Annotated in this window: 224 protein-coding genes, 3 tRNA genes, 1 pseudogene, 1 CRISPR repeat array and 1 riboswitch (2 of these 230 cut by a window edge); of the genes and pseudogenes, 173 read left to right on the top strand and 55 right to left on the bottom strand. The window is 39.7% G+C overall.

Annotated features, from left to right (window positions below):
• Positions 1-601 carry the 3' portion of a Cof-type HAD-IIB family hydrolase gene (locus UR08_RS07510; protein ID WP_115753052.1) on the top strand. Its footprint begins 191 nt before the window's first position, so the window shows 601 of its 792 coding nt (coding positions 192-792); its start codon lies beyond the left edge, outside the window; the stop codon is at positions 599-601.
• Here the strand turns inward: UR08_RS07510 and UR08_RS07505 are convergent.
• Positions 598-903, bottom strand: a complete 306-nt coding sequence (locus UR08_RS07505) for an MGMT family protein (RefSeq protein ID WP_115753051.1) — start codon at positions 901-903, stop codon at positions 598-600. The two genes, UR08_RS07510 and UR08_RS07505, sit on opposite strands and share 4 nt — an antisense overlap.
• Positions 904-958: 55 nt before the next feature.
• Here UR08_RS07505 and UR08_RS07500 point away from each other — a divergent pair, with 55 nt between their 5' ends.
• Positions 959-2,005, top strand: a complete 1,047-nt coding sequence (locus UR08_RS07500; protein WP_115753050.1) for a nucleoid-associated protein — start codon at positions 959-961, stop codon at positions 2,003-2,005.
• 28 nt (positions 2,006-2,033) lie between these two features.
• Here the strand turns inward: UR08_RS07500 and gloA are convergent, their stop codons facing one another.
• Entirely contained in the window at positions 2,034-2,420 is a 387-nt protein-coding gene (gloA, locus tag UR08_RS07495) for a lactoylglutathione lyase (protein ID WP_115753049.1), read from the bottom strand.
• A gap of 145 nt (positions 2,421-2,565) precedes the next feature.
• Here gloA and UR08_RS07490 point away from each other — a divergent pair, with 145 nt between their 5' ends.
• The 14 genes from UR08_RS07490 (at position 2,566) to lepB (ending at position 17,605) form a co-directional block, all read left to right on the top strand.
• Positions 2,566-3,192 (top strand): MBL fold metallo-hydrolase, encoded by a 627-nt coding sequence (locus UR08_RS07490; protein ID WP_115753048.1) that lies wholly within the window; start codon positions 2,566-2,568, stop codon positions 3,190-3,192.
• Between the two features lie 19 nt (positions 3,193-3,211).
• Positions 3,212-3,463: a (4Fe-4S)-binding protein gene (locus UR08_RS07485; protein ID WP_115753047.1), complete on the top strand. Its 252-nt coding sequence runs from the start codon at positions 3,212-3,214 to the stop codon at positions 3,461-3,463.
• Positions 3,459-3,737 (top strand): GNAT family N-acetyltransferase, encoded by a 279-nt coding sequence (locus UR08_RS07480; RefSeq protein WP_240616082.1) that lies wholly within the window; start codon positions 3,459-3,461, stop codon positions 3,735-3,737. The genes UR08_RS07485 and UR08_RS07480 overlap by 5 nt, the downstream gene beginning before the upstream one ends.
• A gap of 2 nt (positions 3,738-3,739) precedes the next feature.
• A complete protein-coding gene (locus tag UR08_RS07475) occupies positions 3,740-4,876 on the top strand; it encodes a low temperature requirement protein A (RefSeq protein ID WP_115753747.1) in 1,137 nt (378 codons plus the stop codon).
• Between the two features lie 128 nt (positions 4,877-5,004).
• Entirely contained in the window at positions 5,005-6,372 is a 1,368-nt protein-coding gene (locus tag UR08_RS07470) for an Nramp family divalent metal transporter (protein ID WP_115753045.1), read from the top strand.
• A gap of 320 nt (positions 6,373-6,692) precedes the next feature.
• On the top strand, positions 6,693-7,424 hold the full coding sequence (locus UR08_RS07465) for an MIP/aquaporin family protein (RefSeq protein WP_115753044.1): 732 nt from the start codon (positions 6,693-6,695) through the stop codon (positions 7,422-7,424).
• 173 nt (positions 7,425-7,597) lie between these two features.
• Positions 7,598-8,347 carry an SDR family NAD(P)-dependent oxidoreductase gene (locus UR08_RS07460; RefSeq protein WP_115753043.1) on the top strand — a complete coding sequence of 250 codons (750 nt, stop codon included), beginning with the start codon at positions 7,598-7,600 and terminating at the stop codon, positions 8,345-8,347.
• Between the two features lie 220 nt (positions 8,348-8,567).
• Positions 8,568-9,260 (top strand): Crp/Fnr family transcriptional regulator, encoded by a 693-nt coding sequence (locus tag UR08_RS07455; protein WP_115753042.1) that lies wholly within the window; start codon positions 8,568-8,570, stop codon positions 9,258-9,260.
• 19 nt (positions 9,261-9,279) lie between these two features.
• A complete protein-coding gene (locus UR08_RS07450) occupies positions 9,280-10,902 on the top strand; it encodes a MucBP domain-containing protein (protein WP_115753041.1) in 1,623 nt (540 codons plus the stop codon).
• A 25-nt stretch (positions 10,903-10,927) separates the two neighbouring features.
• On the top strand, positions 10,928-13,330 hold the full coding sequence (locus tag UR08_RS07445) for an Ig-like domain-containing protein (protein ID WP_115753040.1): 2,403 nt from the start codon (positions 10,928-10,930) through the stop codon (positions 13,328-13,330).
• 64 nt (positions 13,331-13,394) lie between these two features.
• Positions 13,395-15,266, top strand: coding sequence for an Ig-like domain-containing protein (locus tag UR08_RS07440; protein WP_115753039.1), 1,872 nt, complete (start codon positions 13,395-13,397; stop codon positions 15,264-15,266).
• Between the two features lie 603 nt (positions 15,267-15,869).
• Positions 15,870-16,403: a hypothetical protein gene (locus UR08_RS07430; protein WP_115753037.1), complete on the top strand. Its 534-nt coding sequence runs from the start codon at positions 15,870-15,872 to the stop codon at positions 16,401-16,403.
• A gap of 19 nt (positions 16,404-16,422) precedes the next feature.
• A complete protein-coding gene (locus UR08_RS07425; RefSeq protein WP_115753036.1) occupies positions 16,423-17,118 on the top strand; it encodes a hypothetical protein in 696 nt (231 codons plus the stop codon).
• A complete protein-coding gene (gene lepB / locus UR08_RS07420; RefSeq protein WP_115753035.1) occupies positions 17,057-17,605 on the top strand; it encodes a signal peptidase I in 549 nt (182 codons plus the stop codon). The genes UR08_RS07425 and lepB overlap by 62 nt, the downstream gene beginning before the upstream one ends.
• Positions 17,606-18,014: 409 nt before the next feature.
• Here the strand turns inward: lepB and UR08_RS07410 are convergent, their stop codons facing one another.
• Positions 18,015-18,689: a Crp/Fnr family transcriptional regulator gene (locus UR08_RS07410; protein ID WP_115753033.1), complete on the bottom strand. Its 675-nt coding sequence runs from the start codon at positions 18,687-18,689 to the stop codon at positions 18,015-18,017.
• 182 nt (positions 18,690-18,871) lie between these two features.
• Here UR08_RS07410 and UR08_RS07405 point away from each other — a divergent pair, with 182 nt between their 5' ends.
• From UR08_RS07405 to UR08_RS07365, 10 genes are all read left to right on the top strand, one after another.
• Positions 18,872-19,627: an SDR family NAD(P)-dependent oxidoreductase gene (locus UR08_RS07405; protein WP_115753032.1), complete on the top strand. Its 756-nt coding sequence runs from the start codon at positions 18,872-18,874 to the stop codon at positions 19,625-19,627.
• Positions 19,628-19,906: 279 nt separating this feature from the next.
• On the top strand, positions 19,907-20,239 hold the full coding sequence (locus tag UR08_RS07400) for a hypothetical protein (protein WP_115753031.1): 333 nt from the start codon (positions 19,907-19,909) through the stop codon (positions 20,237-20,239).
• Positions 20,240-20,455: 216 nt separating this feature from the next.
• Entirely contained in the window at positions 20,456-20,632 is a 177-nt protein-coding gene (locus tag UR08_RS13005; protein ID WP_165849962.1) for a hypothetical protein, read from the top strand.
• A gap of 278 nt (positions 20,633-20,910) precedes the next feature.
• Positions 20,911-21,669 (top strand): WxL domain-containing protein, encoded by a 759-nt coding sequence (locus tag UR08_RS07395; RefSeq protein ID WP_115753030.1) that lies wholly within the window; start codon positions 20,911-20,913, stop codon positions 21,667-21,669.
• Between the two features lie 21 nt (positions 21,670-21,690).
• Positions 21,691-22,722, top strand: a complete 1,032-nt coding sequence (locus UR08_RS07390) for a WxLIP family cell surface protein (RefSeq protein ID WP_115753029.1) — start codon at positions 21,691-21,693, stop codon at positions 22,720-22,722.
• An 81-nt stretch (positions 22,723-22,803) separates the two neighbouring features.
• A complete protein-coding gene (locus UR08_RS07385) occupies positions 22,804-23,406 on the top strand; it encodes a cyclic nucleotide-binding domain-containing protein (protein WP_115753028.1) in 603 nt (200 codons plus the stop codon).
• 152 nt (positions 23,407-23,558) lie between these two features.
• Positions 23,559-24,638 carry a PTS sugar transporter subunit IIC gene (locus UR08_RS07380; RefSeq protein ID WP_115753027.1) on the top strand — a complete coding sequence of 360 codons (1,080 nt, stop codon included), beginning with the start codon at positions 23,559-23,561 and terminating at the stop codon, positions 24,636-24,638.
• A 154-nt stretch (positions 24,639-24,792) separates the two neighbouring features.
• Positions 24,793-25,200 (top strand): hypothetical protein, encoded by a 408-nt coding sequence (locus UR08_RS07375; RefSeq protein ID WP_115753026.1) that lies wholly within the window; start codon positions 24,793-24,795, stop codon positions 25,198-25,200.
• A 351-nt stretch (positions 25,201-25,551) separates the two neighbouring features.
• The gene (locus UR08_RS07370; RefSeq protein WP_115753025.1) at positions 25,552-27,066 is read left to right on the top strand and encodes an ABC-F family ATP-binding cassette domain-containing protein; all 1,515 of its coding nucleotides are present in this window, start codon (positions 25,552-25,554) and stop codon (positions 27,064-27,066) included.
• A 14-nt stretch (positions 27,067-27,080) separates the two neighbouring features.
• Positions 27,081-27,665 carry a class I SAM-dependent methyltransferase gene (locus UR08_RS07365; protein ID WP_115753024.1) on the top strand — a complete coding sequence of 195 codons (585 nt, stop codon included), beginning with the start codon at positions 27,081-27,083 and terminating at the stop codon, positions 27,663-27,665.
• A 36-nt stretch (positions 27,666-27,701) separates the two neighbouring features.
• Here the strand turns inward: UR08_RS07365 and UR08_RS07360 are convergent.
• Positions 27,702-27,792, bottom strand: a tRNA-Ser gene (locus tag UR08_RS07360).
• A gap of 145 nt (positions 27,793-27,937) precedes the next feature.
• Here UR08_RS07360 and UR08_RS07355 point away from each other — a divergent pair.
• The 14 genes from UR08_RS07355 to UR08_RS07290 all read left to right on the top strand — a co-directional run bounded on the left by UR08_RS07355 (position 27,938) and on the right by UR08_RS07290 (position 41,199).
• Positions 27,938-28,852 carry an aldo/keto reductase gene (locus UR08_RS07355; RefSeq protein WP_276309266.1) on the top strand — a complete coding sequence of 305 codons (915 nt, stop codon included), beginning with the start codon at positions 27,938-27,940 and terminating at the stop codon, positions 28,850-28,852.
• A gap of 254 nt (positions 28,853-29,106) precedes the next feature.
• Positions 29,107-31,059: a heavy metal translocating P-type ATPase gene (locus UR08_RS07350; protein ID WP_115753023.1), complete on the top strand. Its 1,953-nt coding sequence runs from the start codon at positions 29,107-29,109 to the stop codon at positions 31,057-31,059.
• 155 nt (positions 31,060-31,214) lie between these two features.
• On the top strand, positions 31,215-31,955 hold the full coding sequence (locus tag UR08_RS07345) for an FAD synthetase family protein (RefSeq protein ID WP_115753022.1): 741 nt from the start codon (positions 31,215-31,217) through the stop codon (positions 31,953-31,955).
• Positions 31,956-32,045: 90 nt separating this feature from the next.
• Complete coding sequence (locus UR08_RS07340; protein ID WP_115753021.1) at positions 32,046-32,486, top strand: GNAT family N-acetyltransferase; 441 nt, start codon at positions 32,046-32,048, stop codon at positions 32,484-32,486.
• A gap of 143 nt (positions 32,487-32,629) precedes the next feature.
• Complete coding sequence (gap, locus tag UR08_RS07335; protein WP_115753020.1) at positions 32,630-33,640, top strand: type I glyceraldehyde-3-phosphate dehydrogenase; 1,011 nt, start codon at positions 32,630-32,632, stop codon at positions 33,638-33,640.
• Positions 33,641-33,697: 57 nt separating this feature from the next.
• On the top strand, positions 33,698-34,063 hold the full coding sequence (locus UR08_RS07330; RefSeq protein ID WP_165849961.1) for an iron-sulfur cluster biosynthesis family protein: 366 nt from the start codon (positions 33,698-33,700) through the stop codon (positions 34,061-34,063).
• Between the two features lie 153 nt (positions 34,064-34,216).
• Positions 34,217-35,104: a VOC family protein gene (locus UR08_RS07325; RefSeq protein ID WP_115753018.1), complete on the top strand. Its 888-nt coding sequence runs from the start codon at positions 34,217-34,219 to the stop codon at positions 35,102-35,104.
• Positions 35,105-36,064: a ring-cleaving dioxygenase gene (locus UR08_RS07320; RefSeq protein ID WP_115753017.1), complete on the top strand. Its 960-nt coding sequence runs from the start codon at positions 35,105-35,107 to the stop codon at positions 36,062-36,064.
• An 8-nt stretch (positions 36,065-36,072) separates the two neighbouring features.
• Positions 36,073-36,693, top strand: a complete 621-nt coding sequence (locus tag UR08_RS07315; protein ID WP_115753016.1) for an alpha/beta hydrolase — start codon at positions 36,073-36,075, stop codon at positions 36,691-36,693.
• Complete coding sequence (locus tag UR08_RS07310) at positions 36,683-37,300, top strand: flavin reductase family protein (protein WP_115753015.1); 618 nt, start codon at positions 36,683-36,685, stop codon at positions 37,298-37,300. The genes UR08_RS07315 and UR08_RS07310 overlap by 11 nt, the downstream gene beginning before the upstream one ends.
• A 322-nt stretch (positions 37,301-37,622) precedes the next feature.
• A complete protein-coding gene (hflX, locus tag UR08_RS07305) occupies positions 37,623-38,882 on the top strand; it encodes a GTPase HflX (RefSeq protein ID WP_115753014.1) in 1,260 nt (419 codons plus the stop codon).
• 130 nt (positions 38,883-39,012) lie between these two features.
• On the top strand, positions 39,013-39,615 hold the full coding sequence (locus tag UR08_RS07300; RefSeq protein WP_115753013.1) for a PepSY domain-containing protein: 603 nt from the start codon (positions 39,013-39,015) through the stop codon (positions 39,613-39,615).
• 132 nt (positions 39,616-39,747) lie between these two features.
• Positions 39,748-40,506, top strand: a complete 759-nt coding sequence (locus UR08_RS07295) for an ABC transporter ATP-binding protein (RefSeq protein ID WP_115753012.1) — start codon at positions 39,748-39,750, stop codon at positions 40,504-40,506.
• A 42-nt stretch (positions 40,507-40,548) separates the two neighbouring features.
• Positions 40,549-41,199 carry a GntR family transcriptional regulator gene (locus UR08_RS07290; protein WP_115753011.1) on the top strand — a complete coding sequence of 217 codons (651 nt, stop codon included), beginning with the start codon at positions 40,549-40,551 and terminating at the stop codon, positions 41,197-41,199.
• Between the two features lie 42 nt (positions 41,200-41,241).
• Here the strand turns inward: UR08_RS07290 and UR08_RS07285 are convergent, their stop codons facing one another.
• A complete protein-coding gene (locus tag UR08_RS07285; protein WP_115753010.1) occupies positions 41,242-42,234 on the bottom strand; it encodes an acrylyl-CoA reductase family protein in 993 nt (330 codons plus the stop codon).
• A gap of 142 nt (positions 42,235-42,376) precedes the next feature.
• On the opposite strand from UR08_RS07285, the gene UR08_RS07280 reads away from it, so the two are divergent.
• From UR08_RS07280 to UR08_RS07265, 4 genes are all read left to right on the top strand, one after another.
• Positions 42,377-43,300, top strand: a complete 924-nt coding sequence (locus UR08_RS07280; protein ID WP_115753009.1) for a diacylglycerol/lipid kinase family protein — start codon at positions 42,377-42,379, stop codon at positions 43,298-43,300.
• Positions 43,301-43,365: 65 nt separating this feature from the next.
• The gene (locus UR08_RS07275) at positions 43,366-43,680 is read left to right on the top strand and encodes a hypothetical protein (protein WP_115753008.1); all 315 of its coding nucleotides are present in this window, start codon (positions 43,366-43,368) and stop codon (positions 43,678-43,680) included.
• A 108-nt stretch (positions 43,681-43,788) separates the two neighbouring features.
• Entirely contained in the window at positions 43,789-44,961 is a 1,173-nt protein-coding gene (locus tag UR08_RS07270) for a serine hydrolase domain-containing protein (protein ID WP_115753007.1), read from the top strand.
• 61 nt (positions 44,962-45,022) lie between these two features.
• The gene (locus tag UR08_RS07265; protein ID WP_115753006.1) at positions 45,023-45,409 is read left to right on the top strand and encodes a hypothetical protein; all 387 of its coding nucleotides are present in this window, start codon (positions 45,023-45,025) and stop codon (positions 45,407-45,409) included.
• Positions 45,410-45,454: 45 nt separating this feature from the next.
• Here the strand turns inward: UR08_RS07265 and UR08_RS07260 are convergent, their stop codons facing one another.
• The 3 genes from UR08_RS07260 to UR08_RS07250 form a co-directional block, all read right to left on the bottom strand.
• Positions 45,455-45,922, bottom strand: coding sequence for a DUF986 family protein (locus tag UR08_RS07260; RefSeq protein WP_276309265.1), 468 nt, complete (start codon positions 45,920-45,922; stop codon positions 45,455-45,457).
• A gap of 105 nt (positions 45,923-46,027) precedes the next feature.
• Positions 46,028-46,507, bottom strand: a complete 480-nt coding sequence (locus UR08_RS07255; protein WP_115753004.1) for a mannose/fructose/sorbose PTS transporter subunit IIB — start codon at positions 46,505-46,507, stop codon at positions 46,028-46,030.
• Between the two features lie 168 nt (positions 46,508-46,675).
• Complete coding sequence (locus tag UR08_RS07250; protein WP_115753003.1) at positions 46,676-49,492, bottom strand: sigma-54-dependent transcriptional regulator; 2,817 nt, start codon at positions 49,490-49,492, stop codon at positions 46,676-46,678.
• A 299-nt stretch (positions 49,493-49,791) separates the two neighbouring features.
• Here UR08_RS07250 and UR08_RS07245 point away from each other — a divergent pair, with 299 nt between their 5' ends.
• The 3 genes from UR08_RS07245 (at position 49,792) to UR08_RS07235 (ending at position 56,976) form a co-directional block, all read left to right on the top strand.
• On the top strand, positions 49,792-54,198 hold the full coding sequence (locus UR08_RS07245) for a 2-hydroxyacyl-CoA dehydratase (RefSeq protein ID WP_115753745.1): 4,407 nt from the start codon (positions 49,792-49,794) through the stop codon (positions 54,196-54,198).
• 472 nt (positions 54,199-54,670) lie between these two features.
• Positions 54,671-56,359, top strand: coding sequence for an MFS transporter (locus UR08_RS07240; RefSeq protein WP_115753002.1), 1,689 nt, complete (start codon positions 54,671-54,673; stop codon positions 56,357-56,359).
• Between the two features lie 89 nt (positions 56,360-56,448).
• The gene (locus UR08_RS07235) at positions 56,449-56,976 is read left to right on the top strand and encodes a PadR family transcriptional regulator (RefSeq protein ID WP_115753001.1); all 528 of its coding nucleotides are present in this window, start codon (positions 56,449-56,451) and stop codon (positions 56,974-56,976) included.
• A 184-nt stretch (positions 56,977-57,160) separates the two neighbouring features.
• On the opposite strand, the gene UR08_RS07230 is transcribed toward UR08_RS07235, so the two are convergent.
• The 6 genes from UR08_RS07230 to UR08_RS07205 are packed head-to-tail and all read right to left on the bottom strand — an operon-like array spanning position 57,161 to position 63,242.
• Positions 57,161-58,495 (bottom strand): GntT/GntP/DsdX family permease, encoded by a 1,335-nt coding sequence (locus tag UR08_RS07230; RefSeq protein ID WP_115753000.1) that lies wholly within the window; start codon positions 58,493-58,495, stop codon positions 57,161-57,163.
• A gap of 17 nt (positions 58,496-58,512) precedes the next feature.
• Positions 58,513-59,520: a sugar kinase gene (locus tag UR08_RS07225; RefSeq protein ID WP_115752999.1), complete on the bottom strand. Its 1,008-nt coding sequence runs from the start codon at positions 59,518-59,520 to the stop codon at positions 58,513-58,515.
• 15 nt (positions 59,521-59,535) lie between these two features.
• On the bottom strand, positions 59,536-60,276 hold the full coding sequence (gene dagF, locus UR08_RS07220; RefSeq protein ID WP_115752998.1) for a 2-dehydro-3-deoxy-phosphogluconate aldolase: 741 nt from the start codon (positions 60,274-60,276) through the stop codon (positions 59,536-59,538).
• Positions 60,277-60,278: 2 nt separating this feature from the next.
• Positions 60,279-61,382 (bottom strand): DgaE family pyridoxal phosphate-dependent ammonia lyase, encoded by a 1,104-nt coding sequence (locus tag UR08_RS07215; protein ID WP_115752997.1) that lies wholly within the window; start codon positions 61,380-61,382, stop codon positions 60,279-60,281.
• Entirely contained in the window at positions 61,354-62,478 is a 1,125-nt protein-coding gene (locus tag UR08_RS07210; RefSeq protein ID WP_115752996.1) for an amidohydrolase/deacetylase family metallohydrolase, read from the bottom strand. Before UR08_RS07210 ends, UR08_RS07215 begins: the two co-directional genes overlap by 29 nt.
• Positions 62,479-62,537: 59 nt before the next feature.
• On the bottom strand, positions 62,538-63,242 hold the full coding sequence (locus tag UR08_RS07205; RefSeq protein WP_115752995.1) for a GntR family transcriptional regulator: 705 nt from the start codon (positions 63,240-63,242) through the stop codon (positions 62,538-62,540).
• A gap of 126 nt (positions 63,243-63,368) precedes the next feature.
• Here UR08_RS07205 and UR08_RS07200 point away from each other — a divergent pair, with 126 nt between their 5' ends.
• Positions 63,369-64,154, top strand: coding sequence for a GNAT family N-acetyltransferase (locus tag UR08_RS07200; protein ID WP_165849960.1), 786 nt, complete (start codon positions 63,369-63,371; stop codon positions 64,152-64,154).
• Between the two features lie 35 nt (positions 64,155-64,189).
• Here UR08_RS07200 and ybaK read toward each other — a convergent pair whose 3' ends face one another.
• The gene (ybaK, locus tag UR08_RS07195; protein WP_115752993.1) at positions 64,190-64,666 is read right to left on the bottom strand and encodes a Cys-tRNA(Pro) deacylase; all 477 of its coding nucleotides are present in this window, start codon (positions 64,664-64,666) and stop codon (positions 64,190-64,192) included.
• Between the two features lie 188 nt (positions 64,667-64,854).
• On the opposite strand from ybaK, the gene UR08_RS07190 reads away from it, so the two are divergent.
• The gene (locus tag UR08_RS07190; RefSeq protein ID WP_115752992.1) at positions 64,855-65,631 is read left to right on the top strand and encodes an SDR family NAD(P)-dependent oxidoreductase; all 777 of its coding nucleotides are present in this window, start codon (positions 64,855-64,857) and stop codon (positions 65,629-65,631) included.
• 85 nt (positions 65,632-65,716) lie between these two features.
• On the opposite strand, the gene rarD is transcribed toward UR08_RS07190, so the two are convergent.
• A complete protein-coding gene (gene rarD, locus UR08_RS07185; RefSeq protein WP_115752991.1) occupies positions 65,717-66,643 on the bottom strand; it encodes an EamA family transporter RarD in 927 nt (308 codons plus the stop codon).
• A gap of 152 nt (positions 66,644-66,795) precedes the next feature.
• Here rarD and UR08_RS07180 point away from each other — a divergent pair, with 152 nt between their 5' ends.
• The gene (locus UR08_RS07180; RefSeq protein WP_115752990.1) at positions 66,796-66,999 is read left to right on the top strand and encodes a CsbD family protein; all 204 of its coding nucleotides are present in this window, start codon (positions 66,796-66,798) and stop codon (positions 66,997-66,999) included.
• 80 nt (positions 67,000-67,079) lie between these two features.
• On the opposite strand, the gene UR08_RS07175 is transcribed toward UR08_RS07180, so the two are convergent.
• Positions 67,080-67,610: a YceI family protein gene (locus UR08_RS07175; RefSeq protein ID WP_115752989.1), complete on the bottom strand. Its 531-nt coding sequence runs from the start codon at positions 67,608-67,610 to the stop codon at positions 67,080-67,082.
• 461 nt (positions 67,611-68,071) lie between these two features.
• Here UR08_RS07175 and brnQ point away from each other — a divergent pair, with 461 nt between their 5' ends.
• Positions 68,072-69,421, top strand: a complete 1,350-nt coding sequence (gene brnQ, locus UR08_RS07170; protein WP_115752988.1) for a branched-chain amino acid transport system II carrier protein — start codon at positions 68,072-68,074, stop codon at positions 69,419-69,421.
• Between the two features lie 153 nt (positions 69,422-69,574).
• Here brnQ and UR08_RS07165 read toward each other — a convergent pair whose 3' ends face one another.
• Positions 69,575-71,905, bottom strand: coding sequence for a helix-turn-helix transcriptional regulator (locus UR08_RS07165; RefSeq protein WP_115752987.1), 2,331 nt, complete (start codon positions 71,903-71,905; stop codon positions 69,575-69,577).
• Between the two features lie 170 nt (positions 71,906-72,075).
• Here UR08_RS07165 and UR08_RS07160 point away from each other — a divergent pair, with 170 nt between their 5' ends.
• Entirely contained in the window at positions 72,076-73,101 is a 1,026-nt protein-coding gene (locus tag UR08_RS07160; protein ID WP_115752986.1) for a glyceraldehyde-3-phosphate dehydrogenase, read from the top strand.
• Between the two features lie 60 nt (positions 73,102-73,161).
• Here the strand turns inward: UR08_RS07160 and UR08_RS07155 are convergent, their stop codons facing one another.
• Both UR08_RS07155 and UR08_RS07150 read right to left on the bottom strand, forming a co-directional pair.
• Positions 73,162-73,380: a helix-turn-helix domain-containing protein gene (locus UR08_RS07155; RefSeq protein WP_115752985.1), complete on the bottom strand. Its 219-nt coding sequence runs from the start codon at positions 73,378-73,380 to the stop codon at positions 73,162-73,164.
• 8 nt (positions 73,381-73,388) lie between these two features.
• Positions 73,389-73,937 (bottom strand): DUF2975 domain-containing protein, encoded by a 549-nt coding sequence (locus UR08_RS07150; RefSeq protein WP_115752984.1) that lies wholly within the window; start codon positions 73,935-73,937, stop codon positions 73,389-73,391.
• Between the two features lie 224 nt (positions 73,938-74,161).
• Here UR08_RS07150 and UR08_RS07145 point away from each other — a divergent pair, with 224 nt between their 5' ends.
• Positions 74,162-74,992: a hypothetical protein gene (locus UR08_RS07145; protein ID WP_115752983.1), complete on the top strand. Its 831-nt coding sequence runs from the start codon at positions 74,162-74,164 to the stop codon at positions 74,990-74,992.
• Between the two features lie 107 nt (positions 74,993-75,099).
• Here UR08_RS07145 and UR08_RS07140 read toward each other — a convergent pair whose 3' ends face one another.
• Positions 75,100-75,414, bottom strand: a complete 315-nt coding sequence (locus UR08_RS07140) for an SdpI family protein (protein ID WP_115752982.1) — start codon at positions 75,412-75,414, stop codon at positions 75,100-75,102.
• On the bottom strand, positions 75,414-76,166 hold the full coding sequence (locus UR08_RS07135; protein ID WP_115752981.1) for an alpha/beta hydrolase: 753 nt from the start codon (positions 76,164-76,166) through the stop codon (positions 75,414-75,416). Before UR08_RS07135 ends, UR08_RS07140 begins: the two co-directional genes overlap by 1 nt.
• Positions 76,167-76,269: 103 nt before the next feature.
• Here UR08_RS07135 and UR08_RS07130 point away from each other — a divergent pair, with 103 nt between their 5' ends.
• From UR08_RS07130 to UR08_RS06910, 44 genes and pseudogenes are all read left to right on the top strand, one after another.
• Entirely contained in the window at positions 76,270-77,238 is a 969-nt protein-coding gene (locus tag UR08_RS07130) for an ABC transporter substrate-binding protein (protein ID WP_115752980.1), read from the top strand.
• Entirely contained in the window at positions 77,235-78,239 is a 1,005-nt protein-coding gene (locus tag UR08_RS07125) for a FecCD family ABC transporter permease (protein WP_115752979.1), read from the top strand. The genes UR08_RS07130 and UR08_RS07125 overlap by 4 nt, the downstream gene beginning before the upstream one ends.
• On the top strand, positions 78,236-79,018 hold the full coding sequence (locus UR08_RS07120; protein ID WP_115752978.1) for an ABC transporter ATP-binding protein: 783 nt from the start codon (positions 78,236-78,238) through the stop codon (positions 79,016-79,018). The genes UR08_RS07125 and UR08_RS07120 overlap by 4 nt, the downstream gene beginning before the upstream one ends.
• Before the next feature lie 188 nt (positions 79,019-79,206).
• Positions 79,207-80,379 (top strand): rod shape-determining protein RodA, encoded by a 1,173-nt coding sequence (gene rodA, locus UR08_RS07115; RefSeq protein WP_115752977.1) that lies wholly within the window; start codon positions 79,207-79,209, stop codon positions 80,377-80,379.
• 358 nt (positions 80,380-80,737) lie between these two features.
• Complete coding sequence (locus UR08_RS07110; protein WP_115752976.1) at positions 80,738-87,307, top strand: DNRLRE domain-containing protein; 6,570 nt, start codon at positions 80,738-80,740, stop codon at positions 87,305-87,307.
• A 170-nt stretch (positions 87,308-87,477) separates the two neighbouring features.
• The gene (locus tag UR08_RS07105; protein ID WP_240616050.1) at positions 87,478-87,963 is read left to right on the top strand and encodes a hypothetical protein; all 486 of its coding nucleotides are present in this window, start codon (positions 87,478-87,480) and stop codon (positions 87,961-87,963) included.
• 191 nt (positions 87,964-88,154) lie between these two features.
• Positions 88,155-88,364 (top strand): hypothetical protein, encoded by a 210-nt coding sequence (locus tag UR08_RS07100; RefSeq protein WP_115752974.1) that lies wholly within the window; start codon positions 88,155-88,157, stop codon positions 88,362-88,364.
• A 621-nt stretch (positions 88,365-88,985) separates the two neighbouring features.
• Positions 88,986-89,339, top strand: a complete 354-nt coding sequence (locus UR08_RS07090; RefSeq protein WP_115752972.1) for a hypothetical protein — start codon at positions 88,986-88,988, stop codon at positions 89,337-89,339.
• Positions 89,340-89,840: 501 nt separating this feature from the next.
• Positions 89,841-90,407: a hypothetical protein gene (locus tag UR08_RS07080; RefSeq protein WP_115752970.1), complete on the top strand. Its 567-nt coding sequence runs from the start codon at positions 89,841-89,843 to the stop codon at positions 90,405-90,407.
• 50 nt (positions 90,408-90,457) lie between these two features.
• A pseudogene (locus UR08_RS07075) lies at positions 90,458-90,672 on the top strand (hypothetical protein); the annotation flags it as partial.
• 328 nt (positions 90,673-91,000) lie between these two features.
• On the top strand, positions 91,001-91,357 hold the full coding sequence (locus UR08_RS07070; protein ID WP_115752969.1) for a hypothetical protein: 357 nt from the start codon (positions 91,001-91,003) through the stop codon (positions 91,355-91,357).
• Between the two features lie 431 nt (positions 91,358-91,788).
• A complete protein-coding gene (locus tag UR08_RS07065; protein ID WP_115752968.1) occupies positions 91,789-92,340 on the top strand; it encodes a DUF3267 domain-containing protein in 552 nt (183 codons plus the stop codon).
• 82 nt (positions 92,341-92,422) lie between these two features.
• Complete coding sequence (locus UR08_RS07060) at positions 92,423-92,989, top strand: hypothetical protein (protein WP_115752967.1); 567 nt, start codon at positions 92,423-92,425, stop codon at positions 92,987-92,989.
• Positions 92,990-93,303: 314 nt separating this feature from the next.
• Positions 93,304-93,774 (top strand): hypothetical protein, encoded by a 471-nt coding sequence (locus tag UR08_RS07050; protein WP_115752965.1) that lies wholly within the window; start codon positions 93,304-93,306, stop codon positions 93,772-93,774.
• Positions 93,775-93,792: 18 nt separating this feature from the next.
• Positions 93,793-94,809 carry a hypothetical protein gene (locus UR08_RS07045; protein ID WP_115752964.1) on the top strand — a complete coding sequence of 339 codons (1,017 nt, stop codon included), beginning with the start codon at positions 93,793-93,795 and terminating at the stop codon, positions 94,807-94,809.
• A 115-nt stretch (positions 94,810-94,924) separates the two neighbouring features.
• A complete protein-coding gene (locus tag UR08_RS07040) occupies positions 94,925-95,548 on the top strand; it encodes a hypothetical protein (protein WP_115752963.1) in 624 nt (207 codons plus the stop codon).
• 160 nt (positions 95,549-95,708) lie between these two features.
• A complete protein-coding gene (locus UR08_RS07035; RefSeq protein ID WP_115752962.1) occupies positions 95,709-96,182 on the top strand; it encodes a hypothetical protein in 474 nt (157 codons plus the stop codon).
• Between the two features lie 181 nt (positions 96,183-96,363).
• Positions 96,364-96,966, top strand: coding sequence for a hypothetical protein (locus UR08_RS07030; protein WP_115752961.1), 603 nt, complete (start codon positions 96,364-96,366; stop codon positions 96,964-96,966).
• Positions 96,967-97,075: 109 nt separating this feature from the next.
• On the top strand, positions 97,076-97,669 hold the full coding sequence (locus tag UR08_RS07025) for a hypothetical protein (protein ID WP_115752960.1): 594 nt from the start codon (positions 97,076-97,078) through the stop codon (positions 97,667-97,669).
• Between the two features lie 202 nt (positions 97,670-97,871).
• Positions 97,872-98,399, top strand: coding sequence for a hypothetical protein (locus tag UR08_RS07020; RefSeq protein WP_115752959.1), 528 nt, complete (start codon positions 97,872-97,874; stop codon positions 98,397-98,399).
• A 63-nt stretch (positions 98,400-98,462) separates the two neighbouring features.
• Complete coding sequence (locus UR08_RS07015; RefSeq protein ID WP_115752958.1) at positions 98,463-98,861, top strand: HEAT repeat domain-containing protein; 399 nt, start codon at positions 98,463-98,465, stop codon at positions 98,859-98,861.
• 50 nt (positions 98,862-98,911) lie between these two features.
• A complete protein-coding gene (locus UR08_RS07010; RefSeq protein ID WP_115752957.1) occupies positions 98,912-99,199 on the top strand; it encodes a hypothetical protein in 288 nt (95 codons plus the stop codon).
• 198 nt (positions 99,200-99,397) lie between these two features.
• The gene (locus UR08_RS07005; protein ID WP_115752956.1) at positions 99,398-99,985 is read left to right on the top strand and encodes a hypothetical protein; all 588 of its coding nucleotides are present in this window, start codon (positions 99,398-99,400) and stop codon (positions 99,983-99,985) included.
• 130 nt (positions 99,986-100,115) lie between these two features.
• Complete coding sequence (locus UR08_RS07000; RefSeq protein ID WP_115752955.1) at positions 100,116-100,523, top strand: YxiG family protein; 408 nt, start codon at positions 100,116-100,118, stop codon at positions 100,521-100,523.
• Between the two features lie 524 nt (positions 100,524-101,047).
• A complete protein-coding gene (locus UR08_RS13000; RefSeq protein ID WP_165849959.1) occupies positions 101,048-101,200 on the top strand; it encodes a hypothetical protein in 153 nt (50 codons plus the stop codon).
• A 154-nt stretch (positions 101,201-101,354) separates the two neighbouring features.
• Positions 101,355-105,353: a type II CRISPR RNA-guided endonuclease Cas9 gene (cas9, locus tag UR08_RS06995; RefSeq protein ID WP_115752954.1), complete on the top strand. Its 3,999-nt coding sequence runs from the start codon at positions 101,355-101,357 to the stop codon at positions 105,351-105,353.
• Positions 105,354-106,226, top strand: a complete 873-nt coding sequence (cas1, locus tag UR08_RS06990; RefSeq protein ID WP_115752953.1) for a type II CRISPR-associated endonuclease Cas1 — start codon at positions 105,354-105,356, stop codon at positions 106,224-106,226.
• Positions 106,227-106,237: 11 nt separating this feature from the next.
• Positions 106,238-106,564, top strand: a complete 327-nt coding sequence (gene cas2, locus UR08_RS06985) for a CRISPR-associated endonuclease Cas2 (protein ID WP_420812319.1) — start codon at positions 106,238-106,240, stop codon at positions 106,562-106,564.
• Positions 106,551-107,216: a type II-A CRISPR-associated protein Csn2 gene (gene csn2 / locus UR08_RS06980; protein WP_420812318.1), complete on the top strand. Its 666-nt coding sequence runs from the start codon at positions 106,551-106,553 to the stop codon at positions 107,214-107,216. Before cas2 ends, csn2 begins: the two co-directional genes overlap by 14 nt.
• A 154-nt stretch (positions 107,217-107,370) precedes the next feature.
• Positions 107,371-107,670: a CRISPR direct-repeat array (repeat unit 36 nt; unit sequence GTTTTAGAGCTATGTTATTCTGAATGGTTCCAAAAC).
• 262 nt (positions 107,671-107,932) lie between these two features.
• Positions 107,933-108,226 carry a WXG100 family type VII secretion target gene (locus UR08_RS06975; protein ID WP_036071444.1) on the top strand — a complete coding sequence of 98 codons (294 nt, stop codon included), beginning with the start codon at positions 107,933-107,935 and terminating at the stop codon, positions 108,224-108,226.
• Positions 108,227-108,300: 74 nt separating this feature from the next.
• Positions 108,301-108,672, top strand: coding sequence for a DUF1310 family protein (locus tag UR08_RS06970; protein WP_115752950.1), 372 nt, complete (start codon positions 108,301-108,303; stop codon positions 108,670-108,672).
• A gap of 6 nt (positions 108,673-108,678) precedes the next feature.
• Positions 108,679-109,917 (top strand): hypothetical protein, encoded by a 1,239-nt coding sequence (locus UR08_RS06965; protein WP_115752949.1) that lies wholly within the window; start codon positions 108,679-108,681, stop codon positions 109,915-109,917.
• Position 109,918: 1 nt separating this feature from the next.
• A complete protein-coding gene (locus UR08_RS06960) occupies positions 109,919-110,284 on the top strand; it encodes a hypothetical protein (protein ID WP_115752948.1) in 366 nt (121 codons plus the stop codon).
• Positions 110,281-110,547 carry a hypothetical protein gene (locus UR08_RS06955; protein WP_115752947.1) on the top strand — a complete coding sequence of 89 codons (267 nt, stop codon included), beginning with the start codon at positions 110,281-110,283 and terminating at the stop codon, positions 110,545-110,547. The genes UR08_RS06960 and UR08_RS06955 overlap by 4 nt, the downstream gene beginning before the upstream one ends.
• A gap of 602 nt (positions 110,548-111,149) precedes the next feature.
• Complete coding sequence (locus tag UR08_RS06950; RefSeq protein ID WP_420812317.1) at positions 111,150-111,521, top strand: arsenate reductase family protein; 372 nt, start codon at positions 111,150-111,152, stop codon at positions 111,519-111,521.
• A 48-nt stretch (positions 111,522-111,569) separates the two neighbouring features.
• Positions 111,570-111,953: a glycine cleavage system protein GcvH gene (gene gcvH / locus UR08_RS06945; protein WP_115753743.1), complete on the top strand. Its 384-nt coding sequence runs from the start codon at positions 111,570-111,572 to the stop codon at positions 111,951-111,953.
• A gap of 67 nt (positions 111,954-112,020) precedes the next feature.
• A complete protein-coding gene (locus UR08_RS06940) occupies positions 112,021-112,329 on the top strand; it encodes a thioredoxin family protein (protein ID WP_165849958.1) in 309 nt (102 codons plus the stop codon).
• 115 nt (positions 112,330-112,444) lie between these two features.
• Positions 112,445-113,332, top strand: coding sequence for a cation diffusion facilitator family transporter (locus tag UR08_RS06935; protein ID WP_115752945.1), 888 nt, complete (start codon positions 112,445-112,447; stop codon positions 113,330-113,332).
• A gap of 100 nt (positions 113,333-113,432) precedes the next feature.
• A complete protein-coding gene (locus tag UR08_RS06930; protein WP_115752944.1) occupies positions 113,433-114,125 on the top strand; it encodes a response regulator transcription factor in 693 nt (230 codons plus the stop codon).
• Positions 114,109-115,257: a sensor histidine kinase gene (locus UR08_RS06925; RefSeq protein WP_420812334.1), complete on the top strand. Its 1,149-nt coding sequence runs from the start codon at positions 114,109-114,111 to the stop codon at positions 115,255-115,257. Before UR08_RS06930 ends, UR08_RS06925 begins: the two co-directional genes overlap by 17 nt.
• Positions 115,258-115,329: 72 nt before the next feature.
• On the top strand, positions 115,330-115,485 hold the full coding sequence (locus tag UR08_RS12995) for a hypothetical protein (protein WP_165849957.1): 156 nt from the start codon (positions 115,330-115,332) through the stop codon (positions 115,483-115,485).
• A 97-nt stretch (positions 115,486-115,582) separates the two neighbouring features.
• Positions 115,583-115,690, top strand: a riboswitch (SAM riboswitch).
• 80 nt (positions 115,691-115,770) lie between these two features.
• Positions 115,771-116,793: a methionine ABC transporter ATP-binding protein gene (locus tag UR08_RS06920; RefSeq protein ID WP_115752942.1), complete on the top strand. Its 1,023-nt coding sequence runs from the start codon at positions 115,771-115,773 to the stop codon at positions 116,791-116,793.
• Entirely contained in the window at positions 116,790-117,455 is a 666-nt protein-coding gene (locus UR08_RS06915; RefSeq protein WP_115752941.1) for a methionine ABC transporter permease, read from the top strand. Before UR08_RS06920 ends, UR08_RS06915 begins: the two co-directional genes overlap by 4 nt.
• Positions 117,456-117,472: 17 nt before the next feature.
• Positions 117,473-118,300 carry a MetQ/NlpA family ABC transporter substrate-binding protein gene (locus UR08_RS06910; protein WP_115752940.1) on the top strand — a complete coding sequence of 276 codons (828 nt, stop codon included), beginning with the start codon at positions 117,473-117,475 and terminating at the stop codon, positions 118,298-118,300.
• A gap of 96 nt (positions 118,301-118,396) precedes the next feature.
• On the opposite strand, the gene UR08_RS06905 is transcribed toward UR08_RS06910, so the two are convergent.
• Positions 118,397-119,452 carry an Lmo2079 family surface lipoprotein gene (locus UR08_RS06905; RefSeq protein WP_115752939.1) on the bottom strand — a complete coding sequence of 352 codons (1,056 nt, stop codon included), beginning with the start codon at positions 119,450-119,452 and terminating at the stop codon, positions 118,397-118,399.
• Positions 119,453-119,752: 300 nt separating this feature from the next.
• On the bottom strand, positions 119,753-122,536 hold the full coding sequence (locus UR08_RS06900; protein ID WP_115752938.1) for a family 20 glycosylhydrolase: 2,784 nt from the start codon (positions 122,534-122,536) through the stop codon (positions 119,753-119,755).
• 348 nt (positions 122,537-122,884) lie between these two features.
• On the opposite strand from UR08_RS06900, the gene sufC reads away from it, so the two are divergent.
• From sufC to UR08_RS06870, 6 genes are all read left to right on the top strand, one after another.
• On the top strand, positions 122,885-123,673 hold the full coding sequence (gene sufC / locus UR08_RS06895) for a Fe-S cluster assembly ATPase SufC (protein WP_115752937.1): 789 nt from the start codon (positions 122,885-122,887) through the stop codon (positions 123,671-123,673).
• Positions 123,674-123,692: 19 nt separating this feature from the next.
• Positions 123,693-124,994 (top strand): Fe-S cluster assembly protein SufD, encoded by a 1,302-nt coding sequence (gene sufD, locus UR08_RS06890; protein WP_115752936.1) that lies wholly within the window; start codon positions 123,693-123,695, stop codon positions 124,992-124,994.
• Between the two features lies 1 nt (position 124,995).
• Positions 124,996-126,222, top strand: a complete 1,227-nt coding sequence (locus UR08_RS06885; RefSeq protein WP_115752935.1) for a cysteine desulfurase — start codon at positions 124,996-124,998, stop codon at positions 126,220-126,222.
• Positions 126,219-126,659, top strand: a complete 441-nt coding sequence (sufU, locus tag UR08_RS06880; protein WP_115752934.1) for a Fe-S cluster assembly sulfur transfer protein SufU — start codon at positions 126,219-126,221, stop codon at positions 126,657-126,659. The genes UR08_RS06885 and sufU overlap by 4 nt, the downstream gene beginning before the upstream one ends.
• Before the next feature lie 13 nt (positions 126,660-126,672).
• Positions 126,673-128,067, top strand: coding sequence for a Fe-S cluster assembly protein SufB (sufB, locus tag UR08_RS06875; RefSeq protein ID WP_036070782.1), 1,395 nt, complete (start codon positions 126,673-126,675; stop codon positions 128,065-128,067).
• Between the two features lie 188 nt (positions 128,068-128,255).
• Positions 128,256-128,588: a hypothetical protein gene (locus UR08_RS06870; RefSeq protein ID WP_133296336.1), complete on the top strand. Its 333-nt coding sequence runs from the start codon at positions 128,256-128,258 to the stop codon at positions 128,586-128,588.
• A 141-nt stretch (positions 128,589-128,729) separates the two neighbouring features.
• Here the strand turns inward: UR08_RS06870 and UR08_RS06865 are convergent, their stop codons facing one another.
• Positions 128,730-130,376: an alpha-keto acid decarboxylase family protein gene (locus UR08_RS06865; RefSeq protein ID WP_115752932.1), complete on the bottom strand. Its 1,647-nt coding sequence runs from the start codon at positions 130,374-130,376 to the stop codon at positions 128,730-128,732.
• 188 nt (positions 130,377-130,564) lie between these two features.
• Positions 130,565-131,344, bottom strand: coding sequence for a MurR/RpiR family transcriptional regulator (locus UR08_RS06860; RefSeq protein ID WP_240616048.1), 780 nt, complete (start codon positions 131,342-131,344; stop codon positions 130,565-130,567).
• A gap of 121 nt (positions 131,345-131,465) precedes the next feature.
• Between UR08_RS06860 and pfkB (UR08_RS06855) the strand changes: the two genes are divergently transcribed.
• The 16 genes from pfkB (UR08_RS06855) (at position 131,466) to UR08_RS06780 (ending at position 147,952) form a co-directional block, all read left to right on the top strand.
• Positions 131,466-132,395, top strand: coding sequence for a 1-phosphofructokinase (gene pfkB, locus UR08_RS06855; RefSeq protein ID WP_115752931.1), 930 nt, complete (start codon positions 131,466-131,468; stop codon positions 132,393-132,395).
• Between the two features lie 2 nt (positions 132,396-132,397).
• A complete protein-coding gene (locus UR08_RS06850; RefSeq protein ID WP_115752930.1) occupies positions 132,398-134,314 on the top strand; it encodes a fructose-specific PTS transporter subunit EIIC in 1,917 nt (638 codons plus the stop codon).
• On the top strand, positions 134,307-135,248 hold the full coding sequence (lacD, locus tag UR08_RS06845) for a tagatose-bisphosphate aldolase (protein ID WP_115752929.1): 942 nt from the start codon (positions 134,307-134,309) through the stop codon (positions 135,246-135,248). Before UR08_RS06850 ends, lacD begins: the two co-directional genes overlap by 8 nt.
• A gap of 228 nt (positions 135,249-135,476) precedes the next feature.
• Complete coding sequence (locus tag UR08_RS06840; RefSeq protein ID WP_115752928.1) at positions 135,477-138,893, top strand: pectate lyase-like adhesive domain-containing protein; 3,417 nt, start codon at positions 135,477-135,479, stop codon at positions 138,891-138,893.
• Positions 138,894-138,907: 14 nt separating this feature from the next.
• Positions 138,908-139,993: a WxL domain-containing protein gene (locus UR08_RS06835; RefSeq protein WP_115752927.1), complete on the top strand. Its 1,086-nt coding sequence runs from the start codon at positions 138,908-138,910 to the stop codon at positions 139,991-139,993.
• 21 nt (positions 139,994-140,014) lie between these two features.
• The gene (locus tag UR08_RS06830; RefSeq protein ID WP_115752926.1) at positions 140,015-140,743 is read left to right on the top strand and encodes a WxL domain-containing protein; all 729 of its coding nucleotides are present in this window, start codon (positions 140,015-140,017) and stop codon (positions 140,741-140,743) included.
• 16 nt (positions 140,744-140,759) lie between these two features.
• Positions 140,760-141,491, top strand: a complete 732-nt coding sequence (locus UR08_RS06825) for a WxL domain-containing protein (protein ID WP_115752925.1) — start codon at positions 140,760-140,762, stop codon at positions 141,489-141,491.
• 77 nt (positions 141,492-141,568) lie between these two features.
• Positions 141,569-142,597, top strand: coding sequence for a WxLIP family cell surface protein (locus UR08_RS06820; protein WP_115752924.1), 1,029 nt, complete (start codon positions 141,569-141,571; stop codon positions 142,595-142,597).
• Between the two features lie 160 nt (positions 142,598-142,757).
• On the top strand, positions 142,758-143,156 hold the full coding sequence (locus UR08_RS06815; RefSeq protein ID WP_115752923.1) for a hypothetical protein: 399 nt from the start codon (positions 142,758-142,760) through the stop codon (positions 143,154-143,156).
• Between the two features lie 72 nt (positions 143,157-143,228).
• A complete protein-coding gene (locus tag UR08_RS06810; RefSeq protein ID WP_115752922.1) occupies positions 143,229-144,041 on the top strand; it encodes a hypothetical protein in 813 nt (270 codons plus the stop codon).
• 28 nt (positions 144,042-144,069) lie between these two features.
• Complete coding sequence (locus UR08_RS06805) at positions 144,070-144,729, top strand: hypothetical protein (protein ID WP_133296335.1); 660 nt, start codon at positions 144,070-144,072, stop codon at positions 144,727-144,729.
• Complete coding sequence (locus tag UR08_RS06800) at positions 144,729-145,388, top strand: hypothetical protein (RefSeq protein ID WP_115752920.1); 660 nt, start codon at positions 144,729-144,731, stop codon at positions 145,386-145,388. Before UR08_RS06805 ends, UR08_RS06800 begins: the two co-directional genes overlap by 1 nt.
• Entirely contained in the window at positions 145,385-146,038 is a 654-nt protein-coding gene (locus UR08_RS06795) for an ATP-binding cassette domain-containing protein (RefSeq protein ID WP_115752919.1), read from the top strand. The genes UR08_RS06800 and UR08_RS06795 overlap by 4 nt, the downstream gene beginning before the upstream one ends.
• Positions 146,035-146,559: a hypothetical protein gene (locus UR08_RS06790; protein WP_115752918.1), complete on the top strand. Its 525-nt coding sequence runs from the start codon at positions 146,035-146,037 to the stop codon at positions 146,557-146,559. Before UR08_RS06795 ends, UR08_RS06790 begins: the two co-directional genes overlap by 4 nt.
• Positions 146,560-146,643: 84 nt before the next feature.
• Positions 146,644-147,456, top strand: coding sequence for a Cof-type HAD-IIB family hydrolase (locus UR08_RS06785; protein ID WP_115752917.1), 813 nt, complete (start codon positions 146,644-146,646; stop codon positions 147,454-147,456).
• Between the two features lie 13 nt (positions 147,457-147,469).
• Complete coding sequence (locus UR08_RS06780) at positions 147,470-147,952, top strand: methylated-DNA--[protein]-cysteine S-methyltransferase (protein ID WP_115752916.1); 483 nt, start codon at positions 147,470-147,472, stop codon at positions 147,950-147,952.
• Between the two features lie 35 nt (positions 147,953-147,987).
• On the opposite strand, the gene UR08_RS06775 is transcribed toward UR08_RS06780, so the two are convergent.
• Both UR08_RS06775 and UR08_RS06770 read right to left on the bottom strand, forming a co-directional pair.
• Positions 147,988-148,347: a Lin0512 family protein gene (locus tag UR08_RS06775; RefSeq protein ID WP_115752915.1), complete on the bottom strand. Its 360-nt coding sequence runs from the start codon at positions 148,345-148,347 to the stop codon at positions 147,988-147,990.
• Between the two features lie 11 nt (positions 148,348-148,358).
• On the bottom strand, positions 148,359-148,811 hold the full coding sequence (locus UR08_RS06770; RefSeq protein WP_115752914.1) for a MarR family winged helix-turn-helix transcriptional regulator: 453 nt from the start codon (positions 148,809-148,811) through the stop codon (positions 148,359-148,361).
• Between the two features lie 145 nt (positions 148,812-148,956).
• Between UR08_RS06770 and UR08_RS06765 the strand changes: the two genes are divergently transcribed.
• Positions 148,957-149,388, top strand: a complete 432-nt coding sequence (locus UR08_RS06765; protein WP_115752913.1) for a universal stress protein — start codon at positions 148,957-148,959, stop codon at positions 149,386-149,388.
• Positions 149,389-149,444: 56 nt separating this feature from the next.
• Here UR08_RS06765 and UR08_RS06760 read toward each other — a convergent pair whose 3' ends face one another.
• Positions 149,445-150,770, bottom strand: a complete 1,326-nt coding sequence (locus UR08_RS06760) for a 6-phospho-beta-glucosidase (protein ID WP_115752912.1) — start codon at positions 150,768-150,770, stop codon at positions 149,445-149,447.
• 207 nt (positions 150,771-150,977) lie between these two features.
• Here UR08_RS06760 and UR08_RS06755 point away from each other — a divergent pair, with 207 nt between their 5' ends.
• The 6 genes from UR08_RS06755 (at position 150,978) to UR08_RS06730 (ending at position 157,612) form a co-directional block, all read left to right on the top strand.
• Positions 150,978-151,730, top strand: a complete 753-nt coding sequence (locus UR08_RS06755; protein ID WP_115752911.1) for a MurR/RpiR family transcriptional regulator — start codon at positions 150,978-150,980, stop codon at positions 151,728-151,730.
• A gap of 301 nt (positions 151,731-152,031) precedes the next feature.
• Positions 152,032-154,053 carry a DUF6270 domain-containing protein gene (locus UR08_RS06750; protein WP_115752910.1) on the top strand — a complete coding sequence of 674 codons (2,022 nt, stop codon included), beginning with the start codon at positions 152,032-152,034 and terminating at the stop codon, positions 154,051-154,053.
• Positions 154,054-154,152: 99 nt separating this feature from the next.
• Complete coding sequence (locus tag UR08_RS06745) at positions 154,153-154,626, top strand: MarR family transcriptional regulator (RefSeq protein ID WP_115752909.1); 474 nt, start codon at positions 154,153-154,155, stop codon at positions 154,624-154,626.
• A 109-nt stretch (positions 154,627-154,735) separates the two neighbouring features.
• Entirely contained in the window at positions 154,736-155,971 is a 1,236-nt protein-coding gene (locus UR08_RS06740; protein ID WP_205757242.1) for an MFS transporter, read from the top strand.
• Between the two features lie 140 nt (positions 155,972-156,111).
• Positions 156,112-156,666 (top strand): GNAT family N-acetyltransferase, encoded by a 555-nt coding sequence (locus UR08_RS06735; protein WP_115752907.1) that lies wholly within the window; start codon positions 156,112-156,114, stop codon positions 156,664-156,666.
• Between the two features lie 133 nt (positions 156,667-156,799).
• Positions 156,800-157,612 carry a sugar phosphate isomerase/epimerase family protein gene (locus tag UR08_RS06730; RefSeq protein WP_115752906.1) on the top strand — a complete coding sequence of 271 codons (813 nt, stop codon included), beginning with the start codon at positions 156,800-156,802 and terminating at the stop codon, positions 157,610-157,612.
• Positions 157,613-157,663: 51 nt separating this feature from the next.
• Here the strand turns inward: UR08_RS06730 and UR08_RS06725 are convergent, their stop codons facing one another.
• On the bottom strand, positions 157,664-158,887 hold the full coding sequence (locus tag UR08_RS06725; protein ID WP_115752905.1) for an MFS transporter: 1,224 nt from the start codon (positions 158,885-158,887) through the stop codon (positions 157,664-157,666).
• Positions 158,868-159,182, bottom strand: coding sequence for a hypothetical protein (locus UR08_RS06720; protein ID WP_115752904.1), 315 nt, complete (start codon positions 159,180-159,182; stop codon positions 158,868-158,870). The genes UR08_RS06725 and UR08_RS06720 overlap by 20 nt, the downstream gene beginning before the upstream one ends.
• A 177-nt stretch (positions 159,183-159,359) precedes the next feature.
• On the opposite strand from UR08_RS06720, the gene UR08_RS06715 reads away from it, so the two are divergent.
• The gene (locus UR08_RS06715; RefSeq protein WP_115753741.1) at positions 159,360-160,016 is read left to right on the top strand and encodes a Crp/Fnr family transcriptional regulator; all 657 of its coding nucleotides are present in this window, start codon (positions 159,360-159,362) and stop codon (positions 160,014-160,016) included.
• A gap of 69 nt (positions 160,017-160,085) precedes the next feature.
• On the opposite strand, the gene UR08_RS06710 is transcribed toward UR08_RS06715, so the two are convergent.
• Positions 160,086-161,054: a LacI family DNA-binding transcriptional regulator gene (locus UR08_RS06710; protein WP_115752903.1), complete on the bottom strand. Its 969-nt coding sequence runs from the start codon at positions 161,052-161,054 to the stop codon at positions 160,086-160,088.
• 151 nt (positions 161,055-161,205) lie between these two features.
• On the opposite strand from UR08_RS06710, the gene UR08_RS06705 reads away from it, so the two are divergent.
• Complete coding sequence (locus UR08_RS06705) at positions 161,206-162,540, top strand: 6-phospho-beta-glucosidase (protein WP_115752902.1); 1,335 nt, start codon at positions 161,206-161,208, stop codon at positions 162,538-162,540.
• Between the two features lie 108 nt (positions 162,541-162,648).
• On the top strand, positions 162,649-163,362 hold the full coding sequence (locus UR08_RS06700) for a CPBP family intramembrane glutamic endopeptidase (protein WP_115752901.1): 714 nt from the start codon (positions 162,649-162,651) through the stop codon (positions 163,360-163,362).
• Positions 163,363-163,412: 50 nt separating this feature from the next.
• On the opposite strand, the gene UR08_RS06695 is transcribed toward UR08_RS06700, so the two are convergent.
• Entirely contained in the window at positions 163,413-164,426 is a 1,014-nt protein-coding gene (locus UR08_RS06695) for a tagatose-bisphosphate aldolase (RefSeq protein WP_115752900.1), read from the bottom strand.
• A 184-nt stretch (positions 164,427-164,610) separates the two neighbouring features.
• Between UR08_RS06695 and UR08_RS06690 the strand changes: the two genes are divergently transcribed.
• Positions 164,611-165,795, top strand: a complete 1,185-nt coding sequence (locus tag UR08_RS06690; RefSeq protein WP_115752899.1) for a serine hydrolase domain-containing protein — start codon at positions 164,611-164,613, stop codon at positions 165,793-165,795.
• 46 nt (positions 165,796-165,841) lie between these two features.
• Here the strand turns inward: UR08_RS06690 and cbpA are convergent, their stop codons facing one another.
• Positions 165,842-166,483: a cyclic di-AMP binding protein CbpA gene (gene cbpA / locus UR08_RS06685; protein WP_115752898.1), complete on the bottom strand. Its 642-nt coding sequence runs from the start codon at positions 166,481-166,483 to the stop codon at positions 165,842-165,844.
• A gap of 168 nt (positions 166,484-166,651) precedes the next feature.
• Here cbpA and UR08_RS06680 point away from each other — a divergent pair, with 168 nt between their 5' ends.
• The 7 genes from UR08_RS06680 to UR08_RS06650 all read left to right on the top strand — a co-directional run bounded on the left by UR08_RS06680 (position 166,652) and on the right by UR08_RS06650 (position 174,031).
• Positions 166,652-167,599: an ABC transporter permease gene (locus UR08_RS06680; RefSeq protein ID WP_115752897.1), complete on the top strand. Its 948-nt coding sequence runs from the start codon at positions 166,652-166,654 to the stop codon at positions 167,597-167,599.
• A complete protein-coding gene (locus tag UR08_RS06675; RefSeq protein WP_115752896.1) occupies positions 167,592-168,536 on the top strand; it encodes an iron chelate uptake ABC transporter family permease subunit in 945 nt (314 codons plus the stop codon). The genes UR08_RS06680 and UR08_RS06675 overlap by 8 nt, the downstream gene beginning before the upstream one ends.
• Positions 168,533-169,306 carry an iron ABC transporter ATP-binding protein gene (locus UR08_RS06670; protein ID WP_115752895.1) on the top strand — a complete coding sequence of 258 codons (774 nt, stop codon included), beginning with the start codon at positions 168,533-168,535 and terminating at the stop codon, positions 169,304-169,306. The genes UR08_RS06675 and UR08_RS06670 overlap by 4 nt, the downstream gene beginning before the upstream one ends.
• Before the next feature lie 14 nt (positions 169,307-169,320).
• Entirely contained in the window at positions 169,321-170,262 is a 942-nt protein-coding gene (locus UR08_RS06665; protein WP_115752894.1) for a siderophore ABC transporter substrate-binding protein, read from the top strand.
• Positions 170,263-170,469: 207 nt separating this feature from the next.
• Entirely contained in the window at positions 170,470-172,788 is a 2,319-nt protein-coding gene (helD, locus tag UR08_RS06660; protein WP_115752893.1) for an RNA polymerase recycling motor HelD, read from the top strand.
• 163 nt (positions 172,789-172,951) lie between these two features.
• A complete protein-coding gene (locus tag UR08_RS06655) occupies positions 172,952-173,194 on the top strand; it encodes a DUF2187 domain-containing protein (RefSeq protein WP_115752892.1) in 243 nt (80 codons plus the stop codon).
• A 162-nt stretch (positions 173,195-173,356) separates the two neighbouring features.
• A complete protein-coding gene (locus UR08_RS06650; protein ID WP_115752891.1) occupies positions 173,357-174,031 on the top strand; it encodes a histidine phosphatase family protein in 675 nt (224 codons plus the stop codon).
• A gap of 46 nt (positions 174,032-174,077) precedes the next feature.
• On the opposite strand, the gene UR08_RS06645 is transcribed toward UR08_RS06650, so the two are convergent.
• Together UR08_RS06645 and gdhA are read right to left on the bottom strand one after the other, a co-directional pair.
• Positions 174,078-175,124, bottom strand: coding sequence for a lactonase family protein (locus UR08_RS06645; protein WP_115752890.1), 1,047 nt, complete (start codon positions 175,122-175,124; stop codon positions 174,078-174,080).
• Between the two features lie 164 nt (positions 175,125-175,288).
• Positions 175,289-176,671 (bottom strand): NADP-specific glutamate dehydrogenase, encoded by a 1,383-nt coding sequence (gene gdhA, locus UR08_RS06640; protein ID WP_115752889.1) that lies wholly within the window; start codon positions 176,669-176,671, stop codon positions 175,289-175,291.
• Positions 176,672-177,420: 749 nt separating this feature from the next.
• Between gdhA and UR08_RS06635 the strand changes: the two genes are divergently transcribed.
• From UR08_RS06635 to UR08_RS06625, 3 genes are all read left to right on the top strand, one after another.
• Positions 177,421-177,864, top strand: coding sequence for an Hsp20 family protein (locus UR08_RS06635; RefSeq protein ID WP_165849956.1), 444 nt, complete (start codon positions 177,421-177,423; stop codon positions 177,862-177,864).
• 136 nt (positions 177,865-178,000) lie between these two features.
• Positions 178,001-179,386: a glycoside hydrolase family 1 protein gene (locus UR08_RS06630; protein ID WP_115752887.1), complete on the top strand. Its 1,386-nt coding sequence runs from the start codon at positions 178,001-178,003 to the stop codon at positions 179,384-179,386.
• Positions 179,387-179,447: 61 nt separating this feature from the next.
• Positions 179,448-180,176: a GntR family transcriptional regulator gene (locus UR08_RS06625; RefSeq protein ID WP_115752886.1), complete on the top strand. Its 729-nt coding sequence runs from the start codon at positions 179,448-179,450 to the stop codon at positions 180,174-180,176.
• 55 nt (positions 180,177-180,231) lie between these two features.
• On the opposite strand, the gene UR08_RS06620 is transcribed toward UR08_RS06625, so the two are convergent.
• Together UR08_RS06620 and UR08_RS06615 are read right to left on the bottom strand one after the other, a co-directional pair.
• A complete protein-coding gene (locus UR08_RS06620; RefSeq protein ID WP_115752885.1) occupies positions 180,232-180,690 on the bottom strand; it encodes a threonine/serine exporter family protein in 459 nt (152 codons plus the stop codon).
• Between the two features lie 12 nt (positions 180,691-180,702).
• Positions 180,703-181,413 carry a threonine/serine exporter family protein gene (locus tag UR08_RS06615; protein ID WP_115753740.1) on the bottom strand — a complete coding sequence of 237 codons (711 nt, stop codon included), beginning with the start codon at positions 181,411-181,413 and terminating at the stop codon, positions 180,703-180,705.
• A 163-nt stretch (positions 181,414-181,576) separates the two neighbouring features.
• Here UR08_RS06615 and UR08_RS06610 point away from each other — a divergent pair, with 163 nt between their 5' ends.
• On the top strand, positions 181,577-181,783 hold the full coding sequence (locus UR08_RS06610; protein ID WP_115752884.1) for a YdbC family protein: 207 nt from the start codon (positions 181,577-181,579) through the stop codon (positions 181,781-181,783).
• A gap of 46 nt (positions 181,784-181,829) precedes the next feature.
• Here UR08_RS06610 and UR08_RS06605 read toward each other — a convergent pair whose 3' ends face one another.
• Together UR08_RS06605 and UR08_RS06600 are read right to left on the bottom strand one after the other, a co-directional pair.
• Positions 181,830-183,014, bottom strand: a complete 1,185-nt coding sequence (locus UR08_RS06605) for a class I SAM-dependent rRNA methyltransferase (RefSeq protein ID WP_115752883.1) — start codon at positions 183,012-183,014, stop codon at positions 181,830-181,832.
• Positions 183,015-183,082: 68 nt separating this feature from the next.
• Positions 183,083-184,825 (bottom strand): LysM peptidoglycan-binding domain-containing protein, encoded by a 1,743-nt coding sequence (locus tag UR08_RS06600; RefSeq protein WP_115752882.1) that lies wholly within the window; start codon positions 184,823-184,825, stop codon positions 183,083-183,085.
• Positions 184,826-185,260: 435 nt separating this feature from the next.
• Here UR08_RS06600 and secA2 point away from each other — a divergent pair, with 435 nt between their 5' ends.
• The 4 genes from secA2 to UR08_RS06580 all read left to right on the top strand — a co-directional run bounded on the left by secA2 (position 185,261) and on the right by UR08_RS06580 (position 189,975).
• Positions 185,261-187,585 carry an accessory Sec system translocase SecA2 gene (gene secA2 / locus UR08_RS06595; RefSeq protein WP_115752881.1) on the top strand — a complete coding sequence of 775 codons (2,325 nt, stop codon included), beginning with the start codon at positions 185,261-185,263 and terminating at the stop codon, positions 187,583-187,585.
• Positions 187,586-187,681: 96 nt separating this feature from the next.
• Entirely contained in the window at positions 187,682-188,884 is a 1,203-nt protein-coding gene (locus UR08_RS06590; RefSeq protein ID WP_115752880.1) for an AI-2E family transporter, read from the top strand.
• Positions 188,885-188,945: 61 nt separating this feature from the next.
• Complete coding sequence (locus UR08_RS13100) at positions 188,946-189,296, top strand: hypothetical protein (RefSeq protein WP_115752879.1); 351 nt, start codon at positions 188,946-188,948, stop codon at positions 189,294-189,296.
• A 4-nt stretch (positions 189,297-189,300) separates the two neighbouring features.
• On the top strand, positions 189,301-189,975 hold the full coding sequence (locus UR08_RS06580; protein ID WP_115752878.1) for an N-acetylmannosamine-6-phosphate 2-epimerase: 675 nt from the start codon (positions 189,301-189,303) through the stop codon (positions 189,973-189,975).
• A gap of 10 nt (positions 189,976-189,985) precedes the next feature.
• Here UR08_RS06580 and UR08_RS06575 read toward each other — a convergent pair whose 3' ends face one another.
• Positions 189,986-190,852: an alpha/beta hydrolase gene (locus UR08_RS06575; RefSeq protein ID WP_115752877.1), complete on the bottom strand. Its 867-nt coding sequence runs from the start codon at positions 190,850-190,852 to the stop codon at positions 189,986-189,988.
• A 198-nt stretch (positions 190,853-191,050) separates the two neighbouring features.
• Between UR08_RS06575 and UR08_RS06570 the strand changes: the two genes are divergently transcribed.
• The 4 genes from UR08_RS06570 (at position 191,051) to UR08_RS06555 (ending at position 194,865) form a co-directional block, all read left to right on the top strand.
• On the top strand, positions 191,051-191,491 hold the full coding sequence (locus UR08_RS06570; protein ID WP_115752876.1) for a CopY/TcrY family copper transport repressor: 441 nt from the start codon (positions 191,051-191,053) through the stop codon (positions 191,489-191,491).
• A 17-nt stretch (positions 191,492-191,508) separates the two neighbouring features.
• Entirely contained in the window at positions 191,509-193,968 is a 2,460-nt protein-coding gene (locus UR08_RS06565; protein WP_115752875.1) for a heavy metal translocating P-type ATPase, read from the top strand.
• Between the two features lie 20 nt (positions 193,969-193,988).
• A complete protein-coding gene (locus UR08_RS06560) occupies positions 193,989-194,201 on the top strand; it encodes a heavy-metal-associated domain-containing protein (RefSeq protein ID WP_205757231.1) in 213 nt (70 codons plus the stop codon).
• A gap of 139 nt (positions 194,202-194,340) precedes the next feature.
• The gene (locus UR08_RS06555) at positions 194,341-194,865 is read left to right on the top strand and encodes an HdeD family acid-resistance protein (protein ID WP_115752874.1); all 525 of its coding nucleotides are present in this window, start codon (positions 194,341-194,343) and stop codon (positions 194,863-194,865) included.
• 89 nt (positions 194,866-194,954) lie between these two features.
• Here the strand turns inward: UR08_RS06555 and UR08_RS06550 are convergent, their stop codons facing one another.
• Positions 194,955-195,329 (bottom strand): iron chaperone, encoded by a 375-nt coding sequence (locus UR08_RS06550; protein ID WP_115752873.1) that lies wholly within the window; start codon positions 195,327-195,329, stop codon positions 194,955-194,957.
• A gap of 254 nt (positions 195,330-195,583) precedes the next feature.
• Between UR08_RS06550 and UR08_RS06545 the strand changes: the two genes are divergently transcribed.
• The 21 genes from UR08_RS06545 to UR08_RS06445 all read left to right on the top strand — a co-directional run bounded on the left by UR08_RS06545 (position 195,584) and on the right by UR08_RS06445 (position 218,438).
• Complete coding sequence (locus UR08_RS06545) at positions 195,584-196,339, top strand: DeoR/GlpR family DNA-binding transcription regulator (protein WP_115752872.1); 756 nt, start codon at positions 195,584-195,586, stop codon at positions 196,337-196,339.
• Positions 196,336-197,259, top strand: a complete 924-nt coding sequence (pfkB, locus tag UR08_RS06540; RefSeq protein ID WP_115752871.1) for a 1-phosphofructokinase — start codon at positions 196,336-196,338, stop codon at positions 197,257-197,259. The genes UR08_RS06545 and pfkB (UR08_RS06540) overlap by 4 nt, the downstream gene beginning before the upstream one ends.
• A complete protein-coding gene (locus UR08_RS06535; protein WP_115752870.1) occupies positions 197,256-199,154 on the top strand; it encodes a PTS fructose transporter subunit IIABC in 1,899 nt (632 codons plus the stop codon). The genes pfkB (UR08_RS06540) and UR08_RS06535 overlap by 4 nt, the downstream gene beginning before the upstream one ends.
• A gap of 245 nt (positions 199,155-199,399) precedes the next feature.
• The gene (locus UR08_RS06530; protein WP_115752869.1) at positions 199,400-200,161 is read left to right on the top strand and encodes an SDR family NAD(P)-dependent oxidoreductase; all 762 of its coding nucleotides are present in this window, start codon (positions 199,400-199,402) and stop codon (positions 200,159-200,161) included.
• 231 nt (positions 200,162-200,392) lie between these two features.
• Positions 200,393-201,910, top strand: a complete 1,518-nt coding sequence (gene cls, locus UR08_RS06525) for a cardiolipin synthase (RefSeq protein WP_115752868.1) — start codon at positions 200,393-200,395, stop codon at positions 201,908-201,910.
• A 70-nt stretch (positions 201,911-201,980) separates the two neighbouring features.
• Entirely contained in the window at positions 201,981-202,544 is a 564-nt protein-coding gene (locus UR08_RS06520; protein ID WP_115752867.1) for a GNAT family N-acetyltransferase, read from the top strand.
• Between the two features lie 196 nt (positions 202,545-202,740).
• Positions 202,741-204,399, top strand: coding sequence for a peptide ABC transporter substrate-binding protein (locus UR08_RS06515; RefSeq protein WP_115752866.1), 1,659 nt, complete (start codon positions 202,741-202,743; stop codon positions 204,397-204,399).
• A gap of 124 nt (positions 204,400-204,523) precedes the next feature.
• Complete coding sequence (locus tag UR08_RS06510; RefSeq protein ID WP_115752865.1) at positions 204,524-205,210, top strand: YjjG family noncanonical pyrimidine nucleotidase; 687 nt, start codon at positions 204,524-204,526, stop codon at positions 205,208-205,210.
• Positions 205,211-205,213: 3 nt separating this feature from the next.
• Positions 205,214-205,891: a DUF3153 domain-containing protein gene (locus tag UR08_RS06505; protein WP_115752864.1), complete on the top strand. Its 678-nt coding sequence runs from the start codon at positions 205,214-205,216 to the stop codon at positions 205,889-205,891.
• A gap of 106 nt (positions 205,892-205,997) precedes the next feature.
• Positions 205,998-206,942: a DUF4822 domain-containing protein gene (locus UR08_RS06500; protein WP_115752863.1), complete on the top strand. Its 945-nt coding sequence runs from the start codon at positions 205,998-206,000 to the stop codon at positions 206,940-206,942.
• 58 nt (positions 206,943-207,000) lie between these two features.
• On the top strand, positions 207,001-208,458 hold the full coding sequence (locus tag UR08_RS06495; protein WP_115752862.1) for a sensor histidine kinase: 1,458 nt from the start codon (positions 207,001-207,003) through the stop codon (positions 208,456-208,458).
• Between the two features lie 2 nt (positions 208,459-208,460).
• Positions 208,461-209,162, top strand: coding sequence for a response regulator transcription factor (locus tag UR08_RS06490; RefSeq protein WP_115752861.1), 702 nt, complete (start codon positions 208,461-208,463; stop codon positions 209,160-209,162).
• Positions 209,163-209,238: 76 nt separating this feature from the next.
• Positions 209,239-210,060 carry an aldo/keto reductase gene (locus tag UR08_RS06485; protein WP_115752860.1) on the top strand — a complete coding sequence of 274 codons (822 nt, stop codon included), beginning with the start codon at positions 209,239-209,241 and terminating at the stop codon, positions 210,058-210,060.
• Between the two features lie 130 nt (positions 210,061-210,190).
• Entirely contained in the window at positions 210,191-211,351 is a 1,161-nt protein-coding gene (locus tag UR08_RS06480) for an acyl-CoA dehydrogenase family protein (RefSeq protein ID WP_115752859.1), read from the top strand.
• Positions 211,351-211,563 carry an acyl-CoA carboxylase biotin carboxyl carrier protein subunit gene (locus UR08_RS06475; protein ID WP_036070617.1) on the top strand — a complete coding sequence of 71 codons (213 nt, stop codon included), beginning with the start codon at positions 211,351-211,353 and terminating at the stop codon, positions 211,561-211,563. The genes UR08_RS06480 and UR08_RS06475 overlap by 1 nt, the downstream gene beginning before the upstream one ends.
• On the top strand, positions 211,564-212,328 hold the full coding sequence (locus tag UR08_RS06470) for an enoyl-CoA hydratase-related protein (protein ID WP_115752858.1): 765 nt from the start codon (positions 211,564-211,566) through the stop codon (positions 212,326-212,328).
• A gap of 6 nt (positions 212,329-212,334) precedes the next feature.
• Positions 212,335-213,828: an acyl-CoA carboxylase subunit beta gene (locus tag UR08_RS06465; RefSeq protein ID WP_115752857.1), complete on the top strand. Its 1,494-nt coding sequence runs from the start codon at positions 212,335-212,337 to the stop codon at positions 213,826-213,828.
• A 13-nt stretch (positions 213,829-213,841) separates the two neighbouring features.
• Positions 213,842-215,119 (top strand): hydroxymethylglutaryl-CoA reductase, degradative, encoded by a 1,278-nt coding sequence (locus UR08_RS06460; protein ID WP_115752856.1) that lies wholly within the window; start codon positions 213,842-213,844, stop codon positions 215,117-215,119.
• Positions 215,120-215,398: 279 nt separating this feature from the next.
• Entirely contained in the window at positions 215,399-215,953 is a 555-nt protein-coding gene (locus UR08_RS06455; protein ID WP_115752855.1) for a GNAT family N-acetyltransferase, read from the top strand.
• 263 nt (positions 215,954-216,216) lie between these two features.
• Positions 216,217-217,437 (top strand): MFS transporter, encoded by a 1,221-nt coding sequence (locus tag UR08_RS06450; RefSeq protein ID WP_115752854.1) that lies wholly within the window; start codon positions 216,217-216,219, stop codon positions 217,435-217,437.
• Positions 217,438-217,451: 14 nt separating this feature from the next.
• A complete protein-coding gene (locus UR08_RS06445; RefSeq protein ID WP_115752853.1) occupies positions 217,452-218,438 on the top strand; it encodes a linear amide C-N hydrolase in 987 nt (328 codons plus the stop codon).
• A 52-nt stretch (positions 218,439-218,490) separates the two neighbouring features.
• Here the strand turns inward: UR08_RS06445 and dltD are convergent, their stop codons facing one another.
• The 5 genes from dltD to UR08_RS06420 are packed head-to-tail and all read right to left on the bottom strand — an operon-like array spanning position 218,491 to position 222,921.
• A complete protein-coding gene (dltD, locus tag UR08_RS06440; RefSeq protein WP_115752852.1) occupies positions 218,491-219,777 on the bottom strand; it encodes a D-alanyl-lipoteichoic acid biosynthesis protein DltD in 1,287 nt (428 codons plus the stop codon).
• The gene (gene dltC, locus UR08_RS06435; RefSeq protein ID WP_115752851.1) at positions 219,774-220,013 is read right to left on the bottom strand and encodes a D-alanine--poly(phosphoribitol) ligase subunit DltC; all 240 of its coding nucleotides are present in this window, start codon (positions 220,011-220,013) and stop codon (positions 219,774-219,776) included. The genes dltD and dltC overlap by 4 nt, the downstream gene beginning before the upstream one ends.
• A 20-nt stretch (positions 220,014-220,033) precedes the next feature.
• On the bottom strand, positions 220,034-221,218 hold the full coding sequence (dltB, locus tag UR08_RS06430) for a D-alanyl-lipoteichoic acid biosynthesis protein DltB (RefSeq protein WP_115752850.1): 1,185 nt from the start codon (positions 221,216-221,218) through the stop codon (positions 220,034-220,036).
• Positions 221,215-222,741 carry a D-alanine--poly(phosphoribitol) ligase subunit DltA gene (gene dltA, locus UR08_RS06425; protein WP_115753738.1) on the bottom strand — a complete coding sequence of 509 codons (1,527 nt, stop codon included), beginning with the start codon at positions 222,739-222,741 and terminating at the stop codon, positions 221,215-221,217. The genes dltB and dltA overlap by 4 nt, the downstream gene beginning before the upstream one ends.
• Positions 222,742-222,774: 33 nt before the next feature.
• A complete protein-coding gene (locus tag UR08_RS06420) occupies positions 222,775-222,921 on the bottom strand; it encodes a teichoic acid D-Ala incorporation-associated protein DltX (RefSeq protein ID WP_115752849.1) in 147 nt (48 codons plus the stop codon).
• Positions 222,922-223,184: 263 nt separating this feature from the next.
• Between UR08_RS06420 and rpiA the strand changes: the two genes are divergently transcribed.
• Entirely contained in the window at positions 223,185-223,889 is a 705-nt protein-coding gene (gene rpiA / locus UR08_RS06415) for a ribose-5-phosphate isomerase RpiA (RefSeq protein WP_115752848.1), read from the top strand.
• Here rpiA and UR08_RS06410 read toward each other — a convergent pair.
• Complete coding sequence (locus UR08_RS06410) at positions 223,857-224,480, bottom strand: DUF1361 domain-containing protein (protein WP_115752847.1); 624 nt, start codon at positions 224,478-224,480, stop codon at positions 223,857-223,859. The genes rpiA and UR08_RS06410 overlap by 33 nt on opposite strands.
• 108 nt (positions 224,481-224,588) lie before the next feature.
• Here UR08_RS06410 and map point away from each other — a divergent pair, with 108 nt between their 5' ends.
• The gene (gene map, locus UR08_RS06405) at positions 224,589-225,329 is read left to right on the top strand and encodes a type I methionyl aminopeptidase (protein ID WP_115752846.1); all 741 of its coding nucleotides are present in this window, start codon (positions 224,589-224,591) and stop codon (positions 225,327-225,329) included.
• A 44-nt stretch (positions 225,330-225,373) separates the two neighbouring features.
• Here the strand turns inward: map and UR08_RS06400 are convergent, their stop codons facing one another.
• Complete coding sequence (locus UR08_RS06400) at positions 225,374-225,805, bottom strand: GNAT family N-acetyltransferase (protein ID WP_115752845.1); 432 nt, start codon at positions 225,803-225,805, stop codon at positions 225,374-225,376.
• 20 nt (positions 225,806-225,825) lie between these two features.
• Positions 225,826-226,575, bottom strand: a complete 750-nt coding sequence (locus tag UR08_RS06395; protein ID WP_115752844.1) for an alpha/beta hydrolase — start codon at positions 226,573-226,575, stop codon at positions 225,826-225,828.
• A gap of 233 nt (positions 226,576-226,808) precedes the next feature.
• Between UR08_RS06395 and UR08_RS06390 the strand changes: the two genes are divergently transcribed.
• A complete protein-coding gene (locus UR08_RS06390) occupies positions 226,809-227,828 on the top strand; it encodes a branched-chain amino acid aminotransferase (RefSeq protein WP_115752843.1) in 1,020 nt (339 codons plus the stop codon).
• 98 nt (positions 227,829-227,926) lie between these two features.
• Here the strand turns inward: UR08_RS06390 and UR08_RS06385 are convergent, their stop codons facing one another.
• The 5 genes from UR08_RS06385 to UR08_RS06365 form a co-directional block, all read right to left on the bottom strand.
• Positions 227,927-229,003 (bottom strand): FAD:protein FMN transferase, encoded by a 1,077-nt coding sequence (locus UR08_RS06385; protein WP_115752842.1) that lies wholly within the window; start codon positions 229,001-229,003, stop codon positions 227,927-227,929.
• A 72-nt stretch (positions 229,004-229,075) separates the two neighbouring features.
• Complete coding sequence (locus UR08_RS06380; RefSeq protein WP_115752841.1) at positions 229,076-229,729, bottom strand: phosphatase PAP2 family protein; 654 nt, start codon at positions 229,727-229,729, stop codon at positions 229,076-229,078.
• A 17-nt stretch (positions 229,730-229,746) separates the two neighbouring features.
• Positions 229,747-230,448: a ChbG/HpnK family deacetylase gene (locus UR08_RS06375; RefSeq protein WP_115752840.1), complete on the bottom strand. Its 702-nt coding sequence runs from the start codon at positions 230,446-230,448 to the stop codon at positions 229,747-229,749.
• A 93-nt stretch (positions 230,449-230,541) separates the two neighbouring features.
• Positions 230,542-230,614 (bottom strand) — tRNA-Lys (locus tag UR08_RS06370).
• Between the two features lie 5 nt (positions 230,615-230,619).
• A tRNA-Gln gene (locus UR08_RS06365) sits at positions 230,620-230,686 on the bottom strand; it runs 8 nt beyond the window's last position.

Here is a 230,686-nt window from a genome sequence, read left to right as displayed (position 1 = left end):
TTCAGATAATGGCGCTATGGTCACAAAACATGGGGAAGAAATCTTTTCGAGTTCATTTGAAAAAGCCGATGTGGAAAAGGTTTTGGAAGTATTGAGTCTGAAAACGGATTTTCGAGTAATTGTATGTGGCAAAAAAGGGGCTTATATTTTGGATAGTGTTCCAGATGATTTTATCAAGACAATTGAATTTTACTGTCCCGTGATGTTTAAAGTTTCGGATTATAATCAAATTGATGATGATGTATTAAAGATAGCTCTCTCTTGTCCAGAAGAAGAGACAGAACGCCTTTTAGCAGAGCTGCATGGCGAAATAAGCCATATTACGATTCCGGTAAGCAGTGGACATGGGAGTATCGATTTAATTCAGCCAAACATGCATAAAGGAAATGCCATTCAATTTGTGTTGAAGCATTTCAATTTTTCTAGCAAAGAAGCTGCTGCGTTTGGCGATGGCGGAAATGATCTTGAAATGTTAGACCTTGTTGGAACGAGTTTTGCAATGGAAAATGCGCCCGAAGCCGTGAAAAAAGTGGCTAAACATGTTGCGCCAACGAATAATGAATCAGGTGTTCTTGTGGAAATGGAAAAGCTCTTTTTTTAATGGGAGCCTTGCCAAAAACACTTTTTTAAGTCGGCGCAGCCGTTTTCTTTAAAGGGAACTCGTTCTTTTTTGAGTAACTGAATTTGCTCAATCCAGCCAGGAACCGTTCGCCCTGCTGAATTAACAACACGATGACAAGGCATATCAAGAGAGCGATCCGTATGTTTTAAAACATTACCGACTAGGCGGGCGTTTTTAGGATGCCCAATCATATAAGCAATTTGCCCATACGTGGTTACTTTTCCCTCGGGAATTTGCAAGATGACATTATAAACAGCTTGAATAAATTCTGGTTTTGCCAAATCAATCGACTCCTTTTGATTTTAAGTATAGCAAAACCTTGTTATTTTTGGAAAAATGGAGGAAAGACTTTTGGATTTTACTTATGCTAAAATAAAAAAATTAGCGATTCATTTCGTTGGAAACCAAGCGCAAGAAGAGGGCTATGAAGTAGCACAAAATATGCTAACTGAATTTCCCGAAGACCTAAATGGGACACTTCTTAATATCTTCCTTGAAAATTTCAAAGCGGATGATTATTTTCATTTTACTCATGAAACTAGTTTGGATTTTAATGAAGTTTATACTTACAGCCAAAATATATTCGCAGATTCCAGTCATTTTTTGGAAGATACGCTTAACATTTTAAAGCATCTTTATAGTGTTTCTACACACCCTAATATTAAAAGTGGAGATCTTTGGGTTTTTGAAATGGAAGGTTTAGTTATTGATGGAGAAATGTGCAGTGGGCTAGGCATTTTTAAAGTAGAAAATAAAGAAGTCTACCTAAAAAACAATTTTAATGGCAAAGAATTTGCAATTAGTTATGATAAAGGGATTACAGGTGCGGATCTCGATAAAGGCTGTTTGATTTTAAACGCTGAAGCTGAAAAAGGCGGGAAAGTCCTTGTTTTAAGCAAGCTTACCAAAAATGATTCGATTTATTGGAAGGACCGGTTTTTAAGTGTTGAGCGGACAGTAGACAACAAGTTTTTAACAGAGAATTTTGTTGAGCTTTGCACAGACTACATCAAACAAAAAGAAGAATCACTACTTGAAAAATCAGAATTTGTGAAAGCGGCTAACGAGTATCTGCAAGAAGAAGAGAATATTCAAATTGATACCTTTACAGAAAAAGCGCTTCAAGATCCCATTAAACAAGCAGAATTCAAAACGGCAGTCGAGAATTTCGAGCAAGAAAATAATTTACATTTCCCAGTAGAGTTCGAAGTAGATGAAGAACGAGCTGAAAAACTAAACAAGAAAGTTCGAAAAACATTGAAACTGGGGAAAAACATTACATTAACGATCAAAGACTTAGAAAACCTAGATGAAGCTGATTTTGTTCAAGGTTACGATAACGATCGCGGTCGGAATTACATGATTGTATATTACGATGAATAAAAGCTGCGCCATTTCGGCGCAGCTTTTATTATAGCGTATTATTTTGAATAACTTCCGTTTTGTACCCATCTGGATCGGTAATAAAGTAATAGTTTGGTTCGCTTCCAGGAAGGCCTTTAAGGTCAGTCACTGTGTAACCTTTTTCAAGATGAAGCGCATGAGAAGCTTTTAAATCATCAACGCCAACAGCTAAGTGGCCATAACCATCACCTAGTTCATAAGGTTCCTTTTTATCATAATTGTAAGTTAGCTCTAGTTCAAAGCCGCCTTCTGAAAAAGCAAGATAGACAAGTGTAAACTCATACTCTGGAAAATCTTTCCGACGGACTTCCTTTAATCCAAAAGCCGTTTCGTAAAATTCAATCGATTTTTCTAAGTTTTGAACACGAATACATGTATGTAACATTTTAGTCATTTTATTTCCTCCTTTAAAACAACAGGTTTCTCTCATTATTTTAGTATACTGTTGATAGAAAAACAAATTTCGAGAATGATTATTTCCTTTTCCAGCCTGTGATTGTTATAATTTGTATAGAAATTTGCAGAAGTGAGGTAATTTTATGTTGAATGTTGAACATATTGTAACAGGGATTGCAGAAGAAAATACCTATGTTGTTCACGACGGGAAATCTCTTCTAGTTATTGATCCTGGGAGTGAGCCTGAACGAATTGAAGCTATGATCGAAAGGACAGGTGCAACGCCAGTCGCTATTTTACTTACCCATACGCACTACGACCATATTGGGGCTCTTGATGCGATTCGCGAGAAATACCAAATTCCTGTTTATGTCAGTTCCAAAGAAGCAGAATGGCTTGGGAATCCTGAACATAACTTATCCATTTCGTTACCAAGCCGTGGTTTGTCAGTGATTGAAGCAAAACCAGCTGACTTTACTTTTGAACTAAAAACGTACGATTTTAATGGAATTCGCTTTAAAGTGGTCGAAACACCAGGACATTCGATTGGGAGTGTTAGCTTTATTTTTGACGATTTTGCTATTGTCGGAGATGCACTATTCAATGGAAGCATCGGACGTACAGATCTTTACACTGGGAATCAAGACATGCTACTTGAAGCTATTCAGCGTGAATTATTTACTTTGCCAGATGAAATGGTGATTTACCCAGGGCATCGCGGAAAAAGTACAATCGGACATGAAAAAGCAACAAATCCATTTTTTAATTAAGAAACGGGGGATGGCTTGAATGACTGAAGCAGAATTGCTTGAAAAAGGGTACCGTAAATACTTGGGAAAAGATATAGACGTTTACTTTAACACACAAATTTGTGAGCATTCGGGGAATTGTGTGCAAGGGAATGGAGAAATCTTTAATTTAGATAGAAAACCATGGATACTCCCAGATAATGCTTCAAAAGAAGAAGTAATGCGAGTCATTGATACATGTCCAAGCGGGGCACTTCAATATATTCAGAAAGAAGGCCAAAAAAATGATTGAATATAAAAATGGTGAGAACCGAATTTATGCTGTCAATGAAACAGGAAAAGAAGTCGGTGAAATTACGTTTTCAAATGCTGGCGAAACAATGCTTATCATCGACCATACAGGTGTAATTGATGAAGCGAGAGGGCAAGGCATCGCACAAGAACTTGTAAAGCGTGCTGTCCAAAAAGCAAAAAATGAGAATAAAAAAGTGATTCCACTTTGTCCATTTGCCAAATCTGAATTTCAGAAAAAAGTGGAATATCAAGAAGTGGAAGCGAACCGCTAATGATGAAAAAACAAATTTTTGAAGAGCGAAAAGTCTCCTGGCTTGAGCTCTTTTTTGATTTAATTTTTGTTACCGCCGTCTCGTCGACCACTCATCTTTTCGTTACGATCGATCATCATCCTGAGCATACGCTGCTGTACTTTGGCGAATACTTGCTAATGGTGACGCCGATGTTTTGGGCTTGGGTTGGACAAACCATGTTTTACAACCGTTTTGGCAAGAAAATAAGCCACCCAGAACTCTTTATGCTCAGCCAAATGTTCTTTCTCATTTTGATGACCGCAAGCTTTGATCTTGAATTTGCAGACACGTTCTACACCTTTATCATCGGCTATGCAGGCATTCGCTTGTTTACCGTTATCCAATATTTTACAGCCGCCAAAAAGTATAGTGCGGAACAAAAACAAGTAGCCAACTTGCTTGGTAGATTATTCCTAGTAGGCATCCTCATCTCCCTCAGCGCGATTTTCTTTGAAGGAAATAGCCGATTTTTCATCATGTATGCCGGAATTTTCCTAGACATTTTGTTGCCGCTTCTAAACGGAAAAAAACTACAAAAAGTCCCTGTCCATTTTCCGCATTTAGCAGAGCGCTTCGGCCTTTTCGTCATCATTACCTTCGGAGAAACCATTGTCGCAATAACAAGCATCCTTGCCGAAAAAGTAACAGATCCGTATACGCTACTTTATGTATTTCTAAGCTTCGTGATCATCGCGATTTTGTGGGCATCCTATTTCCACAGTTTCGAACATGTTGTCGATCAAAACAGGGCGACAAATGGCCAAGTTTTCTTATACGGGCATTATTTTATTATCATTGCTATCATGATGCTTGCAGCGAATATTCATTTACTTTTCTTAGGTCATCTAAACAAGAGCTTGTTGTTGCTCTTTTTATATGGATCAGTAGCGCTGTTCTTTTTGTCCAAGCAAGTTGTTTTTGGCCTTCATAAAAAAGCAGAGATTGAGTTTTCTATTTGGAAAGAGATGGGCCTTGTTGGGCTTTTAGCTTGTTTTTATTTACTGAATCAATTGACAAGCCTTCCGCTTATTACGAGTTTACTCTCTATTTTAATTTGCGCCTTGCTCGATTTGATGATTCGTTTTCAGTCAAGCAAACTCGTTAGAAAAAGAAGTTGAAATCGGTTGATTTCAACTTCTTTTATTTGATGAGTAAAAGATAGCCAAGGCTTTTTTACTTTCCTCTTGACAAAAAAGTTTCCCTGGTGCAAAATGAAGGTAGTTGAAAAGAGAAAGAAGGATTGGCTATGGAGCAAGAAGAACTTACACTGAATAAAAAATCAAAAAAAGAAGCGTGGGTTTCGAAAACGCATAATGTGAGCTTGGAAGAAGTAAATAGCTCCATTGCAATTCCAAAAAATGCAGGCTTCTTTAGAAAATTATTGGCTTTCATGGGACCTGGTTCCCTTGTAGCGGTTGGATACGTCGATCCTGGTAACTGGGCAACTTCGATTGCTGGGGGAGCGCGTTTTGGATATACACTTTTGAGTGTTATTTTACTTTCAAACTTAATTGCGATGTTTTTACAGTCGCTTTCTGCCAAACTTGGGATTGCAACTGGTAAAGATTTAGCTCAAGCTACTCGAGCTTCGGTTGGGAAGAAAGCTTCTTTTGTGCTATGGATACTGACTGAGCTGGCCATTATTGCAACTGATATTGCAGAAGTTATTGGTTCAGCGATTGCTTTAAATTTATTATTTGGTATTCCGCTTTTAGGTGGGGTAGCTATTACAACGCTAGATGTGCTACTTTTATTGATGCTTCAAAGAAAAGGGTTCCGAATCATCGAATCCATTGTTATCGTCTTGATGGCAACAATCTTTGTGATCTTCGCTTTTGAAATGGTGGCTTCTCATCCGAAAATGGGTGCTTTGCTTGAAGGCTATTTGCCACATGCTGAAGTCGTAACAAATCCTGCAATGCTATTTATTGCTTTAGGGATTTTGGGTGCAACAGTAATGCCTCACAATTTATATTTGCACTCATCACTCGTTCAAACAAGAAAATATGATCGGACTGTGGAAGGAAAACGTGAAGCTGTTCGATTTGCTAAGATTGACTCCACGTTTTCACTAACAATCGCTTTTGTTATTAATTCAATGATTTTGATCTTAGGGGCAGCAGCTTTTCACGGAACTGGACTGGCTGTTTCCGAAATTGAAGGAGCTTATAAGCTTTTGGGACCTACCCTTGGCGTTGGGCTTGCTAGTACACTTTTTGCCGTGGCGCTCCTTGCTTCTGGACAAAACTCCACGATTACTGGAACGCTCAGTGGGCAAATTGTTATGGAAGGGTTCATTCATTTACGAATTAAGCCTTGGCTTAGAAGGGTAATCACACGTTTACTTGCAGTCATTCCAGTTTTTATCGTAACGTTGATTTCTGGTGCTAAAGGAACAGGATCGCTTCTTTTATGGAGTCAAGTTATCCTTAGTTTGCAACTGCCGTTCGCTGTTGTCCCACTCGTTCTTTTCACAAGTAGCAAGAAAAAAATGGGAGAATTTGCGAATTCTATTCCCGTCCAAATTATTGCATGGATTGTCACAGCGGTTATTGTCGCACTTAATATATTCCTTTTAGGCTATATCTTTATCACAGGACAAGACTTGGGCTGATTTAGTAGAAGACACATAGACGGATTGAAGAATATTCTTGAAGTTTATGTGTTTTTTGCTTGTTCATTTTTATTTATTCAAAAAAATTTCATTTGAAAAACAGCGCTTCCAATAGGATGGAAAAGCGAAGTAAATCGTTTTCAAATCAATAAATTATGACTTGATAAATTATAGAAGAGGGGTATAATGAACTTAATCGTGCGCTTTTTAACAGTTTGCAACTTGATTTGCTTTTAAATTTCACAGCATAGAAAGTTTTGCGTGGTTCAAAAAAGCGTTCGTATATTTTTGTGAAATTTGTAGCAAATGGAGGAGTTTGGATGGATTACACGCTTATGACGCGGCTGCTCGCTGAATTTTTTGGTACAGCACTTTTAATTATTTTAGGGAATGGCGCAGTAGCAAACGTTGATCTTAAAGGAACGAAAGGATTTGGAAGTGACTGGATGTTAATCGCAGTTGGTTACGGCTGTGGGGTTATGATTCCTGCCATGATGTTTGGCGGAATTAGCGGGAACCACATCAATCCAGCATTTACAATCGGACTTGCTGTAGCGGGTCTTTTCCCTTGGGGAGAAGTTGTTCCTTATATCATTGCCCAATTCGCAGGCGCAATGGTTGGACAATTAATCGTAGTAGCTTGTTACAAGCCTTACTATGACAGGACCACAACGCCCGACCACATTCTTGGGACTTTTTCAACAATCAATGCTGTTCGAAGCAAAACAAACGGTTTTGTGAATGAATTTGTTGGTTCTTTCGTGTTGTTCTTTGGTGCGCTAGGAATTACCAAAGCACCGTTTTTTGCAGATAATCTAGGAACAGCACATCTAGCTTTAGGTTTCCTTGTTTGGACTCTAGTGGCTTCACTTGGTGGACCAACTGGACCAGGTCTTAACCCAGCGCGGGATCTTGGACCACGTATTTTGCACGCTCTTCTTCCACTAAAACATAAGGGGAGTTCAGAGTGGAATTATGCTTGGATACCTGTTGTTGCCCCAATTCTTGCAGCAATATTGGCAATCTTGCTTTATAAAGTGGTTTTCTTTTAATTAATTGATCGAAAGTTAAAAGCTGATGAAATTTTAATTTCATCAGCTTTTTTGTTATTTTTAAGTGAAACAATTGCTTGTGAAGCATTCTGCAAGCATATGTTTTGTAAACGGTTACTAAAGTTTTGTATACTCAAATTGTAGTACATATAATGGAAAAGGGGGAAATCTAAATGGGACGTTTAGATGGTAAAGTAGCATTGATTACAGGAGCTGCACGTGGACAAGGAGCGGCAGAAGCAGAATTGTTTGCGAAAGAAGGAGCAAAAGTTATTATCACAGATTTGCAGCAAGAAGGAGTAGATGAGCTTGCAAACAAAATAAAAGAAAATGGCGGCACAGCGTTAGCAATGAAACAAGATGTTTCGAATGAAGAAGATTGGCAAAAAGTCGTGGATGAAGGAATTAAGGAGTTTGGAAAAATTGATATTCTAGTTAATAATGCTGGAATCTTGAGTTTTAAAACAGTAACAGAAATCAGTAAGGCGGAATTTGAAAAGATCTTATCTATCAATGCAACAGGAACATTCCTTGGAATGAAATACGTGATTCCAAATATGCAAAAAAATGGTGGGGGATCGATTGTTAATATCTCCTCTTTAGCTGGCATCTATGGAGTTGGTGGAGCTGGTTACAATGCAAGTAAAGGAGCTGTTCGCACGCTAACTAAGAATGCTGCACTAACGTACGGAAAAGAATCGATTCGAGTTAATTCTGTGCATCCTGGTACGATTGACACGCCAATGCTTAAAGATGTGTTACAAACAGATGAAAGCAGAGAACATGCAGCATCAACTGGTGCGCTTCCTTATATTGGAGAACCAATTGATGTAGCCTATTGTGTTTTATTCTTGGCATCTGACGAGGCACGTTTTATTACTGGTGGAGAATACTTAATAGACGGCGGCGCACTTACTATGTAAGAGCGCGTTACAAAAAAACTTCTTGGAGAAATCCAAGAAGTTTTTTTGTGCCTTAAAATCATGATAAAAAATGGAAGATTTGTGCAGAAAAATAAAGAAATGATGAGAATTTATACATAAAAAAACTTAGTAACAAATTTTTAACAAAAATCACGATATAAATGTTTATTTACAACATAATAAACACTTATAAATGATATTTTAGTAAGGAGGTGGAAATATGTATAGAAAAGAAATAAAAAAAGAAGCAACTATTGAAGATATTATTCAAGAATTGGAACAGAATGCACTTAATCGGGAACAGATACAGCGCAGAGTATACAACAAGAATGAACAAATCAAAGAAGATTATGGACGGGTCATTATTTTGAAACAGGGTTATGTTGTGAAATTTATGCTTGTAAAAAATCAAGCAAGAGCTGTTAGTTTCTATGTAGGAGAAGCGCTAGTCGACTTTGACCGAGTTTTTGTATCAAAGGAAGAAAATCAATTTACACTTAAAGCACTAAGCAAATGTGAACTGATTTCAATAGAAAAGCAATATTTTTTGGATTACCTTTCTATTCGCCCTATTTTTACAGAGTTTATTTTAAAAAAACTAACAGGTCAGTTACATCAGTTTGTTGTAAAAATGGGGATAAATGGAAAATATCAAAGGGATCGTGTTTTGATAGGCTTAATTAACGCAGCTTATGCGCTTGGAGCGGATCAGAATGAAGATTTTTATGAGTTTCCAACGGTCATTAATCACTATTTTCTAGCGGATTATTGTGATCTTGATGCTACAGCATTTTCAAAAATTTGTAAAATGCTTGTGGACGAACGATTAATTTTCTTGAAAAAACGGCAAATTGTCATTCATCTTAGGAAGCTACGACAAGCTGTAAAGGAGAGTCAGGGGATTTACATGTAGTAGCTAATATTTTGAGGGGGTGATAAAAGATCAAGAAAAAGGTGGTTTAGAAAGTAAAATAAGAATAATTATTTATATGAAAGAAAAGGAGACGAAAATGGATTACTTGAAAAGATTTTTATATCAAATTTCTAAGCATAAATTGATAGTAATTATTCTGTCAGTTGGCTTAGTATTGATTCCTGCAGGAACTACACTAGCAACAGAAACTCCTGATTCAAAATCAATTTCCCAAACTGAAAGTTCACAAACTATACAAGAGGCTACATCTGCATTCGATATTGCTACTGGCTGGAATGTGCTGGAGTATTCTAGTAGCCTAGGTGTCCCCGAAGAGAATACTTTCGTGCAAAATCGAAAAATACAAGCACCAAATGGCAACAGTTATAATTCAGCGTATATTAATTTTGCTAACATCGGGGACTCTGTTTTCAAAGCCACACGTACATTTCATTTAAAAGCTGGTAATACATATCATTTCAATTGGTATTATCAACTTCGTATAGTAAAAGATGCAACGGCAAGTATTAGTTTTAATGGTAACGTAAAAACGGCAGATGCTTCCAACGATCGATTGCTACCTACACCTTATACAGAAACTGTAGTCGCAGATAAAGATGAAGATTATGTTGTCACTATTCAATATAATGCTCGCGATTATAGCAATGTCTTATTATCAGTAGGATATGAGTTTGGATCTCCTAATGTAGGAGTAGAGATTACAAAAACCCAAAAAGAGCAAGGAAAAGTAGCCGTTCAGTATTTAGACCAAGATGGTAAATCCATTCAAGCATCAACTGAACTATCAGGTAATATTGGAGATCGCTATACAGTTGAAGTACCGCGAATTCCTGGTTATATATTACAAGAAACAAGCGATAATGTTATGGGAACTTTCCAAAGTTCCGATCAAACAGTTACGCTCACGTATAAAAAAATTCAAGCTGTAGAAAATGGAAAAGTTGTTGTGAACTTTGTGGATGAAAATGGCAAATCTTTGACAGATTCACCGGAAATTTTAACTGGAGAAGTTGGAAGTTCATACGCTGTGAAACCGAAGAGTTTTTCAGGATATCGGCTGACAAAATTACCTGATAATCAAGCTGGGAAGTTTTCTAATCAAACGAAGGAAATTACTTTTGTTTATCATAAATTAGAAACAGATGAACAAGGGTCTGGTAATAAACCAGTTGAGCCTCCTACGGGATCTAATGATGGCAAGGGAGAAAATGTAAATAGTGGAAATGGGCAAGCTCCAAATTCAAAAAAGCCATCTACTCCATCCGATAATGGTGCTGTTAGTGGCCACGAAAATAGTTCAAAAGGGGGACAAACGGGTTCTTCTACAGCAAATGCTGGACTAGTAGCACCACCAACTCCTGCTAAAAAAGAAGAAGTTCCACAAGCAAGCTTGAATCAATCAAAAGCTTCGCTGGTTTCTAATGTCAGTATGAATAATAGTGGAACAGAAAAATCATTTAATGGCAAAACTTTAAACCAAGAAAATCCTCCAGCAATGTCAACACTTCATAAAGCAAGAATGAATGCTGAACTACCTGCGACAGGAGACAAGTCCCCGATTGCTGGTGGTCTGCTAGGGCTGATGCTTGTTCTTGGAAGTATGTATCGCTTTAAAAAGTAATGTAGAGAAGACGGAGGTTTAGTAGATGAAAAAAACAAAATTAAGTAAGTTTGCAAAGCTTGTTGCAGCGGGAGCGATAGCGTCTACCGTGCTTACAAGTATTCCTTTTGAAAAAGATGTTAAAGCGCAAAATAATCCTAAAGCCACTCAACTAAACACAGTGAAAGCAAGAGCAGCTACGAATTCTTTGGATATTTCAACTGGATGGAATGTACTAAACTATTCTAGTGACTTAGATGTCCCAGTTCAAAATACATTTTTGCAAGGACGAAAAATACAAACACTAAATGGTGACAGTTTTAATTCAGCCTATATTAATTTTGCTAATATCGGTAATTCAGTTTTTAAAGCACAAAGAGTTTTTCACTTAGAAAAAGGAAAAACCTATAATTTTTCTTGGTATTATCAACTTCGCGTGCTTGGCGGAGCTTCTGCTTCAATCAGCTTTAATGGAGATATCAAGACTGCTGATGGAGATCTAGGATTTTTGCAGCCTCAACAGTATCAAAAAACAATTGTAGCAAAGGAAGATCAAGACTATACGGTTACGTTAGAATATGACGCACCTAAATATAGTAATGTGCTTATGTCTGTTGGCTATAAAATCGGGGATGAGGGTAATGGTGTTGTGACAGAAGAAGTTCCAGCACCTAAGTTAAGTACACTTGAAGCTGGCCAAAAACAAGCTCAAGGTACTGGTGTTTCAGGAAACCGAGTAGTTATCAAAGATGCCTCAGGTCAGGAAATTGGCTCTGGAGTTGTTGGACAAAACGGTCAATTTTTAATTGGCTTAAAACGGTCGCTTATATACGATGAAACCATTACGGCTGTTCAAATTGATTCAAATGGAATGGCTAGTGAACCAGTTTCAGCTAAAGTCGAAGATAATGTGGCTCCTGATAAGCCGATTGTAAAAGATATTGAAGTGAGCGAGCAAATTGTAAATGGCTCAGCCGAAACAGGCAGCAAGGTTATAGTTACAAATGCGCAAGGAGATGTAGTAGGTGAAGGTGTTGCAAACGGTGCAGCTGCAGGAAATGGGCAAAGCAAATTTTCTATTCACCTCACTCAGCCTGTTAAGATTGGAGACAAAATCGCAGTTAAAGCAGTGGATGAAGCAGGAAACGAAAGTACTGCCACCACAGTTTCAGTTGTAGATACAGTTAAGCCGGGTGTCCCAGTAGTGAATCCAATTGATGATACAATGAAACAAATTTCAGGGACAGGAAGTAAAGTCGGAAGTCAAATAGTTGCCTCTATTAATGACCAAGTTCTATATGGGAAAGTAGGGGAGGATAAACACTTTTCGATCAATTTGGATAAACCGATTCCTGGTGGAACTAAGATTAAAGTGGTAGAGATAGATACGCAAAATAATCAAAGTGATCCAGCAGTAGTGACAGTGAAGGGCACAAAGAAAACAGCCGTTCCTGTAGTCAACGTGGTTGGGGATTCTAGCAAGTCCGTAACAGGAAAAGCCGAACCTAATTCACAAATTAAAGTCATCATTGGTCGAGATTTTTATACAGCAAAAGCGGATAGTAATGGCGCTTTCGTTGCACGTTTAAATGATATTTATCCAAAAGATACAAAAGGGACTGTAACGGCAACAGGCCAATCTGGCATTGAAAGTGATCCAGTTGAATTTACTGTAGAGGATACAACAGCACCTGAATCGCCAACTCTTGATACAGTTTTAAACACGAGTACACAAATTAGTGGGACAACGGAACCTTTAGCTACGGTTCGAGTTTCTTTAGGCTTACCAAATGGAAGTATCGCTTCGTATATTAAACAAGCAGACCAAAGTGGGAAGTTTACCATTAATTTAGCACGAACTTTCCCAGCGGAAACAACCATTTCTGCAACAGCCGAAGACCCATCAGGAAATGTAAGTTCGGAATTCGAATCCATGGTTATGGATGCGACAGAATTAGCGATGACTTTGACTCCAATCACTAGTCAGGACAAACATGCGAGAGGTAACGTTTCGCGCCCTAATTCAAATGTTACGCTCCAAATTGGAGATCGTCTATTCACAACAAAATCTGATGAAAATGGTAATTTTGTTGTGGACATTGAAAGAAGATATCCGATAGGAACCCCAGTTTCTGGATATGTAACTTCAATGAAAGAAAAAGTTGACATGAAGGATCAAGTTGTTGAACCACGTATACCTACTTTTGAAACTGGTAATCTTCCAGCACCTGGAGATCTAATGCTTGTTATTAATGCTGACCCAGGTAGCCTAGTAACACTCAGTATCACACCTTGGCATGAAAGTCCAGATGTATTACAACAAGTGACAAATTCGAATGGTCAAGCAATCTTTAGACTTACAAAACCAATTGCTTCTATGGATTCTTTAGATTGTTATTCAGAAGTTGACGGCGTGAAAAGTCATATAAGTTCAATCGTAGTGTTTTAATGATATTGGGGCGGATTCGCCCCAATATTTATAAATAGAAAGAAAAAAGAAGGGATGTAGCAGAATGATAAAAAAGAAAAAAGTATTCAAATGGCTTATGGCAAGTTTAATCTTTGCTAGTGTTCTTGTAGGAAGTCAAGTTTCTCAAACAGCATCTGCACAAGGTTATGATAATGCTAGTCCAGATTGTTTATTTCCGAGTTGGAGACCAGTACATAAACCTTTGCGAATTAATCAGTTGTCAGATCAGCAAAATGTGATAACGGGATCTGCAACACCTTATTGGACAGTTACGGCTGTTATTAATGGAAATATTTTTTCTTCAAAAGTAGATCAGCGAGGTAATGTTTATATTAATTTGGGCAGGTCTTTTCCAGCAGGCACAGCCGTTACGGTCTATCAATTAGATAAGAACGGAAATATAACAGATACAATACAAACTACTATTTCTGGAATCGTTAGACCAACGATAAATCCTCCTCTCGTTAGTCCGTTATATACAAATGAAAGTAGTGTGCGAGGATCGGTAAATGCTCCTAATGTGCGAATTGTCATTAATGGTCAAAGTTTTTATGGAGCTGTTGATCCTTATACCAACCTTTTTAATGTACAGTTAGGCAGAACTTTCCCAGCAGGAACTAGAGTAGATGTCTATGGTGAAAAAGATGGACAACTGGGCCCTGTATCCACAATATTCGTTGAAGCACGAAACATTTATGTTGAGACGCCAAAATTAAATCGAGTGAAGTCTACTGATACTGTTGTGACAGGTACATCAAATGAGCCGCTCGTAGAGATTCAAATTGACAATGCCACGTATAAGATTCAGCCAGATGCTAACACGAGACAGTTTAGACTGAATTTAGGTCATACGTTACCTGTTGGGAAGAAGATTAGTGCCCACGCTTTAAAAGATGGGCAACAAAGTGAAACAACAACTATTTATGTTGAGCAGGGGGCAGTGCTAGCTCCGCCAAAACTAAATAAACTGACTTCTACAGAAAAAGTTTTAACTGGTGAATCCAGTGCAGAAACAGTATTTGTACTTTTCGAGGGAGATGGGCATTATACAGCAACTCCCGATCCAGTTACACATAAATTTTCTATTCAACTCGATAAAACTTATCCAGCTGGTACACTAGTGTCTGCATATGGAGTAGGCAGTGGAGTAGTCAGTGGAACAACAACAATGCGTGTCACAGAAGGAAAGGTTAGTTTAAAAGCACCACTCATGAATACAGTGACTACAGAAGATACAATGATAAGCGGAACGGCAGATCCAAATACAACTATAAAACTGAATATTTCTGTGGATAGTTATGAAACCAAAGTAGATTCACAAGGGAATTTTAAAATTTTGCTTGATCATCCATATCCAGTAGATTCGCTTATTTCAGCTTATTCAACAAATGGAAAAGAAAAAAGTCCAGTTACTAATGCTAAAGTTATCCAGGGAAGTTTTAAACTAGGAGTCAATATGATTACAGATACTGATAGAATTTTAACAGGAATGGCTCTCCCTAATAGTAAAATTAAGGTTCAAATCGGCAATCGCGTTTATGAAGGACAGGCCTCTGCTCTTGGGACGTTTGTTATTCAAATGAGTCAATCATATAAAGCGGGGCAAAACATTGAAATTACTGCTACAGATCCTGTTTCTGGACGAACTGAAAGTAAAGTAATAATTGTTTATCCAGGAAGTCCAAGCGTCAATACAATTCTCCCAGGAGCTTCTGCAGTGTCTGGTCAAGTTAGCCCAAACGCGTTTGTAGTTGTTCAAGTTGGTGGACAAAATTACTCAGGGATAGCAAATGCCGCAGGATATTTTCTCATTGCCATTAATCCAAATGATGTTGTCGTTGGTGCAGAATTAACTGTTACACAAATTAGTAATAACATCGAAAGTTTTCCAACACGCATTACAATTGGAAGATAATTTTTCAAAAAGCTGTGGAATATCGGTTTCTGACAGCTTTTATTATTTATTTGCAAGTTGAATCCTGCATTGACTTGTTGATTTTGCTAGATGCGGCTGTCTATTTTATTCATTACATATTTCCCGCGATTCGTTAAACTATATTTTTCTAATCCTCGTTTACCATAAATTTTAAACAATAAATGATAGTGGAATAGTGTCTCTAAAATCTCATTAACTTGCTTATGAGAGTAAATCTTAAGTTCATTTGGTAGTGAGATATTTAAAACAAATGAACCATGATTTTTTAAATACCGCATTAAATCTAATGCACATATCTTCCCGTCTTCCCTCAATTTCCATCATGCTCCTTTAGTCGAATGCAGGATCCAATCTTAAAAATAATTGAGTTTTAAATTGAAAATTTAGAAATGTGATTTTTTTTGTGAGTTTATATTTATCTATAGAAGTTATTTTACCATAAAAGGATCAATTTTTTTCTCTTTTACATAAAAAAGTCAAAAAGTATGATGATAAATGTAACAAAGTAACAGGAGGTGGTAGATACAGATCTATATAATAAGGCATAATGATTAAAGCAGATAATAGAAAGGAGTTCAGACTATGAATAAATCACACCAAGTTTTTCCAGATGAAGAGTTGATTGAGCTGGAAAAAGAAGTAAAATCCTTACTATCTGATTTTGAAGAGGAAAAAAAGAAAAGCAAGAAACTACAGGATGAAAATTATCAATTAAAAGATCAACTAGGTTCTATGAAAAAGCTAGAGCAAGATTATCAAGAAATGAAAGAAAAATATCAGTCAGCAATGAAAGAAAGGGAAAGTCCCGATCAATCGAAGCCACAATTGAGAGCTGTAAAAAGTGATGAAACGATTGTTGATAGCGGTGCTGCAAATTTATCGAAGGATTCACTGGCAGAAATTTTGGTTGAAGCTCAAACTACTGCAGATCGAATTATTCGTAAAGCAGAAAAAAAGGCTGAAGACATTTTAATGAATAAACAAGAAGAGTTTAAGGTGATTGGTCAGCAGGCGGAACAATACCAGAAAAAAATGATTCAAATGAAGCAGATTACTGATCATTTATTGGGAAGTTGGATTGATCAATTGGATGATATTATTGAAGAGCTGAAGTAAGAAGAAGAGGGTTGTCATTATGAATATTTCAATAGAACCAGAAAAGAGTGAATTTCAGGGGCATGTGTTGTATGAAGCGTCTCATCAGGATCTGATAGATTATCAACAAAAATTAAATTTATCACAAGAAAAATTCCGTGCACTTCTTGACGGACAAAAATACGCAATGCGAATTCAATTTTCTGAAGCAAAAGCAATTAATGCAAGAGATTGTATAGAAAAATTAAAAACAGAATTCCCTGAGTTTATTTGGATGCGAATGATTGTTGCAAGTGGATTTGAGAGTGATTATAAATTTGAGTTTTTTGCTTCAAGTTCTTCATTTAGCTTTCAAGAGATTGATCATTTTTTAAGAACTTTTCGTTCTAAAATACGAGAAATTGTTTTGAGTGCTCTAATCATTCCAATTATAGAAACAAAACATTTTGAAGAAGACGAATTTGAGCAAGAAATTGATCAAAAAATAATGAGATTGACTTCAATCTTAGATCGAATAGATGAAAAGCGGATGCAACGAGTTGAAACTAGTGATAAGCCAAATGATGAGCAATTGGAGAAAGAAATATCTGAGCAAAGAAGCAAGACAGAAGAGAATGAAACAGAATGTTATGTAGACCCTAGTAAAAGTGATGGGGACATTATGCAAACTTTAGATCAAGCAAAAAAAAAGCTTATATCGGAAAGAGGAAAATCAACAGAAAAAAAGGAACTATAAAAAGTTATGCTTACAAACCCTTGTAGCGCTAGGCATCCTAGTTATTATTTGTGTGACTTTTTTCTTTAATTTTTCACTTGTCAAAATTGAAGGGGTTTCCATGAAGCCAACACTTAAAAGTAATGAATATGGCTTGATTTATAAGCGAAACGTTACGTATAAACGAGGAGATATCATTTCATTTTCTTCACCGGATACACCTAATGCAGAATATATTAAGCGAATTATTGGTCTTCCTGGAGACAGAATTGAAATTATTGATGGAAAGTTATATTTAAACGGAAAAGTGCAGAAGGAAGAGTATATTCGGACAAACAAAGGCCTAGAAAAATTAAATTATTCGTTAGAAAATTCCTCGGGGGTTAAGACTGTACCGAAAGGGAAGATTTTTGTTCTTGGAGACAATCGATTGCATTCCAGAGATAGTCGAGAATTCGGTTTTATCGATCTTTCAAAAATTACTGGGAAGTGGATTCTTCATTTTTGATAGACTTAAATAAGTGTTTATAAAAAAGGGAGGGAATAGGGTTGACGTTGTTTTATCAAACTTGGAAAAAGGTTTTTTCCTTCTTTTTTTCTGTGGAGATTATAGTTGGGCTATATATCATTGCATACTTGCTGTTATTTTCTTACGATCCAAATAACGGCATTTCGCTTAGTGAACAACTTTTTCGTTGGAATAACCATTATTTCCTTCCCGGTATTATCGGATTACTCCTTTTGTTTATATCAGACTTTTTATGTAAATTAGCTATTCAAAAATTTAAATTACGAAAACGCATTGTTTGTCTCTGCAACGTAGTCCTCAATATGGGACTTGGCTATTTTCTTGGGGCGTATTCTGTTTTGAAATTTTTTGTTGAATAAAAGCGTGAGATCAAAATGATCTCACGCTTTTATTCATATTGACGTGCAAGACAAACTTGTTTCACTTTTTGCAAATCAACAATAAGTGGTTTGCGAGAAATAACCACTTCTTGATTTTCAAGTTTAACGATTTCTTCTAAAATTCGGTTACGGCTAGAACGAAGATATCCAGCTAAGAAGGTAATGGTAATATATTTTGGAAAAGTTACAATGTTTTCATGAGTTGGTAGGCTAAGATCAGTCATAAGGCGAGAAATTTCAAATAGAAGTTTATAAGCAAGTGAAGATTGACTATAGCGATGAATGTAAGTAATATCAACAAGGGCATTTGTAGTTTTGTCTAAAATAAATTGCAGAATTTCTGGTTGGGTAGACATGTGTATGAGTAAATATTCACGGTTGAATAGTAATAGATCCCCATCATCTAATCCAGTAATACGATAATCAGCTAGTCGATTTTTTTTAATATCGGTTGCAAAATTTTCAATACCAAATACATCTTCGGACTTGATGATTTTATTTGGTACCCAAGCTCCCTTAGAATTTCGAATCTCCATAACGGCATCTCCTGAAAGAAGAATGCCAATATCTTCGTTTTTTTTCAGAGACGAATATTCAAATAATACATCTTTGTGTGTAAAATGATTGTGTCTGACGTCGGAAGTATATAGAGCCTCATCCTTGAAAAAAGTTATAAAGTCCACTGTTTCAACTCCTTTACATGAGAATGTATTTTAGCACAGTTTGCAGAAAAAAAGAATAGAAATAGGAAATTTCATAAAAATAATGAAAAAAAGCTTCGATTTCGGTACTAAGTAACAAGTTTATGAGAAGAAAAAGTGTTAAAATTAAATTATGTATTACTAAAATTTGAGGGGGAGTTCATATGAGTAGAACGGCTGTAATTACTGGGGCTTCAACGGGAATTGGTCGTGGAAGTGCTTTGCAACTTGCAAAAGATGGATTTAATTTGTTACTTGCTGACTGGGATGCTGAGGAAGGTGAAAAAACAGCAGAAATGTGTCGTAACGAAGGTGTTGATGTGTCATTTGTCTATGCAGATATGGGCGTTGAAGAGGAAGCAAAGAAAGTTATGCAGCTTGCAAAGGAAAAATTTTCAAAGGTTGATTTTTATTTGAATAATCAAGGCGTGACACATGATCCGAAACTATTACATGAGATTACTGAAAGTGAAGCAGAGTATACCATTCATAGCAATATTATGGGTACTTTTTTTGGGTTAAAGCACATGATACAAGTTATGCTTGAGCAAGAAGAAGGGCACATTGTCTTAGTCAGTTCTTCATCAGGAATTCGATCTGAGACGGGGTTTGGTATGTACTCTGCAACGAAGCATGCTGTTGTGGGATTAGCACAAGATGCCGCAATGGAATATGCTAATAAAAATATTCGAGTGAATACAATTTGTCCGGGTGGAATTTTGACAGGAATGACTCAGAAGATCGGTCAATACATGATGGAACATCAATTTGTTCAGCCAAAATCATCTGCGGGCCTTTTGCGTGAAGGTGGTCTTGGGCAAGTTGATGAAGTAACAGGGCTCGTTTCATTTCTTGCTTCCGAAAAATCAGCTTTCATGACGGGAGCGATTTTAAGTGTGGATGGAGGGAATACTTTGTGAATTTGAAATAAAGAAGCGCAAGCTGTAAAAACAGCTTGCGCTTCTTTTATGTGAAATGGAGAAACGTTCATAAATTTGTAAACAAAACAGTTTTCTTGCGATACAAAGTAACATAGAGGGAGAGGGATTTCCTTTTATACTAGTAGAGTAACAACAATGATGATAGTTTGTGCACTAAAACAGAATTGTAAAGAGGAAAGGAAGTGGAGTAAAAGCGGACACTTTACTTGTTTCATTAACAATATGTCCGAGAAACTACCTGCAAAAGGGGGCTGAAAATTGAAACATATTTATAGAGTTGTCTGCGTTGTATTAGTGATTATATTCTTAAGCGTCCCAATTGGTGCAATTGCGGCTAGCATGGATAGTGAAGCGAGTATAAAGTTTGATAAAACTTATATTCCTCCAGTGGGAGGACTTACTCCGAATGGGCCCAAGCCTGAGTCACATTTTGTTATCCCAAGTGCAGAACGCCCAACTTTTGAACCAGAAGTGTCTAAGCTTCCAACGACAGGAGATTCACTGTCTACAGGAAACCTTTTGTACGGTGGAATTCTTTTAATATATGGAATTTTGCTGTTAAATGTTTCGAAGCAAAGAAGGAATGGATGATGTGATGGGTTTACAGAAAATAGGCTTAACTTATTCTATTGTGTTCAGTACAAGTAGTTAGTTTCAGTAGCTGCTGATATTAGCAGGAATACAATCGGGGAAAGTTGCTTTTTCTGAAGACGACTCCCCCGTAGCTCCTTTTGACTTGAATGATCTAAATGCTGATAAACCATTAACGCTAATAGATCAAGAGGTTAGCTTTAGGGCTGTGGGTTCATGAAGTATGCTTATATCCGAATTTTTATTGGGAAATTAATTGATCGGAGCAGTGTGAAAGAATTCCTTTATTATAAACGATTCAAAAGCATTAAAGGAATTTACTTTGGCTTAACAAACCTAGTCGTAAAAACGACGAAAGATAATCAAGTAGTATCATATCATACAGTAAAATAATCTCCAAAACTATCTTAACGTTTGAAAAGTCAGAACTTCAGGAGATTCACAAAGTGTTCTTTCAGTGAAATAAGATACTGTTATGGTAAATTGGATTGCAAGCTTTGATAATAATCAATCAGGATACAAGTAGAATACAACTTTTTGTCCCGGGAACATCAAAGAAGAATCAAAGATGCAACGTATTCATCAACGTTAACTTGGATATTCATTGATTCACCAGTTAAGTTTTTAAAGAAGAAAAATTATTGTAAGTAAGAATTTAGGGAGGAACAGCAATGAAAACAACGAAAATCGTTACAATTTCTGGTTTAGCCAGCTTATTAGTAGTAACAGGAACACCATTTTTAACTGTACATGCAGCTGAGGAAGGGGAACACGGAGGTCAAATGAACTCGGTCGGAACTATTCAGTTTACGGTGAATCATAATACTGAATTGCCGCAAAATCCTCTTAATCCAGATCCAACCAAACCGATTGTACCAAAGGATGAAGATGAGCATGAAAAAGGTACTGCTGGTCCATTAAGTATTGATTATGTATCGAATTTTAGATTTTTATCTCAGGAAACATCTGGAACAACGGAAGTTTACTATGCTGATCTAGACCATGTGGTAGATCAAAGTTCTGGAAGTGATATTGATTTACCAAACTTTGTTCAAGTTACAGATAAACGTGGTAGTAATACAGGATGGCGTTTATCTGTTACACAAAATGAACAATTTCAAAATGAAAACGGAAAAGATTATCTTGATGGCGCAGAGCTTACTTTAAAAAATGGTTCTTCAAACTCGAATGATGGTGGTACGGCCCCTACTGTACATCAAGATATAAAATTAACTCCTGGTTTAACAAGTGGTTCAGAGGTAGTGAGTGCGCTTGCTAACGAGGGTACTGGTACTTGGTTTGCTTACTTTGGTAAAGATAACGACGAAGCAAAGAAAAGTATTGAGTTAGTTGTACCAGGTAAAGCAAAAAAAGTAAAAGGATTATACACGACAAAATTAACTTGGACGTTAACGGATTCACCAGCTTGATAAATGTAAACGAGGGATAGTATGAAATTAAAGATTAAAAAAATCATTGCTTTAGTTGTAGTTGGTTTGGCAAGTGTGCTTCTTTTAGCTAAACCAGCTGCGGCTGCAGAAATGAATTTTGCTGTGCAAGCTATTATTCCGGAGAATCAGGTTGATAAGTCACAAACTTATTTTGATTTAAGAATGAAACCGGGACAAAAGCAAGATATTGAGGTAGAGCTTCGAAATGATACTAAAAAAGATGTTACGGTTGAGATTCAAGCTAATACAGCGATTACAAATGATAATGGTGTTGTAGAGTACAGTGGCCCTAGAAAAAAGAAAGATTCAAGTTTGAAAGTTGATTTTAAAAAGATTGCTGAAGTTCAGAAAGAAGCTAAGCTCAAATCTGGAACTAGTCAAAAAGTGAAAGTGCATTTGAAGATGCCGAATCAGTTATTTGACGGAGTTGTTTTGGGTGGCCTTTACTTTACAGAAAAAGAAGATGACAGCAATAAGACCAAAGACAAGAAAAATGAAAATCAAATTATCAATCGGTATGCATATACTATTGGTGTGCAGTTGACTGAAACGGATAAACAAGTGAAGCCTAACTTAGTGTTAAATTCGGTAAAGCCCACACAAATCAATTTTAGAAATGCTATTAGTGCAAACATCCAAAATGACCAAGCGGCGATTATCAAAGATATGACGATTGAAGCAAAAATTTATAAAAAAGGTAAATCGGATGCCCTCTATCATACTGTACAGAAAAACTTGCGTATGGCACCAAATTCTAATTTTAATTTTGGCGTGGGATTGGATAATAAGCCTTTTAAACCAGGTAAATATGTGTTTAAGGGAGTTGCTAAGATAGGTGACAAAAAGTGGATCTTGAATAAGGAATTTACGATTCAAGATAAAGAAGCAAAGGATTTTAATAATAAAGCAGTTCAACTAGAGAAAGATTATACGTGGATCTATGTTTTAGTGGGTAGCATTGTTATTATTATTTTGTTAGCAATTATTTCTTATTTGATTTATCGGTTGAAGCGTAAATCGAAAGGTAAATAAACTGGATCCCATAGCTTTTGAAATGAGAGCTATGGGATTTCTATTAACTAATTTTTAAAAGAAAGTTTAGGGGGATGCATTTTGAAAAAGAAAATCTTTAGCTTTGCTGATCTTCCTTCTTTTCAAGAACATGTTCGCATCTGCTATTTGGCTCCTGGGGAATCGATTTCTGTTGATAAAAATTTTTACTTAGTTGACGATGGAGCACTGTGTACTTCTTCGGAACAGTATGGCCATGTTTTTTATATTGAAGATGATATTTTATGCCAAGAAATGATTAGCTATACGGCTGTGACCGATGCAACAGTGTGGGAAGTAGCGCAGGAATTTTTACAAGAGCTTGGTCCTGAAGGGGAAACTATTCGGACTTTACTTTTAGAAGGGCTTTGCAAGGAAGCAAGGTGGGCAGAACATTTACTCAAACCGCAGAATTCATCATGGAAGTTAAAAGCTGCTATCATTCAATTTTTAGCAGAAATGAAACTACCATGGTTGTATATGCTTAATGTTAAGCTTACAGAGTTAAACTTGGATTCGAGTGATCCAGCTATATTGGAAGAATGTTCTAAATTGAGTAGAAAAAGAGTGTTACGTTGTAACCATCATCAAACGAATTTGAGAATAAATCCTATTCATTTCATTCATTTTGTACGAACAGAAATTGAACATTTTTCTTATGCATAAACAGAAGCAGGGATGGCATTCATTAATACTCCCTGCTTTTATTTTATGAAAACTAGTTTTAAAATATTTTATTTTTAATCTATAAAAATTATTTAGACAATTCAGGTAAAATGTGATATGATATTTTTCATATACATAAAGAGGTGATACATATGGAACAAACACAAGAAGAAAAACTGACAATTAAAGAGTATGTTTATCGTGTAGCTGCAGGTGTTTCTAATGCTGTACTTGTCATGCTTGGAATTGGCTTACTATTCGAAACAATCGGTAACTTTATTCACTGGCCGGCTTTTCATAGCATTGGGACTGTAGCTAAGTTGCTCCTAGCACCGGCATTTGGTGCAGGGATTGCTTATCAGTTAAAAGGAAATACGCTCGTAATTTTTAGTTCTATGGTGGCTTCAACAATTGGAGCAAATGCAGTTTATTTTACAAGTGATGCTATGCAGGCGGTAACTGCAACAGGACATACGTTGCTTCAGCCAGCAAGTAGCGGGATTTTTGTAACAGGACAACCTATTAGTGCTGTCTTGGCTGGTCTCATTGCTGCGCTTGTTGGAAAATGGATTACAGGAAAAACTTTCCTTGATATGGTGTTTATTCCTTTTTCATCTATTTTAGTTGGGGGAGTTGCTGGTTTAGGACTTGCGGCAGTGACAACACCATTGTTGCTTCAAGTGAGTGCATTCATGGCAAAATCTGTTACTGTCAGTCCGATTCTCGGCTCTATCGTGGTCTCGCTTGTGTGGAGTGTACTATTGATGACACCTGCTTCATCTGCAGCGCTTGCCATTGCTTTGCAGTTGGATCCAGTTTCCTCAGCCGCCGCGCTTATTGGTTGTACGGCTCAGTTTGTTGGGTTTACAATCATGTCGTTCCGAGAAAATAATTTGGGTGGAAATATTTCACAAGGGTTGATTACTCCAAAAGTACAATTTCCTAATTTAACGCTTCATCCGCAACTTGCTATTCCACCATTCATTGCAGCAGCAATTTGTGCACCGATTGCCACTGTTGGTTTTGGTTTTCGCTCTACATACGAACTGGCAGGGCTAGGGCTTAATTCGCTGATTGCGCCTCTTAACATTCTTTCTACTAGTACTTCGGAATTTTTAGTCTATATTGGTGTTGGAGTTATGCTCTCTGGGGTCATTACTTTTGCTGTGCATTTGGTCTTTAAACGAATGAAGTGGACGGCGAAAGATGATTTGCGGATAGAAGTTCAATGATAGCTAAAAGACAGAGCCATTGGCTTTGTCTTTTTTCATGAAGTTGTCATATTTAAAATTGGTTGCTGAAACTAAGTGACATACAAAAAGTGGGGATTGACGGTAAGCTAAAGTAGTAAATTCACAATTTTGTTAAAGGCAAGGGAGACAAAGGATGAGAAAATATTGGAAAAATGGTGGATTGTTCTTCCTTTTTTTAGTCTATGGCTTTGCTCTTGCACTGATAATGGGCGGTAGAATAATTACTTGGAGACAATTGTTAAGCCAAAGTGTTACAGTTTTGTTAACGATTATTGGAGCAGTTCTTCTTTTTTTATTGAAAAAAGAAGATACTGGTCAACAAGGGAGTCAATTTAATCATCACTACCGAGAAGAAAGAAATGCTTTCTCATATCGATTTTTCACCATAGTCTTTTTTATTTTTGTTCCATTGCTAATACTTATTTTAAACCTTGGTGGAACTTTTATGATTCAAACAAAAACCATCGCTCGATTTCTTTTTGTTGCTTTTTTAGTCTTTTTATTTTTTATTTATTACTTGAAAAAGCAAAAAGGTGCTTGACAGCAAGTGACTTCTTCGTTTATATTGATAAGCGAATAGGAAGTGTAAAAAATGCAAAAGCAATATCCATTTATTGAAAGAATTTCCTCTGCACAAATGAAAGCGACGAGGCGTTGTGTAGAGGCTAATCAGTTATAAATTTTCCCCGTCGGTAAAGAGTGGAGCCCTGTTTAACCAATAAGGTTTATTAGGTGTGTCCGCTTTTACCGACATGGTTTGAAAATAATAACGGCTCTAGACGTGCTTTGTCTAGAGCCTTTTGTTTTGGAAAGCAGAAGGCCATCGATTTGATGTTGCCTTCTGTTTTTTTGTATTTTTTACTTTCATGATATGAAGAAAAGAGGAGAAATTATGAGTGTTGTATCAGTAGCAAATTTAAATTATAGTGTTCCAGAGAAAACTTTATATAGGGATGCTTCTTTTGATATTTTTCAAGGAGAGCATGTTGGGGTCGTTGGGCAAAATGGTGCTGGGAAAAGCACACTGATCAAAATTTTGCTTGGTGAAATTTTGCCGGATTCTGGTGAGATTAAGTGGCAGAAAAGAGCCGAAGTGGCGCACTTGGATCAGTATGCGGAAATTGATCCTAATTTAACGATTCAAGCTTATTTGGAACAAGCGTATACTGTATATTTTGAAATGGAAGCGCGCATGAATGAGCTTTATATGGCTGGCGATGACGAGTCTTTGCTTAAGGCAGCTGGGATTCAGGAGCGCTTGATTCAATCGGATTTTTATGCGGCGGATCGTCTGATTGAGCAAGCGACGCGCGGACTTGGGATTGATGCTCTCGGGATGGACCGGAAGATTTCGCAAGTGAGTGGTGGACAGCGAGCAAAAATCATTTTGGCGAAATTGCTGCTTGAAAAGCCGCAAGTTTTGGTTTTGGATGAGCCGACGAACTTTTTGGATAAGGAACACGTGGAGTGGTTGAGCGAACAATTGATTCAATTCCCTGGCACATTTATTGTTGTTTCTCATGATGTTGGTTTTCTTGAAAAGATTGCACAGCAGATTCTTGATGTGGAATTTGGTACAATTAGGAAATACAACGGATCTTACTCGCATTTTGTGAAGCAGAAGGAACATTTGAATGAGGAATATCGGCGCCAGTATGTTAAGCAACAACGCATGATTGAGGAAACGGAAAATTATATTCGAAAAAACAAGGCTGGCGTTAATTCGAAGATGGCGCGTGGTCGGGAGAAGCAGTTGAATCGCTTGGAACGCTTAGATGCACCTGAATCGGCTGTTCGGCCGGCGTTTACTTTTCCGGAAGCTAGTCAAGAAATTGTTGGGAAAAGCATTGTCGTGGATCATCTTGAAGTGGGGTACGATTACCCGCTGTTTTCCCCCGTTAGTTTTTCGATTCGTTCGGATGAAAAGGTGGTCATTACAGGATTTAACGGCATCGGGAAGTCCACATTACTCAAGACCATTCTTGGTGAACGAGAAAAAATTTCTGGGAAAATTCATGTTGCCAACCGAGCGGTAATTAGCTATTTTGAACAAGATTTGCACTTTGAGAAGGAGAATCGTACGGCGCTTGACTTGATTCAAGCAGAATTTCCTCTTTTATCGTCGAAGCAAATTCGGCAAGTGCTTGCAAGAAGTGGGATGAAGGCGGAGCATATTACGCGCTCTGTCAAGACTTTGAGCGGAGGCGAGCAGTCGAAAATTAAGCTGGCACGGCTACTTTTGACGAAAAGTAATATCTTGATTTTGGATGAACCGACCAATCACTTGGATACGGCGAGTAAGGAAGCTTTGAAGGAAGCGTTAAGAAACTATAAGGGATGCGTCATCTTGGTTTCACACGAAGAAAAATTTTATGAAGGTCTTACGGATCGAGAAATTAAATTGTAGGAAGGTGTGACAAAATGAGCGGTCACGAAGGTCATTTTCACAATAAGGCGGCGTTTTTAGATGACAAGGAGCGCATGAAAGGGTTTCGGGCACATGAGTTGATTCAAGCTCTTCCGAATTTTTCACCGAATGATTCGTTTTTGGATTTAGGCGCGGGGACGGGATTTTTTACGATTCCCTTGGCTGGAGAAACGAAAGGGAAGATTTTTGCGCTTGATTCGGATTCGAAAATGCTTGAACGAATTGGTGAGAAAATGATAGCTGCGGGGCTGTCGAATGTGGAACGAATTCAAGCGGATGTCGCTGATATTCCACTTGAAGATGGTTCTGTACGGCATGTAGTCGCTTCGCTGATTTTGCATGAGGTTGCTGATTTAGAGGCGGTGCTAGCCGAATTGTTCCGGGTAACGGAAGCAGGCGGGGACGTTGCTGTGATTGAATATGAAGAAAAAAAAACGCCTGATGGAGGTCCGCCACACCATATTCGACTTTCTGCGGAAAAGCTTACTAGTGCTTTGGAGAAAGCTGGCTTTGGGGATTGTCATACTCAGATGATCGATGAAAAGATTTATTTGCTTGTGGCTAGCAAGACGTCATAGAAAAAGGTTTCCGCAGTTTGCGGAAACCTTTTTTGACGGAGAAACGGGGATTCGAACCCCGGCGCGCCACAGGGACGCCTAACAGATTTCGAGTCTGTCCCCTTCAGCCGGACTTGGGTATTTCTCCATAATTTAGTCAACAGAGACTATTTTATAATAAAATGAGGAAAAATGCTAGCTTTTTTTGAAAGTTTTTCATGGGAATGGGTCTGGATTGGTTGGGACTTCTAAAAGTGGTAAAATGAAGGTATCTTGAATGAAGAGGTGAGCATGTGGAAACATTGAAACTTGGTGGCGAACTCGCTGCTCCTAGTATTGCGATTGGATGTATGCGTATGGCAGATCTCTCGAAAGAGCAAGCGGAACGGGTTGTGCAAACAGCGCTTGAAAATGGACTTAATTTTTTTGATCATGCAGATATTTATGGTGGCGGGAAATCAGAGGAAGTTTTTGCGGATGCTGTGGGTATGAATGCTCGGATTCGTGAAAAAATGATTTTGCAATCAAAATGCGGGATTCGGCAAGGGTATTTTGACTTTTCGAAGGAACATATTATTGCTGCTGTTGATGGGATTTTGAAACGATTAAAGACGGAGTATTTGGATTCACTTTTGCTTCACCGTCCGGATACGCTTGTTGAACCTGACGAAGTGGCGGAAGCTTTTGATGAACTTGAACGCGCTGGGAAGGTTCGGCATTTTGGTGTGAGTAATGAAAGCCCGCTTCAAATTGAATTGCTTAAGAAAAGTGTTAAACAAAAATTGCTTGTCAATCAGTTACAGTTTAGCGTGATGCACACAGGCATGATTGATGCTGGCTTCAATGTGAATATGAAAGTGGATGCGGGGATCGATCGTGATAATGGTATTTTGGAATATAGTCGGATTCATGATATGACGATTCAAGCTTGGTCACCGTTTCAATATGGTTATTTTGAAGGAGTATTTTTAGACAATCCGAAGTTCCCTGAACTCAACGTGAAAATAGATGAAGTGGCGGAACGTCATGGAGTGACAAATTCAGCAATTGCGATTGCATGGATTTTACGTCATCCAGCGAAGATTCAAGCGGTGCTTGGCACGATGAATCCTGAGCGGATCGAAGCTATTCGTAAGGGAGCAGATGTTGCTCTCACGCGTGAAGAATGGTATGAAATTTATCGTGCGGCTGGAAATGTACTTCCTTAAAAGAGGGGACCGGAAAAGAATTTCTTTTCCGGTTTTTTTATTTGTTTAGTCGGGAATGAAATTCATTATCAATTAAAAGAATATTTTATCAATTAACTTGTTTAGCCACTATAATCATGCTATAATAGTAGTGGAATAAGAAATCAGTAAATTATAATGAATCTAATCTGTTTTTGCGGGAGCAAAAGCAGATTTTCGTGTTTTTAAGGGCTTTGATAACAATTATCAGTTAGAAAAGAAAGGAGTGGTTCAAGATGCGATTAAAATGGTGGAAAGAGAACTGGCAGTTTCTTGCAGCGGGGATTAGTGGTTTACTTATTTTGCTTGGCTGGCAAACGGAAGGTGTGGTGCCTGCGGGTGCGACGGCGGGGATTTTTATTGCGGCATTTGTGATTGGCGGTTTCGATCAGGCGAAAGAAGGGATTCTCGACACGATCAAGACACGGAAATTGAACGTGGAGCTTTTAATGGTGCTTGCGGCAACAGGAGCTTCGATTATTGGTTACTGGCTCGAGGGTGCGGTACTAATCTTTATTTTCTCACTGAGTGGCGCGCTTGAAACGTACACGACGAACAAAAGCAAGCGAGAAATCACGAAACTGATGTCGTTTCAACCGGAAACTGCTTTTTTACTGCTGGAAACGGGGGAGACGGAAGAGGTCGATGTAACGTCGCTTAAATTGCAAGATTTGATTTTGGTACGCCCTGGTGAGCGAATTCCAATCGATGGAGTGATTGTTTCAGGGGAAACTTCGGTGGATCAATCGGCGATCAATGGGGAATCAATTCCAGCCCAAAAAGGCGCTCACGATGAAGTCTTTGGTGGGACGGTGAATCTTTCGGGCGTTATTCGGATGGAAGTTCGGAAAACAGCGGATCAAACGCTTTTTAGTCAGATCATTCGAATGGTGAAGGAAGCCCAAAGCGAGCCTTCGCATACAGCGCAGTTTATTGAGCAGTTTGAAGATAAGTATGTAAAGGCAGTCTTGGTACTTGTTTTCGTGATGCTCTTTTTACCACACTTTTTGCTTGATTGGAGCTGGAATGAGACTTTTTACCGGGCAATGGTGCTTTTAACAGTCGCTTCGCCTTGTGCGCTTGTGGCTTCTGTCACGCCGGCAACGCTTGCGGCGATTTCAAATGGAGCACGAAATGGGGTTTTATTTAAAGGTGGCGTCCATTTGGAAAACTTGCGGAATGTAAGAGCGGTCGCGTTTGATAAAACGGGAACGCTCACGCAAGGAAAGCCGGTAGTAACGGATTTCTTCGTGGCACCAGAGTTCGACCGGACGCAAGTCATTGACCGGATTTACGCGCTTGAACAAAATTCGGCTCATCCGCTTGCTGAGGCAATTGTACGCGATTTTTCCGAGAAACGGGCGGAAAGCTTCACGGATTTAGTGATGAAGGATGTGCCTGGTTTTGGTGTGGAAGCCGTGATTGACGGGGAAAGATGGCGTGTAGGGAAGGCTCGCTTTGTGGGGAGTGAGCAGGCTATGAAGTTTGCAGGTTCGCTTAGCGATACGCTTCCTCGTGAAGGGAAGACGCTCGTGTATGCTTCATGCGGCGAGCAAGTGGTCGCAATGATCGCGCTGAAGGACGTCAAACGAGAAGAAGCCGTACATGCGGTTTCTAGCCTAAAGAAACGTGGTATTAAAACGATTATGGTGACGGGAGATAATGAAGCGACGGGGCTTGCAATTGGCGAAGAAATTGGTATTGATTATGTGATTGCGGGTTGTCTTCCGGAGCAAAAGGTCGACGTGCTACGTGATTTGAAGGCGGTTTATGGGTCGGTTGCAATGGTTGGAGATGGTATTAATGATGCGCCGGCGCTTGCACACGCAACGGTTGGCGTCGCGATGGGGGAAGGAACGGATATTGCGATGGAAGCGGCTGATGTGGTGCTCATGAAAAATGATTTGGAGAAATTGAGCTATGCGAGTGTGCTATCGGTTCGACTTGGGCGAGTTGTGAAGCAAAATATCGCTTTTTCGATTCTGGTGATTATCAGCTTAGTGTTAGCCAATTTATTTCAATCCATTAACTTGCCGTTCGGTGTGATCGGGCATGAAGGAAGCACGATTCTTGTGATTTTAAATGGCTTACGATTACTTTTACCAAATCGAAAGTTGGCAAAAGAAAAAGACAAGCCAGAAAAAATGCAAAAACCAGAGATTTATCATTTGAAAACACCTGCTCTTTAAGTGAGGCAGGTGTTTTTTTGGTAGAATTGCTTACTGGTAAGTTGCCTGTTTGAAAACATCAGGAGGTTATAATTGTTGATTTCAGTGATTTATCCAAACAGATGAGTTGTAGATTTTGAGAGGCTACTATAAAGTAGAGTTTAGGAGTGAAGCGTATGGAAATTTATCATGTTGATTTGGCGCCGGTTCCAGATTCACGGCCAGCGGTTTTATCGATTGGAAAGTTTGACGGGGTTCATCGCGGACATCAGCGGATTTTGCAAACGGCGCTTGAAATAAAAAAACCGAATGAACTTTATTCGGTGATTAGCTTTAGTCCACATCCACTTTGGGCGCTAAAGGGGCTTCCTGCGTTTCGCGAGGCACTCACACCGGGAGCAGAAAAAGAGCGCTGGTTAGCTCATTATGGTGTGGATGTGTTATTTGAAACGAATTTTACGAAAGAATATGCGGAAACGACGCCGGAGCAATTCGTGTTTGAACATTTGAGTCAGCTTCAGTTATCGCATATTATTGTGGGAGAGGAATTTAACTTTGGCAAAGGTGCTGCTTCGGATGTGGAACTATTAAGAGAGCTTGTCAGGCCTCTTGGGATTCAAGTGACGGCGATTCCCGTTGAGACGGAAGAGGGAATTGCGGATAAAATTAGTTCGACGGAGATTCGCGCTTTGATTCGTGCTGGTGATATTGCGAGAGCTGAGGCGTTACTTGGACACCCGTGGTATGTGACGGGAGAGGTTCTGGATGGTGTGATGTACGGGATTGAGGATTACTCTCTTCCAAAGCCAGGGCGCTATGAAACCGAATCTGGGATCGTGTTCGTAACGGAGGCGCACAAAATTAAAAGCGGATTACCTGATGGAAGAAGCTCCATTCGGTTTATAAGGGAAATCTAAAGCTGGTCGCGGATGCGGGCAGCTTTTTCTTGTTAGCAAAAGGGCTTTTTCGGGTATGGCTTAGGAGAATGTTTTTTTGGAGGGAACGGGATGAAACGGGTAACGCAGGCTGATGTGACGGCGATTTTGCCACTTTTTCAAAATGAAACGGATAATTATTTGGCGACGGGAACGCGAAGGATTGAGCGAAGTGAGATTTTGACTTGGGTTGAGGCGGAAGAGAAAGATCTTTTTATTTTATATGAGCGGGAAAAGGTAGCGGCTTATGGTGAAATTTGGGTAGATGAGACGGAAGGAACGCTTGAATTTGCACATTTGCTAGTTGCGCCAGAGTTTCGTCTGGCAGGCTTTGGGAAAAGGCTTTTGGAAGGTTTACTCCTTGAAGCCAAAAAATATCCTTATGATGAGATTTTTTTGCGAGTCTTACCAGAAAATAAAGCGGTGCTTGATTTCTTTCGTCAATTTGGTTTTGCAGTACTTACCTCTCCTTTTGAGGGTTCGATTTGGATGAAACGGAAAAATTTGAAATGATAGCGCTTGCGACTGTGAAAAGTTGAAAAAAATGTATTTAGAATGGAAAAATGGGGTATAAATAAAAATGTAGTTTTTTTTACATCACTTTGATCATTCAGCTAGGATGTTGACGAATAGATTTTGATAGGAGGAGAAGTTTTATGACAGTAAAAGTTGGGATTAACGGATTTGGTCGGATTGGTCGTTTAGCTTTCCGCAGGATCAAGGAAGTTTCAGATGATATTGAGGTTGTGGCAATTAATGACTTAACGAATCCAGAAATGCTTGCACAACTCTTGCAATTTGATTCAACGCATGGCACCTATCCGGGTACGGTAAAAGCAACGGAAAATTCAATTGTTGTAGACGGGACAGAAACGCGTGTTTATGCAGAACCTGATGCAAGCAAGATTCCTTGGGTGAAAGAACAAGGTGTCGACATTGTCCTTGAATGTACAGGCTTTTATACATCTGAAGAAAAAGCGCAAGCTCACTTGGATGCAGGCGTGAAACGCGTCGTGATTTCAGCTCCAGCAGGTCAAATGAAGACGATTGTGTATAATGTGAATGATGATACGCTAACTAAAGATGATAAAATTATTTCTGCGGGTTCTTGCACGACGAACTGCTTGGCTCCTATGGCTTACTTCTTAAATAATGAGTTTGGAATTCAAGTGGGAACGATGACAACGGTTCATGCGTATACGTCTACTCAAATGTTACTTGATGGTCCTGTTCGTGGGGGGAACTTGCGTGCGGCTCGTTCAGCTGCTGATAATACGATTCCACATTCTACGGGAGCTGCAAAAGCGATTGGTCTCGTTATTCCAGAACTGAATGGTCGTCTTCAAGGTCATGCGCAACGGGTCCCAGTTGTAGATGGCTCGCTTACTGAGCTTGTGGCGATACTCGACAAAAAAGTAACGGCTGATGAAGTGAATGCGGCTATGAAGAAACATACGGAAAATAATCCTTCGTTTGGCTATGATGATCGGCAAATTGTTTCGGGTGATGTGATTGGAACCACATTTGGTTCGATTTATGACCCAACGCAAACGGAAGTGACAACTGCTGGGGATACGCAACTTGTTAAAACGGTAGCTTGGTATGATAATGAATATGGTTTCACTTGCCAAATGATTCGTTTGCTTGAAAAATTTGCAAACTTATAAGGCTTAAATTTTGAAGGCGGCTTTTTGGGTCGCCTTTTTTGCTAGGTGGTGAGAAATTTGCGGATTGAATTATCGGAGGAAGCAGCTGAGAAGATTTTGAATCAAAAACCGGATGGAGCAAAATTGATTTTGAATTTGAATGACGGAGCAGGGAAGTTTTCTGATCTTGCTGGGAGTTGTAGCTTGGATTTAGCATTCGATCTTGTATTCGCGGATTCGAATGAGGATTTGCATGAGTATACGGCGGAAATTGATTCGGATATCGGGACCTTTTATGCGAAACCGTATTCGCTTGATTATTTGGATCAGGATAATCATCTGAGGGTGAGCGGCATGGGGATGCTTGTCCTTAGCGGCACTTATAGCGGTACAATTTCGGGAAATGTTCCTGTGAAGGATAAAACGTCAATCGCCAAAAATTAAAAAGAAGCAACTTGTTCGCTGAAAGGGAACAGGTTGCTTCTTTTGCTAAAAAGGCGTTTTGGATAGGAACTTATTTTTTGTAAGCAAAGTGCTTTACTTTTTAAAAGTTTAGTTATAAACTATTGGTATCACGAATAGGAGGAGGGGAACATTATGATACAAGGAATCCACCATATTTCGGCATTTATTAAGGATTTTGAGACGACACATCATTTTTATCAAGATATTTTGGGCTACCGGTTAGTGAAAAATACGGTCAATCAAACGAATTTAAAGATGCGGCACTTGTTTTATGGGGATTATGCGGGAACGCCTGGAACGGTTTTGACGTTTTTTGAAATTCCGCGAATCGGGCATACCTACGAGGGCTCTCATTATTTTGGCAGGGTTTCGTTAGGCGTTCCGGATGGTAGTCTGGCTTTTTGGGAAAGGCGACTTGATCGTTATGGCTGTTTGTTTAAGCGTGATGAAACTGGGATTTTATTCGAAGATCCTGATGGGATGAAATTGCGTCTTATGGAAATTCCAGAAGTGATTGAGCAGAGTTTAGCGACTCGGCATAGCGAGATTAGCCGGGAAAAGCAAATTATTCGGATTGTCCAAGTGGAGATTTGTACGAATGTTCCCTTGGAGACGGAAAGCTGGCTTAAGGAGATCGGTTTTCAAGGGGAAGCAGGGCGCCTGTCGAATGATGTGGCGGGTAATTTTACCCAAGTGATACCGAATTTTCTTGCTGAAAAAACGCGGTTTGGTCGTGGTGCAATTGATCACCTTGCTTACGCACTTCGGTCGAAACAGGAGGTCGATGAGCTGCATGCTTGGGCTAAGGATCGTGGCTTCATTGTGGAAGAGCTAGCGGATCGTGGCTATTTTAAGAGTCTTTACTTGCGGGATCCTGGTGGTGGACGGATTGAATTTGCTAGTCTTGAGCCGGGTTTCACGCTTGATGAAAATTTGGAAGATTTAGGGTCTGGTCTTCGTTTGCCGCCGTTTTTAGAAGTGAAACGTGCAGAAATTGAATCTTATTTTGGAGGGGTTTAAATGTTGAAAGAATTACGAGGGATTCACCATGTGACTGCGATGACAAGCAGCGCTGAAAAAAATTATGATTTCTTTACGAATGTACTGGGGATGCGTCTTGTGAAAAAGACGGTTAACCAAGATGATATTGCGACGTATCATTTATTTTTTGCGGATGATGCGGGAAATGCGGGTACGGATATGACGTTTTTTGATTTTCCTAATTTACCAAAAGGTCGCGCTGGAACGGATAGTATTTCGCTTACTTCGTTTCGTGTTCCAAGTGATGCGGCACTTGAATACTGGAAGGAACGCTTTCATAAGTTAGAGGTTACGCACGGGGAAATTGAAACGGTTTTTGGAAGAAGAGTGTTGACCTTTGAAGATTTTGATGAGCAAAAAATGCAGCTGATTTCGGATCAAACGGATAACGGTGTGGCTCCTGGGGTAGCATGGCAAAAGGGACCTGTTCCACTTGAATATGCGATTTATGGTTTGGGTCCTGTAAAACTTACGGTGACATCTCTTGAAAATATGGATGCAGTTTTAAAGGCTGTGCTTGGATTTAGTTATGTGAAAGAAGAAAATGGCTTGCATCTTTATGAAGTAGGCGAAGGCGGAAATGGGGCTTCTGTATTTGTAGAAGAAAGAACAGATTTACCGCCTGCAATGCAAGGTTACGGCGGGGTTCACCATGTCGCTTTCCGTGTGGCAGATCACGAGGAATTGCTCAAATGGATTGAGCGCATCAATTCGTTTCAAGCCCCTAATAGTGGCTTTGTAGATCGCTACTATTTCGAGTCGCTTTATATGCCAGCAAGTCGTCAAATTTTGTTTGAATTTGCAACGGATGGTCCTGGCTTTATGGGCGATGAACCTTATGAAACGCTGGGCGAAAAACTGAGTTTGCCACCATTTTTGGAACCAAAACGCGATGAAATCGAGGCGTATGTGCGCCCGCTTGATACGAAAAGGAGCTGATTTTCGAGATGGAACATCTTTTTATTCCAGGAAAAACGAACGCACCGCCTGTTTTATTATTGCACGGGACAGGTGGCGATGAGCATTCGTTAGTTGATGTAGCACGGTTTGTCGCGCCAGATGCTCCTGTTCTTTCGCTCCGGGGAGACGTTTCGGAAAATGGCGCGAATCGATTTTTCAAGCGATTTGCGGATGGTTCTCTGGATTTAGTGGATTTGGCAGGAAAAACGAAGGATTTGCTTAGCGAAACGAAGCGACTTGCTAAAGAATATGGATTAGACTTTCACGATTTTGTGGCACTTGGTTATTCGAATGGCGCCAATATTGCAGCCAATGCGCTTTTGCAAGAAGAAGACGGCTTTCATTATGGCATTTTGTTCCATGCTATGCCTGCTGGGAATGATCCAGCAACTTTTAATCTTGCACATCGTCGTGTGCTCTTGACGGCGGGAATGAATGATCCACTTGTAACACAAGCCGCTTCTGAGGCACTTTTGAAAGAACTAAAACAGCGAGGGGCGCTCGTTGAAACGGTGTGGACGGTTTCGGGTCACCAGTTGACTATGCCGGAATTAGAAGGCGCACGTGACTGGTACAAAAAGCTAAGTGGTGAGCAGTATGCAATTTGATGCGGATAAAATTTCGCCCAAGCAAAACTACAAGTTCTTGAGTGGAGCTATTATTCCGCGACCGATTGCTTTTGTCACGACACTTTCAGAAGACGGAAAAACGGTCAATGCCGCTCCGTTCAGTTTTTTTAATGTGGTTTCGAGCGATCCGCCGCTTGTCTCGATTGCGGTGCAGCGGGCGGATGGTGCAGAAAAGGATACGGCGCGAAATGCCAAGCAAAAAGGAGAGCTCATGATTCATATCGTTAGTGAGTCTTTTGTGGCAGAAATGAATGAAACGGCGGCACGTTTAAAGCCGGATGAAAGCGAACTAGAGCGAACGTCGCTTCATCTTGAACGGGTGGAAGGATTTGCTACACCAGAAATCAAGGAAGCAAAGATTAAACTTCGTGCCACGCTTGAAAAGAGTATTGCGATTCAAAATGATGCTGGACTTGTGACGGCGGATTTACTGCTTGCGCGGATTGTGCAGTATGAATTTTCAAGCGATATATTTGACGAAGAGAAAGAATATATTTTGCCAGACTTTTTGGATGTGGTTTCACGTCTGAGTGGAAATGATTATGCGAGGCTTGGCGAGCGTTATACGATTAGGCGTCCAGATTGATTTCTGGGCGTCTTGTTTTTTTAGACTGCCCATGTTAGAATGATGCTATCTAAAAGGTTAGGAGGGTTTGCAAATTATGTGGCTGTACAAATTTCGTTCCGAAATGAGTTTTAACCGCTAATTGAATAGTGCGGAGTGCCAGGTTTATTTTGGCATGGAACGGGACCAGTCTTTCACATTTTGTGACCCTATTCGGAAATGAACTGAACAAGTGATTTTAGGGAGAGACGATTTCGACTCTTCTTTTTTTATGCCTTCTTTTAAGGAGATATAGGGGAACGTCCTGGCCGCACTGGAAAAATTTTTCAGGAGGTCATTTTTTATGAATAAAAAAGTTATTTTAGTTGGTGTAAGTGGATCAGATAAGGATTTTGAATATACGATGCTTGAGCTTTACAATTTGGCAGAGGCAAATCATTATCAGGTTGTAGATGAAGTAAGACAAAACTTGGATAGTGCGCATAAAGCGACGTATGTTGGAAAAGGAAAGCTTGAGGAGTTGAAGCAGCTAGGCGAGATGCAAGAAGCGAATGCGTTAGTGCTGAATGATGAGCTAACAGGTTCGCAAATTCGGAATTTGGAAGATGCAACGGGGCTTCAGATTATTGACCGAACGGCGCTCATTCTTTCGATTTTTGCGGAGCGTGCAAAAACGCGTGAAGCGCAACTACAAGTAGAAATTGCGATGCTGAAATATGAATTGCCGCGAATGATTGGCGAAGGGGAATCACTGGACCAACAAGGTGGCGGTTCGGGTCTTCATAACCGTGGTTCTGGGGAAAAGAAGCTGGAGCAAGATCGCCGGATTATTAAAGACCGCATCAGCAGGTTAACGAAGGAACTTGATGCAATTGTTGCGGAGCGGGAAACGAGACGTAGAAAGCGCAAGAAAAATGAAATTCCGGTCGTTTCATTAGTTGGTTATACGAATGCTGGGAAATCGACTACGATGAACGGCCTTGTGGCACGGTTCAGTAATAGTGAACACAAACAAGTTTTTGAAGAAGATATGTTGTTTGCGACGCTTGAAACGAGTGTCCGCGAAATTGTGTTACCCGATCATAAACGTTTCTTACTAACAGATACGGTTGGTTTTGTCAGCAAGTTGCCAACGCACTTAGTGAAGGCTTTCCGTTCAACGCTTGAAGAAGCGAGGGATGCGGATTTGTTGATTCATGTTGTTGATTATTCGGATCCGAATTATCAGGCGATGATTGAAACAACGGAGCGGACGCTTAAAGAAGTCGGCGTTGAGGGTGTTCCGGTGTTGTTTGCATACAACAAGGCGGATAAAATAGCGGAGGAGAGCTATCCGGTTCTTGTGGGAGATACGTTCATTTATTCGGCGCGTGATGAGGCGAGTCTTGCTGAGCTTGCGGAAACGGTGAAAAGGCGGATTTTTACAGGGTATAAAAAGATGACGCTGTTAATTCCTTTTGATGAGGGGCAAATTGTGGCTTATTTGAATGATGAAGCGAATGTTCTTTCGGAGGAATATTTGAGCGAAGGGACGAAGGTTGAGGTGGAACTCAGTCCGGTTGACCAAGAGCGTTTTAAAAAATTTAAATGGCGAGTTTCCTAACAAAGGGAGAAATTGCTGCTTTATTTAGGGCTGCAGGCTTAGATTTAAACGGGGCGCAAAACGGATGAAAAAATGGGCCTGGTTTTGTATACTGTTAATGTAAGTGACTCGAAACTTTTGGAGGGATACGATGAAGAAGTGGGGGATTTTAGCGGTTCCTGTAGTGGCTTTAGCCTTATTAGGAGCTTGCGGAAATGATGAGGATCACAGTAAACATGAGATGAGTTCGAACGGGACAAAATCAGAGCAAAAGAGTTCAACAAACAAGAAAGCTTCTTATGATTTAAATGGAAAGAAGTTGAGTCTATCGTTTCAAGATGTGATCAAGCAATTTGAAGATAAATACGGGAAAGCGGCTGCAATTACTTCTGTGGAACTTGAAGAGGATAGTGGTCGGATCCTTTATTCAGTGGAAGGTATGGATGACCAAAATGAGTATAAACTTAAACTGGATGCCGAATCGAAAGAAGTGTTAGAGGATCATAAAGAAGCTGTAGATAGCGAAGATAAACGAGAATTAGATCAAGAAAAACTGGACTTGAATGGCTTGATTTCGGAAAGTGACGCGATGAAAAAAGCGGTTGCTAAGGTAGAAGGACCGGTTTCTTCTATAGAGCTAGATCGTTCTTATCAGGATACGGTTTATGATGTATCGGTAGAAACTGGTTCGGATGATAGCGAAGTTCGAATCAATGCGAAAACTGGAAAAGTTCTTTCTGTAGACCCACATTGATGGGGATAGAAAAACACTCTGTGTGTTGTACATTTATGTACGTCATATGGAGTGTTTTTTTGTTTACTTCTTTTCTCACCTGCTGTTCCATGTTAAACTGAAGGTAGTTGAAATTAGAAAAGAGTGTAAGCGGTGGGATTAACAAAGTTATTAGCGTTTTATCATAAAAAACTTGGAAATTGGAATTTAGTGTATAGTTTTATGAAGGGCTTTTGGGCGAGTTACTTCGTTCTTTTAATGATGCTCTTTTTGGGAACAGTCGCCGTTTTTTATTTTTTGAGCTCAGGAGTTGCTTGGTCTGTAGTTTTGCTTGATGCCATTCTTGCAATCCTCTTTTTTTATTTGTTGATTCACTTGCGGGCAAAACGATTGATTCGTGTTAAATTTCAACTGAGAAGCTTTAAGGAATTGCAAAAAATGAAGGATTATCTATTTTATGGGTACCTGGCAAAAAATGGATTTAAAACGCGTGCTGAGCTTGCTGAACTTATTTCGTTTATTCGCTCGGAAGCTAAGACGGGAACTGCAAATAAGAAAAAAAGCATGGTCGGGCTTATTTTTAAGATTTTTATCGCGGTGTTTTTAGCGATCTACGGCGGCAGCTTTTTGCTTGGACTGGACAAGAGCTGGAATCGGCTGTTAGCTGTACTGGTTATTCTACTGGCAGCAGTTTTGCTTTTCTATCTGGTACTTTGGCTTGAAAAGGCGCTGCACTATCTTTTTGGAAGGGATATGCGGCAAGCAGAACAGATGATACAAACGATTGTTTACATTCAAACTGTACTTCGTGCTAGGGAGAACACGGATTACGATCCTTTTCGGATGGTCGAAAAGAAGGTAGAGGTAAACCCGTTTTTGCAGGAAATTATTGATTCAAAATCCTTTTTATAAATTTGTTTCAGTCAGGTAAAGAGAGAAAGAAGGAGCTTGGAGATGGAAAACAAACGAAGAGAAACAATGGAAACGATGTGTTATCGGGAGTTAAAGGAACGAATTCAAAATGGTTTTTATCAGCCGGGAGAGCGGTTGATTGAAACGAAGATTTCAAAGGAAATGAATATTAGTCGGACGCCAGTTCGAAAGGCGATTTCGATGCTTGCGGTGGATGGCTTTGTTAAAAACACGGAATATCGTGGGGCTATTGTTGCAGATAGTCAACTAACGAAAGATAATTATATTGAAATGCTCGATGTGCTAGGCTTATTTTTAAAGCACGCTATTCGTCGCATTGAAGTGAAAAAGTTGCCGATTAATTATAAGCGGTTTGAAGAAAAACGATTGGAACTGAACTGGGCACTCGAAAGTAAGAAGGAAAGAGCTTACTTTTATTATGGTAAAGCGGTTTTGCTTGAATTTGTTTTTTATTTAAAAAATGACTGCTACTTGGAAATTGTAGAGGACTTTTCTGCAAAAATTGAACAGTTCGGGACGGCGGAAGTTTTTTCGATTATTGAACAATCTGGGAAGGACTTTGTGAAAAGTGTCGAGCAAATTTTGTTTTCAATTAAGAAGGAAAACTACTTTACAGCGTTTGAAGCTGTCGATCAAATTACAGAACGGCAAATTTTGTCGGCTTATCGGTAAAAAACCGAGATCCTCTTTGGGATCTCGGTTTTTTGATGGAAGTTAAATGAGTCTGACGAGATAGCGGCCTAAAATGCCATCTTGGACGTTTTTTTTAAGTGCTTCTGGAAGGTCTTGAAGGGGGATTTCAGTTGTGATGGCATCCAGAGAATCTAGTTTGAAGTCTGTTGCGATGTGATGCCAGACTTCTTTTCGACGTGCGTAAGGGCAGTAAACGGAATCAATCCCGAGCAAGTGGATGCCACGTAAAATGAACGGATAGACGGTTGAATTTAATTTATACCCGGCTGACATGCCACACGTGGTCACGCTTCCGCCGTACTTAGTTGTGCTTAACAAGTAGCTAAGAGGCTTTCCGCCGACGCAATCAATTGCATGAGCAAACTGCTCTTTATCAAGTGGACGCAACTTTTCTGGCTGGAAGGCTTCTCGGGATACTATTTCATCTGCTCCGAGCTTTGCGAGATAGTCAACGCGCCCTTGTTTCCCGCTTGAAGCAACGACTGAAAAGCCTAATTTGGAGAGAATAGCGGTTGCGATGCTTCCTACGCCACCTGTTGCCCCGCTTACGGCCACTTTTCCATCTTGTGGGCTTGCACCGTGATCTTGAAGCGCTAAGACGCTCATGGCCGCTGTAAATCCGGCTGTTCCGTAAATCATGGCTTCGCGTAGCGTGAGCCCGTCTGGAAGTGGCACGACCCATTTGCTTGGTACGCGGATATACTCGCTGTAGCCACCGAAGTGACTGACGCCGAGTTCATAGCTTGTGACAATGACAGGGTCGCCTTCTTTAAAATTGGAGTCACTTGAGGCAATGACAACGCCTGCAGCATCAATTCCTGGAATGAAGGGATATTTTTTGACAATATTTCCGCTTGCGAGTGTGGCCAGTCCGTCTTTGTAATTAATGCCCGAATAGTGGACGCGAATCGTTACATCGCCTTCAGGTAAGTCATCGAGTTGAATGGATTTGATTTCAAGGCTTGTTTCTTCAGGATTTTTTTGATCTACAAATAAAGCACGAAATGCAGTCATGGTATTCCTCCTTCAAATTTATCTAATTTCAATGTAGCGCTCGGATGAAAAATATTCAAGTTAAAGCGTTTATCCAGAGTTGTTTTTCTGTGCTATTAGCATGTATAATAAAGACGAATTGCAACTAAAGGAAGTGAAAGAGATGACGAAAGCAATGCTTGTTGTAAATCCATCTTCTGGAAAAGAAAAAGCGGAAGGCTATGTGGATAAAGCAGAAAAGACCTTGTTAAAACGATTTGATGAAGTAGAAGTGAAACGAACGGAAAAAGGCGGCGATGCGACGGATTTTGCTTCACATGCAGCTGAACAAAATTTCGATGCGGTCATTGCGATGGGCGGAGACGGGACACTTAATGAAGTGATTAATGGACTTTCGATTCATGAAAGCCGTCCAGCTTTTGGTTTTATCCCGCTTGGAACGGTGAATGATTTAGCACGATCGACGGGAATCCCGCTTAAGCCGAAGAAGGCGATCAAGATGCTTGAAACAGCTGTTCTTAGACCGATGGATGTTGGGAAAATTGAAGAACATTTCTTTATGAATGTGCTTGCTGTTGGGATGATTGCACAAGCAGTCGATCAAGTGAGTGTGGAACAGAAAACAAAATTTGGTTCGATTGCCTATTTTGTTGAGGGACTTAAAGCATTTAATCGTCATGAATTATTACAGTTTAAGCTCGATTATGATGAGGGGAACTTTGACGGAGATGCAGCTCTTGTTGTGGCAGGTTTAACCAATTCCGTAGGAGGCATGGAAAATTGGGCGCCGGATGCTGAAATTGATGATGGTTTGTTACATGTTTTTGTGCTAACAAAATTAGGGTTATTTGATGCTGCTGGCATGCTTCCACAACTGGTTAAAGGTACTCTGAAAAATAGTGACGGTGTGGAATACGTTCAAACGAAGCATCTTAAAATTGATGCGTCTGGTGAGGATCTTTCGGTTAATGTTGATGGGGATCCTGGTCCTGCTTTGCCGGTTGAAATTAAAGTTTTTCCGAGTCATTTGAATCTTTTTGTTCCAGAAGGTGGCAAAAAGAAAAAAAGTTTTTTTAAAGCATTTTAATAGTGATTCTTTTGCTTCGATCTGGTAAAATAAAATCACGACGAGTGAAAGAAGGTGGATGAGTCGTGGCAGAGCGTGAGGTTCTTTATAAAGGTCTTGCTAATGTCAAAACGGAATCAAGAGCAGCACCGGGAAAGCTGTACTTGACTTCGGAGAGCATTATTCATCAACCTAATGAAGCATTCGACGACGAAATAGAGATAAAGCTAGAAGAAATAGCCCGAGTTTCTGGAAAAAAGACAAAGTTTTTTGGTCTAGAGGTCTTGGCTAATTTGATAGAAGTCGAACTGAACGATGGTACAGTTTATCAGTTTGTGGTTAATCGGCAAAAGAAATGGTTGGGCGCCATTTCGAAGCTACTTAAAGAGCGTTTGAAGTAGTAAAGTAACTTTAAATTATGGGGGGCAAGCTATGGACGGCATGGCTTTGCCCTTTTTTATATTTATTCAAGTGGGGGATTGATTTATTTATAGAAGGAGAGAAAATTCGTGGCGCAATCTCGCTTAAAAAAAACACAAGAAAAAAAACAAAAACATCGCTTTTATTGGAGCTTGGTTTTAATTTTATTAATAGGAATCGGTGTTGGCTCGGTAGCTTCACTATTTATTACTTCATATGAAGCCAAAAATGAGGAATCGTCGAAATCAGCTACGGCTCCAGATTCAACTAAACCAAATAAAAAAGTGCCACTTAAGCCAAATAATTCAGTAAAAGCGAATGAGCTTCCTGAAAAAGCCATAGATGAATATTTAAAAAATAGCGGGTTTGTTGGTTCAGTTTATATCGAAGATAAAGGAAAATTTGTTTTAGAAAAGGGATATGGCTATTCTGATTTGGCAAGTGGCCGTAAAAACACAACTTCGAGTGTTTATTACATTGGTTCAATGCAAAAAGCAATGGTAGCCACGGCTTTCATGCAACTAGTGGAAAGAGGTCTTGTTCGCTTGGATGACCCAATCGCGAAGTATATTCCAAGCTTTCCAAACGGACAAAAAATTAAGATTGTAAATTTCCTTGGACACACAACAGGAATGAAGCCGCGGCATGAGGGAAATAACCCTATCACGCCATACCGAATTATCCGTGAAATTGAACAAGCGGGAATCAAGACGCAACCAGGTAAGTGGCAATATGCGGATGATAATTATTCGGTTATCGCTTATTTGATTCAAACGATTTCTGGCGTGGAGTTCGAAAATTACATGGAGCAGCATATTTTTATTCCTGCAGGGATGAGTGGTGCAGGATTCTATACGACTTATAATACGAACTTTATGCACACAGAAAGTTATCTGCGCGAAAAGGGCAAAATCATTAATGCGCCGGTTCGTCAAGATTTATCACAACTTTTTGGTGCAGGGGATATTTATATGGCAACTCAAGATATCAAAAAATTTGACGATGCGCTTTTGGGCGGAAAGTTAGTCGGAAAAGAAAGTGTAGCAAGAATGCTTAAGAAGGGGCCAGGAAAATATGGATTTGGTTTCTATGATTTAGGCAATCACTATATAGCTCGCGGAGTCCTCGCGGGTTATGAGGCTGGAAATGCGTTCACGAAAGACCGGAAAAAATTTGTTATTTTACTTTCAAATGCCCGAACGAAAGCTAAAACAGATTATCAATATACGCAAGATATTCTTGCGATTATGAATAAAAATTAGCTTGATTTGTAGGAACCGTGTTATAATAGTTTCGAACTTGAGATACAGGAGGAAACGATAATTGGAGATAAAGGTTCAAGACAAGATTCAGGACTCTCGAATTGTTTTTACGAGTGATTTTGGGGAGTGTATTGCAACTTGGGATGACGACGAGGAGCCGGATCCCGGGCGAAAATATACGGTCGAAGTTAATATTCCGAAATTGATTACGTTTGATGATGTAGATGAAAGTGAAGAGAAGCACTGTCTTTTAGAAAGAGATCAAGATGACCATATTCATATTGTAGGTATACTTGAAGATTACGAAGAAGACGGATTTGCTGTTTTGCGGCTGGAAGAAAGTATCATTTGTTTCGACTCAAAGTTTGATGAACAAATTGATCAGCTGCACGGGAAATTCATTGACTTATTTGTTCCTGAAATTAAAATAACAAGTGTTGGTATATAAAAAAAGACGACAAGGCTGCCTAAAATGGCAAACTTTGTCGTCTTTTTATTTGTATTCGGCAATGGTTTTCATCATTTTATCTAAGTCAGCTTCTGATCGCGGACGAAGCATTAAGCGAGAACGCCCAGTTTCAATCACGAGGATGCCATCTTCAGATAAGTTGATTCGTTCAATTTGCGCATATGGAAAGAAAATAAAAGTGTAGAAGAATCCTTCTGCTTTAAAAATTGCATGCGGCTTGCGGAAAAGTGAAATATAGAAAAACAAAACACTAAGAATTCCGAGTAACACGGTTGTTGACATGGAGCCGTTACGTGAAATATTTAATGCAAAAAGCAAAACGAGCAAACCAAAGAATATGTATCCATCGAATCTTCCTCGTGAACGAAGTGCTACTTTTAATTTGGTCGCCCCTTTCCAAAAAGCTAATACGATTAAATCATAAAGAATAAAGAGAACCGTGCCAATTACAAAAATTAAAAGAAAGATATTGGTAGCCGTCCATTCCATCATTTTTCACTCACATTCTATTGCAATTTACTGAATTGATCAGTTGTACATTATTGTAGCATACTTGATCAAACTCATAAAAGCAAAGCTTACTTCTAGAATTACCAGTTATTTATCAAGAAGCGGCATCAGTTTAACTTTACTATCGGATGCGACTTTGCGGATTTCAAGTTCGATCCCGCGTTTATGGAGCTCGCGAAAAGCCATTTTATCCGTTTCATCGACCGACACAGCGTTTGTAATTTGATTTTTTCCAGCTCGAAAAGCCATTCCACCGATATTAACAGACAAGATGGCAACACCCGACTTAACAAGCGTCAACACATCCATTGGGTTGGTAAACAGCAGTAAGACAGGAGTTGTGGCATATTGCGGGTTTTGGTAAACACGAATCGCTTTAGCAACATCAATCACGTTTACTTTTACGGCAGGCGGAGCGGCTTGAATGAGCAAAGTTTTTCTAAATTCATCTCTTGAAACCGCATCATTTATTACGATAATTCGCTCAGCTTTTGTTTCTTTTGTCCAAACGGTGGCTACTTGACCATGAATTAAGCGGTCGTCGATTCTAGCTAGACGGATATCCATTGGTAGATCGTCCTCCTTATTTTTCGCTATAAGTCATCATTTTTTTAGCAGCGGGCAAGAAAAAGCAGTATCTCTTGAATTATAGGGATTTCTGCATGATAAATCAACTCTCTTCGGAAACTTTGTCATTTTATGACGCAAAAAATAGCCCTCAAAAAGGAGGGCTATTTACACAGAATGCGCAGGCATCGTTTGGATGATGTCATGAATGTAGTAAAGTTCATCCTCCGTTAAACATAAATTAAGTCGTTTGGATACAGCTTCATTGGCTTTACTTAGCGCATCTAGTACAGCTGGATCGAAATTTGAACGGTCTTCGCGGTAAACGAGACCATCATTTACAACCATGCGTTCAAGCGCGCAGCCAATGTGGATGAGCAAATTGATTTTGAAAGCATTGTTTAGGATAGGAGCGGTATTTTCTTCCAAGACTTTTAGGAATGTATTCAAGATGTCAATGGTCTTTTTGGGATTTAAATAGGTCAAGAATTCACTTAGGCTGTCTTCAACGACTTCCTTGGCGATTCTGCCTGTCTCGCTTTTCTTGACAAAAACGTTCCGCCCTTTAATGAGGTTCACGAGTTGCTCTTCCCCGTCGCTTGCGAACAGCTTTTCAAGCGGGATGAATGGAACGGGCACATTTGGCTTCTCAATTCCTACGGCCATCAACACGTCATACTCTTCCATCAAAATTTTCATCTTATTTTCGCTTTCGTGAACGCCGATTGGAACGACACGAATCGGTTCGGTTGTAATCGTCTCTAAAATGTTTTCAATGAAGCCTTGTAATTTTTCAGCCGTTCCTTCGCCGGTTGCACAAATCGTAGCGATCGCGTGTGGTTTCGTATCTGTATCGAGCAAGTCATTATCAGAAGAAGCGTAACCGCCATAACCGCGGAAGTCTTTCAGTGCGTCATAAATATCGCTTAGATCGGTATCTAAGATGTTGGATTTGCGTACCGCTTCAATGACAGTTGCTGTTGAAACCATATCAATTGACCGGACATCAATCCCGGTTCGTTCAGTAATGACTTGTGCAAAGCCGGTCAGTGAGCCCATATCGACAAGCAGTAACACGCCACAGCCCATATCCAGTTCTTTTGCTCGCTCCGTCAATTTATCAAGTGTGATTTTTGGACTTTCATCAAGCGGCATGTCAATTCCTTCAACAAGCCCATCCCCAAGCAGTTTCTTGGCTACATTTACCATGCTTGTAGCGGTATTGTTCCCATGAGCGGCTACCAAAACAGCAACGCGCGAGTTTTCTTGATCTTTAAGCAAGGAACTGATCAACAGCGTCAAATAGAGTACTTCCATGTTCGGGACGCGGATATGAAAAACGGCTTCGATCTCGTCTTTAATTTCACGGGAAATATGATAAGCTTCAGGTTTATCTTCAACAACGTTTTCAATATTCGTGTATTTTAGCGGTTTGTTACTTTCCACTCGTTTAATGAAGGAAGTTAAATGTAGCGAAAACGCTAGTGCAAAGCGGTCATTGAGTTTTTTACCAAGGTGACGCTCGACGCGATCTCGTACTTCTTCTGCAAAACTTAAAATATCTTCGTTGACGATTTTTAAGATGTTTTCACGCGTTTGAATGGTGTTTTTGAATTTGTTATAAAAGCTATTCAAATGGACGTCAATATCCATCGTGATAAATTTCTTAATATCTTCACTTTCTACGCCTTGATCCATCAAAATCGAAGCTTTATCTTCAATAATTTTGTAAAGGTTGAAATTTGGCTCGTATTCATCGCTTGTGATAAAAGTGCGACTTTGTTCAGGGAAAATAGTTGTGTAAGGTTCAAGGTGTTCAGATATTTCCTGAAGTTCCTTGCGCCGCCCACTAAAATGGAAGAAACCATCTTTAATGTTGATCGGTAAGGTTTTGAAGTCGATCACGATTTCATCATTTTGATTAAAGCTATTTAAAAAGCCTTGGGCACAGACAAGCTGCACATTTGATTTCAGTTGACCGATATTTCCGTACGCAGTATTGCCTATTAAAGCTTTCGCAGCTTCATCTTCAATCCGAATCGGTTTATTCACGCGGTGTGCTTCATTAGATAACAAATGCGTCAGTAGTTCAACGCGTTCACGGGCGGTTCTTTCTTCAAAAGAAGGAAGCGAAATTGTAATCGGAATGCGGCGCACAAATGTTTTTAATAAAGAAGATTCAGGATCCTCAGTTGTAGCCCCAATGATCAAGACATCCGACTTGCGTTTTCGTTCCGTTTCGCCTAATTTATTGAAGGTCCCAGTATCCATTAAATAAAAAATCATTTCTTGACCTTCAGGAGGAAGACGATGGATTTCATCGAGAAATAGAATTCCGCCATTGGCTTTTTCAACTAGACCTTCTTTTTCTGTCTCTGCTCCAGTGAAAGCGCCTTTGATGTGTCCAAAAATGTGAGACATGAGTAGTTGTGGATTGTTATAATAGTCAGCACAATTAAATACAATAAAAGGAGCTTCTTCGGTTAACCGCTTCGTTTGACATGAAAAACGATACATTAAATTGGCGAAGAGAGTCTTCCCAACACCAGTTTGACCGAGTATTAGTGCATGTAAGCCATTCGGCGGATAAAGCATGGCTGCTTTGGCTTGTTCTACTGGTGTTTTAAGACTTGCGTCAGCCCCGATTAAATCTTCGAAGGGACTTCTTTTGCTTTCTTCAGAAGAAAAAAGCATAAGCAACTCATCGGTAGAGTGAAAAACAAGTTCAGAATCAGTTAACTTACGTCCTAATGTATGTTCAAGTGCGTCACGATCGTAGTATAGAACGGGACGACTATTGATCTTAACAAGTGCCCCTCTGCGACACAACTCGTTTAATTCCATGCTGACGTTGTTACGCAAAATTTGAAGTTCGTCTGAGAGGCGGGAAGCTGTGAAGCCTTCTCCATTTTCCACGAGTTCAACGATATTGCTGTCAGAACCGTGCTCTTTCAGGTAATGAAAGATTTTATCAATACGCTTCATAAATGGTTCACCTCATCAATTCTCATTATTAAAGTAGTGTATTGTTTTTAAGTGATACACTATTTTTTCTGTATCTATTTTAGCATTCATACAAGAAAAGTCAATTTTAATACGCTTTGTTTTCACTTTACAAATAAATTAATTAATGTGAAAATGAATGTGTCTATATTTACTAGGATTTCGGGATGATTTTGAGTGAGTAATCACTCATTATTGAAAGTTTATTTGTGAAAAGAAATACATAATTAAGTTCACAACTACACATGGAAAGTAAAAGCGGAAGAGAGAGGATGAAAAAGATGACGATTCACGTGGGGCTAGATGTAGGATCGACAACAGCAAAAGCCGTCGCTTTAAATGAAAAAGGGGAGATATTGTTTCAAACTTACAGACGTCACTATTCAGATATAAAAAAAGTGACGCTAGAAATTATGCAAGATGTAAGAAAAAAAGTAAATGAAGAAGAAATGACGTTTCAAGTTACGGGCTCTTCTGGATTAGCGATTTCAGAATTTTTGGATGTGCCTTTTGTGCAAGAAGTGATTGCTTGTACAGAAGCCGTTGAGCAAGTGATCCCAGAAACAGATGTTGTCATTGAGCTTGGCGGAGAAGATGCCAAAATCATTTACTTTACGGGTGGCATTGAGCAGCGAATGAACAATGCTTGTGCGGGAGGAACGGGAGCTTTTATTGATCAAATTGCTACACTTTTACAAACGGATCCGACTGGACTTAATGAACTAGCAAAATCAGCGCAAACGATTTATCCGATTGCTTCACGCTGCGGCGTATTCGCAAAAACGGATGTACAGCCACTTCTAAATGAAGGAGCGAGGAAGGAAGATATTGCAGCTTCGATTCTTCAAAGTGTTGTTACGCAAACTATTAGTGGGCTTGCTTGTGGGAGGCCAATCCGCGGAAAAGTGGCTTTTCTTGGTGGTCCGTTAACCTTTCTAGATCAATTGCGGTTTCGCTTCACTGAAACTCTTAAAATGAAAGATGAAGATATTATTGCACCACTGCATGCGGAATATTTTATCGCGCTTGGCACTGCTTTTTCCAGTAAAAAAGAAAAGGCGATTCGTCTTGATGCGCTTATCGAAAAATTATCCGATATGGATTTATCTTCTGTCCAAAAAGACACCGTGACATTGCCACCGCTATTTTGTTCTGAAAAAGAATTGGCAGATTTTCGAGCGAAGCATAATCAAATGAAAGCCCCACGAGCAAATTTAGCTGACTATGAAGGAGAAGCATATTTAGGCATTGATGCGGGTTCAACGACAACAAAACTCATTTTAATGGGTCAACAAAATGAAATCTTGTATTCCTATTATGGAAGCAACAATGGCAGTCCGCTGCAATCTGTTATTGATGAAACAAGCAAATTATACGAAGTTTTACCTGAGCAGGTGCGAATTGTTCAATCAGGAATTACAGGTTACGGCGAATCTTTGATTAAAGCCGCACTTAAAATAGATGTTGGCGAAATTGAAACTGTGGCGCATTACCGAGCTGCTCGCGAGTTTCTCCCCGATGTAGATTTTATTTTAGACATCGGCGGACAAGATATGAAATGTATGAAAATCAAAAACGGCGCGTTGGATAGCTTGATGTTAAATGAAGCTTGCTCGGCGGGTTGCGGCTCCTTTCTAGAAACTTTTGCGAAGACGCTCCATGTGCCGATTGAAGAGTTTGCCAAGCGGGCGCTTTCTGCAACGGCACCAGTTGACTTAGGTTCCCGTTGCACGGTTTTCATGAATTCAAAAGTGAAACAAGTTCAAAAAGAAGGGGTGAGGCTTGAAGATCTTTCAGCTGGACTTGCTTATTCCGTGGTCAAAAATGCGCTTCAAAAAGTGATTAAATTACGTAGTCCGAAAGATATCGGCGAAAAAGTCATCGTGCAAGGTGGGACTTTTTATAATGAAGCAGTCTTGCGCGCGTTTGAACTTTTAACTGGAAGAGAAGTTGTACGACCAGATATTGCAGGAATGATGGGGGCTTATGGAGCTGCACTAATTGCTAAGGAACACTATGAAACTGGAACTGTCACAGAGATGTTAGTTCTTGAAAAATTGCGTGATTTTAGTGCAAAAACTTCACAGTCGCGTTGTAACCTTTGTAGCAACACCTGCCAGTTGACGGTTACGCGTTTTGGGGATGACCGAACGTTTGTGAGTGGCAATCGTTGCGAACGAGGCGAACGGGTGGAAACGGTGAAAAATCTTTTACCTAATTTATATGCCTACAAGTTAAAGCGGACCTTTGACTATCAAGCGTGCAAAAAAAGCGAAGCAACGCGAGGGACGATCGGAATTCCACGAGCGCTTAACATTTATGAGAATTATCCACTTTGGTTTACTATTTTTGATACGCTTGGTTACCGCGTAGTGCTTTCCTCGAAATCATCAAAGAACTTGTATGAAAAAGGCATTGAAACGATTGCATCCGAAGCAGTTTGTTATCCGGCTAAGTTGACACATGGGCATGTGATGGATCTTGTCCGCAAAAAAGTAGATGCCATTTTTTATCCATCTGTTGTTTACGAAAAACCGGAATTTGGCGAAGCAACAAACAATTTTAACTGTCCTGTTGTGGCAGGCTATCCGGAAGTGATTCGTGTCAATGTGGATGCGCTTGAAGAAAAAGGCATCCCGATGTACAGTCCGTTTGTTGCGCTCGATAATGAAAAAGCCTTTATGGAAACAATGAAGCAAACCTTCCCTGAAATTCCTGCTGAAGAAATGGAGCAAGCCATTCGAAAAGGGTTGAGCGAAGCGGAAAACTGCCGGCGTGATATCCAAAAGGAAGGCGAAGCAGCGCTACATTATATGGCGAAAAATAATGTGAAAGGCATCGTCCTCGCTGGGCATCCGTATCACATTGATCCAGAAGTTAATCATGGCATCCCTGAACTCATCACGATGAACGGCATGGCAGTGTTAACGGAAGATTCAATTTCGCATCTTGGCACGATTGAGCACAAGCTACGTGTGGAAAATCAGTGGAAATATCATGCACGACTTTACCGGGCTGCAAGTTTTGCGGCGAAACAGGAAAATTTGGAATTCGTTCAGTTGACTTCATTTGGATGTGGCTTGGATGCGATTACGACGGATATGTGCCAAGAAATTATTGAAGGGCATAATAAAGTCTATACGCTGCTTAAAATTGATGAAATTAATAACCTTGGGGCTGCTCGGATTCGAGTTCGTTCTTTGAAGGCGGCCATTGAAGAACGCGATCGTCATCATATTAAGCCAACTGAAATGGCTTTGCCTAAGGAACGGCCGCTCTTTACGAAGAAAATGCGGAAAGAAGGTTATACGATTCTCGCGCCTCAGCTTGCTCCGACTCATTTTGCGATGCTTGAAGCTGCTGGGCAAGCAGCAGGATTCAACCTTGAAGTTCTGCCTGCAGTGACGCCACGCGGGGTCGATGAAGGCTTGCGTTATGTGAATAATGATGCTTGCTATCCGGCGATTTTGACCATCGGCCAGATGATGGATGCCTTGAAACATGGGGATTATGATTTGGAGCGGATTGCAGTTTTAATGACGCAAACAGGTGGCGGTTGCCGGGCGACAAATTACATTGCGATGCTCAAAAAGGCGCTTAAGGAAGCGGGGATGGAACAAATTCCAGTGATTTCGCTGAATGCAAATGGGCTTGAGAAGCAACCGGGCTTTAAGATGACGCCAGGGCTAGCGATGCGTTTCATGGCTGGGCTTGCACTTGGGGATGCGCTTGATCGGATGCTGTACCGTGTTCGTCCTTATGAAGCAGAGCCAGGGAGCGCGAACCGGCTGTATGCCAATTATTTGGAACAAGGTCGCGAACTGATGAAAAAGTATTCCTTTCGGGGATACAAGCAGTTCGCAAAAGAAATGGTACAGGCTTTCGATGAGCTACCTATTACGGGCAAGAAAAAACCGCGCGTTGGGGTGGTTGGCGAAATCCTCGTGAAGTTCCATCCAGGTGCGAATAACCACATTGTGGATGTGATTGAAGCGGAAGGCGGCGAAGCCGTCGTGCCAGATTTGACGGATTTCTTGCTATATTGTTGCTACGATGATCATTTTGCGGCCAATACGTTTGGGCGTTCTAAAGTGAAATCATTTGCTAAGCAAAGTGTGGCGATTCCGTTTATCAATCAATATCGCAAGCCAGTTGTGGATGCACTTCGGGCGAGTACACGTTTTGATGCACCGGAAAGCATCGAAGTGATCGCAGAAAAAGCAAGCCAATTACTTTCGCTTGGAAATAAGATGGGGGAAGGCTGGTTTCTAACGGGTGAGATGTTTGAACTCTTGGATAATGATGTGCCGAATATCGCTTGCTTACAGCCATTTGCTTGTTTGCCCAATCATATTACAGGACGTGGCATGATTAAGGGGCTTAAGAAACGCTATCCACACGCCAATATCATGTCGATCGATTATGATGCGGGTTCAAGTGCAGTTAACCAGTTAAATCGAATGAAGCTGATGCTCTCGATTGCGAAGAAGCAAATTGAAGTGGATAAGCTAGACTCGGGTTTCTTGCCAGAAGAAAAAGTAAGTATAGGGGCAGAATTGATTCGAGCTAAAGCGCGCCGTGTCAAAGATAGCGTGCCAGAAGCGGTGCGAGCGGCGACTTTTGCAGCCAAAGAAGCCCACGCTGGAACATGTTGCCACGGCGGCGATGATTGTCATTGTGGGAAATGAAAAACGTCTCGGGTCATGATTTCTTACAGCAATATATAAGAGAAGGCATTGAAAACAGATTATACGGTTTTCAGTGCCTTTTTGAATAATGAAGTCTCAACATAATTTATAAAGCTCAACTTATAAATCATATCAATATTGACAATGTTAATATAATCGAGATATAATGTGCATATATTGAAAAAGTACTCGCTGCAGAGGAATGGACGGAAGGTGAATGTAGTTTAGCTATTTGTAATGAGAATGGCTTCGATAAAGGACGCTAATCAGAATTTGAGACAGTCAGATACATTGAAGGATAGGGGTAAGTAGGTTTAAACGTCATGAAAACCGAATGATAATCAACACAGTATGCAAGACAGTTTAAGTAGGATAGCTGATAAGAAAATGGTAGAGAAGATACTTCTCTTTTTCTTTTTATGTTTTATTAACAAAATTAATATTTACATCATGAATAGAAAGTTGTGTGTGTATGAAAACTAAATTTACAATCATAGCAATGTGCATAGGAATCTTTTTATGTATGCTTGATACAACTATAATGAATATCACTTTACCAGCTATTCAAAAAGGGATGAGTGTAGATTTAAATACTCTCTCATGGGCATTAAATATATATACAATTTCATTTGCAGTATTTACAATCCCACTTGGTAGAATAGCTGAAATATTAGGAAGGCATCGAGTATATATTATAGGCCTATTCATCTTTCTTTTAGGCTCAGTTGGATGCGGCTTTTCGAAAGATGTCTATCAATTAATTGCTTTTAGAGCGGCTCAAAGTATTGGAGCAGCTATTGTTTTTCCAACGAGTATGGTCATCGGAATATCGACAACAACTATTGAAAAAAGGCAAAACGTAATTGCGGCTTTAGGCGTAACTCAAGGTTTAGCGGCTGCACTCGGTCCTACCATTGGAGGAATAGTCACACAATATTTAGGCTGGAGATGGGTTTTTATTATTAATATTCCGTTGATAGCGATCGCGCTGTTTATTTGTCTTTTTTCACTGAAACTAAAAAATGAAGAGAGAACTTTTGCTAAGATTGATGTAGTTGGAGCAATCTTAAGTATGCTGTTTTTATTTAGCTTAACTTTAGGACTAGTAAAAGGAAGAGAATGGTCTTGGTTTTCTGCGCCAATCATTCTATTACTAGCTTCTAGTTTGATATTCTTATTGCTTTTTATAAAATACGAAAAGCAGTGCAAAGAGCCGATGATACCAATCAATTTGTTTAAAAATAGGCAATTTATCGGAGCATCACTCACAGTTGTTTTAAGCAATTTATTTTTAATTGGTGTCACTGTTCTTTTACCGACATTTCTAACGAAGATACAGGGTGAAAATGAATTACGTGCTGCTTTACTAGTCACTCCTATTTCAGCGATGATATTTATCTTTTCACCAATTGCAGCAATACTTATTAAAAAATTAGGTTCGAGAGTAGTTATCTTTTCAGGTTTTTTTGCTATGACATTGGCTTATGTATCCCTTGCTTATCTGGATGTTTCAAAAAGTTATACTCAAATGATGATATCCTGTCTACTATTGGGATTTGGCTATGGAATTATTGTTGGTCCAATTACGGTTTTAGCAGCATCAGATTTCACAGGCGAACTGTTAACAGCTTCTCAAAGTGTGATTGGTGTACTAAGGCAAATTGGCACGGTTTTGGCGGTCGCAATTTTCGTATCCTCACTAACGGCCAATATCAGTAGTGCGAAAGAACAAGCGCTGCGTTACTCTGAAATCGAAATTAACAAATTACAAATTCCAAATGAGAATAAGAAAATTATGCAGAAACAAACAGAAAAACAAATTTTGTCTGAGATACGAGACACAGCCTCCACACAACATATTAGCGCGGGTGAAAGAGACGCTATTATCGAAAAAAATTATCAAAAAACACTTGGTAATTTGGAAGGCTCAGAGTTGAATAAAGCAGCTCGTGAACAGATAAAAAGAAAGGTAGTGAAACAAGTTGATGCAAAGATCAAAAAAATAAATGAAGCAATAAATAAAACTATAATAAAAATCAAGAACTACACGCAGCAGAATATTAGTGATGCATTCTTGATACTTTATAAGTGGTCAATTCCTTTTATATTCATTTCTTGCTTTATATCCGCATACTTTTTCCGGGCGAGAACTAGGGAATAGCAGTCGGTTGGTGTAAACAATTTTTTTTGTGGTACTATAGTAATTAATGAGATTCTGCATTAATTAAAGCGAAAGACGAGGTGCGAGTTTTGAAAGGGAAAGATGTTATCTTAGGATTACTTTTAAAGAAAGAACGAACGGGCTATGATATTAATGATATATTCCAAACAATTTTTACTCATTTTTTTGATGGTTCTTTTGGAATGATATATCCGACATTACGGACATTAGAAAAAGAGGGGAAAATAGAAAAGAAAGTGATTGTACAAGAAGGACGTCCTAATAAAAATGAGTTTTCTATTACAGAGCTGGGGAAAGAAGAGTTCTTTTCTTATATGAAGTCGCCTGTAATGCCTGAGAGCAGGAGATCTGACTTTCTAATGAGAATGTATTACGGTGAATATCTTGAGCAGAGCAGGCTAGTAGAAATAATAAAGAAGGAAATTGAAGAAAAAAAGAGCTTGATACATCAGTTAGAGTCTGACTACCAAAAGTGGAAAGGAAACTTAACGGATACTCAACAAATATCCTTTGATATTGGGATCGCACAATACACAGCTGAAATTGAAGTTCTTCAAAAACAGTTAAAACGTTTAGAAAGAAAGAATGAAAAGTAAAAGCTGTCTTCGGAAGTTGTGACGATAAAGGTATCAGAAAACAAGCTTGATGTGGTAATATGTCGGGAAGTGATGTACTATAACATTGCTAAAATAATTAATTCTTGCTAAAAATAAAAAAACTGCCAAAATTTGATTCTGAAATTTTGGCAGTTTTTTATTTGAAACACGAGACATTTTTTTGTTAAACGAAAATATCAACAATTAGTACCATGATAAATACGCTGAATGATAACAGGGTTTCTAGCACGGTCCAAGTTTTGAAGGTTTCTTTGACAGTGAGTCCCATGTATTCTTTAACGAGCCAAAAGCCTGCATCGTTAACGTGTGATAGCATGAGAGAACCAGCGCCCGTTGCGATAACTAGTAAGGCAGTATTGACGCCTGTCATTTGTTCTACGATTGGAGCGACAATTCCTGCTGCTGTTGTGAGGGCAACAGTCGCTGAACCTGTTGCAACTCGGATGAGCCCGGCAACAAGGAAACTCATTACAATCGGAGATAGATTCATTTGGCCTGATAGATTTGCAATGGCTGTTGCGACACCTGTGTCAATTAGGATTTGTTTGAATGCTCCGCCTGCTCCAATGATTAAAATAATGGAAGCAAGGGGCTTCATGCTGTCGTCCGTTAAACCGCGGATGATTTCTGCATTTAAACCTAGGCGGAAACCAAGTAGTATGTAAGCCACAAACACGGAAATCAGTAAAGCAATCAGCGGGCTACCAATGAAATCAATGATGCTTGTGAGGCCGCTAGGTAGTTTGAATAGGGCTGCAATCATTGTTAGTAGCATTAAGATGATTGGTAAGAAAACAATGAAGAATGATACGCCAGCGGATGGCAATTTTTCGTTATCTTTGATGACATCGGGACGCATGAGGTCAGGTTCATTTTTTGGCGTGATTCGTTTGCTGATGAATTTTGCGAATAAAGGACCTGCGACGATGCCCGCTGGAAGTGCGAAACAAAGCGAATAAAGCAAGACTTCGCTGACATTGGCATTATAAATGCCGATTGCAGTCATGGCACCTGGATGTGGCGGGATGATTCCATGCGCGATGGAAAGCCCCGCAAGAACTGGAAGGCCAAGCAAGAGAATGTTCTTCTTGACTGTTTTTTGGATTGAAAGCACGATTGGTAGTAGGATGACAAGTCCAACTTCGAAGAAAACGGGGATCCCGATAATCAGTCCGGAGAAGAACATCGCCCAAGGCAAGCGCTTGGCTCCGAAGCGTTCTACGAAGAAATTAGCAATTTGCATACCCGCCCCAGAGGTGGACATCATTTTTCCAAGGATTGTTCCAAGTGCTAAGATGCCGACTAAATGGCCAAGAACACCGCCGACGCCCGTTTCGAAGGCGGTGGTGATTTTGCCAAATGGCATACCGGCAAATACTGCTAAAAAGATGGTGGCAACTGATAAGCTAAGATAGGCATGCCATTTCCACCAAGATACACCTAAAATGACGATGGCAATTGCAACGATGGTGATTGAAAACAGATAGATGTCGTGCATATTTTTCTCTCCTTTTTTTAACGAATTAGACTTTGTTGTCTGCCTTCCATAAGTGCCTCTACTTCTTCCAAGGTAGTATGTGGCACGTCTCCCGTAATGGTGTGTGCAAGGACAGCGTTACTTACTGCGAATTCCAATATTCTTTCTTCTGGCCAGTTATTTGCAAGGCCAAAAATGATTCCTGCCGCATAAGCATCTCCTGCTCCGATGCGATCAAGTAAGTCAACTGGCATTGTGCTGCTGACTTTAAAGCTTTCGCCGTCCATAAAGCCGGCTAGGGAGTGTTCGTGGTTTTCAAAGCCACGGTTAGTCCCCACATAGTTTTTAACGTGATATTTTTGCTTGAAAGTGGCAATTCCCATTTGCAATTGTTCTAAGTAGGGAAGCTCTTCGTTTACTTCGATATCAAGTAGTTCTGTGAGGTCACGAATTCCGCCAAAAACAGTGTGTGCAAGCGATAGGATTTTTTCATATTGCTCTTTGATGAACGCTTTGCTATGTTCTGTGTTTAAACTTGGACGGTAATTGAAATCAAAGTAAAGAGGTTTTCCAAACTCGTTTGCACATGCTGCTAATTTTAAAGCGGTTTCACGAGTGCGTTCATTTAATAATAAGGAAATGCCGCAAATGTGGATGATATCATTTTCTTTGACGGCTTCCTCGATTGGATAGCTAGCTGGGTTGGCTTGACAAAAGGCGCTTGCTAAACGATTTTGATAAGTGACAACCGTTGGGCGTACGCCGTAGCCAAGTTCAACGAAATAGCTGCCCATGTGATTGCCGTTAAATTGGATATGATGATCTTGGATGCCGTATTTACGAATGTTTGCTGCAGCCATTTTTCCTACGTTGTTATCTGGAAGAGTCGTGAGCAAAGTGGTTTCCATCCCAAAGTTACTGAGATTTGTTAATAAATTGACGCCAGTTCCTGTGATTTGATAAGTGAGCTGATTGGTCTGTGCGAGTAATTGATAATCAGGAGGAGTGAATCGTAAATTCACTTCTCCATAGGATAAAACTTTCATCTTGTCATCGCTCCTTTAGTCAGTCAATTTTTTCATGATTTGATAGAGAGTTTTAACATCTTCTGGTTTTGTGTCGCCACTTGCTTTATCAATAATTGAACTGTACACGTGAGGAATGACTTTTTTTACACCTGCATCCAGTGCGATTTTTACAATTTCTTCGAAGTTATCCAGCGTAATACCGCCAGTTGGTTCTAAGTAGAAGTCGTTTTCTGCACAAGCTTTTGCGACTGCACGATATTCTTCTTCGTGTGCCAGACCTTTCATTGGGAAATACTTGATCGAGCTTCCTCCCATATCTTTTAGAAGGGCAATGGCTGTTTCAATCGGAACTTCTCCTGCTGGCGCTTCACTGCTAAGCGGTCCTGTTGCGATATTCACATAACCGACTTTTCCAGTTGGAGAAACAAGACCATTGATGATGGTTTCATCTTGACCTAAAAGTGCACGGCTAGCACCAACTCCTGTGAAAACTTGGTTGATATGTTGGGGTTGAAGCTCTGCTGAAATACGTGTTACCATTTCGCTTTGTTTTGGATTTCCTGCGCCAAGTCCAACAGATAGGGCATTATCGGTTGCTTCAATGTATTTTTTCATATCTGTGATCGCTGCTTCATCAGAAGAATAATTGATGGAAAGGACGCCGAGCACGACATGTCCATCCGCAGCTTGATAACATTCTTTAGCATTTTCAACAGAATTTGCTAGTACGTTTAAGCAGATACGATCGTTTAAGTATTTTGGTGTTTTTTGCATGATTATTTCCCACTTTCCATAATTTCTTTTAAGCGATTTTCAATTAATTTCATTTCATCTGCATTTACAGCGCGAACATCGAATTCGATGATGCCATTATTAGCTTGATATTCTCTCGTGTAAATAGCAGGGCTCTCACTTTTTAGCTTGGCGATAACTTCTTTTGCTGACGGCTTGCTGACTTTGACAGAAGCACGGTAGATATCTCGTCCGGCAGCATCTTGAACAATTTTTGCTTCAAGGCCATCAATTTGGTTTAAAGCGTCGATAAATGGGTGAAGTCTTTCTTGCATGTTCTCGCCTGTTTCACCTGCTGTATTTAAGTAACGTTCAATCGCGCCTGTTAGCCCGATAATGTTTTCTTTTCCAATTTTCATCGCACGACCGATGCCTTTTGACTGCATCCGCACCCAACTAATTGCCTCTTTTTTGCCGACAACGAGTCCAGAAGTTGGTCCGTCAATGGCTTTTGCACCACTATAAATGACAAGATCCGCACCTTGTTTGGCGTAAGTGAATAAATCTTCTTCTGCCGCTGCATCCACAATCAGAGGAATTCCGTGTTTTTTGCTGACTTCTACCATATCTGCGACAGTTAACATGCTTTTTTGCACGGTGTGATGACTTTTGATATAAAGGAGTGCAGCTGTTTCATCTGATAGCATCATTTCAACATGTTCTTTCGAGCACATGTTGGCATAGCCTGCTTCACGCAATTTTCCGCCACCCAGTTCAATCATGACTTCAACAGCAGTCCCGTAATCGACGTTATGTCCTTTTGGAATTACGATTTCCCGTTTCTTAATTTTGTCTGTGTACGGGTGGTAAAGATGGTAGTCACTTCCTTGTCCGATTAAACCAGCGACAGATTGGGCAATGCCTGCAGAAGCGCTTGAAACGATGACAGCATCTTCTGTATGCAGTAAATCTGCGATGTAACGTCCCGTTTTTTCAACAAGATCAGCCATTTCAAAAAAATGTTGACCGCCAAATTTTTGCAAGGCGACGATTTCATCAGGGGTTTTCGATACGCCGAGGATAGTCATTTTTCCAGATGCGTTGACGACTTGTTTTAAATCATATTTTTGATAAAGATCCGTTGTCATAAACTTTTCCTCCTACAATGGTATAAACCGGTTCGATGACCGTGCGTGTGTACTTTGTATTTCCATTAGAATCTGTTAGTTCTTTGTGTCCATCTTTCACATCGAAAATAGTGATGTCTGCATCAAAATCTTCTTTTAAAGTTCCTTTGTGATGAAGTTTGAAATTATCAGCTGGATGTGTGGTCACCATTGGAATAATTTCAGTGAGGGAATAGCCGATCGAAAGTAATTTTTCCATTGTTGTAGCTAAATCATAAACGGGGCCTTTTTCGCGATTTTTATGGTAAATGTCTGTGCTGAGCGAATAAGGGGTAAGGCCTTCTGCTTTAGCTAGGCGTGCTGTGCGGAAATTAAAGCTATCTGTTCCGTGCCCGATATCAAAACGAACACCGCGGTCATAGGCTTCTTTTGCAACCGCTTTAATTTCATTGCTCGTTTGTTCTAAAATCCCATTTGGTTTTCCGTTAAAGCAGTGAGTTAGAACGTCCCGTGCATCTAGTCGCGTTAAAATTTCCTTTAAATCAGGAGGATTCGAACCAATGTGCACCATGAGTGGCAAATCATCTAACTCGTTTTGTAATTCTTTGGCTAAAATAAGGGGCTCATAATTATTTTCACCGACAACCGTTTTACTCATTCTCGCTTTAAGTCCCACAATAAAATTTGGTAGCTCGGCTATTTTTTGTTTAACGGCTTCTTTTTGAATGTTTTTCATGTCAGAAAGCTCATCTTGGGCAATGATGCCCGTCTTCGAAATATTAATGAGGGCATAAACATTTGTTTTGGCTTGCTTAACGTGTTCATAAAAAGATGCAATCGTATCCGCACCAGTAGAACCAGCATCGATAATTGTTGTCACGCCTTTTGTAATTCCAATTTCATCCGGTTGGTCATAATAAATTGGCATTTCCGTATCACAGTGAACATGATCATCAATCCATCCAGCAGAAATATAGTGCTTTCCAGCTAGATCTATTACTTTTTCAGCTTCGTCGTTAATTTGCGGGGCTACAGCTGAAATTTTCCCGTTTGTAATGGCAACAGAAAGTGGCTCTTCAGTGATTGTTTTTCCATTTTTGATTAGAAGATCGATCATGTTGTCACCTCCTTCGAAAACATTATAACATTATAATGTTTGAAAACGCAATCACTTTTTTAAACTTCATATTCAATTTTATAAGGGAAAATTTGTGTATTATAAAGTCCGATCGAAAGCTCGATCAAATGACCACTGCTATCATAAGATTTACGCATCCGTTTCAAGCCGTTTTCTTGTTCAGCTTGCAGTTGTTTTTTTTCATCCGCCGAAAAAATAACCGCTTCAAAAGTATCGTTAAACGAGGCAACTGTATAGCCGTTTTCTTTTAGCAGTTGGTAAAGAGAGATGTGGTCAAGGTTTAAATTAGGCTCATGAATTTGCTCGACTTCTTGAATGTAATGCTGATAATAAATGTAAGGCTTGTTATCAAGATAATAAAGGCGCTTGATGTGTGTGACTGGTTCATCAAAATAAATAGCTAAAGTAGGATGAGCTTCAGGTAACAATGTTTCAATCGCAAGAATTTCCTTTTTAATGGAAAAACCAGATTCTTCGATGATTTTCGAAAAAGATTTGGCTTTTGAAAGTTTGTTAAAAAGTTGGTTGCTAATCACTTGCGTCCCTCTGCCACGTTGCTTGTCCACGTATCCTTCTGCAGCAAGAAGTGCCACAGCTTGTCGAATTGTCATTTTGCTCACGCCAAAAAGCTTCTCGAGTTCAGGTTCACTCGGAATGTTTTCGCCGAGCGGATAACTGCCATCTAGAATTTTTTTCTTGATCTTTGTTGCGATTTCTTGATACAAAACAACATTTCTTTTCATTATTTTTCTCCTTAAACTAAGATTGTTCTTTCTTATGATAAACTAAAAAGAGGGCGGTTACAATACTGAATCGTGCTTAAATCAGGCATTTATGCTATGCTGAAAAGAAAAAGGAGGGGCCGCCTAGTGATCGAACTGAAAAAATTCACAGAAGTAACCCGTAAGCAAGTGATGCAAGCCTGGAATGCAAGTTTTGCCGATTATGTCGTACAAATGAAGTTAACAGAAGAGGCATTTTTTGCAAGAATGGACGAGTTTTTACTGGACCCTAATTTATCCTCCCTTGCGTTCTCAGATGAAGTGCCGATCGGCTTTAATTTGCTTGCGCGCGAAGGAGACTATTCATGGTGTGGAGGCTTAGGGGTCGCGCCTCCATTTCGTGGCAAAAGAGTTGCCGATTTATTAATGGAAGATATGCTTCAAAAAGCCGCAGGAACACAATTTAAATTAGAAGTCATAACAGATAATGACCGCGCTGTTCGTTTTTATCAAAAACATCATTTTGAAGTCATGAATGAACTTTACTTTTTAGATGGACCACTCGGAGAAGCCTCTGAAATTGCTACTGAGCATCCAGAATTAGAGACGGAAGACTCACTTTTAACCCCTTGGCAAAATTTGTTGCGATTTAAAAAAGAAGAAACGTCAAGTCGATTTAGTTTGGAAGAAGGAAAGGGAAGTTTTCACCTTCGCTATACGCTATCTGACAGGGGGATTGAAGTAAGTAAATTCGAGCTTGAACAAGGAACCTCACTTCAAGCGGCTCTTTCAGGACTGGGCTTTGTAATAGGTGCTGAAAAAAGACTCTTTCTTAATAATTGTGTGCTTGATAGGGAACTTGCCACCTCTTTTTTTGAAGCTGGTTTTCGGAAATGGATTTCTCAGTGGCAAATGGTTCGAGAAGTTAAATAAAAATAAAGGACTTGCGCTATCTGGGCGCAAGTCCTTTATTCGGTTCTTAGGTTAGCCCACTTGGCTCGGCAAAGCGGAAGAAGGGCATTTGGATCGAGTTCAATTTGTAAGCCTCGCTTCCCAGCAGAAATATAGATGGTCGTAAAATCACGAGCTTTTTCATCAATAAAAGTGGGGAATAGTTTTTTCATGCCAATGGGAGAACAGCCTCCGCGAATATAGCCAGTTATTTTTTCAAGATCTTTCACATGAATCATTTCTACTTTTTTATTCCCGCTTTGTTTAGCAAGCTTTTTTAAATCAAGCGTATCTTCTGCGGAAAGTAGGGCAACTAAATGCCCAGTTTTATCGCCGAAAGCAACAAGGGTTTTGAAGATTTGCGCCGGATTTTTCCCCGTCTCTTCTGCAACATGAGCTGCATCTAAGTGCTTCTCATCAAAATGATATTCGTGTAGTGTATAAGGAATCTTCTTTTGGTCGAGCATTCGGCAGGCGTTGGTTTTATGTGCCACAGTTTATCACCTCATTTTTATTATAACGTATTTTAGCTAACTGTCATAAAATGTATTTTCTGTGACATTTTTTCTGCTTTTAGTTTCTTTTATTCTTTGAAGTACAAAACATATTGATAGGTCTAAAGCAGAAGTGCTATGCTTAATTGTAGGATTTTTGGGCCTTAACGCATTTTGAGGAGGCAACGATGAAATTAGAAGGCAAGAAAATTATTGTAACAGGTGGAGCAAATGGAGTTGGAAGAGCGATTACCGAGGAGTATTTAAAGCAAGGAGCAAAAGTCTACTTTGTTGATGTGAATGAAGAACGGGGAGAAAAACAACTTGAAACTCTTAGAAAACGGGGGTTTCGGGAAGCTCATTTTGAAATGCTTGATATTTCTGACCGAGAATCAACCTTTGAAGTGTTCGCGGAAGCTACAAGACAAATGGGAGGACTGGATGTACTGGCAAATCTAGCAGATATCTATCGTCCTGATCCGGGGGCAACGACGCTTGAATCGGAAATTGATTTTAATCTGGACGTGAATGTCAAAGGAACCGTCTTTACTAATCAAGCAGCCTATTCACTTATGAAAATAGAAGGTGGCGGGAGCATCATTAATTTTGGTTCTTTATCAGCACTAAACCCGCATCCTGGTTCTGCAGCTTATTCACTTAGCAAAGGTGCTGTTCACTCCTGGTCAAGAACAGTCGCGCATGAATGGGGCGAGGATAACGTCCGAGTGAATTGTATTTTACCTGAGATGGCAACTGAAATGTACGAAACATGGGTAGCAGGAATGACAGAAAAAGAGCGAGAAGTACACCGATTGACTGTGACAGATAATATTCCGCTCGGTCACACTTACGGAGATCCAGAGCGTGACCTTGCGCCAGTTATGACTTTTTTTGCAAGTGATGATGCGCATTTTATTACGGGGCAGCTTATTCCAGTGGATGGAGGGCTCGCAAGTACACGATAGTTAAGTAAAAAGCGGAACTTTTAAAAGTTCCGCTTTTTTGAATGCCGTAAAATGGGGGTAGTTTCATCTTTTGTTTCTAGAAAAACTACTTCGCTTGTTCGGCTTCTGCTGATTTTTGTAGCTGTTTAAGCTTAGCGCCAATATAAATGTGTGAAACTGTGAAAATAATGATTCCTATCCAAATGGAGGCAAAAGCTGTAAATTGCATGGAATCGAAACTTTCTTTGAAAAGTAAAACGCCTAAAATAAGCATCAATGTTGGCCCAATATATTGTAAGAAGCCTACCATTGTGTAGCTGATTCGCTTGGCTGCTGTAGCAAAGAGAAGTAGTGGAATCGCGGTTACGATCCCTGCACCGATCATCACAAGGTCTGTTTGAGCTGGAAAACTCATGAAGAAGTGTTTGGCAAAAAATAACAGATAAATGAGAGCAAACGGTGCAATGATTAGTGTTTCAAGTGTAAGTCCAGTCCAAGTTGAAACGGGAACAAACTTTTTGATTAAGCCATATAAGCTGAATGTAACGGCCATCGCAATAGCTGCCCAAGGAACACCGCTTTCGTGATAAGTCAAAATTAAAACGCCTACAAAGGCGAAGACAACAGCGATAATTTCAGCTACGTTCAGACGCTCTTTTAAAAAGACGGTGGCGATTAAGACATTAACAAGTGGATTAATATAGTAGCCGAGGCTTGCTTCTGTCACATGGCCGCTGTTCACTGTGAAAATGAAAATAAACCAGTTAGCCGTAACTAAGATAGCAGCTAACGTAATGAGCAATGCTGTTTTTGGCTGCTTCAAGATAGCCTTCATTTCGGTCAAGACTTCTTTTGATTTTCGAATAGCCACAATCAGAAAAATCATGAAGACAAAGGACCAGATGATTCGATAAGCTAAAATTTCAATGGCAGGGACTTCTTTTCCAAGTTTCCAATAAATGGGCAAAATCCCCCACAAAACATAGGCGAAAGCTCCAGCTAAAATTCCCATTGTTTGTTCGTTTTTTCTCATGATTTTCCTCTTTTCTGTTGGTGAATAGTAACTAGACCATTCTAACGTATTTTATAGTGGAAAGCTAGCTGCTTGTTTAAAAAAATAAGTTTGATTGCTTGGCAAGTGTGGAAAGTAAAGAATGATACTAAAATAGAGGAGGATGAAGTAAAATGACTGAAGACAAAGGTAAACTCGATCAAGCAAAAGGTGAAGTGAAGGAAAAAGCTGGAAAAGTAACGGGAGATGACAAGAAAAAAGCAGAAGGATTCTTGGATAAGGCGAAAGGCAAAGCAAAAGAAGCAAGTGCTGATTTGAAAGGAAAAGCCGAAGACTTAAAGGAAAAAGCCGAAGATAAATTCAAGAAAGACAAATAACCGTCTTTTAAGCAAGAAAAAAAGCGAATGGCTTCGCAAAATTTGCAGGCCATTCGCTTTAGTTTTTGTTAGACGTTTCCTTATTTGGAAGCTTCGATTTGGACGTTAATTTTAACTTCATCCCCGATGAGCACGCCACCAGTTTCTAGTGCAGCGTTGTAATTTAAGCCAAAGTCTTTCCGGTTAAATTTACCGCGGCCTTCAAAACCTGCCACCATGTTCCCAGTGTTTGGATCTTTTCCTGTTCCTTCATAAGTCACGTGGAAAGTAATTGGTTTTGTTACTTCGCGAATTGTAAGATCGCCTGTGATTTCGTATTCATCATCACCATCCGGTGTAATGTCTGTTGAAACAAAAGTAATGCTAGGGTATTTTTCAATGTTGAAAAAGTCTTCGCTTTTAAGGTGACCATCACGTTGTGCTTGGCGTGTATCTACACTCCCTGCATCAACTGTGAATTTGATTTTGGCATCTTGCAAGTTTTCAGGATCCATTTCAACATCTGCTTCGAAAGTGTTAAATGTACCCTTCACCTTAGAAACCATCATGTGTTTAACTTGAAATTCAACTGAGCTATGTGCGGGATCAATGTTCCATTTTTCTACTGCCATTTTTTCATTCCTCCAATTTCTTTTACTTTTCATGTATTTGCTTGATATTTCCCCATTGTTCAATGGGGTCATCATTGTTTATAAATAAACTATAACATACTTACAAAATATAAGCAACTAATAAAATATAATTTGTAAATTTTTTTAACAAGAAATTATGAAAACAAGTTTAGAAAATTTAGTTTCTATTGTTAAATTTCTAGCCAATTACCCTAAAAGTATGATATGATTTACAAACAATAAAAGAAAGGAGCAAGATTAAAGAGGGATCGGCTGTCTTTTTGCAGAAATGCGTTTTAAACGGAAGCCGGCTGTTATAGCTTGGCTATTTCGGAAAAGAATATTCTGACAATGATGAGTTGACATTAAATTTTTCGGGTCGAACGGTATGGAAGAGCTGTTTAATTCTACAGATATTTTGTCAGAAAGTTTCGAATGTTAAAGAAAGGGGAAGATTTAAAATGGAAAAGAAAGTTTCTTTTTCAGCGTATTTTTTTATTGGACTTATGTTGTTTGCACTTTTCTTTGGAGCAGGAAATTTAATTTTTCCGGCTTATCTTGGTCAACTTTCCGGAACTAGCGTTTGGATTGCGGTACTTGGTTTTTTGGTAACTGGAGCAGGTCTTCCGTTACTCGGAGTTCTCGCGATTGGAATTTCTGGAAGCAGTGACTTACAAACGCTCGCAAGTCGGGTGCATCCAGTTTACGGAATTATTTTTACAGTTGCTTTATACTTAACGATTGGCCCTTTCTTCGCACTTCCGCGTACGGGAACGGTATCATTTGAAATCGGCATTGCGCCATTTCTTGGAGAAGGAAATCACCAATTTGCGCTTGTCATCTTTTCAGTGATTTTCTTTGGACTCACGCTTTGGCTCTCACTTTCACCTTCAAAAATTGTAGACCGGGTAGGGAAATATTTAACGCCAGCACTTCTACTTTTCCTTCTCATTTTAATTGTAACAGCCCTTGTGAAACCACTTGGTGAACAAACAGCGCCTGCGGGTAAATATATGACGAGCCCGTTTACAACCGGGTTCCTCGAAGGTTATAATACAATGGATGCACTGGCTTCACTGGTATTTGGAATCATTGTCATCAATGCGATTAAAGCTAGTGGTGCTAAGTCGAAGCGTTCGATTGCCATGACTTGTTTGAAAGCAGGAGTAATTGCAGTAGGTTGCTTAGCCATTGTTTACATATTTATTGCTTACATTGGCTCTATGAGTGTGACCAAGCTTGGCTTATTTGATAATGGCGGACCAGTTCTTTCAGGAGCGACAGATTATTACTTCGGTAGTTTTGGGCGGATTTTACTCGCGCTAATTATCGGACTTGCCTGCCTAACAACGAGTATCGGGCTTACAACTGCTTGCGCCAGTTATTTCCAAAAACTGTTTCCAAAAATTCGTTATGGCACTTATGTCGTCATCTTTTCGGCCTTTGCTTGCCTCGTTGCAAACGTTGGACTTGCAAACTTGATTTCATTCTCTGTGCCTGTTTTGATGATGATCTATCCGCTTACGATCGTGCTCATCTTGCTTACTTTCTTAAACCCACTATTTAAAGGAAGACGAGTTGTTTATGTCACGACAATTCTCTTCACAGCTGTCATTTCAATCATGGAAGGCGCAAAAGCCTTCAAGATCCCACTTGGTGGCTTAGAAAACTTCTTTTCAAATTATGTGCCATTTTATAATCAGTCGCTTGGCTGGATTACATTTGGCCTTTGTGGTTTAGTAGTAGGAATCATTATTGCGCTTTGCACGAAGCCGACTTCTGAAAGCGTCAAAAATGAAGTAAACATTTAAAGGGTGAATCAAACATGACGCTAACGGATATCGTTCAATTGATCATTTTCATTGGTATCCCAGTTTTTCTCATTTGGCTGGGCTTAAAAGCTTATTCCAAAAAGCAATCCAAATGAGTAAACCAAAAGGAAATGCCCGCGGGCATTTCCTTTTTTAAATGGTACGCTTAAGCTCATAAAAATGAATTGCATTCAGTTCGAGATACGCATAAAAGGACCAATCATTAGAAATAAATTCATCCGTCACCGTTAGAGTTGGCTTTGAGGCTGTCACGATGTAATCAAGAATTTCTTCATCTAAACCATGCCGACTATTGAGTTGCCAGTATTTAGAATAAAGCGCGCCATTATCTCGATCAAAAATCCATTTACGTAACTGATATTCGCCTTCCTTCAAGCCAAGAATCCGTAGATGGACTTCCTTGCGCTGTTCATTCCGAACCAGTTCACTTACAGATAACTTTGGATTCAAATTGACAGCATTAATCAAAATGAGTTGATACCCATCCACATTTTCCATCAAAATATAATCCTTATCCTGCGCAACCACCTTGCCGTAGAGTTTTTCTTTAAAATTAAGTGCATAATAAGCAGGCCGCTTTCCATTAAAGAAGTGGAAAAGTTCCAAGCCATCCATCCGAATGTTGCGCTTGTTGTTTTCCTCCTCGTGCAGTTCCGTATTGATCCAAAAACCAATTCCCGCAACTTCTGGACTCACATCAAACAAGGCTTCCAAAATTAAAGCTCCGCGGAAAAAAGTTCCATTCGTGTAACGCGTATTCCCAGTTAACGTATTCCAATTAATGAGCATCAATTTCTTTTGAATCCCGTGCTTTTTCAAGTATTGCTTCAGTTTTTTCGTCTTCGTAAGCGTATAACGTTCCGCATCATGAAAAGTCATGGAGGTTTCCTTAGAAAAATCAATGATTTCATTTGGATTGGCATTATAAGTGAGGAAATCCACTTGATCGCTCGTTTCTAGAAACCATTGATGCAATTTTGGCACCGTCGCTCGTTCCGAAAAAGGAATAAATGTGCCAAGTTGAATTTTGGGATTGATGCCCACCAAAAGCTGTTTGAGTCGCAAGAAAACCCGCTTTAACTCACCTGCTCTAACAAGCGTTTGCTCCGGCTCATAATACATAAACGCCCAAGAAGCGACAAATGAATGCCCGAAAACTTGGATTGAGTGACGCAAAAAGTGAGCAAGCTGTTCAAAATAAAAATTTTCATCGCGCGAAAGCTCTTGATATTCAATGCGAATAAATGGGCGCAAATCGCGGTTTTTCAAATAGCTAAGAGCCAAGTCAGCGTTTGCAAACGTAGAAGAAGTAGGGACGGTTTCATCCGTTTCAACCTCTGGCAAGAAAGTCCGGCCGCGCAGTAAATGCCGAATGCCGATAAAATCAAGCCCGATTTCGCGTTGTACCATTTCAATTTGCTTTTTAACATTATCCTTCAGAAGCTCCTTGAGCTCTCCGATGGTAAGCAAATATGCCGTTTCTGCCAAAGATTCGTTTCCGACCGGATTCACCGTGATTGTCTTCTGTTCAATCGGGATGGGATTCAGGCTGGTTTCCTGGGCCGTTTCCAAATGATACTTCGCAAGCAAATTGAGAATCTCAGGTGTCAGCTCCAAAATTTGCGTGGTCGCGGCTTTTTTCTCCTTAGAAGAAAAAAGCCGCTGATTATGTTCCTTTTCGCGATACCTTGTTGGCGTTTCTTTATAGTAAGCCTTAAAAGCATCCGTAAAATGCTTCGGACTTGAAAAGCCGTTGCGAATCGAAATCGTTGTAATTGATTCATCTGTGAGCATTAAATCATCCGTACTATGTTTCAATCGGATGTGAGTTAAATACTGCAAAAAGCCCATCCCCGTTTTTTGTTTAAAATAACGCGAGAAGTAAGATGGTGATAAATATTCCTGTTCAGCCACTTTGCTAAGACTAATTGATTCATCATAGTGATTCTCTAGATAGGCAATAATTCGTGACAAACGCTCATCTTCCAGTTTCTGCGTCAGCGGCTTCGTTTGTTCTTTTTTAAAAAACTTGGTGAGAAGCAACATGATCTGGAAAATGGTGTTATGCGAAATTAGTTGGCTATTTTCAGTCGAATTAAAAGCATTCATGACGAGTAGAGTTAAGTTGTGGCGAAGGGAGGAAACAATTTTTTCTCGCCCGCTATCAAGCTCTCTTGAAAAACATTCGAACGAATAGTGGTAATATCCCGGGAAAAAGTGAGCAAAAAAAGCGCTTTTGATTTGTAATCGGATCAAGGTGTTATGCGAGAGATCCGTGAGCATATAAGGCTCATTTTGGTTGAGAATATAAAGATCATCTGCCTGCAAAGTGACGGTTTTTTGACCAGTCGAAAGTTCAACCTCACCGTCGATCACAAATAACAGTGTGGTTGCAACATCGCGACATGTGAGTGGCTGTTCAATTTTTTCTAATTGAATTTGAAATTCTTCTTGATCTAGCATGGCTGCCACCTCCTCCTGCTTTATTATACCTGAAACGGTGTGAGATAAGCTAAATTTTTCGAAAAAATTTATAATTCCAGTTTTGTAGGTAAACGCTTACATTTTCGAATGAGCCATGTTATACTGAACCTGCAAGTCGTTTTGCAATTATTTCTAAGGGGGAAATAAGCTTGGCGAAAAATGTAGCAATTACAGGATTTGGACGAATTGGCAGAATGTGCTTTAGGAAACTCATGATGGATGGTTTGGTGAACGTAGTCGCAATCAATGCCAGCTATCCAGCAGAAACGATTCGGCACCTCATTAAGTATGATAGTGTGCACGGGAAATTTCAAGGTGAAATCAAGGTTCTTGCAGAAGACAAGCTAGAAGTTTGCGGGAAAGAAGTCTTGCTTGTGAACGAACGCGATCCGAGAAATTTGCCTTGGCGTGAACTGGGAGTCGATATTGTCATTGAGGCGACGGGCAAATTCCGTTCAAAAGAAAAAGCAGGGTATCACATTGAAGCGGGAGCGAAAAAAGTTGTTATCACGGCACCAGGGGAAAATGAAGATGTCACGATCGTAATGGGTGTGAATGAGGCGGATTATGACCACGAACGCCACCACGTGATTTCGAATGCGTCGTGTACAACGAATTGTTTAGCACCTGTTGCAAGAATCTTGGATGAAAACTTCGGAATTGAAAATGGGCTTGTGACAACTGTTCATGCTTATACAAATGATCAGCACAGTCTTGATAATCCGCATAAAGACTTGCGGCGTTCAAGAAGCTGTACCACATCGATTATTCCGACAACAACAGGAGCCGCTAAAGCGATTTCACTTGTTTTGCCGCACCTAAAAGGCAAATTGAATGGGACTTCACTTCGAGTGCCAACACCGGATGTCTCGCTTGTGGATTTAGTAGTCACCTTAAAAAATGAAGTAACAGAAGCTGAAATTAATGAAGCATTTAAATTAGCTGCTCAAACCGAGTACCAAGGGATTTTGGATTACACGGACGAGCCACTTGTATCCGTAGATTTTACAACGGATTCTCATTCTGCTATTGTGGATGGGCTTAGCACAATGGTGATCGAGAAGCGTCAAGTTAAAGTGCTTGCTTGGTACGACAACGAATGGGGTTATGCTTGCCGAGTGGTTGACCTTGTCAACTTGGTTGCAGCAAAAATGGAAGAGGCCGTTTTACAATAGGAAAACTGTTTTGTATCCTGAAAAAAAGCGGAGGATCGTGCATCCTCCGCTTTTTGGTGTTCAGTTTTCTAGCTCGTCATCGGCATATTCAAGAATATCACCTGGTTGGCATTCTAAAACCTTACAAATTTGGTTGAGTGTTGAAAAACGGATGGCGCTAATTTTGCCTGTCTTGATTTTGGATAGATTGACATTAGCAACTCCGACTTTTTCAGAGAGTTCTTTTAACGACATTTTTCGATCGGCCATGACGCGATCTAGTCTTAAAATGATAGCCATTTTTCACCTCATAACGTTTCATCGGATTCAGTTTGTAACTTCACGCCGTAGCGGAAGACTTCAGTTAGCAAATAAAAAACGGCAGCAAATAATATCGCTATATCTATTCCGAAATTAAATAAGTAACCGGGTAGAAATAATGTGCTAAGGAGCGAATAAAGCAGTTGCGGTGCGAGTGCATATAAAAAGAGTAAAATGGAAATTTGGCGCAACTTACGCACGTATTTTTCTTGGAATGGTGAAAATTGAACAGCTAGTCCTTGGAAGATTTGGCTCGCTAGCCAGAGAATAGCAATAATCAGTACTGCCGAAAAAAGTAAAACAAGCGTGAAAATCCACATTTGAGCAGTTGTGTGGTTAACACCGTTATCTAGTTGACTTTGGAAAGTGATTTGAAAAGAAGTACCATTAAATTGTTTTTCTTGTGTCGTTGTCGTGATATTTGTCGGTTGAAAAAGAATAATGAAGAAAGTTAACGTACCGCAAACGATGGCACTAATTTTGAGTAAAACACTTAAAATATTTGCGAGCTTTTGACTTTTTTGTTGTTGACGCATATCTCTTTCCCTCCCTTTTCTTTTAGTATAGCAGGGTATTAATAATAATCAATATATTTTTAATGTTTATCATTAATTTTTAAGTGAGCGAAAAATTGAATGGATCAAAGTTATGAAAAGCACGAGAAATGCCTAAAAGTTGTCACAAATGGGGAGGAAATCTATGCTACTATGAAGGTATAAAGTGATATTTTTATCAATTTTTGAAAGAAAGGGTCAAGCAGATGGCTGTTCAGTTACAAGGGGAACATATTAACAACCATTCAGATACATTAGTCGTTATTTTACAAGGTGTTTTCACAAAAACCAATGAAGCCTATGCGGATAAAGTGGTTCGAGGTGAAGTTTCAGATCAAGCGGTTAAAACTTTGCATGGTTACTATCATTTTAGGAAGGTATCGGAGCGAAATAAAGAAAGAGATTATTTTTATCTTCAAGATTATTACTCGAGCTTATATGGTTGGTATTTATTTGACCATGGCCGGTTTATTTATCAGGAATTAAGCCTTGCGCTTTCAAAATTTATCCAAAAGCATGATTATAAGCATGTATATGTAGTGGGAAGTTCAAAAGGAGGCGCAGGTGCAATCATACTTGCGCTTCACTGCCCGGAAGTGGAGAAAGTATTTACGATGGTTCCAGATTTAAAAATTTCTACGGATGCGTTTGGGGCAAGCGGTCGTGCACTCTTCTTTAATAATGATCCAATATTTGAGAAACAAGTCAAAACTATTTTTGAAAATCAGATGATTTTGAATGAGCTAGAAAGAAGAGATAAGAAACCCACTTTTTTCTATTTTACAGGTGTACGGGATTACGGATTTAAAGCCATTACGAATTTTCATCGTAAACTTCAAGAAAAATTTGAGATCGAAAGCCACTTGCTTGTGATGCCAACGCCAGAACCTCATAGTCCGCTCATTAAAAATCATCCAAACTTAATGAATCATTTGATTCAAAACTTAGATAAAAAGGTACCTTGGGAAGAAGACCAATTTACTTCTGTTTCGCCATTTGTACATATCGCTACTTATAAGTCGATTGGGATGAAATGATTAAAGGATCGTAGTTTAGGAGAAAAGTCATTTTGAATTGATAACTGGCATCCAAATTAATGGTCAGTAAAACCAGAAACAGCAGGAAACTTCCTGCTGTTTCTGGTTTATTGTTTCGCCAAATATTTTTCTGTTTGCAAAATGGAAAGTAAAACGAGCAGAATGACGATGAAAAAAAACAAGCTGCTGCGCATAAGAAAATCCATTGGAATGAAAATTAAAATGAGATAAAGGCATATCGAGAAAGCGCCGAACGCAATCCAAAGTAAGCCTATATAGCGATGTGCGGCTTTAAAATGTGCTGGGCTTTTTAAGCTTGCTTTTGTGCGGTAAGCGAGGGCAGTTGTTTGATTTTTAGGTGTGAAAAATCGGAAATAAATGCCAAAACCAATTAAAAGAAGCGGTAAAAGAAAGTCAAGCATTAGAGCCACTTCAATATGTTTTGGATACTTTTATCCCAAAATTTAAAATCATGTTCGCCAGGCGCTTCGGCATATGTTGATTGGATGTTTTCTGATTGTAGGAAGTCACGAAAGGCTAAGTTATCCTCGTAAAGAAAATCTTCGGTGCCGCAAGTTTGATAAAGTTCTGGAAGCTCGATTTGACTCTTTTTGTTTTTGCGAACGAGATGATAAAGGTCGCTTGGTGTTCCGTGTAGCGTTTTTTTGCCGCCGGTTATGGCTTCAACGGAGAAATTATCAAACGGGTGATGTAAAATGTAGTCGATATCCATTACACCGGACATGCTTGCTGCTTTGGAAAATCGGTCTGGGCAGGAAAGAGCCATTTTAAAGGCACCGTAGCCTCCCATCGAATGACCGGCAACAAAGGTTTTCTCTCGTTCTTGCGCAAGAGGGAAAAGTGTTGGTAATAAAGGGAGCAATTCTTTCGTGAAATAGTCAAAATAGCGGTGTCCGTAAGCCATGTTGCTATAAAAGCTGTGATCGAATGACGGAATGACAACAGCGATTCCTTTTTCGGCTGCATAGCGCTCGATGTTCGTGTTTCGAACGTAAGTCGTATGGTTGTTGGACAAACCATGAAGCAGGTAAAGTGTTGGATAAGTAGTTTTGTTGCCACCACTCCACCAGTCTTCTTGCTCGGGAAGTAGGATGGAAATCGAGGTGGTTGTTGCAAGCGTATTCGAAAGGAACTGAAAATCAATAATAGCCATGAAAAAATTCCTCCTCAAATGAAAATTATTCTCAATTATCTTTTTGAATAAATCGGGAATATCTAGTACAATAAATATAACAGAAAACCTGAGGGAGGACACTATGAAAAAGGCTTATTTAGGAGTAATTTTCATCGTCGTTTTGCTTCTTGCGGCGTGCGGGGCGAGTGGGGAAACTACAAAAAAAGCTTCGGATGAAAAACAAGCGAGCAAGAAAGCGGTTTTGACGATTAAAGATATGGCAGGAAGAACGGTTGCGTTTGAAAAAAAACCGAAGCGGATTGTTGCGCTCACAAATTCGGATATGAATATTTTATATGCACTAGGAACAACGGTCGTTGGGCGGCAAACCCAGGATGCAAGCGGGGTTGAAGCGGATGCGCTGAAAAAAGTCGCGGAAGTGGGGAACACACATGATCTTAATTTAGAGAAGATTGCTGCGACAGCTCCGGATGCGATCGTGGCAAGCTCGGAGCAGAATTTGAAGGATGTACCAGCGCTTGAATCGCTTGGCGCAAAGGTGATTTTGACGGGCGCTAATTCAGTAGCGGATATAAAGAAGCAAACGGAAATCCTTGGCGAATTAGTAGGGCAACCGAAGAAGGCGGAGAAATTGAACGCCGAAATTACGCAAAACGAAAAAAATGCGGAACAAAAAGCCCCACAAAATAAAGTGCGCGCACTCCTCGTTCTTGGTGCACCAGGTAGTAACTATGCGGCACTTCCAACTTCGCTGAGCGGTGATGTGCTTGAAAAAGCGGGCGGAATCAATGTCGCGAAAGATTTTAAGGGAGTCGAAAACTTCCCGCAATACGCGGCGCTAAATGTTGAAAAAATTGTTTCGGCTGATCCTGAAATTATCTTTCTCATGATTCATGGAGGCGACGAAAAAGAAACGGAAGAGGCTTTTAAAAAGGAAATGAAGCAAAATCAAGCTTGGAATTCCACATCAGCTGTAAAAAACGATCAAATTGTCGTGCTCCCAGCCGATCTTTTTGGGACAAATCCGGGGCTTCGGATTGATGAGGCACTTGCTCTAATGACGGATAAACTGAATCAGGTGAGAAAATGAGTAGCGGCAAGGATCCAAGGGCAAGACGACGTTTTTTGTCTTTTATCATCGTTTTAGTTCTCCTTGTTGTCGTGTTTTTTTACAGCTTAACGACCGGCTCTGTAAAGCTAAGCTACGCTGAGGTTTGGCAAAGTTTAGCAGGAAACGGGAGTGCGCTTTCGGACCAACTCGTATTTAACTTGCGGCTCCCGCGTATTTTGATTGCCTTTCTCGTCGGAGCGGCGCTTGCGATCGCTGGCTGCTTGCTTCAAGGTGTGATGCGGAATCCGCTAGCTGATCCAGGAGTCATTGGTGTTTCAGCTGGTGGTGGCCTGGTTGCGATTGTTATGACGATCGTTTTTCCCGCGCTTTCAGGATTTGTTCCACTTGGTGCATTTCTCGGGGCGTTTGGAACGGCGCTTCTCATCTACCTAGTCGCTTGGGATAAAGGCGTTTCACCGCTGCGAGTGATTCTATCGGGCGTTGCGATCAATGCGTTTATTTCCGCGATGACTTCTGGTGTGATGGTGCTTTATTCGAATCGCGTCCAAAGCGTGATTTCTTGGATGACAGGAACGCTATCTGGAAAAAGCTGGTATCATTTGGAACTGATTTGGCCGTATATGCTTGTCGGCTTTGTACTAAGCGTGTTTGCCGTTCGTTCTTCTAATGTGTTGATGCTTGGCGACGATGCGGCTAAATTACTTGGCTATGGCGTTGAAAAACATCGCTTTTTCATCATCATGTTAGCGGCTTTCTTGAGTGGTGTTGCGGTAAGTGTGGCGGGCTTAATTGGCTTCGTTGGACTCGTTGTGCCACATATTTTCCGTTTAATTATTGGAAATGATTACCGCTATCTCTTGCCACTTTCAGCAGTTGGCGGAGCCTTGCTCGTTGCGTTTGCGGATACGGCGGCGCGTAGCTGGTTTGGCTCGATCGAATTACCAGTTGGAATTTTACTAGCGATGCTCGGCGCACCATTCTTCTTAATTCTTTTACAACGCGGGAGGGTGGCTTCATGAAAATAGAAATGGATCAATTATCCTTCTCGAGAAAAAAAGAATTTGCGATTCACGATCTTTCTTTACAAATTGAGACGGGAAAAATCACCACGTTGATTGGACCGAATGGCTCGGGAAAATCGACATTGCTCCGGCTGATGATGCGGTTACTTTCGCCGAGTGACGGACGAGTTTTGCTTGACGGAACGAATCTTCCTGAATTTAGTTCGAAAAAATTGGCGCGGGAAATGACGATGCTTTCGCAAGCGCCAGATGGCTTGCTTGACGTTGTCGTGCATGACTTGATCGCTTACGGGCGCTTGCCACATAAAGCATGGCTCGAGCGACTGACGGCAGAAGATGAATCGGTGATTAACTGGGCGATTGAAGTGTGTAATTTAAAAGCACTTGCCTACAGACCGCTTCATACTCTTTCGGGTGGAGAGAAACAGCGCGCTTGGCTCGCGATGGCGCTTGCTCAAAAGACACCTGTTTTATTGTTGGATGAGCCGACCACTTATTTAGACATCTCGCACCAGCTTGAACTGCTTGATTTGCTCAGAAATTTGAACAAGGAATACGGACTTACGATTGTACTCGTGTTACATGATTTAAACCAAGCCGCGCTTTATAGCGACCAGATTATTGCTTGTTCGGATGGGAAAATCGTTTCGGCAGGAACACCGCGTGAAGTTTTGACTGAACCTTTTCTGGAAAAGGTATTCCAAATTCGCGCCGCGGTGACCGAACTTGAGGGGAAAGTTTCGATTCGTCCAATTTCATCAACTCGTTTCTTATAAAAAACTTTAAATTAGAATTTGATGAAAATACTTCCTATCTAGTGCGAACTTGATTATAATGTAGAAAGATGTTTTTACGCAGCATGAAGATTTATGATAAGATAGAAGTTGAGTTTTGAATTTGCTGTTTTTGGAAGCAAGGGGAATTTTGTTTTAGCTTGCAGCCTAATCAGTTAGGAGCGTAAGGAATGAACCAACAAAATAAGATGGCGGGGCGGATTGATTACGGGATTGTACTCACGCTAATGCTACTTTGTATCATCAGTTTAATTTCAATTTACAGTGCACAGCTCACGAATGAGCAATACAATGCAAACTTTGTTGTCAAACAAGGTGTGTGGTATGTTGTCAGTACCTTTGCCATTATTGTGATGATGCAACTCGATTATGAAAAATTAACCAAATGGGCTTACTATTTTTATGTTTTTGGCTTACTTACTTTAATCTTCGTTTTGATGTTTGGTAGGGAAGTAAAAGGCGCAAAAAGCTGGATTATCATTCCATTCCTAGGAAGCATTCAGCCATCAGAAATTGTAAAAGTCATTATGATTATCGTACTTGCGCGAGTGATTATGAGCCACAACAAGAAACACCAGATTCACACTGTCAAATATGATTTTCTTTTGCTGATCAAGATGGCACTTATCATGTTGCCACCGATGGCGCTCATCATGCTTCAGCCTGACCTTGGAACGGCGCTTGTCTTCATTGCGATTGCTTCAGGGATGATACTCGTATCCGGGATATCCTGGAAGATCATCGTGCCGATTTTCGGCTCGATTTTCACAGTTGGTGCAGCCGCAATTTGGATGGTTATCAATCACCAAAGCTGGTTAATCAAGCTAGGCTTCAAGCCGTATCAATTTGAGCGGATCACAACTTGGATCAATCCAGAAACGGATCCACAAGGCGGAGGATACCAAGTCTTGCGAGCGATGACGGCGATCGGTTCTGGGCAAATATCGGGAAATGGTGCTGGATACAATGCGATTTCCATCCCAGAAAACCACAATGACTTTATCTTCACCGTCATTGGCGGGGATTACGGCTTTATCGGAGCAAGCATCTTGCTAGCGTTATATTTCTTATTAATTTACCAAATCATCCGTGTGGCGCTAGATATCAATGTTCCATTTTATTCGTATATTTGTACAGGCGTTGTGATGATGCTTATGTTCCACGTTTTAGAAAATGTGGGCATGAACATTGGCTTACTTCCGATTACGGGGATTCCACTTCCATTTGTGAGTTACGGAGGAAGTGCCTTGCTTGGAAATATGATGGCACTCGGATTGATTCTTTCAATTCGATTTAATTACCAGAAATCGATGTTCACAGCACGTGAACGTAAAGCTGAATAAATGGAAAACCTCTTCTTGGTGGAAGAGGTTTTTATTTACACAAAAATGGCATTTTTTATCAGAATGAACAAATGCTTATTAGGTGAAGATTAAATATAAATGTCTAAAATTCTAACAGATAAGCGACTTTTCGTCCAGTGTTTTTTTGAAAAACACTCAAATTCTGTAGACTAAAATTCACAAATTTTTCACATCTTTTTTTCTTTTTGCATGCTATAATCGAATTCCAAAGAGATTCATAAAAAGCAGTATAGTGGGAGCTATACTGCTTTTTTTAGAGAGACTCTTTGGGTGTTTGAGATGATGAAGCGAGTTTAAGCTGGCTTCAAAAAATAAAGGACATAAAAAGGAGACGAGGATGAAGAAAAATTTTAAAAAAGGGTTGCTAAGTTTAATGGCAGCAAGTTTGGTTTTTTCATTGATTCCACCTTATGAAGGGAAAGCTGAATCAGATTCTGCGCCACAAAAAGAAAAAGCAGAACCGAAAAAGAGAGCTGAAAAGCCGACAGAAGTGGTGAGTGAAAGAACAGAGAATGAAAAGGTTTTTGACAATCACGATGGGAGTTTTACCAAGCAGATTTTTTCGGAACCCATTCATATGGAGGAAGATGGTAAGCTCAAAGAAATGGATCCGGTGTTAGAACAAGAAGATCAATCGGATGTCATTCAGCCTAAGCAAACGAAATTAGAGATAGAATTTTTAGAAAAAATGGATAACGGGGCTTATCAGAAATTAACGGAGCCTGGTGCGGAAGCTGTTTTTGCTTTAAAGGGAGCTAAACAAGGAGAAAAAGAAATTGACGTTCAAGATCAAACGGCAAATTTTAAAGAAAATGAAGTGACTTATCAAGAGGTTTTGCCGAAAACAGATTTACGTCATCTTACTTTTAATCGTTCGGTGAAAGAAGATTTAGTTTTGCAAGAACAAACAGAAGCCGATACGTATGTTTATCAAATTGAAACGAAACTTGCGGTTACGAAAGAAGAAAATGGCGATGTTGTTTTCCGTGATGCGGCAGGAAAAATAAAATATACACTACCAAAGCCTATTTTGGCTGATTCCAATGTGGACGAAAAAACTGGAGAAGCGGCAACGACTGATCAGTCGTATTTTGAATTGAAAAAATTGACCAAAACCGTTTATCAGCTTGAGTTAAAAGTGGATATGGACTGGCTTCGTGATGAGAAGCGTGTTTATCCGGTTTATGTGGATCCGTCGATTCGTTTGGATGAAATTTATAACGCTAATGTCAATTCAGCGAGACCAACGGAAAATAATATTGGAAGTAAATTATGGGATCCCGGCCAGAATGCATACACGTTAAAACTGGGGAAATGGGATAATAGTACGGGGAATAATGGGGCGTTCCTCAAGATGGATACGTCCACTTTGCAAAAGGCGACGATTTCGAAAGCTACACTTAAGATGTACAATATTTGGCACATGTCGCCGACGCTTAAGAATGATATCTGGGTATATGAAACGTCTGCCAACTGGTCACCGTGGCAAGTAAACTGGAATAATCAGCCAAAAGCGCTGCGAATTGGACAAGTTAGTGTTGGCCGTGGACAGTGGGCAGCTGCGGATGTGACGGGGACGGTTCAAGCTTGGGCAAGTGGAACGCGCCCAAACTATGGATTTAGACTTGGAACGAATATTGATCAGAATTACTGGAAAAAAATTGTGGCTTCGGAGAATAATACGAATTATCCGTATCTCGAAGTGACTTATTCGTATAATAAACCTGCAAAGCCGACTGTACAGGCTTTCTCGAATGGGGAAGGAACTGGAACGGGGTATTTCGATGTTTCTTGGCCAGCAGTGGCTGGAGCGACAGGTTATGAAGTGATTTTCAACAACGGAAAAGAGGACTTTTTCTTTTCGGCTGGAAAGAACACTAGCTGGACTTCAAAGGGAAAGAAAATTTTCCCAACGCAAGCGGAAATTAATGCGGGCGCTTTTGAATTCCATCAAGATGGCAAAGGGCAAGATTTTATGACGGATCCACGCTCTTTTTATGAAAATGGATTCGAATATTATGGGTCTTCTTGGTTCCGTAATCAAACGCGTTATACGATTCGCGTGCGGGCCATTTATCCAGGCGGCGAAAGCCCTTATTCGGATGTGACGAGTAATTATTTGCCGCTTGAAAAACAAAAGATTCCAAATGCAAAAGCTTATTCGAATTTAGCGAGTAAGAATTCGGGTTATGTGGAACTAAACTGGGATAAAGACCCGCTCGCAGATGGTTATCAAGTTTTGATGTTTAATGGAAAAGTCAATCAAACTTTTGATGTAGGGAATGTCACGAAATGGACAACGCAAGGGAAAGGAATTTGGCCAACAAAAGCTGAAATTGAAGCAGGTGAATGGACGCTTCATACAGACGGGAAGGGAACTGAACTTGCAAGAGATCCATCCCCCGTTTATAAAAATTCTGGCGGCGTGTATCAAGATCGGAAAAATTACTGGTTCCGGATTGTTTCCTATCAAAAAGCAGGAAACCACAAGGAAAGTATCAAATCGGAACCGGCTACTCCGCAAATTCCTGAAGTTTTAAATAAACAACTTGGAATGTCGGATTATTGGATGAGCATTCCGGTTCGTGGCGGGGAAGTCAACGCGACGAATGGAAACTTCTTGTTCCATGAAACGGATTTTAATATTGAAGGTCGTGGTCCAAGTATTAATATTGACCGGACGTTCAACAGTCAAGATGAGCAAATTGGCTTGTTTGGGTATGGCTGGACAAGTACGCTTGAGGAAAAACTGATTGAAGAGCCAAATGGGGATGTTCTTTGGGTGGAATCTGACAAGAAGTCGCACCGCTTTAAGAAGAAGGACAATAAATATGTGGCGCCGGCTGGGATTTATTCGGAGCTTTCAAAGACGGCGGAAGGCTATCTTAAGATTGAAGAGGATAAATCAGAAACGCGGTTCTTGGCAGATGGAAGGCTAGCTTCTGAAAAGGACACGAGCGGAAATGTGCTCAGCTATCTATATTCGAGCGGTTTGCTTACGGGGGTGAAGGATGCTTCTGGGCGGACGGTGAACTTTACGTATCAGGACGGTTTGATTTCGAAACTGACTGGGCCAGAAGGACGGACGATCACTTACACTTATAACGACAAGCAGGAGCTCATGAGTTCTTCGACGGCGCGTGGGAAGTTGTACCGTTATGGCTATACGGACGGTAATTTGACGGCGATTTATGATCCGAAGCACACGGAAGAAAAGCCGTATCAGACGACGTTTGACTATGAAGATAAAAAGCTTGTTGGGATTACTGATCCGGTTGGAAAGAAAACGGGGATTGTGTATGACGAGGAAGCGCAAACGGCAACTTTAACGAATGAGAAGAAGAAAAAGACGATTTATGAGTACAACGATGCTGGAAACCCGCGGAAGGAAATTGTCGATGCGGATGGTTTGAAGCTTACGACAAGTTATACGTATGAGTCGAACAATTTGATCAAGGAAGTGAGTCCGAAAGGGCAAGCGGAGACGTATAAGTATGATGCGGATGGGAACATCATTGAAACAACGGATCCTTATGGGACGGAGAAATTTACGTACAATAAGAACAATGATGTGACTTCTGAAACGGATACGGAAGGGCGAAAAACAACGGTTGCCTATGACGGGGCTGATGCAGTTTCGGAGACGCTACAAACGGAAGCCAATCGTTCGTCTGTGACGCAATATGATGCTTATGGAAATGCAGTTCGGGGCAGTGGTGAACTTGCTGCGGCTCATAATCTTGTGAAAAACAGTGGTTTTGAAGAAGGGATTACGAACTGGGCGAAAACGGAATTTAATGGCAAGGGAACGATCAGTCACGATGCGTCACAAAGTGCTCCTGGCGCGCTTGGCGGAAGCGGGGCGCTCAAGATTGTCAGTGAAGCATTAAATACGGATCGGGGTTATACGTCTGCGATTCAGTGGGTAGATGTAGAACCGGAAACGACGTATACGTTTAGTGCTTGGACGAAAGCAGAGAATATGACGAAATCAGATGGTATGCTGATTGCTCGTAAAAAAGATGCGAGCGGAAAAGATATTACCGATGCTGGCGTTTGGGCATCCAATAGACCAACTTCAATTAAAAGTAATAGCGGTTGGGTGAAACGTCAATTCACATTTAAAACGTCGAAGGCAACACGACAAGTGGTTCTTTATCTTCAAAATGAACAAACCGCTGCTGGAAAAGGTCGTGGAACGATTTGGTATGACAAAGTTCAATTTGAAAAGGGAAGTTCTTCTTCGAGTTTTAACCCAGCTTTAAACGGAAGTTTTGAAGATCACACAAATCAAACAGCGACTGGTTGGACGCGAACTGGAAATGCTTCACAAGTTGCGCTAAGCGTTGTTGATACGGAATCTTCAAGTGGCGATAGTTCGGTTCAAATGGAGCGAAAAGCGACAACGGATGCGCCGGCTTATCTTGGGCAGTTTGTAAAACTGAATCAAAAAGCAGCGAAACCAGTCACGATTACTGGGATGTCGAAATCAGAAAATGTGAAAGCAAATGGCTCCACAAGCAACATGGTGAAAGATTATTCGGTTTGGGGCGACGTGATGTACCAAGATGGTACGAAAGAATACGTGCAGGCGCCTCTTCCACTTGGAACGAATGATTGGAACCGTGGTGCGGTAGTTGTAAGGCCGACGAAGCCAATCAAGGAAATCAAGCTCAATGTCATGTTCCGCGGGGCTTTAACAGGGAAAGCTTGGTTTGATGATTTCCGGATCGTTGAAGGCGAGGTTCTAACGCGTGATGAGTATGACGCGGATGGAAATTATGTGACGGCGAGCTTCGATGAGGAAGGTCGGAAAATCAGCTTTACGTATGACGCTTATGGAAATAAACGAACGGAAGTGGATGAAAAAGGCCACACAAAACGGTTCGAGTATGATGCGGACAATGCGTTAACGAAAACAACGCTGGCGAATGGCACCGCGGTTTCCTATAAATATGACGACAACGGAAACACGACGGAGAAGTTTGTTACGGCAGACGGAGTGACACAGGAAAACAAGTTTGTGTACGATGTAGATAATAAGAACACGGAATTTGTTGACGCGCTTGGCCGGAAGATTGTTTATGAATATGATGCGGCTGGAAATGAAACAAAAGTAACGATGCCAAATGGCCGTGTGACAGAAAGTACGTATGACTCGGCGGACCGTGTGAATGGTGTGAAATGGAATGGGGAAAATGCGTTCCGCTTCCAGTATGATCCAAATGGCAATCAGACGAAGGTAACGGATGATGTCAATGGACTCGTGACGGACAAGATATATGATGATGCGGACCGGATCACGGATGTGAAGGAGCGCGGCGGTTCTGTCAGCTATGCGTATAAGGATAAACCAACAGCAAGCAACAAAGGCAAGACAGACAAAGTGGATTCAGTTTCGATCAGTCATGGCGCGTTCACGGCAAAAACAACGTATGCATACAATGATTTAGACCAAAATACGCGAGTGAATGATGGTAGCAGGAATGCTTATTTCGAGTTTGATGAATTTGGAAACATCGGCGTGTATACGGCTGGGAATGAGACGGCTGCGAATTATAGTTATGATAGCACACAGAAGGTGACCAATGTTTCGATCGGGACTAAGGAAGGCGAAGCAATTCTCGATGAAAGTTATACGTATGACGCGGCGAGCAATCGTACGAGTATTGATAACAAGAAGTCCGGGAAGACTCTTTATGAATATGATGCGGTGAATCAACTCACAAAGGAAACTTTGCCTGACGGAACGGTGAAAAGCTATGCGTATGATGGCTTTGGAAACCGTACGCAAGTTTCGGTCAGCGGAAGCGAGACAAAGACGATTGCAGCATCGTATAATAAAGGTAACCAGCTAGTTTCTTGGAATGGAGAAACACTGGCGTACGACGAAAATGGCAACCGTGTGAGTGACGGCAAATTTGCATATGCGTGGGATACGGGCGATCGCTTGGCATCTGTGACGAAAAAGGGCGAGAGTAAGCCATTTGCGACGTATACGTATGATGACGACAACAGACGTCTATCGAAAACGGTTGACGGAGTTGTCACGAACTATCATTATGATGGCGATAGTATTGATGTCTTATATGAGACGGATGCAAGCGGGAAAGTGACGCGACAGTATGTGTATTCGGATGATAACGTTCGTCTTGCGATGAAGATGAATGGGAAGACGCTGACGTATCATTATAATGCGCATGGAGACGTTGTGGCGCTTACGGATGAAGCTGGGAAAGTGGTAGCAGAGTATGCGTATGATGCTTGGGGAAATGTACTTTCAAGTAAGGCGGAAACGGCGGAAGCGAAGGCGAATCCTTATGGTTATGTGGGGTATACGTATGATAAGGAGCTTGGCCAGTATTACTTGATGGCACGGTATTATGAACCTGAGCAAGGTGTGTTTACGGCATATGACCCAGATCCAGGAGATGAAGATGACCCGCAGACAATGAATGGATATAATTACGCGGGAAATAATCCGGTGATGATGATAGATCCAGATGGTCACGCCTTCTGGGGACCATTATTTAAAGGGGCATCGTGGGCTTGGAAAGCTAGTAAACCAATACGAAGCAAGGCTTGGAAAGGTGTTAAAAAAGGTGCTAAGAAAGCTTGGGGCAGTGTAACAAAGGCTGGTAAAAAGCTTGGTAATAAAATAGGTAAAAGCGTAGCATCTCGATATAACCGTAATAAAAAGGAATTTACAATAAATAAGAACTGGAAGATTGGACTTCCGAATAAAAAACAAGGTGGTAGGATTTTTAATATAGTTAATCGTAAAAAAGGCCGATTATTTGCTTTAGATTATGGAAAAGTTGATGGTTCTGGTAAAAAGTATTTACATTATCATTGGAAATATTCAAAGAAGCATTATATTATCTATCCACGCAAAAAGAAAAGATAACAGTAATTCGTCAGTGAAATTCATCTATCTTTGCCTTGCTTACTCAAAAAGATAGATGAATTTTTATAAAAGACATTAGAACATTTAGCATCTAAGGTGTAGTTATAAATATTGATGAAGAGAAAATACCTATAATATTTTAATGTATATGTAAAGGAAGATGAAACCTGATGAATAAAAAACAACTTGAAAAGGTTAAAAAAGAAGATGTCTTTAACTATGCAAAGGATGATGGAATAATAGGGGCTGATAACATTTATATCTACTATTTTGATGATCCAGAAAAAGCTAGTGATCAGGAAATCGAAGATATTTGTAATACAGTTGGACCTTATATGCAAAGTGTGTATTTTGCAGAAGATCCGTACGGAGTTTACCATGAGCTTGCTGGTTCCAGATTTGGCGGTTACGTTAAATGTAATTTATGGAAGGAAACTATAGAAACTCAAAAGCAAATGCTCCAACTATTTTTATATGGAGATGCAAATCCAGAATTAAATCGAATATTTCTTTTTAAAGATAAAAAGAGGCTAAACGCAGGAGAGAATGTTTTTTTAGATGCAAATATGGTTGTTATGGCTCCAATATTGGATGTAAGAGCAGTTGGTTTTTTTTCAAAAGGAATTGATCTAGAACTTTTTTTCAAATGTCTTTAAACATTTGAAAAAAACTAGTTCTCTAAAAGGTGGAAGTAATGGAGACATTGTGGCGGTAGTAAATTATGCAGTGATGAAATACGCATATGATACTGAAAACGCACTTTTGAACAAAAAAGAAGAAAAAGTTAGAGTAGCGATTTAAGATTGTACCGCAACTTAAATTAAATAAAGAGAAAAAGATTAGAAAAATGGGAAAAAGAGCTTATCAATCTGCAAAATCTAGAAAAGTAAGAAAAATTGCGAAAAAGATGAAGTTTAATCGTGGGGCATCCAAATACATGCAAAATAAAAACTGTTATATGCCACGTCATATATTAGCAACAGCTGTCACATATGGTAAAAAACAACAGATAAAAAAAGGAACCTTTTTTTATAAGACTTATACGACAACAATGTGAAAAAATGGAAAGAAGTACAAAATGAGAGTGGTCTATAATAAATGGACAAGAAAGGTGCAACATTTCCACTATTATAAATAAAGGGGAGATAACTTTGGAATTAGTTATTGAGATTAGGAGCGTACTCATGCGATATGAAACATATTATCGAATTTTTATTAATGGAGAGTTAATGGATGCATCTAATACCAAAAAAGCACTAGAAGAAGCAGGTACTTCATATTTGCGTAGAAAATGTATATTACCTCTTAAGTTTATTGAAGACGATGAATTTTTTTCCAATTTGAAGATGCAGCGGAAGTTGAAGACCAAGATGACTTTGATATCATGTCAGAGCCTTTCTATTCTTTGAAAAAAGATGTGCTTATCAGAGCGATCAATAGAGGACAAGTCAAAATATTAGAATTAGACGATTCGGAAGGTATTGTATAGACATCAAACTAATAGAAGAAATATTAAGTGAAGTAAAAGAATTGCTTAGCAACTCTTTTACTTAAAGATAGTAGACAAGGGACAAAGCCTTACTTGGTGATACATTAGTATAACTCGGTTCCGAACATGGCGGCTGTGAGTCAATTCTCAATAAAACGAACTTAAGTTTTATTTATGAGAGGTGGAGAAATGGTTATTGTATTTAAAATAGTTGTTGTAGCTTTTTCATATTTGATCTGTAGTATATGTGCTAAAAATATTTTTGATCTACAAAGGAAACTAAATGGTCTAAATATAGCTTTGGTTATTGTACTGAGCTATATATTTATGGCAAATCTACCTTTAACTTTTGCTTATTTCATTATATGGGATACTGTTAATTATTATTTTTTGTTCCAAATAGCTATAATTCTTGTTTTGAATTTAGGCTTTCTTTTAATAAGACATAACAAAGGAATGATTTATTTTTCTTCATTACTGGGTATTGGTGCGGGATTGTATAACGTCCATTTATTCGTTAACGTTCTTATTTTAAATCCATAAACTGAGGTGAGATGGTGGAAACTTTTATAAATGGTTTGTATTTTATTTTAGCTGGATTAATAGGTCTTTTTTCATCTTACTTGATGTTAAAATACTACATTTTTTCTAATAAAGAAAAGCAAAATAAATTCAGGGATCTTTTTGCGTATATACACGTGGGAATTGCGTTATACACTCTTTCACTTTGTTTCATTATATTTCAGGTAAAGCTAACTCATTTGGAATTCTTTGGCATTGTAACTTTTATTTTATCATTTGTAGTGGTGTTAACATGGTGGTTAATAAGAAAGAAAAAATTAACAAAGAATATCTTTGCTTATTGTACAATTTTTCTTTTGGCGTTGTGTATTTACATCGGAATATTTATCATTCCAGCTTTTTACTAAACTAATTTAAAATTTAAAAAAGTCTGAAAATAGACGAAGGGAACCAACTACTGAATATAGGAGGACTACAAATAAAAAACATAGAACTGAGTTTAAATTAAGGAGATGGTGATTAATGTCATGGAAACATGAAGAAAAAATAATCTCTTCGGTTAAAAAAATAATTGATATGAATAAAAGTTTTCCAAATTTGATCGTGTTTGATAATAGTGAATTTCATTTTTTCTTTGAAGAGGTTGAAGCTGTGTATTTAGAAGAAAAAGTTTTTTGGCAGATGGTTAAGGACATTTGCCAAAAAACGAATGATTCTGTAGTATATCTTATTACTAGGCAGACAATAAAAAAAGGTTTATTGAGATGGGATGACAAGCTTAAAGTAATAAATAAAATTCATATGAATGTGACGACAGAAGAGTTGAGGTCTCTAGTCGATTTTGAACAGATGATGGATGACTTTCCACTTCTCTGGTTTTATATTTATTTTCCTTCTGAAAAAGCAATCATGGTTGTTGATGAGTATATTGAACTAGCGATGCTGGGTTTGGAAAGGAGCATCCAAATAGAAATACCTTGGTATGCGGCAGACAAGGTGTTTGAAGTGGAGGGATTGGATATGTCTGAAAAGTTTTCGAAAACTTTTCAGAGAAAAATAATATATAACTACGATAATTCAAAAGCTTAATAGAAGCTTATTGATAGCATTCATATTTTATGAAGTAAATATGAATATGGCAGTATGTGTATTTGGATGGTGGCGTTCGTCTGGCGATGAAGATGGTAACGTATCCTTACAATGCACATGGGACGTTGTGGCGCTTACGGATGAAGCTGGGAAAGTAGTGGCATCGTATGCGTATGGATGTGCTTGGGGAAATGTACTTTCGAGTAAGGCGGACACGAAAGCGAATCCTTATGGGTATGCCGGATATACGTATGATGCGGAGCTAGGAGAGCAGCTTTAAAAGGAGCAGGAAGAAGTTTGGCTGGACAGGAGTTGGAAGAGCACTAGGTTTTGTTTCAAAGGGAAAGGCATTTTTACGAGTTGTTAAAACAAAGCGATTCAAGAAAAATTTAAAACAATACGTTAGACATGCTAAAAGACTTCTGAAAAATCCTAAAAAGCATTTAAGAAGAACACCTGTCAGAAGATTAAAGGGAATGAAAAAGGCTAGGAAAAAATCTACAAAAACTAAACTGAAAAGAATGTCTAATGCAATAAAGAAGCATAGGTGAAATAAATGTAACTTCACGCAATTGGAGTATTGGAGGATAATTATGATTGAATTTGGTGTAGACCTATTAATAAATCTTATTACTTTTGGGATTTGTTTCTTACCACTATATTTTGCAGAGAAGAGTCGTCCTCTTTTTGAAAATATTGCCGCTACCATGGCTTTTATAGGATTAATGGGAGTTGGAACAGGTATTTTTATTAGTTCAAGCGAGGAAATAAGCACACATGCTTATATAGTTTTAATCATCCAGATTTGTGCTTTGAGTATTGACGGGATATTAATTTTATGGAAAAAAAGATTTGGAAATAACAAATTTTTGGTCATAATATCTATATTAATATCTATAGTTTCGATGATTTTATATATTTATTATGTCGTAGCTAGCTTTATTTATTAAAGTAAATGAAGCTGTGAGAATGCGAATACAAATAACAAGCGAGGAATGGATTATGACTAATAAAGTAACTTTTTTATTGATAGCTAGTCTTTCATTGTAAGACACATCATTTCTAATATATAAATTTATCTAGGGCTCTTAGGTTTAGGTAACAAATAAGTGATAAATGTAAGTTTCGAGATCTAATAAGAAACAATGTCTTAGATCCTATTCTAAGAAAAATAATAAGAGAGTACTTTGAAATAGTCTTTTTCTAAACAGAAATTAAACTTTTTAGTATTACGTAGTGTAGCGCCTATAGAAAAGAAAGACTTACATGTTGGAAATGAATCTTAGGTGGATGTTAATAAAAAGAGACTTGACTCTAGGAGTAGATATGCTAGAGTCAAGTTCTTCTAAAGTTTACAGAACATCAGAAAGTAGGAAGCAGCATGAAATTAAAAAAAGAAATTAACTTGATAAACGACAAAAAATTTATTAAAAGGCTAAATTGGATGGCGTTGGGGATTACGGTCGCCTTTATTGTGATATTTCAGCTTCTTTCAATGATAGCTTCTCCAAAGTTATCACGATTTTGGGATTTTCACTTTAGCGTTGTTTTTTTGATCACTGTGCTCTTTTTATTTTTATCGCTACTGATTCATGAAGGGATTCATGGCTTGTTTTTCAAACTGTTTAGTGAGACAGGCAGCAAGGTGATAGTCGGATATAAAAATGGATTGCTTTATGCTAGCAGTCCAAATTCTTTTTATTCAAGAAATCAATTTATCTGGATTTCCATCGCACCATTTTTCTTTATTACAAGTATTCTGACTATATTATTTTTTTTAGGCTGGCTTCCTCAAGAAGTTTACGTTATTTTGGCCACCGTTCACGGAAGCGGCTGTGTGGGTGACTTTTATTGGTGTTATTTGTTAATAAAAGAACCAAAAACTGTTAAGGTGGAAGACACCGAAGTGGGATTTCGAATATATGAAAGCTAACTAGTCATTTTTGTGAGCTTGAGATATATGAAACAATAAATATCTGTAGAAAAAATAATAGTTATAAAAAGGAGAAATAAAAATGAGTACAAAATTTATTTATAAAGCTTTAATGGAATGTCAAAACGAAAAACACTTAACAGCTCTATATTTAGGTGATGATTTTGAAAGCTATAATGCCGGTTATATTGAGGCGGTGACGGAAAATGATGTTCTTTTTCGTGCGCGACGGCAAGATGGGGTTTTAGAAGGATGGATTGCTGTTCCTATTGAAGCGATTAATAAAATTGAAATGGGGACGAATGACTTAAAGGCAGTTGAAGTTTATGGTCAGTCGTTGAATGAGATTTATGAGGAAACTTTTTTTAAGGGCGATACGCCAAAACGTAAACATTCGATTATGGAGATTGTTTCTGATTATTTGCTTCATTCTGGAGAAGTCACTACGATTGAATTGCTTTGCGGGGAAGAATACTTGAATGGAATCATTGTGGAAGATGATCTTTTTGGACTTAAATTAGAAGTTTATACGGATGAAGGTTCGTCTGATGGCTTAGCATGGATTAAAAAAGAGGATATCACAGGGATTCGCTTTGGCGGGAAATCTGAAAAGATCATTAAAAAATTCATGGCTTCGGAAGGAAAATGATAAATGTCCTATTTAAATCGTGAGAATAAGGAAAACTGTTTTGTTGGAGCCTAGAAATGACTTTTAAGGAAATTATTTTTTATATCGTCGGGCTCATTATTTTCTATTTTTTCTTTTGTGTTCTATTGGCCTTTATTTGGGCGACTTATCAAGCACTGGTGCATAAAGAACGTTTTTTTGAAAAATTTGGGGAGACTTTTTTGCATCTTTTTGTGGAGATTTTATGGCCGCCAAATTGGTTTTGACAATAGACGAGACTGGAAAAAACTAGTAAAAGAACAAAGAAAAGGAGATTACATCTAAAGGAGAAGAGTATGTTTGATAAAAATTATATTCATCTGGTTTTTCGGCGGGCTTTGAAGCAAGATGAGTATTTTCGTATTTATTTGTTTGAAGATGAATTGGTTTTTGTAAAATTAGCGGGTCAGTTTTATCATCAGGATTCGCTTTTTCAATCCGGTCTTTTAATTCCTTTGTTCGTCATTCCATATAAAATTGCTCAAGCTCGTTTAGAAAAGCGGATTGATGCCGTGGAACAATGCCTTCAAAAAGAAGGGGTAAAAGGTTTGCTCAAAGATAAGCGGAATTTTAGGCTAGAGAGGTCTGAAATTTGGCAAGTGCAAGCGACTGGGCAGAATGGAAGTTTTCGGAATGCGATCGTCTCGAACTATGAATTTCACGTTAATTTTCTTTTAAAAAATGGCGAGAAACATAAAATGGCGGTGGCTTTTGGCGAATCGAATTTGTTTGTGCGACGAAAATTACAGGAATTTGGCTATCTATGATGAAAGGAAGGTAACAACATGGAGAAATTCAGAGAATATGAACTCATCCAAAACGAAGAACATCTCACAGAAGTTGAAATTGACTTAGAAACGGGCGAAGAAGTGGCGGAAATGATCAAGCAAATTGTCGCGAGTGATGTGGCGACCATTTGCATGGAGCATACAAGTAAAATGGAACATTGTTTGCTTGATTTAGATATTCCCTATGAGCGGCAGCAGGAAAGTATTTACGTCAATCGACCGACACCAGCTCAAGCAGCAGAACTCATTACCGAACATTGTACGTATGATCTTTCAAGTTATATATTAATCTTTTTGTTTGCCGAATGTGAGCGCAAACTAGAACAAGTCGTTTTTCGGAAAAAGCCAGAGTGGCATGTTGGAAATTACTTACAAGAGGAAGGAATCGTGCTTACGATGTTTGAGGACGACGCAGTTTTTTTCATTGGAGCCACTAGTGAAGAGCGGGTCAATGCCTTTGTAAAAATAATGGACGAACGTATGGACAAGAAACAAGTGCCTGTCATTGAGCGATTAATTGATGCCCCTAAACAATTTGATCTTCCTGACGATTTTTTAGAAGAGCAGAAATTACCGTTAAATGTGCATTTCAAAAAAGTTTCAGGTGAATTGTTGGCAACACCGCCGTTATTTAAGAAATCACTTGAAGTAGAGCATCTTGATAAGATGGTTGCAGAGCCGATTGTTGCTGCGATCCTTCCAGGAGATTGCGAGGATATTTTGGAGAAGCTAGAAATTGAATATCGCACGGAGATGAAGATGCTTATTACGGCTTCAATCGAAGCGGAAAAGCGTTTCGAATTTCTCGATAAGCTCCATAAAGAGAGTATTCTTGGGAATATTTATTTGTTTTACGGAAAAGAGCCAAAAATTCAATTTGAAAGGCAAGAACGAACCTCACTTTTAAAGAAAATCTTTACGCCGCCTGCTATTGTAAATTTCTCACTCGAAGAAGAAGCAAAAGCACTAGTTTTGACTTTTGATGGCGAAATCGCTGCTGTGTTTGAAGGGTGAAATAGTTTTAAGAAAGTGGCTGAGAGAATTTAAATTGTTTTATGATGTGATGATATAATTTTATGCTATTCGAGCTTATAGCTATCGCTTTTTTGTAAAAGGAGAGAAAACGACTGTGGATATGAAAAAAATGAGGCAGCAAATAATAAAAGAGCTCGAAGAACAGCAAACTATAAATTCATTGTATGAATGTATACAAAATTTATATTCATCGGAGAAAGAAACTCCAGAACAAGTGTTTAAAAATCCAACAAGTTTAAAAGTTTTTAGCTTTGAGGACTTTGTAGAAGAGGGGTTAAATAGCTTTATTAAACTTTCAATAGCAGAAGGTGCCGATTCTCTTTTTTGGCTCCCAGCCAATGATTGGATCGACTTTAATCAATACGTAAAAATTGACTTGTCCTGTGTTTCTGAAACACTTTATGATGATATACGAACAAAATGGCATAAAGGAAATTTTGGTCTGTTCACAGAATATGGCTGTATTTTTAATGAAAAGAAAAAGTGGGTTGTGCAGATTTCTGAAGAGTTAGAGCTTGTTGTAATGGGAATTTTTCAAGATGCAGAGCTAGCAATCAATGGTTTTCAACTAGAAGCTTATACAAAAGAAAGATTTCTAGAAGAATATGAGAATTTTCCGGAAGACTATTTAAACTTGTCTTATAAAGCAGCAGAAAAGGATGCCCAGATAATAAACGAAGCCGTTGTTTATCCGATGATTAAAAATTATTTTGATTGATCAATATCTGTTGTGAAAAGAAAATTTGCATATTGAATGCAAGGCTTAGATAAATGTTAATAAATCAAAAATTGGATTTTGTCTGGATCAGTGGCTAGAGGTGATTATGGTTGCAAAGTGAATAGTTGTGATCTGATGTCAAAGGAAGAGGAGGTTAAATATGATATTTCTGAAAGGTTTAACAACTGTAGGAGCTTATGACCAAGAAGGGAAATATTTAGAAGATATACAAAGTGAGATAAAAGATTTGGTAAAACAACTTCATATGTTTTATGATATCTACCAATTTTATACCTCTCATCAAGTGGCAAATGATTCTGATTTTACTAGTCTTATCTATAAAGGGAAACTACAAAAAACTTTTGTGCACTTTTACAAAGTTAATTTGATTCATTTCGAAGAGGGGTCTAGTTTTGCTGAATATTTATTGGTTAATAAGGATGAGGATTTATGCGAGTTAATAGAAAAAACGAATATCAAAACATTGCCACATGTTGATAATTTAAATAAAGAGCTACTAAAGATTTTTCCTTTAATTATTAGATTATCTGATTCAAGTGAAGTCATTGCTTATTCAGAATGTATCTCAAAACTGGATTTTATTGATGAATTGACATTTGATAGTGGGAATTAGCATTAATTATATAATATTAAATTTTGGGGTGCAGGACGGAATGCGAAAGAATTAATTGCAGCGATAAAATAAGGTGAAAATATTGGTGAATGCAAAGACCCAAATCAGCATTCTACTAGAAGAAGTTGAAGATCACATCAACAAGTAAATAATTTCAATGGACAGAGAAGGGGGGAAACAAGTGGGAAAAATTGTGAAAGAACTAAGTCCCGAATTAGCCCAATTATTGTATGAATCGCTAGAAGATAAATATGATCCTTATAAGCTGGTACCGGAACAAGTATTTAAAAATCCAATTCAGATTAAAGTATTCAATATATACGACTTTTTTGACGATCAGTTAAAAAGTTTCATAGATTTATCGAAAGCCGAAAATGCGAGAAGTGTTTTTTGGTTACCTCCTACAGGGTGGAACCGTCTAGATTATTATGTTGAAATTGATCTGCTTGATTCTTGTAAAGATTTGAATTCAAGTATAAGTAATCAGTGGGAAGAACTTGACTACACTTTTTTATCCGAAGGTGGTTGCCTATATAACGATAAAATGAATTGGATTGTTCAAGTTTCAATGGAATTTGAAATTATAATCATGGGGGTATTTGAACATTTAAAAGATAGTTGGTCCCATTTTCATCTAAAGCCTTATACCAAACAAACTTTTTTAGATGAATTTGAATTTCGAGCTGAAGAATACGAAGGTGTTTCATATTCATATGCGAAAAAAGACTCGGAAAAAATGAATGCAACTGATGTATATCCCATTGTCAAAAATTATTTTGAATGATATCAAAAAAATGTGTAAAAAAAGGTGAGAAGTAAAGCGCTGAACTTTATATCATGCGAACTAGACTTGTAATATGATTCTTTATAGAGAGAATATTGGAGGAAAGAGAATGATAAAGGAGCTTACACCGAACGATTTAAAAACGATTTATTCGAATATAGATTCTGTCTTGTTATCTGAAAGAAGAATGCCACAGCAAGTTTTCAAAGATGTATTGTTCACATTAGTATTTGATTTGGAAGACTTTATGAAACATGGTCTAGAAGACATCATAGGCTTGTCTAAACTTGACCAGGCAAAAAAGCTCATATGGCTACCTAATATTGGAGTTCCAGCAAATATACAAATGGTGGAACTAAATCTAAATGAAAAAGTAACAGGTTTCAGTAGATATTTAAAAGAATTGTGGGAAGAGGGTACTTTATTTTTTTTACTTGATTACGGCTGCTTGTTCAATGACCAAAAAAAGTGGATCATTCATTTTTCTATTGAATTGGAGATCGTTGTTCTAGGAGTTTTTGAAGAAAATAAAAATGTGAATTCTATAATTAAGGCTACACCTTATACAAAAGAAAGATTTCTAGAAGAATATGGGAACTTCCCGGAAGACTATTTAAACTTGTCTTATAAAGCAGCAGAAAAGGAAGCCCGGATTATGAACGAAGCTGTTGTTTATCCAATGATTAAAAACTATTTTGACTAGTTTTAGACCTATGATAAAAGAAAGCTTTACACATTATAGAACTAAAAAGGCAGTTATTGTTGTTGATAAATATACTGAACTTGTAAAGGTGGATTTAGAAAAGAATATTCAAGCAGAAATATCTTGGCTACACCCGGAAAAGTCTTGAAAGGGAGGGTTGCAAAGCTAACACTCAAACTAGCAAAGAGAAAGGAAGCAAAAAATGTATCAATGTGAGGGAAATAAGGAATCCCTGGAATTGGCTTTGTATTATCGTGTATATGGATTTAAATCTCTTTGGACAATTGACTTAAAAGATGATGCTCAAATAGAAAACAAAATATACAAGCTTCGAGATAAGATTAAAAAAATATATTACTTTAATGATGATGAAACGGAATCTATCTTAACGCAAAAAGAAATAGACTATGAGGCTCAAGGAGATTATCTAAGTGTTAACTTTGAGCAAGCTGTTTCGCGCGACTTGATCGCTCTCTTATTTGACTATTCAGATCCAATGACGTTTGCCTCTTTTAACCGAATACTTTTAACTTCTGATGCGGAAGTCACTCAGGAAGAAAACAAAAAATTTTTAAGGAAAACAAAAGACGAAACTTTTTTAGACTTGTGCTTTAAAGGAGATTGCTTGATTATTGGGCATGATCAAGAAGAATTCTTGTTTTTTTCTCACAAAGATAAAGAGGATAGAAAATATGTTGAGCAAGTTTTTTATTTTTTGGGAAAAAGATAGGAGAACGAGGGATTTAGTTGCTGGAAGAGGTAAACAAAATTTTGAAAAAGGTGGTTGCTTTGAATGATTAGTCAAAAAGAATTTGATAGAATTATTCAAATGGATGCAAGACATTTACTGAGAGAGATAAAAAAGACAGACCAAGCTAATTTGAATAAACAAATTCTGATTATTAATATGCTGGCAAAATTTTCTAAAGGAAAAACCGTACAAAAAAATTTACTTAAATTCACGGATAGCCAAGAAACCATTTTAAGGGCCACTGCTTTTGACGCACTTTTAGTGAATGGTCATAAAGAAGTTATTAATGCTGCATTTAGACATTTGAATGATGAAATAGATGTTGTTATAAGATGTATTGAACTATTAGGTTATCACGAAAAAAAAAAAGTTATCCCTTACCTAATAAAATTTTTAGATGATGATGAACCTGTAATTCGATTTTATGCAGCAATAATTTAGGACTGTTTCCAGATGAAGCGGATCAAAAAATTTTAAGAAATAGGATGAAAATGGAAAATGATCTACTTGCCCTAGCAGGTATATATTTCGGAATCAATTACCAAATAGTAGATGAGCAAGAAAATAATTATTGGGTAACAAAAATGGGGAAACTATTAATGCAAGCCAAAGACGATGAAGATCAATGTGCAATAGCTGATTTATTGGCTGATTCTGCATACCCACATGTTAGAGAGACTGTTTTTAACTTTTATAGGCAACTGACTAATAGAGGAGTTAGTAAAGAGGTGTCTATAAATATTATAGAGAATACTAAGCTTATTAACTCAAGAGGCTAGAAAAATACAGTTATTATTCATAATACGAGGATCATTCTTAAAATGTAGTATGTGAGAAGAGGGGATTTTTAAGAGAAAGGAAGAAGATAGTGTGTTAAGAACGGAACGAGTTTTTTGTGAATGTACTCATTCATCGGGCTATTTGAGTTATCTAATGGTTTCAAATAATGCACTTACATTTCAAAAGGAGGGACCATTTTGATTAAAATGACATCTTCAAATAAGCTTAAGGAAATGTATAAAAATATAGAATTGCACTATATGAGTGAAGCAAAATTGCCTCAGAAGGTGTTTAAAGATGCAAAATCTATTTATATTATTGAAATTGAAAAATTTTTAGAGCGAGATTTGGAGGATATTATTTGCTTGTCTAAAGCTGAAAAAGCTTCACAATTGATGTGGCTACCAAATATTGAAACCATAAAAGAAATCCCAGTTATGGAATTAAATCTATCCGAAGAAGTATCCAATGTGTCTGAATTACTGAAAATTTGGTGGGAGGAAGAAAATATTCTTTTTTCCTTTTTGGAATATGGTTGTTTGTTTAATGACAAACAAAACTGGATCGCACATTTCTCTACAGAACTAGGATTGGTAGCAGTAGGTATTTTTGAGAAAAAAGCATCTATTTTCTCTTTTTTTGATTCTTCAGCAATGACAAAAGAAGATTTTCTGGAACAATTTGAGCAGTTTCCAGTGGATGACATTAATAAAGAGCAGCAAAAATATGCAGCGAGCATCAATAATTATGAAGTTTATCCTGTCATACAAAACTATTTTGAGTGAAAAATAGGGAAGAAAAGCAAAAATCAGATAACGAAGGTAATGATGCTACAAGTCGCTTTTGAATTACTTAAAACAATATTAGTATAACGAGGACGATTAAAAAAATATTGGGAGAAAAAGGAGAATAAAATTGAGCTTTTTTAAGAAAAAAATAACAAATAACATCTTGGCTAATAAAAAAATATTTGAATACCCAGAATTTCCATTGTATTCGCTGAGGCATGATGTTTGGAACGGTGAAATTGAAATGATTTTTGCTGAGGAAGAAAACCTTCAAAATAAACTTCAATTACGATTTGAAAAAGTTTCTGCATGTTATTTTCAAAATGGTTATGGTTCTGATCGATTTATGTTTGATAAACAAGATCACGGTTTTCAAATGATGGAATTAGATGTCATGGATTCACCACAAGAAATGGGGGCAGGCGGAGATTTTTCTTCAAAAGCAAATATTTCAATTGAATTAGGTGATTTATCATTAAGTATCGAGTGCCAAACCATTGTGATAGATGGGGAAGTTTTTGAATTATTGGAGTGAACAAGAACTCATAGGAGGAAAGAAAAATAGACCGCACAGATTCTGTGCGGACGTAATCAGAATAACATACCTCTAAAACTTCCGCTACATAGTCAGGACTTATCATGTCTGTTTTGGAACCATTCAGAATAACATACCTCTAAAACATACGGTTATGGAGTGAACAACATTGGACCGTTTTGGAACCATTCAGAATAACATACCTCTAAAACGAAACAGGCGGAAATGTGACAGAAACAACTGTTTTGGAACCATTCAGAATAACATACCTCTAAAACCTCGGAAGTTTTTCCGATATTTCGTAATCGCAGTACTCGTCCCTAGCAGAACTTCTATTCTGATGGTTCTTTTTTATTTTTTTGTCAAGAATCGTTCTATTAAGATATGTAAATAAAGTTATGATTCTAAAGGCTATATTTCTCTTCTATTATACCAAATTCTGATTACTAAAAAATAAACTTTTCTAAAATAGCCCGAAAATGTGAAAAATTAAATTGAAAGAAAGTAACTAGGCGGAGCTTACTATGAAAGATAAGCTTGCCTTAGTTTTCCATAAATTTGGGTATGAAAAAAGCGCCGAGAACAGCGCTACTTTAAAAGTTGGTTACGGACAAAGCCTTATTTTAACTCGCTATGTTATTCTGAATAATTCCAACATCTTTATTATATCAAATTAAATTTATTTTGCAATAGGGTTATTGATTAAATGTCTAAATGGTATATAATTAAATCAGAATTAACAAACTACTTTTAGTGAATAGGTGTGTGGGGAGTCAACTAGTCTCACGTTACCTAAGCACAAATTTATTTTAAAAGAAAAGAGGCATCGAGATGAAGGATTATTCAATTAGTCTAGACATTGGGACAAACAGTGTTGGTTGGGCGGTTCTAACAGACGATTACAACCTTGTACGGCGTAGAATGAAAGTGACTGGCATGGCGGGAAAGTCGAGTGTAAAGAAAAATTTTTGGGGTGTTCGTTTGTTTGACGCTGGACAAGTTGCGATGGATACACGGTTAAAACGGACAACTCGTCGTAGATTGCGTCGCCGCAAAAATCGTTTGAATTATTTGCAAGAAATTTTTGGTCCGGAAATGAACAAAGTAGATGAAAACTTTTTCGCACGACTTGATGAGAGTTATTTAGTTGCGGATGATAAAAAGAATGAAAGGCACCCTATTTTTGGAACAATTGAAGAAGAAGTAGAGTACCACAAAAGCTTTAAAACGATCTATCATCTTCGCAAGTCACTCGCAGATTCGACAGATAAAGCGGATTTACGATTGATTTATTTGGCTTTGGCTCATATTGTTAAATTTCGAGGGCATTTTTTGATTGAAGGAGATTTGAATCTCGAAAATAGTTCGATTAAAGAAACATTTCGTGCTTTTATGGAAGCTTATAATGAAACTGATTATGCTGGTGCAGCAATGTCGGATGATGTGAAAGTGGAAGAAATCTTGAAGGATAAATTATCAAGATCGCGAAAAGCTGACGAATTGCTGAAACTTTTTCCTGGTGAAAAATCGAATGGGCTATTGAATCAGTTTTTTAAATTGATGGTCGGCAATCAAGGGAATTTTAAATCGATTTTTAAATTAGACGAAGATGCTAAAATTCAATTTTCAAAGGACACCTATGATGAGGACTTGGAAGAGTTGCTTGGACGTATTGGGGATGATTATGCTGAACTTTTTGCTGCAGCTAAGAATGTCTATGATGCGATGGAACTTGCGAACATTTTGACGGTTAATGACCGCGCAACAAGAGCTAAGTTGTCAAGTGCAATGGTGAAACGTTTCAAGGATCACAAAACAGATTTAGCGACATTGAAACAGTTTATCAAAACGCATTTGCCTGATGAATATGAAGCGTTCTTTGTGGATGCAAAACAAGATGGTTATGCGGGATACATTGATGGTGGGACTACTCAGGCGGAATTTTACGCCTTTTTAAAGAAAAAACTAAGTGGACTTGCGGGTGCTCAGTTGTTTCTTGAAAAGATTGAGCAAGAAGACTTTTTGAGAAAACAACGGACTTTTGATAATGGGGTGATTCCGCATCAGATTCATTTGAAGGAGTTGCAGGCGATCATCAAACAGCAAGCGACTTATTATCCTTTCTTGGCGGAGAATCAGGAGAAGATCGAATCGCTTGTTACGTTTAGAATTCCTTACTATGTTGGTCCTTTGGCGAAAGATAACAGCAGGTTTGCTTGGCTAGAGCGTACGACGGATGAGGCGATTCGTCCGTGGAATTTACAAGAAAACATTGATGTAGCGAATTCAGCAGTGAAATTCATCGAGAAAATGACGAATTTTGATACATATTTGCCGGAAGAAAAAGTACTACCAAAACATAGTCTGATCTATGAAAAATACATGGTTTACAATGAATTAACGAAGGTTTCCTATACGGATGATCGAGGGATCGTACAAAATTTTAATGGGCAGGAAAAACTGGCTATTTTTAATCGCTTGTTTAAAGCTGAGCGCAAGGTAACTCGGAAAATGCTAGAAAATTATTTGAGCAATGTCTTTGGCCTAGAAAGTCCTGAAGTGAATGGGATTGAAAACTCCTTCAATGCTTCGCTTAAGTCATATCATGATTTTATCAAATTGGGGATTTCCGAAGGGCTTTTAAATGATCCGAAAAATGAGGAAATGTTTGAAGAGATTGTTAAAATTTTGACGGTTTTTGAAGACCGTAAGATGATTCACGCGCAACTAAGCAAATATTCGGATCTTCTTTCAAAAGAAATCTTGAAAAAATTGGAACGTCGTCATTACACAGGTTGGGGACGCTTTTCTAAAAAGCTACTGGTCGGTATTCGCGATAAACAGTCGCAAAAGACGATTTTGGATTATTTGATGAGTGATGATGGAGTGAAGAAAAATATCAACCGAAACTTGATGCAACTCATTTCGGATAAGGATTTAAGTTTTAAGGAAATTATTGAAAAAGCAAGTGTAGACATGTCTGCTGGGATTGATGAAATTGTTCGCGAATTACCAGGAAGCCCTGCTATTAAAAAAGGAATTTTGCAAAGTTTGAAAGTTGTGCAAGAGTTAGTAAGGATTATGGGGTATCCACCTAAGAAAATTGTGATCGAAATGGCTCGCGAAACTCAAACGACTGCAAGAGGAAGGAACAATTCCAAGCCTCGGTTGAAAAGACTCGAAGAAGCGATTCGTGAACTTAAAAGCGATATTTTAAAAGAACATCCGGCAACAAATGCTGATTTGCAGGATGATCGTTTGTATTTGTATTACTTACAAAATGGGAGAGATATGTATACGGATAAGCCACTGGATATACACAATCTCTCACAATACGACATCGACCATATTATTCCACAGAGCTTTATAACCGATAATTCACTAGACAATCGTGTGCTAGTAACTTCTGCCGGAAACCGTGGAAAATCAGATGATGTTCCTAGTATTGATGTAGTCAGGAAAATGAAATCAATTTGGAATTCACTTCATCATGCAAAATTAATCAGTGATAAGAAATTAAATAACTTAACAAAAGCAGAGCGTGGTGGATTAACGGAAAAAGATAAACTAGGATTTATCAAACGTCAACTTGTTGAAACAAGACAAATCACTAAAAATGTGGCGGGCATTCTTCATCAACAGTTTAATGCGGAAAAAGATTCAGAAGGGAAAACCATTTTTAAAACTCAAATTGTCACACTGAAATCAGCTTTAACTAGTCGCTTTAGGCGAATGACTAAGCTATATAAGGTCAGAGAAATCAATGATCATCATCACGCACACGATGCCTATCTAAATGGCGTTGTGGCAAACGCTTTATTAAAAGTCTATCCAAAGCTTGCCCCAGAGTTTGTCTATGGAGATTATCGTAAATTTGACTTTTTCAAAGATAACAAAGCAACAGAGAAAACGCAATTTTACTCGAATATTATGCGCTTTTTTGATACGGATAGAAGAGCCGATGAAAATGGTGAAATTGTTTGGCATAAAGAACGAGATATCAAGACGATCAAAAAAGTTTTAGGCTATCATCAAATGAATATTGTCAAAAAAGTTGAAGTGCAAACGGGCAGTTTTTCTAAAGAATCGATTTTGCCGAAAGGACCTTCGAAAAAATTGATTCCGCGTAAAAATGAGTGGGATACAACTAAATATGGTGGTTTTGACAGTCCGATTGTAGCTTATTCGATCTTGTTTTCTCATGAAAAGGGAAAGAGTCGTAAAGTCACGCAAGAAATTTTAGGAATTACAATTATGGAACGAACAGCATTTGAAAAAGACGCCGTGCGCTTTTTGGAAAGTAAAGGTTACATCAATCCAACTGTCCAACTGAAGTTACCTAAATATGCGCTTTATGAATTTGAAGATGGTCGCCGTCGTTTACTGGCTAGTGCGGGCGAAGCACAAAAAGGAAATCAAATGATTCTTCCTAATCATTTAGTCGAATTGCTATATCACGCAAAAATCAGTACGGGTAATTCGGCTGAAAAAGATAACAGTTTAAAATATGTTGAAGAGCATAGAGAAGGTTTTTCAGAGGTTATGGCAGAGGTCAGTGAATTTACCAAGAAATACACATTAGCGCATAAGCGATTAGAGCAGGTTGAAGCGTTATACGAAAAAAATCAAAATGCTCCTGCCCAAGAAATAGCGGTTTCGTTTATTAACTTGATGCAGCTTAATAAAATGGGTGCTCCAGCTAGCTTTGAGTTTTTTGGTGAAAAAATTGATCGTCACCGGTACACAAGCACAGCTGAACTACTAAAAGCAACCGTTGTTTATCAGTCGATAACAGGACTGTATGAAGCAAGAAAGCGAGTGGATGAATAAATGGGTTGGCGCACGATCATCGTGAATCAGCATTCGAAATTAGCCTATAAAAACAACCATTTTATTTACCGAACATCTAGTAGTCAAGAGTTAATTCATTTGTCGGAAATAGACGTGTTATTACTAGAAACGACTGATATTACAATAACAACAATGTTATTAAAAAGGTTGGTAGATGAAAATATTTTAGTTCTTTTTTGCGATGATAAGCGTTTGCCTATCGCTAAATTGCAACCTTTTTATGGTCGGCATGATAGTAGTCTACAATTGACAAAGCAAATGGTTTGGAAAGATGCTGATAAAGCAGAGGTTTGGACAAAAATTATTTCCCAAAAAATTTTAAATCAAAAGCAGCATCTTGAACAACTTGGAAAATATGAAAAAGCTGAGTCACTGGTGGAACTTCATAACTGTTTAGAACTGTTTGATCCCACGAATCGTGAGGGGCACGCGGCGCGAATTTATTTTAATAGTCTTTTCGGAAATGATTTTACTAGAGAAGAAGACTCACCTATTAACGCCGGTTTGGATTATGGCTATACGCTACTAATGAGCATGTTTGCTAGGGAAATCGTAAAATCTGGTTGCCTTACGCAGTTAGGATTAAAGCATGCCAATCAATTCAATGATTTTAATCTAGCAAGCGACATTATGGAACCTTTTCGCCCACTTGTTGATCAAATTGTCTATGAAAATAGGAAAGAGGAATTTTTGATTATAAAGCGAAGACTATTTGATTTGTTTACAAATAATTATCTTTATAATGGTCATAATATGTTCTTGACCAATATAGTGGGTGATTATACGAAGAAAATAATCAAAGCACTGAATGGAGAAGTAGGAACAGAAAGGATTCCTGAATTTGGGATATGAGTTATCGCTATATGAGGATGATTTTAATGTTTGACATGCCGACAGAAACTGCTGAAGAGCGAAAAACGTATAGAAGGTTCCGCAAATTTCTAATAAACGAAGGGTTTATTATGCACCAGTTTTCTGTTTACAGTAAAATTTTATTGAACAGTTCGGCTAATACTGCGATGGTGAGTCGATTAAAGCAAAATGCGCCTAAAAAAGGTTTGATTACGTTACTCACGGTCACAGAAAAACAATTTTCAAGAATGATTTATCTAAGTGGCGTACAAGACGTGAGTGTCGCAAATACAGATGCAAGAGTGGTTTTTTTAGGGGAGGATTATGATGAATCTTAATTTTCCGTTACTCGATCGACCGATTAAAATCTCTGATGGTACTTTATTTGTGGTAGAAGATGTAAGAGTATTTTCGAGTGTTGTACAAAATTTTTATCAGTATGAAGAAGCAACTGATTTGAAATTATTTGATGATAAATTTCAAGCCTTGAAATCTTCAGAGCTAATGCTAATCACTGATATTCTAGGTTTTGATGTGAATTCCCCTACTGTTTTAAAACTTATTTACGCAGACTTGGAAAATCAATTAAACGAAAAACCAGAAGTGAAGTCGATGATTGATAAGTTAACATCTACAATTAGTGAACTTATCGGCTATGAATTATTAGAGCATGAACTTGATTTAGAAGGTGATGAAATAACTATTTTAGAATTATTTAAAGCCCTTGGAATCAAGATTGAAACACAAAGTGACACGATTTTTGAAAAGCTTATGGAGATTCTTCAAGTCTATAAATATTTATCCAAGAAAAAACTTTTAGTTTTAATAAATATTTGCTCGTATTTAACAAAAACAGAAATCGTGGAGATCTTGGAATATATCTCATTAAATAATGTTGAGGTATTGATCGTTGAGCCGAGAAGAGTTGATGGATGTATTCAATATATTTTGGATGAAGATTACTTTTTAAGCACTGAGGATTTAGTCTAATGGAATAGGTGACTTGAATAACAGTTGATGTTTCTAAGAAGCCAAGAAAAAGCGTGTTCTTTGAAAGCAAAAATATGAAAAAGGAACCATCAGAATTGAAGTCCTTGCTAGGGACGAGTGGTGCGATTACGAGATGTCGGAAAAGCTTTCCGAGGTTTTAGAGCTATGTTATTCTGAATGGTTCCAAAACGCGGATTTTCTTGCTCCGTTTCGTTTTCATGTTTTAGAGCTATGTTATTCTGAATGGTTCCAAAACATCAACAATGCTAAATGCTTATTTACCTTAGTTTTAGAGCTATGTTATTCTGAATGGTTCCAAAACTCAGAAGCAAAATTCTAAATCTCATAGTACGTTTTAGAGCTATGTTATTCTGAATGGTTCCAAAACTCCGCCACTTTCGACAAGCTTATGGCTGAAGTTTTAGAGCTATGTTATTCTGAATGGTTCCAATGCAATATAATTTTTTAGAAGTAGCCATGTTTTTAGGGGGATTTATTTTCATTAGCAAAAGTGCTTGTGTGACAATGTATCATTGTGTAGACATATTGCGAGACGCAGATATAAAGTGGAAGCATTGATAAAGACGTGTTTTGCGCTGCTAAAGCTCGGTATCTGATGAACAGAAATATTCACAAAAATTTCACAGACATGGTGTTAAGGTTGTGCTATATTAAAAATTGAAAGAAAACAATACATAATTTAGGAGATGATTTTCATGTCTGGTCAAATCAGAATGACCCCGGCAGAACTACGGGATCGCGCCAAAACATATGGCACAAGCGCACGAGATATTGAACAAATGCTACAACGTTTATCTCAATTACAAGAACAACTTCGCAGTGAATGGGAAGGACAAGCATTCGCGCGCTTTGACGATCAGTTCAATCAACTAAAACCAAAAGTAACCGAGTTTGCGAATTTGATGGACCAAATTGAACAACAACTTCAAAAAACAGCGACAGCAGTGGAAGAGCAAGATCAGCAACTTTCTCAAAACTTTGGTTTTTAATTTCAAAAAAGTGTCTCTTATTGTATATTATAAGAGGCATTTTTGATAGAGAGAATAAAAGATGGAGGAATGAGATGAAAAAAGGTTGGATTATTTTTATTTCTATTGTTGTAGTCATTATTGCTGTTATCGCAATTGTGGGAGGGAAGATATACATGGATAATAAAAAGTTGAATGAAGATATGAAAGAAGTTGTAAAAAGTAATGAGAGTTTGATAGAAAAAGAATTGGCAGTATATGACACACATAATAAAATACGTAGTGTTTCAATCGATTATGATACTGTTGAAAAAAGTCCTATGGGTGGCATTTTGTTCCAAGGCTATGTAAATGATGACAAAACATTAACTTTTAATGCTGGTTTGAAAAAAAACAATTCTGAAATTAAGGCGACTAATACAGCTCCTAAAAAGAAACTAAATGTATTTTTAGAAGAGAAGGAGTAGAAATAAATGAATGATGAACAGCGAGTTGAATATGCAAATTGGGAGTATTCTAAATTACATCAAGGAGACCCTATCACTATTACAGGAAAGGGGGAAGTAGGCAAGGTTTCCCAAGTGAATAATAAAAAATCCACTGGCGAGCAATCTTACATTGTTACGGATAAAGGAACGCTTCCCACGGCATCAGCATCCGAGCGGGCCAATGTAAAAGAAGTCACGATTCTTTATCGTGGCTCTACGGGAATTGACAAAATAAAACAAGAACCTGGTGACGTTATCAAAGATTGGATTGGAAACGATTTAATTATGGGAACCGCCATTTTTAATGGAGGTGGAGCTCCTGCAAGTCCACAACTTGCTTCGTCTGCGGATACGCTAAAAGAGACCATACGTACATATCCAAATGCTAAAATTTATATTTATGGCCATTCCCTAGGTTCGATGAATGGGCAATATGCTTTAGCTGATTTAAGCCAGGAACAGCTTAGGCATATTGGAGGCGCCTATTTATACCAAGGTCCGAATGTGTATTCTACACTAAACAGTAAACAAAAGGAAACTGTGGCGGCACTAAATAAATTAGGGATTATTAATAACTATATTGATCCGAGAGATATTATTCCAATTGGTTACGGAGTTAACCAGGAAACGATTGGCCAACTTATTTTAGTAGATTCAAAGAAAGCGGATAGCGTGACCGATCAACATATGTGGGGCGGTTATCAATATGATAAAGATGGGAATGTACTGACTGATGCTAAGGGTTATGCTGCTTTGGCCAAAAGTACAACAAGGGAAAAACTGAACGGCCTTGAAGAACTGAAGAAAATATTTGCAAAAAGCGGTGGCCATTTATCTGGATCAGAAAAAATCTTTTTAGATGCAGCTGAAGCGTTAGCTTTAACACAAGGTATGAAGATGACCATTCAATATGAAATGAACGAACTACAAAAGGCTTTTAAAAAAGGAATGGATAATGCGGATGAATTATGGCGAGACACACTAAAAGATGCGCGGACAATTGGACTATCGCTTTCTGAATCTGAAATACTCGATGCTCTAGCAAGCGGTGGAGCAACGGAAGCAAGCATTCGAACAAACCCCAAAGACAAGTATCAAAGAAAGATCACAAAATTAAAAGCGATTGAAAAAGACTATAATGAATTAATTAACAACATCAAGCATGCGATCGCCGATCAGTTACAAAACGATCACGATTTAGCGCAACAGATTGGAGGTGCATAAGATGGAGCTTTCATTTCAAAGGCGACTCGAAGAACTGGAACAAGATTATACTAGAACACATAAAAAGCAAGAAGAAAACTTAGAAGAAATCTATTTTCAAAACAGAGGATTTGAAAAAGGCTTAGATGATTTGGCTGATCGATTAAGATATGTGACTTCTCGTTATGATTCGGAACAAATGCCACCAATGGGAAAAGGATACTCGATCATTTCACACGCTCATGAAGAAGGAAACTATTTGGTCAAGCAACTGACGAATGAACTGGAAGAGGAAATGGAACACACCACACAGGCCTATGATAAAGAAAGAACTCGTTATGAAGAGGAGTACTTGCTTGCTAAAAAGAAGGAAGGAGAACAATTATGATTGATGGCTTAGCAGAGGGGCTAAACGACATCCAGAAAAAGGCTGAAAAATCATTAATTCACTTTTTTACGGCTTCGCACAGCAAGTCTACTTCTGAAACGCGGAAACAGGTAATGAAGGAGATGGAGAAAGAATCGGTTCAAAAAGTGAAGTCTGCAAGTAAGGCCTATTTGGATTCTTTTTCTAGCTCGGCTCAAGGAAAATGGAGCAAAGCAGTAGATACTGCATTTAAGAACACAAACAAAGTGTTGAAAGATTTATAAACCTGTTTGGTTGTTTGCCTGTATTGTGGATGGGTATTTTGAGATTTACACGAAACGAAACCATCAGAATTGAAGTCCTTGCTAGGGACGAGTGGTGCGATTACGAAATGTCGGAAAAGCTTTCCGAGGTTTTAGAGCTATGTTATTCTGAATGGTTCCAAAACTCTGCCGCTATTGGTTTGATGTCAAATAATGTTTTAGAGCTATGTTATTCTGAATGGTTCCAAAACCATTCGGTATTAAAAAACATCTATTGAAAAGTTTTAGAGCTATGTTATTCTGAATGGTTCCAAAACAACCTCAGACTCTACAATATCAAGAGCGAAGTTTTAGAGCCATGATTCCAAACAAATTCAAGCCGCTTGCTGCATTTGCCTATTTGCACTTGAAGCAACCGGTTTTCCAATAAAATAAGAATTTTGTTCCACAAATGTGTCAATTTTTTAAACAAAGAGTCAGAAAAAATATTTTTTGTATGCGCTTACTGCATTGGTATTGCTTTCATATCGAAGTCGTGATAAGATGATTACTGTAATGTGAAGTTACTGTTTTTTTAGTTGTGCTTTCCTTTAAAATATTCTATGATAGAAAGTGAATAGAGTATGAAGGGAGCAACTGATGTGATTGATTTTTACTGGTATCCAAAATGTTCAACTTGCCGGAAAGCGAAGGCTTGGCTCGATGAAAATCAAGTGAAGTATAACCAAATTGACTTGGTTGAAACGCCGCCAACTGCGGAAACGCTCAAAGCGCTTTGGCAGAAAAGTGGGTTGCCGCTGCGCCGTTTCTTTAACACAAGTGGGATTAAATACCGTGAGCTTGGTCTTAAAGACAAACTTGAGGATATGCCGGAGGATGAAGCATTCAAGCTGCTTGCTTCTGATGGAAAACTCATTAAGCGCCCGCTTACAACGGACGGGAATAAGGTAACACTCGGCTTTAAAGAGCAAGAATTTGAAGCTGATTGGAAATAATAAAGCGTAACAGGAAAGAGATAAAAAGGAGGAATTTTTAAAATGGCTGTGAATATACCAGAAACTTTAAAGTATTCAAGTGACGATGAATGGGTGAAAAAAGACGGCGATACATATCTGATTGGAATCACGGATTTCGCACAAGATCAGTTAGGGGACATTGTATTCGTTGAACTTCCTGAAGTTGGCGATGAATTTGAAAAAGATGGTGGATATGGAAGTGTTGAATCGGTTAAAACGGTTTCTGATCTTCTAGCACCGATTGCTTGTAAAGTCGTTGAAATCAATCCGGCTCTTGAAGATGCTCCGGAAACGTTAAATAGCGATCCATACGGCGAAGGCTGGATTTTGAAAGTGGAAGCAACAAATGAAGCAGATTTGGATGAACTACTTTCAAGCGAAGATTACCAAAAACGCGTTGACGAAGCGTAAGAAATAGACAGCAAAAACCGGTTCCCTTGTGGAGCCGGTTTTTCTTCATGGAAAGGAGGGGATGCTTGTGCTCACTTTTGGAAAGCAAGAACTTGAGGCGGTGCTTAAGGAAAAACGGGATCAGCTCTTCTTTTTTTACACGCCGATGTGTGGCGGGTGTCAGGTTGCTCGTGAAATGATTGAACTCGTGTTGAAAGGGGAGGCGGGACTACAAATTGCCGAAATCGACCTTAACTATATTCCGGATTACGCTAGTCAATTTGAAATTGAATCCGTTCCTGCGCTTGTCGCGATTCAAAATGGCAAGCTCGTTGCTAAGCGCTACGAAATCAATAATGTCATGGATGTCTTTGAATTTACTTCCAAATTTGCCTAAAGGAAAAACTTTTTCCTTCTCGATATAGAGCTGAACACTACTAAAAAGATTGCTATAGACCCAAAACGGCAGGCTGTGATAAGATAACTACGGCAAAAAGTTCTGGGGGTTTAAAATGGAAGCTAGTCATGTAGAAAAACATAAAAATTTAACGATTCTTTCGGTGATCAGTAACTTTGTGATTGTCGTTTTGAAATTGATCATCGGATTTTTGACAGGATCGGTTGCTGTCATTTCAGAGGGGATTCATTCTTCAATGGATTTATTCGCCTCAGTCATCACTTTTTTTTCACTCCGGATTTCTGGACGTCCGGCCGATGAGGACCATCCTTATGGGCACGGTAAAGCGGAAAATATTGCAGGGACAATCGAAACGCTGTTGATTTTTGTAGCGGGAATTTGGATTATCACAGAGTCGATCGACAAGTTTTTCAATCCACATGAAATTAGACTGCCAATGCTTGGAATCGGAGTTATGGTACTTGGCGCACTCATCAATTTCATCGTTTCTCGCATCATTAAACGAGCGGCAGATAAAGCCAATTCGGTCGCGATGAAATCGAATGCGCTTCATTTGTACACGGATGTGTTCACTTCGCTTGGAATTGCGTTTAGTTTACTTTTGGTTCATTTGACGGGCTGGCTGTTTCTGGATCCGATCATCGCGATTTTGACGGCGATTTATATTATGTATGAGGCTTTTAAATTGTTGAAAGAATCTTTTCCGCCGCTTATGGATCAACGTTTGTCGCGCAAAGAAGAAGCGGAAATTAAGCGAATCATTATGGCACATCAAGCTGAGTTTATTGAATTCCATGATTTTCGCTCGCGTCGTGCTGGGGCAGAAGAATATATTGATTTTCACTTGGTCGTGCCTTCCGAGATGACAATCGAGACGGCGCATGCGCTCTGCAACGAAATTGAAAAAGAAATATATGATTTTTATTCGAAGGCGCAGGTCTTGATTCACCTTGAGCCAGAAGAAGAACGTATTTATAGCTAGATGAAAAGTTTAATTTTTACTAAAGAAATCTGATTCGGATTTCTTTTTTTCTTGTAGTGGTGATACAATGGGACTAACAAATTAGAGGAGCGATTTTAATATGACAGCCATCTTAATTGCTGATGATGATAAAGAAATTGTGGATTTGGTGCAGCTCTATCTTCAAAACGAAGGCTATGAGATTTATCAGGCTTATGACGGGGAAAGAGTTTTAGAACTTGTGAATGAGCGGGAATTCTCGCTTGTGATTTTAGATATTATGATGCCAAAACTGGATGGGCTTGAAGTTTGTCGCAGAATGCGTAGTGAAGGGATTTTAACGCCGATTTTGATGCTCAGTGCGAAAGCAGAAGATAACGACAAAATTATGGGACTACTTACGGGCGCAGATGATTACATGATCAAACCGTTTAATCCGCTAGAACTCTCGGTGCGGGTTAAGGCGATTTTGCGACGCATCAAGCAAATGCAACGAGGAGCGAGTTCGGAAAGTCATCATCTTGTGATTGGTCCGATTGAAATTAACCGCGATCAACACATTGTGACGGTTTCTGGAAACGAACTGCATTTGACGACTTCGGAATTTGATATTCTTTATTTGCTGGCTAGTGAACCAGGCCGAGTTTTCAGTTCAGAATATATTTTCGAGAAAATTTGGCAGGAGCAAGCTTTTGGAGCGAGTAAAACGGTGATGGTCCACATTAGCAACTTGCGAGACAAGATGCGAGTTGCGATGGGTGGCGAAAATGTTATCAAAACGATTTGGGGAGTAGGATATAAAATTGAAATTTAAACGTTGGTTGAAACATGTGATGCACGTGATGCGACCTTGGCAAATTATTTTATTTGCGATTTTATCTTGGTTTGTTGCTTCCTTTGCTCTGCAAACGATTTATTTATGGCTGCTTTCGATTCGCGATGATTCGGTGGTTTTGCGTGGTTTAAATGATTCGTTCATCGATTTATTTGGGCGCGGAAAGTATAATAACATCGTTGAATCTCCAATTATGATTCTTGCGAAATATGTGTTACTGGTTTTGATGGCATGGCTTGTGTTTTACTTCTTCTACCGGTTTATGCGTGGGCGGGCGCTGAAAAATCAACTTCGGACGATCAATTATGCGCTTGGTACGGACCGGGCTGTTGATACATCGAGTCTCGTTCCGGAAATTAGCGAGCTTGAGACGAACATTGAGAAAATGCGAGCGCGCCAGAAGAACTTGATGGAGCAGGAGCAAGAAGCGCAGCAAGCGAAAAATGATTTGATCACGAATGTTTCGCACGATTTGCGGACGCCGCTCACCTCGATTCTTGGCTATTTAAGTTATATTCACGATGACCGGTACCGCGACGAAGTGGAGCTCAAATATTATACGGATTTGGTATATGATAAGGCGCGACATTTGCATAAATTGATTGATGACTTGTTTTCGTATACTCGGCTTGAAAGTCCGGATTATTTGCTTGCGACAGACCGGATTGATATGGTGGAACTTTTGCGGCAACTTGTGGCGGAGTTTGATGGCTTGGCGCGCGAAAAAGGCACGGAAATTGTGGAACTTTATCAAGCGGAAAACTTGCTTGTGAACGGGGATGGCAATCAAATTATGCGGCTATTTGAAAACTTGTTTTCAAATGCGCTTCGCTATGGCAGTGATAGCGGGAAAATTGAAGTTGTAGCGTATCAGGAAGAAGAATGGGCCGTCGTTAATGTGACCAATTTTGGGGAAGAAATTCCGGCGCTTGATTTGCCACATTTATTTGAGCGTTTTTACAAAGTGGATAAAAACCGAACGACGACGGGAACGGGGCTTGGGCTTGCGATTTCGAAGTCGATCGTGGAACGACATGGTGGGCTCGTAACGGCGACAAGCAAGAACCGGAAGACTACTTTCACGGTAAAATTACCGCTACTCAATCTTTAAACTTTCTTATCTTTTTCTTTCTTTGCGATTTAGTTTGGCAAGGTAAACTAAGAAGCATGAGGGGGAAAAGTGATGACCATGAAAAACCTGACGATTCTTGTAGTGGCGATTTTGACGGTCTTGGCAGTTTTTTATTTTGTGAGTCAAACGATTGTTCAGCATATATACGGTGAAACGGCTGAACAGGCGCTTTTTATAGTTAATGTAACACGAGCCATTTGGCTTTAAGTGAAGAAAACCATATAATTTATTGTTGACAAATGGTTCTTCAAAATGTAAGATAAAAAAACAGAGGATATAATAATCCAAATAAAATAGTTCTAAATTCTTATCCAGAGTGGTGGAGGGAAATGCCCTGTGAAACCCAGCAACCTAAGTGTTTTTTACTTAAGGTGCTAATTCATGCAGAACGAAAGGTTCTGAAAGATGAGAAGAAAGCGAAGTTGAATTTATTCATGCCTTTCTGCTCATGCAGGAAGGCATTTTTAGTTTATGAGGAAAAGGTGAGGCAAAATGATAACGCTCCAGAACGTAGTAAAAGATTATGTAGCGCGTAAAAATCGTGTGCGCGCAGTGGATGACGTCAGCCTAGAAATTGCTGATGGTGAAATTTTCGGCGTCGTGGGTTATTCCGGGGCTGGGAAAAGTAGTTTGATTCGTTTGTTTAATGGACTCGAACTACCAACTGCAGGCGATGTGACGGTGGATAATAAAAAAATCAGTCAAATCAAGGGACGCGAACTTAGAAAAGCGCGCCAAAAAATCGGGATGATTTTTCAGCATTTCAACTTGCTTTGGTCGCGGACGGTATTTGAAAATATTGCTTTCCCGCTTGAAATTGCTGGTGTGAAACGAGCTGAGCGAAAAGAGCGCGTGCAAGAACTGGTTCAACTTGTGGGGCTTTCCGGGAAGGAAAATGCTTATCCATCTGAACTAAGCGGCGGCCAAAAACAACGTGTTGGAATCGCACGAGCGCTTGCGAATGACCCAGATGTATTGCTTTGCGACGAAGCAACGAGCGCACTTGATCCACAAACGACGGATGAAGTTTTGGATCTTTTGCTTGATATCAACAAACGGCTGAACTTGACTATTATTGTGATTACCCATGAAATGCACGTTATCCGTAAGATTTGTAACCGAGTGGCTGTCATGGAAGCGGGAAAAGTGGTGGAGCTTGGAGATGTGCTTGAGGTCTTTAAACATCCCAAACAAAATGTGACGAAGCGCTTTATCGAACAAGTGACTGAATCGGATGAAACAGAAGAACTGATTCACCTACTGCTCACAAATTATTCCGAAGGCAAACTCGTGAAGTTGCTGTTTATGAGCGAGAATGCAACCCAGCCGGTTATCTCACAAGTGGCTCAAAAATACGAGGTGGATTTAAACGTGCTTCACGGCAGCCTCACACAAACGCAAAACGGGGCTTACGGCACGCTTTATGTGCAAATTCAAGGAACAGACGAAGAAATTGAAAAGACGATTGAGTCGTTACGCGCGGCGAAAGTAGAAACGGAAGTGATTGAAGGATGAACGCATTTTTGAGCGATATTGACTGGACAGCCATGTGGGGTTACACGAAAGACACCTTGTACATGACGATTATTTCGCTGATTGCCGTGTTTATCCTCGGCATCTTGCTTGGTCTCTTACTGTTTTTAACGAACCGCAAACAAAACATTTTTGCAAGAATATTATATTGGGTGACGGCCGTCCTCGTGAACGTTTTTCGGTCGATTCCCTTTATCATTTTAATCGTCCTACTTCTTCCGGTTACAAGCGCCGTGATTGGAACGATCATTGGTCCAAAGGCAGCCTTACCCGCGCTGATTATTTCGGCGGCTCCATTTTATGCGCGCATGGTTGAAATTGCTTTCCGCGAAGTGGATAAAGGGGTCCTTGAAGCTGCAAAAGCAATGGGAGGCGGCTTATCGACAACGATTTTCAAAGTCCTCATCCCAGAAGCGCTACCCGCACTGATTTCGGGAATTACCGTTACGGCGATTTCGCTTGTTGGATTTACCGCAATGGCAGGGATCATTGGTGCCGGTGGACTCGGAAACGCTGCGTACTTAGAAGGCTTCCAGCGTAACCAGCCAGAAATTACGATCGTTGCGACGATCATTATTTTAATCATTGTTTTCATTTTTCAATTCATCGGCGATTTACTTACGAAAATCGTGGATAAACGATAAAAAAGGAGCGTGTCAAAATGAAAAAGGTTTTAAGTGCATTATTTGTTTTTAGTTTAGTATTAGTTTTAGCTGCTTGCGGTGGAAACGCCGACAAGAAAAGTTCAGGAGACAGTAAAGAATTAGTTGTTGGAGCTTCAAACACACCTCATGCGGAAATTTTAGAGCAAGCTAAACCAATTTTGAAAAAAGAAGGCATTGACCTTAAAATTGTGACGTATCAAGATTATGTACTTCCAAACAAAGCGTTAGATGAAGGCGAGATTGATGCAAACTATTTCCAACACAAACCTTACCTTGAGCTAGAAGAAAAAGAAAAGGGCTACAAATTCGCGGATGTGGGAGCGATTCATATTGAGCCGATGGGGATTTATTCGAAGAAAGTGAAAAGCTTGAAGGACCTAAAAGATGGCGCACAAATTTTGCTATCAAACAGTAAATCAGACTGGCCGCGTGTGATCGGTATTTTTGTCGATGAAGGGTTGCTCACTCTAAAAGACGGTGTGAAACCTGAAGATGCAACTTTTGATGATATTAAAGACAATCCGAAGAACTTGAAATTCAAATATGACCTAGATCCAGCTTACTTGATGACGGCATATAACCATGAAGAAGGCGATGCGGTTGCGATCAACTCCAACTTTGTTGTGGATCAAAACTTGAATCCAACGAAAGATTCCATTGCGATTGAAAGCAAAGATTCTCCGTATGCGAACATTGTCGTAACAAAAGAATCAAACAAGAACAATAAAAACATCAAGAAACTTGTTGAAGTGTTGCATTCGAAAGAAATCCAAAGTTGGATTACAGATAAATGGAAAGGTGCAGTCGTACCTGTTGATAAATAAAATCAGTTTATTGGTTAAAGAAAAAGCGAAAAGCAGAGGAATCCTCTGCTTTTCGCTTTTTTGTAGTAAAAAACCGCCCACTACGGGCGGTTTTCATTAGCGCGTTTTCTCTAAATATTTCTTTAATCCATCAGAAATGGCTTTATCGAGTTCTTTTTTGTTTACAATCTTATTTTTCTCAGGCATCGCTTGCACTTCTTCAAAAGGAAGGGCTTCGATGCTTGTTAAAAGATCTAGTTGCGTCGCTTTTTCAGCAGATGTGTGCAGAACTCGGATTTTTAAATTCTTGAATTTACTTTCAGAATCTTGCTCAAGTGTTAACTGGACGGAAAGATTTTCACCTTTAGTTTCTATCAGTTTTTTCATTTCGGCTTTTGTATTTTTCTTTAAGTCGCTCCAGATGCGTTTTGCTTCGGTTTTAGAAATTTCCTTTCCAGTCGATAGTAAACGAATGGCGGCATCATCTTTATTCCATACTTGTAAGACTTCACTCATTAGTTCGCTCAAGTCCCGTTTGTCCAGTTGCAGTGAAATTTTGCGTCCTTTTTCTTGCTTAAAATCGTCTTCGTCCATCTGATTAAGGAAATCGTATAAAACTTGCAGCGTTTCTTTTTCGAGTCGGCGAATTTCATTTGCTTGTTTTTCAGCAGCAACTTGGTTGATCGTAAAGCCAAGCAGATTTTGCGCCGTATCATAGAAATCCAGGTATTTGGCTTTTAATGCCTTATTATTTTCTAAAACAAAATCGAGAATTTCTTGCCCGTTTTTGCCAAAAGCTTGCTTGCTTTCGTCACTAAGCTGATAAAGCGTATTAACAGGGACATAAACACGCCCCGTTTTATTGTTTTGTAAGGCTTCAAAGTGAAGCGGGATTTCGTTTTTACGGATATTGACATCAGCAAAAGTTGTTTTTTGTTTTTCGTCCATCGAAACTTTGGCGGATAGCGAATCGCCTTTTTCGAGGTTTTTGAAAAGAGCATTTTGCTCAAAGTTAGCTAGTTCATTGATTTCAGTTTGAATATTTAAAGTATATTGTTCGTTTAAACTAAATTGTCGTAATGTGGATGTAAAGTTCGATTTGGGCGAGCTACACCCGGATAGTGTTGTGAAAAGCAATAAAAGAGCAAGTCCTAAACTTATTGCTTTTTTCATATCAATCTCCTCCATAGCGGATTTGTTTCGTCAATAGTTCGATTGTTACAATACAATTAGACTATTTCAATTGTGTTACGCCACAATAAACAATAGCATAGCGAGCGTTAGATTACAATGCTTTTTGCGAAAAAGGTTCATTAAACGGTTGCAAAGGTTAATTTTATCGCAGAAAAAGTGAACCAAAAAAGAGGACTGCGTTACTGAGAAAAGTGGGGATAAGAAGGGCAGCTAGTGGCAAGGGTGTTTACATAAAAAACCCCTTCAAACCTAATTTAGCTTGAAGGGATTTCTTTTAGTTCAGTGGTTATTTTTGTGATACTGATAAATAAAGCGAACGTTTTGTTCTTTCTTAGTGAAGCTCCCTTTCACATTTTTGGGATGGCTAATCAATTTGTATCCTTTGATGTTTTTAGCTTTTACATGGTAGCGCTCGCCAACATTTCCAGTTAAAATTTCCGTTTTTGCGAGCGTCTTTCCATTTTTATCTTGATAAGTAACCGTGACATTTCCAGCACGTTCTGGATTTTTCGCGTATACATAAGTGATCGTTTGCGCTTTATGCTTAAATTTACCAGAAGCCTGTCCGATTACTTTCTTCAAACTATAACCGCTGATATCCTTTCGTTCCGTTTGATAGCGGTCGCCGATATTCCCTTTTAACTGAACGTCAGCAAGAAGTTTATGACCACGTGTGTCTTCGTAACGAACCGTGACCGTTGCTTGTTTAATGCCCGCATCCTTACCTAGATTTTCAAATAAACGAATCGCAGTGAAAATTTTCTTGTTGTTAGTCTTACGAGTTTGCTCCATTTTCGCCAAATAAGCTTTTAGTTCCGCGCGTGCTTTCGCTGTTCCTTGTTGTTCATTCGCATTTAAAACTTCATTAATCTTGTCTTTAATGAAGCGAACGTCATTATCCGTATATTGGATGCTTGCTTCGGCTTGATTTGCAAATGAAGTAATCACTCTTTCCAGTTCGCCGAAAGAAGGTTTGTTAGTTCTGTCGCGCCACTCCGTAGAACCCCACATGGAATTAGCGAATAAGTTGATCCGCGGATAAAGGGTTTTAGTTAAAATGTATTCTGGCGCAAAGCCATTTGCATCGTCCCAAATCGGGAAGAATTGCCCTTTACTTTGCAGTAACTCTTGGTCAGTCAAGTTTTCCGCTGGATTGAATCCACGCGAATAAGTGCTTGAGAACCATTCATTATAAAGTTTTTCTGGTAAAGGTCGATCTAATTTATCATTTTCGGGCCATAAATCATGATATAAGTCAGATGCAGATCCGACTACTTTATAACCTTGATTGACTTTTTCTTTAGCAGTCGTCGAGCCGTAAATAGTGCCCGCCCAAACATCAACTGTAATACGCTTATCAAGCGGAATAATCGCTTTGCTATCGCCAATTAAGTTGTCATTCCAAACGAAGACGGTTTTTCCTTCCGCTAAGAACGGTTCTGCCATTTCATTTAAGAAGAGCCGCAGTGCGTCATATTGATCGGCTTTAGGATTGCCCGATTCCGCTTGCGCCCATTTTGCAAGTTTACCTTCAGGGTCTTCAAAGTTTTTCGTTTGAAAGTATTCGTCCCCGCCGATATGCACGATGTTTGAATCGAATAAATCAAATGCTTCCTTATAAAGGCTCGCCATGTATGCTCTCACTTCTGGCTTCGAAAAATCTAGCGCGCGTGAATCTTCACCTGGATTAAGCAACCAATCGGAATCAAAATAAATCCCATCTTGCTCGGAATGCCCAGGAAGGTCAACTTCTGGAATGACTTCGATATTCCGCGCACGCGCGTAGCGAACAAGATCATGGATTTCTGATGCTGTCCAGTAACCACCATACGTATCAACAAATTGTGGAGCGACTTTCGATTCGTAACGAATGCCTTCATTATCTTTCAAGCGAAGCTGCAGTTTATTCATTTTTAGCTCAGCCATTTCGTCGACCGTTTTCTTGAGCCAGTCCATCGAATAGTAGCGTCGCCCGGAATCGACCTGCAAACCGCGGATTTCTTGGTCGGTGTAGTCCTCGACAGTTCCCGCAGGCAGCCAGTCCCGTTGCCGCAAAGCTTGGAGAAGGGTCATCGTGCCGTTTTGTACGCCCGTCAAGTGGCTCGAGTGAATTTCCACTTTTTCTTGCGAGATATTGATTTCGTATGCTTCTTTTCGAGAAACGGGGGTGTCGGTTTTAAGTGCGTAGTTGATTTTTGCTTCCGTTATGTAAATGCCCGGACGCTTTTTGTTTTTCCCTTTATCTAGCTTAACCGAGTAGGACTTGATCAGCCCTTCTTGTTTTAGCTTTTGAGCAAGTGTTTTCGCGTGTGAGATCGTATTCTTTGTGGCGTAGAAGTCTGTATGATTTTTGTTTAACTTAAAGTTTGGCGCTTCACTTTTTACAAAGTTCTTAATCAGCGGCATCGTTAAAGGGAATTCGTTTGCTGTTGCCGGATTATAGTCAATCGTTTGGGGGATCGTGGACGCTTCTTTAGCAACTTCTTCAATAGAAAAGTCATCCACATAAAAGACACTCGCAAAGTTGAAATCTGGACTCCAATTTGTTAAAGCAAACAAATAAAGTTCAGTTGTGCGTGGCCCCGTTGTAATTGTGAACGTATCTTGCTCCCAAGCGGTCGATTTCGTTTTGTGATTATGGTAAACCGAATTTAGCTGACCGCTTTTCCAATTTTTACTTCCTTCCGTGTCAAGCACGCCAAGTCGCATATCTGCGCCGCTTTCATTGAAGTAATACATCGAAATTTTGTACTGCGTATTCGGTTTCACGTTTTTCACAACTTGGTTTACAGATCCTTTGCTACCATTAAATTGCCATAATGGATATTTTGGATCGGTTTTATCCGGGGCTTCGTTTCCAATTTTTAAAGCAAAGTTCCCAGAATGGACTTTCCCACTTAGTGAAGTCACGCGCTCTGCTTTGTAAGTTTGAGTTGCGTTTTTTTCAAGCGGCTTTTCAAAACCTCCATTACTGATGCTAGCTTTTTCTTCTGCATGTGCGTGATTAGCTCCTAAAAATAAACAAGCGGCAAATAGTGTGACAATCAAAGCTCTCTTTTTCATGTTTTCCTTTTCCCTCCTCTTATTTAAAAGCTGTTTGCTAATTCTCGCTGTCAGTAAAACGCTTACAAAAGAAATATAGCAAAAGTTTAACTTTTATGCAATAAGTTTATACTTTTTCGTTTTGGTTGAATAAAATATCACAATAGATTTCAAAAAAGAACATAAAAGATTCTCAAATGAGATTTAACGATGATAATCATTTGTAGGGTAGCTATTTCCACTTTTTAATAGTAAAATGAAGGAGATAAAACGTGCGCCGCATTTTTATTGGTTGCGATTAGATTAGAATTATACTAAACTGAGATTATGCGAAAAAGCATGAACAAACGATAGGGAGGGTATTTTTTAATGTCGACACTAAAGATCCAAGATTTACATGTTCAAATAGAAGGAAAAGAAATCTTGAAGGGTGTGAACCTTGAAATTTCCACAGGAGAAATCCATGCGATCATGGGGCCAAACGGAACTGGGAAATCCACTTTGTCTGCGGCAATCATGGGGCATCCGAAATATGAAGTAACACAAGGAACGATTACACTGGACGGCGAAGATGTACTGGAGATGGAAGTAGATGAACGCGCTCGTGCAGGGCTTTTCCTTGCAATGCAATACCCAAGTGAAATCAGCGGCGTAACGAATGCTGAGTTTATTCGTGCTGCTATCAATAGCCGTCGTGAAGAAGGAAAAGAAATTCCACTTATGCAATTTATCCGCAAGCTAGATGACAAAATGGAATTGCTTGATATGGATGAAGAAATGGCAGAGCGCTATTTAAATGAAGGTTTTTCTGGTGGGGAGAAAAAACGTAACGAAATTTTGCAACTTCTTATGATCGAACCAGAAATTGCTATTTTGGATGAAATCGATTCAGGACTTGATATTGATGCGCTTAAAGTGGTATCAAAAGGGGTCAATGCGATGCGCGGCGAAGGTTTTGGCTGCTTGATTATCACCCACTATCAACGTTTGCTTAATTATATCGAACCTGATTTTGTACACGTAATGATGCAAGGAAAAGTCGTGAAAGAAGGCGGCCCTGAACTTGCGAAACGTCTTGAAGCAGAAGGTTATGACTGGATCAAGCAAGAGCTTGGCATTGAGTTTGAAGAGGAAGAAGAAACACTCGAACAAAACTAAGGAAAGTGAGGTTAAAATCATGACGGAAAATACAGTTTTAAAGGATGATTTTATCCGCACTTTTTCTGAAGGCGCTGGCGAACCCAAAGCTTTTACAGATCTTCGCTTAGCGAACTGGAAATCGTCGGGTGAGCTTAGCTTACCTTTTGTGGATAAAACAAAGATTGACCGCTGGAATTTTACGAAGTTTGATACGTACCAAGCTTTTGAAAGCGGCGTAACGGATGAGGTTCTCGCGGATAAAGTCGCGGATCTTGTGGATCTAGATAATAAAGAGGCTAACTTTTATGTGCAAGTGGATACGCATCCGGCAAAGCTTCAGCTTAATGCTGAATTAAGAGCGCAAGGCGTGATTTTTTCGGACATTTTTACTGCGCTAAAAGAACACGAGGAGCTTGTCATGAAGTATTTCATGACGCAAGCTGTTCAAACTGATGAACACAAGCTCACCGCTTTTCACGCAGCATTAGTCAATGGCGGAGCGTTTCTTTATGTGCCGAAAAATGTGGAAATCAAGGAGCCGATTCAAGCGGTATTCGTGCAAAAAGATGCTTCTCTTCCGCTTGTAAACCACGTGTTGCTTGTTGCAGACGATAACAGTTCTGTGACTTATGTGGAAAACTATGTGACGCTTGATGAAGATTCGAAGGGCGTTGTGAATGTGGTCGAAGAGGTGATCGCAAATCGTGGTGCAAAAATCACTTTTGGAGCGGTCGATAATTTATCGAATCACGTGACGACTTATATGAATCGCCGTGGTCATATTGGCGCGGATAGCCGGATTGAATGGGCGCTTGGGCTAATGAATGATGGCGATACGATCAATGAAAATGTGACGAACTTGATGGGAGACGGTTCTTCGGGTGATGTGAAGACGGTAACGGTTGGACGCGGGAAGCAAACGCAAAACGTGACAACGCGTGTAACGCATTACGGCAAAGCTTCAACGGGAACGATTCTCTCACATGGGGTTATGAAAGATAAAGCGACAACGATCTTTAACGGGATCGGACACATTAAGCACGGAGCATCGAAATCGGATGCACAACAAGAATCACGTGTGCTAATGCTTAGTCCGTCTGCTCGCGGGGATGCTAATCCGATTCTTTTGATTGATGAAAATGATGTTGTAGCTGGGCATGCGGCTTCTGTTGGACGTGTTGATCCGGTTCAATTGTTCTATTTGATGAGTCGCGGGATTTCTCGCAGCGAAGCAGAACGACTTGTGATTCACGGATTCCTTGATCCGGTTGTGAAACAATTGCCGATTGAAGGCGTGAAAGTGATGCTTAAAGAGGTTATCGAAGGGAAAGTGCGCTAAGATGAAAAATTTCGCTCAAATTCGTTCGGATTTTACAATTTTAAATCAAGAAGTGAATGAAAAGCCGCTTGTGTACTTGGATAATGCAGCAACTTCGCAAAAGCCTAAACAAGTGATTGAAGCGCTCAGTCGTTATTATACGGAAGATAATGCCAATGTTCACCGCGGCGTGCATACGCTTGCTGGGCGGGCAACGGACGCGTTTGAAGCGGCTCGTTCGAAAGTAGCGAAGTTCATTTCCGCCAAAAGTAGTTCGGAAGTGATTTTTACGCGTGGTACGACTACGGCACTGAATCTGGTTGCGGATAGTTACGGGGAAGCGAATGTTGCCGAAGGGGATGAAATCGTCATTTCTTATTTGGAGCATCATTCGAATCTGATTCCTTGGCAGCAGCTTGCAAAGCGTAAAGGGGCAACGCTTCGATACGTAGAGCTTGAAGCGGATGGTTCGATTACTCTAGAAGCGGTGCAAAGCGTTCTTTCTGAGAAAACGAAGATTGTTGCTTTGGCGCATGTTTCGAATGTGATGGGTGTGATTGCGCCGCTTAAGGAAATTGCGGAACTTGTGCATAGTGTTGGCGCGGTGCTTGTTGCAGATGGTGCTCAGGCGGTGCCGCATATGCCGGTTAGTGTGACGGATTTGGATGTTGATTTTTATGCGTTTTCGGGTCACAAAATGCTTGCGCCCACTGGGACAGGTGTTTTATATGGTAAACGTGAATGGCTGGAACGGATGGAACCGACGGAATTTGGCGGCGAAATGATTGATTTTGTGGAGCTTTTCGATTCGACTTGGAAAGAAATACCGTGGAAGTTTGAGGCAGGGACACCCACTATTGGTGGTGAAATTGCACTCGGCACGGCGGTCGATTATTTGTCGGAAATCGGGATGGAAAACATTCATGCGTATGAAGAAGAACTGACGGCTTATGCGCTTTCTGAGATGCAAAAAATCGAGGGACTAACGATTTACGGACCTCTTGATGCAAGAAAACGCTGTGGTCTCGTTACCTTTAATTTGGATGGCATTCACCCGCACGATGTGGCGACGGTGCTTGATGAGGAAGGGGTAGCTGTTCGGGCCGGACATCACTGCGCGCAACCGCTCATGAAGTGGCTTGGCGTTCAGTCAACCGCACGAGCAAGCTTTTATCTTTATAATACGAAGGAAGAAATTGATGTGTTCATCCGCGGACTTCAACTGACAAAGGAGTATTTTGGCTTATGAGTTCGAGAAAATTAGACCAATTATATAGACAAGTCATTATGGATCACTATAAGAATCCAAGAAATAAAGGCGAACTGCCGGATTCGAATGTGACGATTGATATGAATAACCCAACTTGTGGGGATGAAATTCATTTGCATCTTAAAATTGAAGGCGATAAAATTGTCGAAGCGAAATTTACCGGAAGCGGCTGTTCGATTTCGATGGCAAGTGCTTCGATGATGACGGAAAGCGTGATTGGGCATACGGAAAAGGAAGCCCTTTTGATGTCACAACGCTTTTCTGAGATGGTGCAAGGGCACGAACACGAACCTGTGGATGAAAACGGGGATGTAGAGGCGCTTTCAGGGGTGGCAAAATTCCCAGCACGAATTAAATGCGCGACGCTTTCTTGGAAGGCGATGGAAAAAGCGATTTACGAAAAAGAAGGTCGTTAAAGGAGGAAAAGGCATGACTGAAATTCCAGAAATTGGCGAATACCAATATGGTTTCCATGATAAAGATACTTCAGTTTTCCGTACGGAACGCGGACTAACGGAGAAAGTAGTAAGAGAAATTTCGAGTATTAAAGAAGAGCCAGAATGGATGCTTAACTTTCGCTTGAAGTCACTTGAGCAATTTTACAAAATGCCAATGCCGACTTGGGGCGGGGATTTATCTGAACTTGAGTTTGACGACATTACCTATTACGTCAAACCGTCCGAACAGACGGTTCGCTCTTGGGATGAGGTTCCAGAAGAGATCAAGCGTACTTTTGATAAACTTGGAATCCCAGAAGCCGAACAGAAGTATCTTGCAGGAGCATCGGCACAATATGAATCCGAAGTGGTTTATCACAACATGAAGCAAGATCTTGAAGATTTAGGCATTGTCTTTAAAGACACGGATACGGCGCTTAAGGAAAACGAAGATATCTTTAAGGAACACTTCTCGAAAGTAATCCCGCCGTCTGACAACAAATTTGCAGCGCTCAACTCGGCGGTTTGGTCGGGTGGCTCGTTCATTTATGTACCAAAAGGAGTTAAAGTAGACACACCGCTTCAAGCTTACTTCCGGATCAACTCAGAAAACATGGGGCAATTCGAGCGGACGCTGATTATTGTTGATGAAGGCGCAAGTGTCAACTACGTGGAAGGCTGTACGGCGCCGGTTTATACGACGAACTCGCTTCACTCGGCGGTGGTTGAAATTGTCGTGAAACCAAATGCGTATTGCCGGTATACGACGATCCAAAACTGGGCAAACAACGTATACAACCTCGTTACGAAACGTACTTTTGTGGAAGAGAATGGAACGATGGAATGGATTGATGGCAACATTGGTTCGAAATTGACGATGAAATACCCATCTTGTTATCTTCGCGGTGAAGGGGCTCGTGGAACGACGCTTTCGATTGCAATTGCAGGGAAAGGGCAACGTCAAGATGCCGGTGCAAAAATGATGCACATGGCGCCGAATACGTCGAGCACGATTGTTTCGAAATCGATTTCGAAACAAGGCGGAAATGTAACGTATCGCGGGATTGTTCATTTCGGACGGAATGCAGACGGGGCGCGCTCGAATATTGAGTGTGACACGCTGATTATGGATCAATCTTCGACATCGGATACGATTCCATATAACGAAATCTTAAACAACAATATTTCACTGGAACACGAAGCGAAAGTTTCGAAGGTTTCCGAAGAGCAGCTTTTCTATTTGATGAGCCGCGGTGTGACGGAAGAAGAAGCGACGGAAATGATCGTCATGGGCTTCATCGAACCGTTTACAAAGGAACTCCCAATGGAATATGCGGTTGAAATGAACCGGTTGATCAAGTTCGAAATGGAAGGTTCGATTGGTTAATGAATGAAAAAGGAGGGTTCCTCATTTTATTGAGGAACCCTCCTTTTTATAAATAAATAACAGAAAAGTTCATAAAATAGACACATCAATTTACTAAAAAACATGCTAAAATTTTAGAGACATTAAAAAGAAGGGAATGTATAGTATTGAAAATAGGGATAAAAAGGAATACGGGAGCTGTTGGAGGGATGGCAAAAATTTCTGTGAAAATGAATCAGGAAAAAGTAGCTAGTCTGAAAAATAATGAAGAAAGAGAATTTGAAGTAAGCGGACCAACGCAAATAAGCGCCAATCAGTGGTATATGGGCTCAAAAGTAGTGGAGGCAAAACCTGGTGATAAACTGGAGGTTAAAGTAAACCCATTAATGATTCCCTGTTTGATTTTGTTTGTTCTCTTTCTCATTTCGTTTTCACTTCGAATCGGAATAGTGACGGTTATTGCTTTTCTCGGCATTCTAGCTATCTTTGTATTTTGCATCAAAAATTATCTTATTGTAAAAAAGATAGCGCCTAAAGAATAAAAGGAAACAACTACATATTACTAAAGATGAGGGACACTTATTCAAAGTCGTCCCTCATTTTTTAGGTGAATCAAATTCGGGGAAAATTTAAATATGCAAAAAGAGAGTTACTGATTCTTTTCAGTAACTCTCTTTTTTAACTTAAGAATTTTGTTTTGTAAGAAGTTTGGCTAGTTTTTGCAGATATTCCGGTGAATCCATTTTCGTAAGCACAACTTCTATCCAGTACAACCGGTCTGAGTCTAAACGTGCTTCCTTCATGGCCGCAACAAGTTCTTTTTCAGTTTGGACTTTGTAAGCTTTAAACGCAGCCGAGTCTCCTCCAAAAGCATAAGGTAACTTTTCATAGTGCCACATCGGGATGTCGTTATAAGCTTGCTCTGCCCCGTGAATTTGGCGTTCAACCGTATAGCCATCATTATTCAGTACAAAAATAATAGGTTTTAGTTTTTGTCGTAGTGCGACTCCTAGTTCTTGAACCGTTAGTTGCAGAGAACCATCACCAATAGCTAAGATATGCCGACTATCTGGATTGGCAATTTGACTGCCAAGTGCGGCGGGGAAAGTGAAGCCAATCGATCCCCACAAAGGTTGCCCAATAAAGGAAGTATTTGTTTTAAGGAATAGTGGGGCGATTCCAAAGTAAGAAGTCCCTTGTTCTGCGATAAGCGTATCGCCAGGTTCAAAGAAAGCATTCATTGCTTGCCAGTATCTCTTTTGCGTCAAGGGAGCGGCTGCCGGAATGAATGAGGCTGAATCATCACTTTTTGCTGGATAATCTCCACTATATGGAGCGACTTCTAGAGTCTCAAGCGACTTCATCAGCGGTTCAAAATGGTGATTTTGACTTGTTTTTCCATAAAGACGGACTTCATCCACATTGACTGCGATCACATTTTGTTCGCTAAAACCTTGGCTGAAAGTGGCCGTTACAGAATCGGATAATTTAACGCCTAAAAGCAATAGAAAATCAGCTTGGTCGACAAAAGCTTGAACGCTCGGATCGGAAAGCGCTCCGCTATAAGTTCCGATAAAGGATGTCGTTGTTTCATCTATCACGCCTTTTCCAAGACTAAGTGTTGTAACAGGAAGGTTTGTCTTTTCAATGAACCTCTGAATAGATTTTTCAAGTCCAAAACTAGCAAGCTCGTGTCCTGTCATCACGACAGGTTGCTTTGCTTTCGAAAATGCACTTTCAATTTCTTGAAGCAGATTTTGATCTTCGCCCGTTAATTCCGTCAAACCAGATAATTTCCCGCTTGGTTTTGAAGCGGGGCTTTCCGCAACATCAATTGGTAAGTTAAGGTAAACCGGCTTTCTCGTTTCTAGCAATGTATTTAGTACGCGATCAATCTCAGCGGGCGCGTTTTCTTTGGTTAGGTGAGCAGTCGCAGCGGTCAAAGATTGATGCATTTTTTCAAAGTGCGAGAATTCGCCGTCGCCTAAAGTGTGATGAACGAGTTTTCGTGCGTCTTGAACGGCTGATTGCGGAGAGCCTACAATTTCAACAACGGGAACATTTTCTGCAAAACTTCCAGCCATACCATTCATAGCACTCAGTTCTCCAACCCCGAACGTTGTCACAAGAGCCGCTGCTTTTCGCGTGCGCGCATAGCCATCTGCCATATAGGCGGCATTTAATTCATTCGCATTTCCAACCCAGTTTAAGTTTTTATTTACCATGATTTTATCAAGGAATTGTAAATTATAATCACCTGGGACCCCGAAAATCTCCGTGATTCCGAGTTCGCTCAGTCGATCAAGTAAATAGTCTCCAATTGTATACATATCTATTCCTCCTTATTTGAAAGATTACAAGATGTATGCGATTCTACTTACTGCAGTTCCCAGTGTAACACTTTGAATATTAACGTCAAAGAATTCGTTTTTACGGGGAAACAGAAAAAGAAGCAAAAACAAAGGAGCATTCTCTTTTTTAAAAGAGTGCATTCCCTGTTATTGCTTCTTTCCCCCTATTAGGATTCAAAAAAACGAATCGCATAGGCATCAAGCACGATTCGTGCCATTACTTGGATAGGCAGTCTTGAACGTACTTCGTAATCTGGAAAGTACGATATAGCTGATTTATGACAAACAAAATCAATTTCTGTGAGGCGAGCAAGCGAACTTGAACGACTCGCGGTAAAACTGATCATGCCTACATTTTTGTCGCGACAAACTCGGGCAGCATCTACAAGTTCTGCCGTTTCTCCGCTGAGCGAGATGAAAATGACAACGTCTTTTGAAGTATAGCGCTTGCTGATAGTTGGGATAATATTTGGGTCGTTGTGCATTTCGGCATATTTACCAAGAAGTTGAAGTTTAACCATCATTTCTTGGGCGATCAGTTCTGAGAAGCCACGTGCGAAGATGACAACGCGTCTTGCAAAATGAATTTTTTGGATGGCATCTTCGATTGTGCCGCTATCAAGTTGATGAATGGTATTCGTCACTTCTTGCTCGTTTTTCAAGATCGCTTTTTTGATTTCGTTATCCACTTTTTCAATGACATCGAAATCCGGATCGGAGATTTCATCTTTTATGTGAATCTTAAATGCGGTAAATCCTGTATAGCCAATTTTTTGCATCGTGCGCGTGATCGTCGCTGTAGATACACTTGCTTCTTCACTTAAAGCAACGATTGATTTTTCGGGGATTTCGCTTAGATGACGTTCGAGATAATCAATGAGAAAACGTTCGGCTTCACTTAGCTGATGGTAATGCTGCTTTTTACGCATAAAAAAAGAACTTTCCAAGCTTTCCACATCCATTCGTAAATTTTTACAAGCCGTTTGACGCTTTCTGAAAACATTTACAAAGAAAAATGCGTCATACTTATCATATAGCAAAAACACAAGTTAAGGAAGAGGTGAAAACATGATTTATACCTGCACGATGAATCCGGCAATTGACTTATTCACCGAGTTTAAAAATTTTGAACCATTCATTGTGAATCGAAGTATTTTTGAAGATTATCAAGCGAATGGAAAAGCCATTAATATTTCTTTTATTTTAAAGCAAATGGGAATTGATTCTGTAGCACTTGGCTTTTTGGCAGGCTTTACTGGGGACTTTATCGAACAAGAACTGACGAAAAAGGGAATTCAAACAGATTTTGTTCATGTACCAGGGATTACGCGGATTAATACCTTTATCCGTGCGGGGAAGCTCGAATATAAAGCCGTGAATCAAGGTCCTGAAATTGCTGAAAAATACCAAACTGAACTACTTAAACAAATGGATCAATTGGAAAAAGACGATATTTTATTCGTATCTGGCAGTTTACCGCAAGGCGTGGATGACCAGATTTTCGTAGAAATTTCAAAGCGGGCAAAGAAAAACGAATTCCGTGTAATTTTTGACATTAGTTCGGAGGTTCTTGTCGAATGTTTGTCCGATAAACCTTATTTAATTAAGCCAAATGAAGAGGAACTTGCAGCGTTTGTCGGTGTAGAAAAACTTACGGAAATAAGCGAAATTGGCGCGGCTGCTCAAACGCTCTTGAAAAAAGGCGCTGAGGGCGTGCTTGTCTCAATCGGAGCACAGGGCGCACTATTCTTAAATGAACACGAAAGCTATTTCGCCAATGCACCAAAAGGGAAAGTGGTCAACACGGCTTGCGCGGGTGATACGTTACTCGCGGCGTTTGTCGGGAAAAGACTACAACAAGCCTCTTTGCAAGAAGCGCTGAAATATGCCGTAGCAGCTGGATCAGCGACGGCTTTCACAGCGGGACTTGGCGATCTTACGGACCTTGGCGCATTACTCGATCAAATTGAAGTTATTTCGTTAAGAAGGGAGTATTAAAAATGAAAACCTATCAAATTATTGCGGCGACTGGCTGCCCAACAGGCATTGCCCATACCTTTATGGCGCAAGAAGCGCTTGAAAAAGCGGCAGCAGAACGCGGCATTACCATCAAAGTAGAAACACACGGCCAAGAAGGGATCCAAAACGAGCTGACACAAGCCGAGATTGATGCCGCTGATGTCGTGATTATTGCAGCAGACAAAGACGTCCGTAAAGAACGTTTTTCCGGCAAGAAAGTAATTGATGTTTCTGTCGGACGCGGCATTAAAGATGCCCCTGAACTTATTCAAAGAGCATTATCGGGTACCGTTCTTGTTTACCATGCAGCGGGCGGAGAATCCGCGAAATCAGCAAATCAGCCGGGTGAAGAAAAGCCATCCTTCTGGCATCAAATTTATGTTTATTTAATGAATGGGGTTTCCCATATGCTACCCGTTGTCGTGGCAGGCGGTGTCATGGTTGCTATCAGTTTCATGTTCGGCATCAATTCAGCCGATCCAAAAAGCGCCGAATATAACGAATTTGCATTCTATCTAAAATCCATTGGCGGCATCGCAATGAACTTAATGGTTCCAATTCTGTCAGCTTATATCGCGGAAGCCATCGCCAAACGGCCGGGGCTCATCATCGGATTCATTACTGGGATGATTGCTTTCACAAATGGAACCGGTTTCTTAGGTGGTATTGTTGGTGGTTTCCTAGCAGGTTATGTGATGCTCGGACTTTCCCATCTCTTAAAAGGCTTGCCTAAGCAACTAGATGGCCTTAAATCCATTTTCCTTTTCCCAGTTCTCGGGATTTTCATCGCTGGCCTTTCAATGTGGCTACTTTCAGCTCCAATGGAAATGATCAATAAAGGCATGATGGACTTCCTCGCAGGTTTCCAAGATTCCAATCCCATTTTACTTGGCTTAATTGTTGGAGCGATGTGTGCATTCGATATGGGTGGACCTGTCAATAAAGCGGCTTATGTCACTGGGACGGCCCTTCTTGCCCAAGGGAATTACTTCTTCATGGCCGGTGTATCTGCAGCTTGTATCGCGCCACCACTTGCAACAGGATTTGCTGTGCTATTTGCGAGAAAAGTGTATTCAGCAGATGAAAGAAGTGCTGGCTATGTCAACTTCTTACTTGGATCAACGCATATTACAGAAGGTGCGATTCCATTTGCGGCGAAAAAACCGCTCGTTGTGATTCCGTTCTTGATGGTCGGATCCGCGATTGCAGCGATTTTAACGTATTTATTCCAAGTACAAGTTCCAGCGCCACATGGTGGTTTTATTGTACTTCCAATCGTCACTCACCCACTTCTTTGGGTACTTGCCATTTTACTGGGCTCGCTTGTTGCCGGTGCACTAATGGCTTGGAATCAAACTCGCAGTGTTCAAAAACAAGAACAAAAAACGCAAGGAGAAACTCAAGCGGTTGTAGCTGAAAAAGCTGCTGAACCGGTTTCCCTTTCAGATGTGATTCGCCAAGACCTTATTTTTACAGATGTAGAAGCCGTGTCGCAAAAAGATTGTTTCAAAAAACTAGCAGACATTGCCGTTAATAGCGGACTTGCGACGAATGCGAAAGCTGTCGTTTCTGGCTTTGAGGCACGCGAAAAAGAAAGCACAACCGGAATGGAGCATGGGATTGCTATTCCACATACGGAACTGGCAGAAATTTCTAAGCCGGCCCTTATTATTATGAAACTAGAAAATGGTGTGGAATGGAATTCACTAGACGGCTCTCAAACGAAGCTTGTTCTGGCGATGCTTATTCCAAAAGGAGGAGCTCGCGGACATCTAGCTATACTTTCAGAAATTTCCAAGTTGCTCGTTCATGAGTCCTTTATTAACGAATTGATGCAAGCAAAAACAAAAAATGAAATCGAACAATTATTTAAGGAAAAGGTGAAAAATCATGACTAAACAAGAAGCAATGGCTAAGTTAGCCGACGGAAACCATATTATTAGTGCGCTCGCGATTGATCAACGTGGTGCGCTTAAAAGAATGATGGGGGAAAAAGGGACGGATGAAAATATCCGCCAATTTAAAAAGCTTGTCTCCGAAGAATTAACGCCTTACGCCTCTTCCATTTTATTAGACCCGGAGTACGGGCTTCCAGCAGCGGAAAAACGTGCCAATTCAGCGGGACTTTTGATTGCTTATGAAAAAACGGGTTACGACGCAAGCGTTCCGGGACGGCTCCCAGATTTATTACCGATCTGGTCAGCCAAACGAATTAAAGAACTGGGCGCCGATGCCGTGAAATTTCTTCTTTATTATGATGTGGATGAAGCAGATGAGATTAACGAGCAAAAACATGCCTTTGTTGAACGCATTGGTTCCGAATGCGAGGCAGAAGAAATTCCTTTCTATTTAGAACTGTTATCTTATGACGCAGAAGTAAGCGATGAAAAAGAATTCGCTAAATTAAAACCGCGTAAGGTACTTGAAATGATGCGCGAATTCTCCAAACCACGTTACGGGGCAGATGTATTAAAAGTAGAAGTGCCCGTTAATATGAAATACGTGGAAGGATTTGGTTTTGATGCGGTTTATACAAAAGAAGAAGCGGCTCATTATTTTAAACTTCAAAGTGAAGTTTCTGCACTTCCATTCATCTTTTTAAGCGCAGGCGTTAGTGCAGAGTTGTTCCAAGAAACACTTCGGTTTGCCAAACAAGCAGGCTCAAGGTTTAATGGCGTTCTTTGCGGCCGGGCAACTTGGAAAGATGCCGTCGCTATTTTCATTCAAGATGGGGAAGCGAAAACACGCGAATGGCTACAAACAAAGGGACGAAAAAATATTGAAACTCTAAGCCAAGTTTTATCCGAAACAGCTACAGGCTACAAAGAGTAATTTACGAAAGGAGCATTTCCGGAAAGGGAATGCTCTTTTTTTGTCAAGAATTAATTCTGTGAATTTTTTGCCACAATTTCAGCCTGTTTTTTTAACAAAGTGTACTCGCCATTCCTATTTTGAAGAAACTTCGTATGATAAATTATAGTAGCTTACTGATAGAAATGACTTCTTTTGTACGCTAGACAGATTTGTAAGCAAGATTCTATAGCAAAGCGAGGTGAGATTTTGGGAAAAAAGAGAGGATATCGCTATTTTGTTATCGGATGCTTAGTTTTGATTTTCGGACTAGCTCTTCCAATAGGAATAAGTGGTTTATTAAATCAAGTGGATGCTTCTAAATCTTTTACTCTTGAAGTAGCGAAAGAGTATAGTTATGCGAACGAAGCATTCACAGTCACAGCAAGTGCTGATTTTTCTGATGCAACCGATACGGCTGTGCTTGATGTGCCGAAAGGAATGCGCTTTTTGTCAAAAGAAACACAAACTGAAAATGAAAGCTCAGCTATTCAATTTGATGAAAAGAAAAATCAAGTGGTGATTCCTGCAAAAGCTTTTAATTCTGGCAAAGCAAAACTCTTGTTTCTAGCCAAAAAAGCGGGCGACTATTCGCTAATAGCTAAAAAATATTCAAACGAAAAAGCTGAATATTCCAATAACTTGAAGGTTGCCGTGGTGGACAGGACGAAAGCTAAAGAAAAAGCAGGACCTGAAGATAATAAAGGACGATCGAACATGCAAGCAGCTGAACTTCCTCAGGGAAATGTTGCGAGAACTGGGACTGTTGCTTATGTTACAAATGCTACTGAAATGGATGCAGCGATGGCTAACACGAGCGTTGGCGAAATAGTTGTGATGAATGATTTTGCGTTTACACAGTTTTCGAGTCCATCAGCAGGTGAAGCCAATGTAGCTGCTCCTGTACGTGATTTGGTTATTCGTGGTGTACGCCCAGGAATTAAAGTAGATTTTAGACAGCGGAGTTACTGGCTAAATTTCAACATGACAAAAATTAATGTTCAAGTTTATGATCTTGATATGTATGGACAAAATTACTGGGGACCGTTTCGGCTTCAAGGCTACACGGCGGCTGCTTCCTCTTATTCTATCCAAGATGTAAACTACACAGGTTCACAATTTACAGCGTCATATCAGGCAGATTTTTCAGTTGCTGGTACTGTTGTCAATAAATCTGTTAATTCTTATGTGAGTCCGTTTGATGGTGTTCGCTACAATACGCAACCATATCAAACAAATCTTGAAGTAACCAATATTACGTTTAAGGAAAATTCGCATTATACAGGTACAACAGATAATGCAACTGTGTTGATGCTTGGAACGGGTGGAACAATTGGAACAGCTACTGTTGAAAAAGGTGCCGTTTTAAACTTGACCGGTGGCGGTGATGGCTTTTCAGGTGAAGGGGCTTGGACGACGATTCAGTTGAATGGAAATCTTCACATAGCCAATAATGCTGAGGTGAATATTAAGACTCCCACAGGCTCTAGTCGTGGTGGTATTTTGCTTGGAAACGGTTCAGAGGTCCTTGTGAGTGACGGTGCTACACTAAATTTAGAAATGAATGGTCCTTTTACGGATGCTTATTATAAAAATCCGATTAGCATTGGTGATTCTGCTAAATTTGATGTAGAAAGTGGTGCTCATCTTAGTGTTATCGCGAATAACCAAGGTGCTGGAAACGCTAGTCTTGTTAAGACAGGGAACAATAGTACTTTTAAGATTGGCAAGAAAGGCACGTTTGTCGTTTCATCAGATGGATCAGCAGCTAAAAATATGATTTTAATCGGAGCTGCTTCTACCTTTACTTTTGCAGATGCGGGAGGTGTTGACTTAGATGCAAGGCGAAATACAAATCCAAGTACGAGACTCATTTGGATGGCAAGTGGAACTTTTAACGCTTCGATTCAGCGAGTAAAAGCTTGGAGTTTTGCGGATGCATCGAAAGTAACGCCTACGTATGATTGGTATCCAATGTATGGAATGACAGTTTCCTATAGTGGAAGTAATGTCATAAGTGCAACTGGGAAGAGTATTTCAAATACCATTGCCGCAAGCTTCGTACAAAACTATCGAACACAGAACTTTAAACGCGTTCTCTATGACTACATTCCAGATGTGAAAGTCATGATTGATTCGCTGTCAGACAATCATAAAGAGGTAAATAGTCATGTCATTCACGGGGTATCAAACCCAGGTGCATGGGTCACGTTTACTGGAGATAGTGCCATTCCACCAGGCACAATTAAAGGTCAGGCGGAAGGAGATACGAAAAAATATCATGTGCGGGCAGATGCTAAAACGGGTGAATTTACCTTTGTTCTTCCAGAGGGCAATTATTTAACAGCTGGGAACAAAGTATGGGCTTATGCGTATTTGAACGGGAAAGAAAGCTTAACAAGTGTGGTTGTTGCTGATAAAACTCCTCCAGATAAACCAGTTCTAAATACGATCAAAGACAAAGATGCTAACCTTGTTGGAACGGCTGAGGCAAATAGTTTAGTCACAATTTACCGGGCTTCTGACAAAGCTATTTTAGGTTCAACAAAAGCAAATGCCAAGGGAAGCTTTACACTCGCGCTTACTGCTAATCAAAAACCACTTGTTCCGTATTTAGAGTATTATGCGGTTGCAAAGGATGCAGCAGGAAATGAAAGTGTAAAATCAGATATTAAAACAGTTCAAGATACTACACCACCGAATGCGGATGCTGTAACTCAATTTGTACAAGTTGGATCAAATTTTGATAGCGATGTAAAAGCGCTTGTTACAAATGTACAAGATAACGCAGGAAATGGCGATGACAATTTGAGCTATAAGTTAGTAAAAAGCCCTGATACAGAACTTGTCGGTAAATCAGAAGCGATTGTAGAAATTGCGGATAAAGCAGGGAACAAAGTTTCTATTTCAGTGCCTGTTTTTGTGAAAGATCAAGATAGTTCGATTTCAAATGAAGCGATGCTACGAGCAGAAGGATTTGTTGTGAAAGCGAGAGAGGTACCAGTGAATGATGCTGAACTGGATGCGTTTATTTTGAAACAAGCAAAAGCTAAAGCGTGGGAAGTTCCATCAGGAAGTGACATCTCGGATAGTATCGCTGTTGCAGATCGAGGCGGATTTTCGAAGGAAGCTCGGACTTACACGATTACATTACGTGTAAAAGATGTTGAAAAAACTATTCAAGTAGTTGTAACACCGGGGACATTGAGCATCAAAAAAATTCCTGCAGATATTCAGTTTGGCATACAAAAAATCCGATCTTTTGAACAACGGATCAAGCCGGAAGAAGAAACCAAAGTGACAGTAGAGGATGGTCGCTCTGAAAGAACCGGATGGCAACTAACCGCGATGCTTGAATCGCCATTTAAGACAGATGGAGAAGAAGAACTACCTGATAGCCTAGTTCTTGCAACGAAAAACACGGACGGAAACATCCGTTATACCCCAATAAATACTCAAGGAACAACTCCTGTTTTTCAAAAAGAAACGGCAAGCGAAGGCTTGACAGAAATTGATTTGAATCCAACTGGTGACACGGGGCTAATGCTTGATCTTATGCCTGGAAACATTCGAAGCGGAAAACTCTATCAAACGAAGGTTGTTTGGACGCTTGAAAATACACCATAAAAAGGAGTTTGACGATGAAAAAAGTTTGGTTATGTCTGCTCTTAGGATTTACATTTTTCTTGCTTATTCCGCTACATTTTGTTTCAGCAACAGGGTATGAGTCAACAGTTGGTCTTACGCTAACGGGAAAACAACCTGAAGAAAAACCAACTGTTCCAGGAGGTAAAGCAAAGCCAGAAAACCCGAAAAAACCTTTAGCTAACAACAAACAACGTGGAAAGGATCAAGGCGAAAAAGCTGGTTCTCAAAATGAATTTGGTAGCGGCACAAAAGTCCCTTTCTCACAATTACCACATACGGGTGATCAACAAGGCTTACAACTAGTTGGGTTAGGATTTCTTCTCATTGCAGGAATATGCTTGTTAGGGATGAAAAACAGGAAGTGGAATAAATACGCGCTTATTTTATTAGGAAGTGGTCTATTATTCTTTACTGTTTCTGATCAGGCCGTTGCTAGTGGAATAAAATCTATTTCTAGTTCTCGAGCAGATGCTTATTATAGGCCTAATTACGACAATACAAAACCGGTGAATCCGAATAGACCAAGTGAAAAAGTAGAACCAAAAAGTGCAAATCCTGGAACACCTGGACCACTCAGTATTGATTTTGCATCGAATATTCAGTTCGGTTCTCATGAAATCACCGGTCAAACGGAAATTTACTTTGCGGCTCTGACGCCAGTGACAATTGTCTCAACAGGTAGTTCTGAAGAAGTTCCGAATTATGTCCAAGTGACGGATAATCGAGGAACTTTGGGGGGATACCGGCTGACGGTGAAGCAAAATGGTCAATTAAGAAGTGACCAAACTGTTTTAGAAGGTGCCGAAATGGTTCTTTTAAACAGCGCGCTGAAAAGTGCGACAAGCAAAAAAGCACCGCAAAGCTTCCAAAAAATTGTGCTAGATGCAAGTGGCGAAAGCTCAAGCAACGTGATTGTCGCAAAAGCAGGCACGGGTGCAGGCACATGGGTTAACACCTTTGGAACTGATGCGGAACAAGCAAGGAAGAGCATACAAGTAATACTCCCTAAGGAAACGAAAAAACAAGCGGGCCATTACCGGACCACGTTGACTTGGGAAATAATTGATTCACCCTACTAAGGGGAAAAAGGAGAAGAAAACATGAATAAAACATTGAAAATTACGGCACTAGGACTTGTTACTATTTTAGGAGTATCCGGAACAGGATTCACAGCTTTTGCAGCGGATGGCGGTTCAACCACTTCAAAAGGAGATGTTACTTTTGAAAAGAACTTGGAACCAAGCACACCACAAGATCCGGATACAAACAATCCTGTTGAACCAACAGATCCAGAGGTTACACCGCCAACAAGTGGCCCGCTAAGCATTGATTACATTTCAACACTTCACTTCGGCACACAAAAAATCTCTGGTAATGATGAAGTTTACTATGCTCAAATGGATAAACTAAAAGATACTAAAACTGGCGAAACGGTTGAAAAACCAAACTATGTGCAAGTAACGGATAACCGTGGTTCGAATGCTGGATGGAAACTTACAGTCGTTCAAGATGGTCAATTTAAAAATGGCGAAAGCGAACTAAAAGGTGCGACACTTCAATTTAAAAACCCAACTATGAAATCAAGCAAAAAATCGGATGCGAATACACCGACAGCAAGCGAAATGACTTTAAATCCAGATGGGAAAACTTCTGTAGATGCCATTACTGCAAAAGCTAATCAAGGGATGGGTACTTGGTTTGACACATTTGGTATGGATGTAGAAGCGGCAGCTAAAAGTATTTCTCTATCGGTACCTGGTGATACTGCAAAAACTGAAGGTAAATACTCGACATCTCTAACTTGGACACTGACTGATACTCCAGCTTGATTGGGAGTTGATAAAGATGAAAGCAGGGAAAAGTTTACTCGTTACAGGAATAATTGTGGCAGGATTTTTCTCCGTGCAGCTACCGACTGCTCTTGCTACTGAGCCCAGTCTGAGTCAAAGTGATTCAAATGTTCAGTTCACAGCTGATGTGGATGGCACGTCGCCTCCCGTTAATCCGACCAACCCGGGGGAAGAAGTGACACCAACGGATCCGGTGACGCCAACAACTGGCGCGCTTCGGATTGATTTTGCTTCGCAGATTTCATTCGGGAAACAGAAGATTTTCGGGAAGGATATGGCGTATCATCCGCCGTTTTCAGAAGTGAAACGAACTTCAGATGGCACAACGCTTTACGTCCCGCAATTTGTGCAGGTAACGGACAACACAGGTCTTAATGCAGGCTGGAATCTGGAAGTGAGCGGAACGCCATTTAAAACTGCTTCGGGCGCGGAGCTTACAGGGGCAGATCTTACGCTTTCAGGGACTACTTTGCGTTCCAAGTTGGACTCAAAATACACGCCAAGCAAAGTGACATCAAGTCTTACCGTTGGTTCTAGCCCACAGCTTTTAGTTGCGGCTACGGCGGGGGAAGGCATGTCGGTTTGGACGGCGGTGTTTGGCGACGCGGCAGGTAGCGCGGGCGCTCGGAATACGAAGATTACGCTTCATGTGCCGGCTGAGACGGTGAAACTGGCGGATGAGACTTATACGTCTACGCTGACGTGGACGCTTAGCTCTGCACCTTAAAAGGAATGATGAACGGTGGTGGAGTGCGCATAGGCGCGCTCCATACTGTTTCATGTGTGGAAGGAGTTTTTTTAAAGATGAAAAAAAGATGGCGGATCTTACTCGCACTTCTGGCCAGTTGTTTGATTCTATTTGGTGGCGGAGTGATTGCGAACGCGGAAAGTTCAATGGGGTTTTCGGTGAATACGATTCTTCCGACGAATCAAGTGGATAAAACGAAAATTTATTTTGATTTAGAGATGAAGCCGGGGCAAGTGCAGGAACTAAGTGTGGTTTTGACAAATGCGAAAAACAAGGCTATCACGATTGAAAATCATGCGAATACAGCGATTACGAATGACAATGGGATTGTGGATTACAGTCAAGCGAGTCCCAAGCTCGATCGAACGTTGAAATATCCGTTTTCGAAGCTCGCGGAGGTGGAACAAACCACGACGATTCCCGCGCACGGGCAAAAAACGGTGAAGATCAAAGTAACGATGCCAAAGGAATCCTTTGATGGGATTGTACTTGGGGGCTTGCATTTTAAGGAACAAGAAAGCAAGAAACAAAAAACGAAGAATGATGAAAATGTACAAATTGAAAACCGCTATGCGTACGTGATTGGCGTGCGGCTAGTGGAAACGAAAAAAACGGTTCAACCCGATTTAAAACTGAATGCGATCAAGCCTTCTCAAATTAATTACCGCAATGTACTAAAGGCGAATTTACAAAATACAAAACCCGTGATTATCCAAGATTTTAAAGTGGACGCGAAGGTGACAAAGCGGGGTAAGGATCAGGTTTTATTCCAAGAAAAGAAAGAAAACATGCGGATTGCACCCAATTCCAATTTTAATTATGGGATCAACTGGAACAATCAGGAATTTAAACCCGACAAGTATACGCTTCATTTAACGGCATGGGGCAGCGGGAAGAAATGGACGTTTACAAAAAACTTCGAAATCAAACGGGATGAAGCAGCCAAGTGGAACAACAAAGCAGTCGAACTGGAACGTGACTACACGATGTGGTATGTGATTGGCGGCGTGATTCTTGTCCTTCTTCTTCTGATCGGCGTGTATGTATTAGGCAGAAAATCACGCAAGAAAAAGGAAGAGGAGTAATAGATGAAAAAACCGAGCTGGGACTTAGCTCGGTTTTTTGATGTGTGACAATTTTGTAAGGAAAAATTGTCAATATTGTCAATTTTTCACTTTGCTTTTCATGCTATAATCTGAACATGAGAAAAAAATCTCAAATAAACAACAAGAAGTTGCATGAATTGTGAAAAAAATTGCAGTTATTATTAGTCTGATAGTAGTAGTACTATCAATTGGAGGAATGAATACAGAAGCCTATAGAATTGGCTTCAAAAATGTTTTTTATCACAGCAGTCCATATGATTTTACACCAAAGACAAGAAAATATTCGAAATCATCATACGGGATCTATACGAGTTCTTTAAAATCTAAAGGTGATATTTATATGTGGTCACGAGCAAACAGGCAGGGAGTCAATGCTGGATATGACAAGAAGCAAAGACTTGGTGGGCAAACACTTCCTAACTATGCTGTTGAAAATTATGGCTATGGTTGTTCGGTAGATATTGAATTCAAGCTACGTACTTGGTTTTGGGATAGAAGCAGGTCTACAGCATCTGGATCATGGCAACCTGACATTTAAGTACATAAAAGCCGACCATCTAGATGCAAAATCTAGGTGGTCGGCTATAAGTAACCAAAAAGGTGGGACAGCATGAAAAACTATTTTTTTGCCTATATGAAAAACCCTTATTTTTATTTATCATTAATTTTAATGATCGTTTTTCCGTTTTTAAATATCCTTCATAATTTGCAAACCGCTTTACATACCTCGTTTGACATTCGTTCCTTTGATTTTTATTTGAGCCCTTATACGATGTGGATTGGAAATGAAAATGGTGATGGATATGGAACGTTTCTTTATATTTTACTCCCCATTTTAGTGGCAATTCCAACGGTTTCTGTTTATTTTGACTATCAAAAATCTGGATTTCATTATTTTTCACGATATAAACTTTCAAATCAAGGTTACGCCCTTTTGTTTTTTCGTGCCTCTTTATTGATCGGCTTTTTCATGCCTTTTGTGATTTTAATGATTGATTTTTTAAGTCTCTTCCTCATTTGGCCAGATTTCAAGCTACAAGACTATTTCGCCTTAGATAATGCTGGACGCGGGATTTATACCTTCATGTTTCCCTCTTTTTTTTATTACCATCCATTTTTAGCAACTTGCATCAATATTTTTCTAGTTAGTTTATATGCTAGCTTATTTGCAGCACTTGCTACGCTATTTTCTGCCTATATTTCGAATCGCTTTATTTGCTTATTGCTCCCATTTTTAATACAGACCATGGTTGGTTTTTTATCCGCAATTTTGGATCTTTCAGTAGCATGGACTCCAGCTCAATTTTTGAATATGTCGATTTCAACGAGCAGACCTTCTTCCTTGTTAATTTTTGGACTGCCATTTTTACTGCTCGCGATTTTTTATCTGCTTTATAGGAAGAGGGCTCTTAGAGATGGATAAGTTAAAAGCGGTGCTGCTTACTTCCTTCATGCTTGAGAAAAAGAAATGGCTTCTTATCACTTGTTTCTTGCTTTTTCTTTCTTTAAGCAATACTTTTTTACTGTGCGAGAAACCCGAGGACAGAGGTTTAGAACTTTTTTTCAGTAAAAGATATCTTGTCTTTTTTTATTTGCCGTTCCTTTATATTAGTTTTGGTTTTCTACGTCAAAGCATATCGGAACTTTTTCTTGCAAGATTTAGAACAAGTCGCTTTTTACTTATGATGCAGATCATACGCGCTGCTTTTCTAGCGTTTTTCTGTTGCTTTGTAGAGCTTTGTGTCGCCCTTCCTGCTGTTTTGAAAAATGATGGAATGACTATCAATCTTCTTTTCTTAGTTATAAATACTTTCTTTTTTACTTTTTTTCTATTAATTTGCTTCGAATTTTTGACACGAGTATTTCGACACTCGCTTATTTCCTTTTTCTTTTTGTTTGGCTATTTGTTCTTTGAAGATTTTTGGGTTAGTAGATTTAACGGGAGCACACTTTTTGCGGGTAAATGGTATTTTGATGAAAGACCTGATTTAACGGAAGTTTATTCCTGGCCTAATTTAGGATTAATTTGGGGCATATTGGCGCTACTTATTATTTGCTATAGTGAATCTATCAAATTTACAAAGCTCTTTTCAAGAAAAGGGGAAGGATAATGTTCATAAAGCTTATGAAACGCAACTTCGCTCAGCTGAGTAGGAGCCATTATCTGGGGTTAGCTCTTCCTATTCTGATTGCTGCATTTTTCTTTAAAAACTATAGTGAAATTTTTAAAGGAATTCGAATAGAAACGGACTTTTCCGTTTTTGAAATTCCTTTTGTATGGCTACTCTTTGAGTGGGTTCCTTATTTTCTTTTTTTAGAAGTATTTGCGGAAATCATCCACTCTTTAGATTGCTATTTACTTGGGCGTGTGAAAAATACAAGACTTCTTTTTTACGCCAATTTCATCAGTTTTTTCGGCTTGATTCTTTTTTATCATTTGATTTTGTATGTTGTTACTTTGTCTTTTTCTAGAGAAATCGTTGTGCATCTATTATTCAATTTAATCACTAATTTTTTAATCGCTCTTTTAGCCTTTTGCTTGTTATTTTTTCTATCTAGTATTTATGTATTTGTTTGTATTGTTGCTATTTATTTTTCCACGGTTTTCGAGCCTTCTTCTTTTTCCATTGTTAATTACACAATGGGAGCAAGAATGAATCGTGCTTGGGGAGGCACAGATACAATCTGTTGTGCCATTTGGATTATTCTTATTTTTTTCTTGGTTATGCTGCTAAAAAAATCCTATTTTAGAGTGAGGTTTTATGAGTGAAAAGAACAATTTCAATTAAGTCAATCAGTAAACAGCTAAAAAAACGAACGATTCTTTCCGACTTTTCGTGTGAAATGATAAGCGGGGAAGTTTACGGATTTCAAGGAGCAAATGGATCAGGGAAAACAGTCTTATTTAAAATGTTACTGGGCTTTTTAAAACCAGATCATGGAAGTATCGAAATAGACGGGCAAGAATTATATCAAGACATAGAATTTCCGCCAGATACTGGATTTATCATTGAATATCCTGGATTTGTTAAGTACTATACAGGAAAAGAAAACTTGCGATTGCTTGCTTCCGTTCAAAATAAAATCGGGGAAAGCGAAATCATTGCAGCAATGAAGCGAGTTGAATTAGAACCACAAAGTAAAATGAAAGTGAAAGATTATTCGCTCGGTATGAAGCAACGATTAGGAATAGCCCAAGCTTTCATGGAAGATCCCTCGCTTATCATTTTGGATGAACCCACTAATGCACTAGATAAAAAAGGAATAAAGCTACTTTCTGAACTGATTTTCGAGTGGAAAATGGCTGGTAAATGTGTACTGCTTACAAGTCATAATGAAAAATTTTTGCAGGAAGTTTGTACAAAGTTATTTTTCCTTGAATCGGGCAAGGTTTACTTGGAAGAGGAGGTCGAGGAGTGAAAAAAAGCTATATTTGGCTTGGTATAATCATTTTGATGCTTGCTAGCCTTGCAAGTTTTCGTTTCTACAAGCTTCATTCTGTTGCACAATCCGTTCATTTTCAGACTATAAAACTTGCGAAAAATGAACCTATCCAAACAAAAAATGGAATTACTATTCAAGCGAATCAAATAGGGACTTTTAAAAAAGAAGAGCTCACCTATCAGAAATTTAAGCTCGGTATAACTAATCATTCAGATGAAAAGTTAGAAATAAAACTAGATGAATTATACTTATCTAATCAAGCGTTTGCAACTAGCATCCCTATGTCCTATAAACCCTTACAAAAAGATGATCGCACCATCAAGTGGGGCACTCAAATTCATTTAAAGCCTGGTCAAGATGGCCAATATGAAATGGCCATTCCGATTTTGCCCAGTTTTTACGAAACGGCAACTGGGAAACTGAAGCTTTATTTGCATTACCGCTTCTTGGATGAAGCAGCGAATCAAATGATTGACTATGAACTAGCCTTACAGTAAAGTCACATAAAATTCATATACAAACTCCGTATTTCCCGTTACAATAAAAGTGAAAAGAAATTTGGAAACAAAGAGGGAGAAAAAGTGGAAAAACATTTGATTTGTTCGGATTTGGATGGGACGCTTCTTTCCAGTGACCAAATGATCTCGCAGAAAAACAAGCAAATTTTGCGGGATTTAATAGCGGATGGGCATTATTTTACTGTGGCTACAGGTCGGCTTTTTACAATGGCGCGTTTTTTTGCGGAGTCGGTGCATAAAGAAGCGGGAGTTATTGCTTCGAATGGTGCGATTGCGATATCAGGAAGCGGCAAGGTGCTTTATAAAGCCCAAATCAAGCCAGAAGTGCTACTTGAGATTTATAGAATCTGTCAAAGTGAGGATATGCTCGTCTCCTTTTTCTCGGAAAATACGGTTTATTCCTCGAAGGAACGGAAGCGATTACGGAAAACGAGCGATGCTGCTGCGCGAGTGGCTGCCCCGAGTTATAAACTTGTTGAGCGGGAAACGGATTTTCTGCAAGTTATCCCGGAAATTGTCAATGGGATTGTGATTGAAGACGATGGGCCGAAGCGAATTGGCGTTGTTCGGGAGCTTTTGGAGAAAGTAAACGGTTTGACTTGCTTATCTTCACACGCGAACAATATCGAGCTCCTTCCAGAGGGACATGATAAGCGCTTAGCTGTTCGCGAACTTGCGAGGGAACTTCATGTGAAACCGGAAAATGTGATCGCTTTTGGAGACGGCGAAAATGACCTTGGCATGCTCAGGGAAGCAGGCATTGGCGTGGCAATGAAAAATGGGGATCATTTTGTGAAAAAGCAAGCGGATGCCGTGACAAAATCCAATGATCGTGATGGAGTTCATCATTTTTTAAAAAGTTATTTTTACAAATAAAGAAGGTGAAACGATGTTTTACGGCACGATGCAAGAACAAGGGCTAGTGCTTGCTAAAACGAATGTGGGCATTTGTTTTATCGGAAACAACCTTGACCAATTAAAAAGCTGGCAAAAAAGATACCTGCCAAAAGAAGTCTTGCAGCAAGATGAAGCAAAGCTTGCGGCGGAAAAAAAGCAACTTCTTGATTATTATGAGGGAAAGCGAAAAACATTTGATTTTCCGCTTGATTTTGAAGTTACGCCTTTTTCAAAACGTGTTTATCAAGCGCTCCTTCAAATTCCTTACGGAGAAACAACGACGTATGGGGAGATTGCGGAAAAAATCGGACGAAAAACAGCTGTTCGCGCTGTCGGAAGAGCCATTGGAGCCAATCCAATTTGGATTGTTGTTCCCTGTCATCGTGTGATCGGGAAAGATGGTTCATTAACTGGCTATGCAGGCGGCCTAGATATGAAAACACAACTGCTTGCACTTGAAAAAGCACACAAATAAACCGGAAAGCTTAAGGGCTTTCCGGTTTATTTCTTTTAATAACCTGTTTCAACGGAGGCATTTACGATGTACATCATTTCGTTTTTGTCTTCCTTTTCAGCAAGGAAAATGCCGCTTGTTGTAATCATGCCGCCATCCATTAGTTCCACTTCAACCGTGCCATAAGGAATTAATCTCTTAACAGCTTCTTTGTCAAGTAAATCTTTATCCGTAGGAACGGCAAGCTTGATGCGCACTTTCATATTGTTTAAATCTTGATTCGGGAGCAGGTCTTCAATTCCCGGCATTGAGTTATGGTAAATGGCATGCTGGACGGCGCGTTCTGCCGCTTTTGTAACATTCTGGCCATGAACATCAACACCAAATCCTGTTTGGATAAAAAGTAATTTTTCCATCAAAAAACCTCCTAAAATTGATCGATAAATGACATACCTGGGCGATCCTTCGCAAATTCTTTTAAAACAGCAGTAAAAGCAGTCCCGCCTAGATCGCCTGCTTGTTTATAAGCCTCGGTAAATTGTTTTTGCTGTTGGCGGCTTAAGTCCCGCATAAGGTGAATCCCAGTTGAAGTAAGAAAAAGCGTTCGTTTCCGCTGATCTTCTTCACTGATTGCAATATAAATAAGTCCCTTTTCTTTGAGCTCGCGAAGTGGCTTTGCGAGCGCTTGCTTGCTAATTTCTAGAATCTGTGTCAGCTCACTCGTTGTCATTCCAGGAATTTGTTCTGCGAAAAAAAGAATCCGGTGATGGAAATGCGAAAGCCCGCGTGGTGAAATGATCGCATCTAAAGAATCCGTGAAACTTTTGTAGGCAAAATAAAACATGGCTATTTGCTGATTGAGTTGCTTTTCATTATTCATTTTTTAGCCCCTTTTTGTTGAATAAGTTAAGTATATCATAACCTGATTTTCTCGAAAAAAGATATTCCTTTTTTCTAAAAAAGGGTAGGGAAGGTAATTTTTGGGTAAAGGAAAGTGAAGAACTCGAATGGAGGAGGTAGGGGTTATGGAAAATTATCAACGAATTTTAGTCGCCGTCGATGGTTCAGATCAGGCGGATCGAGCTTTTCAAAAAGCACTTGAATTAGCTGGGAAATACGGGGCAGTGCTTGGAATTGCGAGTGTGGTCGATTTACGCTCCTTTTCACCCAATATTTCTTATGATGGCTCCCTTGAAGAGCGTGCGAAAGAAAAAGCGAGATCACGTGTGGCCGGTTACCGCGACCGAGCCGAAGCAGCTGGTGTAAAAGAAATCGTGACGTATGTTGAAAGTGGAAATCCAAAAACGATACTAGCTAAAGAAATTCCAGAAGAATTTGACGCAGATCTAATTGTTGCCGGTGCGACAGGATTGAACAAAGTTGAAAAAATTGTACTTGGTAGTATTTCTACTTATATTTTGGCACATTCAGGCGTAGATACACTAATTGCACGCTAGAAGAAAAGCCAGCAAGGCGCATGCGCCTTGCTGGCTTTTAATTTTGCTTCGGACTCTTAAGCTTCCTTGAAGAAGTTCGGAAGATATTCCTTGTGCGCTTCGAGTAGCTCATCAAGTAAAATGCGAGCTTCAGCGTCACCAGGTGTGAGCGGATTGATCGTCATCGCAAGTAGCGCTTTGTCATAATCCCCAGTCACTGCAGCTTCTGCTGTAAGTCGTTCAAACGTCTTGATTTCTTGAACAATCCCGTTAATAGCAATTGGAAGATGACCACTTGCAAGCGGAATTGGACCTTGACGTGTAATCACACAGTTTGTTTCAATGGCAGAATCTGGATCAATATCAAGAATTGCCCCATTATTACGTGTGTTGACAATTTGAATATCACGTTTGTCGTTATAAATTGAATTAATCAAGTTACAAGCCGCTTCACTGTAGTAAGCTCCGCCACGTTGTTCCAATTGTTTTGGCTTTTCAGCTAACTCTTCTTGTTTATAAAGCTCAAATAGTTCAGCTTCCACTTTTTTCACAACTTCCGCACGCGTTCCGTGTTCCGCGTAAGCTTTCGCTTGATCGTCCAGTTGTTCTTTGGTTTGCCAGTAATAGCGCAAGTAATCAATTGGAATCATGTTGAGCGTACGCAAGAATGTTTTATCCCAACCCGTTGCATTAATGTTTTTGAGCGTCGAACCAGCATCACCTTCCGTCATTTTATAAACGACATCGCGTGTAACATCTTTCCCTTGATAATAAACTGTTTTAGCAAAAACCATATGATTTAAGCCAACAAATTCCACGTAAATTTCAGTTGGATCAACACCAAGCGTTTCGGCAATATTGCGTTCAATCCCGATTGGCCCGTTACAAAGTCCAACTACTTTTTTCTGATTGCTGTAGCGAAGAACCGCTTCTGTTACCATTCCAGCTGGGTTCGCAAAATTAATCAGCCAAGCATCCGGACAAAGCCGTTCCATATCGCGGCAAATATCAAGGATAACTGGAATTGTCCGAAGTCCTTTAAACATGCCGCCGGGACCGTTCGTTTCTTGTCCAACTACGCCGTGAGAATTTGGAATTCGTTCATCTTTAATCCGTGCATCAAGCAATCCAACGCGAAGCTGTGTCGTGACAAAATCCGCATCTTTAAGCGCTTCTTCGCGGTCAAGCGTCAAATGAATTTCCATATCAACGCCAGCTTTTTTCACCATGCGTTTAGCTAAATTACCAACGATTTCAAGCTTTTCTTTCCCAGCTTCTACATCGACAAGCCAAAGTTCGCGAACAGGCAGTTCATTTTGGCGTTTGATAAAGCCTTCAATTAATTCGGGCGTATAACTTGATCCGCCACCGATCGTTGCAATTTTGATACCATCTTTTTTCATTATCGCTTCCTCCAATATTTAAAGAGCAATCCAATGATTGCGCTTTCTATTTTCATAACAGCTGTTCTTTACACATTTAGTATAGAAAGAATACGTTAGAAATACTAGCCTAATTTATCCTTTAGGTAGCCATTTTTTAAGTTGGAACTTGTTACATTTGAGTAACAGAGTGTTACATGGCAAAATGGACGAGTGGAGGCGATGACTTTGTTATTTTTAGAACAATCCGTAGAATTAAATGATACCGAACTTGAAATCTATAATTTTATTACCGCAAACCTGCAAAAGGTTGTTTATATGCGAATTCGCGATTTGGCCGATGAAACGCATGTGAGCACAACGACCATCTTGCGCTTTTGCCGCAAATTTAAATGCAGTGGATTTTCTGAATTTCGTGTCAAGCTGAAGCTCTATGCGGAAGAACGGCGACGCATTGCGATTGATATGTCGGACGAAACGACGTATATTGACTTTTTAAAGCGAACAGCAGGGGACGAATTTCAAGAACAATTGCAGAGTGCAGTGTCGATTTTGCGTCAATCCGAACTCGTTTTATTTGTTGGAATCGGCTCGTCTGGCGTGATTGCGGAATACGGAGCGCTTTATTTTTCATCCTTATTCACGCTTGCGCTTCACATTGAAGACCCGCTTAATCATCCGTTTTACCATCTTTCAGATAAACTCTCGGACAAAATTTGCCTAGTCGCCTTGTCGGTTGATGGCGAAAATGAAGATATCATCCGCTATATTCACGAACTCAAAACCCAAAAATGCCAAGTGATTTCGATTACCAATAGTTCAAAATCTAGCATTGCGCGCTTGTCTGATGCTAATATTGCTTATTATATCAATAAAGAAATGTATCAAGATGCGAACATTACGTCTCAACTTCCAGCTCTTTATACGATAGAATGTATCGCGCGCGAGATCCGCAGCCAAATTGATCAAACGTCGTTGTAAATAATACTTTGTGGATGATGCAAGGGAAGACAAATAGTAGATGCTCAATATAACGAAAGCAACCAACAATAGGTTGCTTTTTTTGTTTGATTTTTTCTAATAGGGAGCTATTTGCTACGGAATTTGGTATGAATTGTTAGAAAAAACTGGGCGTTTTTCTATTAAGTGGAAAATGAATTGGCATATGTCATCTCGTAAGAAGTAGCTTTTTATTTTCTGAAGATGCGAATTGTTAGTAATTATAGTGAAATATGTTACAATTATTAACGAATTATTGAAGAATTAATGGAGGAATAAGAAAATGATTAGAGCTCAAAAAGTTCTATGGAATGATTCGGACAATGAATGGCGAATTCTTATTTCAAAACAAACCTCCTTAGATGCTATTCTAATATTTTACAAAGAACGAAGAGAATTTCTTCGACCTGCAAGAAAGTTTGAGTTAGAAATTGAGGAAGTGGAAAATGGTTATGAAATCATTTTACCGCTCGAACTTGTGTTGCAACATTCGCTAGAAGATCGGGAAACGAAGTGGCATTTCTTTGGTAAACAAAAAAAGCAAGAGACTTTATTAAAAGTTACTGAGCCGCTTTCCTCTGAAATGGTTTCGGCGAGCGATGCCCTTCACAATTTTAAATTTGATTTTGCTGAAGGAATCCTTACATTTTTGAGCCAACCGAAGCCTTTTAAAACGACTTTACAACATTTTTCTTTTGATGAAAAAAAATTACAACTTGATATCGCAGTGTCATCTGAGTATTCCTTAGATGGCTTGGATGCTGTATTTTGGCTGAAACGTCGGTCTCGCCCTGAACTGTATAATTTTTTTGAACAACGTAAGGCATTTCCAAGCGGAAAGGTCGAAAATGGACATGTTCAAGTATCACTGCCAACAGACATTTTTTCTGAAGAATTTTTGGTTGATGAGACAAATTATATTGATCCATTTATTGAATTGCGATCAAAGTGGACAGGGTCAAAACTTGCACATATTGAAACAAATTCTGGTGCTATGGAAATAATCCCTCAAAAATTCTTGCTAGAGGAGCCTTTTAAAACTTCGCTAGAGTCCTATGTAACGGGTTCAAAGCGCCTATCTTTTTATTATCGGAAAGAGCTCCGCAAACTCGTGAAATTAACGAGTTTTAAAGAACGTCAGGATATTTTTTCTTTTGGCTTTGAAGTTCAAAAGAATTTTTCGCCGGTTGAATTTGTGCTCAAGCGACGTGACCCCAAATTTTCAACGTTTGAATACCTCGAAGAAACGATTCAGCCGATTACGAAAAAATTTCGGTCTTATACGGTTAAGCTTTCCAAAAAAACACTTTATCCGCTTCGTACATATCAACTGGACGAGAAATGGGATGGCTTCATTCGAACGAAGGAGGGGCTGGATTTGCCCATTTTTGTCTCGGATGAGATTGAATTTGATTCGAAATTTGATTTGGTGAATGAAGGAAAGTACCGTGCACAATTAATGAAAAATGGTATGGGAAATTTGACCGTTCGCTTTGCTTTAGCACCTACTGTGAAGCAAGAACCGAAGAAGCTTGTCGTGATGGGGACTTGCTTTAGCCGAAATGCTTTCAATACTTCACCGTATTTTAATCCAGATTATAAGTCATTTTTTAATGTTCAATTTACGCAAACACACACGTCTCTGATTAGTGCGACAACGCCTGCTTATTCGGGTGAAATTCCATTTGATAAATACGCAGATACGTTCACGGCAACGGAGTTTGGAAATGTTAAAGATGATTTTCGAAAGGATTTCTTTCAGCGGCTTGAAGCTGCACAGCCGGATTATTTTTTGATTGATCTGTATCCAGATGCAATCAGGCCGATCATTTGGCTCGATGATAAGTCTGCGATAACGGGTAGCTATATTTTGGAAGGCTCACCACTATTTGATGCCATTCCGTGTAAAGAAATACTGGATCACTCTGACGATGAGGCCTTTTATCAAATTTGGAAGAAACATGCTGATGAATTTTTGGCGAAATTGATGGAAATTATTCCTGAAGAACGCATCATTTTAAATAAAGGTGGCTTTACTTATAAGTATTATGATGAAAATCAAAAAGTAGCGACCTATCAAAATAAAATGGCGATTCAGAAAGCACAACTTCTTTGGGATCGTTTAAATAACTATTTTTTATCGGTCGCCCCAAACGTTCGGGTGATTGATCTGTCAAATAAGGGCTATATTGGTGATTTTTATTATCCATTTGGTCATTCCTTTTCACATTTTGAATCGGGCTATTATAAAGATTTTCTGAAAGAAATGATCTATATTGATCAGACCAATTCTTTTCGAGATTAACTGAAGAGAGGGAAACCTCTCTTTTTTTGTTTGAGTTTTGTTGAAGGGGAAACAAAACTTTATTATAATGGAAGCAGGAAAGAGAGAGGATGAAGCTTGATGAATAGCGAAGAACGGCTTTTGACAGGGTTTCGAGATGTGTATAATAAGCTAGTCTGGCTTAATAAAAGCAAGATGGAGCGAAGTTTAAGTGGCTATAAACCTGCTGAAGTTCACTGCTTGGAGTTTATTCAGAAAAATAGTGAGGTGAATGTGACCAAACTTGCGGAAGCTTTTTACATGACTAGAAGTGCCATGAGTAAAATGACCAAAAAGTTAATGGAAAAAGGTGTGATTGAGAGCTATCAAAAGCCAGAAAATAAAAAGGAAATTTATTTTCGCTTAACTGAAAAAGGCCGTCAAGTAGATCAAATTCATACTGAGCTCCATCAGGAATTTAGGGAGCGCGATCACTCAGTATTTGATACGATTACTGAGCAGGAACTAGAAGGCATGCTGAAATTTGTGGATCGTTATAGTGAACATTTGGATGAAGAAATCGATAAACAAAATAGAAAATCGAAAAATGAGTAAGGAAACGGTTGATAAGTAACTGTTTCTTTTTTTTGTTGACAAGGACACAAAAACGAGTTATGATTTTTGTTGACAAAGAAACAAAAAAGGAGATATTCTATTGTTACAAATTGAAAGAAAACCACCTTCCGTTCCAGAAAAAAAGGGCCTCATTTTTGGTTTGTTATCTATTTTTCTGTGCGGTTTAGGTTTAAGCATTATCACACCAATTATTCCATTTCTCGTTGCTCCTTATGTGGCAACGCCTGAGAGCCAAGCATTTATCGTCACAGCACTGACTTCGGTTTATGCAATCTGCGTATTCTTCGCTTCTCCGGTGCTAGGTACTTTAAGCGACCGCTTGGGAAGACGCCCTGTTTTATTAGTTTGTCTTTTCGGAGCAGCCACCGGTTACTTGATTTTTGGAATCGGCGGTGCGCTTTGGGTATTATTTCTTGGCAGAATTCTTGAAGGAATTACGGGTGGCAGCATTAGTACTTTGTTTGCTTACTTCGCTGATATTACCCCCGAATCAGAACGAACCAAATATTTTGGGTGGGTCAGTGCTTTGTTTGGCACTGGCGTTGCGATCGGACCGACAATAGGAGGCGTATTGGCTCATTTTGGTTATGCGACGCCTATGTTTTTCGGAGCAGCTGTCACTTTTTTAAACTTTCTTTTCGGAATCTTATACATACCAGAAAGTTTAACTCGAGGAAAGCGACTCAAACGAATTGAGCGAAGTCAGTTGAATCCCTTCACGCAACTGGTTCAACTTTTCTCGATGAAACATTTGGCACGGCTGTTCATCGCTGGGTTCTTGATTTGGATTCCCAATGGTTCTTTGCAAGCGATCTTTTCACAATTTACGAAAGATACTTTTCAGTGGCAGCCGGTATTAATCGGACTGACTTTCTCGATTATGGGAATTCAAGATATCGTCGCCCAAGGATTTGTTATGCCGCAACTACTCAAAAAGTTGAATGATACAGGAATTGCTAGGCTTGGTTTAGGACTAGACGTAGTTGGCTATCTGTTTATCGCAAGTTCAGCCATTTTCCAATTTGCTCCGTTATTTATACTCGGAATGTTTGTTTTTGGTTTTGGGGATTCCCTATTTGGACCTGCATTTAATGGAATTTTATCGAAGTCTGTTTCATCGAGCGAGCAAGGTCGTATTCAGGGGAGCAGCCAGTCTGTGCAGTCCCTTGCAAGAATTATAGGGCCGTTAATCGGAGGACAAATTTATGTGTCCCTTGGTCACGCAGCTCCGGCGGTAATGGGTGCCTTGCTTATTTCACTTGCTATTCCAATTTTAACTCATCAACAAAATGGGAATGTGACATCAAAAAATAAAGTCAAATAAATGTGATGGAGTGGCTAGTGCAAGATTGATGGAACTTATGTTTCAGTCAAAAAGCCGACGATTTTTAAAACAAGCGGGAGCAATTTTCTTTGAGGATTGCTTCTGTTTTTTGATACACTGAAAAAAAGGTGGTGCACAGCATGATTCATTTTATTCCCTTCACAAAATCTAGTGATAACAAGAAGATGAAGAAGCTATATCAACAAGAATTCCCAAAAGCCGAGCAAATTCCCTTTTGGCTTCTGATGAGAAAAGCCAAAAAAGAAAACGTAGAATTTTATCAATTGAAAGATGAAAACAAGTGGATTGGCCTGCTATATATCGTGCAGTACCAAGATGTCGTTTTTATTTTTTATTTTGCAATTTATCGGAGTTTGCAAGGACAAGGATTCGGCGGGAAAGTCATGCAGGAAATTACCAAAAGATTTCAAGGAAAGCGAATCGTTTTAAATATTGAAGAGGCGAGCAAAACCGCTAAAAACTATGAGCAACGCTTCAAACGAAAACAATTTTACGAACGTTACGGTTTTCATGAATCCGGCTTCATGGTGCGGGAAATAAACATCTGGTACGAAATATTAATTCACGGCGAAAAGAAACTAACCAGCGAAGACTACCAAAAATTGATCGCTTCATTTTTGGGAAAAGCCCTCTACCCATTCTTTAAACCAAAACTGGCAAGAAAGGAAGGATAGGCTAGTTTAAATTTGGGAGTGCGTTTTCACTTTGATTGCGTTATACTTTTTTGTAAGGGCTTACTTTTTCTTTTAAGTGATGATGAGTCTTAAAATTTGAAAGTGTGGCGTGAAAACAAAAGGGGGATTTGAAATGCGAGATTATGGCATTTGTTTATGGAGTTTTGGGGATATCCCAGTTGAAAAAAAGTGTCAATTGGCAAAGGAAATCGGCGTAACAGGTGTCGAAGTGGAGGGGAATTTGGCGCAGAATCCAGCAGAACTTGCGAGTTTACTGAAGCAGTATCAATTAAAGGTTCTTTCTGTGACACCAAATAATGTGGATATTTCTTCTGCTGACGAAGAAGTTCGCAAGCAAGCAGTGGCTTATTTTTTAGATTTACTTGATTGGGCTTCCGAACTGGGCGCTTTTCGAATTTGTTTGCACGGGGAAGTCGGAAAAATCGAAGGAAGCGATGATGCGACGTGCGACTGGGAAAGACTTGTGAAAAGTACGAAAGCGGTTATGGAAAAAGCAGAAAAATTGGGGATTGCAGTCGTTTTTGAAGTTTTGAATCGCTATGAAAACCATCAAGTGGTGACAGGAGCTGAAGCCTTGCAATTGATTCAAGATGTGGCGAGCCCTTCATTGTCGGTTTTACTAGATGCTTATCATATGAATATCGAAGAGCCGAATCCAGTCGCTACTTTGGAGAAAGTAAACACCCAATTAGGAATGTATCATGTAGCGGATTCGAACCGCCAAGCTATTGGAAATGGGCATGCAGATATCAAAGGACAAATCGAAGCCTTACATAAAGTAAATTATAAAGGTCCGATTATTATGGAGATGGTAGCAGAAGGTCCAAATCCATTCAAAGCGGAAAAAGAGGAGAACTATCTAGATGTTTTAAGTAAGTATTACCGAGATTCCTTAGAACAAATTAAAAGTTGGGATGGAATTTGAATCCAGCAAGATGCTAAAAAAGAGAAGCAGGACGTGTGCCCGCTTCTCTTTTTAAATTCGTTCTTCATTCGCTGGAACCTGTTCAAGTGAAGCCCCGGCGCGTTCCCATTTCTTGCTTTTCATTTTATGATTGATCCAGTAAAGAATAGTGCAAATAAGTGGAATAATACTTGCAATCAGATAAAGCCCTCTAAAAGAAGTGGCATTTTTGAGAATCCCCATAATATACGGCCCAACGCCAAGACCTAAATCTAAACCAATAAAATAAGTCGAAAGCGCAACGCCGATTCGGTGTGTGTTCACAAGTTTCAAACATACCGCTTGACCATTCGACATAAAAGTCCCGTAACCAAGCCCGACAAAGGCACCAGAGATAAGTAACGTCCAGTTGTTCGTTGTGACCCCTAGTAACAGCAAACCTGCCGCGAGGAAGATATAACTTGGATACATCACATATTGTTCCCCTTTGGCATCGAAAATTCTTCCTGTAACAGGACGAGTAAACGTGATTACAAGCGCATAAACCACGAAGAAAAATGAGCCTGCAGAAACAAGATCGATCACTTTAACATAAGAAGACAAAAACGACAGCACACTCGAGTAGGCAAGCCCCATCAAGAAGGCGATAAAAGTGATAAATAAGGCTTTCTTTTCAATAAAACTGCTAAAATTCCAAGATTTAATGGCTGCTTCATGTTCCGCAGATAGTTGGATATTTTTGACTGGAAACAAGAAACAAGCAATTGCAACCGCCAAAATCAAGCTAATGGATAGCCAGATGATAAATTCAAAATTTGTAGCGCTTAAAAGTAACATGCCGAGGAACGGACCTGCGGCAGCCGCAAGACTCGTACTTAAGCCGTAATAGTTAATTCCTTCACCGTTTTTCGCTTGCGGAATGTAAGCTGTCACAATCGTATTTGTCGCAGTTGAGATCGCACCATAGCCAAATCCATTCAAGAAACGGATGAGATATAAAATTCCTAGGCTAGGGATGAAAAGATAACAAACAGTCGTAGCAAGATAAAACAAAGCGCTTGCTCGAAGGACAAATTTTCTACCGAGGAGTTCGATTTGTTTTCCCATTAATAAACGTGCGAGAAGTGTTCCAATAATATAAATTCCAGAAGCAAAACCTGCCTCACTCATGCTTGCCCCAAGATCATCTTGCGCGATCACAGCGATGATGACCATAAGCAAATAATAAACGAGGTAGACGACAAAATTAAGGACCGTCACGCCGATAAAATATTTATTAAATAGCTTTTCTGGCATAAGAATCTCGTTCCCCAATCTTTTGCAGTGCTTTGATTTTTTCAATTCTTGCAGCAATTTCATTGTAGTTGGATGGATAGCGATCAACGAGCTGTTCCACAAATAAGTCTCTTGTCGTCATGAAGAGTCGCAGGAATTCTCTTGATTCCGGTGATTCTCGGATCGTAAGCTCCCGCATCAGTTCTATGGCATTTTGATACGCATCGTTTAAGAAAATCAGTGCTGCTTTTGAATCGAATCTGTTGCTATAAGCTGTGCCGAGACGTTCGACAATAGCGTTCATCCAAATATTCATCTTTATTCCTCTTTTCATTTGTAATATGTTTCTCAGTATAAGGCGAAAAAGACTTGTCGAAAAGCACACTTCATGTGTAGAATTATAAGTAACGAATCTTATTAACAAATGTTAATGTTTGTTGGGCGAATTTTTTATATGCTTTTTTTAGCGGATCAAAAAGGCGGGGAAGAAAAGTTGGATAATCGTGTGTTAAGAAATTATGTGGAAGAAAATGACTTTCCGATCATTCGAAAGGGGTATCACAAATATTTAACTTACGAAGGACTTGAAGATTGTTATACGTACATTTTAAAAGAGGGAATTGTGAAGGCAAGCGTGATCTCAAATGACGGGCGGGAATTTAACTTGCGCTATATTCAAGAATCCGAAATTGTTTCGATTTTAAAGGATGAATATTCGCAGTTTATTGATGCGCCTTATAATATTCGCGTCGAATCGGATTATGCTGAATTTTACCGAATTAATCGCGTGCAATTTTGGAAGGATATCAATGACAGTCCCGAGTTACAACACTACGTGAAAGAATTTTACCGGTACCGGTTGCTTTATATGATGAAAAAAATGCAACAAATGCTGATGAATGGGAAAATGGGGGCGGTTTGTTCACAAATTTATGAGCTCTATGATTTTTTCGGCGTGGAAACAGGTGATGAGATTGTGATTGATTTTCCAGTAACAAATGAAGAAATCGCGAAGTTTTGCGGGATCTCTTCTGCAAGTAGCGTCAGTCGAATTCTACGCCAACTTAAGCAAGAAAAAGTGATCAAGGTTACGAAAAATCAACTCGTCATTACTAATTTGAGTTTACTGGAAGATCACATTATTTTCTAAAAGTAGCATCAAAAAAGCTTCTTCTGTTTTTAAACAGAAGAAGCTTTTTTGCGTAACCGATCCAGCCATTCAAGTCGTTTTTCGTTCCACCAAGTAAAATTTTAGTGGGATGAGTTTTTGGTTTGCTTGCTGGAGCTCGTTGTGGATGATTGTAAAGGCGTTTAAAGCCTGCTTATCGACCGGGTAGTGAATGGTCGTCATATCAAATAAATGCGCTACTTCCAGGTCGTCAAAGCCGCATACGGCGAAATCTGCAGGAACCCGCAGTTCTTGCCTACGTGCCTCGGACACAATCCCCGCAGCCAGATAATCGTTTGGTGTAAAAAAAGCATCCGGTTTATTCGCTGTCTTTTTGAAAAAATGTACGAGCTCTTCTCCTTGGGCTCGCGTCCCCATCCCGTAAAAGTGTTTGACTTCGTGCGGATCAAGATTATGGCGCTTACAAAAGTCGGCATAAGCTTGCATCCGGCTTTGCGTATTTAGTCCGCTTGTAAAGCCGTAAATATTGCAAATTCGGCGGTAACCACGCTCGTAAAGATGCTCAAGCCCGAGCGTATAGCCTTCATATTGATCCATAAAAACCGAGGCGATTTTTTTGTGCTCAACGCGTTGCCAAGTGACGATCGGCCCGTATTTGGTATAAGGCTCAATCACATCCCATTCATTTTGACGGATGACGAGGACGAGCGCATCAATTTGTTTACGACGCAACATTTCAAGTGCTTCTAATTCCTTCTCGCGCTTTCCGTTTGTCATAAAAAGTGTCACATTATACCCATGTTCTTGTGCGGCGTTCGTGAAGTTTTGCATGAAAATCCCTGGAGAGTCCTGAAAAATGGGAGCTACCAGTCCAATCAATTTAGTCGCGCCTTTTTTTAACGAAACCGCATTAAGATTTGGAACATAGTCCAGTTCGTCAATCACCATTTGAACGCGCTTTCTTGTTTCCTCACTAACGTAATCGCGCTGATTAATCACTCGGGAAACCGTTGCCGAAGATACACCAGCTCGTTTTGCAATTTCTTGAATATTTGCCAATCCAGACACCTCGCTCTGTTATCCAATTTTAGTATAGCACAAAACCAGAAATAAAAAATTTTCAAAAAAGGGGGTTGACCTGTAATGCATTACATAAATTATCATCAAGTTGTAAGAAGAAAACGCTTAATTTTGGGAGGGTTCAATACTTATGAAAGACGGAGTAAAAATCGTAACAATTGGTGGAGGCTCAAGCTATACACCAGAACTGATTGAAGGATTTATCAAACGCTACAGTGAACTTCCAATAAAAGAATTATGGCTTGTGGATATCGAAGCAGGGCGCGAAAAACTTGAAATTGTCGGCAATATGGCGAAACGCATGGTTAAAGCAGCAGGAATTGACTGCGAAATTCATTTGACGCTTGATCGCCGCGAAGCATTACCAAATGCGGATTTTGTGACCACACAATTTCGAGTTGGACTTCTCGACGCGCGAATCAAAGATGAGCGAATCCCGCTTTCACACGGAATGATCGGGCAAGAAACAAACGGTGCCGGAGGAATGTTTAAAGCTTTCCGGACGATCCCTGTCATTTTGGATATCGTAAGCGATATGCGAGAACTTTGTCCAAATGCGTGGTTGATCAATTTCACAAATCCTGCCGGAATGGTAACAGAAGCCGTCTTGCGCTATGGCAACTGGGAAAAAGTGATCGGGCTTTGTAACGTTCCAATCGGCGCAGTGAAAAGTGCATCCGCTGTTTTAGGGAAACCAGAAAAAGACTTGTTCTTTAAATTTGCGGGTATCAACCACTTGCACTGGCATCGTGTCTTTGATAAAGACGGCACAGAACTGACTGAAAAAGTGATTGACGGGCTTTATGCGCCAGGAGCAAATCCAGAAATGGTCGTTGAAAATATCAAAGACATGCGTTTCCTTTACGAACAAGTGAAACATTTGAAGATGCTTCCTTGCCCGTATCACCGTTATTATTACATGACGGATAACATGCTAAAAGACGAAATGAAAGCCTTCCAAGAAGAAGGTACTCGCGGAGAAGTCGTAAAACGCCTTGAAGAAAGCTTGTTTGAACTCTATAAAGATCCAAACTTGGATTATAAACCAGAAGAGCTTTCAAAACGTGGCGGGGCGCATTACAGTGATGCCGCTTGCGAAATTATCAATTCAATTTACAACGATAAAGGCACGAAAATGGTAGTATCCACACGGAACAATGGTGCCATTGATGACGTACCTTATGAAAGTGCCGTTGAAATTACAAGCATTATCGGGGCACACGGGGCAGAACCCATCAACTTTGGGAAATTCGCTCCTGCAGAACGTGGCTTATTACAAGTGATGAAAGCGATGGAAGAATTAACGATCGAAGCAGCCGTAACAGGCGATTATGCAACAGCTCTCCAAGCCTTTACACTGAATCCGCTTGTGCCAAGTGGGGACATCGCGAAAGAAGTACTCGATGAATTGCTTGAAGCGCACAAAGACCATTTACCTCAATTTTTCGTGAAACAACAAGCCTAAAATTTCAAAGACTCGCTTCGGCGAGTCTTTTTTTGCTTTAAAGGGGTATGGAAAACGAGCGAAATCGTGTATGATAGAACTAATAAAAAGCATTTGGAGGAGACAGCGATGGAAAACGAACCAATTAAACTTCAAACAGAACCTCGACCAAAAGCCTGGCTTGGTATTATTTGGTTGGTTTTGTATTTTATTCTTGATATTATTGGCGAAATTCTCGCCACAATCCCGCCGATTATTGAAGGCTTAGACGCAGGAAAATCGTTTGACAGCATTATAGGTGGCTTGCAAATCACTTGGTACATGAATCTCACACAAGCATTCGCTCTCGTTATTCTACTTTTCTTGATGAAAGTCTCGCACATGAAACTTTTTTCTTTTCGAGCTTTTTCAAGAAAAACGTGGCTGAATTTTATTGTCATCAGCCTTGGCACCCTTATCATTTCAAATCTCCTTGAAATCCTGATTACATACTTAGATCCAAATTTCAATACCGCCAATCAAGCAGGGATTGAAGACATGGTAAGTTCGGCATCACCGCTTGTCGTGTTCGTCGCCGTTGTCATTCTAGCGCCGATCACAGAAGAAGTCGTTTTCAGGGGCTTAATCATGAAAATCATTTTCTGGAAGTATCCGAAAATCGGCTTTGCAGTAAGTACCTTGCTATTCACTCTCGCTCATTTGCCAACAGATATCCCAAGTTTCCTCGTTTACTTCGTGATGGCGTTTGGCTTGTGTCTAGTCTACTACAAAACAAAACGCATCGAAGCGAGCATCTTGCTTCACTTTATCAACAATTTAATCGGCTACTTCTTCATCGTCTAAAGAAAAAAGCCTTTCGAACATTGTGTTCGAAAGGCTTTTTCGCATCCAGATTATTTATCAACAACTTGGATATCTTCCTTGTTGCCGTATTTTGTCCACCAAGGAACAGCACCTTCATCAAGCAATTTGTTAAGCGAAGTGATATTTTCCTTCCCTTGCGTGCGAAGCCACTCACGAAGCGCATCGTCGCCTTCCTTACCGTAAACTTCGATACCATCTTTCCAAGTTGCACGGCCACAAAGCACGCCGCTATATTGCACATTGTGTTCATTCGCAAAAGCAATCGTCTTGTGGAACATTTCCGCCGTAACCCCAGCACTCAAATAAATGAAAGGAAGCGGACAAAGATCCGAACACTCTTCAAAATGGCGCGCAGCTTCCGCTTGAGAATAAGCCGATTCACCTTTTGCAAAACCTTCAACATAATTAAAGTTGACAGGAACCTCAAGTTTTAAAACATCAACGCCGTAACGAGGCTTCGAGAATTCCTTGATTGCCTTTTTCACTTTAGCAGGTTTTAGTTTAGCGTATTCAAGCGAACCTGAGTCAGTTACATTCGCATCATATGTAATTGGCTCAAGGAAAAATGGGATATCGACAGCGCGGCATTCCGCGCCGATCCGTTCTAAGAAAGCATATTTAATTTCATTAATGTCATCAGACTCATCCGGATCATAATAAACCAAAATTTTAACCGCATCTCCGCCATTTTCCTTGATACGAAGTACTGACAAGTCTTCAATTAAATCCGGCAACTTACCAGGAATCGTCGTATCATATCCAGTTTTTTCATAAGAAGTTAAAAGCCCACAGCCTTCATGGCGTGCTTTAATTGCTGGTGTACCGTATTCATCGTCCAACAAAATAGCAGAAGCATAAGGAGTAAGTTCTTCGGAAACTAATTTTTTGAAGTCTTCCACATCTTTTTTGTCTTCCGTACCTTTTGCAGCTTGAATCATTTTTTTGAGCGAACCACGTTGGTCAATCGCTAGCGCTGCAATTACACCTTTATCATTGGCAAGTCGATTTAAACTATCGAATTTACCTCTTGTCATTGTAACCATTATACATCGATCTCCTTTTTCTGCAGATTTCACACGTCATTCTTTACCCTGTAGGAGTTTCTTTAAACCCTCTAGTTAAAAATTGCTTTTTGCGAGATTTTCAACTACTATTCAAATAGGAGTTATCGAACTTTTGGAAAGCGCGGGGTACAATCTCTTTTTCTGATAGATTAGCGGCTAAGGGGTGTTCACTTTGGAACAAAATCGGAAAAATCAAAGACGGCAAGAAAAAAAGAAACGCAGAAGAAAAATTTTAGTGTTTATTTTGTCTCTTGTTGTTTTTCTAGCAGGGCTTTTTCTCGTCGTCCGGCTTTTAACACCGAAAAACACAGATACAGCAGCGCAAGAAGCGAAATCAAATCAAAAAGCGCAACCTTCTGTTTCTCGTAAAAAAGAAAAGAAAAAAGCAGCAACAGAAACGAAAGAGATCGTGCAAAATGAAGCCTTAGATCAATACCTTACGGAGCTTCATTTCAGTGGAACGGCAGTTGTAGTTCGTGATGGGAAGATGGTTTTAAATAAGGGATACGGCTATCGAAATCGCGAAAAGCAAGAAAAAAATACGCCAGACACGGAGTTTTACATTGGTTCTTCACAAAAAGCATTAACGGCAACGGCCATTTTGCAATTGGTGGAAGAAGGAAAACTTTCACTTACAGATCCGGTTTCAAGGTATTTGACAGGATTTCCGAGCGGGATCACGATCAAAAATTTGCTGAACCATACAAGTGGATTAAAAGGGCACCTTGAGACGAATTCAAAAATCACTCCTAGAGAGCTAGTTCAAGATATTGAAGAGCGAGGAATAAAACGAGTTCCAGGGAAATGGGATTATCGCGATTCCAATTATACCGTTCTTGCTTATTTAGTTGAAAAACTGAGTGGGGAGAAGCTAGAAGACTATTATAAAAAGCACATTTTTAAACCAGCTAAAATGACACAAGTGGGTTTTTATGAGGACTTTGCAAAACAAAAAAATGCCTCCACAGGTTATTATTTAAAACAAGATGGCAGTTATAGCATCCCGAGCATGCCAGACTTATCTCAACTTTTTGGAGTAGGGAATGTTTACATGTCAGCGGGAGATATGTACCGATTTGACCAAGCGTTAATGAGCGGGAAATTATTATCACCTGAAAGCCTAGCAGAAATGTTTACGAAAGGAAGTAGTTCGGGTTACGGAATGGGTTTTTACGTAGATCCTGGAAGTTATAACAATCACGGGGTATTAAATGGTTGGAACGTATCGAATAGCATTAGTAAATCCGGAAAAACTTTCGTCATTTTATTTTCAAACATCCAAAATAATATTTCTTCCTTTGGGAAAGTGAATAATGAAGTATATAAAATTTTGAATCGAACAAATTAAAAAAACCTGTATCCGCGTATTTAGCGGATACAGGTTTTTGACTGTCTTATTTTTCTTCTTGTAAGTTTTCGGCTTCAACGACACGGAAGCCTTTGCGATCTAAGTGCCGTACAATTTCGTCTTTCTTCTCTTCTGTAACAGAAAGTGGAAGAGAGACAAGAATACGACGGATAAAATCTGAACTTTGATCATCGAGCGTAATCACACTTGCAATTGTCGTGTGTTTATCAATGATTTTTGTGATTTTCGTAAGAGCTCCAGGAACTTCGCCTGTCGCAATCGTTAAGACATAACTCGTTGTTTTTACATTCCAAGCTTCTTCTAAAAGCCCAAGTAACTGTCCATGTGTTAGAATCCCGTAAAAGTCGCCATTCTCTTTTAATACTGCGATGTAAGGCAGTTCTTTAATCGTAAAGAACACTTTGAAGAATGAGGAGTTGACGCTGATGTGCTTGCTTGCATTCTTGAGCAAAGAAGTTACAGGTTGGTCTAAACTTCCTCCGTTTGCTGCGTGGCGATAGATGTGCATCTTGTATATATTTCCCAAAAATTTGTCGCCAGATTTATCAAGAATAGGAACACAGCGATAACCAGATTCTTCAAGTAGATCGATCGCTTCTTTTAACGTTGCTGTTTCTGGAACCGTTGTTAGTTTGGTTTTTGGTATGCAAAGATTTTTAATCAACATATCAGTCACTCCTTCTCAATTTAACCTACCTCTTTCATTTTATCTCAAATGGTACAGTTAGTACAGTAAATTTTTACTAGCATCTTATTGACAATGAGATTCATTATCAATTAGAATGGAAGAGGAAAATGAAAGTGAAGAAATACGAGCTTGAAAAGGAGAAGTGAAATGAAACGACTGGTACTTTTTATCATATTTTTACTCCTTGCTATCGTCTCTCTTTTTGTAGGCATAGAAAAGCTTCCAATACATATAAATACGTGGAGTAGTCACGAGCTCGATATTTTTCTTTTCAGTCGTTTTCCAAGACTAGTTAGCATTATCATTGCCGGTGCTGGAATTAGTATTTGCGGTATGATTATGCAAAGTTTGACACAAAACAAATTTGTTTCTCCAACGACTGCTGGAACCATGGATGCCGCAAGACTTGGAATACTTGTTTCTTTGTTGTTCTTTACCGGATCGTCACTTTTTGTCAAAATGAGTGTCGCCTTTTTGTTTGCACTGGCGGGAAGTCTTGTATTTATGAAGATTCTGGACTCGATTTCCATTCGCGATACCATCTTGATTCCACTTGTAGGGTTGATGTTCGGGAATATTCTCAGCTCCATCTCTACTTTCTTTGCCGTGAAATTTGATCTCGTACAAAATATTTCTTCGTGGCTTTCAGGGGATTTCTCAATGATCATGAAGGGACGCTACGAGATTCTTTATCTTTCTATCCCACTATTTATCCTTGCCTACTTGTATGCTAATAAATTCACAGTGAGTGGAATGGGAGAATCTTTTGCGAGCAATTTAGGCCTTTCTTATCGCGCAGTTATGCGGATTGGACTGATAATCGTTTCTTTTATCACAGCAACCGTCGTGTTAACAGTGGGGATGATTCCTTTTCTCGGCTTGATCGTTCCAAACATTATTTCGATTTTAAAAGGCGATCATTTACAGAAAAATTTGATGGATACAGCACTATTTGGCGCTTCCTTTTTGCTCGTTTGCGACATGATTGGGCGCATTATTTTATACCCGTACGAAGTGTCGATTAGCTTAGTTGTAGGCATTATCGGCAGCGTCATCTTCCTCATTTTACTGTTTAGGAGGAAGAGCTATGCGTAAAAAAATGACCCTTTTAGTCGTCCTCGTGCTGATTTTTTCAGCCTGTTATTTATTTTTATTTATTGGCGGGAACCTAGAGTTTGCCTTAAAGCTTCGCGTAACGAAGTGGCTTGCCATCCTCCTAACAGGACTTGGAATTGCGATTTCAACCGTTATCTTCCAGACCATCACGGGAAACCGAATTTTGACACCCAGCATCATGGGGCTTGATTCCTTGTACATGTTGTTCCAAACCGCGCTACTCTTTTTAATGGGACAAAGCAAACTGCTTCACCTCGGAAGCGAAATCAATTTTGTGCTTTCTTGCGGGCTAATGGTGGTGTTTTCAATTGTTTTTTACTATCTCTTATTTAAGCGCAAAGGTACGAGCATTTACTTGTTGCTTCTTGTCGGTATCATTTGTGGCACTTTTTTCAGCAGTTTTTCTTCCTTTATGGAAATGCTGATTGACCCAAATGAGTTCCAAATCGTGCAAGACAAGAGCTTTGCTGGCTTCGGTAATGTCCATCAAAGCGTGCTCTTTTTAAGCGCTATCCTCATGCTTCTAGTCTTCCTTTATCTAGGCAAAATCAGCAAGTATCTGGATGTGCTCACGCTTGGAAAAGAAGAAGCGATGAATCTTGGTGTTTCTTATGAAAAAGTGGTGAAGCGCTTATTAATTGTGGTGGCCATCTTAACGAGTATCGCCACCGCGCTCGTCGGGCCCATCACGTTTCTTGGCTTGATCGTCTCGAATATCGCTTACCAGCTTTTTCCAACGTATAAGCACCGAATTTTGATCCCAGCTGCCGCGCTCATTTCCGTGTTGACGCTAACTTTTGGCCAAGTCCTTGCCGAACGACTTTTCCATTTCAACACGCCAATCAGTGTGATTATCAATTTGGCAGGCGGGATTTATTTTCTGTATTTACTTTTGAAAGGAAGGAAACTTGTATGAAAATTGAACACATCACAAAAACCTATCACGATAAAACGGTTTTAAACGATGTTTCCTTTGAAGTGAAGCCTCAATCGATCACCTCACTGATTGGCGCAAACGGAGCAGGAAAGAGCACACTTCTTTCCATCATGAGTAGACTCATTAAGCCAGATTCCGGTGCGGTTACGCTTTCGGGGCGCAAGCTTTCCGATTGGGACAACCAAGAACTGGCAAAACGCGTTTCGATTTTGAAACAATCCAATCACTTGACGGCGCGGCTAACGGTGCGAGATTTAGTGAGCTTTGGACGTTTCCCTTATTCCTCGGGACGCCTCACGAAAACAGACATTCAAAAAGTGGACGAAGCGATTCAGTACATGGAAATGGAAACAAAGCAAGATCAGTTTCTTGATGAACTGAGTGGCGGGCAAAAACAGCGCGCTTTTATTGCAATGGTGATCGCGCAAGATACCGATTATATTTTGCTTGATGAACCACTCAATAATTTGGATATGAAACATGCCGTTTCGATGATGCAAATTTTCAGACGTCTCGTGGATGAACTGGGGAAAACCGTTGTTCTCGTCTTGCATGACATCAATTTTGCTTCCTGTTATTCAGATCGAATCGTCGCGTTAAAAGATGGGGTGAAACTAGCAGAAGGAAAGACCGCAGAAATGATGGATGAAGCCGTTTTGCGAGAAGTCTTTGAAATGGATATTCCGATTACAGAGGTCGATGGAAATAAATTTGGACTATATTTTAATGTGAAAGATAGGATTTATTAAATAGGAGGCTTAAAATGAAAAAATTCACAACACTTTTTTTTATTAGTTTACTAGCACTTGTACTTACAGCTTGTGGAGGGAATTCAAGTTCAAGCGGGGAGAAAGCGAAAGCAAACTCTAAAGAAATTACGATTAAACATGAACTAGGCACGACGAAGCTTGCACAAGATCCTTCGAAAGTCACGGTATTTGATTTTGGTTCACTGGACACGATGGAAAAACTAGGATTGAGTAGTAAAGTCGTAGCGGTACCAAAGAAAAATATACCTTCTTACTTAAAAGCGTTTGACACGGATAAAGTGAGAGATGCGGGCGGATTGAAAGAACCCGATTTTGAGGCAATCAATGAAGCGGGAAGCGACTTAAATATCATTTCTGGGCGGCAAAGTGATGCTTACGATAAATTTAGTGAAATTGCTCCTACCATTTATTTAGGCCTTGATACTTCTGATTATTTAGCTTCTTTCCATGCGAATGTTGAAAAAATTGGGAAGATCTTCGGTAAAGAAAAGCAAGCACAAAAAGAATTAGCCAAAATTGACGCACAAATTGATAAGGTGAAAGCGGCAGCTCCGAAGGGGAAAAAAGGGCTGATTATTCTTGCTAATGACGGGAAAATCAGTGCTTATGGACCGGGCTCGCGTTTTGGCTTGATTCACGATGTTTTAGGCGTGGAACCGGTTGATACCTCGATCAAAGCTTCTACACATGGTCAAAGTATTTCAATGGAATATATTTCCGAGAAAAATCCTGATTATTTGTACGTGATTGACCGCGGGGCAGCGATTGGCGGAGAATCTTCTGCTAAGAAAACGGTGGAAAATGATTTAGTAAAAACAACAAATGCCTATAAAAATGGCAAAATCATTTATTTAAATCCTGAGTATTGGTATCTATCGGGAGGCGGACTTGAATCTGTCAAAGAAATGGTCAAAGAAGTTGGCGATAGTTTTTAAACAAAAAGAAGCAGCTGGACACGTGTTCAGCTGCTTCTTTTTTGACATATAAAAGCCTTTCCCAAGTGGAAAGACATTGCGGATTTTATGATTCCATGCTATACTAAAAAATACTGTTAGTGAATTTTAACACAAAAATAGACTTAATACAATTAAATTATACACGAAAAACAATCGTTTGTCAATATTTTTTTAGGAGGCTTTTTTATGAGCGAGGAAAAACAAGAACAAAAACGAATTGACTATACTATCGAGCAAATTAAAGCACAAGAAAAGCAAATCAAAGACTCGCTAGTTTCCGTTAAAAAAGAAGCCAGTGATATCCGTTCGAATTTCTGGGAAGACGTTCGAGTCAACTTGCTCGAGCCTGATGATGTATCCGAAACGAATATCAGTATTCGCCAGCAGGAACACTTTTTGCGTGAACGAGAACGAAACTATGAACATGCTGAAAAACAATTAAAAGTCTTCGATAAAATGAAAAACTCACCTTATTTTGCTCGGATTGATATTGCAGATGAAGAAACGGCGCGTGAAGAAATCTATATTGGGATTGGTTCGGCACTAGATGAAAACGATCAATTTTTAGTTTATGACTGGCGTGCGCCGATTTCAAGCGTCTATTATGACGGGGAAATGGGAGAAGCAAGTTACGATACGCCGCAAGGCAAGCTCACGGTGGATGTGCTTTTAAAGCGACAATTTTCGATCAAAAAAGGTAAACTACAATCAATGTTCGATACGAGCGCAGCGATTGGCGATGAAATGCTTCAAGAAGTGCTTGGTGCAGAATCCAATTTACAAATGAAGAATATTGTTGCGACTATCCAGCGTGAACAAAATCGAATCATTCGAGATACGAAAAGTGACCTTTTATTTGTTCAAGGTGCAGCAGGAAGCGGCAAAACTTCGGCTGTCTTACAGCGAATCGCTTATTTATTATACCGCTTCCGTGAGGGTCTCGATGAAAAGCAAATGATTATTTTTTCCCCAAACCGCTTATTTAACTATTATATTGGTAATGTTCTCCCAGAACTTGGCGAAAAAAATATGCTACAAACCACCTTTCAAGATTTTACGGCAGCGCGTCTCGAAAAACTTGAAATGGAAAGCTTATTTGAACAGTTTGAGGACAAGGCGAACGAATTGCGCAAGAATATCCTTGGGCTAAAAGAAGATACACAGCTTTTTGCTGCCATTTCTCGCTACCAAAAGCTTTTGCAAAAAGACGGCTTGCGTTTTAAAGACATTCGCTTTCGCGGGAAGACCGTGATTTCCAAGAACAAAGTGAAGGAAATCTTTTATCAAACTCGTTCTGATTACTCGCTCCCGGCGCGCCTTGAACTAACGCGAAAAGCTTTGCGTGAGGAACTATTTGTGTTTGCCAACGAGGAAGCCAAAAAAGACTGGGTAAAAGACGAAATTGAGCTTTTAAGTGAAGAATCCTATCAAAATCTTGTTCCGCTTGAACTTGAATTTGACAGTTTTGATGCTGAACAAGATTATTTGGCGCGAAAACTTGTCCGCCTTAAAATGAAAAAAGTCCATCAAGCGGTCAAAAAAAATCGATTTTTCCATATTCGTCAGCAATTTGTTCATTTCATGCAAACCGTTCCGAGGCTTTTAAAACTGGAAAAGTTTGGCATCCAGGAAAGCGAATGGAAGACCGAAATCAAACGGCTGGTTGATAGTTTAAATGCCAATAAACTTGCGCAAGAAGATGTGGTATTTTATCTTGATTTGCGAGATCGCGTAGTCGGTAAAGAAGCCAATCGTGCGATGAAATTTTTATTTATTGATGAAATCCAAGATTATTCACCCGCGCAAATTTATTATCTCAAAACTTTATTTCCAAGTAGTCGCTTCACCTTGCTTGGGGATTTGAATCAAGCTATTTTTAAAACCCAAGAAAAAGAACGAACGCTGCTTGAAGAAATCAAAGACTTGTTTGATTCTAAAAAAACAGAAGTGATTCGACTCAATAAAAGTTACCGTTCTACAGAGCAAATTACCAATTTTACAAAAGGCATCATTCAAGCAAAAGAAGAAATTGTTCCGTTTGCACGCGAAGGAAGTCTACCGAAGTTGATTGAAACAGAAGATTATGTTGAAATGATGGAACAAGTCTACGAAGAAGCCAACCGACTAGTAGAAAAATCGAATATGGTAGCCATCATTGGGAAAAACCAAGAAATTTGTGAGGCTGCTTATCTTTCACTTTACAAAAAAATGAAAGTTCGGCTCGTCCATTTTGAGCACCAAAAATTGCAAGAAGGCGTGATGATTATTCCGTCTTATTTAGCGAAAGGGCTTGAATTTGATAGTGTAATCGTGCTCGATGCTTCTAACGAGGCTTATAGGCTTGAAGAAGAACGCACTTTGCTTTATACGATTTGTTCACGCGCCATGCACGATTTGGTTGTGACTTCGAATGGAACTAAGTCGCGGCTATTTTCAGATATCCCAGAAGAACTTTATCAATTCGAAAAGATAAGCACACATAATTCTTCCCGAATTTCTCGCTAAAAATACCCTTACAGCTTATTTTGGCTAAGCTGTGAGGGTATTTGTGTATAAATTGTCACATTTTCTATAAAAATAACCATTAAATTTATCATGAGTAATAGAAGAACGAATTCGAATACGGCTATAATAAACATATAGAGAAAAGGAAAGCGAGGTTAACAAGATGAGCGAACAAAGAAGTTTTAGTTTAATGAAAACAGAGCCAGAATATGAAACAGAAATAAAGTTGGGAGACCAAATATTGTTTGAACGGGAACATATTCAGTATGTTGGAAGAGTGCTTGGTTTTTATACAAACTCCGTCTTGGTTGAAGTCGACGAAGAACCAATCAAATTTGGTGAAAGTCGAAGAACCGTCGTTAACTTTGCTAAACTAACTCTATTCAAAAAGGCACAGACGGCATAAGCAAATGGCTATCTTTTGGTACCCCAAAACTAAAAGATTGCCAAACCCTCCTAAGGAAAAAGGACTCAGCCCACACTGAGTTTTTTTCTTTTGCTAAATTTTCAAAAGGTTGCGTTTACATAAGCCGATTGATATCATAAAAGAGAGAAGGGAGCGATTTTTTTGAGCGGAAGAATTTATTTATATTTAACACGCCACGGTGAAACCATGTTTAACAAAATGGAACGGATCCAAGGTTGGTCCGATACGCCTTTAACTGAGCCGGGTAGAGAAGTAGCTAAGAGTCTTGGACGAGGCCTCGATTTGAAATTTGATGCCGTCTATACAAGCGACTTAAGACGAACCATAGAAACGGCTCGCCTTGTTTTACAAGAAAGTAAGCAAACACATCTCAAAGAAACGATGTTAAAAGATTTACGCGAGCTATGTTTTGGCGAATATGAAGGCTTACCGAGCGCCGATATGTTTGACGCCGTTTTAACTCACTTAGGCTATGAATCAGGAGAAAGAGGTATGGCGCAGACTAGTTTTGCTGAAATTATAGCAGGCGTTTGCGAACTGGATACAACAAATACCGCAGAAACTTGGGAAGCGATGGAAGCACGTGTCAAAAATGCCCTAGAAACCATCATTCAACGTGAAGAAAGCGAAGAAGAAAAACATATTTTGGTTGTAGCCCATGGTCTTACGATCAATACCGCTATTTCACTAATTGCCCCAGAAAAAGTAAATCCTCTGCTGGAAAACGCAAGTATGACTACACTGCTTTATGAAGATAACTCACTGACCGTTCAAACAGTTGGAGATACGAGTTACATATTAGCTGGGCAAAAATAAAAAAAGGCGCACGGCTTCGAAGCCGTGCGCCTTTTTTATTCCCATTTTAAGCCTGCATAAATTTGACACAGACAGGTTCAGGAACCTTGATATCCTTCTGAAGCAGCGTTAACCGTCCCGACGTTTTATCCACTTTAAATACCGTTACGTTTTGCGTATTTTCATTTGCTGCGAGTAAAAGCTCCCCATCTGGACTTAAATCAAAGTCACGAGGTCCATTCCCTTCCACAGAAACCGTTTCAAGCAGTGTCAATTTGCCGCTAGTTTCATCGATTGTAAACGAAACAATGGCATCCTGACCACGATTAGAAACGTAAAGGAAACGACCATCATTAGAAATATGAATCGCACTTCCCTTGTTTTCATCCGAAAAGTCTGCTGGAAGTGATGGAATAGACTGAATAATGGAAAGTTCTCCCGTTTTTTCATCGTAGCTAGCAACGAAAACCTCTGAAGTGAGTTCCGTCATGATATAAACCCATTTCGCATTGGGATGGAAAACAAGATTACGTGGACCGCTTCCTGGTGTGACAACAAGATCAGCGACTTGTACTAAATGACCATCTTTCGCACTATAAGTTGTCACATGATCGGTTCCAAGGTCACAAGTAACGACAAATTTTTGATCCGGCGTAAATCCAGCAAAGTGTGCATGTGGTTTTTCTTGTCGCTCATGTACGCTTTTTCCAGTATGCTTAATTTCAGAAAGCGGGGCAAGCAATTTTCCCTTTTCAGTTGGATAACTAAGAATCGTTCCAAGGTGATAATTGGCAGAAACAATAACGGCATTATCTTTTGAGCCATCAACGTAGCAGGGTGGGTTTCCTACTTTTACTTGAGTGCCAAGCAAAGAAAGTGAACCATCTGGATTAATTTCAAAAGCCGCAAGTCCCCCTTTATCTCCATCTTTAGCAACGGAATAAAGATATTTTTCATCGTCCGAGATCTTCAAATAAGTTGGGTTGTCCATTTTTCCAGCCAATTTATTTTCCAAAATCGCTCCTGTTTTTGTATCCACGACTAATCGGTAAATCCCTTCCGATTCTGCCTTGGTGTAAGTTCCAATGTAAGCAGTTGCAGTTTGTTTTGCCATCGCTTTCATTCCTCCTAATTTAAAAAGTTCTCGCTTATTCATTATAGCATAATTGAGAAATAGGATAGACTAATTTGCTACGCTTTTACTAGGAATAAGAGAAGAAGCTAGTTGCAAAACAAATAAAAAAGCCAACATCTAAGGATGGATGTTGGCTTTTTTATTTAAATAAGTCCTTGTGAAAGCATTGTATCGGCTACTTTTAAGAAGCCAGCGATATTCGCTCCCACTACAAGATTTCCTTCGTGACCGTATTCGCTTGCAAGCAAGCTAGCATTTTTATAGATGTTTTTCATGATGTCTTGCAAATGCTCATCCACTTCTGCAAAGCTCCAATTCATTCTACTGCTGTTTTGTGCCATTTCAAGTGCAGATACGCCCACTCCACCAGCATTTGCTGCCTTTGCTGGACCAAATAAAACATGATTTTCTAAGAAAACATCAATCGCTGCAAGTTCAGAGGGCATATTAGCACCTTCAGAGATGGCAATCACGCCATTAGCAACTAGTTCCTTTGCTTGTGCTTCATTAATTTCATTTTGAGTCGCACAAGGAAGCGCAATCTCGCAAGGAATCGACCAAATATCTCCATCTGGATGGAAATCAGCAGTTGGATGAGTCGTTAAGTATTCATGGATTCGCTTACGTTCGACTTCTTTTAATTGTTTCACAGTTTGTAAATCGATTCCTTCAGGATCATAAATGTAGCCACTTGAATCGCTGCACGCTACCACTTTCGCTCCAAATTCCATTGCTTTTTCCATCGCGTAAATCGCAACATTGCCAGATCCAGAAATAACCACGCGTTTTCCTTTAAAACTTTCGCCTTTAGCGGCAAGCATTTCTTGCGTGAAGTAAACAACGCCATATCCAGTCGCTTCTGTACGAGCTAAGCTTCCGCCATAAGTCAAGCCCTTTCCGGTAAGAGTGCCTGCATCGAAAGTACCGCGCATTCGTTTATATTGTCCGAATAAATAACCAATTTCGCGAGCGCCCACCCCGATATCGCCAGCAGGAACATCGGTGTTTGGGCCAATGTGTTTAGAAAGCTCTGTCATAAAACTTTGACAGAAACGCATGATTTCTCCATCAGATTTTTCTTTTGGATCGAAATCTGATCCGCCTTTCCCGCCACCGATAGGCAATCCTGTTAGTGAGTTTTTAAAGATTTGTTCGAAACCAAGGAATTTAATAATGCTACTGTTTACAGAAGGGTGGAACCTTAATCCCCCCTTATATGGGCCGATTGCGCTATTAAACTGAACTCGAAAACCGCGATTTACTTGAACGAATCCTGAGTCATCCATCCAAGGAACGCGAAAAGTAATCAATCGTTCAGGCTCAATTAATCTTTCTAAAATTCCGTTTTCTTCATAAGCAGGTTCGTTTTGAAGGGCTGGAACGATTGAATCTAAAAATTCTTTGACAGCTTGATGAAATTCTTGCTCACCTGGGTTGCGTGCTTGGACTTTTTCATAAATCCGAGCAACATAATCTTTTGCTGAAGCTGTTTTGACACTTGAAGTAGAGAAACGAGGTTGATTCATAATGATCGGCTCCTTTAATTTGGACTTCTGAACTAAGTTAAGATTAGCTTAGTTATAAGACTTTTATAATTACTAGTTTACCGTTTGAAAAAAATTCGTGCAAGTTTTGGTAAGGTAAATAAGAAAAAATCCTACACGGGGGGACGTGTAGGATAAAGGGAGTTATTGGAGTTGTGTTTTCCCAAGACAAGACAAAGGGATAATTTGGGAAACTTAACGAGTTAATGATTAACTTAAGAGTTATCTCGTCTGAGAAGAGACACAAAACAGTTCTTTTGGGTAAAGTAACTTTCTCCGATAGATTCAGTATATCCCAGTTATAGTAGATAATCCTGTTTCCTTTCTTACAATTTAAATAGCTAATGTTACAATTTTGTCACCATTTCATAGAAAAGACATTTTTTTAAACACTTTTGACAATAAAAAGAAGCCAAAGCTGTTTTTAGCTTTGGCTTTTTCGGGTCTAAGCAGTATTCTTTCTGCTCATGGAAAATCGGGGTCTATATAGGTGCGGAAAGGCTAGTCTTTTGTTGAGGGATTGCAACACCTATATAGATTACATTTATCATAACACTTCGAGAGGAAAAAGAAATAGTTTATCATAATTGTTCAAAAAGATGTAAAAAAACCTCTAAAAAAAGGTACATTGTATCAATTTTTGACTTTAATAAAATAAGTTTAAAGAAACGTTTAAAAAAATGGAGAGCGGGAAGAAGACAGATGTAAAAAATAGTAAAGGAGTGTTTGTTATGCAAAATCAAAGAGACTTGTATCCAGTGGATCGTGATTTTGATGGCTTTTTTGACGACTTCAGAAGGAATTTTTTCAAAGATTTCTACCCAAATCGCCGTGAAGCTAAACAATTGTCTCGCATCATGGATACAGACATTCATTTAAACGATGACGGAAGTTACACGGTGTTTATTGATATGCCGGGCTTCAAAAAGGAAGATATTAAGTTGAATTACGGTAATGGCTTACTTTCTATTTTTGCGGAACGGCATAAAGAAGCAAAAAAGAAAAAAGACAATCAAGTCATTAGCGAAGAGCGGACAAGCGGCGAGTATCATCGTTCTTATCCAATCGGGAACATTGATCCTAAAAAGATTAAAGCATCCCTTGAAGATGGAATTTTGCGGATTGACTTGCCTATCGTTAATGGCGAAAATAATGCGGACATCAAAATTAACTAAATGTACTACTGAATTTAAAAGCTTGCAGGAATTTTTCCTGCAAGCTTTTTTATATAATCTTTTTAATGAATTAGTTTATACTTTTATAAAATTAATGTATAATAAAAGAAACGAAAAGAAAGATGGAGGGATTTCTATGAAATATCAATTTCCGGAAAATTTTTGGTGGGGTAGTGCAGCATCAGGCCCACAAACTGAAGGCGCAGCGGATGTAGATGGTCGTAAGCCAAGCATTTGGGATCACTGGTATAAAATCGAACCAGGAAGATTTTTTAATGGTGTTGGACCTCAAAATACATCGAATTTTTATTATCAATATAAAGAAGACATTGCCTTAATGAAAGAAACAGGCCATAATTCTTTCCGGACTTCCATTCAGTGGTCACGCCTCATTCCAGATGGTATTGGTGAAGTAAATCCGAAAGCCGTCGAATTTTATAATCATGTAATTGACGAAATGCTTAAGCAAGGCATAGAACCATTTATGAACCTGTATCACTTTGATATGCCACTTTCGATGCAAGAAAAAGGGGGATTTGAATCCCGCGAAGTGATTGAGGCTTACGTTACATTTGCAGAAACGTGCTTTAAATTGTTTGGCGACCGCGTAAAATACTGGTTTACCTTTAACGAACCGATTGTCCCTGTTGAGGCGGGCTACTTGTACGATATGCACTATCCGAACGTAGTTGACTTTAAACGTGCTGCCCAAGTTGCATTTGGAACAACACTCGCTCATGCAAAAGCTGTGAAAACCTATCATGACTTGAACTTAGATGGCCAAATTGGCATTATTTTAAACTTAACGCCATCTTATCCAAGAAGTCAGAATCCGGCGGACTTACGTGCGGCGCATATCGCCGACTTGTTTTTCAATCGAAGCTTCCTTGATCCAGTAACGCGAGGCGAGTTTCCAAACGATCTTGTCGACATTCTTCGCGAACGTGATTTCCTTCCAAATTACGAACCAGAAGACTTGGAAATCATCAAACATAACACGGTCGATATTCTTGGTGTCAATTACTATCAACCGCGTCGTGTGAAAGCAAAAGAAACAATGCCACATCCGGACGCGCCATTCATGCCTGAGCACTTGTTTGACAACTATGAAATGCCGTTCCGCAAAATGAATCCGTATCGCGGCTGGGAAATCTATGAACAAGCGATTTACGATATTGCAATTAACTTGCGCGACAACTATGGCAACATTCCGTTCTTTATTTCTGAAAATGGCATGGGAGTTGAAGGCGAGGAGCGCTACCGGAATAGTGAAGGATTTATCGAGGACACCTACCGGATCGAGTTTATCGAATCTCATTTGAAATGGCTTCATAAGGCTATCTCAGAAGGCGCCAATTGTCATGGTTATCATTTGTGGACGTTTATGGATTGCTGGAGCTGGGCAAATGCCTATAAGAATCGCTATGGTTTTGTCGAAGTGAATTTAGATGAAAATTACAAGCGAACGGTGAAAGCTTCTGGGAAATGGTTTAAAACAATGACTTCACAAAATGGCTTTTAAGGCAGTTTTTGTTAGAATATGGTAAAATAAAGAAAGAATTTAAACGAATGAGGTGGCTAGCGTGGCGAGAAACCAAACCAAATATAGCTATATTGCCGATGAAGTAAGGAAGCGAGTCAAGGAACATATGTATCCACTCGATCGACCTATTCCAGACGAAATGACGCTTTCAGAAGAATTTGGCTGCAGTCGAATGACGATGAAAAAAGCGCTTGAAGTTTTAGTTTTGGAAGGGCTTCTTTACAGGAAACGGGGACATGGCACTTTCATCATTAAGTCCGCGCTGGATGCAGATGAACTGCAAATTCATAATCAAGAAGTGAACGGTTTTACGAAGCTTTTGAAAGGGCAAAAAGTCGAAACGAAAGTCATTCACTTTGAAGTGGTCTTTCCGGATGCAGTCGTGGCTGAGCGACTCAATATTGAAAAGGAAGCTCCTGTTTATGACATTTTACGAGTACGTGGCATTGATTCAGAACCTTACGTTCTCGAACACACCTATATGCCTGTCAATGTGATTCCGGGCATTACGAAGCAAGTGCTTGATGATTCGATTTACTCATACATTGAAGAAGAACTTGGTCAAAAAATTGCCAGCTCTTATAAACAAATTCGTGCAGATAAACCGGGTGAGCTTGATCAAGAGTATTTGAATTGTGATACGGATGAACCCGTCATGGAAGTGGAACAAACGGTTTACTTAAATAATGGGGTTGCCTTTGAATATTCAAGATCGAGGCACCGCTACGACAAATTTGTATTCACGACAGTAAATATTGCCAAACGATAAAAAAAGAAGGAAATCTCCTCTGGGGGATTTCCTTCTTTTTAATTTATCATGTCGATTAAAACTTGGCTTTATGTTCTCGAAAGCGACGAATACTGTGATTAAAGATTTCTGAAAGCATGAGTCCAGCTGCAATAGCTCCGGCTACGATCGTAACTTGAACCGAAAAACCGATCGCTTCTGTATAATCACCGAGAACAAAGTTTCGTACCGCTTGATAGGCTAGACCACCAGGAACAAGTGGCACAATCCCTGGAACATTGAAAATCGTAATCGGCATGCGTTTATATTTAGCAAATAAATGGCTAGAAACAGCGACGATAAAAGCACCAGCCAGTGTAGCCATAGAAGTCCCGCCGCCAAGTTCCTTTATTGTCCAGAAGAAAATCCAACCAAACGTCCCAGTGAGACCGCAAGCATTTAAAGCTCGCTTAGGAACATTTGTGATGACTGCGAAGGTGACGGTGGCGATATAACTAAAAACAAGTTGAATGAAAACAGTCCAAATAAGTATCACACTAAAACCTCCTTATGCAAAAAAGCGAAATACAACGGCGATGCCAATTCCGATCGCCCCAGCGGTGAGCAAGGCTTCCATTCCGCGCGCCATTCCGCCGAGCAAGTGACCTGCAAGTAAGTCCCGGACCGCATTTGTGATTGGAACACCAGGAACAAGCGACATGACACTGCCGATGATAATTTTATCAAGATTGATACCGAGATGACTGTCAACCGCAATGACAGCTAATAATCCGATAACAAAAGAGGACAAGAATTCCGCTAAAAACTTAATTTTAAGCCATTCGGCAGTATAGTAATAAATCATAAAGCCAATCGTCCCAATTAGACACGTGCTGATGAAATCAAACCAAGATCCGCCGAAAATAATCATTAAAGCACCACTCACAAGACCAGCTGCAATAATTTGCCACCAGACAGGAAAAAAACGCGTGTCCTTTTCTAACTGAGCGAGACTAGAATGCAGTTCTTCAAGTGTAATATTACGTGATGAAAATTCACGAGAAAGGTCGTTAACAAGAGATACTTTTTCTAAATTGATGGTCCGTGTTGGAATGGTTTCTAGTTGCAAGTTACGCTCACCTTCAATAGACATGAAAATACCTGTTGGCGTGGCGAAGCTGATACCTTTTTTACTTGTTGCCGTGTCAGCAATCCGGTTCATCGTATCTTCAACACGATAGATTTCAGCGCCGCTTTCCATCATGATTTTACCGGCCATGAGACACGTTTCAAGTAAATAGTCTTTTTCTTTTTTCAAAAAAGAGACCTCCTTTGCTAAAATGATGCTGTACTTAATCCTACATCAGGATAGAAATAATTTCTAGTATCTAGAGAAGTTTGTTAAAATAAAGAAAATAATATAGAAAGAGGGTTTTTAAATCATGGCGTCGATTGATTATGAAATTGTTGAACGACTTGGCGTATTATCTACCAATGCACGTGGCTGGAGCAAGGAACTCAATCGGATTAGTTGGAATGGGAGAGACCCTAAGTTAGATATTCGCGATTGGTCAGAAGATCATGAGAAAATGGGTAAAGGCATTACACTGACTGACGAAGAAGCTGAACAACTGAAAAAACTGCTCTAATGGCATGAGTTTGAAGCATAAATGACCGCCAACAAGGCGGTCATTTTTATACATCAAGTTCTAAAAATAAAACTTTTAAATAATTTCCCTCTGGAAAGCTTTGAAGTGTCGCAAAATCTGTCGGTAACTGAAAAGTTTCACGAATTTTATAGCTACGTTTTGTTCCCTTAAAAGCTTCCTTCACTTGCTGAGCAAATTTCGTAAGGGAAAAGCCTGCATAATTAGTGGAAGCAACAATTACACCATTCAGTGCGGTGATTTCAATCAAATCACGCAACAATTCTGGATAATCTTTGGACGCTCGAAATGTTATTTTTTTAGTGCGAGCAAAACTAGGAGGATCAGAAATAACAAGGTCAAATTGCAACCCTTTTCGTTTTGCATATTTAAAATAATGGAAAACATCTTCTACGACAATCGCTTGCGAAGCGGGATCCATGCCATTCACTTCTAACTGCTCCGTTGTTTTTGCGAGACTACGCTTAGCAACATCTACACTAGTTGTGTGTGCGGCTCCTCCGTAAAGTGCTGCGACCGAAAAAGCGCCTGTATAAGAAAAAGTGTTTAAGACGCGTTTAGAGAGTGCATATTCATCCATGATTCGTTTTCGCACTTCTCGTTGGTCGAGAAAAATCCCTGTCATCCAGCCGTCATTCAGATATGTGGCATAAGTGATCCCATTTTCTTTAATAAGAAGTGGGGCAGGGGCTTCTTTTCCCCAAATAAAATCGCTCGTTTCTTCAGAGGTTTCAAAGCGTTTTTTTTCATAAATTCCTTTTACAAATGAAAGAGTAGATAGCACCTTTAAAAAAGCTTTTTTATAACGATAAATCCCGAGACTGTACCACTGAATGAGCAAAAAACCGTCATAATAATCAACAGTGATGCCCCCAAGACCGTCGCCTTCTCCGTTAAATAGACGAAAGGCCGTTGTTAACTCATCATCAAAAAGCGACTTCCGCAGCGTAAGTGCTTGATTCATCACACGCTGGAAAAAGGAACCGTCGAGTTTACCTTCGCGCTCCGCGCTAAAAATCCAGCCCAACCCTTTATTTTGTTTCCCGTAATATCCTTTTGCGATAAACTTCCCATCAGGGGAGGAGACATCGACCAAATCGCCTTCTTTCAGGCCTTCTGGTAGAGACTGAATCCACTCTGGTGCAAGAAGTGGATAACCATTTTGATATTTAGAAAGATATTGCTTTTTTATCTTGATCTTTGGCGCCTTCAAAAAATCACTCCGTAAAAAAATAGCTTCCTACATAGCAGGAAGCTATTTTCAAGTTCAATTTCTATAAATTAAAAGTTTGCAACACGTCCGAAACCAACTAAGAATTGACCCCAGCCGTTTCCGTGAATGTTATCATACTTCACACCGTTATCTTGTGCATTGATCATTTGACCGCCGCCAACATAGATACCAACGTGCGCGATTCCACTTCCGTAGTTAAAGAAGACAAGATCGCCTGGCTTAGCTTGAGCTTCTGTAATTTTCGTTGCCGCTGCATATTGTGATCCAGAAGTTCTTGGCAAGCTGATGCCTACTTTATCAAAGACATATTTCGTATAGCCTGAGCAGTCGAAAGAAGAAGGCCCATTTGCACCCCAGCCATAAGGTTTACCAAGGTGTTTTTGTGCTTCTGCAATCAATGCACTGTAGCTTGCAGACTGACTGCTTCCACTACTTACATTACTGCTTCCATTACCTGTTGAAGGTTTCGAAGGCGTCGAAACATTAGAGCTGCTGCTGCTTGAACCAGCGTTAGCATTGCCGATATTTGTAGCCCCACTGTTTGAAGTGTTAGTATTATTTGTTTGCGGAACAGAACCTTTTACTTTTAGAACTTGACCAACTTGTAAGCTATCGCTTGAAAGTCCGTTAAGTGCTTTTAGCTTGCTAACTGAAACGCCAAAGATACCAGCAATTTTGCTTAATGAATCACCACTTCTTACTGTGTAGCTTGAAGCATTTGTATCAATTTGTGGAGCTGCAGGAGCTTCTACTTTTTGTTCTGTTTGATTAGAAGTTTGCTTTTCAGTGTTAGCTTGAGGTGCTTTTTCTTGCTTCACTTCTTCTTTTACTTCAGGTGCCGGTGCTTGTTTCACTTCACCTTTTACTTTAAGTACATCTCCAGCTGTGATGGAGTCACTTGAGAGACCATTCAAAGCTTTAAGTTCGCTAACAGTCGTCTTGAATAGACCAGCAATTTTGCTTAGCGAATCACCACTTTGTACTGTATAACTTGAAGCATTGACATCTACTTGAGGAGCTTCTTGTTTCACTTCTTTAGTAGGAGCAGGGGCTTCTTCTTTTTGTACGGTTTGTTGACTTGCTTGAGGTGCTTGTTTTTCTGGAGCTGGTTTAGCAGCTTCAGCTTTAACTGCAAGCGTTTGACCAACATAAATAGAAGAAGACGACAAGTTATTCCAAGCCATTAAATCTTGAACCGAAGAGCCAAACTTAACGGAAAGAGCCCAAAGTGTATCTCCGTTTTTAACCGTATAGCTAGAAAGATTAGCCGGTTTTTCCGGTGTAGATACTTCTTTTACAGTTTCTGTTTTTTCGTTTTGATTTGAAGCTTTTACTTCTGTATTTTCAGTTTTTGCAGGAGCAGCAGTTTTAGCTTCTCCCAAATATTTTCCGTTCACATAACCCGTTTTACCGTCTGCATAAGAGATCTTATTCCAGCCGTTGTCTTCACTTGTTAGGACAGTTACTTTTGTTCCACCTTGGATGGAAGTGAGGATGCTGTTATCAACACTTGGACCTTGACGAACATTTAACCAAGTGGCAGAAACTTCTTTTTCAGCTTGTTCACTTTTCGCTTCGCTGATAACGAGTTTTTGACCAGGAAAAATTTTATCGCCATCAAGGTTGTTGAGTTTCTTTAAAGAATCAACCGTTGTATCGTTCGAATTTGCAATTCCCCATAACGTATCGCCAGATTCTACGACTACCGAGTTGGCAGAAGCCATCGTTGGCGCCGCGAATGCAGTGACCGCAATCCCCGCGGTAGCTGTTGCAATGGTCGCTTTTTTCATATTGCTAAAACTCCTCTCTTTTCTCACAATCAGTTCACATCAAAATTTAATACTGACTAGCTTTATTTTACCCAGTTTGGTGCTAAAAAACAAACCAAACCCGGGACAGAGAAGTAAGTAGGAAAGGACTATACCAGCTGCTTGTAATATTGCTGTAACGAAATAGAAGCCGAACAAGTATTCTAAAACGTGATAAAGTAGAATATCACCGCTTTCAAGAATCGTTTCTAGCTTGCATCTTTATCCACAAGTTGCGCATTTGGCAACCTATTGTTTTTAATAAATAGAAAAATTTAATCAAATTGTAATATCTCTTTTTAGGTTGAAAAATATTGTTCTTGCAAATAAATAAGAAGATAGTAGGGAGTTCAAGTGAGAAATAAGTTCAAATTAAGGGGTGAAGTGTTGTATAATGGAAATCATGGAGGGGGAAGTATGAATCAAAATTTCGACGATCGTAAAATCGTAAAACAATACCGGGAAACAGCACGTCAAATTGTTAAAAAAGAAGACCTCTATACCAATATGGATCAAAGTGAATTGATGAAACAAACACAGATCTGGCGTGATAAATTCCAAACGCAAGAGATCACTATGCGTGATAAAATCAATATTTTTACACTTGTTCGTGAAGCAGCTAAGCGGGTACTTGGACTGGAAGCTGTAATAGTGCAGTTAATTGGTGCTCTAGTTCTTGGAGATGGAAAAATTGCGGAAATGAAAACAGGGGAAGGGAAAACGCTTGTTTCACTTTTCGTTATGTATATTGAGGTGATTCGGGGAAACCGGGTTCATCTTGTAACAGCAAATGAATATTTAGCGCATCGAGATCGCGAAGAAATCGGGCAAGTCCTAGAATACCTTGGGATTTCTGTGGCTCTCAATGCAGCTGGACTTGATAAAAGACAAAAAAAAGCTATTTATACAGCAGATGTCATTTATGGAACGACGTCTGAGTTTGGCTTTGACTATTTGCGAGACAACATGGTGCGTTCCTTCGAAGATAAGGTGCAAACAGGGCTTGATTTCGTTTTAATTGATGAAGCGGATTCCATTTTAATTGACGAAGCACGGACGCCGCTACTTATTTCTGATCGCAAAGAAGAAGACTTGAGTCTTTATTTAAAAGCAAATAAACTAGTAAAAACGATGTTACAGGACGACTATGAAATTGATGAACATAAAAGACTTATATGGCTAAATGATGCAGGAATCGAAAAAGCGGAGCGCTTTTGGCAAGTTCGTTCACTTTATACAGCTGAAAACCAGCCACTGCTTCGAATTACGATGTTACTCTTGCGGGCACATTTTTTGATGCAAAAAGATAAGGATTATGTTGTTTTAGAGGAAGAAGTCTTAATTGTGGATCCACATACGGGCCGAGCACTTCCTGGACGCCGATTTAATGATGGGTTGCATCAAGCAATTGAAGCGAAAGAAGAAGTGGAAGTACATGAGGAATCACGGACGCTTGCCACGATCACGATTCAGAATTATTTCCGAATGTATCAAAAAATTGCAGGCATGACAGGGACCGCTAAAACAGAGGAAGAAGAATTTCGTCAAATTTATGGCCTTGATGTCGTAGTAATCCCAACTAACTTGCGTGTTAACCGGGAAGACATGCCAGATGATGTGTTTTACACGGAAAAAGAAAAAGGACGCGCCATTGTGTATGAAGTTTCGTGGCGGCATGCGAAAGGCCAGCCGACTTTGATCGGAACTTCTTCTATCAAAAGCAACGAATGGATCAGCTCGCTCCTTACAAAAGCTGGAATTCCGCATCAAATTTTGAATGCGAAAAATCATGCGCAAGAAGCGGAAATTATTGCAAAAGCAGGACAGCCTGGGATGGTTACGCTCGCGACCAACATGGCTGGTCGGGGAACGGATATTAAACTGAGTTCAGAAGTTTATAAACTGGGAGGCCTAGCTGTGATCGGAACGGAGCGTCACGAAAGCAGACGAATTGATTTGCAGTTGATGGGACGCTCTGGAAGAAGGGGAGACCCAGGATTTAGTAAATTTATGGTTTCGATTGAAGATGAGTTGCTCGATCAATTTGATAACAAGCGCTGGGAAAAATTCCGCATCAAATTAAAGCGGAAGCATCCGCGCGATGGGAAACCAGTTAATTCGCCAAAGATTAGTCGGTTTATCGTTGATGCGCAAAAACGAATTGAAGGAGCCAACTATGATTTGCGGAAGGATTTATTGTCTTACGACGAAGTCATTGATTTGCAGCGCAAAATCGTCTATAAAGAACGAGATGAAGTACTCCGTCGTAATAAACTGGGTGTTTCTTCTGAGAAAATTTTGCGTGAAGTAGCAAGCAAGGTGTTTCGAGAAGCACAATCGGAGGAAGAACAAGAAGAACTCTTTGAAATGCAAAAAGAATTGCTTGGTGGAACGAAATTCCCTTATACTTTCGATCAAGTCACTTTGATGGAACCGCAAGAAGTGGGCGAAAAGATTGTGGCTTGGCATAATTCAGTTCGACGTAAATTCCCTGCGGATACGATTGCGATGATTGAAAAGGAAGTTTATTTGAATTTAATGGATCAAATGTGGGTAATTCATCTTGATGAAATGGTTCAACTGCGAGAAGGGATTCATTTGCGGGCTTACGGGCAACAAGATCCACTTGTGATGTATCAAAAAGAAGGAGCCGCTTTGTTTGAAAAATTTCAAGCCGACTACCATTTCTATTTCGCGCATGCATTGCTTGAGTTAGATCCAGATGGGCTTGTGGTTGGATAAAGTCCATCTTGAGACTGATTTTTTCTTCAATCTGCTTTTTAGCAAGTATTTTTTGAATCGGCACGCTATAATGGAAAGACAGGTAGGTGAGTGTAATTGAAAGAAAAACTTTCAAAGTTTAAACAGTTTTTTATTGAAAACAAATTTGTATTAGGGTTACTGATTTTCTTGCTTGTCGCACTGGATATTTATGTGCTAACCAAAATTTCGTTTGTATTTCATCCGTTTGTCGTCATCGTGGAAACAATCGCCGCTCCAATTATTTTAGCGGGCATTTTGTATTACTTATTTAATCCGATTATCGACTTTCTCGAACGCCACGGCTGGCATCGCGGCTGGTCGATCGGACTACTGTTCCTCGTGATTCTTGGCATTATCGTGCTTGTTTTCAGCTTTGTCATTCCAGCTGTGCGCGATCAAATCATGAGTTTAATCAAGACCTTTCCGACTTATTGGAATCAAGTGACGGATAAATTTAATGAACTCAGTCAGTCACCACTTTTCGATCAAATTAAAGATAAAGTTTCAACGAACATGAACGACATCATGAAAACGATCTCCGACAAAGGAACGGATGTTTTAAACAGTGCTATTTCAAGTATTGGGAGTGTCGTTGGAACAGTAACAGAAGTTGTGCTCGCGATTGTTACGACACCACTTGTACTCTTTTATTTGTTAAAAGATGGGAAAAAGCTTCCTGAATTTGTTTTAAAACTTCTTCCAGTCAATAGTCGTGCGCATACACGCCAAGTGTTGAAAGAATCAAACCATCAAATTAGTTCTTATATTCGCGGTCAAATTATTGTAAGCTTCTGCATTGGGATACTGCTTTTTATTGGTTATTTAATCATTGGCCTACCGTATGCCCTCACACTTGCAATCATTGCCGCATTTACAAGTATCGTTCCTTATCTAGGACCGGCTATTGCGATTACACCAGCTATCATCATTGCGATCGTTACTTCGCCGTGGTTACTAATTAAACTTATTGTTGTTTGGGTTGTCGTTCAACTATTAGAAGGGAAGTTTATTTCTCCGCAAGTCATGGGCAAATCTCTCAAAGTACATCCAATTACAATCTTGTTTGTTATCCTAGTAGCTGGTAAACTATTTGGTGTATTAGGCGTTATCTTTGCTGTTCCAGGTTATGCAGTTCTAAAGGTAATCTGTACGCATGTTTTCATTTGGTTTAAACGGATTTCTGGATTATACGGCGAACAGCCAGAAAGTATTTATGTACAGCCAGACGGAGATGAACAAACAGAGAGCAAGGATACAACTGATTCAAATTCTAACTGACCGGGACTTATCTTTACGTTCGAAACGAAATCGAACAATCCAATGAAGACGGTGATATTATTTGCGAATTTTTGCTGGAGTTTTCTCCATTCAAGCCTCCATTTTGGGCATTTTCTCTTGGCTCAAATTAAGTGGCACGAGACCCATCAATTTGTTTGGTTTACCGGAAGGGCTCGCGGCAAACGCGGGACTCCTACTGAGCATTCTCATGTTTTTAGCTGGTATTCTCATCATTCTTGCAAAAACCAATGATTTTTTGTTATTCTTAGCACTAGTACTTTGGGTGTTTGGTTTAATTTTAGGATTGCTGTTTTCCCCAAGCTTTTCAGGGCTTTATTTCCGCCCCATCACCTGCGTCCTTTGCTTAATTATTGGTTTGTACATTTTCACGGATTACAATAGGAAGAAGTGATTTTTTGCTAGAAAAAATAAAGAATGGGCTTGTTGTATCTTGTCAGGCATTAGCGGATGAACCGCTACATAGTCCGTTTGTGATGTCGAAAATGGCGCTTGCCGCTGAAATGGGCGGCGCAGCGGGTATCCGCTCAAACTCAGCAGAAGATATTGAAGCCATTAAAGCCGTGGTTGACTTGCCACTTATAGGACTTATCAAACGGGACTACCCAGATTCAAATGTTTATATCACGCCAACTGAACAGGAAGTTAGTGAACTGCTTGCGACAAAGGCAGAAATCATCGCGCTCGACGGTACGGAACGAACAAGACCAGGCGGCGCAGATTTAAAACAATTGGTCGAAAGAATTCATCAAGCAGGTAGACTTGCGATGGCAGATATCGCTACTTTTCAAGACGGCGTTCGCGCGGAAGAAATGGGTTTTGATCTAGTCGGAACAACGCTTGCGGGCTATACAGAAAACACAAAAGAACAAACTGGGCCAGCTTTTCAATTAGTAGAAAAGCTCAGTCAGCATCTTCGCATACCTGTTATTTGCGAAGGGCATATTGAAACACCCGAAGAAGTTGAAAAAGCCTATCAAAGTGGAGCTTACTCAGTTGTTGTCGGCAGTGCAATCACAAGACCACAACTGCTAACGAAAAAATTTGTACAAGCCTTACCAAAAAACCAGTGAACGCACGCGTTCACTGGTTTTTCTTAACTTCCTGTAAAAATCGAATTGCAGCATCATAAGCCATTCGACCTTCAGCTCCCGCCGTATGTGTATCAAAATCATGTGGCAAATCATGCACCGTAAAAAGCTCACTTACAAGCGTGCCGTTTTTAATTTTTTCCGATTCCTCAATGGGAACATCTTCATCTGCAAAACTATGTGCAAGAAAAACGGGGGGTAAAAAATGAAAATCACGTTCTGGATCAAGTTCGAATGGTTTGAGATATGCTTCTGAATAGTTTTCACCAAAAACGAGATCTAACCATTTCCCACTTTGACGCGAATAGACATAAAGCGGGTAGCGTGTATCAACGGAGCCCATTGTTAAAGGCGTTTGTCGAATCATCGCATTTTTTAAAGATTCGCTAATGAGTGGAAAAGTATTAAAATATTTGTTTCGTTCCTTTAACCACGGAGACGAAACGGAAGAATAGCCATAAAATGATAAAATAGCACACGGCCTTGGAAGGGTTGGATCTGAAGCGAGCATTAGTGCAAGAAAAGCGCCAGAAGATTGACCAAACAAAATAAATTCTTTATCTGGGAGTCCCAAACTTTCGGCATGGTGACGGAAATATAAAATTAAATCGCTAGCATCTTCATAAATTTCTGGGAGCTTGACCTCGGGAGCGAGTCGATAATCCGCTAAAAGAACATTGAAGCCATTTTCTAAAAACTGTCCTATGTAAGCATCATTTAAATCGTTTCGAGAGCCATAAAGTAATCCTCCACCATGAAAGTAAATGATTGTTTGACTGGCTTTTTCTTTTCCAGTAATTAAATCAGCCGAAAGTTTAATCCCGTCTTTTTCGGCAAAGGTGAATGTTTTCTGTTCCAAGCTCTAAACCTCCTCATGTTTAAACTATGTTTAGTGTAAGCTTTGATGGAAAAAAATACCAGTTTTTTTGCTAGTTTAAAAAATTTTTGACAAAGGTGTTGACAAAGTTCGTCTACGAATGTAAACTAAGAATATCGAAAGGCCAATTATTTTTTTGACCATATAGTTTACAAGTGTAAACAAAGGGGGTAGAAAACAATGGATGCTTCTGTTATTGAAAAAATTACGGACGCTGAATGGGAGATCATGCGAATTGTCTGGACGAAAAGAAAGACGACGAGCAGTGAAATCATTGAAGTGTTGGATCATAAAACAGAATGGAAACCTTCTACAGTCAAGACGCTTTTAGCGAGACTTGTAGAAAAAGGCTTTTTAAAAACGAGCAAAGAAGGAAACAAATATATTTATACGCCGCTTGTTGAAGAAAACATCAGTATCAAGCAAGCAGCAGAACATTTGCTTACCAAAGTTTGTAATAAAAAAACAGGGAGTTTGGTAGAGCTTATTATTGAAGAACGTGAGTTAAGCTTTGATGATATTGATGCGATTGAAGCTTTGCTTGAAGAAAAACGGAAAACGGCTGTTCAAAGTGTGCCTTGTAATTGTGTTCCCGGGCAATGCAAGTGCCACGAAAAATGACAAGGGAGATGGGGAGAATGGCAAGTAAAACATTTGATATCGAAGGAATGACTTGTGCTTCTTGCGCGCAAACGGTTGAAAAAGCAACTGGGAAACTAAGCGGTGTAAGCCAAGCTTCTGTAAACCTTGCGACTGAAAAGTTGAACATTCAATATGATGATGCACTTTTAAGCGTTTCGGATATTGAAAAAGCGGTTCAAGATGCCGGCTATAAAGCGGTTTCTAAGTCGCAAAAACGCATTTTTGACATCGAAGGAATGACTTGTGCGTCTTGTGCGCAAACGATTGAAAAAGCGGTAAACAAATTGGACGGCGTTAGCGCGGCCACGGTGAACTTGGCTAGTGAAAAAATGACGGTGGAGTTTAATCCGGATGTTTTAACGGTGCCAGCGATTCAAAAAGCGGTTCAAGATGCTGGCTACGGAGCCAAGGAAGAACAAGGGCAAGCGCTCGATGTGGATCATGACCGTGATAAAAAACAAAAACGTAGCAAGGAAATGTGGCGTAGATTCTGGATTTCTGGCGTGTTCACAGTTCCACTGCTTTATATCGCGATGGGACATATGATCGGGCTTCCGATTCCAGGTTTCCTAAACCCGGCTGAACATGCATCTACTTTTGCTACGGCACAGCTAATTTTGACGCTTCCTGTGATTTATTTGGGACAAAAATTCTTCACAGTTGGATACAGAGCTTTATTTAAAGGGCATCCGAATATGGATTCGCTCGTTGCGCTTGGAACTAGTGCGGCTTTCCTTTATAGTTTATATGGAACGATTCAAATTTGGACAGGTGACGCAAGTTTTGCGATGGGACTTTACTATGAATCGGCGGCGGTTATTTTAACGCTGATTACGCTTGGAAAATATTTTGAAGCTGTATCGAAAGGGAAAACGTCAGAAGCGATTAAAACCTTGATGGGCCTTGCGCCTAAAACGGCTCGCGTGATGCGTGACGGAAAAGAAATGGAAATTGCGATTGATGAAGTTTTGGAAGGCGATTTGATCCAAGTTCGTCCCGGCGAAAAAATTCCGGTGGATGGCGTTGTACTTTCAGGGAAAACGACGATCGATGAATCAATGCTAACGGGTGAAAGTATGCCTGTTGATAAAAAACCTGGCGACGAAGTGGTTGGGGCAAGTATAAATAAAAATGGGAATATCACGTTTGAAGCGACCAAGGTTGGGAAAGAAACGGCGCTTGCGCAAATTATCAAACTCGTTGAAGAAGCCCAAGGCAGTAAGGCACCCATTGCCAAGCTAGCTGACAAAGTTTCCGGGGTTTTCGTGCCAATCGTTATTGGGCTGGCTGTTCTTGCGGGGATTCTTTGGTTCTTCTTGGGTCAAGAATCTTGGGTATTTGCTTTAACGATTACGATTTCTGTTCTCGTCATTGCGTGTCCTTGTGCGCTCGGTCTTGCTACTCCTACGGCTATCATGGTTGGAACTGGAAAAGGAGCCGAAAATGGCGTACTCATTAAAAGTGGCGACGCGCTTGAAACAACGAAAAAACTCCAAACGATTGTATTTGATAAAACGGGTACGATTACAGAAGGTAAACCTGCTGTTACGGACGTGGTTGTGAGTGGGAGCGATATAAGCGAACAAGAACTTCTTCGTCTTGCGGCATCGGCTGAAAAAGGTTCGGAACATCCACTTGGCGAAGCGATTTTACTTCGCTCAGAGGAGCTGAGCTTGGATCTTGAGCCAATTTCAGATTTTAGTGCGATTCCAGGTCACGGAATTGAAGTGACGGTTGAAAGAGGAACGCTTTTACTAGGAAACCAAAAATTAATGACGGATCGTGGAATTGGCTTAGGCGAATTTGCGACTACTTCTGAGAGACTAGCCGAACAAGGGAAAACACCGATGTATGTAGCACTTAACGATCAATTTATTGGTATTGTTGCAGTGGCTGATACTATTAAGCCAAGCAGTAAAAAAGCCATTCAAATTTTGCAACAAATGGGCATCGAAGTAGCTATGATCACCGGGGATAATCGCAAAACAGCTGAAGCGATTGCGAAACAAGTTGGAATTACTCGCGTGCTCAGTGAAGTTTTACCTGAAGATAAGGCAAGCGAAGTAGCGAAACTTCAACAAGAAGGTAAAAAAGTTGCTATGGTTGGAGATGGCATTAATGATGCGCCAGCTCTTGTGCAAGCTGATGTAGGAATTGCAATCGGTTCTGGAACGGACGTTGCGATGGAATCGGCGGATATCGTTTTGATGCACAGCGATTTGCTTGATGTGGCAACGGCTGTTGAACTTAGCAAGGCAACAATTAAAAATATTCGAGAAAACTTATTCTGGGCTTTTGCTTATAATGTTCTTGGTATTCCAGTTGCGATGGGAATCTTGTATTTATTCGGTGGACCGCTACTCAACCCGATGATTGCAGGAGCTGCGATGAGTTTCAGCTCGGTGTCGGTTTTAATTAATGCACTGCGTTTAAAACGGTTTAAACCAGCAAAATAGGGAGTTTGAAGGAGGTGAAGATGGAAATGAAAAAAACTGTGAGCATTAGTGGCATGAAATGTGATGGCTGCAAAAATATCGTCAAATCTTCATTTGAAGAAATTCCAGGTGTAGCATCTGTTGATGTAGATCTAGAAAAGAAACAGGCGAAGGTGGCTGGAGATGATGTTTCTGTTGAACGCTTGAATCAAGCGCTTGAAGGAACAAAATTCTCTGTTGTAGCTGAAATTTAAAGTGAAAAGAAAAGGTGTCCGATTTACTCAAAAGGTAAGTAGGGCACTTTTTTTTATTATATAAAAAACGGAATTCTGGGTTTTAGAACACTTAAAATGAGGTATTATTCAAGAGTAATAAGAAGAGAGGGGAAAATGTATGAAGACTTTTACAAAAATTTTAATCGTTCTAGCGGGAATAGCGATGATCATCATGGGATTCTGGGTAATGTTCAATCCAGTGGCATCTTTGCTAGCCCTTAATGTTGTGATTGGTTTGCTGCTCCTTATATCGGGGATTTTCCATATTATTTCCTATTTTGTTGAGAGTGAACGCCACTTATCCGGTTGGGTACTAGCTGATGGGATTTTATCAACATTACTTGGGATTTTGCTATTAGCCAACCAATTTGCTGGCGCAGCATCGCTCATCCTTGTATTTGCAATGTGGGTGCTTTTCGCTGGAATCGTTCGGACAATTGGGGCTTTTTCGCTTAAAGACGCTGGATTGTCTAGTTGGGGCTACGTGCTCTTTATTGGGATTATTGGAATCATACTTGGTTTTATCGCGCTATTCAATCCAGTTGTAAGTGCACTTGGCATTGTCTTGTTAATGGGCTTTTTCTTCATTCTCGAAGGAATCGGTGCCATCGCGACTGCTTTTGCTACTGGTAAATCAAGATAAGGAATTGAAAAAAGAGGGTTAGCTGTTCAAGCTAACCCTCTTTTTTTATTTCTTTAAAAATAATTATTTAGGCAACTTGATTAATTTAATCAAGCTTCTCGCCAAAATTTTGCGTAATCCTGTTTATCAGTCACATTAAATTCAATGATTTCTTTCAGTAAATCGAAATTAGTCGGTTGTTTCCAAGTGATTCGAAATAAGTTTGAGGTTGCGCTGTAACCAGCATCTGCTATTTTTTCTTCAAATTCCTTCATCGTTTTTACTTCGGGTGCCACCGCGATGTGTTTTTTGGAAGTGCTGAAACCAATGATAAAAGTACCGTGATCCGTGAACATAGGTTGATTCCATTTGATAACTGGAACGAGACTCGGAAAAGTTTCTTTCATCCAGTCAAAAATCTCCACCATTCGTTCGCGCTGCTCGGGCATTTCAAGCGTGTCCAAATATTCCGTTAATGTTTCCATTTTTTATCCCCCTCATTTCGAAAAAATTACTTAATAGTAGTCTACCAAGCGCTTCAAAAAAACACCAGAAAAAACATAGTCAGCAGGAGGAAAAGAAAACATATCTCACTGAACTTAGCTTGAAGCACCATGCCTTGTGGCTGCCTTTATGTTAAAATAAGAAAGAAAATGAATAAAAAAGAATGGAATTGAAATAAAATGATTGTTTTTGAATGAATATGATGGTAAACTACAAATGGATGGAGGCAAAGGAAATGCTAAATGCAGAACGGAAGGAAAGAATTCTTGGCACTTTAGAGCAGTTTGGCGTTGTGAAACTAACGGATTTGGTAGAAAGATTGAATTGTTCAGAGTCGACGATTCGGCGGGATTTGATTGAACTTGAAGAGGATGGTTTACTTGCACGCGTTCATGGTGGGGCTAAACTTGTAAAACAACACAATTTAGAACCAAGTATGAATGAAAAATCCTTCAAAAACATTCAAAATAAACGTGAGATTGCTGCATATGCGGCTGAGCAAGTGGAAATGAATGATTTTATTTATTTGGATGCCGGTTCAACGACGATCGAGATGATTCCATTTTTGAAGGACAAGAAAGTAACCGTTGTCACGAATGGTTTGGTGCATATTGAGAAGCTCGTTCAGCTTCAAATTGATAGCTACTTGCTAGGTGGAAAAATGAAAGCTCATACAAAAGCAGTAATTGGGGCGGTTGCACTTGATAACATTCAAAATTACCACTTTGATAAAGTTTTCATGGGAACGAATGCCATTCACGAACGAAGCGGCTTTATGACGCCTGACCCAGAAGAGGCCTTTTTAAAGCGAGCTGCAGTTCAACTAGCAGAACAATCTTTTGTACTGGCGGATCATTCTAAGTTTAGCGAAGCCAATTTCGCGAAAATGTTTGAACTAGAACAAGCCGTGATTATAACGGACTTTTTACCGGAAAATCAGAACCGGGAAACCTTTATCCAAAAAACCAAGATAATCGAGGTAGAAAAATGATTTATACAGTAACCCTTAACCCTTCGATTGACTACATTGTCGAAGTAGATAACTTTTCAATTGGTGCATTAAACCGAATGAAGGAAGACCATAAGCTTCCTGGTGGAAAAGGCATTAATGTTTCACGTGTGCTCGGACAGCTTCGGATCGATTCAAAAGCAAGTGGCTTTCTCGGCGGCTTTACAGGCGGTTTTATTGCGGATTGGCTGAAAAAAGAAGGTGTGAAAACCAATTTTGCGCCGGTTGCTGACGATACGCGCATTAATATTAAGCTAAAATCTGGCGAAGAAACTGAAATTAATGGACTTGGCCCTATTGTGACAGAAAGTGAACAAAAACACTTTTTTGAAACGCTTGCTGAGATTGGTGCGGGTGATATCGTGATTTTGTCGGGAAGTGTGCCGCCTTCGCTTGGGAAAAACTTTTATGATAAGATTATTGAATTTTGTCAGGCGAAAAAAGCCGATTTCATGATTGATACGACCGGGGAAGAGCTTCTTGCTGCACTTCCGAAAAAACCGATTTTGATTAAACCAAATCATCATGAGCTGGCTGATTTGTTTCATGTGAAATTTGAGACAAAGGAAGATTTAATTCCTTATGGTAAGAAGTGCTTGGAATTGGGGGCAAAACATGTGATTGTCTCGATGGCTGGGGACGGCGCATTACTTTTTTCAGATGATGCTGTTTATTTTGCAAAGCCAATTAAAGGGAAAGTAAAAAATTCAGTTGGAGCTGGGGATTCAATGATTGCTGGGTTTGTTGGAAAATTCCATCAGACTGGTGATGCTGTTGAAGCTTTCCGCCTTGGTGTTGCAACGGGGACGGCAACGGCTTTTTCAACTGATCTCGCAGAAGCGAAACGAATTGAAGAAATTTTACCACAAGTGGAAATCGTAAAATTGGAGGATTCGAAATGAAAATTACGGACTTACTCAGTAAAGATGTTATGACCATGTCTTTAAAAGCGACAACAAAAGAAGGCGCAATCGATGAAATGATTGCCTCGCTTGAAGAGCATGGTAAGATAAATGATCCGGTTTTATTTAAAGAACAAATTATGAAACGTGAAGCGCAGAGCTCAACTGGGATAGGTGACGGAATTGCGATGCCGCATGCGAAAACAAAAGCGGTAAACACGCCGACTGTTGTATTTGCTAAAAGTGATGCGGGTCTTGACTATGAATCGCTTGACGGGGCACCTGCTCACTTGTTTTTCATGATTGCTGCAACGGATGGAGCGAATGAAACACACCTTGAAACGCTCGCTGCTTTATCTCGCTTACTCGTACATCCGGATTTTGTGAATAGCTTGAAAAATGCACAAACACCTGATGAAGTGATTCAACTTTTTGATGCGGAGCAAGCGAAATCGGAACAAGCCGAACAAGCGGAAGCTGAGTCAGAAAAGCCAGCAGAAGCAAAAGCGACAGATGAGCCTTTCGTTGTTGCGGTTACAGCTTGTCCAACTGGGATTGCACACACGTACATGGCAGAGGATGCTTTGAAAGCGAAAGCTAAGGAAATGGGCGTGCAAATTAAAGTGGAAACAAACGGCTCGGAAGGGATTAAACATCGTTTGACAAATGAAGATATCGAACGCGCTTCTGGGGTTATTGTGGCGGCGGATAAGAAAGTCGAGATGGCTCGTTTTGATGGGAAACATGTTTTAGAAACGCCCGTTAGTGATGGGATCCGTAAGCCGGAAGAATTGATCAATCGGGCACTGCAACAAGAAGCACCTGTTTACCATGCGGATCCAAATGCAGAGCAAAGTGACGAAGAAAGCGAAAAAATTTCTGTTGGAAGTAAAATTTATAAGGATTTGATGAACGGGATTTCGCACATGTTGCCATTTGTTGTTGGAGGCGGGATTCTTATGGCGATTTCGTTCTTGCTTGAGCAATTTTATCCAAAAAGTCCTGTTTTCAACATGCTTTCGACGATTTCTGGAGGAGAGACTGGGGCCTTCCTATTCTTGATCCCGATTCTTGCTGGTTTTATTGCAAGCAGTATTGCGGATCGTCCGGGACTTATGCCTGGTATGGTTGGCGGTTTGATGGCACTTAATTCAGGGGCAGGTTTCCTCGGCGGTCTTGCCGCCGGTTTTCTAGCCGGTTATGTAGTTGTTGGTTTGAAGCGTTTGTTCCGTTTCTTGCCACGTTCGCTTGACGGGCTGAAACCGATTCTGCTTTATCCTGTTTTTGGTCTCTTGATTTCTGGGGCTTTAATGTACTTTATCGTAAATCCGATTTTCAAAGTCATTAACACGTTCTTAACGACGCAACTAGAAGGTCTTGGAACTGCTAATGCGGCTATTCTTGGGCTTGTGCTTGGTGGAATGATGGCGATCGATATGGGTGGTCCGTTTAATAAAGCGGCTTATACGTTTGCGATCGGCGTATTTACTTCGACTGGGGATGGCGCGTTTATGGCAGCTGTTATGGCTGGTGGGATGGTTCCGCCGCTTGCGATTGCACTTGCGACGACGTTCTTCAAAAATAAATTTACTGAACAAGAAAGACAATCAGGGATTACAAACTATGTGCTTGGACTCGCGTTTATTACGGAAGGAGCCATTCCATTTGCTGCAGCTGACCCGCTCCGTGTGATCACTTCTTCGGTCATTGGTTCAGCGATTGCTGGGGCCTTGACTCAAATTTGGGCCGTGAATGTACCGGCACCTCATGGTGGGGTTTTTGTTTCATTTCTTGCAAATAAACCGCTGATGTTCTTAGCCGCTATTTTGATCGGTATGATTATTTCAGGCCTCATTTACGGGCTTTGGAAAAAGCCACGCGAAAATGCATCATGATGTTGTGAAAAGCCTATCCGCCTATGCGGATAGGCTTTTTTTGTCGGAAAACAGAAAAGTGTAACAAAAGTTATAGTTAGATTGAACTATTATAATTAATAGCAAAATACAGATAGAAAACAGTTTTAAATCCTAATTTATCAATTATTTTTGTTGAAAATGAATTAATAAAAAATTAAAACAAATAATGAAGTTGATCTATTTTTGTGATACAATCGAACTGTATAAATGAAAGGGGTTACATCATGGAAAATCTAATGAATAACAAAATTGGTTTAATTACAGCAGCAGGAAGTGGCATTGGGCGTGCGAGTGCGCTCACTTTTGCGAAATACGGAGCGAAAGTTGTCGTTTCTGATGTTTCAGAAGAAGCAGGACAAGAAACCGTTCGTTTAATCAAAGAAAAAGGCGGCGAAGCTTTGTTTGTTCCGTGCAATGTAGCAGATGAAGAACAAGTAAAAGCACTTGTTGACAAAACAGTTGAACTTTATGGACGTTTAGACTTTGCGCACAATAACGCTGGAATTAGTGGAGCGACAACGCCGATTACGGAAGTAGCTAAAGCAGATTGGGAAAAAACTTACGCAGTAAATGTTGAAGGGATGTTCTTCAGCTTAAAATATGAAATGCTCGCTATGGAAAAAACAGGCGGTGGGGCAATCGTAAATACAGCGTCTTCATCAGGCGCAATTGGCGTGCACGGTTTATCCGCATATTCGTCTTCAAAATGGGCTGTAAATGGCTTAACTAAAACCGCAGCACTAGAAGGCGGGAAAAAAGGGATTCGGGTTAACTCGATTTTACCGGGCATGACACGTACACCAGCGATTGACAAATGGATGGCAGAAGTTCCAGAACAAGCTGCCGCAGTGGAAGCATCAATCCCAATCGGTCGCATTGGTGAGCCAGAAGATCAAGCAAAAGCAGCCCTATTCTTATGTTCTGATTTAGCTAGCTACGTAACAGGTGTTAACTTACCTGTTGAAGGCGGACAACTATCCGAATAAAAACTTACAAAAACTCAGGTGGATATCCACCTGAGTTTTTTTGTGAGCAACAATCCAATATTCCTCTTTTAAAAAATTCGTTTTTGGGCTCTCCTTTTGCCAATTTAACGGTATCTTTAAATCTAATGTGTCTTATTATGTAAAAATTTTCCAGAGGATAAGGTTATAGATTGAATCTTAAGCGGAATTTACATACAATAGGAAACGAAACTTGGGAAAAGGGGAAAAAAAATGAAAAAAAGATTTCAGTTAGTGATACTGATTGGACTGATTCTGATTATTGGATTCGTCTTAAAGCAATGGTCATCAATCATTCTTTATGGTGCAGGGATTTTTGTTGAACTTTGCGGAATGATTATCGCAATTCGATTGCTTTTCTTTGATAGGCGTGTAACGTCATCAAAAATTGCTTGGATCGCGGCGATCTTTATTTTACCTGTGTTTGGCGTGATTATTTATTGGTTCTTTGGGAGAAATCCACAAAATCGTGTTTTTCAACATCATCAAATCGAGGAAATGAACCGAATTACAGATACGATTCATGGCTTAGAACCTTATACCAATGGTCAAAAGGCACCGCGGCTATCGAAAAGGATTGAGCATCTCACACAGATTCAGCCCGTTAATGGCAATGCGCTGACGTTGCTCACAAATGGGGATGAAACCTTTCCGGCTTTGCTTGAAGCGATGCGTGAAGCAAAAGATCATATCCATATCCAGTATTATATTTACCGGTCTGATGAAATCGGACATGAAATTCGTGATCTTTTAATTGAACGGGCACAAGCAGGCGTAGAAGTGAAATTCATGTATGATGCTTGGGGATCTGCCACACTTTCCGACCACTTTTTAGCGCCTATGCGAAAAGCTGGTATTAAAATTCATGCTTTTGATCCACTTGGCTCGATCTGGATTGCACGCACGGCTAATCTTAGAAATCACCGCAAAATGGTCGTGATCGATGGACAAATTGGCTTCACAGGTGGCTTGAATGTGGGAGAAGAATACCGAAGTAATACGAAAGAATTCGTGGTTTGGCGAGATACTCACATTAAAATTGAAGGGCCTGCCGTTATGGAACTTCAGGAATCATTTTTAGTGGACTGGGTGTACATGGAGAATAAGGCTGATTCTGCTAAACCATTTGTGGATGAAGCAGGGCTTGCAAGGTATTTTTCACCTGAACCAAAAGGCGATAACTGGGCACAGGTCATTTATGGTGGACCTTATGACAAAGAAAAATGGGTTCGTGATGCGATGCTTGATTTGATGGATTCAGCAAAGGAATCGGTTTGGATCACTTCCCCTTATTTTGTACCCGATGAAGAAGCGCTAGCTGTCATTCGACGTGTTTCGATGAGTGGAATTGATGTTAGAATCATTTTACCGGGAAAAGGTGACCGTGGGATTTCTTTTTATGGCAGTAATGGTAACATTGAAACAATGATCGAAGCAGGAGCAAAAGTCTATGCGTACCGGGATGATTCTTTTATCCATGCCAAACAGTTACTGGTTGACGGGGAGCGTGGGGCAGTTGGCACGGCGAACTTTGATGTGAGAAGCTTTCGCTTGAATCATGAACTGATGGTCTTTTTATATGACCGCGATGATGCCATTGTCAAGATGCAGCAAGATTTTGAGCAGGATTTTGCAGAAAGTCATTTGTATACGATGGCTGATATGGATAAAAAATCTACGTTTACAAAAATGAAGGAAAACTTATCTAGTTTACTTTCACCAATTTTATGAGTCATAGACGGAAATTCTGAAGCATGTTATAATTAACCTAACGTTAATTAGTTTTGGGGGATTGTATAAAATGATTCGAAAAGCAACACCAGCAGATGCTGAACAAATTGCTCCATTATTGTTTACCATTTGGAAGGATATGGAGCTCCCCATTCTTGAGGCTGATTCAGAACAAGCGATTTTAGCTGCGCTTCAAGATGGGATTACGATTGAAGGTTACCGCTATGGTTATAATCGAATGCATGTTTTTGAAGAAAATGGTGAGATCGCAGGCGTTGTAGCAGGCTATCCTGGAGAAGTAGAGCCGATTATCGATGAGCCTTGGCAAGCAATCGCAAAACGGCACAAGTTGAACTATACGTTTCCTGTGTTCACTGAAAAAGAGACTTTTCCCGGTGAATGGTATCTGGACTCGATTGTGACGGATCCTCGTTTTCGTGGAAAGGGAATTGGGACACAATTACTTGAAGCATTGCCGGAAATTGCGCGAGCTGAAGGTGAAAGGCTGATCGGTCTTAGCTGTGATAAGGCAAATCCGAAAGCCAAAAAACTTTATCAGCGTCAAGGTTTTGCCGCTACTTCTGAAATAGTTTTAAGCGGGCATTTATACGACCATATGCAAAAAAGAATTTAAGAGCAGGAACCGCGGTTTAATCGCCTCGGTTCTTTTTTTTAATTTTCCTTTTGCAAAAAACTGAAAATTCCCCTTTTTTATTCATCATAAATATGCTAATATATAAAAAACACTGAAAATTAGGATTATAAAATCTATTAAGATTTTTTCGAACAGCCATTTCGCGTGTGACTAACCAAAAGAAAGGGAGTTTTGTATGAGAAAGAAGGGTATTTGGCTTATTTCGTGCATCATGATTATCAGCTTTGTTTTAGCCGCATGCGGAGGAAACAGTGAATCAGGTTCGAAAAATGGCTCAAGTGGAAATGGAAAGAAGGTCGTGAATTTGATGGAATCCGCTGAGATTCCTTCAATGGATTCTAAAAAAGGTACAGATGGTGTTAGTTTTACGGCTATTAACCAAGTTTTTGAAGGGCTTTATTATTTGGATCAAAAAGACCAAGTGACACCTGGTGTTGCGGCAGGAGAACCGGAAGTAAATAAAGATCAAACTGTCTACACGATGAAGCTTCGTGATGATGCGAAGTGGAGCGATGGTAGCCCCGTTACGGCCAATGATTTTGTCTATGCTTGGCAAACTATCGTTAATCCTGAAACGGCTGCAGAGTATGCAAGCATTTTTGATGGTGTAGTGAAAAATGCGAAAGACATTATTGAAGGAAAGAAAAAACCTGAAGATTTAGGTGTAAGAGCAAAGGATGACAAAACGCTTGAAGTCACTCTTGAGCAACCGACGCCTTATTTCCTTTCACTACTTACTTTCCCAACGTTTTACCCACAAAAACAAGAATATGTGGAAAAACAAGGGAAAGATTATGCGAAAGACAGTGAACATATGATTTATAACGGTGCATTTGTCATGAAAAATTGGACGAACACAAGCAAAGAGTGGACATTCGAAAAAAATGATAAATATTGGAACAAAAAACAAACGAAAGTTGATCAAATTGATGTGCAAGTGGTAAAAGAACCTGGGGCAGCAGTCAATCTTTATAATACTGGAAAACTAGATCGTGCGATGTTAACGGGCGATTATGCCAAGCAAAAGAAAAATGACAAGGATTATAAAACCGAATTAGAAGCTTTCGTTTATTATTTGAAATTTAATCAAAAGTTAGATGGAAAAGATACGCTATTTGCTAATCTAAATGCACGCCAAGCGTTTGCACTCACGCTAGATCGTGACCAGCTCGTGGATACGGTTCTTGGAAATGGCTCGAAATCTGCTGAAGGTTACGTGCCAGAGAAATTCACATTTAATCCAGAAACCAAAGAAGATTTCCGAAAAGAAAGTGGTAAACTAGTTAAAACGGATGCAGAGCAAGCTAAAAAATATTGGGAAACCGCGAAAAAGGAACTAGGAATCGACAAAATTACAGTTGAACTTCTTGTTGATGACCAAGATTTTAATAAGAAATCTGGTGAGTTTATCCAAAATGCTTTGCAATCGAATTTGGATGGCTTAACGGTGAAGATTAAAACGGTTCCGTATAAATCACGTCTAAAACTTGATGAAGATAAAGATTATACATTGGAGCTGACGCGCTGGGGACCAGACTATCAAGATCCGATCACATTCCTTGCTACACAAATTACAAATAACAACTATAACCGAGCCAATTATTCGAATGCAGAATATGATAAGCTTTTAAATGAAGCTTCAACGTCACTTGCAACGAAACCAGAAGAAAGATGGCAAACGATGATTGACGCAGAGAAACTTTTGATTGATGATGCTGGAATTGCTCCGCTTTATCAAAATGGGACAGCGGCACTTCAAAAATCAAATCTAACTGGGGTGGTTCACCACTTGTTTGGTGCTCCTTATAGTTATAAATGGATGGAATTGAAATAAGAAATGAACTTGCTAGTCAATCTGACTAGCAAGTTTTTTGGTTGAAATGGAAAATTTTTAATGGCGTAGGTAAGCGTTTTGTGATAGGATTTGTTGTGATAGAGTTTGAGAGGAGCCTTGGGAAATGGGATATAAGACGTTACTTTTTGATGTGGATGATACGTTGCTTGATTTTAAAGCAGCTGAGGATAGTGCTTTAAAGCGTTTGTTTCAAAGTGAAAAAGTTGAAGCAAACCAGGAGCTTTTAATGATGTATAAAGATGTAAATGCGGGATTATGGCGCCAATTTGAGCGTGGAGAAATTGCTCGTGAAGAAGTTTTGAATACGCGTTTTAAGCGTGTGTTTGCTGAATTTAATAAGCAAGTTGATGGGTTAGCGATGGAAAGCCGTTACCGCGAGTTTCTAGAGGATGGGCATCAGTTGATTGATGGTGCAAAGCCGTTAATTGAAAGCTTGTACCGAGAATTCGATTTGTATATTGTGACAAATGGAGTATCGAAGACGCAATACAGACGCTTGAAGGATTCAGGGATGGATCAGTATTTTCGTGGGATTTTTGTCTCGGAAGATACGGGTTTTCAAAAGCCGATGCCTGAGTTTTTTAAATACTGTTTTGAACGGATTCCAGCTTTTTCTTTGCAAGAAAGCTTGATTATTGGGGATTCGCTTAGCTCGGATATTCGCGGGGCAAACTTAGTGGGAATTGATAGTTGCTGGTTTAATCCACATAAGATTGTGAATAACTCCGAGAATAAACCGACGTTTGAAATTGAAACATTGGAACAGCTCCCAAAGATTGTTGTGGGCTAAATTATGAAAGGAAGACGAATTCTTGTTTTATGGCTCGTATTGGTTGTTTTTTTAGCTGGATGTGCCAGTGTAACGAATACGGTGAAGGTGAATCGTGATCGTTCGGCCGAGCTTACTTTTGATATAAAATTATCGAATTTTGCTGGCCTTTTTTCTGAACGTGTCAGCGAAGACATTCAAGCAAAATTGGAAAAACAAGGCTTTTCAATTCAAAAAAAGTCATATACACATTTTCTAGTTCGAAAAAAAGTGGAAAAAATGGATGAAAAAGCTATTTCGAAGAAGGAACTTGCAAAATATGGCATCAAAATTCAGGAAAAGCGCGGTTTCTTCATGAATCGTTACCAGGTGGAAGCAAATCTTGATGTGCCGAAACTGATCGGGGATTTTGGGGGCAGCGATCTGGCTATTCCAGAGAAATTGCTTGCGCAGATTGATTATACGTTTGTGCTCGATTTACCGATATCGCATGTTCGTGATAGCAATGCGGATCAAGCGGATGGTGGAAAGCTGACTTGGAAGGTACCGCTTGATCAGAAAAATAAATTGTTTGTGGAAGTCGGTATTCCAAATGTGCTACATATCGCGATTCTTGCGGGAATTCTCGTTTTATTACTTGTAGGGATTATTTTTATGGTTATTCGTAAGCAGCGAAAGAAACGGAAAAGTTTGTCCGAGTGAGGGCAAGCTTTTTTTGTGGATTTAAGAAATATTTAAGAATTCGTTTATTGGCAGTTTAGAACTCTCTCCTATAATAAAATTATCAAAGAAAGAGGAGCTGAAAACAATGAAGAAAAAATTAATGGTAGCAGTTTTAGGAGCAGGACTGATTATTTCAGGATGCGGAATGGGAGCAGCAAACGGGGAGCAAGTACAGGCGGAAGCTTCTAAGGAGAAAAGTCATGTTAATCAAACCACCGGGGATCGGAAAAATCAAATTCTAGCAAGTACTAACTGGCAAGGAACAAAAGTTTATGACAAGAATGGAAAAGATTTAACGAAAGAAAATCAGGAACTCATGAGTTTTGCAAAATATGATAAAAAGAATGGGCGTTATGAATTTTTTGATCAAAAAACGGGAGAAAGCCGCGGCGATTCAGGAACTTATTTCATAACGAATGATGGAACAAAACGAATTTTGATTTCAGAAACGAAAAACTATCAAGCGGTTGTGGATATTACGAAACTGACGAAACAAAAATTTACTTATAAACGAATGGGCAAAGATGAAGGGGGAAACCCAGTAGAAGTTTATGTGGATCATATTCCTTATCATGAGCAAAAATTGAGCTTTACAAAGCCACTTGAAAAGCTTTCTGCGCAAACCGGGAAAATTGTGAGAAATGAGTCGGGTGCTAAGCTGTTAGGAGAAACTTTATGGAACGGCACAAAAGTAGTTGACGCAGATGGGAAAGATGTGACAAAATATAATCAAAATTTTATTAGTTTAGCGAAGTTTGATGCGGAAACGAATAAATATGAATTCTTCGATTTAAATACAGGTGTAACGCGAGGCGATTTTGGTTACTTTGATGTGCTTCGCCATAATAAAATTCGTGCTCATGCTTCCATTGGAACGAATAAATACGGGGCTGTTCTTGAAATCACTGAACTCAATAATGAACGCTTTACGTATAAGCGAGAAGGAAAAAATGCAGCTGGAGAAATGGTTTCAGTATTTGTCGAACATGAGCCTTATCAAGGCGAGTTTAACCCAGCCTTTACATTTTGATGAAGATGAAAAGAAGAAAAGGTTCTGCCTTTTCTTCTTTTTCTAGGAGGAGTTTTGGATGCGAACGCGATTTTTAGTGACTTTTTTAGGTAGTTTATTTGTTTCGTTAGCGGCTATTTTTGCAGTTTTTATGCTGGTATTTTATGCGATCAATGGAGAAATTGCGACGCCAGCTAAATTTTATAAAATGATGACGCAGCAAAAAACGATTTCTAAAAATGAACAAGAAGCGTTGATTGCTTTCCGGGGCATCGCGCAGCGTGATCCGAATGCTCTTTTGTCTCCTGAAATTGAAACAGAAATTAAGAAATATGAACGGGAAAATCTCGATATTGTGATTCGGAAGGACGATGAAATTGTTTATTATTCGAAAGGGCTCGTTTTAAAATCGCTTAAAGTGCATGCGCCCACTTTTGATACAGATAATATTTTTACGCAAGGAACGATTGATAATAAAGGGAATTTGTTTCGCTATTTGAAATTCGACTTTCACTTTAAAGACCAAGAAAACGGCAGTGTTATGATTTTAAAACAAGAAAATAGTCTTTCCGAGTTCTTGCAAAAGTGGGGGTTTTTATTTAGTGCGATGATACTGATCGTAGCCTTTTTATTGATTCTTTGGCTCAATCGCTCGCTTAGACAGACGATCATTAATCCTTTACAAGAACTGAGTCGCAAAGTCCAGCAATTAAAAAGTGGCAAGCTCGATGAAAAACTCGAAATTTCAAACAAGGCAAAAGGTGAAGTAGCAGACCTCGCGAAGGAATTTGAAGAGTTGCGTAGTGCTTTAAATACGGCTAATCAAGAAAATCGCAAGTATGAGGAAAATCGGAAGGAGCTTTTATCGAACATTTCGCATGATTTAAAGACGCCGATTACTTCGATTATGGGCTACGTGGAAGGACTTAGAGATGGAGTCGCACGAACTCCGGAAAAGCAAGCGAGTTACTTGAATATGATTCACAGCCAAGCCCAACGTATGAATTACTTGATCGATGATTTATTTACGTTTTCAAAACTGGATTTGCACAAGCTGCCTTTTGACTTTGAAGTGGCTAATTTGCGTAAATTTCTAGTTCATTTTGCGGATGAATATCGGCTGGATTTGGAAGAGCGAGGGATAGAGCTCATCGCGGATGTGGATGCACTTGGGGCGGCGCTTGTCCGGTTTGATGAACAAAAAATTCGACGGGTGTTAGATAACTTGTTGCAAAATAGTAGTAAATATTTACAGCAAGATAAGCGCATCACTTTATCTGCTAAGATCGAAGGAAATGCTGCTTGGATTACTGTTCAAGATCACGGGAGTGGGATTCCGAAGGATAACCTTGCTTTGATTTTTGAACGGTTTTACCGCGTGGAAGGTTCTCGTAATCGGGATACAGGAGGAAGCGGACTTGGACTTGCGATCTCAAGACAAATCATTTTAGAACATGGCGGGGAAATTTGGGCGGAAAGTGAACCTGGAGAATTTACAAGCATTATTTTTACGTTGAAGCTGGAAGAGGGAGAATAGAGATGGAGCGAATTTTAATTGTTGAAGACGATCAACCGATTGCTGAACTAGAACGGGATTATTTGGAACTTAGTGGCTATGCTGTTGAGATGGCAACGGACGGAAAGGCAGGGCTTGAACTTGGCTTAACAGGGCAATACGATTTGATTTTATTAGATGTGATGCTGCCTGAATTATCAGGACTCGAGGTTTGTGAACAGTTACGCGCTAAAATGGATCAACCGATTTTGATGGTTTCCGCGAAAAAGGAAGATATTGATAAAATCCGTGCACTTGGGCTCGGAGCGGATGATTATATTAGTAAGCCTTTTAGTCCGAGTGAACTTGTGGCGCGCGTCAAGGCGCATCTTTCGCGCTTCAAGCGCTTAACTCACATTGAAGCGGGCGAAAAGAATCAAGCCCACTTTATTTCCGCGCATCATATTCGGCTCGATACGCTCGCACACAAAGTGTTCGTACTCGATCAAGAAGTTATTTTCACGACCAAAGAATTTGATCTTTTAAAGTTTTTTATCGAGCACCCGAATCAAGTTTTTAGTAAGGACGATTTATTTGAGTTGATTTGGGGAATGGAGGCACTGAGTGATACGTCGACGGTTGTGGTGCATGTACGGCGATTGCGCGAGAAAATTGAGTTTGACTCCAACAAACCACGACTAATCGAAACGGTTTGGGGAACGGGTTATCGTTTTAATGGTGAGTGATTTTTGTGAGCGGATGATTTGAAATCCATTTTGAGGGGTATAAAATAAAGTCGTAAAGAATAGGAAGGTGAAGAGAATGAGTATAACAGAAACAGTTGAACTCGCGAACGGCGTGAAAATGCCTCGCCTTGGTTTTGGTGTTTGGAAAGTGGATGATAAGGAAGTGGTTGATCCCGTCAAATGGGCGCTTCAAGCCGGATACCGGGCTATTGATACAGCGAAGGCTTACGGAAACGAGGCTGGCGTTGGTCAAGCAATCAAGGAGTCAGGATTGAAACGTGAAGATCTTTTCCTAACAAGTAAACTTTGGAATGCAGATCAAGGTTACGACGCAACAATCGAAGCCTTTGAAGCAAGCCTTAAACGCCTTGGAACCGACTACCTCGATCTTTATTTGATTCACTGGCCAGTTGCTGGTAAATTTAAAGATACTTGGCGCGCTTTTGAACAGCTTTATCAAGATGGAAAAATTCGCGCGATTGGGGTTTGTAATTTCCAAGAACACCATTTGAAGGAACTCATTGCGGATGCTGATATTGTGCCAATGGTGAACCAAATTGAACTTCATCCACATTTGACACAAGAGCCGCTAAGAAAATTCTGCCGTGATCATAAAATTGTGGTAGAAGCTTGGTCGCCGCTAGGAAATGGTCAAATGTTAAGCGACCCTGAACTGAAAAAAATTGCGGATAAATACGGAAAATCAGTTGCCCAAGTCATTATTAAATGGGATCTGCAAAATGGAATTGTGACGATTCCTAAATCGGTTCATAAGGAACGGATTGAAGAAAACGCGGATGTGTTTGACTTTAAACTTTCAGACGAAGATTTGCTCGCGATTTCAGCGATGAATAAAGATGAAAGAACGGGTCCCGATCCGGACAATTTTAATTTCTAATGAATTTGTAAATCCTGCACAGACACGTCTGTGCAGGATTTTTTATTGCAATCGTGAAAATTGCTTTTCAAAATGAGAATAGTTATCATTGAAGGGTAGTGATTTTACAATCCAAGAAGGAGGAAGCAACATGGATTTTGAACTTTCAAAGGAACTTACTGCGCTCAAAAAAGAAGTACGCGCTTTTGCGGAAGAAAAAATTCGTCCTATGGCGGATCAGCTAGATAAAGAAGCTCGTTTCCCGCGCGAATTGTTTGCAGAAATGGGAAAACGAGGCTATCTTGGGCTACCTTTTTCTGAAGAATACGGCGGTAAAGGCATGGGCACGCTTGCTTATATGACGGCTGCAGAAGAAATTGCCCGCGTAAGTTTAGGTGTGGCACTAAGCTATGTCGCAACAATTTCCATCGGGACGGAGCCTATTGCAAGATACGGCTCGCCTGAACAAAAAGAGAAATTTTTACGACCACTTGCAGAAGGCCGTGAACTGGCTGCGTTTGGACTGACGGAAAAAACGGCAGGTTCTGATGCGAAAGGAATCGAGATGACGGCTGAAAAAGTAGGCGATGATTATATTTTAAATGGAACGAAACAATGGATCACGAATGCGAATTATGCTTCTATCATTACAGTTGCAGCGATTACAGGCTATAAACCTTCTGGAGAAAAAATAATTTCAGCGATAATTGTCCCGATGGATACAGCAGGTATTACGGTGACAAGTCCCTATGATAAAATGGGTGCGCGATCGTCTGATACAGGTGAAATTACATTTAAAAACGTGCGCGTTCCAAAAGAAAATTTATTGGGACAAGAAACGGACGGATTGAAGCAGCTGCTTAATGTGCTGAATGGCGGCCGTATTTCGATTGCAGCGATTTCGGTTGGTCTTGCGCAAGACGCGTTCGATAAGGCACTTCGCCATTCCGGGGAACGCGTTCAGTTTGATGGGCCGATCAGGCAATTCGAGTCCGTTCAATTTAAACTTGCGGATATGCTAACAGAGACGGAAGCGGCGAGATTACTCGTTCAAAGGGCGAGCCTTTTAAAAGATTCTGGTGAGACTTACATCAAGGAAGCGGCAATGGCAAAAGTCTTTGCTTCAGAAACGGCTACGAAAAATGCCAATCGGGCGATGCAAATTCTGGGCGGAACAGGTTATATGCGACCTGCACAAGTAGAACGCTTGATCCGGGATGCGAAAATCCTTGAAATTGGGGAAGGCACTTCGGAAATTCAGCGCCTTGTAATTGCAAGACAACTATTTAAGGAAGAAGGAGAGAACAAATAATGGAAGAAATTCGTGCGGTCATTACAGGAACGCTTCATCAATTTAAAAAACATGCAGGAGATGAAGTTGAAAAAGGAGAAGTCTTGGCAGAAATTGAATCCATGAAGATGCTGATTCCTGTTGAAGCTCCAAATACGGGGAAAATTGTCGAATGGTCAGTGACAGAAGGCGAGTTTGTAAATGAAAATGATACGATCGGGATGCTTGATTAAATGGCGCTAGTCAACTTGGAATACTTAGAAAATGAAGTAGCCGTTTTAACGCTCAATCGTCCTGAAAAAGCCAATGCCTTTTCAAACGCCATGCTCACGGATTTTAAGGAAGCTATCCAAACCTTAAAACCAGTTCGCGCGCTCCTTATTGCTGGTAGCGGCGGCCGTGTCTTCTCGGCTGGGGCAGATTTATCGGAACGAGCTGGTTTAAGCGAAGATGAGGTTTGGCCTGCGGTAGAACGAATTCGCTCGGTATGCGCGCAAGTGGAGGCGTTAAAGTGTCCAACGATTGCCGTTTTAAATGGTGCTGCTTTTGGAGGCGGACTTGAACTCGCGCTCGCTTGTGATTTTAGAATCGCAGAACGAGGCGTGAAACTTGGACTTACGGAAACAAGTCTTGGCATTATTCCGGGTTCTTTTGGAACGGTGCGACTGACGAAGCTTGTAGGAAAAAGCAAGGCGATGGAACTGATTCTACTGGCGAAGCGAATCCAAGCGGAAGAAGCTCTAGAAATTGGGCTCGTGAATCAAATAGCAGAAGATGCGCTCCATGCGTCGCTAAATTGGGCGGAGCAGCTGGCAAAGAATGCGCCCATCGCAGTTCAAATCGCCAAGGAAGTAATCAGCGGAGCAAGCGAGTTGCCTGAGAAGGACGCTTTCTTGCTCGAAAAAGAAGGCTATTTAAAGACGATTCCGACGGCGGATAGACGTGAGGGGCTCGAGGCCTTTCGAGAGAAGCGGGAAGCCAAATTTCAAGGGAGGTAGGAGTAAGTGGATTTGAATGAACGAATAGACAAGATTAAAGCGGGCGGTAAAGCCAAGTATCATCAAGCGAATCGCGAAAAAGGCAAACTTTTTGTTCGTGAGCGGATTCAGCTGTTGCTCGATACGGATAGTGTTTTTCAAGAAGACGGCTTATTTGCAGAAAGTGAAGCGGAAGATCTTCCAGCAGACGGAGTCGTGACGGGGCTTGGCTTTGTGAATGGTCGAAAAGTGGCTGTAATTGCCAATGATTCTACGGTGAAAGCCGGTTCATGGGGAATAAAAACCGTAGAAAAAATAATTCGAATGCAAGAAACGGCAGGAAAGCTCGGACTTCCATTATTTTACTTGGTGGATTCCGCAGGGGCGCGTATAACTGATCAAGTCGCAATGTTCCCGGGACGGCGCGGAGCTGGCCGAATTTTTTACAATCAAGTGCAGCTTGCTGGAAAGGTACCTCAAATTTGTTTGCTTTTTGGTCCATCCGCAGCAGGTGGGGCTTACATACCAGCTTTCTGTGATATCGTCGTCATGGTGGAAGGAAACGCGTCAATGTACCTTGGCTCGCCTCGAATGGCGGAAAAAGTGATCGGTGAAAAGGTGACGCTTGAAGAAATGGGTGGCGCACGAATGCACTGCACGGTATCCGGATGCGGAGATGTGCTTGCGAAATCTGAGGATGAAGCCCTTCGATTTGCAAGGCGCTATTTGTCGGTTTTAGATGAGGCACAGGGTGAAGCTCCGGAACTTCCAAATGGCAAGGATCTAGGTTCGCTCATTCCTGAAAATCCGAATGCACCGCTCAATATGTATCAAGTGATTGAAACGCTTGTCGATGCGGATAGTTTTCTTGAAATTAAAGAGCTGTTTGCGAAGGAACTGATTACAGGTTTTGCTCGGCTAAACGGAAAATCAATTGGGATCGTGGCGAATCAGCCAATCATAAAAGGTGGCGTGCTTTTCCCTGATTCGGCGGATAAAGCAACGAAATTCATCCAGATTTGTAATGCTTACCGGATTCCACTTTTATTTTTAGCGGATGTACCTGGATTCATGATCGGTTCACAAGTTGAAAAAGCAGGAATTATCCGTCACGGAGCAAAAATGATTGCAGCGGTCAGTGAAGTAACAGTTCCGATGATTTCTGTAATTGTGCGCAAAGCTTATGGGGCTGGTCTTTATGCCATGGCAGGTCCAGCTTTCGAACCGGATGTGGTGCTTGCACTTCCTTCGGCTGAAGTGGCCGTTATGGGGCCAGATGCAGCTGTTAATGCGGTTTATGCACGTAAAATTGCCGAGCTAAGTGAAGCGGAGCGTGCCGCCTTTATTGCGGAAAAAACGGCGGAATATCAAGCGGAAATCAATATTTATCAAGAAGCTTCGGAACTCATCGTAGACGCGATTATCGCGCCAGAAAAATTGCGTCAGGAGCTTGAGACGCGTTTTACATTTTATGAGGATAAGCAAAAGACCGAAGAAACGCACAAAATTTATCCAATGTAGGTAGGTGGAACAAATGCTAGAGGGCTTTTATAAGAAAACGAAAGCGGAGAGACTAGATGCGATTCAAGAGCTGTGCGGGTTATCCCAAGAAGAGCGCGCTGTTTTTGAACAAGCTGGCTCGCTCTCGTTTAAAACGGCCGATCACATGGTGGAAAACTTGCTCGGCATCTACGGGGTGCCGCTTGGATTAGGGTTAAATATGCGAATGAACGGTCGGGATTATCTTGTTCCAATGGCGACGGAAGAGCCTTCTGTGATTGCGGCGCAAAGTGGAGCAGGGAAATTAATTCGGCAAGCTGGTGGAATAAAGGCCGAGTCAAGTTCACGTGAAATGACCGGGCAAATTGAATTATCGGGGATTCAAAATGTCGAGAAAAGTCGGGCTGCCATTTTGGCGCAGAAAACAGAGTTGCTCGTTCTTGCCAATAGCGCTTATCCTTCTCTACAAAAACGAGGTGGCGGTGCTACTGATTTGACTGTGCGAGTGGTAGAAACGGTGCGTGAGACGCTTCTCGTTGTGCATATAGCGGTTGTGACGCTTGAAGCAATGGGCGCGAATATGATTAACACGATGGCAGAAGCACTGGCACCAAAACTGGAAGAGCTCTCCGGTGGAACGGCAGAAATGCGGATTTTAACAAATTTGGTCGATCAAGCAACGGCGACGGCTCAATGTGTTATTCCAGCTGACTTGCTTGCAGGAAAAGGGTTTAACGGGGAAGAAGTTCGTGATCGGATCGTTCGCGCTTACGAATTTGCGGCGGCTGACATTTACCGGGCGACGACGCATAATAAGGGCATTATGAACGGTGTGGATGCGGTTGTTTTAGCTTTTGGAAATGATACGCGAGCCGTTGAAGCGGCGGCGCATGCTTATGCGGCGCGGACGGGAAGGTATCAACCGATGAGCAGCTGGTCGGTTTCTGAGGTGGGTGAACTAGTTGGTGAACTTACGCTTCCGATGCCTGTTGCAACGGTTGGCGGTTCAATTGGGATTGTTCCGCTAGCGTCTCTGTCGAAAAAAATTTCAGGCGTGAAATCGGCGAGCGAGTTAGCTCAGTTGATCGTTTCAGTTGGGCTTGCGCAAAATTTTGCTGCCCTAAGAGCACTTGTGACGGAAGGGATTCAGCGTGGGCATTTGTCACTTCAAGCAAAGTCAACGGCAATGGCAGCTGGCGCTGAAGGAGAAGAAGTGGGGCAAGTAGCGAAAGCTTTGCTCGAAAGGCAAAGTGTCAGTCTCTCAACGGCTACTGAAATTTTACAAGAGATTCGTGATTTATCTTCTCGATAAATGATTTTGATTGTAAGAACTAAAAAATGTCTAAAAAAGGCTATAAATTCATAAATTATTCACAAGTTTGTCACAGACTTCTTTTTGAAAATAGGATATGATTAAGTAAAGTATTGCAAGGTTCCCTAAGGTGTTTAGAACTCTCTTTTCTACAACCACATCCTTGCAGTACTTTTTTTGTTGTTTGAAGTAATAGGATGTGTTACTATGAAAAGAAAAGTCTGACTTTTAGCAATGTTTGAACGGCTAGGTTTTTAGGCTTTAGAGGGGGAACTGCAAATGGAGATGGCTTTTAAACTAAAAATTGATGAACAGCTGAGTTTGGTTCAACCAAGCTTTTCGATGGCAACGGAAGTTTTTAAAGTGCTTGATAAAGACCGTGAACATTTGCGGGAGTTTTTGGATTTTGTGGATAATACAAAAAGTCCAGAAGACGAAAAAGGCTATATTAAGTTGAAACTAGATGGCTACCTTAAAGAAACTGATCGGTTGTTCTTTATTGCATTTGATGATGAAATAATCGGTTCAATTGATTTGCATTTTATGAGTTTAAGTGATGAGACTGCAGAAATCGGTTACTGGATGAGTTCTGCTCATTGTGGAAAAAATATCGCAACCAAAGCTGTACGAGCTGTTTGTGAGCTAGCATTTGCTGAAATGGGTCTTAATCGTTTGACAATTGTAGCTGATGTAACTAATTTAGCGAGCAATCGAGTAGCAGAAAAAAGTGGCTTCCGAAAGGAAGGAACACTTAAACAAGCTAAGAAGCTTTATGATGAATTTACAGATTTAAATACCTATGCACTTTTAAAATCGGAATTTATACAAATCTAATGAAGCGATTATGCTAAGAAGTCCTTACATTGTAAGGACTTCTTTATTTTTGACAAATTTGTTAACTAATTAAATAAAATTAACTTTAGTTTGTAGATTATCTATCTAGATGAGGAAGGTGATGATATAATTGCTGTAGTAAAGAGAATCACTTTAGAGAGGAGATGAATGTAAGCGCAATCAACGAAAGGCATTCTAAATTTAGTCGTGAGTTTTTTTACCAAGAAGATATGGGAATAAATCAAAGAGAGGGGCATTATGCCATGACATCTGAAAAAGAGGGAAGAGCCAACCAATCATTTTTTCTACTACTTCTTTTATTTATTGGCTATACGTGTGTTTATGTGGACAAATATACGATTGGCATTTCATTAGTTACTGTATCTAAGGATCTTGGTTTTGATCCAAGTGAAAAAGGGATTATTTTAGGTGCCTTTTTCCTTGGTTACACGATCATGCAAATTCCAATGGGTTACTTAAGTAATAAATTTGGTTCCAAAGCTGTCCTTGTATTTTCACTCGTTGGTGTCGGTTTGTTTTTAATGATTTTTGGATTTGGCTTTTCATTGCTATTTTTAGTCATTATTCGCTTTTTGACCGGTGCGCTCGCTCACGCTGGATACCCACCTTCTGTGAGTGGCTTTATTGCGACGAATGTCCCAGCTGAGAAAAAAGGATTTGCCCAAACAATTATGATTTCATCATCGGGTTTTGCGATGTTTATCGGACCATTACTTGTAGCGCCACTTTTAACAGCGGTTGGTTGGCGCAATACTTATTATATAATGGGAGGAATCGTCATTTTAATTGGCCTTTCGCTTTTAATATTGCCTAAGCAAACTAAAAAAATGCCAAGTGAAACAGAGGCTGCTAAGCATAACCTTTCGTTTCTCGAAATTATTAAAGATCCAGTGATTTGGGTCTTGATTGTCGCGGCGTTTCTCATGAATGCCTCAGTTTACGGTTTAACAAGCTGGCTTGCATCTTATTTAAGTGAAGCGCGCGGGCTCCCGATTGATCAAGTCGGTTATGTAAGTTCTGTAACGGGCATTTTCATTTTACTTGCAGGCGTGTTAGGCGGTTACTTAATCGGGCGTTTTTTCAGGGGAGAAGAGAAACAAATCATTGTCTTGTCTGGTTTAATCGGAGCATTTTGTATTTATGGTGTATTTATGATGCAAAGCTTGCTTGCGTCAATCGTTATGCTTTGCATCGCGAACATGCTTTGTATTATTGCTTTTTCAACGCTTATGAGTTTACCGCATCAGTTGTTTCATCCTGATGAAGTATCGACTAAATATGCGACGATCAATGCAGGAGGTGTTTTTGGCGGTTTCTTTGCGCCAACGATTATCGGAGCACTTGTACAAAAAACAGCATCTTATCAAGCGGCTTTTCTATTTTTAGCAGGAACGTTTCTTTTTGGAGGACTTGCGGTTTTAATGATTAAGGGAAGAAAAAATAAACAAAAACAACTTTTGTAAAGGAGAATGTTAGTATGTGTACTGGAATTAGTGTGTTTTCAAAGCAAGGAAATCCATTTTGGGGAAGAACGCAAGAATTTGATATGGATTTAGATTATCAGGGATTGATCATGCCTGCTGAAGCTCGAGTTAAAGCTTCTCTCAGCGAATATGTAACTAAACATTCGTTTGTAGGTGTTTCGATTAAAGGAGCTGATATGGTTGTTGATGGCGTGAATGATGCAGGACTTGCAGGAGGTTCATTTTATTTTGGCAATGTGAATCGTTATGTGCCTAAAAGTGAAATCGAAGCCGCAGGGAAGCTCCCGCTTGCAGGCGAGGAATTTGTAACTTGGGCGCTTGCCAATTGTAAAGATGTGGAAGAAGTACGTGAAAAAGCCTTGAAAGAAGTGGCGATTTCCTCAGATGGGGGAATGCTTGGAACCTCGCTCCCGCAACACTATGTTTTTCAAGATCTATCTGGAAAGTCGCTTGTTGTCGAGCCGTCGATTCCTGGAAGCTTTGAAATTTATGAGAACCTCGTCGGAACCTTCACAAACAGCCCTAAATTTGATTGGCACGTTACAAATCTTGAAAACTACGTAGGAATGAGTCAGGAAATTGCTCCAGCGCGAAAAATTGGACAAGCAAACATCTTTTCTTCAGGAAAGGGGAATGGGCTTTATGGCATTCCAGGAGACTTCACGCCGCATTCTCGCTTTGTACGCGCGACTTTCTTAAACCAGTTTTCAGACCCTGTAGAAGACGAAAAAGCGATTGAATTAATTTTCCATGTTCTTGATAGCTTTGACATTCCAAAAGGTGTTGTCGTGACGGGTGACGACCATAAAGTCCAGTTTACACAATATACTTCCGCTTATGATTTAAAGGAAAAAGCTTTGTATGTCCATTTATATGATAATCGTCAAATACAAATGTTATCGCTTGAAAAAGTAACAGAACCAACCAGATTTCAAATCGTAGCTGAGCAACAGCTTTCTAAAATGAAGCCTCTTCAATAAAAGAAGCGAACCGACTAGAAGAATTTTTCTTCTGGTCGATTCGCTTTTTTAGTTAATTTTTCTTTTTCAATTCTTGCTTTAAATTTTTCTGCAAAGGTTGCTTCTTGAAATAGTATTTGGGATCTGTTTTTGGATAATGAACTGGAAGAGGTTCTTTCATAAAACTGTTTAAAGATTTATCAATTTGAACCCATCCACGCCAGCTTAAGTGAATTGGATCTTCTAGGAAGTAAGACGAATCGGAGTACTCTTCAAGTGAAAGGTATTTAAATCCATTTTTCTTCACTTGAGCTTCTGATTTTTCATAGTACTTGTGGAGCGCATCCGGATCCATTCCAATAAAATCAGTCCATTCACGATTGATAGGCGGATTCACAAATAATACATCAGCATGCACTTTTTTAAGAGCATCCATCACAAGTTGTAAGTCATCATATTCTGGAGATTCTACGTAGCTTAAATCCTTCCGACTATCTTTTAATTTCTCTTCAATCGGTTTGATTTTTTTGTTGTAATAGTGATTTTTTACGTGAAAATCATTGTTATCCGTTTGCTTTTCACCAAGTGATTTTGCAAACTCATCCAATTCTTCAAAATTAGGCTTATCCGGTAATTGCTTTACTTCTTTATCAATTTTCTCTTGCCTAGATCCAGTGACAAATTTAGATTGTAATTCATCTTTGCGTTTTAAAACGCGATATTGAATTTCCCCAGCACGCTTTGTAAGAAACGGACTGTGTGGTTTGTTTGGACCAATCGTTGCGATGTTTTCAAGAAGTTTTGATAGAGTAGTGTCGTTTTGAACTACTTTGAAACTTAGCAATCTGCGAGCGGCATAGCGGCGTTCAGGTGTTTCTTTTTCATCTTGTAGTGCAAAAGTATAGGCTTGAATCGGTGAAAAAGTAGCACCAAAGTGATTATCATCAACACCTTTTGGTTGGAACCATTGTGGCGATAAGATGAAAACCACTTTCTTATTTTTTAGTTCCTTTTCTAGCATGTTAATATCCAAGTAATGATAGAGCGACTGAGTGCCTGGTCGGCCGATTAAAAAGGGCGTGTAGCCAGTTTTATATTTCTTAGCAAAAACACTTGGATGAAGCGGATCTATTCGCGAAAGTTCCGAGGAGCCGAAAATTGGCAAATAGTTATCAGATTCAAAAGCGGTACGCTGAATCTTTTCTCCACCAACAACGGCGGGGCTCATAGAAGTAGCCCCGTCGCTAACAGCTTGCTCGGAGACGCCGCCAAAAATGGCGCTTGGTCCAAATAAAATGAATAGGAAGATAAAACCTGCCACTAAAATCGGCCCAAAAATCATCCAAAGCTTTTTTTTCATCCTTTTAATGCCTCAAGCTGTTTGATGATCATTTCAGGAGTTGCCCAATCGTCGCGATCAAATTCAGAAACAGGTACTGTAATGTCAAGGTTATTTTCAATTTCAACAAGCAGTTGTACAGTCGCCATGGAATCGAGCAACCCTTCTTCAAATAGTTGTACATTTGTATTTTCTTTTACTTCTTCAGATTCAGTAATTTCCTCTAAAATATCTAAAACTTCGTCACGAAAAGCCATAATTATTTCCCACCTTTAATTTAAATGATTAATTTGTCAAATATGCCTGAGAAGATCAAGAAGCCGAAACAAACGAAGTTGAAGGTAATGAACATCCCGACGACATAAGTGATTTTGTTTTTTGGATAAAACTTATATTTTTTATTGATACGTTCGAAAATATCAAAGCCAACAATCAGTAAGGCTTGATAAAGACCGTAAACAATATAATACCAATGTAAACCGTGCCAGATCCCCATTACGAAGAAATTTACGAAATAGGCAATGTAGGCAATGGTAAACTTACTTTTGAACCACTTTTTCTTCGTGAGCCAGAAAACAAGTCGCATAAAGATGAAATCTCGGAACCAGAAGGAAAGTGTCATGTGCCAGCGATTCCAGAAGTCTTTAATGTTGCGAGCAAGAAATGGCTTGTTGAAGTTCATTGGCGTATTGACGCCGAGTAAGTAAGAAACACCGACGGCAAATAGACTGTATCCGGCAAAGTCGAAAAAGAGATACATGCTATAACCGTACATGTAGCCGAACAAGCTAGAACCAAAGTCGATGTGGTGAAGCACATTGAACTCAAGCGGTCCTTTCCAGTAAGTTTCGATCAAATAAGCAATAATAAATTTGTACAAGAAACCGAGGAAGATGTGAAAAATACCTCGATTTAAAAGTCCCAAGTATTTTTCTTGGTCAACAGGTTTTGCGACATCTTTTTGGAAACGTCTGAACCGGTCAATAGGACCAGAAGAAATTGTTGGGAAAAATAGCAAGAAATTAACGAATTGAGTGGAATCATATTCTTTAATGAGTCCATCGCGAATTTCCATTACCATAGTGGTTGCTTTAAAGGTCAGATAGGAAATCCCAAGAAAACCAACTAATGTGGTTTGACTTTCAAGAAGCGGCTGAACCTTTACGACAATCAGTGGCAAAATGGATAAAATGACGGCTAAAACGAAAATTCCACCGTGATTTTTTCCTTGAACGCGCCGGTAATTAAAGTAAAACCGGACAACGATTAATTGCCAGAAAATGAAAATGATAAACGCAATGCCTTGCACCATGTTGCTTGAAAACATAAAGAAGATAAAGAGCAATGTCACAAATGCGTTATAAACGGGAAGTCTTTTCCCCATTAAGTTTGCAATCACGATTGGCGCGATAAAAAGTGCTAAGATTGCAAAGTAAAATATGGAACCGTATGGGGTTGTCATTCGTTCACCTCGTCATTTAAAACTTTGCGATCAATTTTTCCATTATTCGTTAGGGCAAGCTCATCTTTATAAATCCATTTGCGTGGAATCATGTAGCTTGGCATCTTCGCTTGAAGTTCTTCTTTGATCGCTTTAGTTAGCTTAAACGGCTTATCAAATGAATGTTCGTTCGGTACGACAAAAGCGACCAAACTATCCACTTTTCCACCCGTAATTTTAGGAATTACAACTGCTGAGCGAATATAGCTCACTTCTTTTAAGTTGTTTTCAATGTCTTCTAGCTCAATCCGGTAACCATGAAGCTTAATTTGGAAATCCAGTCGGCCGTAGAAGAATAGAAAATCATCTTGGATACTGCCACAATCGCCAGTAAAGTAAGCATTTGCTTCAGTCGTTTGTTTAAAGACCTTAGCCGTTTTTTCTGGTTCATTTAAGTAACCTTTTGACACGCTAGGTCCAACCAATACGATTTCTCCTTTTTCACCAGTTGGAACTTCTTGCTTTGTTTCTGGATCGACAATCAGGAGTTTGGTATCTGGTTTCACTTTGCCAAGTGGTAAACTTGGATAAGCATCAATAATTTCTTTCGTCACCTGAACCTCAGTCACGGCAACGGTTGCTTCCGTTGGACCATAAGTATTGAACACTTTAGAATCCGGGAAACGTTTGAGCAATTCACGTGCTGTTTCTTTTGTTAAGACTTCCCCGCAGAATATAAAGGAAGATAAAGTTTTACAAGTTTCAGCATTAAAATCTGGGCTGAGAAGTGCAATGTCCATAAAAGAAGGGGTTGAAACCCAAACATTTAAATCTAAAGTGCCGAGTGCCGCATATAGATCTTTCAAATTGGATGTAATTGTTTTGTCGACTGGAACGAGTGTCCCACCTGAAAGGAGACAAGGATATAGATCCATAACAGAAAGGTCGAATGAGAAAGGCGCTTGATTTAAGAAACGAAGTCCCTCAGAAAGCGAGAAATCTTGCAAGAGCCAATTGGAAAAGCTGACTAAGTTATTTTGGCTGATTTGAACCCCTTTAGGCATGCCCGTGCTGCCAGATGTATAGATGATATAATGGTTTGCATCGCCTTTTACAAAGTGATCGCGATCAACTTGACTACCTGCTTCGTTGTTGATCGCTTGCTCAATTTGAGCTTTTGAGACAACTTGAACGGTGCAGGAAACATCCTCAGGCAAATCTTCTACGGCAAGAACCATAGAAGGGTGAGAGGCGTGAATGATTTGCTCAATTCGTTCACTGGGCATTGAAACATCAACCGGAACATAAGCGTGTCCACTTTTTAATGAAGCCATAAAAGCGACTGGCATTAGTGAACTCATATGTCCATAAACAACGATAGGGCTATCCGTTTGTTTCAATTGTTTAAGCAAAAAAGCAGCTAGCGCATCTGACTTTTGTTTGAGTGCCAGATAGGAGAGGACCGTCCCCTGATAATCATAGCAAGGAAAGTCAGGTGTTCGTTCTGCCCATTCATCAATTCGTTCGACAATAGATGTCGCCATGGTTTGCACACTCATTTTATTCATCCTTTCTTTTTAAAATTCATTATAGATAAAGTTTGTACTGTTTGGATTTTTGAATCCATAAAACCAGAGCAGGCCAAGTAGAATAGCCAGATAGAAAATGGTTTTTAAAACAAAAATCGTTGCAGGAAGATAGAAAAAATGCTTGATTCTGTTCATGCATTCACCTCATTAATATTACTATTGTGTTACAAATATTAAGCTTTTACTCAATTAATAATGTAACTCAGGGATTTGCAAATGTCTAATTACATTTTTGTAAGGTTGAAGCGCTTACATATGGCGAAATATACATATTTAGTGATAGCAATGGATAAAGGAGTAACAAAACCCTGAAAATAAGGGGGATTATCGGTATAATAAAAGTAGAAAATCAATTTTAGCGGTCAGAAGATGTTAAAAATGTAAGGTTGGGTGAAGAAATGATAAATATGAAAAAACTTGCTGGTGAAAAAGCATGTGAAGAAATTAAAGAAGGTATGGTCGTGGGTCTTGGAACCGGATCAACAACTTTTTATGCGATTGAAGAATTAGGAAGACGAGTCAGAGCTGGACTCAAAATTCAAGCGGTTGCGACATCTAACAATACAGAAGCACTTGCAAAAGAACGAGGTATTCCACTTATTTCATTAAATGACGTTCAAGACATTGACCTCACAATTGATGGTGCAGATGAAGTAGATGAGGCACTGAATGGAATAAAAGGCGGTGGAGGGGCATTATTTCGTGAAAAAATGGTGGCACTTCATTCCAAGCGAAATTTGTGGGTGATTGATGAAACCAAGCTAGTTTCCAAACTAGGGTCTTTTCCGCTCCCTGTTGAAGTTTTGCCATTTGGCTATAAACAAGTTGAAAAGGAGCTTACGAAGCTAAACTTTCAACCTCGGCTACGAAAGGCATTAAAAAGTGAAGCTTCATTTGTAACCGATAATGGGAATTATATTTTTGATCTTTCCTTAAAAAAAATAAAAAATACCGAACAGCTGGCACAAAAACTCGACAGCATTTCCGGTATTTTGGAGCATGGGTTATTTTTGCAAGTGGCAAGTGAACTTTTGATCGGTAAAAAAGATGGGACAATCGAGAAACGTGGATTAGGGCCTTTTCGGGAAGAAGCGAAACATTAAATAAACAAGTAGCTGTAAAACAAATAAATAAAAGATAAATTCAAACTGGAAACTTGAAACATCAAGAATGCTTTTCAAAGCTTCTACGGGTTCTGTGATAAGATGAACAGTATGGAGTCGTTCGAAACGTCCGAGATAAATGCCATAGCTCGATAAAAGTAGAACGAGTGGAAGCAAAATGAACGTTCGATCTTTTTTCATGCGTTCTTTTGCAGCATTTAAGAAAAACTGAAGCGACAAGTTGCCCACAAAAAGTCCGAAGAAAATGGAAGTCGCCATGACGGAAAAGCTTTGCCAGAGAAAACTGTCTTTTTTGAGAATCCCATTGTAGTCATAAATCCGAAATTGTTTCAGATGAAAAAAGTCGGTGACGAGGTAAAAGGCATTTGGGAAAAATAATAGCCAAGCGACTGCCATGATCCAAAATACAAAGGGATTTCGTTTTTTATGATAAAGAAATACAGCGATTTCGAATGGAATATAAGCGAGTGTCACGTTTAAAAGTAGAAAATGGTAATAATCGAGAACGAAAAAAAGCAGTAGCATGAGGCACAAATAAAAAATTCGGCAGGCCCAGACGAGCTTTTTCATTTTAAGTAGCAACTCCTTTCAGGCTGTCTAATTTCTATTATACCTGTTTTTGATCGATCTTTAATAAAAATTTAAAATCTCATTTTTAGAAAGTAGTGGAGGAATAAAATGATAGCTAAAACAAAAGAAGATTTCGAAGCGTTAAAAGAAAGTGGGAGAATCGTAGCCAAGATTCGCGATGAATTAGTTCGAAAAACGCAACCCGGGATAACGACAAAAGAACTAGATGAATTAGCAGGTAAGCTTTTTGAAGAGGAAGGAGCGATTTCTGCCCCCAAAAGTGAATATGATTTTCCAGGATTCACGTGTATTAGCGTAGGACGCGAAGTTGCACATGGGATCCCTGGAAAACGAGAAATTAAAGAAGGCGATTTAGTCAATATTGATGTTTCTGGATCAAAAAATGGTTATTTCGCAGATACAGGAATTTCCTTTGTTGTAGGGGATGGAAACGAAGAACTGAAGCAACTTTGCGATGTGGCAAAAAAGGCGTTTGAAGCCGGACTTGCGAAAGCAAAGCCGGGTTCTAAAAAAAGTGGGATCGGGCGAGCTGTGTTTCAAACGGCTCGGGAACATGACTTGACGGTGATCAAAAATCTGACGGGACACGGGATTGGGCACACGATCCATGGAGCCCCGGATCACATTTTTAACTACAAGGCCGCTTGGGACGACGAATTGTTGAAAGAAGGAATGGTGATTGCGTTTGAACCTTTTATTTCAACGTTTGAAGAAGAAGTTTTTCAAGAAACGGACGGTTGGACTTATGCCACTGAAAAAAGCTACGTAGCACAAATTGAACATACCCTTATTTTGACAAAAGAAGGCCCCATTATTTTGACCAAGTAAGCCTAAAAACAAGCCACTCGAAGCTTCGAGCGGCTTGTTTGTGATTAAATGTGTTTTTGCATTTCTTTGTGTTCGATGCCTGCGTCCATGAAAATATCTGAACACACTTCATAACCAAGTTTTTCATAAAAAGGAATCGCCGTCACTTGAGCGCCTAACTTAAGCTTACTCACACCTTGTGCTTTAGCTTCTGCTTCGATGGCTTCCATGATTTTTCTGCCAGATCCTTTTCCGCGCGCGGCTTTTTGGGCACAAATTCGTTCGACTTTCCCGTAGCCATTTAGAGTACGAAAACGGCCAGTTGCGAGTGGAGTTTGGTCCAGATCATAATCGACAAACATAACGGTTTCTGGATCTGTATCAAATTCATCCCATTCAAGTTCTGGATCAACATGCTGCTCTTTCACAAAGACGTCATTACGAATTTGAAGCGCATCTTGGCGCATTTGTTCAGTCGTTACTTTTTGTACGGTCATCAGATTGTTTCCTCCTCTAATCAGCTTTCCATACTTTCTAAGTCGAATGTATGGGCTGGAAGCATATATTTTAAACTGGGTTTTAAAAAGGGTTGCCAGTAAGTCCAGCGGTGTCCACCTTCAAATAAATGAAATTCCGATTCGAAGCCTTTTTCTTGAATCAAATTATGTAAGGCTTCATTTGGAGCTAAAAAGTTATCAATTGTATGGTTTGTAGTCTCAACTTCCGTTTCTTGATCCCCAATGATGTGAAAGATTTTGAGCATCCCTGGATTTGCTTGTTTTACAAGTTCCATCAAGTCATCGTTTACAAACGGCGAGTGGAGAACGGCATTTCCAAAGGTGTAAGGGTATTTGAGACAAGCTTTCAGGGAAACGCTCGCGCCGAGGGAATCTCCCATTAAAAAGCGGCTTCCGGCCATTTGAAAAGATGGAATCAAGTTTTCGAGAAAAGGAACAAGTTCATGCGCCAAAAAACGGATATAAGCTTCGTTTTGTTCACCATCTGGATGATATTTTTTTCTTCTGTCTTCCACTGTTTTATAAGGAAGAAAGGCAAAAATCGATTTTTGAATTTGCGCACTACCTGTCAGTTCGTCCACGAGTTTTGGAAGTTTACCGAACCGAATATAGTCTTTCCCGTCTTGAATGATGAAAAGCGGATATTTGTAAAGAGGCGAGTATTGCTTTGGCAAATAAATGATGACTTCCATTTCCTCGTTCAAATGTTTACTAAATAATTTTTCTTCAAGCATTTTTCCTTCAGCCATAAATCCATCTCCCCCTTTAAGATTTAGAATGGTTTCATTTTATCATGGATTGAATAAAAAAGAAGGCTATTTTGCTTATTTGAAATAAAGGGTTAGAAAATACAATGAATTTTGATAGTTTGATGTATTTAAAAAATAGGTTAAAAAAACTACTGAAACTGAAAAGAGGTTGTGCTATACTAGAACTTAAAAGAAACACAAGCCAATTTTTTAGAGAGAAAGTAGGGGACAGAATGCCGAAAGACATTGATTGGAAAAATTTAGGATTTAGTTACATCAAAACAGATAAGCGTTACATTTCCTATTTTAAAGACGGAAAATGGGACGAAGGAACACTTACAGAAGATAACGTACTCCACATTAGCGAAGGATCGACGGCGCTTCATTATGGCCAACAGTGTTTCGAAGGACTTAAAGCTTATCGTGCCAAAGACGGCTCGATCAATTTGTTCCGTCCCGATCAAAACGCATTACGCATGCAAAAAAGCTGTGAGCGGTTATTAATGCCGCAAGTTCCAACTGAGAAATTTATTGAAGCTTGTAAACAAGTTGTCGCAGCCAATGAAGATTATCTACCTCCTTATGGAACTGGTGGCACACTTTATCTGCGTCCCTTTGTTATCGGTGTAGGAGACAACGTTGGCGTCCAAGCTGCGGACGAATACATCTTCTCCATTTTTTGTACGCCAGTAGGCGCTTATTTTAAAGGTGGCTTACAACCTGCAAACTTTATCGTATCTGAATTTGACCGTGCGGCACCTCGTGGCACAGGCGCAGCGAAAGTCGGCGGAAATTATGCTTCAAGTTTACTTCCAGGTAAAGAAGCGAAAAAACGTGAATTTGCGGATGCCATTTATTTAGATCCTGCATCACATACGAAAATTGAAGAAGTCGGAGCGGCGAATTTCTTTGCAATTACAAAAGATGATCGCTTCATTACACCATTTTCTCCTTCCATTTTGCCAAGTATTACGAAGTATTCACTGCTTTATTTAGCGGAACACAGACTAGGGCTTGAAGTCGAAGAAGGAGATGTATATATCGACCAATTGGATGATTTTAAAGAAGCCGGAGCTTGTGGGACTGCGGCAGTTATTACCCCTATTGGTGGTATTCAAAATGGAGAGGACTTCCACGTGTTTTATAGTGAAACGGAAGTAGGACCTGTGACAAAAGAACTTTATGATGAACTTTGTGGCATTCAATTTGGTGAAAAACAAGCGCCAGAAGATTGGATCGTGAAAGTTAAATAGTGACGCTAAAACCATCACTCGAACTTCTAGAGTGATGGTTTTTTGGAATGAAAAAATCCGGGCAATCACTTTTAAATGGTTGCCCGGATTTTTCTAAGTTAATTTCCCATTTTAAAATCGGAACTGGTCAGTTCGAATTTTCCTTTGAGACCAGAAGTGATATAAACTTTCTTTTCTTTGCTAACAAAGATCGCTTCGACCCCTTTATGTTTTTCAATGAAAGAAAGCCCTTCGTCAATTCCTTTTGAAAAGGCAGCTGAGGAGAGTCCGTCACCAGTGATGGATTTTTTACTGATGATGGTGACACCTGCAATGTCGTTATCAAATGGATAACCAGTTTTAGGATCAAATAGATGGTGATATTTCTTTCCATCAACTTCTAAATAACGTTCGTAAATACCAGAAGTAACAATGGATTTATCAGTTTCAGGTAGTTTTCCAAGGATAGTATTTCGTGGTGAAAAGGGATCTTGGATACCGACGTTCCAATCTTTTCCTTTAGGATTTTTCCCTTCAAGTAAAATGTTTCCACCAAGATCAATGATAGCAGTCGAGACGCCATTTTCTTTGAAAACTTTTTTAACTTCATCGGCAATGAAGCCTTTGGCAATACCGCCAAGATCGAGCTCCATACCTTTTTTCTTTAAATAAACGGTTTTATTTTTGTCATTTAATTCTACATCTTTATAACCGATAAGAGGAAGGCGCGCATCAATTTCGCTTTGCGAAGGTTTGCGTGCGTCTGGGAAACCAATGTGCCAAAGTGATGTGATCGGACCGATTGTAATATCTTTTGTGCCACCAGTTTGAGCACTAAATTTAAGTCCCTCTTTAATGAGATAATAAATATCATCGTCGACTTTTACAGGCTTTACGCCGCTAGCTGCATTAATTTTATCAACTTCAGACGTGCGAGTATTTTCATCGTTCACATCAATTTTGTCTGCCAGGTCTTTTACGCGATCAAAACCCTTATCGAGTACTTTTTCTTTGCCTTTATCATAGATGGAAAGCGTGACAACTGTCCCCATTAAGAATTCTGTTTTTTTGTAAGGTGTTTCCAGGATAGTTGTGTTTTCTGCTTGCTTCGAGTCTTGAGTTTCACTTTTCCCGCAACCAGCAAGTGCGACGATAAGTGCAAGAAAAAGAAGCGCAATCCAATTTCTTTTTTTCATTCTGTCACCTCGAATTTCATTTATTCCGTTACTAAATGTATCCTTTTACTGAAGGGAAGTCAACAGGATTTGTTAACTTCTTCGCAAAATAGGAGATTTAAATAAAAAATAGAAAGAAAAAGAGAGCAGGGAAGCAGAAAGTGAAAAGCCAGCGAGGACATCGCTTGGATAGTGAACGCCAAGGTAAACACGCGAAAACATGATAAGGCCAATGAACAAAAAGGCTAAAATGCCGATCATCCATTTTTGCGATGATTTTTTCAAGAAAAACAAAATAAGGATGAGTGCAGTCAAGCCGTAAAAGGTGGTAGATCCGGCAGCATGTCCACTTGGAAAGCTGTAGCCAGATATGGAAATAACTTTATCAAGCGGGCGTGGACGTAGCTCAATGTGTTTCACAATTTGTGGCAAAACAAGTTCACCAAGTAGAAGGGTGATGCCAGCCCAAAGTGAAAAAAGCAAACCTCGCGTTTTCCATAAAAAAAGAAAAAGGAGCACGGAAAAGATGGTAAGTATCATTGTTCCGCCGAGATCAGTAAAAACTTTGAAAAATTCTACGAGCGGTTCTTTTAAATCGGAACGGATTAACTGATTTAAATTTTGGTCTAGTTGCATGAGCCAGGTTGCCTTTACAGAAACGCTTCTCCAGAAAAAAAGAAAGATAAGCGCAAAAACGGTTCCGCTAATGAGTAAAAGTGTATGGGAAGATTGTTTTTTTGAATTCAAAATCTAAAACACTCCTTTTAATAGGTGGAAAGCTCAAATTGTGAATCGGCAAGAAAAGCTTGAACCATGGGATTAATTAAAACATTCAACTCGAGTTCACGAGCTTCATTGTATGAGCTTAATTGAAGGAGCTCAAGATCGCAAAACCCTGGATGACAAAATAGCTCGGTACCTGAATAGTTTTGCTGCTTATTAAGGTGCTGAATAAAAGCTTCGGGTGAGATGAGCTCTGGATCTGGGAAAGCATTTTGGACATTTGGAATTCTTGGATCAGCACCTCGGAGGGGGATTCCTCGTTCTTCTGCTAGCGCTTTTGCAAGGTCAAAGAATCTTGGATCAAAGTGGACATCATGATGACTATCTAAATGAGTTGGCTTTTTGCCCAGTAGCTTTTCGAAGCGGTCTATTTGTGCTTGCCACTCTTTTAGCACTTCTGTTTCAGAAACGTCTGTTTTACGGAGTGTTAGTTGATCTAAGAAAGCACCATCTGGTTGTATCAGAGTTTTTGGCTTTGTAAGTGGAGAGCCTGCTGTTAAAGTTAGATGAACACCAATCCCGAGTTTAGGATACTTTTGAGCTTCAGTTCCAGCATATTCAGTTGCAGAAGCATTCATTAAAAGCGTTGTCGAAGTTAGAATCCCTTCGCTGTGGCTACGGAAAATCCCGTCTGTTATCGCCTTCGTATAACCAAGATCGTCTGCATTAATCACGAGCTTCATTTTTATAGCTCCTTTCAGTCAATTGCTTTTTCAAATTATAGCACATTAGACAAGAAAAAAGGATGAAAGAGAAAATCTCTTTCATCCTTGTGATGAGCCATGATGGGCTCGAACCATCGACCCTCTGATTAAAAGTCAGATGCTCTACCAACTGAGCTAATGGCTCATTAATGGCTGGGCTAGCTGGATTCGAACCAGCGCATGACGGAATCAAAATCCGTTGCCTTACCGCTTGGCT

This window comes from Listeria kieliensis (assembly GCF_003369925.1).
In the GTDB taxonomy this organism is placed as follows: Bacteria; Bacillota; Bacilli; order Lactobacillales; family Listeriaceae; genus Listeria; species Listeria kieliensis_A.
This window is presented reverse-complemented; position numbering and strand designations above follow the sequence as displayed.

Coding starts and splice junctions, on each gene's coding strand:
- UR08_RS07500 (WP_115753050.1), top strand. CDS start 959: ATGGAGGAAAGACTTTTGGATTTTACTTATGCTAAAATAAAAAAATTA.
- gloA (WP_115753049.1), bottom strand. CDS start 2,420: ATGACTAAAATGTTACATACATGTATTCGTGTTCAAAACTTAGAAAAA.
- UR08_RS07490 (WP_115753048.1), top strand. CDS start 2,566: ATGTTGAATGTTGAACATATTGTAACAGGGATTGCAGAAGAAAATACC.
- UR08_RS07485 (WP_115753047.1), top strand. CDS start 3,212: ATGACTGAAGCAGAATTGCTTGAAAAAGGGTACCGTAAATACTTGGGA.
- UR08_RS07475 (WP_115753747.1), top strand. CDS start 3,740: ATGAAAAAACAAATTTTTGAAGAGCGAAAAGTCTCCTGGCTTGAGCTC.
- UR08_RS07470 (WP_115753045.1), top strand. CDS start 5,005: ATGGAGCAAGAAGAACTTACACTGAATAAAAAATCAAAAAAAGAAGCG.
- UR08_RS07465 (WP_115753044.1), top strand. CDS start 6,693: ATGGATTACACGCTTATGACGCGGCTGCTCGCTGAATTTTTTGGTACA.
- UR08_RS07460 (WP_115753043.1), top strand. CDS start 7,598: ATGGGACGTTTAGATGGTAAAGTAGCATTGATTACAGGAGCTGCACGT.
- UR08_RS07455 (WP_115753042.1), top strand. CDS start 8,568: ATGTATAGAAAAGAAATAAAAAAAGAAGCAACTATTGAAGATATTATT.
- UR08_RS07445 (WP_115753040.1), top strand. CDS start 10,928: ATGAAAAAAACAAAATTAAGTAAGTTTGCAAAGCTTGTTGCAGCGGGA.
- UR08_RS07440 (WP_115753039.1), top strand. CDS start 13,395: ATGATAAAAAAGAAAAAAGTATTCAAATGGCTTATGGCAAGTTTAATC.
- UR08_RS07430 (WP_115753037.1), top strand. CDS start 15,870: ATGAATAAATCACACCAAGTTTTTCCAGATGAAGAGTTGATTGAGCTG.
- UR08_RS07425 (WP_115753036.1), top strand. CDS start 16,423: ATGAATATTTCAATAGAACCAGAAAAGAGTGAATTTCAGGGGCATGTG.
- UR08_RS07405 (WP_115753032.1), top strand. CDS start 18,872: ATGAGTAGAACGGCTGTAATTACTGGGGCTTCAACGGGAATTGGTCGT.
- UR08_RS13005 (WP_165849962.1), top strand. CDS start 20,456: ATGAAGTATGCTTATATCCGAATTTTTATTGGGAAATTAATTGATCGG.
- UR08_RS07395 (WP_115753030.1), top strand. CDS start 20,911: ATGAAAACAACGAAAATCGTTACAATTTCTGGTTTAGCCAGCTTATTA.
- UR08_RS07390 (WP_115753029.1), top strand. CDS start 21,691: ATGAAATTAAAGATTAAAAAAATCATTGCTTTAGTTGTAGTTGGTTTG.
- UR08_RS07380 (WP_115753027.1), top strand. CDS start 23,559: ATGGAACAAACACAAGAAGAAAAACTGACAATTAAAGAGTATGTTTAT.
- UR08_RS07375 (WP_115753026.1), top strand. CDS start 24,793: ATGAGAAAATATTGGAAAAATGGTGGATTGTTCTTCCTTTTTTTAGTC.
- UR08_RS07370 (WP_115753025.1), top strand. CDS start 25,552: ATGAGTGTTGTATCAGTAGCAAATTTAAATTATAGTGTTCCAGAGAAA.
- UR08_RS07365 (WP_115753024.1), top strand. CDS start 27,081: ATGAGCGGTCACGAAGGTCATTTTCACAATAAGGCGGCGTTTTTAGAT.
- UR08_RS07350 (WP_115753023.1), top strand. CDS start 29,107: ATGCGATTAAAATGGTGGAAAGAGAACTGGCAGTTTCTTGCAGCGGGG.
- UR08_RS07345 (WP_115753022.1), top strand. CDS start 31,215: ATGGAAATTTATCATGTTGATTTGGCGCCGGTTCCAGATTCACGGCCA.
- UR08_RS07340 (WP_115753021.1), top strand. CDS start 32,046: ATGAAACGGGTAACGCAGGCTGATGTGACGGCGATTTTGCCACTTTTT.
- gap (WP_115753020.1), top strand. CDS start 32,630: ATGACAGTAAAAGTTGGGATTAACGGATTTGGTCGGATTGGTCGTTTA.
- UR08_RS07325 (WP_115753018.1), top strand. CDS start 34,217: ATGATACAAGGAATCCACCATATTTCGGCATTTATTAAGGATTTTGAG.
- UR08_RS07320 (WP_115753017.1), top strand. CDS start 35,105: ATGTTGAAAGAATTACGAGGGATTCACCATGTGACTGCGATGACAAGC.
- UR08_RS07315 (WP_115753016.1), top strand. CDS start 36,073: ATGGAACATCTTTTTATTCCAGGAAAAACGAACGCACCGCCTGTTTTA.
- UR08_RS07310 (WP_115753015.1), top strand. CDS start 36,683: ATGCAATTTGATGCGGATAAAATTTCGCCCAAGCAAAACTACAAGTTC.
- hflX (WP_115753014.1), top strand. CDS start 37,623: ATGAATAAAAAAGTTATTTTAGTTGGTGTAAGTGGATCAGATAAGGAT.
- UR08_RS07300 (WP_115753013.1), top strand. CDS start 39,013: ATGAAGAAGTGGGGGATTTTAGCGGTTCCTGTAGTGGCTTTAGCCTTA.
- UR08_RS07290 (WP_115753011.1), top strand. CDS start 40,549: ATGGAAAACAAACGAAGAGAAACAATGGAAACGATGTGTTATCGGGAG.
- UR08_RS07285 (WP_115753010.1), bottom strand. CDS start 42,234: ATGACTGCATTTCGTGCTTTATTTGTAGATCAAAAAAATCCTGAAGAA.
- UR08_RS07280 (WP_115753009.1), top strand. CDS start 42,377: ATGACGAAAGCAATGCTTGTTGTAAATCCATCTTCTGGAAAAGAAAAA.
- UR08_RS07260 (WP_276309265.1), bottom strand. CDS start 45,922: ATGATGGAATGGACGGCTACCAATATCTTTCTTTTAATTTTTGTAATT.
- UR08_RS07255 (WP_115753004.1), bottom strand. CDS start 46,507: ATGGATATCCGTCTAGCTAGAATCGACGACCGCTTAATTCATGGTCAA.
- UR08_RS07250 (WP_115753003.1), bottom strand. CDS start 49,492: ATGAAGCGTATTGATAAAATCTTTCATTACCTGAAAGAGCACGGTTCT.
- UR08_RS07245 (WP_115753745.1), top strand. CDS start 49,792: ATGACGATTCACGTGGGGCTAGATGTAGGATCGACAACAGCAAAAGCC.
- UR08_RS07240 (WP_115753002.1), top strand. CDS start 54,671: ATGAAAACTAAATTTACAATCATAGCAATGTGCATAGGAATCTTTTTA.
- UR08_RS07230 (WP_115753000.1), bottom strand. CDS start 58,495: ATGCACGACATCTATCTGTTTTCAATCACCATCGTTGCAATTGCCATC.
- UR08_RS07225 (WP_115752999.1), bottom strand. CDS start 59,520: ATGAAAGTTTTATCCTATGGAGAAGTGAATTTACGATTCACTCCTCCT.
- dagF (WP_115752998.1), bottom strand. CDS start 60,276: ATGCAAAAAACACCAAAATACTTAAACGATCGTATCTGCTTAAACGTA.
- UR08_RS07215 (WP_115752997.1), bottom strand. CDS start 61,382: ATGACAACGGATCTTTATCAAAAATATGATTTAAAACAAGTCGTCAAC.
- UR08_RS07210 (WP_115752996.1), bottom strand. CDS start 62,478: ATGATCGATCTTCTAATCAAAAATGGAAAAACAATCACTGAAGAGCCA.
- UR08_RS07205 (WP_115752995.1), bottom strand. CDS start 63,242: ATGAAAAGAAATGTTGTTTTGTATCAAGAAATCGCAACAAAGATCAAG.
- UR08_RS07190 (WP_115752992.1), top strand. CDS start 64,855: ATGAAATTAGAAGGCAAGAAAATTATTGTAACAGGTGGAGCAAATGGA.
- rarD (WP_115752991.1), bottom strand. CDS start 66,643: ATGAGAAAAAACGAACAAACAATGGGAATTTTAGCTGGAGCTTTCGCC.
- UR08_RS07180 (WP_115752990.1), top strand. CDS start 66,796: ATGACTGAAGACAAAGGTAAACTCGATCAAGCAAAAGGTGAAGTGAAG.
- UR08_RS07175 (WP_115752989.1), bottom strand. CDS start 67,610: ATGGCAGTAGAAAAATGGAACATTGATCCCGCACATAGCTCAGTTGAA.
- brnQ (WP_115752988.1), top strand. CDS start 68,072: ATGGAAAAGAAAGTTTCTTTTTCAGCGTATTTTTTTATTGGACTTATG.
- UR08_RS07165 (WP_115752987.1), bottom strand. CDS start 71,905: ATGCTAGATCAAGAAGAATTTCAAATTCAATTAGAAAAAATTGAACAG.
- UR08_RS07155 (WP_115752985.1), bottom strand. CDS start 73,380: ATGGCTATCATTTTAAGACTAGATCGCGTCATGGCCGATCGAAAAATG.
- UR08_RS07150 (WP_115752984.1), bottom strand. CDS start 73,937: ATGCGTCAACAACAAAAAAGTCAAAAGCTCGCAAATATTTTAAGTGTT.
- UR08_RS07145 (WP_115752983.1), top strand. CDS start 74,162: ATGGCTGTTCAGTTACAAGGGGAACATATTAACAACCATTCAGATACA.
- UR08_RS07140 (WP_115752982.1), bottom strand. CDS start 75,414: ATGCTTGACTTTCTTTTACCGCTTCTTTTAATTGGTTTTGGCATTTAT.
- UR08_RS07135 (WP_115752981.1), bottom strand. CDS start 76,166: ATGGCTATTATTGATTTTCAGTTCCTTTCGAATACGCTTGCAACAACC.
- UR08_RS07130 (WP_115752980.1), top strand. CDS start 76,270: ATGAAAAAGGCTTATTTAGGAGTAATTTTCATCGTCGTTTTGCTTCTT.
- UR08_RS07125 (WP_115752979.1), top strand. CDS start 77,235: ATGAGTAGCGGCAAGGATCCAAGGGCAAGACGACGTTTTTTGTCTTTT.
- UR08_RS07120 (WP_115752978.1), top strand. CDS start 78,236: ATGAAAATAGAAATGGATCAATTATCCTTCTCGAGAAAAAAAGAATTT.
- rodA (WP_115752977.1), top strand. CDS start 79,207: ATGAACCAACAAAATAAGATGGCGGGGCGGATTGATTACGGGATTGTA.
- UR08_RS07110 (WP_115752976.1), top strand. CDS start 80,738: ATGAAGAAAAATTTTAAAAAAGGGTTGCTAAGTTTAATGGCAGCAAGT.
- UR08_RS07105 (WP_240616050.1), top strand. CDS start 87,478: ATGAATAAAAAACAACTTGAAAAGGTTAAAAAAGAAGATGTCTTTAAC.
- UR08_RS07100 (WP_115752974.1), top strand. CDS start 88,155: ATGGGAAAAAGAGCTTATCAATCTGCAAAATCTAGAAAAGTAAGAAAA.
- UR08_RS07090 (WP_115752972.1), top strand. CDS start 88,986: ATGGTTATTGTATTTAAAATAGTTGTTGTAGCTTTTTCATATTTGATC.
- UR08_RS07080 (WP_115752970.1), top strand. CDS start 89,841: ATGTCATGGAAACATGAAGAAAAAATAATCTCTTCGGTTAAAAAAATA.
- UR08_RS07070 (WP_115752969.1), top strand. CDS start 91,001: ATGATTGAATTTGGTGTAGACCTATTAATAAATCTTATTACTTTTGGG.
- UR08_RS07065 (WP_115752968.1), top strand. CDS start 91,789: ATGAAATTAAAAAAAGAAATTAACTTGATAAACGACAAAAAATTTATT.
- UR08_RS07060 (WP_115752967.1), top strand. CDS start 92,423: ATGAGTACAAAATTTATTTATAAAGCTTTAATGGAATGTCAAAACGAA.
- UR08_RS07050 (WP_115752965.1), top strand. CDS start 93,304: ATGTTTGATAAAAATTATATTCATCTGGTTTTTCGGCGGGCTTTGAAG.
- UR08_RS07045 (WP_115752964.1), top strand. CDS start 93,793: ATGGAGAAATTCAGAGAATATGAACTCATCCAAAACGAAGAACATCTC.
- UR08_RS07035 (WP_115752962.1), top strand. CDS start 95,709: ATGATATTTCTGAAAGGTTTAACAACTGTAGGAGCTTATGACCAAGAA.
- UR08_RS07025 (WP_115752960.1), top strand. CDS start 97,076: ATGATAAAGGAGCTTACACCGAACGATTTAAAAACGATTTATTCGAAT.
- UR08_RS07020 (WP_115752959.1), top strand. CDS start 97,872: ATGTATCAATGTGAGGGAAATAAGGAATCCCTGGAATTGGCTTTGTAT.
- UR08_RS07015 (WP_115752958.1), top strand. CDS start 98,463: ATGATTAGTCAAAAAGAATTTGATAGAATTATTCAAATGGATGCAAGA.
- UR08_RS07010 (WP_115752957.1), top strand. CDS start 98,912: ATGGAAAATGATCTACTTGCCCTAGCAGGTATATATTTCGGAATCAAT.
- UR08_RS13000 (WP_165849959.1), top strand. CDS start 101,048: ATGAAAGATAAGCTTGCCTTAGTTTTCCATAAATTTGGGTATGAAAAA.
- cas9 (WP_115752954.1), top strand. CDS start 101,355: ATGAAGGATTATTCAATTAGTCTAGACATTGGGACAAACAGTGTTGGT.
- cas1 (WP_115752953.1), top strand. CDS start 105,354: ATGGGTTGGCGCACGATCATCGTGAATCAGCATTCGAAATTAGCCTAT.
- cas2 (WP_420812319.1), top strand. CDS start 106,238: ATGAGGATGATTTTAATGTTTGACATGCCGACAGAAACTGCTGAAGAG.
- csn2 (WP_420812318.1), top strand. CDS start 106,551: ATGATGAATCTTAATTTTCCGTTACTCGATCGACCGATTAAAATCTCT.
- UR08_RS06975 (WP_036071444.1), top strand. CDS start 107,933: ATGTCTGGTCAAATCAGAATGACCCCGGCAGAACTACGGGATCGCGCC.
- UR08_RS06970 (WP_115752950.1), top strand. CDS start 108,301: ATGAAAAAAGGTTGGATTATTTTTATTTCTATTGTTGTAGTCATTATT.
- UR08_RS06965 (WP_115752949.1), top strand. CDS start 108,679: ATGAATGATGAACAGCGAGTTGAATATGCAAATTGGGAGTATTCTAAA.
- UR08_RS06960 (WP_115752948.1), top strand. CDS start 109,919: ATGGAGCTTTCATTTCAAAGGCGACTCGAAGAACTGGAACAAGATTAT.
- UR08_RS06955 (WP_115752947.1), top strand. CDS start 110,281: ATGATTGATGGCTTAGCAGAGGGGCTAAACGACATCCAGAAAAAGGCT.
- UR08_RS06950 (WP_420812317.1), top strand. CDS start 111,150: ATGAAGGGAGCAACTGATGTGATTGATTTTTACTGGTATCCAAAATGT.
- UR08_RS06935 (WP_115752945.1), top strand. CDS start 112,445: ATGGAAGCTAGTCATGTAGAAAAACATAAAAATTTAACGATTCTTTCG.
- UR08_RS06930 (WP_115752944.1), top strand. CDS start 113,433: ATGACAGCCATCTTAATTGCTGATGATGATAAAGAAATTGTGGATTTG.
- UR08_RS12995 (WP_165849957.1), top strand. CDS start 115,330: ATGACCATGAAAAACCTGACGATTCTTGTAGTGGCGATTTTGACGGTC.
- UR08_RS06920 (WP_115752942.1), top strand. CDS start 115,771: ATGATAACGCTCCAGAACGTAGTAAAAGATTATGTAGCGCGTAAAAAT.
- UR08_RS06915 (WP_115752941.1), top strand. CDS start 116,790: ATGAACGCATTTTTGAGCGATATTGACTGGACAGCCATGTGGGGTTAC.
- UR08_RS06910 (WP_115752940.1), top strand. CDS start 117,473: ATGAAAAAGGTTTTAAGTGCATTATTTGTTTTTAGTTTAGTATTAGTT.
- UR08_RS06905 (WP_115752939.1), bottom strand. CDS start 119,452: ATGAAAAAAGCAATAAGTTTAGGACTTGCTCTTTTATTGCTTTTCACA.
- UR08_RS06900 (WP_115752938.1), bottom strand. CDS start 122,536: ATGAAAAAGAGAGCTTTGATTGTCACACTATTTGCCGCTTGTTTATTT.
- sufC (WP_115752937.1), top strand. CDS start 122,885: ATGTCGACACTAAAGATCCAAGATTTACATGTTCAAATAGAAGGAAAA.
- sufD (WP_115752936.1), top strand. CDS start 123,693: ATGACGGAAAATACAGTTTTAAAGGATGATTTTATCCGCACTTTTTCT.
- UR08_RS06885 (WP_115752935.1), top strand. CDS start 124,996: ATGAAAAATTTCGCTCAAATTCGTTCGGATTTTACAATTTTAAATCAA.
- sufU (WP_115752934.1), top strand. CDS start 126,219: ATGAGTTCGAGAAAATTAGACCAATTATATAGACAAGTCATTATGGAT.
- sufB (WP_036070782.1), top strand. CDS start 126,673: ATGACTGAAATTCCAGAAATTGGCGAATACCAATATGGTTTCCATGAT.
- UR08_RS06870 (WP_133296336.1), top strand. CDS start 128,256: ATGGCAAAAATTTCTGTGAAAATGAATCAGGAAAAAGTAGCTAGTCTG.
- UR08_RS06865 (WP_115752932.1), bottom strand. CDS start 130,376: ATGTATACAATTGGAGACTATTTACTTGATCGACTGAGCGAACTCGGA.
- pfkB (WP_115752931.1), top strand. CDS start 131,466: ATGATTTATACCTGCACGATGAATCCGGCAATTGACTTATTCACCGAG.
- UR08_RS06850 (WP_115752930.1), top strand. CDS start 132,398: ATGAAAACCTATCAAATTATTGCGGCGACTGGCTGCCCAACAGGCATT.
- lacD (WP_115752929.1), top strand. CDS start 134,307: ATGACTAAACAAGAAGCAATGGCTAAGTTAGCCGACGGAAACCATATT.
- UR08_RS06835 (WP_115752927.1), top strand. CDS start 138,908: ATGAAAAAAGTTTGGTTATGTCTGCTCTTAGGATTTACATTTTTCTTG.
- UR08_RS06830 (WP_115752926.1), top strand. CDS start 140,015: ATGAATAAAACATTGAAAATTACGGCACTAGGACTTGTTACTATTTTA.
- UR08_RS06825 (WP_115752925.1), top strand. CDS start 140,760: ATGAAAGCAGGGAAAAGTTTACTCGTTACAGGAATAATTGTGGCAGGA.
- UR08_RS06820 (WP_115752924.1), top strand. CDS start 141,569: ATGAAAAAAAGATGGCGGATCTTACTCGCACTTCTGGCCAGTTGTTTG.
- UR08_RS06810 (WP_115752922.1), top strand. CDS start 143,229: ATGAAAAACTATTTTTTTGCCTATATGAAAAACCCTTATTTTTATTTA.
- UR08_RS06805 (WP_133296335.1), top strand. CDS start 144,070: ATGCTTGAGAAAAAGAAATGGCTTCTTATCACTTGTTTCTTGCTTTTT.
- UR08_RS06800 (WP_115752920.1), top strand. CDS start 144,729: ATGTTCATAAAGCTTATGAAACGCAACTTCGCTCAGCTGAGTAGGAGC.
- UR08_RS06780 (WP_115752916.1), top strand. CDS start 147,470: ATGTTTTACGGCACGATGCAAGAACAAGGGCTAGTGCTTGCTAAAACG.
- UR08_RS06775 (WP_115752915.1), bottom strand. CDS start 148,347: ATGGAAAAATTACTTTTTATCCAAACAGGATTTGGTGTTGATGTTCAT.
- UR08_RS06770 (WP_115752914.1), bottom strand. CDS start 148,811: ATGAATAATGAAAAGCAACTCAATCAGCAAATAGCCATGTTTTATTTT.
- UR08_RS06765 (WP_115752913.1), top strand. CDS start 148,957: ATGGAAAATTATCAACGAATTTTAGTCGCCGTCGATGGTTCAGATCAG.
- UR08_RS06760 (WP_115752912.1), bottom strand. CDS start 150,770: ATGAAAAAAGATGGTATCAAAATTGCAACGATCGGTGGCGGATCAAGT.
- UR08_RS06750 (WP_115752910.1), top strand. CDS start 152,032: ATGATTAGAGCTCAAAAAGTTCTATGGAATGATTCGGACAATGAATGG.
- UR08_RS06745 (WP_115752909.1), top strand. CDS start 154,153: ATGAATAGCGAAGAACGGCTTTTGACAGGGTTTCGAGATGTGTATAAT.
- UR08_RS06735 (WP_115752907.1), top strand. CDS start 156,112: ATGATTCATTTTATTCCCTTCACAAAATCTAGTGATAACAAGAAGATG.
- UR08_RS06730 (WP_115752906.1), top strand. CDS start 156,800: ATGCGAGATTATGGCATTTGTTTATGGAGTTTTGGGGATATCCCAGTT.
- UR08_RS06725 (WP_115752905.1), bottom strand. CDS start 158,887: ATGCCAGAAAAGCTATTTAATAAATATTTTATCGGCGTGACGGTCCTT.
- UR08_RS06720 (WP_115752904.1), bottom strand. CDS start 159,182: ATGAATATTTGGATGAACGCTATTGTCGAACGTCTCGGCACAGCTTAT.
- UR08_RS06705 (WP_115752902.1), top strand. CDS start 161,206: ATGAAAGACGGAGTAAAAATCGTAACAATTGGTGGAGGCTCAAGCTAT.
- UR08_RS06700 (WP_115752901.1), top strand. CDS start 162,649: ATGGAAAACGAACCAATTAAACTTCAAACAGAACCTCGACCAAAAGCC.
- UR08_RS06695 (WP_115752900.1), bottom strand. CDS start 164,426: ATGGTTACAATGACAAGAGGTAAATTCGATAGTTTAAATCGACTTGCC.
- cbpA (WP_115752898.1), bottom strand. CDS start 166,483: ATGTTGATTAAAAATCTTTGCATACCAAAAACCAAACTAACAACGGTT.
- UR08_RS06680 (WP_115752897.1), top strand. CDS start 166,652: ATGAAACGACTGGTACTTTTTATCATATTTTTACTCCTTGCTATCGTC.
- UR08_RS06675 (WP_115752896.1), top strand. CDS start 167,592: ATGCGTAAAAAAATGACCCTTTTAGTCGTCCTCGTGCTGATTTTTTCA.
- UR08_RS06670 (WP_115752895.1), top strand. CDS start 168,533: ATGAAAATTGAACACATCACAAAAACCTATCACGATAAAACGGTTTTA.
- UR08_RS06665 (WP_115752894.1), top strand. CDS start 169,321: ATGAAAAAATTCACAACACTTTTTTTTATTAGTTTACTAGCACTTGTA.
- helD (WP_115752893.1), top strand. CDS start 170,470: ATGAGCGAGGAAAAACAAGAACAAAAACGAATTGACTATACTATCGAG.
- UR08_RS06655 (WP_115752892.1), top strand. CDS start 172,952: ATGAGCGAACAAAGAAGTTTTAGTTTAATGAAAACAGAGCCAGAATAT.
- UR08_RS06645 (WP_115752890.1), bottom strand. CDS start 175,124: ATGGCAAAACAAACTGCAACTGCTTACATTGGAACTTACACCAAGGCA.
- gdhA (WP_115752889.1), bottom strand. CDS start 176,671: ATGAATCAACCTCGTTTCTCTACTTCAAGTGTCAAAACAGCTTCAGCA.
- UR08_RS06635 (WP_165849956.1), top strand. CDS start 177,421: ATGCAAAATCAAAGAGACTTGTATCCAGTGGATCGTGATTTTGATGGC.
- UR08_RS06630 (WP_115752887.1), top strand. CDS start 178,001: ATGAAATATCAATTTCCGGAAAATTTTTGGTGGGGTAGTGCAGCATCA.
- UR08_RS06615 (WP_115753740.1), bottom strand. CDS start 181,413: ATGGCCGGTAAAATCATGATGGAAAGCGGCGCTGAAATCTATCGTGTT.
- UR08_RS06610 (WP_115752884.1), top strand. CDS start 181,577: ATGGCGTCGATTGATTATGAAATTGTTGAACGACTTGGCGTATTATCT.
- UR08_RS06600 (WP_115752882.1), bottom strand. CDS start 184,825: ATGAAAAAAGCGACCATTGCAACAGCTACCGCGGGGATTGCGGTCACT.
- secA2 (WP_115752881.1), top strand. CDS start 185,261: ATGAATCAAAATTTCGACGATCGTAAAATCGTAAAACAATACCGGGAA.
- UR08_RS06570 (WP_115752876.1), top strand. CDS start 191,051: ATGGATGCTTCTGTTATTGAAAAAATTACGGACGCTGAATGGGAGATC.
- UR08_RS06565 (WP_115752875.1), top strand. CDS start 191,509: ATGGCAAGTAAAACATTTGATATCGAAGGAATGACTTGTGCTTCTTGC.
- UR08_RS06560 (WP_205757231.1), top strand. CDS start 193,989: ATGGAAATGAAAAAAACTGTGAGCATTAGTGGCATGAAATGTGATGGC.
- UR08_RS06555 (WP_115752874.1), top strand. CDS start 194,341: ATGAAGACTTTTACAAAAATTTTAATCGTTCTAGCGGGAATAGCGATG.
- UR08_RS06550 (WP_115752873.1), bottom strand. CDS start 195,329: ATGGAAACATTAACGGAATATTTGGACACGCTTGAAATGCCCGAGCAG.
- UR08_RS06545 (WP_115752872.1), top strand. CDS start 195,584: ATGCTAAATGCAGAACGGAAGGAAAGAATTCTTGGCACTTTAGAGCAG.
- pfkB (WP_115752871.1), top strand. CDS start 196,336: ATGATTTATACAGTAACCCTTAACCCTTCGATTGACTACATTGTCGAA.
- UR08_RS06535 (WP_115752870.1), top strand. CDS start 197,256: ATGAAAATTACGGACTTACTCAGTAAAGATGTTATGACCATGTCTTTA.
- UR08_RS06530 (WP_115752869.1), top strand. CDS start 199,400: ATGGAAAATCTAATGAATAACAAAATTGGTTTAATTACAGCAGCAGGA.
- cls (WP_115752868.1), top strand. CDS start 200,393: ATGAAAAAAAGATTTCAGTTAGTGATACTGATTGGACTGATTCTGATT.
- UR08_RS06520 (WP_115752867.1), top strand. CDS start 201,981: ATGATTCGAAAAGCAACACCAGCAGATGCTGAACAAATTGCTCCATTA.
- UR08_RS06515 (WP_115752866.1), top strand. CDS start 202,741: ATGAGAAAGAAGGGTATTTGGCTTATTTCGTGCATCATGATTATCAGC.
- UR08_RS06510 (WP_115752865.1), top strand. CDS start 204,524: ATGGGATATAAGACGTTACTTTTTGATGTGGATGATACGTTGCTTGAT.
- UR08_RS06505 (WP_115752864.1), top strand. CDS start 205,214: ATGAAAGGAAGACGAATTCTTGTTTTATGGCTCGTATTGGTTGTTTTT.
- UR08_RS06500 (WP_115752863.1), top strand. CDS start 205,998: ATGAAGAAAAAATTAATGGTAGCAGTTTTAGGAGCAGGACTGATTATT.
- UR08_RS06495 (WP_115752862.1), top strand. CDS start 207,001: ATGCGAACGCGATTTTTAGTGACTTTTTTAGGTAGTTTATTTGTTTCG.
- UR08_RS06490 (WP_115752861.1), top strand. CDS start 208,461: ATGGAGCGAATTTTAATTGTTGAAGACGATCAACCGATTGCTGAACTA.
- UR08_RS06485 (WP_115752860.1), top strand. CDS start 209,239: ATGAGTATAACAGAAACAGTTGAACTCGCGAACGGCGTGAAAATGCCT.
- UR08_RS06480 (WP_115752859.1), top strand. CDS start 210,191: ATGGATTTTGAACTTTCAAAGGAACTTACTGCGCTCAAAAAAGAAGTA.
- UR08_RS06475 (WP_036070617.1), top strand. CDS start 211,351: ATGGAAGAAATTCGTGCGGTCATTACAGGAACGCTTCATCAATTTAAA.
- UR08_RS06470 (WP_115752858.1), top strand. CDS start 211,564: ATGGCGCTAGTCAACTTGGAATACTTAGAAAATGAAGTAGCCGTTTTA.
- UR08_RS06460 (WP_115752856.1), top strand. CDS start 213,842: ATGCTAGAGGGCTTTTATAAGAAAACGAAAGCGGAGAGACTAGATGCG.
- UR08_RS06455 (WP_115752855.1), top strand. CDS start 215,399: ATGGAGATGGCTTTTAAACTAAAAATTGATGAACAGCTGAGTTTGGTT.
- UR08_RS06450 (WP_115752854.1), top strand. CDS start 216,217: ATGACATCTGAAAAAGAGGGAAGAGCCAACCAATCATTTTTTCTACTA.
- UR08_RS06445 (WP_115752853.1), top strand. CDS start 217,452: ATGTGTACTGGAATTAGTGTGTTTTCAAAGCAAGGAAATCCATTTTGG.
- dltD (WP_115752852.1), bottom strand. CDS start 219,777: ATGAAAAAAAAGCTTTGGATGATTTTTGGGCCGATTTTAGTGGCAGGT.
- dltC (WP_115752851.1), bottom strand. CDS start 220,013: ATGGCTTTTCGTGACGAAGTTTTAGATATTTTAGAGGAAATTACTGAA.
- dltB (WP_115752850.1), bottom strand. CDS start 221,218: ATGACAACCCCATACGGTTCCATATTTTACTTTGCAATCTTAGCACTT.
- dltA (WP_115753738.1), bottom strand. CDS start 222,741: ATGGCGACATCTATTGTCGAACGAATTGATGAATGGGCAGAACGAACA.
- UR08_RS06420 (WP_115752849.1), bottom strand. CDS start 222,921: ATGAACAGAATCAAGCATTTTTTCTATCTTCCTGCAACGATTTTTGTT.
- rpiA (WP_115752848.1), top strand. CDS start 223,185: ATGATAAATATGAAAAAACTTGCTGGTGAAAAAGCATGTGAAGAAATT.
- UR08_RS06410 (WP_115752847.1), bottom strand. CDS start 224,480: ATGAAAAAGCTCGTCTGGGCCTGCCGAATTTTTTATTTGTGCCTCATG.
- map (WP_115752846.1), top strand. CDS start 224,589: ATGATAGCTAAAACAAAAGAAGATTTCGAAGCGTTAAAAGAAAGTGGG.
- UR08_RS06400 (WP_115752845.1), bottom strand. CDS start 225,805: ATGACCGTACAAAAAGTAACGACTGAACAAATGCGCCAAGATGCGCTT.
- UR08_RS06395 (WP_115752844.1), bottom strand. CDS start 226,575: ATGGCTGAAGGAAAAATGCTTGAAGAAAAATTATTTAGTAAACATTTG.
- UR08_RS06390 (WP_115752843.1), top strand. CDS start 226,809: ATGCCGAAAGACATTGATTGGAAAAATTTAGGATTTAGTTACATCAAA.
- UR08_RS06385 (WP_115752842.1), bottom strand. CDS start 229,003: ATGAAAAAAAGAAATTGGATTGCGCTTCTTTTTCTTGCACTTATCGTC.
- UR08_RS06375 (WP_115752840.1), bottom strand. CDS start 230,448: ATGAAGCTCGTGATTAATGCAGACGATCTTGGTTATACGAAGGCGATA.